This window comes from Yoonia sp. I 8.24 (assembly GCF_022096995.1).
Classification (GTDB): Bacteria; Pseudomonadota; Alphaproteobacteria; order Rhodobacterales; family Rhodobacteraceae; genus Yoonia.
In genome coordinates this window covers 56358-287043 of the sequence record NZ_JACXGQ010000001.1, presented here as the reverse complement: position 1 = coordinate 287043, position 230686 = coordinate 56358, and the positions used below count along the sequence as shown (strand labels likewise).

The window sequence follows — 230686 nt, the reverse complement described above, 5'->3', positions numbered from 1 at the left end:
TGCGTCGAAAATCATCGCGTCATCAGGGCAGTCAGTCGCCGCGACGGTTTCATTCGCGGCGTTTGCTTTGAATTCGCGCGCAATCACCACATCACGGGGCAGGATGATTTCGCAGCCAGCGGTTTCCGCCTTCGCCAAAATTTCGCGTGCGGTGTCCGCCAAATCATGTTCGCAAAGCGATTTGCCGACGTTGATTCCTTGGGCTGCCAAAAACGTGTTCGCCATGCCGCCGCCAATCACGAGGTGATCGACCTTACCAACCAAATTGCCCAACAAGTCCAGCTTTGTCGATACTTTCGCACCGCCGACAACGGCAACGACAGGGCGGGCAGGGGCGCCAAGCGCCTTTTCCAGCGCGCCCAATTCTTCGGCCATCAAACGGCCTGCGCAAGACGGAAGCAGCTTTGCAATGGCTTCGGTGCTGGCGTGGGCGCGGTGTGCGGCGGAAAACGCGTCGTTCACATAGATATCTGCAAGGCTGGCAAGACGCTGGGCAAAGCCTGCGTCGTTTTTCTCTTCGCCGGGGTTAAAGCGCAGGTTTTCAAGCAACAAAACATCACCCGCGTCCATTTCCGAGACGGCCTCGGCGTAGTCACCATTCACAAATGTGACGGGCAAGCCCAGCACGTCTGATACTGTGGGCGCGATGATTTCGAGCGACATCTCGGGCACAACCTGCCCTTTGGGGCGGCCAAAATGCGCCATCAAGATCACCTTGCCTCCTTTGGCTTGGATGTCATCAACGGTGGCTGCAATCCGATCAATTCGGCTTGTGTCCGTGACCACGCCATTTTCGACAGGCACGTTAATATCGACACGCACCAAAGCGCGTTTTCCGGCGAAATCCATGTCGTCGAGCGTTTTCCAAGCCATGTGAAAATCCTTTATGGGTCAAGTTTCACGCTTTGTTGCGGTAATTGGCGCGTCACGTCAACCAGACCCGCTTGGCATTTTGAGCGCTTGGTCCTATGTCAGTGGGCAATATAGCTAACAGGAGCCCAAAATGGCCGATATCAAAGATCCAGAAAACACAATTATCATGACCTTGTCCGGTGGCGACGTGACCATCGCGCTTTTGCCTGATGTCGCACCACAGCATGTTGCACGTATGAAAGAACTGGCACGCGCCGGTAAATACGACAACGTTGCGTTTCACCGTGTGATCGATGGTTTCATGGCGCAGACAGGCGATGTGGCCAACGGCAATATGGAAGAAAACTTTGACATTGGCCGTGCGGGTACTGGTGGTTCTGACCTGCCTGATGTGCCAGCTGAATTCTCCAAAGTGCCACATGCGCGTGGGTCATTGGGCGCAGCACGTTCACAAAACCCAAATTCTGCGAACAGCCAGTTCTTTATCAACTTCAAAGATAATGATTTCCTGAATGGCCAATATACCGTTTACGGCCAAGTGATCTCTGGCATGGAACATGTGGATGCGATCGTCAAAGGCGAGCCACCGATGTACCCTGACCGTATGATCAGCGTGAAAGTCGCTGCCGATGTTTAAGCTCGCAACGCTTTTTGCCGTCGTCGCTGGCCCTGTGCTGGCTGCCGGGCTTGAGATTGACGTCGCAGGCGAGGCCAATGGCACGATTGTTATCGACCTGTTTGAAGAAACCGCACCGCTGCACGCAGCGCAGATCACTGCGATTGCTGAATCGGGCCAGTATGATGGTGTTGTTTTTCACCGGGTGATTGATGGGTTCATGGCCCAGACAGGTGACGTGCAAAACGGTCTTTTGGGCAGTGATTTGTCCATGGCTGGTACAGGTGGATCTGAATTCGCGGACATCCCTGCTGAATTCACTGACCAACCGTTTGAGCGTGGCATTGTGGGCATGGCGCGTGCGCAGAACCCAAACTCTGCAAACAGCCAGTTCTTCATCATGTTTGAACCCGGCTATTTCCTGAACGGTCAATACACTGTTGTCGGCGAAGTCACCGCAGGCATGGAGATCGTTGACGCGATCAAACGTGGGGCTGGTCAAAACGGTGCTGTCATCGGACAGCCTGACGTCATGCAAGCCGTCCGCGTGACCGAATAAACAGCGACGCGCCCCCTCACATCTGCGCGAGGGGGCTCGTGCAACGCGATGACTTCGGTCACCCTTGACCTGAACAGGGAGGACCATCATGCGTATTTTTACGACGATCACCGCATTCTTTTTGGCCGTGCAAAGCGCCAGTGCCAGCCCAGAGTTCTGGGCGCACGAATGGCCAGACACTAATTTTTCAAAAACGACTGTTGAAAACTGGGTTGAAATCCTTTCGGGCGGCCCACCCAAAGACGGTATTCCCGCGCTTGATGATCCGCAGTTTATCGCGCTGGCTGCAGCGGATTTACCTGTAAATGAACCTGTGATCACTGTTGATATTGCTGGCGAACCACCACGTGCCTATCCCGTTCGCTATCTCATGTGGCATGAAATTGTGAACGATCAGATCGGCGATATGCCGGTCGCGGTCACGTTTTGTCCGCTTTGCAATTCAGGTATTGTGTTTGATCGACGTGGACCCACAGGCACGTTGCGTTTTGGAGTCTCGGGCAAGCTGCGCAATTCCGATATGATCATGTATGACCGCGAAAGCCAAAGCTGGTGGCAGCAGGCCACGGGCACTGCCATTGTCGGCGATCTCACAGGGGCACAGCTACAGGCTTTGCCTGCGTGGATGGAAAGCTGGGACAGCTTCCGTACGGCCAATCCAGAGGGGCGGGTGATGGCAGAGCCGGATTTCAACCGAAACTATGGCACCAACCCCTATGTCAGCTATGACAGTTCGCACCGGCCATTTTTGTATTCGGGTGAATTGCCACCCCATGATATTCCAGCGCTCGCACGTGTGGTGCGGATCGGGGATAAGGCGTGGCCGCTCAGCCGGATCGCGGCGGCGGGTATGCTGACCGAAGAGGGGATCACCCTGACATGGGCCGCGGGCCAAGCGTCTGCGCTCGATGGTGGGACGATCGCGCAAGGGCGCGATGTTGGCAATATTCGGGTGCGTGATGCCGCTGGTAATGACATCGCACATGATGTCATGTTTGCCTTTGCATTTCATGCGTTTTGGCCTGCAGGGAAATGGATGATAAACCCCGGTTAACACCTTGACTTTACAGGGGCATCGGCAAAGGGTGCCGCCATGGAACGAAAATCTCAGATTGATACATTTGGCGCCGTCGCGCTGACCGGGTTTGCGCTGTTTTTGGCGTTCAATCAGGTGGTAATCAAAGTCACAAATGGTGGGTTGCAGCCCGTGTTTTTTGCAGGCTTGCGGTCTGCTGGTGCGGTGGTGTGCCTGTGGGCCTATTTGCACTGGCGCGGGATTCCGATCCGCTTTGAGCCGGGCACACGCATGGCCGGTTTTATCACAGGGGTTTTCTTTGGATTTCAGTTCCTTTGCCTATTTGTGGCGCTTGATCTGACCACCGTCGGGCGCTCCGCCGTGATCTTTTACTCGATGCCTGTTTGGCTTGCGATTATCGCGCATTTTGTGATGCCCAATGATAAGATCACCGCGCTCAAGGCCGTTGGGCTGGTGTTCGCGATGGCGGGTGTCGCTTGGGCGATTCTCAACCGCGGCGCGGGCGAGGCAAGCATCTGGGGCGATATCGCAGCCTTGGGCGGTGCGCTGTCATGGTCAGTGACCGCGATGATGGCCAAAGCGTCACCGCTTGCGCGGGTGCGCCCTGAAATGCAGCTTTACTGGCAAGTTCTTGTTTCTGCGCCGATATTGCTGATCGCTGCCTTCTTTTTTGGGCCGTTCATCCGCGATATCGGTCCGATCCACATCGCTGGGCTGTTGTTCCAAATCGTGATCGTGGTCAGCGCAGGCTTTGTGTTTTGGCTATGGCTCTTGTCGGTTTATCCGGCCTCTGGGGTTGCGTCGTTCAGCTTTTTGTCGCCTGTGCTCAGCGTCGGTTTGGGTTGGCTCTTGTTGGATGAACAGGTTGGATTTGACCTGATTGGGGCGCTGATGCTGGTGGCGATTGGAATCGTATTGATTAACCGCCCGGCTAAGTCCCGCAAAACGTCCGGGTGACTTGCTCTGCCGATGTTGGCGGTGTCGCATAGCGGGCGGTCGCCTGTGTCAGCGGTGCAAAGGGCTGTGTGACCGCACCAAGCATTGCATGAAACGGCGCGAAATCACCTGCGACTGCGGCTTGAATCGCGGCTTCAACCTGATGATTGCGCGGGATAATTCGCGGGTTCGCCCCGGCCATGATCGCCGCAAAATCATTCGACCTGCGCGCTTTCCAATCTACTGCCCACGCGTCAAACGCTGCCCGGTCAATAAACTGGTCGCGGGCGGTATCGCTGCCTAGATGTGCAAAAACACCCGTGAAATCGGCGCGCTCGGATGCCATGAGATCAAGCAAGGTTTGGATCAGCCCAGTGTCTTCGGGCGTTGGGTCGAAGATCCCGATTTTCGCCGCAAAAACCGCGCGCCATGCCGCAAGATAGATGTCGCCAAAGCGATTCACGGCTGCCGTGAACTGTTCAATTGCGGCGTCTTGGTCCGGCATGAGTGGGATCAGTGATGTGGCGAATTGCGCCATGTTCCACGCGCCAATCTGCGGTTGGTTCGCATAGGCATAGCGGCCTTGGCGGTCAATCGCGCTGAACACTTGGGAGGGATGAAATCCATCCATAAAGGCACAGGGGCCGTAATCAATCGTCTCGCCCGCGATAGATACATTATCGGTGTTCATCACGCCGTGGATAAACCCAAACCCCATCCATTGCGCAATCAACTGTGCATAGCGTGTGATCACCTGATCCAACAGCGCCGCAGGGTCCGCGGCTGTCGGGTAATGGCGTGCGATCACATGATCGGTCAGCGCACGCAGTGCCACTAGGTCTTGGCGGGCCGCGAAATACTGAAACGTCCCGACCCGGATATGGCTTTGCGCGACACGGGCTAAAACCGCGCCCGGCAGCAGGGTTTCACGCGCGATGTCTTGGCCCGTCGTCACAGCGGCCAAAGCGCGGGTGGTTGGCACACCCAACGCATGCATCGCCTCTGACACTAGATATTCGCGTAGCACTGGCCCAAGCCATGCACGCCCATCGCCACGGCGCGAAAACGGGGTTTGTCCGGAACCCTTAAGCTGGATATCGCGGCGCAAGCCGGCGTGATCGATCATTTCACCCAATAGCACCGCGCGGCCGTCGCCCAATTGTGGGTTCCATTGGCCAAATTGATGCCCGGCATAGGCCTGCGCAATGGGCGCGGCCCCTTCGGGGATCGCATTGCCCGCGAGAATCGCCAGATCAGGCGCGCCTTGAATTCCCAGATCATCGGCTAAGGCTTGATTATAGCTGATCAGCACGGGCGCAGGCACCGGGGTTGGTGGCGTGGCCACATAAAGCTGCGCAGGAAGATTTACATAGCTGTTATCAAACGGGATTTTCACAAGCGTTCAAGCCTATCCGCGAGCAGCGCATAAAACCCTTCGGCGTCCAAGTCACCGATGAACAGCGCATTGGGGGCGCGGTCCGTGACCCGCCACCAATCCGCAACGGTCATGCCAAGGGTCAGTTCAGATTCTGTCTCAATCTCAACATTGATATGGCGGCCCGTAAACAAAGTGGGGTCGATCAAATAGGCAATCGTACAAGGGTCATGCAGCGGCGCGCCCTCTGATCCGTATTTTTCCATATCAAACCGTTCAAAGAAATCGGTCCATGCGGCAACCATATCACCGATCTTGGTGCCCATCGCGCGAAATGCGTCGATGCGGGCTTTGGTGGTGAGCGCCTTATGCGTCACGTCCAAGGGCATCACGACCAGTGGCACACCGGATTCAAACACAATTTTGGCGGCTTCGGGATCAACGTAGATGTTAAATTCGGCAGCTGGGGTGATGTTGCCGCCTTCAAAACAGCCGCCGCCCATCAGCACGATCTCTTGGATTCGTGGGATGATGTCGGGCGCCTTTTCAAATGCGGTCGCGATATTGGTGAGCGGTCCAATGGGGCAGATAGTTACTGTGCCTTCGGACTCATTGCGAAGGGTGTCAATAATGTAATCAACGCCATGCTGCGGTTGCAGGGGCATTTTCGGATCGTCCATCTGCGGCCCATCAAGCCCGGTCTTCCCATGCACATGTTCGGCAGTGACCAATTTGCGGTGCATCGGCGCGTCACAGCCCGCAAAGACCAAGGTGTCGGGTTTTCCCGCAAGTTCACACACAATGCGCGCATTCTTTTCGGTCAGCGCCAAGGGCACATTGCCCGCAACGGCGGTAATCCCAAGCAGATCAATATCCTCGGGTGAGGCAAACGCCAAAAGGATGGCCACCGCATCGTCTTGGCCGGGGTCCGTGTCGATGATGATTTTACGCGGTGCCATGTGAATTCCTGATCCTGTTTTGCGTGCAGACTGTCGTCTTAGCCCGGCAGGGGCAAGGGGGCGATTGTGATCTTTTGGTATCGTTGGGCCCGCAGGTGACAGGATTTTTACTTTGTTTCTGTTGCAAAGATGGTAAGTCGGGGCAGGGCTCCCCATATGGCAGTCAATAAACAACATACGCATTTACCCGTAACGGAGATTGAAGATGACACGCGCGACATCACCTCTCAAACCAGCCACTATTTTATTGGCCCTTTTTGCATCACCGGCACTCGCCCAAGACCCAAATATCGATATCAATGGCGACGGGATGTATAGCTATCCTGAACTCACTGCGGTGCTTCCTAATTTGACCGACGCAACGTTCGAGGTGCTTGATACCTCTGGCGACGGGCTGCTGAACGCATCTGAAATCGCCAATGGGCAATCAGCGGGTCTTTTGCCGGGCTAGTCCGCAATCAGCTTGGGCTGCATGAATGCGGCCCGGTCACCGACAATATGAATCTTGAGAAGTAGCCGCGGCATGGTTTAGACATGCCGCGGTTTTCTTTGTTCGGTTTTCAACAGATACAGCGTTCACAATATCGGGATTTACGCGTGACGGCGTTACCTTGCCAGATTTGCTAGGTGAGGGTGGTGGTGTCTGGCTTATTGTTTCTTGTGGGGGTTTTGGGGCGAATTTTTGCAATTATTGTTTCCACTTTTGGCGCAATTGTGCTGGTTTTCGCGGCTGGTCCGTTTGATCTGGTCCTGCGCAATCGTGGCGTTCATGCCTTCTGGTGAAGGCAACATCGCCTTCTAAATATCCATGAAGGAGAACTAAAATGACGATCAAGAAAACACTGGTGGCACAAACTGCCTTTGCGCTTGCGCTTGCCGTTCCCGCGTTCGCACAGGATGCCGCGATCGATGTCAACGGTGACAGCATGTATAGCTATGCTGAATTAGCAGCCGTGCTTCCGGATATCACGGATGACGAATTCATTGCATTGGATGCGTCTGGTGACGGGCTCCTTGACGCCGCAGAAATCGCAGCGGGCCAAGAAGCAGGTCTTCTGCCTAGCTAAGCAATTGCGCCGGGTCAGGGGGCTGACCCGGCGCGTTTTCTCAGACAGCACCACGCGAAAGCGCCGCGACACCCGTGCGCGCAATTTCTTGCAAGCCGAGCGGGCGCATCAATTCCGCAAAGGCATCGATTTTTTCAGGCGTACCTGTGATTTCAAAAACAAATGATTCCAACGTGCTATCGACCACATTGGCCCGAAAAATATCTGCCAAACGCACGGCCTCAATGCGGTTTTCACCTTTGCCGGACACTTTGAACAGCGCCAACTCGCGTTCCACGGATGGTCCTTCAACGGTCAGATCATTCACCTTATGCACATCGACGATCCGACCCAACTGCGCTTTGATCTGTTCGATAATCTGCGGCGTACCAGACGTGACGATTGTGATGCGCGAGCGGTGCCCAAGGTGGTCGACCTCGGCGACGGTCAGGCTGTCGATATTATAGCCGCGCCCGGAAAACAGCCCGATCACGCGGGCCAAAACACCCGGTTCGTTTTCAACCAGAACGGCCAGCGTGTGCCGTTCAACAGTGTCGGAATAGTTGGGCCGTAGGTTGTAGGCTGAGTGGCTTGTTGCGCCTTTTTTGATTTTTAGTGCGGACATCTTATTTCCAATTCAATTTTCAATAACCTTATGACTTCGTTTACATGTTCCTCTTGAGGTGAGGTCATTTTGAAGCGTTGAAGTAGGTCAATAAAGCTTTCGAGATCGCTAGGTTTCAAGTCTTCAGCGTGTATTGCGTTTAGGCCGTGTTCATAGGGGCGAAAAATCTCGTTCCAGAACTTTTCCTTTTCTTCTTTAGAAGCAAAGGTTTCTAGCTCAGCCATCACCCAAATGTTCCAGGGAATGGGTTCGTTCTGGAACGAAACGGATATTAGCCCCATTTCATCAAACCAACGCCTCGCCAGCGCCTGAAATCGCGCCGTCGGTTGATGCGTCGCCCATCAGCATTTCGTTGTGTGCTTTGCCTGACGGGATCATCGGGAAGCAGTTTTCGTGCTTTTCGACCAAGCAATCAAACAGCACAGGACCGTCATAGGTGATCATTTCCATGATCGCATCGTCCAGCGTATCGGGGTCGTGGCATTGGATGCCTTTCGCGCCGAATGCTTCGGCCAGTTTTACAAAATCGGGCAGGGATTCAGACCAGCTGGAAGAATAGCGTTCGCCGTGCAGCAATTGCTGCCACTGGCGCACCATGCCCAGACGTTCGTTGTTCAAGATGAACTGTTTGACGGGCAGGTTGAACTGCATTGCGGTGCCAAGTTCTTGCATGTTCATCAACCAAGATGCTTCGCCAGCGACGTTGATGACCAAAGCATCAGGATGCGCCATTTGCACGCCGATCGACGCGGGGAAACCGTAGCCCATTGTCCCTAGACCACCAGATGTCATCCAGCGGTTTGGGTTTTCAAATCCAAGATACTGCGCGGCCCACATTTGGTGCTGGCCGACCTCTGTTGTGATGTAACGGTCGTGCTTTTTCGTCAGTTCTTCAAGACGTTGCAGCGCGTATTGCGGTTTAATGATCTTGCCTTCTTGATTGAAATCAAGGCATTTCACCGCGCGCCAATCGTTGATTTGATCCCACCAGTTGGACAGTCCTTCTTGGTTGGTTTTGCGGCCGCGGGCTTTCCACACGTTCAGCAGGTCTTCCAAAACATGGGCCACATCCCCCAAGATCGGAATATCGACATGGATGACCTTGTTGATTGATGACGCATCAATATCGATATGCGCTTTTTTGGAGCCGGGGCTGAACGCATCCAGACGGCCTGTGATCCGGTCATCAAACCGCGCCCCGATGTTGATCATCAAGTCGCAGTCGTGCATCGCCATATTTGCTTCATAAAGCCCATGCATGCCCAACATGCCCAACCAATTGTCGCCGGACGCTGGATAGCAGCCCAAACCCATCAAGGTTGAGGTGATCGGGAAATTCGTGGCGGCTACCAATTCGCGCAGTAATTGTGAGGCCGCCGGACCAGAGTTGATGACCCCGCCGCCAGTATAAAATAAGGGACGTTTGGCCGTCTCCATCGCCTTGGCCAATTCAGTGATGGCGTCCATGTCACCCTTTACCTGTGGGTTATAATGCGTCTCAACCTGTTTGGCTTGCGTGTAGGTGCCGGTCGCAAATTGAACATCCTTAGGGATGTCGATCAAAACCGGACCAGGGCGGCCTGATGTTGCGACATGGAATGCCTCGTGCAGGGTCGCGGCCAGCTTGTCGGTCTCTTTGACCAGCCAATTATGCTTGGTGCAGGGGCGGGTGATGCCAACGGTGTCAGCCTCTTGGAAGGCATCTGATCCGATCATGAATGTCGGCACTTGGCCTGTCAGAACGATCAGCGGGATGCTGTCCAGCAGCGCATCTGTCAGCCCGGTCACAGCGTTTGTCGCGCCAGGGCCAGATGTCACCAATGCAACGCCGGGTTTTCCGGTTGAACGCGCATACCCTTCGGCGGCATGAACGGCCCCTTGTTCGTGGCGCACCAAAACATGGGTGATGCTGTTTTGCTGAAAAATCTCGTCATAGATCGGCAGGACGGCACCGCCAGGGTATCCAAAGACGACTTCCACACCCTGATCGATCAAGGCCTGTACTACCATTTTTGCGCCCGTCATGGCTTTTGTCATTGTTCTCGCGTCCTATCCGCTGGTGTTATCATTAGTCACAAAAAAACCCCCGAGAGTGTCGGAGGCGCATGGGATCGTTATGGTCTTACCGTTACCGGCCCATGCGCATGTATCTTAGAATGAGTACGACCTTGGTCATCGGGTTTCCTTTGCGTGTAGGGCGACAATAAAGGGGGCAAAACGGAGGGTCAACAGGCGATTGGAGAAAATGTCGTTTGTGAGCGTATTTTTGGAACTTTATTTCTGGCAAGTGCGGCATCCCGACTTAAGCAGGTCTTAGGGAAATGAAGGTAGAGGTTCATTGTGCCCATGGAAACTGGAAAAAAGTATGGACCAGATACTTACAAAACTTATGCCACGCGCTTGGTGGCATTGGCCTATTTCGGTGATCTTTTGGAGCGTGATCGATTCCCTTGTCGTCATCGCAATAGAATTTCTAATTATGGGGGTCGGATCGCATAAATTCACAGAGCATTTTTGGATTTCGATGACAACCTCTACACCGCTGGTTACGATTGCTCTTGTTTTGATTGTACGTGGCGAAAGACTGCGTCGTGACGCGATGCGTTTGGCACGGACAGATTCTTTAACAGGCCTGCTAAATCGCGGGGCGTTTATGGCACGTCTTGAAAAACAAACGAACGGCGTTCTGTTTATGCTCGACCTTGATCACTTTAAGGACGTGAATGACGGCTTTGGCCATCCTGTAGGCGACGAGGTTTTGCGTGGCATGGCTGACAGGATGCGTCATCTGGTGCGCGCAACCGACATTGTTGGACGTTTAGGGGGTGAAGAATTCGCAATATTTGTGGCAGACATTGACTCTGAAAGTGCCGAGCAACTTGGCGCGCGACTAAGTGAAGGGGTACGCCACATAGAGGCGTATTCCGGCACTGCTATCAATGTCACATCGTCGGTTGGGTTGCTGCAGGCCAACGGCAAGTTGGATACCAAACACATGTTAAGTGAAGCTGACAAGGCGCTTTACGTCGCCAAAGCAAGCGGTCGGGCACGCGCGGTTTGGGGCGGCGACGATTCCTCAGTAGAACTCTGGTTGCCGCCGCCGGTATCAGCGTAAATCTGCACAAGGGGCTAGGTAGTGTCCGTGCCTATTTTATCTTGCGTTTGCGTGTCAAAGTCCTCGGCGTCGTGGCGTTCGTGTAGCTGACCCTCGGGCGGGCCAAATGTGCGGTTGACCATCGCGCCGCGCTGATATGCAGGTCGCGACATGACCTCATCCGCCCAGCGGATCACATTCTTATAGATGCCAACGTCGAGAAATTCACCCGCATCATATGCCCCGCCTTGCACCATGCGCCCATACCATGGCGCGGTGGCAATATCGGCGATTGTGTAGTCAGCGCCTGATAGGAACTGCACCTCGCCTAGACGACGGTCGAGCACATCAAGCTGGCGCTTTGCCTCCATTGCAAAACGGTTAATTGGGTATTCGAATTTTTCAGGGGCATAGGCGTAAAAATGGCCAAAGCCACCGCCCATGTAAGGCGCAGATCCCTGCAGCCAAAACAGCCAGTTCATCGCTTCGACACGTGCTGCAGGATCTTTGGGCAAGAATGCCCCAAATTTTTCTGCCAAATACAAAAGGATGGCGCCGCTCTCAAAAACCCGGCTACCAGTCCCATGGTCCATGAGCGCGGGGATTTTTGAATTTGGGTTCACATCGACAAACCCGCTGCCAAATTGGTCACCATCTCCGATACGGATCAGCCACGCGTCATATTCAGCGTCATGTCCGGCCGCGAGCAATTCTTCAAGCATCACTGTAACCTTCACCCCATTTGGTGTCGCGAGCGAGTAGAGTTGCAAGGGATGTTTGCCGATGGGCAGAGCCTTATCATGGGTGGGCCCCGCGATGGGACGGTTAATGCTGGCAAACTCGCCGCCATTTTTTGCATCCCATGTCCAAACCTTTGGCGGGACATATGTATTGCTGCCAGTCATTTATTGCTCCGATATGGTCATTGATTGTTCATGTGCAAATTGTGCTAGCAAACCGCCTAAGTGCAAGGCATTTTTATAAATTTGAACGTCGGCATTTGCGCGGTGGCGTCGAAATGTCGACGTGAAAGCAACGGTTTGTGACTTTCGACCAATATTCGCAAGACATCTGAAATTTCTATGAAATAGTGCCCTCACGAAGAAATGATTCAAGAAAGGGACGGCGAATGTCGAAAAACCAACCCCATACTATCTGGTCAACCTTCAAACGAGTTGCATTTTTATCTTCAACAGGCTGCGCCGCGAGTCTTGGCCTTGTTGCCGCTTCCGCAACTCAGGTGCACGCGCAAGAACAATGTGCGACCTATACGGTTGTGCGCGGCGACGTCCTAAGCAGTATCGCGCGACGCGCCGATGTGCGGGGCGGCTACCAAGCGCTTTACAACGCGAACACGGATATTTTGCCAAGCCCGAATTTGCTGGAGGTTGGGCAGGTGCTTAAAATCCCATGTGCGGATGGATCTTTGCCTTTGACGCTCAGTGTTGCAGCGCCCGCGGTGTCGACCGCCCCGACCTTACAACCCGATAGCCTCGATCGTCCGCTGCGGCTTGTGACCTCGAGCGGTTACGCCCCCTTCACAGACGAGAGCCTGCCCGGTGGCGGCCTGTTCACGCAAATGGTGCGCCGTTCGCTCGAACTGGGTAACGAAGAGCAGGCATTCGACATCATGTTCGTGAACGACTGGGGCTCGCACCTTGAGGTGCTTTTGCCGTCAGGAGCGATCGATATGGCATTCCCGTGGTACAGGCCCGATTGCAGCAAGCTTGAAAACCTTTCCGCGCCAAACGCGGTGCGTTGTACGGATTTCAACCATTCTGAACCGTTTTATGACGCGCTTGTGGGCTATTACACCTTGGCTGGCAGCGCCTATGAGAACGCGGACACCTATGAAGACCTGTATGGTGCGCGGCTTTGTCGCCCGGAGGTCTGGTTTACCTTTGACCTTGAGGCCGAAGCATTGGTCGCCCCAAATATTGAGCTGATCCAAGCCGAGACGCAGGCAGCCTGCTGGGATCTTTTGCGCGAAGGCGAGGTTGATGTTGTGACATATGACGCGCTGCCCGCAGAGGAAGACGCGGATAACGCAGGCATGACGGATGTTGTCGTTGATTTGCCTGAACTGACATCGCAACAGACCCTGCATGTGTTCGTGTCGAAGACCAACCCCAATGGCGATGCCTATATGGATATCATCAATGCGGGGCTCGAAGACCTGCGCCTGTCGGGCGAGTGGTTCGAAATTGTCCGCGAAGGCATCAAAACCACGGTTGAAAACTAAACACTGTTGCGCCCGTCTTGGGCGGGCGCAAGACCTATTGGATTCCAGTGCCTTGCAGCACCCCATGTTCCATCGCGTAGCGTGTTAACCCTGCGGTGGAACTGATCCCGAGTTTGCTTTTGATGTTGTTGCGGTGGGTTTCCACGGTGCGCACGGAAATATTCAAAATCCGCGCGACTTCCTTGTTGGATTTGCCTTGGGCCAATTCAAGCAGGATCGTTTGTTCCCGGCTGGTGAGCGCCTCGCGCCCGCCGTTGATTTTTGGACGCAACGATCCTTTGGCGCCGGTGCAAAGATATTGCTCGCCCGCAAGCACCGCATCAATTGCTTGGCGGATTGAATCTGTTGGCACATCCTTCAGAATATAGCCGCTCGCACCGTGGCTTAGCGCCGTCGAGATATATTCAGGGCTGTCATGCATCGATAGGATCACGATCAATGTCTCAGGACGCTTTTCAAGGATCATCTCAGTCGCGGCCAACCCCGAAAGGCCTGGCATATTCAGATCAAGCAAGATTACGTCAGGCGCCAGTGCTTTGACCTGATCAACGGCATCTTGGCCGTTGTTGAGCGCACCAACCACGTCGATGTCATCATAGCTTTCAAGGATTGCTTGAATGCCTTCGGTGACCATAGGGTGGTCATCAACAATCAAAATGCGGATCGTCATGCGGTGTCCTTTTGCGGGTTCAGCAGGTGGGTTAGCGGAACCTGTGCTTCGATAGTGGTGCCTGTTGGGGCGCTGCGTGATGTTGTGATACGTAGGTTGCCCCCAAGCTGTTCAATGCGTTCTTGCATGTTTCGCAAGCCAAGACCATGTGTCGGTCCACGGTTCGAGGGTGGCCAGGTCATGCCAACCCCATTGTCCGTGATCCGAAGCATTGCGCCGCTGCGATGCCCCTTGAGGGACATACGCACTTGGGTTGCCTGCGCATGGCGCTCAATATTCGTGAGCGCCTCTTGCGCGATGCGGTACAGCGCGATCCGGGCATCTTGATCAAGTCGGTTGCGAAAAACCACGGTTTCAAATGAGGTTGCAATGCCCGTGCGATTACGAAAATCATCCGTCAAGGCCTGTAGGGCAGGGCCAAGCCCAAGATCATCCAAGACACCCGGTCGCAGATCGCGGCTGATGCGGCGCACTTCTTGGATGGTTTGGCTCAGCCCATCGATCCCCCGGTCAAGGCTGGCATGATCACCGGCCCCTGATTTTCGGCGGGTCAATTCGAGCGCATAGCGCACCCCAACAAGCATTTGGCTAATGCCGTCATGCAGCTCGCGTGCCACACGGCCACGTTCTTCTTCTTGGGTGTCGATGATACGCTGTGTCAGCTCTTTAAGCTTGACGTCCGCCAACCGCCTTTCGCGAATATTCAGGACCATCCCGGTCAGAAACACCCCCATGAGCGCCGCGATCGTGATCGCGACGATGTAGTAGGATGTGCGGGTGATACGGGCTTGCACCTCTGCGCGGGAAACAGCAACGTTTTCAAGTACATCGTCGATAAATATCCCGGTCCCAATGACCCACCGCCAATCCTGAAACCCATTCACATAGGCGATCATGCTGGCCTGTTCGCCCGTTGATGGTTTGGTCCAGACAAAACTGTGATAGCCGCCGCCCGTGCGCGCGATCCGGATCAGATCATCGGTGATCGCCGTGCCGTTGACATCCGTCAACCCCAGCCAATTGCGCCCAATCAAATCAGTTTGACGCGGCGCGACAAGATTGTTGCCGTCGTAGTCAAACACAAAGAAATACCCGTCTTGGCCATAAAGCATTGACGAGAGTTGCTGGGTGACCGCCAATTTGGCGGCATCATCATCAGGGGCGGCGCGACCATAGGTATTCACCACTGCCGTTCGCGCAATCGACAGATAATTCTTAAGCTCAGCACGTTTCGTCGCGATCAGTTGTGTTTCAAGCGCCTGAATTTCACGTTCGGCCAATTGGGTGGATTGGGTCGTGACCACAATCGAGATCAAAAAAACCGCGATGACAAGCGGTAGAGTAGCCAAAAGAAATATCTTTTGCCCATAGCCAATCGAAAACATGTCGCGCAGGCGCGTGTAAAACGGTGTCATGCGCCGATCGTTAGCGGGGAATCAGCCACGAATCAAACCCCTGACTGTCGCCTTTGGTGTGCTCTCTATTCCGTGATCGCCTAATAATAATGCAAATTGGTGCAAAAAATGTACCAAAAACACCCAATCTACGTAGAACTACGTATTTTACGTTTGGAAAACTGTCGTTAGTGTCGCCGGACGAAAATCGATCGCGTCTTGGCCGTGTTGTGGCCAAGGAAATAATATCTGGGAGGAAATTTCATGGATCGCCGTTCATTTCTAAAGAATTCTGCACTTGGCGGGACAGCCGCAGCCGCAACAGCGCTTGCCGCACCTGCGTATGCACAAGGCAACCGCACGCTGACGCTCGTCACCACATGGGGCCGCGGCCTTGCTGGTGTACACGACGCTGCACAGCGCGCAGCTGACACAATCACAGCGATGTCAGGCGGGTCTTTGACCATCGACCTGAAAGCAGCTGGCGAATTGGTTGGTGCGTTCGAAGTGTTTGACGCTGTGACCTCTGGTCAGGCTGACATGTACCACGGTGCTGACTACTACTTCGTCAACCAGCACCCAGGTTACGCCTATTTCACATCTGTGCCGTTCGGCATGACGCCGCAAGAGATCTCTAACTGGTACTACCAAGGCGAAGGCCAAGGTTTCCACGACGAGCTGGGCCAAATCTTTGGTCTGAAATCTTTCCTCGCAGGTAACACTGGCCCACAAGCGGGTGGTTGGTTCTCAAAAGAGATCACTGGCCCAGAAGATTTCCAAGGTCTGAAATTCCGTATGCCTGGCCTTGGCGGTCAAGCACTTGGTAAAATGGGCGCATCTATTCAGAACCTTCCGGGTGCTGAAGTGTACCAAGCGCTGGCTTCTGGCGCGATTGACGGCACAGAGTGGATCGGCCCATGGGCTGATGAAAAAGCTGGTTTCCAAGAAATCACCAAGTTCTACTACACAGCTGGGATGCACGAGCCGGGCGCAGCCCTGTCTTTGGCAACAAACCTTGATGTGTTCGAAAGCCTGAGCCCAGAGCACCAGAAAATCATCGAAGTTGCATCTGGTGAAGCCCACCAGTGGAACCTCGCACAGTTCATGAACAACAACGGTGCAGCGCTTCAGCGTCTGCAAGCTGGTGGTGTTAAGGTTCTGGAATTCCCTGACACAGTTTGGGATGCGATGGGTGTTGCTGCGAAAGAAACGCTTGATCAATATGCTGGCGACGACATCTATGATCGTCTGCGCGCAAGCTACAACGCATCTATGGCTGCGTCTTCTTCTTGGATCCAAAAATCCGAAGGTGCGTACCGCACACAGCGTGACCGCGTAATGGGCTAAGCCCATTCACGGTTTTTGAAACGATAGTCATGAGGGCCCAATGCAAACGCATAGGGGCCCTCATGCGTCAGGCGCTTTGTGATAGCGCCATAAGAATTTTCTAAAAGGGGTGGGACATGGGCCTGGTCGAAGCTTGGGGGGGGAACCCCGTTGGGTGGTTCTTTGCGAACCTCATCGAAGCATTTTATAACTTTGGTTATGCGGTGACGCATCCCGGCCAATGGTTGTCTTGGGTCCCCTTTACAAATGCGGCAATGGCCGACCTTGAGGTCAAAGAAGCGCTGATGCGCTTTATTTACTACGGTGCCTCGGTCGAGCTTTTCTTTGTCGTCTTCGTGATCTTCCTGATCGTCAGCATCATCGGATTTGTGAACAACCACTTTATGTGGGGCTGCGTGCGGGTCCTCGAAGGGTTTGCCAATAAGGTGGGCCGCTTTTTTGCATGGGCCGGGCTTTTGATGGTGCTGCAACAGATCGTCATCATCTTTATGCAACGGATCTTCGCGGTTTCTGAAATCGGTGTGGGTTTTGGCGTGAACTTTGCCAAAGACGTCAGCTGGTGGTCCGAGGAATTGAAGCTGTTTAACGCCATGATCGTTTGCATGTGTGCGAGCTATACATTCGTCCAAGGCGGGCACGTCCGCGTTGATCTGGTTTATTCCGCCGTCAGTTTCCGCACCAAACGGATCATCGACATGGTCGGTTCGCTGCTGCTGATGATCCCCGCGGCCATCCTGACATGGCTTTATGGATGGTTTTTCTTGTGGCGCAACCTTGTGGTGCCAAACCCATCCGCATCAGATAGCCTTGATCGTTTGGTGAACAAGGCGCGTGCCTTGCGCTGGAACGTCGAAACAATTGGCTTTTCGCCAAACGGGTTTAACGCCTACTTTCTGTTCAAAATCCTGCTGGTCACCTTCACATTCATGGTGATGTTGCAGGCTGTTGCGTTCTTCTATCGCTCTTACCTAGAGCTGAAAGAAGGCCCGCAAAGCGAAGGTAAATATCTTGACCGCGATGTCATTGGCGATGAAACCGCCGAACTTGTCGCAGAAATTCACTAAGGTAGGACCGAAGATATGCTTTTAGGTTTAGATGGCGTTGAAATCGGCATTATGATCGTCTTTTTGACGTTGTTTGCTGGTATTTTGTCGGGCTTCCCTGTCGCTTTTGCGATTTCAGGTTCTGCCGTCATTTCGTTTGGTGTGATCGCGGCACTCGATAGTTCGGGTCTATTGATCCACGCGGCGATTGATACAAATTCCGCTGAATATGCAGGGCTGATTGCCGAAGGTGTGCGCACCGATGCGATTTCGGTGTTCCGATACCCTGATTTGCCACGCTATGAACATGTGTTGTTCCCCAATGGCTGGGAACAAGCGCTTGATCGGAATATCGGCTTTCTTGTGAACCGGATGAACGAACGGGTTCTGGCGGGGCAGTCTATCGAAACACTGCTTGCCGTTGTGATGTTCGTCATGATGGGTATCGTGTTGGAACGTTCGCGGATCGCGGATGAATTGCTGACGACGATGGCCAAAGTGTTTGGCCCGTTGCCCGGTGGTTTGGCCGTTTCTATCGTAATCGTGGGTGCGTTCTTGGCGGCATCTACAGGGATCGTTGGTGCAACGGTTGTGACGATGGGGCTTTTGGCGCTGCCGACAATGTTGAAGAATGGCTATTCACCTGAACTCTCGACAGGTGTGATTGCGGCCTCTGGCACATTGGGTCAGATCATTCCGCCGTCCATCGTGATCGTGCTTTTGGGCACGCTGGCAGGTGATCTTTATTCCGCAGCACAAGAAGAGCGCGCGCAGCTTGCCGGCTGTTCAGATGCGTTGACTTATCTGGGTGAACCGGCTGTTGTATCAGTGGGGACATTGTTCCAAGCGGCGATGTTGCCGGGGATCATGCTCGCCGTGCTCTACGCGGGCTATGCCTTTGTCTTTGCGATGATTAACCCATCCAAAGCCCCACCTGTGCAGTTTGAAAGCACAGGTTCTGGCGAACACGTCACCCGTAACGAGGCATTCACATGGTTCCTTGCGGTACCCGTGGCGGTTATTGGCCTGACCATCGGGCTTGGCCAAACCGGGCTGATGGGATCGCAGACCATTATCGTTGATAGCTTTACCGATGCTGGGCAAACGGCGTCACTGCGTACGAACGTCGGCGATGATTGTGCCGTTGCGATGCAAGCACTGCACGGCGCCGAAGCCTGGGAAACGGCCCTGTCTGAGCAGGCCGCAATCGAGGCTGCGGGCGGCGTCGTTGAAGCGCGTGCGCTATCTGACGAAGAACGCGCGACAATCATGGCGGCAAAAGTCGAAGCAGCGGCACCCATTGGCAAAGGGATCGGCATCACTGCTATGTTCCTTGCGCTGATCTTTGCCGTGGCACGCGGGGTGGCCCCAAGCAAGGACCCACGCCCGCTGCTGATCGGTGCCGCAGGAATCGCGCTGTTGTTGCTGGTTGATCTTGTGCTGATCACGCCGTTGACATCACCGGGCTGGACCACGCTCTATATCGCGATCCCGCTTTACGTGACCTATCTGGGGCTTCGTCCTGCGTTTAGATATTTGGCGGGAAATGAGATTTTGCGCGTTGTCTTCCCGCCGCTTGTGTTGATCATTGCAGTGTTGGGTTCGATCCTTGGCGGGATCACCAACCCAACCCCGGCTGCGGCTTTGGGGGCAGGCGGTGCGCTTTTGCTCGCGGCCTACCGCAAACGTCAAGACCAAGGGCTGTCAGGCAACATCGTGCTTTACACCACCGGGGCCATCGCATTGATGCTGTTGGTTGGGGTTAACTTTGACATGCGCATCGGCCAAGAGGTCGTTTTGTTGGAAAATAAAATTGCGTACCTCGTGGCTTTCGTCAGCTTCCTTTATGCGATGTTCGGTCTGGGCTGGTCCTGCTGGGTGCTGCTATCAGGTGGGGTGTTATCACCGGTCGTGCGTGAAACCGCCAAAGTCACATCGATGGTATTCACCATCCTGATCGGGTCGCAGTTGCTGAACCTTGTGCTGATTTCCTTTGGCGGTGAACACTATATCCAACAGTTCTTGCGCTCGTTCGACAATGAGTGGACGGTCTTCCTGCTGGTGATGTTCGTGCTGTTCATCTTGGGGTTTGTGCTGGATTTCTTGGAAATCATCTACATCGTGATCCCCATCGTGGGGCCGGTCATTTATGGCGGCACGTTTGATCCCAAATGGGTGACCATCATGATCGCGGTGAACTTGCAAACATCGTTCCTGACACCGCCCTTTGGCTTTGCGCTGTTCTATCTGCGTGGCGTTGCGCCCAAGTCGATCACCACTGGGCAGATCTACCGTGGGGTCATGCCATTCATCGGCATTCAGGTGGCGGCACTGCTGCTGTTGGCCTTGGTGCCAAGCGTTGTGACAATCGTGCCAAACCTGCTGAAATAAGGGCAGGGGCATCGGTCAACAAAGGCGCGCGCAGGAAACTGCGGGCGCCTTTTTCGTTTCGGATGGGGTTAAATGCGCCCGTCAGGCAGTTGGATTTGCGCGACCTGTTCAGCAATCGGATCGTTGGACAGCGGGTGCACATCCGATGAGTGGTTTGCAGGGTCGCCCAACGGTGTCCACTGACCGCCTTTGTAAATCTCAAGCCCTGCGAATTTGGATTTATAGTCCATTTTCGGGCTGCCGGGGACCCAATACCCAAGATAGATATAGGGCAGGCCAAGTTCCTGCGCGATCGCGATGTGATCCAGAATAATATAGGTGCCAAGCGATAGTTTCTCGAGCGCCGGGTCGAAAAACGAATAGACCATCGACAGCCCATCATCAAGAATATCGGTCAGGCACACCGCTTTAAGTGCGCGCGCGTCGGTATACTCGATCAGCCGCGACCGGATCGGCGTTTCTTCAACCATTGCCGCGAATTCGAACATATCCATATCCGCCATTCCCCCGGAGGCGTGCCGCCCATCAAGGTAGTCGCGAAACAAATCGTATTGCTCTTCGGTTGCCCACGGCGATGTCGCACGGCGCGCAAGATAAGATGCGCGTTTTGCAACGCGGCGTTGGCTGCGCGAGGGGCTGAATTTTGAAATATCAATCCGCGCCGACATACAGGCCGAACATTCGGCACAGGATGGGCGGTAAAGCACATTCTGAGAGCGACGAAACCCTTGCTTAGAAAGAGAATCGTTCAGCTTTGTCGCGCTGTCGCCCTGCAATGCTGTGAACAATTTTCGCTCCATCCTGCCTTCAAGGTAAGGGCAGGGTTGCGGTGCAGTAACATAGAACTGCGGTGCAATAGGAAGCGTGTGGCGCATAAGAAGATCCGGATTGTTGCGTCAAAAAGCTTAGCAATCCGTTTTCCCGAGGCCAAGCCCCTGTTTTGAATGTGCGGACACGCCTTTTAGACATGTGGTAATTCTGTGATGAATGGGCTCAAATGTCGCGATTGACTGCATAGGTGCCCAGCAGATAGTCGGTCAACCCTTTGGCTTGCGGCGAAACCAGCATCAAGATGACCGAGATCAATTGCAAGGGTGCTACGCAGATACTGATTGAATAGCCCAACGTGTGGAAAAATGCAGTTTGCGATGAAAGCGGGTGGTCGTAAACGTCGCGCAGCGTAATCCCCACCATGCGCATACCCCATGTGGCTGACCCGTTGGCGATGGTGATCCAGCGGTAAAAGAACCCAATCACCAGCATCAAAAACGGAAAGAAAAATATCCCGGTAAAGGCGGTAAAGGGCAGCGCCAGTGTGCAGATAATCCCGATGGCAATCATGTCAAAAACCCAAGCAATTCCGCGTTTTACGACGACGCCTGTAAATGCAGTTGCAGGATCATAAGTATAGGTGGTCATAAAAAACCTCGCATAAATACAGGGTGGGGGTGACCCAGATATTTGGATCACCCGATTGCCGTTAGTGGCTTGGCTCTGGCAATGCGTCGTCTTCGACTGCATCGGCACGTTCGTTCATGAATTGGTCGAACTCAGCCTTATCCTTGGAGTCGCGTAGGCGCTTGAGGAAAGCTTCGAAATTGTCCTGCTCGTCTTCAAGACGGCGCAGTGTTTCCTGCTTATAGGCGTCAAAGGCGGTGTTTCCGCTGGTATGGCGCATATGGCGGCGGTGTGTGCGGTGGGATTTGTGACTGCAAGATTTGTTAAACATGCGTTTGCTCCAGATCATATAGGCAAGAAGGGCGAGGCCAACAGGCCAGACAAAGATGAAACCCAGAACCATGGCCGCGATCCAGGCGCCTTTGCCCCGCTCGTCAAGCCAGGCCTCGGCGCGGGCGAAAAACCCTAAGGGGCTGCTGTGTCCCATCGAAGTCTGGGGGGTTGCGGTGTTCATGGTGGGCTCCTTTGTGATGTGTTTGTTTATGTGAATGCCTTTCACATGAATAGATATCGGCATAAAGCGTCCGCGCTTCAAGGGTAAATGTGAATGTTTTTTACATTTACATTTGTGTGGGTTTATTTTCAGTGTGTTAGGTGAAAAATATTGTGATATCATCTACAGTTTTCGCTCGAAATGCGGAATTCTTCATGACGATAATGTCTTTTTTGAGGGCTGAGCCGCCGCAGGCGTGATTGACCAGCCTGTCACAGAGGGTAACTGTACCCCATGTCTTTTATTGATCGCCTGACCCGTTGCCCGCGCCCGTATGACCCTGATCGGGGGGCAGACGCGCTATCACATCTCACAGATTTACCCGCAGACATTGCCCCGCTTATTGTTGGGACAGCAGGGTGCAGCCCATATCTTGCAGGGTTGATTGAAAAAGAAGCCGGGTGGATCGTGCCTGCACTCGAAGATCCCGAAGCGGCGGTGCGCGAAATTTTAACGCAGATCCCACGTGTCACCTTGCAAGATCTGACCGGACATTTGCGCCAATGCAAACGTCGGATTGCGTTGATCACAGCGCTGGCGGACCTGGGCGGTGTTTGGCCTTTGGAAACAGTAACGCAGGTGTTGACCGATTTTGCGGATGCATCCGTTCAGGCCGCGCTGGTGCAACTGGTCGCGGCAGAGGTCGCACGTGGCAAGCTACCGGGCGGCGATGACCCAGCTTTGGCTGGCGGTATGTTTGCATTGGCGATGGGTAAAATGGGAGCGGGAGAGCTCAACTATTCCTCAGACATCGACCTGATCTGCCTGTTCGATGAAACCCGGTTTGACCCAGATGATTACCACGCAGTGCGCGCGAGTTTCATCCGTGTCACACGTAAGATGGCGGCGATGTTGTCAGACGTTCGCGAAGGGGGCTATGTGTTTCGTACCGACCTACGCTTGCGCCCTGATGCGTCATCGACGCCTGTCTGCCTGTCCGCTGAAACGGCCGAGCGCTACTATGAAAGTCTTGGGCGGACCTGGGAACGCGCCGCTTATATCAAGGCGCGGACTTGTGCCGGTGACAATGGGGCGGGCGCGCGTTTCTTAAAGGCGTTACACCCGTTTGTGTGGCGCAAACATTTCGACTTTGCGGCGATCCAAGATGCGCATGATATGCGGCTCAAAATTCGCGACCACAAAGGGCTGCACGGGGAATTGGCGCTCGAAGGCCATAACATAAAGCTTGGGCGCGGCGGAATCCGCGAGATTGAATTTTTCACGCAGACGCGGCAGTTGATCGCCGGTGGGCGTGATGACAGATTGCGGGTGCGCGGTACAAAGGCGGGTCTGACCGCATTGGTTGCGACAGGCTGGTTGGCTGAAGTTGACGCTGAAACACTTTATGATGATTATAAATATCATAGAGATATCGAACATCGGTTACAGATGGTGAATGACCAGCAGACCCATCATTTGCCCTCGGATGTCGCTGGGTTTGAACGCTTGGCAGCCTTTATGGACACCGAAGTGGCCGCGTTGCGCCAAGAGATTACGCGGCGCTGTACCGAGGTGCACGCGCTGACCGAAGGGTTCTTTGCCCCGGATGCTGCGCCTGTTGTGATGGATGATTGGGGCGGGGATGTTGTCGCTGGCTGGCGCAATTACCCGGCCCTGCGATCCGCACGAGCCGTCGAAATTTTTGAACGGCTCAAACCTGAAATATTGGCAAAGTTGCGAGATGCGTCGAAACCTGATGAGGCGTTGTTGCAGTTCGACGGATTCCTTGCTGGTCTGCCCGCTGGGGTGCAGTTGTTTTCTTTGTTTGAAGCCAATCCGCAATTGACTCAATTGATCGTGGATATCGCCGCGACAGCACCGGCTTTGGCGCAGTATCTGTCACGCAACGCTGGTGTTTTTGACGCCGTCATCGGGGGCGCGTTTTTCAACCCTTGGCCCGGCGAGGCCGCGCTGCAATCTGAATTATCCGCGGCCTTGGCCGCTTTGGATGATTACGAAACACAGCTGATAACCGCGCGGCGATGGGCAAAGGAATGGCACTTTCGGATTGGTGTCCATTTGCTGCGCGGCTTGATCACCGCCGAAGTCGCCGGGAGCCAATATGCGGATCTGGCTGGCGCTGTTGTGGCTGGGCTTTGGCCTGTTATCGTTTCTGAATTTGAAACAAAGCACGGGCCGATGCCCGGACGCGGTGGCGTTGTGTTGGGGATGGGGTCATTGGGCGCGGGTCGTTTGAATGCAGAATCTGACCTTGATCTGATCATGATATATGATGCGCAAGGCGTTGATATGTCGGAGGGGCGCCGTCCTTTGGCGACACGTGCCTATTATGCGCGGTTGACGCAGGCGCTCGTGACCGCTTTGTCGGCGCAGATGTCCGAAGGACGACTGTATGAAGTTGATATGCGCTTGCGGCCTTCGGGGCGTGCCGGGCCGGTTGCGACTTCTTTTGACTCGTTCAAACATTACCAAACGCAGGAGGCCTGGACATGGGAGCATCTGGCCTTGACGCGCGCACGCGCAATCGCTGGCAATGCCGAATTGGCCGGTCAGATCGAAGAATTTCGCCAAGAGGTTTTGGCGACAAAGGGGCAGGGTGCGACGGTGCTGTCTGATGTTGCGGATATGCGGCGGCGCATTTCAGAGACAAAACCGCCACAGGGCGCGTGGGACCCCAAAATCGGCCCGGGGCGTTTGCAAGACATTGAGCTGTTTGCACAGATGGCGTGTTTGCGTGCAGGCGCAGCTGCGCGCGATTTGACGGGGCAGGTGCAAGCAGGTGTCGCGGACGGTTGGTTGAATGCCGCTGATGCGCAGGCGTTGACCGGTGCGGCGGGGCTTATGTGGCGTGTGCAGGCGGTTGCACGCTTGTTGACCGGTGGGCCGCTACGCCCAGATGAAATTGGTGAAGGGGCCAAACGATTGATTTTGCGTGAAACAGATTGCCAAGACTTGGATGCGCTTGCCGATCAGATGTTCGTACAGGCAAGGGATGCAGATGCAGTGATTTGCCGGATGTTGGGGGGCGCAGATGACGCGTGATCCCATTGATCCGACCGGGTTGATAGCGGAGTCATTTTTGATCGAAGGTATTTCCTTGGCAGAATGCCGCACCATTTTTCTGGAATGGGCGATGGGGATTTCTGCGGATGTCGATACACTGGCGGCCGTTAAAATCCACCTTGCACGCCATCGCGATGGCCAGCCAGATCACCCGATGATAGCGACCCTTGAGGCGGCGTTGGGGGATGTGCGCCCGCCCAAACGCAGGGGCGGTAGGCGGGCGCGTGTGCCCGAATAACTAGCCCACTTGTAGCTGTGATGCTTCGCGTGCAATGGCTTCGATACCAGCCCAATCGCCTGCAACGACCAAATTTTGGGGGGCAACCCAAGAGCCGCCGACGCAAAGTGTGTTGCTCAGGGTAAGATAATCATTGGCGTTTTTGAGGCTGACGCCGCCGGTCGGGCAGAATTTGACCTGCGGGATCGGCGCACCAATTGCCTTAAGCGCAGGGGCGCCGCCATTGGTTTCTGCAGGAAAGAACTTTTGCACGGTGTAACCGCGCTCTAGCAGGCGCATGGCTTCGGATGCGGTGGCGATGCCGGGTAGAAGCGGCATATCATTGGCTTCGCACGCGTCCAGCAGGCGGTCCGTTGCGCCGGGCGCAACCCCAAATGTCGCGCCTGCTTTCTTGGCGGCTTCGACGTCTTGCGAAGTTAGCAAAGTGCCCGCGCCGACAACGCCGCCTGCGACGCTGGCCATTTCGCGGATCACGTCAAGCGCTGCAGGGGTGCGCAAGGTGACTTCAAGCGCGGGCAGGCCGCCTGCGATCAATGCGCGGGCAAGGTCAGCGGCTTTGCTGGCATCATCGACAACCAAAACAGGGACCACAGGCGCCAATTGGCAAACTTTGGTGGCGGCGGCAGAGGCTTCTTGTGGGGTCATGATCTAGGCTTTCATCTTTGGTTTGTGGCGTAGCGCGCTGACGCACCATACTAGTATACTTATCGGAAAACGTAACGGTTAGACAACCACCGCCGCGCCATCAGAGGACAGGCCAACATTGCGCCGGAAAACCTCGAACAATTCGCGGCCGACGCCGTTGCCATTGCCTGTCAAGTCCGCGACAGCCGGCGTGCGGGTGCTCAGATCAACATCCAACACATCGATGGTTCCTTTGGTCGCGTCCAAACGCACAATATCGCCATCTTGGATCAGGCTGATCGGACCATTGTCAGCTGCCTCGGGGCTCAGGTGGATCGCTGATGGGACTTTGCCAGACGCGCCCGACATGCGCCCATCTGTGACCAGCGCCACCTTAAGCCCGCGGTCTTGCAAGATCGCCAGCGTTGGGGTCAGCCCGTGCAGCTCTGGCATCCCGTTAGATTTAGGCCCTTGGAAACGTACTACAATAATCGTGTCGCTTGTCAGCTCGCCTGCTTTAAAGGCGTCTTTGACCGCGTCTTGGGTGTGGAAGATACGTGCTGGGGCCTCGACGACATGGCGTTCTTTGGCGACGGCAGAGGCTTTGATCACGCCGCGCCCAAGGTTGCCTTGAAGCTGTTTAAGCCCGCCTTCGGGCTGGAATGGATCGCTTGCAGGGCGCAAGATCTTTTCGTTTTGCGATTTGCCCGCGCCCGGAACATAGCTGATCCGCCCGTCCGTCAGTTTGGGTTCTTGCGTATAAAGATGCAGCCCGTCGCCTGCGACGGTTTTCACGTCATCATGCAAAAGCCCCGCGTTCAACAATTCGCCGATCATGAACCCAAGCCCACCCGCTGCATGGAAGTGGTTCACATCGGCCAGCCCGTTTGGATAGACTTTCGCCATCAGTGGGGTCACGTCCGACAGATCGCTAAAGTCTTGTAGATCAAGAATAATCCCAGCGGCCCGTGCCATCGCGGGCAGGTGCAGCACGAGGTTGGTTGATCCGCCCGTGGCCATCAGCCCGACAAGCCCGTTTACGAATGCCTTTTCATCCAGCACATCGCAGGTTGGCGTGAACTGATTGCCAAGCGCAGTGATTTCGAGTGCGCGTTCGGTGCCAGCCGTTGTGAGCGCATCGCGCATCGGTGTGTTTGGGTTTACAAATGACGCGCCGGGCAGGTGTAGCCCCATGAATTCCATCAACATTTGGTTGGTGTTGGCCGTGCCGTAAAACGTACAGGTGCCCGGCCCGTGATAGGATGCCATTTCTGATTTCATCAACTCATCGCGGCCAATTTCACCAAGCGCAAATTGCTGACGCACTTTGGCTTTTTCATCATTTGGTAGGCCCGACGTCATCGGTCCGGCAGGCAAAAACACGCTAGGAATATAGCCAAATGTCGCGGCAGCCATCACAAGGCCGGGAATGATTTTGTCGCAAACCCCAAGATAAATCGCCGCGTCAAACACGTTATGCGACAGGCCCACCCCAGCAGCTAAGGCGATGACATCACGCGAAAATAGCGAGAGCTCCATCCCTGTTTGCCCTTGGGTGACGCCGTCACACATGGCTGGCACACCGCCGGCAACTTGCGCAGTCCCACCAGCCGCCCGCGCGGCGGCGCGGATCAGGTTGGGGTATTGTTCAAATGGCTGATGCGCGGAAAGCATATCGTTATAGGCGGAAATGATACCAATATTCGGCGCGCGCCCGGCGGCCAGAGTATCCTTGTCTTCGCCCATCGCGGCATAGGCATGCGCAAGGTTGCCGCAGGCCATATGCGCGCGGCGTGGTCCCTCGGATGCGGCATTGGCCATATTTTCAAGATAGGTTTGACGCGTCTCTTCGGAACGTGCACGAATCCGGTCCGTCACGGCAAGAATGGTGGGATGAAGTGGCATTGGCTTCCTCATGGGATGTATTTGCGAGCAATCTATCATAAAGTGTTAGCGCTAACAAGTGAGTCGCTGCGGATTTAGTTGTCTTATTGTTAGCCTGTCTCGCGTAATCGCTTATCACAGCACGGTGCCTATGCTATGGCGCGACAAGAATTCTAAACAGAACAAACGGGTTAGAGATATGATCGTGATGAAACGGTTACTGGCAATGATGATGCTGATTGCGGTGATGGCCGCCTGTGCAGGGCCGGGCTCGGACCCACGCCCTGTGATGGATCGGTCCTATACGCTGCAATCGTTAAATTTTGTCGCTACGCCGGGGCTCGTGGTGTCTGAAGACAACGGATATTATCCGCAAGCGGATATCGTCTGGCGCGGTGATCGGCCCGGCCCACGTGTCGCGCAGATCGGCGCGATGTTCGAAACGGCTGCTGCGCGCAATGCTTCGGTAATCCGTGGCGACGTGCCTGTCACCTTGGATATTCAGTTGATCCGCTTTCATGGCGTGACCGAAAAAACCCGCGGCTCTGTCGGTGGTGTCTATAACATTGTCTTTATGATGACAGTGCGCGACGCCCGCACGGGTGCCGTGATTGAACCCGCGCGCCGGATTGAGGCAAACCTGAAAGCCCCCGGAGGTAGCCAAGCACAAGCGCTTGAACGGGCAGGCCGCACTGAAAAGGTTGAGGTGGTGGATTTCTTGACCGCTACACTGCGGAATGAACTGATCTAAAACGCGGCACCTTTCCAAAGGGTGGTGAATAGGGGTAGGAGGTCAGATATGAATACATCTGATACCGCCCCCGCCACTATGCCTGTCGTCCGCCTAATCCCCAAGGCTGAAGCCCGTGCAATTCGCCACGGCTACCCTTGGGTCTATGCCAATGAATTGGTGACCGACCGACGCACCCGTAACCTGACCCCTGGCACAATTGCCCAGCTTGAGGATGCCAGCCGCACGCCGATGGGCGTTGTCGCTGTGACGCCCGCGTCAAAAATCATCTGCCGGATGCTTGATCAAAACCCAGATGCGGTGATTGATCAGGCTTGGTTCAATGCGCGGTTAACCCGTGCGCTGGCACACCGCGATCGTCTTTATGACGCACCTTTCTACCGGCTTGTGCATGCAGAGGCTGATGGGCTTCCCGGCGTTGTGATTGACCGTTTTGGTGACACTGCGGTTGTTCAGCCCAATGCGGCTTGGGCCGATGCATTGATCACCCCGCTAGTTGCTGCATTGCAAGATGTTACGGGCGTCACCACCGTGATTATGAACGGCACCGGACGGGCGCGCACGCTCGAAGGGCTGGAAGAAAAGACCGAAGTCATCGTGGGTGAGGCGCCAACCGGGCCGATCCCTGTACCCATGAATGGCGCGACCTATATGGCGGATGTCATGGGGGGGCAGAAAACAGGCCTGTTCTTTGACCAGCGTCCCAACCACGCATTCGCCGCAGGCTTGGCCAAAGATGCCCGTGTTCTAGACGTGTTTTCGCATGTTGGCGGCTTTGGTCTGGCGGCATTGGCAGGGGGCGCGCAATCCGCGCTTGCCGTTGATGGCTCTGCGCCAGCGCTCGAATTGGCGGCCCAAGGGGCAGCGGCGATGGGGGCCACGGATCGGTTCGAAACCCGCAAGGGCGATGCATTCGATGTGCTGGCCACCTTGGCCGAGGAAGACGCGCGTTTTGACGTTGTCGTCTGTGATCCGCCCGCCTTTGCACCCACACGTAACGCAGCCGAAGCGGGCTTGCGCGCTTATGAACGGGTCGCACGTTTGGCCGCACCTTTGGTGACCGAAGGCGGATACCTTGTGCTTTGCTCATGTTCGCACGCCGCAGATATCACCAAATTCCGTAACGCATCTGCGCGGGGCATTGGCCGGGCAGGACGGCGTGGGCAGATCATCTACACCGGCTTTGCCGGGCCAGATCATCCGCAAATGCCGCATTTGGCTGAAAGCGGATATCTCAAGGTTATCGTTTTCCGCCTATGAGGGTGATGATCGACGCCTGCGTGCTTTACCCAACAGTCATGCGCGAGGTCGTGCTTGGCTGTGCGCAGGCCGGATTGTTTGAACCCCGCTGGAGCCCGCGTATTTTAGAAGAGTGGGCGCGCGCGACCCGTAAACTGGGGCCAGAGGCCGAAGTTTATGCGCGCGGCGAAATCGCCGCACTTGGCGCGCAGTTTCCCAAGGCCTGTGTCAGCTATGATCCAGCCCGCGAGGCGCAGTTTTGGTTGCCTGATCCGGGTGATATTCATGTGCTGACGGCGGCTGTGATCGGATCATGTGATGCGGTGCTAACAGTCAACGCCAAAGACTTCCCCGGCAATATTTTGGGCGAAGAGGGGCTGATACGACGCGATCCAGACGGATTCTTGTGCCAATTTTTCGCACAGTCCCCAGATGCCGTGCGCCCGGTTGCCGACCGGGTATTGGCCGAGGCGAACCGCCTGTCGGACCGCCCGTGGGACATGCGCGCGCTAATGAAAAAAGCACGCCTGCCAAGGTTCGGTAAAGCGCTGATCGCCTAGCGCCATTTGGCTTCATTGGCCTCAATCGCGGCAATACGTTGCGCGGTCTTGGGATGGCTGAGCAACCACGCAGGGGTGCTTGCGCCGCGCGCGCCTGTCAGCGTTTCCAGCTTTTTGAACAGTGTCTTTTGCGGCGCAGTCCCTATCCCGGCCTTGGTTAAAAGGGCAGAGGCATAGGCGTCCGCTTCAAACTCATCCTTGCGCGATATTCCTGCGGCCACGAGGCGCATCGCCATCCCTGCAAGCCAAGGGCCGACCACAGGGATAAACCGGTTTAGCACCATGGCAAGCGCCGTGCGCATCGCGTTTTGACCCGAGAAATCGATCATCCTGCGTTTTGCGTGACCCAAGGCAACATGCCCCAATTCATGTGCGATCACTGATGCCATCTCATCAGCGCTGACCTTGCCTTCGAGATATTTTTCGTAAAACCCGCGGGTGATAAAAATCCGCCCATCGGCCACCGCAAGACCGTTCACTGGCGCGATTTCATAGATATGCACGCGAATGCGGTCGATATCCAATGCCTTGGCCATTCGGTGCATCATTTGGTTTAGGTTTGGGTCAACCAATTCGGTTGATTTCGCGTCCAATTCACGCGCAGTCCGCCAGACAGAAAACCGGTACATCACGAGGCCATAAAGTACGGCCATAAGAATGGGAGCGAGTTTGATCATAGCGTTAATATGGTTCTGAAACCATGCAGCGCAAGGTGATCATGCGAGGTTGAGCCGCTGTTTGGCCTCATCGTGCAATTTGTAATGCGCTGGGACTTGAAGCGCCTTGCGCAGAAAATCGTCAGAGAACCCGGAAACGTAGGCGCGCATATTGTCGCTGATTGTCACCTGTGGCCCTTCAAACGGTCGATGATGCACCTTCATGCCTGCCGTGATCGTGCCGCTGCGCAATACCCGCGCATAGGCGCCGGGGCGCGCGGCTTCATAGAACTCTTTGACGGCTTTGCCGCTGCCGATATGGGCCGCATAGGTGGCACAAGGGATACGCGGTGACGTAATTTGCAACAGCACATCACCAATCACAAAGATATCGCCAATCACCAAATCTGTACTGCAAAGGCCAGATATCAAAAGGTTTTCACCAAAGAAACCGGGTGGGGTGGGGCGACCCAATTTGACCTCCCACCAAAGCCTGTCTTCTTCGCCAAAAATGTAGACGGCTTGATCTACGCCACCGTGATGTTTGGTGTCACAGATCACGTCACCGGCAAGACCCAGATCGCTGACCGCCGCCTGTGGCACAGGTTTTTTGAAATGCCCTGTTAGGCCCGATTTCGCGGGTGTTGGTTCGGCCTTGCCGATTTGGATGCTCAGCAATTCCATTCAGCGGCCCAGTGATTTCATGCCAGATTCAATCCCAGCCAAGGTCATCGGCACCATGCGGTCAGCGCCAAAAATGTCTTGGATCATTTGGATCGAATGGGTGTAGCCCCAATAGCGTTCATCCGTGGGATTGATCCACAGATGTTGCGGCCATTGTTCGCGCGCGCGCGTCAGCCAGGTTTCTCCGCTTTCGGGGTTCCAATGTTCATTTGCGCCGCCCTTATAGGCGATTTCATAGGGTGACATGCTGGCATCGCCCACAAAAATGCATTTGTAGTCAGATCCATAGGTGCGCAGCACATTCCAAGTCGGTGTTTGTGCATCCCAACGACGCGCATTGTCACGCCAGACGCCTTCGTACAGGCAATTGTGGAAATAGAAGTGTTCAAAATGCTTGAATTCGGATTTCGCCGCACTGAACAGTTCCTCGACGAGCTTGATATGCGGGTCCATTGACCCACCAATATCAAGAAAAAGCAGGACTTTGACAGCGTTGCGCCGCTCTGGCCGGGTTTGCACATCAAGATAACCGTTTTCAGCGGTGGCGCGGATGGTTCCCGACAGGTCCAATTCGTCATGTGCGCCGTCGCGAGCCCAACGGCGCAGGCGTTTGAGCGCGACCTTAATGTTGCGCGTGCCCAGTTCGACGCTGTCATCAAGGTTGCGAAATTCGCGTTTATCCCAAACTTTGGTCGCGCGTTGGTGGCGGCTCTCGGCTTGGCCGATGCGCACACCTTCGGGGTTGTAACCATAAGCGCCAAAGGGTGAAGTCCCCGCAGTGCCCACCCATTTATTGCCGCCCTGATGCCGGCCCTTTTGTTCTTCGAGCCGTTTCTTGAGCGTCTCCATCAGCTTTTCAAAGCCACCCAACGCGTCGATTTCCGCTTTTTCTGCGGCGCTTAGGTGCTTTTCTGCCAGCTTTTCAAGCCAATCAGCGGGAATATCGACGGCCTTCATCACCGCCTCTGGCGGGATCGCGTCAAGCCCTTGAAACGTCGCGGCAAAGGCGCGGTCGAATTTATCAAGATTGCGTTCATCTTTGACCATGATCGTGCGCGCAAGATAGTAAAACGCATCGATGTCATAGGTCGCCAGACCCGCTTCCATCCCTTCGAGAAAGGCCAAGAATTCGCGCAGCGATACCGGGACCGCGTGTTTGCGCAAATTGTCAAAGAAGGGCAGGAACATGGGCTAGGTCAGGCTGCGTTCAATGAAAATGAGGGTGAACAGGCCGATCAGCCCAAAGATGATCGCAAATGCGATGGCCCATTGCGCAATATCCTTGCCGGACCCGCCGCGCAATTTTGCGCGTACGCCCCCTACAATGGCCCCAAACAATAGCCCAAAAAGCGGAAAAATCATGCCTCTAACCCTTAGTTAGCTTGGATTGTCACGCGTAAGCGACGCGATTTCATTGAGCCGGTCGATGACCTCATCCCGGCTGCCAAACCCGTAACGCCCCCATGCGAGACTGTCCAGCCGTAGCGCGGCGCCGGCCTCAGTGTTGCCTTGCAGATCAAGCGCCTCTGCTTTGAACATCATGAGCTGGGCCAAAAGTGCCGCGTTTTCGTGCCGCTGAGCAGCGGGGATAGCCTGATCAACGATCCGGATTGTCGTTTGTGGGTCACGCGCAATCAGCGTCGCAGCGGCAAGCTGCACGGCGACATGGGCCGCGTGAATATCCATGATGCGATTTTGTGAATAGGCTTGGTTTGCGGCGTTAAACGCATAAAGCGCTTGGGACGCGTCATTGCTGATTTGCAGGCGCCCATAGGCGTAATACGCAAAGCCTTCGCGCGCCCCAGACCAACCTACCTGTCCGCCTATATCGATGGCGCGTGCGGCCGCAGCGCGTCGCGACGACAAGCTGCCTTGCCCGCCAAGCGCGGTTTCCATCGCCGATTTCCAAGACCGTGGCGTGGCTGGTTCAACGGATCCGCCGCCGCGTTGCCCGGCGGGATTGATCCGTGCCAAAATGCCGGGAATGCGGCTTGCGGCTTGGGCACGGGTCATGCCGTTTTGCAACTGATCATCGTAAAAAGCGCGCAAGATCAACATGTCAAAACCTGTCAGCACAGCATGGATATTGTCATCATTATAAACGGAATCGGGCAGGCGATAGAGATCGTTGAGCGGCCCGAGTGCTTGCGCCAATTCTTCGTGCATACAGTCGCGGGCTTCTTGTGGGGGGATGCCGGCGGGGATGAAAATCGCGGCGTGTTCACGCTGTGTCAGCGTCGTCCAATCCAGCGCGCCATTGCGCCGCGAGCGTTGCAATTCAGCCCAGCTTTGTACCCGAGGCACCACAAAACAGGCTGCGTTTGGTGCCGCGCGCCGCATCTGCGCAGGAGAGATGATTTCGATCACAATGCTCGCATTTGCCGCATTGCTGCGCGAAATGTCGATCCGCGCCTCATTGCGAAGACGGACCAATAGCTGATCAAGATCGCGGTCCATATAGCTCGGGAAATTACCAGCCGTGCGCACGGTAATTGTCTCTTTGAAACGGGTTAAAACGGGTAGCGCTTGCCCGGTTTCCATTTGAAACGCGAGGTCAAGAAAATCCCCGGCGATTTCGGAATTGGGGCGTTGCGGCGCGGTCGGTGTCGCAACGCCAAAGCTGCGCATCTGCGGAAACACCAAAAGGGTGGGTTGGGGGGCTTGCGTGGCGTCGGGCGCTGGCGCGCAGGCCGTCAAACAAGCAAAAGCAAAGGCCGCGAGCCGTTTCATGCGGGCCGCTGATATTTGATGAAGTTGGTTAATGTCCCGACGCGATCATAAAGCTGGCGACCCGTCTGGTTGTCTTCTTGTGTCAGCCAATAAACGTTTGGCGCGCTCTGCGCATCGGCGGCGGCATAGACGGCTTCGATCAGCTGGCGGCCCACACCAGTGCCGCGCACAGCGGGTGCTGCGAAGAGATCCTGAAGATAGCAGGCGTTTTCGATCCGCCAGCAATGGCGATGAAATAGAAAATGGACAAGCCCAACGGGCGTGTCATTCTGTACAGCCAAGAATCCGCTGAAATCCTGCGGATCATCGCCAATCAATCGCGCGAATGTCGCATCGTAAACTTCTGATGGTAAAGATGTTTTATAGAACGTCAGATAATCTGACCAAAGCGCGGCCCAAGCGGACTTATCCGCTTCGCGTAGGGGCCGAATTATCGTCTGTGTCATGTCTTTTTGCCCCTTCATTGCGGCGACAATAAACTGGTTTCGCGTGGGTTCCAGTCAAATTGCCGTTAGCGGCCTGAACGCGCCATAAAGGCGAGCCGTTCAAACAGGTGGACGTCTTGCTCGTTCTTCAGCAGCGCACCGTGCAGTTTCGGCAATGCATTCGCCCCATCTCGTTTCAATTCATCGGGTGTCAGGTCTTCGGCCAGCAGCAGTTTGAGCCAATCCAAAACCTCGGAGGTTGATGGTTTCTTCTTCAACCCGGCCGTATCGCGGATTTCATAAAACTGCGTGAGCGCGGTGCTCAGAAGCGTGTCTTTGATATCTGGGAAATGCACCGCGACAATTCTGCGTAGCGTATCAATGTCAGGGAATTGAATGTAATGGAAAAAACAACGGCGCAAAAACGCGTCGGGCAATTCTTTTTCGTTATTTGATGTGATGATGATCAGGGGGCGGTGGTTGGCGCGTATCGTTTCGCCTGTCTCATAGACGTGGAATTCCATCCGATCCAATTCCTGCAACAGATCGTTTGGGAATTCGATATCGGCCTTGTCGATTTCGTCGATGAGCAGCACGGATTGTTCCGGGGCGGTAAATGCCTGCCAGAGTTTGCCCTTTTTGATGTAATTGCCGACATCATTCACTTTGGCATCGCCCAATTGGCTGTCACGCAACCGGCTTACGGCATCATATTCATACAGACCTTGCTGTGCTTTGGTTGTAGATTTTATGTTCCACTCAATCATGGGCATATTTAGGGCTGTGCTGACCTGGCGTGCCAATTCTGTTTTGCCCGTGCCCGGCTCGCCCTTAACGAGCAACGGGCGCTGCAATGTCATCGCCGCGTTCACTGCGACCCGCAGGTCGGTTGTCGCAACGTAAGTGTCGGTGCCTGTAAACTTCATCTGGGTAAATCCAATTATTGTGCGGGCAATCTAACAGGTCAGTCGCGATCATCAACAACACATAATCGTTAAAATCAGGGGGTGACAGTTGCCAATTGAAGGAGTAAACCCCGGCGTAATTAAGGTCATGGACTTGTTGCATTTGCATTCCACATTGGCCGCGCCGGAGAATTAATAAGGTATGACGATGAAAGCCGAAACGTTTCTGCCAGAAGACTATACCCCCGCCGATAACGAGCCGTTCATGAACGAACGCCAGACGGAATATTTCCGCCGCAAGCTTTTGAACTGGAAGGCTGAACTGGTCGAAGATACCCGCGACACAGTGGCCGGGATGAAAGACCAGACCCGTAATATTCCTGATGTCGCGGACCGCGCGTCCGAGGAAACAGATCGTTCACTTGAACTGCGCACACGCGACCGCCAGCGCAAGCTTGTGACCAAGATCGACGCAGCCCTGCGCCGCATCGACGAAGGTGAATATGGCTATTGCGAAATGACCGGAGAGGCGATTTCTCTCAAACGGTTGGACGCACGCCCCATCGCCACCATGAGCCTTGAGGCACAAGAGCGCCACGAGCGCCGCGAAAAGGTGCACCGCGACGACTAAGATGCAGAGCAACGCAAATCGCAACGTCGCCGTTATTGGCGGCGGGATCGGGGGGCTGACCACAGCCCTTGCGTTCGCACAGCAAGGTGCCGCTGTCACCGTCTATGAAAAAGCCCCTGCCTTGACTGAGGTCGGCGCCGGGCTACAGATTACCCCAAACGGTATGCGCGCGCTTTATGCGCTTGGTCTTGAAAAGGCGCTGAGTGTGACAGGGGTGCGTGCCGCCGCCGTCATCCCAACGGATGCTGTCACCGGACACGAAATCACCCGGTTTGATCTCTCATCACAATCGCCAGCCTACCGCTTCTTTCATCGCGCGGCCTTGATCGACCTGCTTGCGCGCGCCTGCGCGGCTGCGGGCGTGACCGTGCAGCTAAACGCCAAGATCGCAGATGTGCAGGTTGACGGATCGTTTCTGGCGGCTGGTAAACGGCTGCGCCCTGATCTGACCATCGGTGCCGATGGGCTGCATTCGACAGTCCGCAGCGTGATCAATAAACCCACAACGCCGTTTTTCACTGGCCAAGTCGCCTGGCGAGCATTGGTAAAAACGACGGATGCCGATCCGGTTGCGCGTATTTGGATGGCACCGGGCCGCCATGTTGTGACCTATCCGCTGTCGGGTGGGCGGTTGAATATCGTCGCCGTGCAGCAGCGCAGCCAATGGGCGGATGAAGGCTGGAACCATCCTGATGATCCCGGCAATTTGCGTCATGTCTTTGCCGACTGCCATTGGAGCCTGAAATCCATTCTTGCCGATGTTGAAAAGGTCAACTTGTGGGGATTGTTCCGGCACCCGGTGGCGCAGCGGTGGCAGATGGGGACGCTGGCGATTTTGGGCGATGCCGCGCACCCGACGCTGCCGTTTTTGGCGCAGGGTGCGAATCTTGCGATCGAAGACGCATATGTCTTGGCGCAATCTTGCAACGCGCATGAGACATTGAACACAGGTTTGCGCATTTACCAGCAAGCCCGTCGTGACCGGGTGATCCGTGCGATTAAGGTGGCTAACGCCAATGCGCGCAATTACCACTACGCGGGTGTCAAACGTAAGGTCGCGCATGGCGGCCTGCGCGCAATGGGTGCGGTGGCACCCAAGGCGTTTCTCAACCGCTTGTCATGGCTTTATGATTTTGACGTCAGCGCCTAGCGGAAATAGTAATTCGCTTGGTAAGTGACCTGTTCAAGCACTTCAAAGCTACTGAAATCAACGCGGTAGACGTCATCTTCGATGCGAATATAGACCCAGCCGTCGCGCACTGGGGGAAAGCCGAAGTACCCGGCATTCATCATGATCGAATGTTCGCCACGCGTAAGATAGCTGCCAATTTCGACCGGGTTTGGGCGCGGGGCGGTAGAGGATTCTGGTACCGACACACAGCCAGCCCCTGTTGACGCCATCGCGCATTGCGCGGCAGCGACCGAAGGGCTCAGAGCGGTCATAATAGTGACCATCAATGTGATTTTTCCGAGCATGTTCCGATGCTCCCTACAAAAGAAAATAATTAGATACGACCTGAATCTAGGACCTTAAGCTGCGAGGTCAACCCAGACGGGCACATGATCCGATGGGCGTTCGCGCCCCCGCACAGCAGATTCGATCCAGCAATTATTCAACAAATCTGCGCATTGTGGGGTCAAAAGGAAATGATCAATGCGGATTCCGTTGTTTTTTTCCCACGCGCCTGCTTGATAATCCCAGAATGAATAATGGCCCGCGCCTGTCTCACAGGACCGAAAGGCTTCGGTGAAGCCGAGGTTTACGATCGCGCGAAATGCGGCGCGGCTTTCGGGACGAAACAGCGCGTCATCGGTCCAAAGTTCTGGACGCGCTGCATCTTCGGGTTGTGGGATGATGTTGTAGTCCCCGGCCATCAGCGCGGGCATTTCATCCGCGAGCAATTCTTGCGCACGCGCGTGCAGCCGGTCCATCCAACGTAGTTTGTAATCGTATTTGGGGCCGGGGGCTGGGTTGCCATTGGGCAGGTACAGACCGCAAATGCGGATCGCGACATCACTTACGACAGTCGCTTCGATATAGCGCGCCTCTTCGTCGTCGATGCCTTCGCGCCCGGCGCCCGCTGCACCGGGCAGGCCGCGTGTTACATCTTCAAGCGGCAGCTTTGACAGGATCGCGACGCCGTTAAACCCCTTTTGCCCATGCGTTTCGACGTTATAGCCTTTGTCTTCAAGGGCTTCGCGCGGAAACCCTTCGTCTTGGGATTTGATTTCTTGCAAAATCGCGACGTCCGGATTGGTATCGTCAAGCCAGTCTGACAGCGCGTTCATCCGCGCCTTAATGCCGTTAATATTGAATGTCGCGATTTTCATGGCCAATCCCTCGTTTGGGTCAGTTTTGACGGACAGGCCAGCGATGCACAAGGGCAGGTTACATCGAAAATGACGTACCGCAGCCACAAGATGAGGCCGCATTGGGATTGTTAATCACAAAGCGCGCGCCAATCAGCTCTTCGGAAAAATCAATCGTCGCATCGGCCAAAAAGGGCAGGGAGACGGCATCAATCACCACGGTTTCACCTTGGTCGGACAGGGCCAGATCGTCGTCCTTGACGTCATCAAGGTCGATTTCATACTGAAAACCGGAACATCCGCCGCCTTCCACCGCGATGCGCAGGGCCTTACCTTGGGCCGCGGCGCCAATTTCGGCCAGCCGTTCAAACGCGCGGGGCGTTACTTTGGGGGGGATTGTCAGCATTTTGCGACCTATGCGTTTGTGTTCAATTGCAATATAGGGATGTCAGGCAAGACGGACAAGACAGGCAAATCAATGGCAGCCCCTTATGCAACCGACCCGCAAAACCCGCGCGGGCGGCTTTATTCCGAAGAGGAAAGCTATTTTCGCTCACCTTTTCAACGCGATCGCGACCGGATTATCCATGCGTCGGCGTTTCGCAGGCTCAAACATAAGACCCAAGTGTTTATTGAACATGAAGGGGATTATTTTCGCACGCGTCTGACCCATTCGATTGAGGTCGCCCAAGTTGCCCGGACGATTGCGGGGACGTTGGGGCTGAATGTTGAACTGACAGAAGCCATCGCGCTTGCGCATGATCTGGGTCACACGCCCTTTGGCCACACTGGTGAAGAGGCGCTTGATGCGCTGATGCAGCCCTACGGCGGGTTTGACCACAACGCGCAGGCTCTGCGGATCGTCACCGATCTTGAGCGGCACTACGCCGAATGGGATGGGCTGAACCTGACGTGGGAGACCCTGGAAGGGATCGCCAAGCACAATGGGCCTGTGACGGGGGATATTCCCTATGCGTTGGCGGCTTACAATGACCGCCACGATCTTGAGCTACACACACATGCGAGTGCTGAAGCACAAGTTGCCGCGCTTGCGGACGATATTGCTTATAATAACCATGACTTACATGACGGACTTCGTGCGGAACTTTTCAGTACGGATGATCTGGCAGAACTGCCGATCCTGCGTGACTGCTTTGCCCGCGTGGATGCCAAATACCCCGGCCTGAACTATTATCGCCGCCGCCACGAAGCCCTGCGCCGTTTCTTTGGCGTCTTGGTCGAAGATGTGATCAAGGTCAGCCAGCGCAACCTGACCGAACTGCACCCGGCGACTGTCCATGATATTCGCCACGCAGGCCGCATGATGGTACAGTTTTCGCCAGAACTGTGGACGGATCTAAAAGTCATTCGCAAGTTTCTATTCACCCGCATGTACCGCGCGCCCGCCGTTGTCGACATGCGTGTGGTGGTTACAAAGATGGTTGATGACCTGTTCCCGTTTTTCATGCAAAATCCCAACGAGCTGCCAAAGCAGTGGCGCAAAGATGTAGCCGATGCGCCGGATCAAGCCGCGCTTGCGCGGATTGTGGCAGATTACATCGCGGGCATGACGGATCGCTTTGCAATCCAAGAGCATACGCGGTTGATTGGGGGCGAGGAAATTCCAGCGGGGGTGATCGATGGCAGTTGAATCAGAAGTGGGCGCAATGGCGCCCGTGATGGCATTTGCGCTTGTCGGTGCGCTTGGCGTTGGGTCGCAATGGTTGGCATGGCGCTTGCGGATGCCCGCCATTGTTTTGATGCTTGTCGCGGGGGTTTTGATCGGCCCCGTTGCCGGTGTTTTTGACCCCGCGCGCGATATTGGGCCGTTGATGGCCCCGATGATATCGATTGCGGTGGCGATTATTCTGTTCGAAGGGGGGCTGACGCTTAACTTTCATTCACTGTCTGATGCGGCAAAAGGCGTGCGCAGGCTGGTGTTTATCGGCGCGCCGTTGGGATGGCTGACATCAGCACTGGCGCTTCGCTATGGCGCGGGGCTGTCGTGGGAAAGTGCGGCCGTATTCGGCGGTATCATGATTGTGACCGGACCGACAGTGATCGCACCCTTGTTGCGTACGGCACGGCTGTCGAAACGTCCGGCGGCCCTGTTGCAATGGGAAGCGATTGTAAATGACCCCATCGGCGCATTGGCGGCGGTGCTCGCGTTCGAGGTCGTGCTGGTGTTGAACACGGCCACCACTGTGAACGCGGCGATTATGGATTTGGTGATCGGGATTGGCTTTGCAACTGTGCTTGGTGTAGTTGCGGGATATGGTCTCGCACGGGCATTCAAACGCGGTCTTGTGCCGGAATACATGAAAGTGCCCGTGCTCTTTGCGCTGCTTTTGGGCATCTTTGGCCTTTCGGACCATGTTTTGCACGAAAGCGGGCTATTGGCGGTGACTATCATGGGGATCGTGATCGCGAATGCGAACTTGCCCAGCTACGAAGAACTCCGTCGCTTTAAAGAACATGCCACCGTGTTGCTGGTGTCAGGCGTGTTCATTTTGCTTGCCGCGAGCCTTGATTTCTCTGCGTTACGGCAGCTTGATTTCCGCGCGATTGCCTTTGTGGCATTGGTCGTTTTGGTTGCACGCCCGTTGACAGTGTTCGTCGCTCTTTTGGGGTCCGGCGTACCGTACAAAGAACAAATCCTTGTGGCCTTCACCGGCCCGCGGGGGGTGGTGTTGGTCGCTGTTGCAGGCTTGTTTGGGGATCGGCTGATTGGGCTTGGCTTTGAAGATGCGCCACTGATTGCGCCGCTGGCGTTTGTTCTGGTGGCATTCACGGTGGTCTTGCACGGGTTCACGCTTGCACCTTTTGCGCGCTGGCTGGGGCTGACGGGGGCGGATGTCCCGGGGGTCGTGGTGATTGGCGGGTCGAAATGGACAACGGCCTTTGCTGAGGCGCTTAAAAACGCTGATGTGCCCGTGCTGATGACAGATCCCAACTTTGGCAATCTGCGCGGCGCACGTGCGGCGGGTATCCCAACGTTTTCGGGCGATATCCTGTCCGAGGCCGCCGAACAGCGGCTTGAACTGATCAGCTATGCCACGTTGGTCGCGGCCACTGACAATGATGCCTACAATACGCTTGTCGCGACAGACTTGGCACCTGAATTCGGCCGCGATTCCGTGTTTCAAGTTATGCGTACCAAAAACGACAGCGCGCGCCACCAACTGCCGCGTACGTTGGGTGGGCGAAAATTCGGCCCCGAAGAAACCCACGATGGGCTGGAAGCGCTGATCGCGCAAGGCTGGGTATTCAGCACGACGCGGCTGAGCGAAGAGTTCACGCTTGAAAATTGGCGTGCAGAGCACCCGGAGGCGCATCTTTTCGCGCGGATTGACACCGCTGGTGCGATCAAGCTGATCCGCAAAGATGAAGAAGTGAAACCCGCACCTGATGTGCGTATCATCGCACTACGTCCGCCCGATGATGAGCCTGCAGCGGATACCTAAGATGGGTCGCATTGACCTGCGCGGTTAGGGTGCTAAACCCGGCCCAAATAAGATGATCCCCATTGAGGGCTAAAGGACTGCTATGAACCTGTTTGCTGATATCCGTACCCGTGTGATTTCCTGCCTTGACCAGATGGTCGTTGAGGGCACATTGCCCGCAGGTCTGTCGACTGCCGCTGTGTCAGTTGAGCCGCCACGCGACGCGGCGCATGGGGATATGGCGACCAACGCCGCAATGGTTTTGGCCAAACCCGCCAAGATGAACCCACGCGCGATTGCAGATGCACTCGCGGCCAAACTGCTGAACGACCCAATGATCACAGTGGCCGAGGTCGCAGGACCGGGGTTCTTGAACATGCGGCTTGATGCGGGTGTCTGGCAGGGCGTCGTTAAAACCGCGTTGACAGACCCAACATTCGGGCAATCCACGTTGGGACAAAACGCTAAAATGTTGGTTGAATATGTTTCTGCGAACCCAACTGGGCCGCTGCACGTAGGGCACACACGCGGCGCGGTGTTCGGCGATGCGCTGGCGCGGCTGCTTGATTACGCGGGCTATGATGTGACCAAAGAATACTACGTTAATGATGGCGGGGCGCAGGTCGATGTGCTCGCGCGGTCAGTGTACCTGCGGTATTTGCAAGCGCATGGTCAAGACGTTGAATTCCCCGAGGGCACATATCCCGGTGATTATTTGATCCCCGTCGGGGAAGCACTGAAGGCCAAGGTAGGTGACGCGTTTGTCGGCAAGGGCGAAGATGTCTGGTTGCTCGAAATTCGGGAATTCGCAACGGACGCGATGATGGACCTGATCCGCGTTGATCTGGCCTCGCTTGGCGTCACGATGGACACGTTCTTTTCTGAAAAATCACTTTATGGCACGGGGTTGATCGAAAAAGCGATTGGAGAGCTGGATGAAAAAGGCCTGATCTATCGCGGCACGCTTGAACCACCTAAAGGCAAGATGCCCGAAGATTGGGAGCCGCGCGAACAGACCCTGTTTAAATCAACAGAGCACGGCGATGACGTGGATCGGCCCGTGCAAAAATCGGATGGGGCGTGGACCTATTTCGCACCCGATATCGCTTACCACTATGACAAGGTGCAGCGCGGCTTTGATCAATTGATCGACGTGTTTGGTGCCGATCACGGCGGCTATGTCAAACGGATGAAAGCCGCGGTTTCTGCATTGTCTGACGGTAAGGTGCCGTTGGATGTGAAGCTGACCCAACTGGTGAAGCTTTACAAAAACGGAGAGCCGTTCAAAATGTCCAAACGGGCAGGGACCTTTGTGACGCTTAGCGATGTGGTCAAACAGGTTGGCCCCGATGTCACCCGGTTCCACATGCTGACGCGCAAAAACGACGCGCCGCTTGATTTTGATTTCGACAAAGTGCTTGAGCAATCCAAAGACAACCCCGTGTTCTACGTGAACTACGCTTATGCGCGGGTGAACTCTGCGGTGAAAAAGGCGGGTGCGTTTACAGCCGTGGATGACGCCACACTTGCCGGGATTGACCTATCGGGCCTCACGCATGAGGCCGAGCTTGGCGTGATCAAAAAGCTGGCCGAATGGCCGCGTCTTGTTGAGATCGCCGCAAAAAGCCACGAACCGCATCGGATCGCCTTCTATCTCTATGATTTGGCGTCGGATTTCCACGCGCTCTATAACCGCGGCAACGACGAAACTGACCTGCGCTTTGTCCAAGAGAGTGATTCAGATGCCACACAGGCGAAAATCGCCCTGATTCGGGCCGTAGCGATTGTTATTTCGCACGGATTGGGTATTCTTGGTGTCACCCCGGCAGAAGAGATGCGTTAACGCACACACTGCCGGATCGAGCTGAGTAATAACGGACCCATAAGCCAAAAAGGCGCGGGCAGTGAGGCAGAAATGGCAGTTTACAACGAAGGGTTCGCCCCGTCGGGTGACGCATCGCGCACCAATACCATCATGAATTTCGCAGGCGCTGGCCTGTCTCTTGCGCTGATCCTTGGGGTCAGCTTTTGGGGTTATAAGCTGATCATGCGTGACGTGAGCGGCATTCCCGTTGTGCGCGCAATGGAAGGCGAAATGCGTGTCTTGCCCGATAATCCGGGTGGGGCTGTCGCGACGCATACTGGGCTTTCTGTGAATGAAGTTGCCGCCATCGGAGAAGCTGGCGGACCAGAGGATCGTCTGGTGCTTGCACCAACGACGGCGGGTCTGGCGCCCGAAGATTTGGACGCGCAGCCTGTTGCAGAAGTCGACGCATTTGCGATGACGACGGATTTGACACAGGCCGAAGCGGATGCGGTTGTCGGCGAAATCCTCGCGATTGCCAGCCAAACCGCCGAAGACGCAAATCCCGAAGTCGCGCAAGTCGTCACGATTGCCGCTGATGTGCCGGGCGTTGCACGCTCATTACGCCCTGTCATTCGCCCCGCGAGCCTGCGGGCAGCGCCTGTCGCTGCAACAAATAACGAAGTCGCGGTGAACTCAGCCAGCTTTGCTGTCGGTACGAACCTTGTGCAGCTTGGCGCGTTTCCTTCGCCAGAACTGGCTGCAACGCAATGGGCGCTGATCGAAGGGCGCTTTGATACGCTACTGACCGGGAAAGAACGTGTCATTCAAGTGTCTGATCAGTCCAGTGGTACATGGTATCGTTTGCGCGCCAGCGGGTTCGAAGACCGTGCCGAAGCCCGCCGTTTCTGCGCCGCGCTCGAAGCCGAAGGCGCGGATTGTATCGCGGTTGTGGTTAACTAAATGCAGATGAACGCGACGATTTTTGGGCCTGAGGGTTTGGAAATCACTGCTTGGGAACGCGATTTTTTTCGTGATGTGCAGCCTTTTGGGTTCATTGTATTTGCGCGTAATATCGATAACCCGTCCCAATTGCGTCGCCTGACCGCTGATCTACGTGATGCCGTGGGCCGTGATGCCCCGATTTTGATCGATCAAGAGGGCGGGCGGGTGCAGCGGATGCGCAGCCCGCATTGGCGCGAATTTTTGCCGGCGCTTGATCAAATGGATCGTGCGCGCGACCCGCTGCGTGCGCATTGGATCAGGAATCGCCTGATTGCCGATGATCTGCGCAGCGTTGGGATTGACGTGAACTGCGCCCCCTTGGCGGATATTGCCGAAGACGCGACGCATCCTTTTTTGCAAAACCGTCTTTATGGGCGTGATGTGGACACTGTCGTCGCGGCGGCGCGGGTCTGCGCTGATGCGCATTTGGCGGGCGGCGTGCTGCCCGTGTTGAAACATATTCCCGGCCACGGGCGCGCGGCGGTTGACAGCCATTTGAACCTGCCCACGGTAACCGCAGATCGCACGGCACTTCACGCCAAAGATTTTGCCCCTTTCAAAGCGCTTGCCGATCTGCCGATGGGGATGAGCGCACATATCGTCTTTACTGCGATTGATCCCAATGGGCCCGCGACAACTTCGCCCGCGATGATCGATGTGATCCGCACCGAGATCAGTTTTGATGGGCTCTTGATGACGGATGATCTGTCGATGGAGGCCCTGTCGGGCGCTGTCGCCGACAGGGCGCAGGCCGCAATTGCGGCGGGTTGCGATCTTGTTTTGCACTGCAACGGCGATGCGGATGAGATGCAAATGGTCGCCGAATCCTCTGGGGTGATGACCGATGCCGCGCAAAAACGCGGCCAAAATGCGCTTTTGCAACGCAAATCCGCCGAAATTGTTGACATCGCGGCATTGGAGGCCGAACTTGAAACGCTATTAGCGTGAGAAGTGATGCAAGAAAATTTCGACCTTTCCGACGATAAAATCAGCGTCAGCGACCGGGTTGCTGCCGAGGCGCTGATCGTTGATGTGGGCGCGTTTGAAGGCCCGCTTGATCTTTTGCTGACCCTGTCACGCACGCAAAAGGTGGATTTGCGCCAAATCTCTATTCTGGCGCTTGCGCGGCAATATTTGGCCTTTGTTGAAAAGGCGAAGCAACTGCGTTTGGAGTTGGCGGCGGATTATCTGGTGATGGCGGCTTGGCTTGCGTTTCTCAAGTCGCGATTGCTCTTGCCTCCTGATCCCAAGGAAGAAGGCCCATCCGGCGAAGAGCTTGCCGCGCATTTGGCGTTTCAGCTTGAGCGCTTGCAAGGGATGCGGAGCGCCGCCGCCAAATTGATGGCGCGCGACCAATTGGGGCGCGATTTTTTCGCGCGGGGTATCACCGAAGACGTGCAGCGTGTGCGCCGTGTGACATATACCGCGACCTTGTTGGACCTGATGCAGGGCTATGCGCGTATCCGCACCCGCGATGATTTCCGGCCTTTTGTGATGGATCGCCAGCACGTCATGACGATGGAGCAAGCCCTTGAAAGGATGCGCCATCTGATTGGGTTTGCGGGCGACTGGACCGATATTTCTAGCTATCTGCCCGAGGGCTGGGATGCTGATCCGCAGCGGCGGCGGTCAACCACAGCTGCGACCTTTGCGGCCAGTCTGGAGCTGGCGAAAGAAGGTAAAATTGAACTACGCCAAGGCGAAAGCTTTGCGCCGATTGAAATTCGTAAAAAGGCCCCGCGCGATGTCTAAACCAGAAAACGACAGCCTTTTCGAAGCCCCGCCCATAGGCGAACAAGAACGTATGGTCGAAGCGATTCTTTTCGCCTCTGCGGATCCGGTCAGCGTGCAGGATTTGATCGGGCGGATGCCACATGGCTGCGATCCGGCCGAGGCTATCGCCTATTTGCGTAAACGCTACGAAGGGCGGGGCGTGAACCTTGTGAAGATCGACAATGCATGGGCGATCCGCACGGCACCTGATCTTGGTTTTTTGATGCAAAAGGAATCGGTTGAGACCCGCAAGCTATCGCGTGCGGCGATCGAAACTCTGGCCATTATCGCCTATCATCAACCGGTAACACGCGCAGATATCGAAGAAATTCGCGGGGTCAGCGTAAGCCGGGGGACGCTGGATCAGTTGATTGAGCTTGAATGGATACGGTTTGGACGCCGTCGGATGACCCCGGGCCGTCCTGTGACATTTGTGGTGACCGCAACCTTCCTTGATCACTTTGGCTTGGAAAGCGCACGTGATCTACCGGGTCTCAAAGACTTGCGCGCCGCAGGTCTATTGGAAAACCGTCCGCCGCCGGGCGCGGCTGATTTGCCTGATGAAGAAGACAATGCGGATGGTAACGATGATCAGACAGAGCTGTTTGAGGAATGATCATTCTCTGGTAATGTTGGCAGGAACAATTAGGACTGCGCCAATGAATATGAACCGTTTGATCAACATGGGGATGCGGATGCTGATGAATGGCGGCATCAAAATGGCATCTACCCGTGGTAAAAACACCGAAGATATGACGCCGCAAGAGCGCCAATCAGCCCAATCTACACAACAAAACCTGCAAAAGGCCCGCAAGGGTATGCGGATCATGCGCCGGTTTATGCGTTAGATTTGAAATGCTTAGATAGCTTAAGCCCTTGGCCTTGGTAGTTTGATTTAATCTCGCGCCCATAAAGGGCGTCAGGCATCGCCGCCATATGTTCATAGACCAGTCGCCCCACGACCTGCCCATGCTCAAGCACAAACGGCGCTTCGTGGCAGCGGACTTCAAGCACACCGCGCGACCCTGAACCGCCCGCTTCGGCGTAGCCAAAACCGGGATCAAAGAAACCCGCATAGTGGACCCGAAATTCGCCAACCATTGCCAGATAAGGGGCCATTTCGGCGGCTTGGAGCGGTGGAATGATGATCGATTCGCGGCTCACCAGAATATAGAAGGCGCCCGGATCAAGAATGATCCAACCGTCATTTGTATGCACAGGTTCCCAAAATTCATCCGGGGCGTAGTGGTCAAGCTTGGACAGATCAACAACACCTGTATGCGGTTTGGCGCGGTAGCCAACCAAGTTTCCGCTGGCCGGGCGTAGATCGACAGAAAACCCCAACCCGTCTGAAATCACTGGGTCGCCCGAGACAATCGGCGTTTGTGCGTGCAGTCGGCGCAGATCATCGTCGGACATGATGGTCTTGCCTTGCCGAAAAATGATTTGGTTCAACATTTGTCCGGGCTGCGCCACGACCGAAAACGAGCGGGGGCAGATTTCAACATAAAGCGGGCCGGTGTACCCTGCGGGCACGCGGTCAAATTCAACACCTTGATCTGTGATGATGCGGGTCAGCAAATCAAGCCGCCCGATGGATGATTTCGCGCTGGCGGCGGCGGTCATCCCTTGGGGCAACGATAGGCTTTCCATCAATGGGACAACGTAAACGCAACCCTTTTCCAGAACTGCCCCGCCATCGAGGTCAATCGCATGCATTTGGAAATCGGCCAAGCGATCTTGGACACGGCGGTTGCTACCGGCCAAAAATGATGCACGGACCCGATAGGCGGTTGATCCGAGCCGCAGATCAAGCGAGGCTGGCTGGATTTGCGCATCGGTTATCGGGGCTGTGGCACTGATGTGTTCAGCCGCAATCAACGCGCGGATTTGGTGATCAGCAAGAACGCCGGGTGTTTGCATCAAAGCCCCCATTTGGATCGCAAAACGCCCGCTGCGGATATACGCAAGCGGGCGGTTATGATTGGTCGGGCTAGCAGGACTCGAACCTGCGACCTTCCGTCCCCCAGACGGACGCGCTACCAGGCTGCGCTATAGCCCGACTAGGCGCTTTCATACCCGAAATGTATGTGGGGGCAAGCCCGAAACGCATCGCCATGGCTACTGTTTGTGCATCTGGTTGCGCAGCTGTTCGAGACGCGCCAGCAACGGCACGATCTTGGCCGAACGTGCATTAAGCGTGGCGCTATCTGCAATCTTAGTTCCGACCAGGCGCGCAGGTAGCACCGGAAATTCATCGGGCAAGGGGGAAATATCGCATGAAAATGCAGGGCGATTTTCAAAGGGAAGGCTGTCTTGCACGGGTGCCGCATGGACGGTGGCAGCGTGAACAGGGGCCTCTTCGATGGGCGGCGCAACCGGGGCCTCTGCAGGGGGGGCGTCCACCACGGGGGCCAACGTTTTGCCCAGTGTCGCAACATGTTTGACACCTTGTTCGCGCAGCAGTTTCTTCGCGCCTTTGATCGTCATCCCATCTTCGTGCAGCAACTGTTTGATACCGCCCAGCAATTCCATATCTGCGGGACGGTAATACCGGCGACTGCCGGCACCTTTGACCGGTTTGATCTGCGTGAATTTGCTTTCCCAAAAACGCAGCACATGGGTTGGCGTGTCAAGCCATTCAGCGACTTCGCTGATCGTTCGAAATGCGTCTTTGGCTTTGGCCATTGTATTAGGACTTGTTCCCTGCGGCTACGCGATCCTTCATCAGGTGCGAAGGGCGGAACGTCAAGACGCGGCGCGGGTGAATAGGGACTTCTTCGCCGGTCTTTGGATTGCGACCCACACGGGCAGCTTTTTCGCGCACAGCAAATGTTCCAAAAGAAGAAATTTTGACAGATTCGCCAGCGACCAAAGAATCGGACACATGGGTCAGCACGCTTTCGACCAGATCGGCGCTATCGTTGCGCGATAATCCGACTTCAGAATGGACAGCGTCTGCGAGATCCATGCGTGTTAATGTTTTGTCTACCATTACTCTTCCCCTACCAATTTGTACTAGCATAGGCGCGAGGTAAATTCAGAGTCAATAACAAGGGCTTGGCAAGTCGGGTTAACCCGGCATTTCTGGGCTACCAGCGTAGTACAACGGCGCCCCACGCCAGTCCGCCACCGATCGCTTCGGTCACAACAAGGTCGCCGGGCTTAATTTTGCCTTCAGACACCCCAACCGAAAGCGCGAGGGGAATCGATGCGGCAGAGGTGTTGCCGTGATCTTGGACCGTCACAACGACGCGGTCCATACCCACACCGAGCTTGCGCGCCGTGGATTGGATGATCCGAATATTGGCCTGATGCGGCACGACCCAATCAACGTCTTCAGCGCTGAGCCCGACTTTTTCCAAGGCGGTATCGGCGGTTTGCGCCAATTTTTCGACTGCGTGACGGAAGACTTCTTTGCCTTCCATACGCAAAACGCCCGTATTTTGTGTCGCGACCCCGCCGTCGACGTAAAGCAGGTCTTTATAGCGGCCATCAGAGTTCAAATCGGTCGCCAAAATTCCACGGTCATCACTGGTGCCAATGCCTGTTTCGGCCTCTAGGATAAGCGCGCCAGCGCCGTCACCAAACAGGACGCACGTTGACCTGTCGGTCCAATCCATGATGCGGCTAAATGTTTCTGCCCCGATCACCAATACGCGGTCCGCTTGCCCCGCAAGGATCATCGCGTTTGCGTTGCTCATCGCATAGACGAACCCGGCACATACCGCCTGAACGTCAAAAGCAAACCCTGTGGTATTGCCAAGCGCGGATTGCACCATGGTTGCAACAGACGGGAAGGTGTTATCAGGCGTCGATGTAGCAACAATGATTGCATCGATGTCGCTGGCGTCCATCCCCGCCATGTCCAAGGCCGCTTTGGCCGCATGGGTGGCAAGTTGTGATGTTGTTTCACCTTCGGCTGCGAAATGGCGCCGCTCAATCCCAGAGCGCGAGACGATCCAGTCGTTTGACGTATCAAGGGTCTTTTCAAATTCAGTGTTTGGAACAATGCGTTCGGGCAAATAATGCCCGATACCCTTAACAACTGCGCGACGTGTCATGCGTTTTAGCCTGTTTTGGTGCCTGGTTTTTCGGTGCCAGTGTCATGCGGGACATCTTGGGCAAGTGCCGCGACAGATGCAACCCGTGCTGCCAGCTTTTCCGAAAAGCCGTTTTGTGCCAAGCGGTAAGCAAGGTGAAGCGCGGCTGCAACCCCGGTCGCATCGGCTGATCCATGGCTTTTGATGACGGTCTGATTCAAACCCAAAAAGACGCCGCCATTCACGCGACGCGGGTCGATCCGCTTGGTTAACCGTTTGAGCGATCCACGCGCTAACAGCGCGCCTAGCATCGACAGTGGTGTCTTCATCAGGCTTTCGCGTAGCAAATCCCCGATCAGGTTCGCAGTGCCTTCGCCGGTTTTAAGCGCGACATTGCCTGTGAACCCGTCTGTGACGACGACATCAACTTTGTCGGTTGGCAGATCGCCGCCTTCAACAAACCCAACATAGTCGAACCCGCCTGCATCTGCGGCGGCGGCAATCATTTCATTGGCGACCTTAAGTTCGGCACGACCCTTGTGATCTTCGGTGCCTACGTTCAAGAGCCCAACGCGCGGACGCATGATATCAAGCCCATTGCGCGCATAGGACGCCCCCATCAGCGCGTAGGTCAAAAGATCATCCTGATCAGCGCTAATATCAGCGCCTGCATCCAACATCACATTGAATCCGGCTGGGTTACGCGACGGCCAAAGGCAGGCGATGGCAGGGCGGTTCACGCCATCGGTCTTGCGCAGCCGGATAGTGGACATCAGCATCAGCGCGCCAGTGTTGCCGCAGCTGACGCAAACGGATGCTTCACCAGATCGCACGGCCGCAATCGCCGACCACATCGATGTGGTATCGCCTTTACGGAACGCGACCTTGGGCTTGTCGGTCATCATAACGACATCTGCCGCGTGGTGAATGGTCACGCGGTCTGCGATGTTATGCTTGGCAAGCAGGGGGGTCAGCTCTGATTCTGGTCCGTGCGCGATGATGCGTGCATCTGGATTTTTGCGTAGAAACTTTGAAAGGCCCGCAACAACAGTTGCAGGCCCTTTGTCGCCACCCATCGCATCGACGGAAAGTACATGTGACGCGTCAGTAGCCGTTGTGGAAGCGGTATCCGTCTGGCTTTGCGTCATGCTACTGTACCTTTGCCGTAGCTTACGCTGCGTCTTCGTCCAGATCGATTTCTGTCGTGTCTGCAATCACTTCGCGTGTCGCATAGTGGCCGCAAGATGGGCACACGTGGTGTGGGCGCTTCAGCTCACCACAGTTGTCGCATTCGTTTGGGTTCGCCGCGACAAGTGAGTCGTGCGAGCGCCGGTTGTTGCGGCGGGATTTGGATACTTTATTCTGCTGGACAGCCATGTCTCAACCCTATGATAAGTAGGGCCGACGGCCCTGATTTCGTGCATTCTCGCGGGGTCCTACGCCAATCTGGCCGCCCTGTCGAGAGAGATATAAAGAGGCCGCGAACATACTGTGAAATTAATATGACGCAACCTTTTTTCCGATGTGCGGCTTAGACGCTTATTCTTCCCTCTTTTCAAGGGCTTCTTTTAAAGAACTGAGACCCGCAAACGGTTTTGCGTCTTCGTCGGTCATGGCCGCGGTGCCCGGTTCACTAAAGTTCACCTGTGTCAAAGCAGCATCCGCACTACGCGGATAGGCGGGCAGGGCCAGCGATAAGGCCTCAATCATCACTTGGGCGACATCAAGCGAGTCGGGCAACAAATCAATGCTGTCATCTTCGGGCATTTCGACCTCTGCGGCGTCAATCTCGGCCACTTCGGCCAAGTAACGGCGGCTGATATCTTCATCGATGCGTGCTGTGACCGGATCAAGTGAGACAACGCAAGCCTGCACGACAGTCGCGCCAAGTTTCGCGTTTAATGCCCAGTCGGTCCGGCCTTGTGGGCTCAATTCCCCCGTGAACCGCAGCTTTTTTACGGCGATGATATCTAACAGCTGCGCGATTGCTTTGCGCTCCTCGGCGGTTGGGGTCAGATCGAATGTCGTGGGTTTGCGGGTCGGCAAATCAGCAAAACGTAACAGTGATGTCGGCAATTGGGCCAAAGGTGCTTCCATTCTTGATCAGGGGCGGGTGGTGATATAGTGGGGATAAAAGGCATAAGACGCCAAAGCAAGAGGCCAGTCATGAGCAAGACATCAGGTAAATTCCACATCGCTGCACGGATTGCAGGGGTTGTATTGGTTTTGGCGGCCACATCGGCGTGCAGCAAGATCGACAAATTCCACGGCTACGCGCCGTCTCCCGAAGATCTGACCGAGGTGACTTTGGGCCAGACGACACGCGCTGACGTGATCGCGCGATTTGGGCCACCCATGTCCGAAGGTGTGATCGCCAATAATGCGGTCTACTATGCCTCCAGCCAATTTGTGCACTACGGTGCCTTTGCACCCAAAGAGGTGGACCGCCAAGTGGTCGCCATTCGGTTTGATGAAAACAACGTCACCCAAGACGTGGCACGGTATACGTTGCAAGACGGGCAGGTCGTTTCGCTTGATCGCCGCGTAACGGATGATGGCATCCAAGATATTACCTTTATCGGGCAGATGCTTGGCTCATTGGGGCGGATCGATGCCGGCACTTTCTTGGGCGATAGCTAACACCACATCAACCGCTTGATCTTCCCGCGCCCCTTGCCTAACTAGCAGGGGTCGCCTGTTTTTGGGCGGCATATTCTCAGGGCGGGGCGCAATTCCCCACCGGCGGTATGTCCCACTGGGACGAGCCCGCGAGCGCAAGGGGTTACCCCTTGGTCAGCAGATCAGGTGCGATGCCTGAGCCGACGGTCATAGTCCGGATGAAAGAGAATAGAGCAAACCGGGCGCATTTTGCGCCGGGTCTGTCCTGTTTTGCCTTGGGTCACGCGCAAAACGAAAGGACAGATGCGATGATCCAAACGAAAGTAGCGAACAGCGGTGCCATCATGGGCCCGCTATATTTTATCACCTCAGGTGCGTTGTTTGCGGGCGCAAATACTGCCGTGCAAGGGGCCGCCATGCATTTTGGCGTGCCATCCGCAACGATTGCGTTTTGGCAATACGCGCTGGCCAGCCTGATTGTGATCCCGATGGTCTGGAACGCGCCGTGGCGCAGTGACCGTCCACTGGCGCATCTGCTACGGGTCGGATTGGCGGCAATTGGGGTGCAGTTTTGGGTGGCCGGTTTGGCCGTCGTGCCGATCTGGCAGGCCGTGGCGCTGATCTTAACCTCACCGCTCTTTGTAACCTTGGGCGCTTGGCTGTTCTTGGGCGAGCGGATGACATTGCCGCGCGTGCTGGCCGTGTTGGTTGGGGGCATCGGGGGCACGATTATTTTGGCCCCTTGGGCGGATGCATTTCAAGTCGCCGCACTTCTACCTGTCGGTGCCGCCGCGTTTTGGGCGGCTTCGTCCGTGGTGACCAAAGAGCTGACAAAGACTGAAAACGCGGGCACGTTGACGCTGGCACTTTTGGTGCTTTTGGTGCCGATCAACGGGGTGGCGGCAATTGGCAGCGGCTTTGCCGTCTCGCCAGAGGCGCTCTGGCTTGTGGCCTTGTCTGGGCTGTTGATCGCCGCCGCGCAATACCTGATCGCAAAGGCCTACACGGTCGCAGATGCCGCGTATCTCCAGCCGTTTGACCATCTGAAACTGCCGCTCAATGTTGGACTTGGGATCATCTTCTTCGGCTTCGCACCACCCGGCATGATGTGGATCGGCGCCGCCGTGATCATCGGCGCCAGCGCATGGGTGATGAAGGATGAGGCTGGCTAAATCTTGAAATGTCAGTAGTGCTTACCTATATATCACCTATAAGAAGGAGATATTTATGAGAAGTGAAATTTTGGCGTTAAGCCTAATTTGCATCCCAGCGGTAGGCATTGCTGACACAATCCCAGCGGAGGCCGTGAACACGTATTTCGCACAACAAACTGCGCTTGAAGGTTACGCAGGGTGTGAGGGCCCCGGACAAGTCGCGTTCAAGACAGACTTGTTTGCAGATGACGTTGGGGTGTTCGTTGATGCCCTTGAACGTACCCGTAGATCCACACCAGCACCTGCGGGAGACGTCTGCTATCGAGATGAAATGCGCGGCACAGACCGCATCCGGATAGAGATATCGTGTGGCGGTAGCTGGAACGTTTCTACAACGCCGCTCACACAAGTCCGCATTGATCAATCACTTGAACAAATGCAGTTGTCGGTTCACGCATCGCTTGTCTCATGTATGACGCCAACCAGCTATCAAGTGTTGGAAGGGGAATGGCAGGCAACAATTAATAACGGGATGACGACGACAGTTGACAAAGGCGTATTTCAGCCTTGGGATAACGACGCTGCGTGCCCGCAAATTGCTGGACCGCGACAAACAAGCGCATCAATTCGATATGCTGTGGCGGGAACATGGGGAAACCCCGTCGATTATTTTGGGCGCTCCGAGCTTTTTGAACATTACGACCAACCCTATAGCCCTGCGTTCTTTCGCCTTGATTTGCGCGATATTCCTTTGAGAGGGGCGGTGCTGGATGATCTCGCTTTAAGCGCGGGTGCAAGAATGACATTCATTGTGTCCTCGGAAGAGGAAACATTGTGCCCCGACGGCGTATGTTCGATACCGCAACCGCGTTACGTCAGGTATTTGCGTGTTAATCCCGCGGTCTGCCGGTAAAGACAGGATTTGTTTGTGGGGGCGCTATGCCCCCGCCTCAAACACCATCGCTACCCCGTTCATACAGTACCGTAGCCCTGTGGGCTGCGGTCCGTCAGGGAAGACGTGGCCGAGGTGGGCGTCGCAGCGCGCGCAGTGGATTTCGGTACGCTTCATGAAAAACTTGCGGTCCACACTTTCGCCCACGGCATCGGGGGTGATGGGCTGAAAGAACGATGGCCAGCCTGTACCGCTCTCGAACTTGGCGTTTTGGTCAAACAGTGGGGCATCGCAGCAGACGCATTTAAATTTGCCGGGGTCTTTGGGAAAATTATCATGGGTGCCTGCGCGTTCGGTCCCGTGTTTGCGGGCGACGCGGTAAGCCTCATCGGACAGTTGTTCACGCCACTCGGCGTCGGTTTTTACAATCTTGTCCATCATTCATAATCCTTTTGCATTCTTACCATCTAACCTAAGCTGAAGACAAACGTTCGCCAAGGGATGCCGTAATGACATTTCCGTTTGAAAAAGGTAAGCTGACAGCGCGGCTTGCCGCAAGTGCCGCAGATGTGCGGGCCTGTCAGGCGCTGCGCCATCTTAGTTTTCATGGGGGGGCAGGTGAAGATGCTGATCCGCTAGATCCCGAATTTCAACATCTGATGATCCATGATCGCGAGGGTGTGCTTTGTGGTACGTTGCGGTTTCGGTTGGCACACAGGGCGGATGATCTGGCCCGGGGCTATGTGGCGCAATATTACGACCTGTCGGGTTGGCGGGGGCAGGTTGGCCCGTTTCTAGAGATCGGGCGTTTTTGTACGGCTCCGGGCAACATGGACGCCGATCTTTTGCGGATGCTTTGGGGCGCGCTGACCCGGATTGTCGACCAACACGGGGCGCAGATGTTGCTGGGTTGCACCAGCTTTGTCGGGACAGACCCGCGCGTATATGGCGCCGCATTTCAACGGCTTATGCGCAATCACCAAGGGCCGCCCGATCTGATCCCATCCATCACCACGGCACAGGCCGTGCGGATGGTGGATATCGCGCCAAGTGGCATTGCGCCCGTACCTGCATTGCTTAAATCCTACCTGTCTTTGGGCGGCTGGGTCGGTGATCATGTGGTCGTTGATCCTAAGATGAACACGCTGCATGTGTTCACCTGTCTGCCCGTTAGCGCCATGTCAGCAGCCCGTGTGGCACGATTGCGTGCGGTTGCCAGTTGACGCAAGCGCCGTCGCGCCGTAGCAGGCGCTATGGCTAGAGCACCCTTACTCCAAATTTCCGACATCGCGCTGACATTCGGCGGCGATCCTGTATTCGAAGACCTGTCGCTGGTTGTCCAGCCGGGCGACCGTGTGGCGCTGGTTGGGCGCAACGGGTCGGGCAAATCCACCTTGATGAAAGTCATGGCCGGATTGGTCGAGGTCGACAGTGGCACCCGCGTTGCATCGCCCGGCGTGCAGGTCGGCTATATGGAGCAGGATCCAACCATGGAAGGGTTTGAAACGCTTGGTGAATATGCGGCCAGCGGTCTGGATATAGACGAGGCCTATAAGGTCGATATGGTGGCCGAGGGGTTGAAATTTGATCCCGCCGGCAAGGTCGCAACCGCATCGGGCGGGGAACGCCGCCGCGCGGCCTTGGCCAAACTGATGGCCGAAGCACCTGAATTGATGTTGCTCGACGAGCCGACAAACCATCTTGATATTGAAGCGATTGCTTGGCTTGAAAATGAGCTGAAAACCACGCGGGCTGCCTTTGTGCTGATCAGTCACGATAGGGCGTTCTTGCGCGCGCTGACTCGTGCGACCCTGTGGATTGATCGGGGTGCTGTGCGCCGGGCCGAAGAAGGGTTTGAGAATTTTGAGGCTTGGCGCGAAAAAATCTGGGAAGAAGAAGACCAGCAACGCCACAAGCTGAACCGCAAAATCAAACAAGAGGCTCGTTGGGCCGTTGAGGGCATTTCTGCTCGCCGGACCCGGAACCAAGGACGTTTGCGGGCTTTGCAAGATTTGCGCGCTGAAAAAGCGAGCCAAATCAAACGCCAAGGGACGGCTGCAATGGCGTTTGATGGCGGCAGCACATCGGGCAAAAAGGTGGTAGAGGCCTTTGGCCTGACCAAATCCTTTGGTGATAAGCAGATCGTGCAAGGGCTTGATTTGACCGTGCAACGTGGTGACCGCATTGCGTTTGTCGGGCCGAACGGCGTCGGGAAAACGACGCTGATCAAAATGCTGCTTGGGCAGGTTGCACCGGATGAGGGCAACGTCAAGCTTGGCACAAACCTTGATATCGCGGTGTTTGACCAGACCCGCGCCGCGTTGAATAATGATATGACGCTGTGGGAAAATCTGGCCAATGACCCTGAATTGGGTGTCAGTGGCAAATCGGATCAGATCATGGTGCGCGGCAATCCCAAACATGTGGTTGGTTATCTCAAAGAATTTCTTTTCGACGAGGCACAAGCCCGTGCGCCCGTGCGGTCATTGTCAGGTGGTGAAAAGGCCCGACTTTTGCTGGCGCGGCTCATGGCGCGCGAAAGCAACCTGCTGATTCTTGATGAGCCGACCAACGATCTCGACATCGAAACGCTGGACCTGTTGCAGGACATCTTGGGCGATTACGACGGCACCGTGCTTTTGGTCAGTCACGACCGCGACTTTCTTGACCGGGTTGCAACAACGACCATCGCGATGGAAGGCAACGGGCAGGCCGTCGTTTATGCAGGCGGCTGGACCGACTACCGCGCGCAGCGTGGCGGCGACTTTGTTGAGGCAAAGACCGCCTCTAAGTCTCTGGCAAAGAAACAAAAGTCTGCCGAAAAGAAGGCTGCATCTGGTCTATCGTTTACAGAAAAACACCGGCTCGAAGCATTGCCGGGGGTGATTGACACATTCACCGCTGAGATTAGCAAACTCGAAGAATTGCTGGCCGATCCAGAGCTTTTCACGAAATTTCCTGCCAAATTCCAAAAAGCAACCGACGCGCTCATCGCGCGTCAGAATGCGCGCTCAGACGCCGAAGAAGAATGGCTGATGCTGGAAGAAAAAGCGGCTGGGTAAACCCGTTTTTAGAGGCTGGTCCTGTTAACTGTCAGCCATGAACCTTAGCGCCTAAAGTCTGCTATGCGGGACTTTGCGACCATTGAAGCAATGCCCTAACACAGGCGAAGTATGTTCAGGAGTTTTCAGATGCGACGTATTGGTGCTTTGCTTTTTCCCGGTTTCGAATTGCTCGATGTGTTCGGGCCGATGGAGATGATTGGGCTTCTTGACGAGGACTTCCACATTGATCTTGTGGCCCAAAGCGAAGGACCTGTTCCAAGCAGCCAACGTCTCGCTGCCCATGCGGTTACAACCATCGATAGCGGAACAAACTACGACATTTTGTTCGTACCCGGCGGCAAGGGGGTACGGCATGAAATCAACAATCAAGAGTTGCTCGATTGGATCCGCGAAACGTCAGAAAATGCTGAATATACCTTAAGCGTTTGCACTGGCAGTCTCTTGTTGGCAAAGACAGGCATTCTGAACGGTCGTCGCGCGACAACAAACAAAGCGGCGTTCTCTTGGGTCGTAGATCAGGCACCAAACGTGGAATGGGTACGAAAAGCTAGATGGGTCGAAGATGGACCGTTCATGACGTCCTCCGGTGTCTCAGCGGGTATGGATATGGCTCTCGGTGCCATTGCCAAGATGAAAGATATTGAAACTGCCGAAAAGGTCGCTGAGATTTGCGAATATACTTGGCATCGGGATAGCCATTGGGACCCCTTCGCTAAAATTCATGGCCTCGTCTAGATTGACACAATGGGCTCAGAGCGGCCGTTGGCCACGTCTGCATCATACAAATCAGTTGGGGTTTTCGAGTGAAGGGTCCGGTGGTTAAGAACGCGGTAATGCTCACAACCCTAGACATCAATCACGTTTCGTTTATCTCGGATTACGGCATGTGATATTGTCGCTCGTTTCAACTACAGTTTATCATATCTATAAACCGAGGGAATGACATGACACGTTTAACCGCAAAAGACTTTGATCCTAAGTTACTGGAACTGTACGATTTTTATGCGCATGGGATGATCACAAAGCGCCAGTTCCTTGAAGGTGCGTCTAAATTTGCTGTGGCCGGCATGACCGCAACCACAATTCTGGGCTTGATGGCGCCCAACTATGCCTTGGCCGAACAGGTGTCTTTTAACGACCCTGAAATCGTCCCTGAATATATCACCTACCCATCGCCCAATGGCCATGGCGAAGTGCGCGGCTATTTGGTGCGCCCTGCTGGCGTCGAAGGCAAACTGCCCGCCGTCGTCGTGGTGCATGAAAACCGCGGCCTTAACCCTTATATCGAAGACGTCGCCCGCCGTTTGGCCAAGGCTGGCTTTATGGCGATTGCGCCTGACGGGTTGTCGTCCGTTGGCGGCTATCCGGGCAATGACGCCGAGGGGCGTGATCTGCAACGCACTGTCGATGGCACCAAGCTTATGAATGATATGTTTGCGGCTGTTGAATTTATGATGACCCACGAAGGATCGACCGGGAATGTTGGGATTACGGGGTTCTGTTATGGTGGCGGTGTGGCCAATGCCGCCGCAGTCGCATACCCAGAGCTTAAGGCAGCCGTACCGTATTATGGGCGTCAACCTGCCGCTGAAGATGTCCCGCAAATTCAGGCACCATTGCTGTTGCACTACGGCGAGCTTGACGCGCGTGTGAACGAAGGTTGGCCCGCATATGAGGACGCATTGAAAGCGAATGATAAGGCCTATGAGGCCTTCATCTATGAAAATGCGAACCACGGCTTTCATAACGACAGCACGCCGCGCTACGACGAAGACATGGCGACCCTATCGTGGGATCGCACGATTGCGCATTTCAGAACGCATCTCGCATAAGACATCGGTTTTTATAGCGAAAGCAAAAACGCCCCGCCAGATTGGCGGGGCGCATTGCGTTTCAAGGGACGTGTCTGATCCGCTTAGCCGTCGAAGTTGACTTCTTCCATGATCCGCAGTGCTGCGGGGCGGTGCCCGGCCAGTTCTTCTAGGGCGACAGCGTCTGGTTCAAAGCTGCCCCAGCTTGCGACCAGATCCGACAGTGCGGCGCTTTCGAGTACCGGATACTCATGGTTCAATTCAGCGTAGATGGCCTGCGCCTCGGGCGAGACAAGATATTCCATAAGCTGCAAGGCCTCTTCGCGGTTTGGCGCGGCATTGGTCATGGCGATCCCTGAAATATTGACGTGCGTGCCGCCGTTTTCGAAAGTCGGGAACACGATTCGCACAGAATTCGCCCATTCTGTCTGCTCTGGATCAGCCAGCATTTGGCCCATGTAGTAGGTGTTGCCAAGGCTGATGTCACATTCGCCTGCCCAGATAGCCTTGACCTGTGCGCGGTCATTGCCTTCGGGTTTGCGCGCAAGGTTGTCATGCACGCCTGCGGCCCATTCTGTGGCACCATCTTCACCCTGATGCGCGATGACGGCGGATGTGAGCGCCAGATTGTAATTGTGCACACCAGAACGGGTGCAAATCCGGCCTTCCCAAGTGTCAGAGGCCAAGTCTTCGTAAGTGGTCACTTCGCCTTCGGCGACGCGGTCTACGGATGCATAGATAATACGGGCGCGCGTTGTCAGGCCGAACCACAGGTTGTCGCTGCTGCGCAGGGTTTCAGGCACGGAGGCGGTCAATACTTCGCTTTGCACGGGTTGGATGACACCAGCTTCGACGATTTGCATCAGGTTGGCGATATCGACAGTCATCACCAGATCGGCAGGGGAACGCGCGCCTTCGGCCTTGAGCCGCTCAACCACGCCATCGCTGACATAGGCAAGGTTCACGTGAATGCCTGTCGCATCGGTAAACGCATCCATGACGGGTTGGATCAGCTCAGGCTGGCGCGTTGTATAAATATTTACGTCTGCAAGGGCCGGGGCTGCAACTGCGGCGCATGCCGTTGTCAAAAGCGCGGTGCGTAGGGTCATATGCTGGGCTCCATTTAAGATTGGCGCACATTAATCTGACTATTTTACTCGGGTCAAGTCGTGCCTGCGTCAATTCGGCGTTTTCTCGCGTGCTTTGACAGCGTCCCAAAGCGCGTCCATCTCGGCAAGGTTGCTTTGCTGGGGTGTTTTACCAAGGGCGCTGAGCGCATCTTCGACCCCCTCAAACCGTCTTGTAAACTTGGCATTGGCGCTGCGCAGCGCGGTTTCTGGGTCCACCCCCAAATGCCGCCCTAGGTTCGCCATCACGAACATCAGATCACCGTATTCTTCTGCGACCTCAGTTTGCGTCAAAACATCGCGGGCCTCGAGCAGCTCGGCGGCTTCTTCTTGCAACTTGTCGATCACTTGTGCCGTTTCGGGCCAATCGAATCCCACGCGCGCGGCACGTTTTTGCAGTTTTACGGCGCGGGTCAGTGCGGGCAACCCGGTTGCCACCCCATCCAGCGTGCGCGTTTGGGCTTTGCCCGCGCGCTCTGCGGCTTTAATCTTTTCCCAATCGGCAGTTTGCTGGTCTGCGGATTTATCACGCGATTCATCGCCGAAGACATGCGGGTGACGGGCAACCATCTTATCGGCCACCGATTTTACAACCGTTTCAAAATCAAACAGCCCGGCTTCGCTGCCCATTTGCGTGTGGTACACGGTCTGCAACAGAAGATCGCCCAATTCGCCTTCTAGGTCGGGCCAATCCTTGCGGGCGATCGCATCCGCGACCTCGTATGATTCTTCGATTGTATAGGGGGCGATACTGTCGAAATCTTGCGCGATATCCCATGGGCAACCGGTATCAGGGTCACGCAAACGGCGCATAATTTCTAAAAGGCGCGGTAATCCGCCATTTGGATCATGGATGAGGGGATCGTCGGGCATGTGGATGGCCTTTGTTGTTTGCGCAAAGATTAGCCAACAGCGCGTCCCGCGCCAAGACCGTCATTACAGGGGCTTGACAGTTGCGCGGAATTGGCAGTTTTTCGGCGGTATCAATTGTATTTTAGAAAGCCACGTTAGATGCCCATTATTAACCGTATTGCTGACTATGCCGAAGACATGAAGACATGGCGTCGTCACTTGCACGCGCATCCAGAATTGCAGTTTGATTGTCATGAAACGGCCGCCTTTGTTGTGGCACGCCTGCGCGAATTTGGTGTGACTGACATTCACGAAGGGATTGCAACATCGGGGGTGGTCGCGATCATTGAAGGCAATGCACCGGGGCCAACGATTGGGTTGCGCGCGGATATGGATGCCCTGCCGATGGACGAGCTGACCGGGTTGGAACACGCTTCAACAGTGCCCGGGAAAATGCACGCCTGTGGTCACGATGGGCATACAACCATGCTGCTGGGTGCGGCGAAGTATTTGGCGGAAACGCGCAATTTTGCGGGCCGCGTTGCCCTTATTTTTCAACCCGCCGAAGAGGCTGGCGGCGGGGGCGATGTGATGGTGCGCGAAGGGATGCTTGAACGCTTCGACATTGCACAGGTTTATGCGTTGCATAATACGCCTGGGTTGGCTGTGGGGGCTTTTTCGGCGACGCCGGGGCCGGTTCTGGCTGCTGTCGACGAATTTCGCGTGGTTATCACAGGTACGGGCGGGCATGCCGCAACCCCACATGAAACCAATGACCCGCTGGTGGCTGCCGTGGCGATTTACGGGGCGGTGCAGACCATCGTGAGCCGCAATCACTTCACGCAAGACGATCTGGTTGTCTCTGTTACGCAGCTCCATTCTGGCTCAGCGAACAATATTATCCCTGAAACCGCCGAAATCAGCGGCACCGTGCGCACATTTAATCGTGATGTGCAGGCACTGGTGATGAAACGACTGGACGAAATCGTCGCGGGGCAGGCGGCCGCCTTTGGTGTGCAGGCAGATTTGACCTATGAGGTCGGCTACCCTGCGACAATCAATGATCCTGAACGCACGGCATTCGCTGCTGAGGTGGCGCGCGAAGTGTCTGCAGAGGTTGACGATAACGGCGGTCGCGAGATGGCGGCCGAAGATTTCGCCTATTTGCTCGAAAAACGCCCCGGCGCATATTTGTTTATCGGCAACGGGGATACGGCGGGTTTGCACCATCCGGAATTTGATTTTGACGATGACGCGGCGCCTGCGGGCGCGTCATATTTCGCACGATTGATTGAACGGGCTTTGCCGCTCGAGGATAGTTAGAGTGCGGCGGTTTTCCCGACCAAGCCTCCAAGAATATGCCTATCAAATATGTGGAGTAACACGCTGATGCGTATCGTCTTATTGCTTTTGATTATTCTCATCGGCGTGATGGGATATGTGCGGCTTGCGCCAACAAGGTTGGACGCGCGCCACAAGCCAGCGCTGCCGACCGAAGTCGGCGATGTTCAAAGCGCAGGTGGGTTTCAAGCGGCGCGCAAAATCATGGCGCCAGCTGCCGATGTCTTGCAGGCGGTTGAACAGCGCGCCCTTGCCACGCCGCGTACCCGCGTGATTGAGGGCAGCGTCGAAGACAGGACAATCACTTTTGAGACGCGCTCTGCGCTGTGGGGGTTTCCAGACTATACGACGGCGTCGGTGCAGGGTGATTTGTTGGTCATTGCGGGGTATCTGCGGTTTGGCAGATCGGACATGGGGGTAAATAAAACCCGTATCTTGGGCTGGATGACCACGCTTGCCCCCTTGACCGATCCGCTTTGATCCGCCAATCCGGGTGCCATGATAGCATCCGATAAAATTGAACAAATCATTGACCGTTTCCAGTTCCTAGAGGCCAAGATGGCCGATGGCTCTGCTGGCAATGAAATTGCGACTTTGGGCCGTGAATATGCGGAACTGCGGCCTGTCGTCGAAACCGTGACTGCCTATAAAGACTTGGTTGCGCAGATTGCAGATGCCGAAGCCATGCTTGCCGATCCTGAGATGAAGGAATTGGCAGAGCTTGAGCTGCCTGACCTAAAAGCAGCACTTGAAGCTTCTGAACACGGTGTGCAGCTCGCACTATTGCCCAAAGATGCCGCCGATGGGCGCCCCGCCTTGGTTGAAATTCGTCCCGGCACCGGGGGCGATGAGGCGTCGCTATTCGCGGCTGATCTGCTGCGCATGTATCAGCGTTATTCCGAAGGGCAGGGCTGGAAGTTTGAGATTTTGGAAATGTCGGAAACAGAGCTTGGCGGCATCAAAGAGGTTGTCGCGCGGGTTGCGGGCGATGGCGTCTTTGCAAAACTGAAATATGAAAGCGGCGTGCACCGGGTACAACGTGTGCCTGAAACCGAAAGTGGCGGCCGTATTCACACATCTGCCGCGACTGTTGCGGTGTTGCCAGAGGCCGAAGATGTCGATGTGCAGATTAACCCCGGCGATCTACGTATTGATACGATGCGCGCGTCAGGCTCAGGCGGGCAACACGTAAACACCACCGATTCTGCCGTGCGTATTTTGCACATCCCCACAGGAATCATCGTCGTCAGCGCCGAAAAGTCACAACATCGGAACCGCGAAATTGCAATGCAGGTGCTGAAAACCCGATTGTTTGACCTAGAACGCCAACGTGTGGATGGCGAACGCTCTGCGGACCGCAAGGCGCAGGTGGGGTCGGGCGATCGGTCTGAACGGATCCGCACCTATAATTTCCCACAAGGGCGGATGACGGATCACCGGATTAACCTGACGCTTTATTCGCTGAACCAAGTGATGCAGGGCGATCTTGAGGAAACGGTCCTTGCGCTACAGGCCGATGCCCAAGCGACGCTTCTTGCGGAAATGGGCGCGTGACGCCTGACCAATCGCTGCAACGTGGTGCCGCGCTTTTGGCAGAGTCAGGTATTCCCGATCCGCAACGCGAGGCACGGTTGCTGTGGCGTAACGGCGGCGAAACCGGAGATTTTCTTGCGATGGTCGCACGGCGCGCGCAACGTGTTCCGATGTCACAGATTTTGGGCTACCGCGATTTCTATGCGCATCGGTTTATCGTGACAGAGGCCGTTTTGGACCCGCGACCGGACACAGAAACCCTAATTGCCTGCGCACTCGGAACCACATTTACACGGGTGTTGGATCTGGGCACCGGGTCGGGTTGCATTCTTTTGTCTTTGCTGGCCGCGCGTGCCGATGCGCAAGGGGTGGGGGCCGATCTTTCGGACGCTGCTTTAGAGGTAGCGCTGCAAAACTGTGCCGCTCTAGAAATTGGTGCGCGCGCGGATTTCGTGCAGTCAGATTGGTTCGCAAAGATCAGTGGGACATTCGATTTGATCGTCAGTAACCCGCCTTATATTGCGGCCTGTGAAATGGATGCGCTCCAACCCGAAGTGCGGCTGTATGAACCGCGTATGGCGCTCACGGATGAGGCTGACGGGCTGAGCGCCTACCGCATTATCTGCGACACCGCGCCTACGTATCTAACGCCGGGCGGGCGGTTGATGGTCGAAATCGGACCGTCCCAAGCGGATGCAGTCGCTGCAATGATGGCAGGCGCGGGGTTGATCGGCGTGCAGGTGCATCAAGATTTTGACGGGCGCGACCGGGTTGTCGCAGCGCGAATGCCAAAATAGCCAAGTAAATGCGCAGCTTTGGCGTAAAAAACGTTAGATTTGCACAAATTTTACTTGTCTTGACCCACATCTCATGTTTATTCAAAGACATCGGACGGTAAGAGAGCCAGATTGGACCTCCCCCCGGTAAGTCGCCACTACATCGCAGGGCCAGATATCTGAGACGCGCAAAACGCGCGACATGGCCAGCGCAACGACAGCCAAAGGCTTGAAAGCAAATCAATGAGATCATCGAAGTCCCGGTCACGGAACAAAAACCGTAATAATAACCGCCCGTCTGGCGGCAACATTATCAACCGCGTGTTTGATAGCTCTGGACCGGATGGGAAAGTGCGCGGAACACCGCAACAGATCATTGAGAAATATAACCAGCTTCACCGTGACGCGCAGCTATCTGGCGACCGTGTGAATGCCGAAAACTTTGCGCAACACGCAGAGCATTACACACGCATGCTTGCCGAAGCGCAGCGCGAAGTTGATCAGCGTCGCGAAGAGCAAGAAGCGCAAAACCGTGAACGCCAAGCCGAACGCGACCGCGAACGCCAAGAGCGGATCAAAACGCAAGAAGCAGCCGCAAATGCCGAACAGCCTGCAGCAGCGGGGCTCGATGAACAGCCTGACCTGCAGGTCGAAGATGCACCTGACGCGGGTTTGGTCGAAACGCCCGAAGAAAAGCCCAAGCCACGCGCGCGTAAACCACGTGCCCCGCGCAAGCCAAAGCCGGATGTGCAGCCAAGTGATGACAGCGCGCCAGAGGCCGCAGAATAATCAAAAGCCCTCCGATTTTTGGGGGGCTTTTTTTATGATGGGTTATCCGCAATACGGCGGGCAAGGGCACAAAACGCCTCAAGTCCGACCTGTTCGCCGCGTTCTGTGGGCTTGATCCCGACCGCGATCAAATGCGTTTCAATATCAGGGCTGACAGATTTCAGAGCCGAGCGGAGCATCTTGCGTCGCTGGTTGAATGCTGCAGCGACGACCTTGTTCAGTACGACAGGATCAGCCGGATAGCGTGGCGCGGGCAGCGCAGTCAGATGCACGACGGAAGAATTTACCTTTGGCGGCGGGCTGAACGCCTCTGGCGGGAGGTCAAGCACGATCCGCGGGTCACTGCGCCATTGCGCAAGCAGGGCCAAACGGCCGTAAGCCTTGGTGCCGGGTTTTGCGACGATGCGTTGCGCAACTTCGCGCTGGAACATCAGCGTCAGGCTTTCCCAAAACGGCGGCCAAACCGGTGGCGTCAGCCAGCGCACAAGCAATTCAGTCCCGACGTTATAAGGCAGGTTTGCCGCGATTTTGATTGGCGCGGTCAGATGTTCGAGCGGGTTCACATCAAGCGCGTCGCCATTAATCACATGTAATCGCCCCGGGTAGGCAGCTTCAATCTCGGCCAATGCGGGCATACAGCGCGGGTCTTTTTCAATCGCCAACACACGGCGTGCGCCTTCGGCCAAGAGTCCCCGAGTGAGACCACCCGGACCGGGGCCAATCTCAAGCACGTCGGCACTTGAGACATCCCCCGCTAATCGTGCAATTTTCGCTGTGAGGTTCAAATCCAGCAGAAAATTCTGCCCAAGCGATTTCTTGGCGGCCAAGTCATGGGTAGCAATCACGTCGCGCAAAGGGGGGAGATTGTCGATGGTGCTCATGTCTTCTTTTTTCCCAAAAATACTCCCCGCGGAGCGCTGAACAAATCTACTATCTTTGTTCTCGGCTGTCTGCCATCGTTGCAGCCATTTTAATGGCTGCGATCATCGAAGTCGGATCTGCAACGCCTTGACCCGCGATATCAAAGGCGGTGCCGTGGTCAGGAGACGTGCGAACAAACGGCAGCCCCAAAGTCACATTCACCCCACCTGAAAAATCAAGCGTTTTGATCGGGATCAGAGCTTGGTCATGATACATGCAAACGGCGACATCGTATCTCACGCGCGCGCCGGCATGGAACATTGTATCAGCGGGAAGGGGGCCGGTTACATCCATCCCTTGGGTCCGCAATGCGGTCAGTACTGGCGCGATCATGTCGTTCTCTTCATGCCCCATTTTGCCATCTTCGCCTGCATGTGGGTTCAGTCCAGCCACGGCAATGCGTGGCGCCGCGATCCCGAAATCACGGCGCAGTGCGGCATGGGTGATCAGCAATGTATCTGTCAACAGGCTTGCTGTCAGTTGCGTGGCCACTGCATTCAACGGGATGTGAATTGTCGTTGGGACAACACGCAGCGCATCACAGGCCAGCATCATCACGACTTGATCCGTGTCCGCTAGCGCAGCCAAGTATTCTGTATGACCGGGATAGGGGAAATCAGCCCCGTTAATCAGCGCGGCTTTGTTTATTGGTGCGGTGCATAGCGCACGGGTCGCACCTCTACGGGTCAATTCCACACCTGTCGCGATGGCGTCGATTACACCTCGGGCATGGGCGGGGTTGGCAATGCCTGCGGTGGCCGCTGGTCCAAAATCCTGTGCAAGTACGGGGAGCGCATTCGGGCAAAGTGACGCGGCTTCAACCGCGTCTGTTACGGTTTGGTAAGGGGTGCCCGCAGGTAGATGCGCCGGGTCGCCGATCCAAAGGAGAGGTATATCGCCACGCAGCTTATCCCATGCTGCTGCGGCGATTTCGGGGCCAATGCCCGCCGGTTCGCCACAGCTGATCGCGATTGGGTTCATCGTGATGTGATCACTGCCGATGCACGTAAATCGGCAACCAATGCGTCTGCTAAGCCAGCGAGGCGTTGGCTCGTCAGTTGGTTGCGCACTGCGGCCGTGTCGACGGTGTCGCTGCCCGCTTGGTTACGGGCACACATCATTAGGAATACCAATGTTTCGCCATTGTCGCGGGTCAGATTGTACGAGACTTCGCCCGGATCAAGCCGTGCTAGCTCAAGCGCGACGTCGCTTGAAATCTCAGATGGGGCGACAACAAGACGGTCAAGCATTTCGGAAGGCTGGTTGCGCGCGATCCCGTAAAGATCGTCGCAGGTGTCGACGTTATTCTTTACATCGGCCGCCGTGCGCCGGGCCGCGTCCGATTGGCCGCCGGGAATGTAATAGGCCGCATAATCGATACTGACGGGGGTCTGCACGGCGCGCGGGGCTTCGCGCATGCCACGTTTTTGGAACAGCGCAATCGCATTCGGAATTTCGATGGGCTCGGTGACTTCACCAAGGGCAAGATCAAGCAATATCTGCTGCAGCTGCGGCGGGTAGTTCGAAATAGGGAGCCAGCCCAGGCGTCCGCCGTTTTCGCGCGACGGGAGCGCAGAGACCTGACGTGCGGCGGCTTCAAAATCGGCATAAGACCGCATTTGCGAAATCTCGCGCGCGGCTTGCGCAGCTTGGACCTGCCGATCTGGTGGTGGCGCGATGATGATTTCGGACAGCAAAACCTCAATCTGGGTGGGTTGGGTGCCTTGGGCCTGTAGCGCACGTTCAATATCCGCATCGGTGATGGTGACTTCGCGGCTAAAACGGGCGCGCACATAGTCGCGCCAGGCAACGCCAACCGCAACAAAATCACGGAGCGTTTCGACATCAACATTGTTTTGTGCCAAAACATTTGTGAATTGCGGTAATGTCATATTGGCGCGCGCGGCGAAATCATTCATCGCGGTTTCAAGTGACGCAGGGTCCATCTGTAGCCCAACGCGGTCCATTTCTTGCTGCTTAAGCCGATCTTCGATCAACCCTTCGCGGGCGACCTCGTTCAAATCGCCGGGCGTGCGGAACAGTTCCAAAAGCCGCATCCGTTGGTTCAGCTCGTAGCGGGTCACGACTTTATCGTTGACGGTAATCACCGGGGTCAATTGTCCCTGTGCCAGCGCTGCGCTGCTGCTCGTCAGTGCCCAAGCCAGAATAACGGCGAAATAGGTAAATAGACGCATCGGTGTCCTCGTTTTTACAATCAGTTTTGGCAACTTGCGGCGGTGCCCGCCGCGGAGCGTCCCGCAGAAAAGCCTGTCAAAGAGCCACTTATCCCAAAAGTCGTACTTGGATCAACTGTACTGGAAGACGTGTAGCTACGCGAGGCAGAAACGTTAATGTTCACGCATTCGTTCTGCCATCCCAGCACAATCCCAGCGCTGACAGGGGAATCGCCGGCAATATCATAGCGTCCATCCAAATCGATCTGCCAGGCATCTGATAAAACGATCCCCGCATCGACCGTCCATGCGGATACGGTATCGGTCAAATCTTCATCCGCATCCGCAGATTGCCAAATATAATTCGCAGCCAATGACACCCGATCATTTTTCCACGCGATCCGTCCATCGGCAACTGTCAGGCCTGTGTTGTCGTCAAACAGCGCGCGCGCATCAATCAAGAAGCCGCCCGGGCTGCTGATTTGTCCGGCAACTAACCAATCCGATTGCAGCCCATCCAGCCCTGATGAGCTTGTGAACGCGGTGTTTTCCGTCTCTCGCAAGACCCGCCCAAATGCGAGCGATGAATCCAAACCGGCGGCACCTATTCGGGTATAGCTTATGCCTACCGCGGCCTGCATGCCGGTTTCCACGGCGTCCTCGCCAGTAAAGCGCGTCAGGTCAAACAGATTCCCTTGGTCCAATTCGCTGCGGGTGCTGTCCTCATTTGGGGGTGTCTCGCCATAGCTTTCTGCCCAGCCAAGGCTAAGCACGGGCGTGATAAGATGCGCCGCCCCACCATCATTATATGAGGCCAATGGCCAACGCACCGTGATCTGTGCGGAAGGTACCGCGCGCAATATATCGCTGTCATAGCTGCTGTCGTCTTGCACGTTGTAATAATCTGCGCGCAGCCCGGTCTCGGCTTGCAAAACAATTCCGCCGCCCAGAATCCAGCTGTCGTCCCATGTGCTATAGGCACCGATACGCGACACATCGCGCCCATCGTCGCCGTCAACCTCGCTATAGCGGTACGCGGTGTCGATACTGGCGCCATAGGTTAGCGTGCCGCCCCAACGTTCAGTATCGCGTGTTTCGTACAGCGCATTTGCCACAATTGGAGGCAGTGATGCGTTCGACTCGTCGTCTCGCAAGGTTTGGTAATAGGTCAATTCGACCTGCGCGAGCGTGGTGTCGGTTACACGGGTCACGGAAATCGCGCTATCCAGCCGATCTTTGCTCGAATAGCTGTAGTCTTGCAGATAGGCTGTGTCGCTGACGGCTTCGATGTCGAAGTTCAACTTATAGTCGCCTGATAGGTCAAATTGTCCTGACGCAAAAACATAGGACCTATTCGTATCTTCAAGCGTATCATCACTGGCCGCCCCTTCGATGCGCAAGGAGCCATTGTGAAAGGCTTGACGGTAGATCAGCTCTAATGTGCGGGTCTCGGCAGAGACATATGGGGTCAGGGTTAGATCACGGGAATCGCCTAAGGTGATGAAATATGGAACCTTGATACCTGTGCCCAATTGCGTGTTGTTACGCTGTTCGGGGATCAAAAACCCAGTTGCGCGCTCAAGGTTGGGATCGGGCAGGCGCAATGTTGGCAGCCAGAACACGGGGATGTCGCGGATCAGTAGCGTTGCATTGTCAAAATAGAGCTGCTGTTCAACGCTATCATGTACGACACGCTGGGCCCGGATTGACCAAAGCGGCGCCGCGTCCCCACATACCTGACACGATGTCGCAACAGTTTTATAGAGCTGCGAATAGCGCCCTTCGCGGCGGTCAATTTGATTCGCGGCCAGTTGCAGCTGCTGATCAAGGACGATGCGCGCGCCCTGAAGGATGCCGTTCTCTAGCCTTGGGTCCATCGCGCCGCTTTGCGCCATCAACAGCGTCCCATCGGTCGTTTGAATAACAATCGGTCCCGTGATCGTCAGCCGATCATCTTCTGGGGCATAGGTAATTTGCGTCGCCGTTAGCCGGGTTCCTTCATATAGAACCTCGATATTTCCGGTTGCAATTAACTGCTGCTCTTCGGTGACCCGCACGCTGTCGGCGACCAAGGTTGCAGCCCCCTGCGCGAGGCTGGTCTGCGGCAAAAGCAGCAGTAGTATGAACGCGATCAGGCGCATTAGCCGTCCTCGTTATGGAGCAAAATACCCAATGCAATGCCAATCGCTGCGAATGGCGGCGCCCATGCCGCGAGCAGCGCAGGCAATTGGCCGTTTTCGCCTAAGACCTGCGCAAAATTGCGAATGAAATAGATCACGAAGGCCAGCAAAATCGCAAACATCACCATCATCCCGGTACGTCCGCCGCGTTGGTGGCGCAGTGTAAACGCCGCGCCAATCATGACCATGGCGACCAAAAAGAAAGGCAATGCCAGTTCGGTGTGAAACCAGACCAGATGTCTCTGCGCCGAAAACCCGGCAGCGTGGAGCCGTTCGATAAACGCCGGCAACTCCCAGATCGGGATAGAGGAGGGCGTGCCAAAACTGTCGCGGATTTGGTCCGGGGTCAGGGTCGATACGATATTGAGGCTCGGATGTTGCATCGCTGCGGCCTCCGCATTGACGCCTGTATCAAAAACCCATTGTTTTGCGTCTGTCAGAGCCCAAGCGCCAGGCACAAGCTCTGCGGTTTTGGCGTTGACGCGTTGGGTCGGGGTGCCGTCAGGCCCAAAGCGAAAAAAGCTCACTTCGGTCAGAACAGTTCCGTCCAAATTCGCACTTTGCGCCTGAATGACCGTTTGGCCCGCATCGGTGCCCTGTCGAAGCCAAAGCCCGGATGACCCAACCGACAACACCGAACTGTTTCCACGTAATGCGCCAGAACGAAGCTCATATTCTTTCGACGTACTTGCAACAATCGGATTTCCGACCGCAACGGCAACGACCCCGATCATCAGCGCGACAAACAATGGGGCAACAAGGGCCCGCAGGGCTGACCGTCCCGCGGCACGGGTGACAACCATTTCCGATGACCGCGCCAACCCTAGAAACAGTGCGATGGCGGCAAGGATCATAATCAAAGGCATAATCTGATACACGCCCGCTGGAATGTTCAGCAGCGTGAGTGTCAAAATTTCAAAAATATTTGCATCGGCTGTCGCATAGCGGCGCATTTGTTCGACGATGTCCAAAAACATCATGATTACAAAGAACACGCCCAAGACACCCAAAAACGTCATCAAAAAGCGGCGCGCAAAGTATCGGTGTAAGATCATTGCGCGACCTCTGGCTTATGACGTCGCTTGAACAAATGCGGCCGTGTGGCCCAAAACAACAAGAACCAGATAATCGCAAACCCGGCAACTGCGGGTAAATATGTGGCAAACCATAGGTTTTCAGAACTGCGCGCAGCATTGAGCCCGGCAGTTTCCATGGCTTTGACGACGACAATCAAGAAGATTGCCGCAATAATTTGGCGCCAGACCCCAAAGCGGCTAAATCCGCCAACCAAAAGCGTCGCAAATCCAAGCATTGCGGCAACTGTGCCCAGCAAAGATTGGCTGAACCGATCATGTCCGCGCGCGATTAGCCGTGCCGCACTACGGCGCGTTTCCGCAATGATTTCCGGGGTAGGGTTCAAGAGTTCCCATGTCGACAGATGCGCATCCCTTCGGCCACTGGATTCGCTGGTGGTGATCAGGCTTCCGATATTATAGGCGAAATCGTCAAAAGCCGTTGTCGTGAGACGTTGCGTGTCGGTGTCGATCACCTGCACAAGCCCTTCAATCATCACCAATTGCGTCTCATCCGTATCGTTCACAAGAAATGCACGCGTGGCAGTATAGGTCACCTGTTCATCGTCAGATCGCGTGTCAGACAAGAAGATGTCTTGGAGTTCACCCGCAGTTGTGATGTCGCGAATGTAGAAGGTGATCCCTTTAACAGGTTCAATAAATTGGCCCTCTGTCAGCAGCCGCGCGGTGATGTTACGCGAAATATCTGCTTGGCGTTCTTCCAACCGCGCAGAACTGAGCGGCACAAGATAATGCATCAACACGGACATCAAAATTGCGACAATGATCCCAAAATAGAAAACAGGGCGTGCAAGCCGAAAGGCGGAATAGCCGGTGGCCTGCACCACAACAAGTTCAGATTCGGTTGTCATCCGATTGGTCACATAGACAGATGCTGCAAAGGCCGCCAATGGTAGGGCCAGCCGGATCACAGACGGCAAAGACAGCGCCGTAAATTCAAGAAACACCCCAGCCGATTGCCCATCCGCGATCAATTGATCGAACAAAACAACGGCCCGGTTGATCCAATAGATCAACACGAGAACGAGGCTAAAAAACCCAAACATCACCATCAATTGTGACAGCAAATATCTGTCGAACTTGGCCAATGGCAGATCCTTGTTTGCGCGTGTCGCCTAAATTTCGCTCAAGCTACCGCATCGGTGCGGCAGATTGAACAGCTATCTGGTATTTGCGCATCGTGCGGGCTACCTATGATGAAATGATATTCGCGCCAAGGAGCCGCCATGACAACGCCAGCAGAAATTCAGTTTAAAGACGTCGATCTTGATGGGGTCGCAACGGCCAGTGGCGCGGTTGCGATTTTCGTCGACGCAGATGGAAAATTGGACGCAGGCGCGCGCAAAGCAAATACTTTGACGCGCAAAGCAGTGGCACGATTCGCAGAGAGCGAAAAATTTGAAAAAATGGCCGCTGGCGATGTCGCAACAATCGCTTATCCCGCTGGATTGACTGCGGAAACCCTCTTGGTCGTAAAGCTTTCTCGGCGTCCGTCATCGCAAGAGGCGCGCAAAGCGGGCGCGCAATTGGCCAAATCGCAGGGCAACGCGGATTTGACCGTATGCGCCGGAAGCATCGCACGTGCGGATGAAATCGCACTGGGGCTGGCGCTGCGCGACTACCGTTTTGACAGCCATAAAACAGCCGAGAAGCCAAGCAAAAGTTCGGTGACATTCATGGTCGCGAAACCTGAAGAGGTCGCGAAATCCGCAGCCCCCATGGCCGCAATTGCCGAAGGCGTGTTCTTTACCCGCGATCTGACCAATGAGCCTGCGAATATCTTAACCACCGATGATTTCGCTGCGCGGCTGGCGGCCATGCACGAGCTTGGGCTTGAAGTCGAAATTCTTGAAGAAGATGATCTTGAACGGCTTGGCATGGGCAGTTTGCTCTGTGTCGGGCAAGGGTCTGACAGCCCCAGCAAGGTGGTGGTGATGTCGTGGAACGGCGGCGGCGATGAAGCCCCGTTCGCCTTGGTTGGCAAAGGTGTGGTGTTTGATACGGGCGGGATCAGCCTGAAACCTGCGGGCGGCATGGAAGATATGACCATGGACATGGGCGGCGCTGGTGTTGTGTCCGGTGTGATGCGCACATTGGCGCTGCGCAAGGCCAAGGCGAATGTCGTCGGCTTGGTCGGGCTGGTCGAAAACATGCCCTCAGGCAATGCGGTACGCCCCGGCGATGTGGTTACATCGATGAAAGGCGACACAATCGAGGTCATCAACACCGACGCCGAAGGCCGTTTGGTGCTGGCTGACGTGATGTGGTACGCGCAAGAGCGGTTTAAACCTGTCGGCATGATCAATCTGGCGACGCTGACAGGGGCGATTTTGGTGGCCTTGGGGCATGAAAACGCAGGCGTCTTTTCGAATTCCGACGATTTTTCTGATGCGTTTATCAAAGCGGCAGGCTCAGAGGGTGAAGGCGCTTGGCGGATGCCGATGGGCAAAGCCTATGATGATCTGTTGAAATCACGGGTTGCGGATATGAAGAATATTGGCGGACGGATGGCGGGCTCTATTACGGCGGCGCAATTCTTGCAACGGTTCGTTAAAGAAGACATGCCGTGGTGCCATTTGGATATTGCTGGCGTGGCCAGCGTCAAATCCGAAACAGCGCTTGCACCTCCGGGGGCAACAGGGTGGGGCGTCATGGCGCTCAACCGTTTGATCGCCGATAAATACGAGAGCTGATATGGGCGCTGCCTATTTCTATCAGCTCAAAGACAGCCCGCTTGATGTAACCTTACCGATGTTGGTCGGCAAGGCGCGCGAAGCTGGTTGGCGGGTGTTGATCCGTGCGGTGAACCCGAACCTTTGCGCACGTTTAGATGAAGTTTTATGGCAAGGGTCCGAGGCTGCGTTTTTGCCGCATGGGGTCGCGGGCGGCCCCCATGATGCTGACCAACCCATATTGATCGGGGATGCCCCGGCAACGGGGTTCGACTGCGTGATTTGCGTCGATGGCGCAGAGTTGACACAGGCCGAAGTCGACGGCGCAGAACGCGCTTGCGTGTTATTTGACGGCTGGGATGAGGCGGCGTTGAGCCATGCGCGCAGCCAGTGGAAAACCCTCACAGATGCGGGATGCGCGGCGCAATATTGGGCGCAAGAAGACGGGCGTTGGGCGATGAAAGCGCAAAAAAGTTAGCCGCCGCAGATCGTGCGCAGCATATCCAAGAACCAAAGATTACCCTGCACCCATTGCGCTGCCGCAAGCGTAAAACAAAACGCGCAGCTTGCGAGCACCGCAATCGCAGCCGGGTTAGGGGTAGCGTATTTCTCCATCCCAAAAGGTATCGCGGGAAATGGATTAACGACTGGTAAAACCCAGCCGGTTTAAAACGCAAAACTTGAATCGAAATCTTCGGGTAATTCCGTCGGTGCGGGGGCGCATGCCGCCAATGTTAAGAGCGCAATAATAATGTATTTCATCGGGTAAGAACCATTTGATTATTGGTAATTTCGATATGTGAAAACCGATTGAGATAGGCCATGCCAAGCAGTGAAATATCCGTTTCTCCGCCGTTGACGACGGCATCTACATTCTGATCAACATAGCGACCCAGGGCCACGTTTTCGAGCGTCACGGCTGCAGTCCTGACGCGCCCATTGGCCGTCATCGCAGAACCGAAATAGTGTAGCGTGTCAGGATCAATCCCAAGCGATTCTGCATCCGCTTGTGTCAGTACAATTTGGCTTGCGCCCGTGTCGATGACAAAGGCGATGGGGATGCCATTAATCAAGATATCCAAATGGTAATGCCCGTCACCGGCGCGTGGGACACTGATCCGCCCATCTGCCAATGTGGCTTGCTGCCCCGTCACGTCGCGGCTGATATCTTCCCAAAGCCCGTATGCCCCAATCACCCCCAAAAAGATAAACAGCCAAATCAGGGCTTGCTGGAGGGATTTGCTCAGATTTTCACGGCTTGAAATCAACACAGAGCCCGCAATCGCAAGACCTAAGATCCCCAGATATATCGCGCGTGCTATTTGATCGCCGGTCATGATCTTTCCCTAGCCGCCGATACCAAAACCGCGCAGCCCATCCAAAATGAACTGTACCGCAAGCGCGGCCAAGAGCATCCCCAAAACCCGGGTCAGAATATTCAAACCGGTTTTGCCCAAAGCGCGTTCAATGGCGTTGGAGGCCAAAAACGCAAGCAGGACGATCAGCAATACCGCTAAGATCACGCCTGTAATGGCCACAAAATCACTTGCCGCTTGGGCTTGGCCCGCGAGCAGAATGATCGTGGTAATCGCGCCGGGCCCTACGATCAGTGGCAAAGCTAACGGAAACACCGATGGGTCATCGTGGTGTTCGTCCAACCCTTCGGCGGCGTTGTCTTCGCGGCGCGCTTGGCGTTTTTGAAACAGCATTTCAAGTGCGGTCAGAAACAAGAGTATCCCCCCCGCAATGCGAAAGGCATCCATCGAAATCCCGATAAAGCCAAGCACGGCTTCACCCAAGAATAGAAACACCATCATCAGTCCCGCAGACACAAGACAGGCCCGGACCGCGATGGCACGCCGCTGCGCGGCGCTCATCCCTTGGGTCATGGCAATAAACACCGGAGCGAGCCCCGGCGGATCAATGATGATGAACATCGTGGTAAATGCGGCGATCAGGGCGGTCAGGTCAGTCATGCCGGGACAATCGTTTGTTTGGCTGCGATGTGCAAGCCGGTTGAAAAAGCCTCATTCGCCTCATAGGTGTATGGATAAATCTTTAGCTAATCCATTTGGGGAAAAATCATGCGCAAGGCTTTGTCCGTTATATTCGCAGGTCTTGTGATGATGAAGCCCGCCGTCGCACAACCAATCCCCGGGGCCGATGACCCCGCATTACTGATCGCCGCGCAGCGATGGTTAAACAATGAAAACCCGCGCGAAGATCTTTGGAATTTGGGTGAATTTGCCGCTGATGGGAATATTGCAGCGCGTATGTTCGTTAACCGGATAATGCGCACGGTTCATATGGAGATTGATTTTCCCGAACTTGACCGGGCTGAGCGGAAAGCGTTGCTTCCTGAGGATCGTTCAGGCGCGCGAACGACGATTTCTTCACCATATTATGTTGATTGGGACGCGGTTCCTGCGATGGATGCGCTCGGTGAAATTGATCATGCAGATGATATTGATACTTGGATCGCGTTGGCAGAACGCACATGGGCCGCAGGGTATCAGCCACGTATGGTAGCAGCTTTGAGAAACGATAGGCGTTTGCTGGAAATCGACATCGCGCGCTATCTTGAAACAAGATTCCCCTTAGATATGGAGATACGCGCATCTGTTTGGTGGATGCGTATTCTTGACGCTGGCGTAGTTGAGATTTCTAACTTTCTAGAGCCGGGAGAAGCGGAGGCGATCGTCGCGCATTGGGGCGGCTTCCCTTGGCGCGCCGAGGACACGCACGCGTTAGATGATGCCCTGCGCGATGGGCGTTGGCACGCTGTTAGGTTTCTTGCGTATCTACCCAATTTTCGACCTGCAATCATCGAAGACCTTAGGCATGCTGAACAGCATGAAAAAGTAGCCGAATTCTATCTGCAAACGATTATGGTTAGAGACAGTAATCCGGGTTTTTTGGATGGGGATGAGAGTTTAGTCGCGATGGGTGATCTATTGATCGCAGAGGCAGAACATACGACTTTATTGCGCCCATTGGTGACAGTTTGCGAACGTTTATGTGGGGCGGAAATCGCGGATTGCGTCGCGCGTGGAGAGATTGTCGGACTTGACCGATTTAACCGAGATTTTTTCAGTGGCGGGTTAATTGCGTCAAGCGATTATAACACTTCCGAACGGGCGGTGTCGGTGCTGATGAGAATCCTATCGAATATGGCCGCCCGAGAAGAAGCGTATATGATCAATGGATTGCTGCCGCAGTGCATAACAGATGCGGCAGTCGCATTGGGTGATGAATAGCGTGGTTGAACTACACCTTTTCAGCCTTTTCTAACCGTTCCAGCGCCGCCATCCACATGGTTTCGGCGCGTTCGTGGGCGTCCATGACTTCGGCGTATTTCTTGTTCCAAGTGGCCAATTCGCCAGCTTTGCCATCCTCATAGAGCGCAGGATCCGCGAGCTTTTTGGCGAGCTTGTCACGCATGTCGTTGATTTTCTTGACGCGCTCTTCGTTTTTGCGCACGTCGCTGCGCATCGCTTGGATCTTTTCGCGGCTTGGCTTGGCTGCTTTAACCGGTTTGGGTTTTTCTTTTTCGACGGCTTTTTCAGGCGTCAAAAGCAGTTTGCGGTAGGCTTGTAGGTCTTCGTCATACGGGTTCACATGCCCATCTTTGACCAGCCACAAACGGTCTGCGACCATTGAAAGCAGGTGCATATCGTGGCTGACAAGGATCACCGCACCTGAATAGGCGGTCAGCGCTTCCACCAGCGCTTCGCGGCTTTCGATATCAAGGTGGTTGGTCGGCTCATCGAGGATCAGCAGATGCGGTGCGGGCAGGGTAGCGAGCAGCAGCGACAGGCGCGCCTTTTGCCCGCCGGACAGGCGGCCCACTTCGGTATCGGCTTGATCGGCGCCAAGCCCAAAGCCAGCAAGCCGCGCGCGCAGCTTGGCTTGCCCTTCATGGGCGCGTTCGCGGAACAGGTGATCCAGCGGTGTTTCTTCGATCCGCAATTCATCGACCTGATGCTGCGCAAAAAAGCCGATACGCAGCTTGTTTGAGGTCACCATCTTGCCGTTCATCACATCAAGACGGCCCGATAACATCTTGGAAAGTGTGGATTTTCCTTCGCCGTTGCGCCCCAAAAGCGCGATCCGGTCGTCTTGGTCAATACGCAGGTTCAAATCGCGCAAGATGATGGTTTGGTCGTATCCCACCGCGGCGCCTTCGGTCGCGATAATGGGCGGCGATAGTTCTTCGGGTTCGGGAAATGTGAACACGGTGCGCGCAGCATCTTCGGGGGCGCGGATGGTTTCCATCTTTTCCAGCGCTTTGACCCGCGATTGGGCTTGCTTGGCCTTGGAGGCTTTGGCCTTAAACCGATCCACAAAGGCTTGCAGGTGTTGGCGCTGCGCATCTTGTTTCTTGGCGGCGGCGGCTTGCACCGCGCGGTTGGCTGCACGCTGTTTCGCGAACATATCGTAGGTGCCCGTGTAGTAGATCAGCCCCTTATCTTCGAGATGCAAAATCCCGCCCACAGAGCGGTTCAGCAGTTCGCGGTCGTGGCTCACGATCAGCACAGTGTGCGGGTATTTGACGAGGTAAGCCTCGAGCCAGAGCGCACCTTCGAGATCAAGGTAGTTGGTCGGCTCGTCGAGCAGTAGCAGATCAGGTTCGGAAAACAGCACCGCAGCCAAGGCCACGCGCATCCGCCAACCACCTGAAAACGCCGAACAAGGCTGTTGTTGTTCTTCGTGCGTAAATCCAAGCCCCTTGAGGATCGTCGCGGCGCGGGCTTCGGCAGACCAGGCATCAATATCGGCGAGCCGCGTCTGCACCTCGGCGATCCGGTCTGGGTCGGTCGCGGTTTCAGCTTCGGCCATCAGGGCTTCGCGTTCGGTATCGGCGCGCAGCACGGTGTCGATCAGGGATACCTCGTTGCCGGGGACCTCTTGGCTGACACCACCGATTTTCCAGCCCTTGGGGATATTCACCGTCCCGGTATCAAGCACCATTTCACCGCGAATAATGCGGAACAATGTTGTCTTGCCCGACCCGTTGCGCCCGACCAGCCCAACCTTGTGGCCTGTCGGAATCGTGACGGTGGCATGTTCGACCAATGTGCGGCCTTCGACGGAATATGTGATGTCAGATATTTTAAGCATAAACGGGCTATGCGCGATCATGCGGGCCGGGTCAATCAGATGATTTTGCGAGGGTCATGAAAACGTCATTGGGGCGTTACCTGTTTGTCATCTGGCTTGGCCATGCGGGGCAGATAATTAACGCAAAGGATCATCATGACATACCGTTTTTGTTGCCTGACTTCTGTTTTGGCGCTTTCCGCTGGCTTCGCGCAGGCCGACACGTTTAACCGTATTGCCTCGTTCCCGACGCACCTGAACATAGGTTCAGGTGATCAAGCTGTCGAAACATCTGCCGAGATTATCGCAGCTACCGCTGACGGCATGACGCTTGTGTATACCGACAGCCCCTTGGGCGTGATTGGACGCATCGATATCACTGATCCGGCGAACCCTACGCCGCTTGGTAATATCGACGTGAACGGCGAACCGACATCGGTTGGGATCGTGGGCAACGTGGCGTTTGTGGGGGTGAATACCTCTGAAAGCTATACGGCACCTTCTGGCCGTTTGGCCGCTGTCGACACCGTCACCGGTGAAGAACTTTCAAGCTGCGAACTGCCCGGCCAGCCTGACAGCATCGCGGTTGCCAAAGACGGGTCCTTTGTAGCGGTTGCGATTGAGAATGAGCGTGACGAAGATTTGGGCGATGGTCGTACCGGCCAATTGCCCGCTGGCGCGCTGACGTTGGTACAGATCGCGGATGGCGTTGCTGACTGCGACACGCTGATCAATGTGGCTATGACTGATTTGGCCGAAATCAGCCCCGAAGACCCTGAACCAGAATTCGTGGATATCAACAGCGCAGGCGATGTGATCGTCGGCATGCAAGAAAACAACCATATGGTTGTGGTTGGCCGCGATGGTGTGATCAAAAACCACTTTAGCGCAGGCACTGTTGATCTTGAAAACATTGACGCAACGGATGAGCGTGCCGCGTTGATTTTCACCGAAAGCCAATCTGATCTGCCGCGCGAACCTGATGCGGTCAAATGGATCGATGACACGCATTTCGCCACCGCGAACGAGGGTGATATGGACGGCGGCACACGCGGTTGGACCATTTTCAACGCAGGCGGCACAGTCGTTTACGACGCAGGCACTAACTTTGAATATGCGGTTATCCAAGCTGGCCACTACCCGGACAAGCGGTCCGACAGCAAGGGCGTCGAGCCTGAATCTATTGAAACTGCGACGTTCGGCGACACGCCGATGGTTTTTGTCGGCGCTGAGCGCGCCTCTATGGTTGGGGTTTACGATGTGTCGGACCTCGCAAACCCTGTGCTGACCCAGCTTTTGCCATCAGGGATCGGGCCAGAAGGCTACGTTGCAATCCCATCGCGCAACCTGCTGGTATCCGCAAACGAAGTGGATCTGATCGAAGATGGCGGCGTGCGCAGCCATGTGATGATCTTTGAATATTCAGATGCAGACGCCACATACCCGATGATCACATCAGCGGGCGCTGACAGCTTGATCGGCTGGGGCGCGCTATCTGGTTTGGCGGCTGTTGATGACACGACTTTGGTTGCGGTCAATGACAGCTTTTACAGCTACCAGCCGACAATCTTTACCGTGGATGTCAGCGCGACACCTGCACAGATTGTGACTGCGACACCTGTGACACGGGGCGGCTACCCCGCGCAAAAGATGGACATGGAAGGGATCGCTGTTGATGGGCAGGGTGGCTATTGGATCGCCTCTGAAGGCCGGATCGACCGCAACGTGCCACATGCGATCTACCATGTAGATGCGGATGGCGCGATTGATCAAGAAATCGGTCTGCCAAACGCACTGCTGGGCGTGCAGAAACGCTTTGGTTTCGAAGGGATCACTGTTGTTGGTGATACGCTTTGGATGGCCGTGCAGCGCGAATGGGAAGATGACGCCGCTGGTTTGGTAAAGCTCGTTGCCTATAACCTTGAGACAGAAGAATGGGGCGCGGTGCATTATCCGCTCGAAACACCTGCGACCGGGTGGATCGGCCTGTCAGAAATCGTTGCCCAAGGCGACTATGTTTACCTGCTTGAGCGCGACAATCAGATCGGGGCCAATGCGGTGGTCAAACAAATCACCCGCGTATCGCTTGACCAAATGGTGCCCGCGCCATTGGGCGGCGACCTGCCTGTTGTCACCAAAGAGCTGGTGCGTGACCTGCTGCCTGATCTGACATCAACCGGCGGCTACGTGCTGGATAAAGTCGAAGGTCTGACCTTTACGCCAAATGGCACCGCCTATGTTGTCACAGACAATGATGGTGTGGATGATCATTCTGGCGAGACCATGTTCTGGGCGCTTGACGGCCTAGACGACTAAGTCTTTCGCCACCGAAGAAAAGATAGCCGCGCCAATTTGGTGCGGCTATTTGCGTTTTAGCCCAAGTCTTTTGGAGTGAGCTTGAACGCTTTGCCAAAGCCCGCGTTCAAATGCGCCTCGGTCGGGTGAAAGCGGATCAGCTGAAAATCTGGAAAATCAATGTAGAGCTTTGATTTCGGGCGTTGTGCCAGAAAGTGGTCGCGCAGGCCCTGATAGTCAGCATGGGTCTTCTCAATCATCTCAGCGGTGCACTGCAGCGTTAGGCGCGGATGCGTGAGCGGATCACCCTTCTCCCCCACGTCACCGATCAACAAAGCGCAATCTGGCGCGCCTTCCACTGCGGCAGTATGCGCCGCAAGCCGCGAAACAAGCGCCAGCGGCGTTCCATCAGGTGTCAAGGTGATGCCGATCCGGGTGACCGAGGGCCGCGAAGGCGCAACGGTAAAGGCAAGCGCGGCATGGGTGGCTTGCGCCATTAACTGAGCGGTCAGCGTACGCGATTCATCGTTGGGGGATTGAAATAGCTCAGGCATTGGGTCGCTTTGAGTTGGGGTTTCCGGGTCGCATCATAGGCTGCCTGACATCGTTGTGAGCGATGGTCCGCATCTGTGCAAGCGAGACGGCGCAGAGCAACAAGAATTTGCTGCTTATATTCACTACCTCTTTTCACATCGCACAGCCCATGTTAGGGGGTGCCACAACGTAAACCCCATGCAATGAAAGACCTTATATCATGGCAATCCAGCGCACATTCTCAATCATCAAACCTGACGCCACAAAACGTAACCTGACCGGCAAAATCGCTGCGAAATTTGAAGACGCAGGCCTGCGTATCGTTGCATCCAAGCGCATTCAAATGACACTGGCCCAAGCCCAGCAATTCTACGGTGTCCACTCTGAGCGCCCTTTCTTTGGCGAACTGTGTGAATTCATGATCTCTGAGCCAATCGTTGTTCAGGTTCTTGAAGGCGAAGACGCGATCGCGAAAAACCGCGAAGTAATGGGCGCCACAAACCCAGCCGACGCCGCAGAAGGCACAATCCGTAAAGAGTTCGCACTTTCAATCGGCGAAAACTCTGTTCACGGGTCAGATGCGCCAGAAACAGCTGCAGAAGAAATCGCATTCTTCTTCTCAGGTCTTGAACTGGTTGGCTAATCCGCCAGTAGGTTAGGGTTCGCCCAGCCGAGATCTTTTGAGGCCGTCCGCACCTCTTTGGCGCGGGCGGCTTTTTTGTTCAAATTTACCTCTAGGGCGCGGTAGTTGCGGATATTGGCGTTGTAGAGCGCGTCGAAAATATCACCGATAATCGGAATACTACCGATCACAAAATCGGCTAACGTATTCAGCCCCATATAGACCAATGTGCCCGGCGTGGCCCCCAGACGGTGCGCCTGTTTAATCATCCATACAGATGGGATCAGCGCCGCAATGTCACCGACAACGGGCACAAGGCCCAAGACGTTGTCGAGACCAACCGTAATATTGGTGCGCGGGATGTAGAATAATGCGTCCATGCGCCATGCTGTTTTACGCAGGCGGGACAGTTCAAAATTAATATCTTGTTCAATGTTCATGACATTAACATACACGATTCGCACATAAATGTGAAGGGTGTTTACTTAAGTCCGATCAACCACACCGATTTGGTCTAAAAATTGTTCTAGTTTAGAGCGTTGCGTGTCAAAGCTCCCAACGACAATCTTGTCAAAAGAGGCGCGCAGAGCTTTCTTTTCTTCGCCTTTACAGTCGTTCCACGGGCGACCCTGAAGGGCCATGTGCAAGACATAGTAGCCGATGAAATGCGGGCGGCTGCCGTTTTCAAGCAAACGCTGATAGGCCGCATCTGCGCCCAAATCGCGAAGTTGTTCCGCAGTGGTAATACCCGCAGTTGTCAGCGATTTTTCAAACGCGGGACCGATATTTTTGATGGATGTCAGCGCTGTCATGGGGGCAGTTTATGCAGGGGCCGCGCGGATGCCCAGAAGAATTCAGCCGCACCTTATAGGGGCGCGGCTGAAGATGATTTTACCCACGTGGTTTGCGTGGTTTGCTTTTACCACCGGGCGGCGTAAAGCGTTTTGACGTGTCATTCGCCTTGGTGCGCGGTTTACCTGCACCTGGCTTGCCGCCATCGGATTTACCTTTGTATCCGGGCTTTGCGCCGTCAGATTTGCCTTTGAACGCTGGCTTGCCACCATCGGATTTACCCTTGTAAGGGGGCTTCCCACCGTCAGATTTCGCTTTGTAAGGCGGCTTTCCGCGTTTCGCGACAAGCGCGTCACCGTGATCCTTGCGGGCCGGTTTGTGGCGCGGCTTGCGTGCCGCATAATCATCTGCGGCACCCGGTACGGGCTGGATCGCCGCGACATCATGCTGTGATGATGGGGGTGGGGCGCCACGATCACGCGGGGCTGCACGTTTAGGTTTGTCACCGAAATCGCGTTTTGGTTTATCGCCATAGTCGCGTTTAGGTTTGTCGCCAAAATCACGCTTGGACCGATCATCATAGTCGCGTTTGGTTTTACGCGGTCCACGTTCGCCCAGCTGTGGTGCGCCATCAAGTGCGGTCAAATTAGCCTGATTTTCGAGCTTCATATCGCCGCCAACGGCCTTGAGGAACCCAGCAACCGCGGGTTCTGCAATCTCTACGAAGGTTTCATTCGGCTGAATGCGGATCGCCCCGATTTCATTCTTGGTGATCCCGCCGGCCTTGCAGATCATTGGCAGCAACCAACGCGCTTCGGCCTTGCCTTCGCGGCCAACATCGACGCTGAACCATTTGGACGGGCCGAATGCCTTATGCTCGCGCGGGGCGCGTTCGGGGCGGTCACCGCGTTCGCCGCGCTGTGGACCGTCCTTATATTCGGACAAATGCTCTGGCGCGGATTGCTTGCCTGCGTAAAGACGCAAATACGCGGCGGCGATTTTTTCGGGCGCATGTTGCGCGAGCAGGCGGGTCGCGAATTCCTGTTCGCTCTCGCTGAAATCTTCTGACCAAACGGGATCTTGCAACAGGCGTTCTTCGTCGCGTGCTTTGACCTCATCGGCGGTGGGCGGCACAGCCCATGTCGCGGTCAGCTTGCCCCACTTGAGCAGGTTTTCAGCACGGCGGCGCATTTTTGCGGGTGCGATCAGCGCTGAAATACCCTTGCGGCCCGCACGACCCGTCCGGCCAGAGCGGTGCAGCAATGTTTCTGCATTGGTCGGCAATTCAGCGTGGATCACCAATTCAAGATTGGGCAGGTCAATCCCGCGGGCGGCAACATCTGTGGCCACACAAACGCGTGCGCGCCCATCGCGCATGGCTTGCAACGCGTGTGAACGTTCATTTTGTGACAGCTCACCCGACAAAGCCACCGTCGCAAAGCCACGGTTTGAAAGCCGTGTTGTCAAACGTGTGACCGAGGCGCGCGTGTTACAGAACACGATCGCATTCGGGGCATCATAAAACCGCAAGCAGTTGATGATCGCCGCGTCAATGTCGTGGTTCGCGACGGTCAACGCGCGGTATTCAATATCGCTGTGCTGCTTTTCTTTGGTTGCGGTGGCGACCCGGATGGAATCGCGCTGATAGGATTTCGCAAGCTTTGCAATCATTGGCGGCACAGTCGCCGAGAACATCAGCGTGCGGCGGGTTTCAGGCGCTTCGCCCAAAATGAATTCGAGATCTTCGCGGAACCCAAGGTCAAGCATTTCGTCGGCTTCGTCCAAGACGATTGCGCGCATGTCTGACATATCAAGGCTGCCGCGCATGATGTGATCTTTGAGCCGGCCTGGGGTGGCCACAACGATATGTGCCCCGCGATCCAAAGCGCGGCGTTCGTCGCGCATATCCATCCCACCAACGGTCGAGGCCATCGTCACGCCTGCACCTGCATAAAGCCACTGCAATTCGCGTTTCACCTGCAAGGCCAGTTCGCGTGTTGGTGCGATCACCAGCGCAAGCGGGCGACCCGCAGGGCCGAAATGGCCATCTTCGCCCAAGATTGTCGGCCCAATCGCGAGCCCGAAACCAACGGTTTTCCCTGATCCGGTCTGGGCCGAGACAAGCAAGTCTTGGCCTTCCAATTCGGGCGCGGTGACCGCCTCTTGGACGGGGGTCAAATCTGTATAGCCTTGTTTGGCTAGGGCATCGGCAAGGGTCTGGATCATCGTTGTCATCGGAAGGCTTTCTGGCGGGTAAGCGTGCGCACTACGCCGACATGACGCATTTGTATAGGGGCTGCGCGGGATTTCGCGCCGATTTTAAATACAACAGGCTAAGAAAGCGTCTTTTGGCGCGCCGTCATCTGTACCTTCGCCTGATCATCATAGTCGTAGGATTTGCCAAAAACCCCATCGACAGGCTGCGGGCCCGTTGAAACAGTATATCCAGTTCCGTCGTCGTCGGTTTCGAGCATGTAGCGCACGCGTTCAAAACCGGTAGGGGTATAGGTTGCACCAGCCGCGACTTTGGTCGCGTCATCATCGTAGATTTCGGTAAATCGCTCCTTAATGTTGCCAGAACTGATATTAGGGCCCGTGACAACCTCGGCCGTGGCTTGCCAAAATCCGGGGACGCGCCGCCGAAATGTAAAGGGCGCATTGAGTGTCGGGTCATAAGTGAGCGCAGCTTCGACATGGGTGCGGTAGCTGTCCGTCGCAGCATATAGCCGGGCGATCAGCACCGAAGGTAAAACTGTATAGGTGCTATCAGGATATTGGACCCGCACAGTGTATCTGATTTGCGCCCCGGCCTCCACGGCGCGCACAATCGGATTTTCAAGCGCGCTGGTATAGACAGGTGAGTTGAACGTCGCGACTTGCGGGACGAGGTTCCAATCTTCGTAGAGGCTAAAGGCTTTCTTGCTATCCATCAGCTGATCACCAACCATATGGCCACCATTATAAAAACCGCCCATCCCTGACAGGATCACCTCTTCGTCGTAACCAAATCGGCCAAAGATGGTCTCACCCGTCCCTGAGCGTCCCGCGCCGCGTTTTACGCTTGTAAGCGCCTCTACCGTGCCTGCGCGCATATAGGTGCCAGCTTCGTATTGGGTCCAAAGCCCTTCTGACCCGGGATTATTGGGAACGGTGGATGCGAGTGCCGAACCGTCGCCTTTCTTCTTCTTTTTTGAGCCAGCTGAAACGGTCGCGGGCGTCGAAGCAAATGTAGGTACGCCATTGAATCGGGACTCAATTTGGTCAAAAGCTTGTTTTCCGGGGGCTTCGAACGGGCCATCGTAATTGGTCGCACGGATGTAATCGCCGTTCGCGACCGAAGTGCGCCCGGCGGCGGTCGCTCCCGCAAACTGACCGCTGATCGGGGCAGTTGTTAGCGGAATAAACAGGGCGGGTGATGCATATAGCGCTACCTTTGCGGTCTTACCTTCGCCTTCAACACGCGCGGCGCTAAGATGAAATCGGTCGGCAACCACCTGTAAGAGCTTGGTCAGACTGTCTTTGGTTTGGGCCGCGCCAGCCATCAAATCCTTTAGCTTATCGGCGGCGGCACGTTTGCGCAGGTCGGCCGGGGCGTCTGGCGATGTCGGATCGGAGTACGCGGCGTCAGGGGGCTGCGTTTCCTCGGGCGATTTTGTCTTGTCGGTCACATCCTCTCGCGTGTCATCCTGCGCAAGCTGCCGCGTATCGGCCATCCGTTGCAGTGCCGTCAAATGCGCATGTGCCGGGGAGTGATCTGCTGCATCTTGCAGTGCACCCTTAGGGTGCGGCGTGACCCGATTGGGTGCGGGGGGATTATGTTTACGAGGTTGATGCTGCTGCAGGCTCATAGTGACTGCACATAGGCCACAGCGCGCGTGCCGTCGGTGTTGATGAACACATTTAGAAGCCCATACTCGCCCAGCTCAAGTACGAAGGGGTAAAAGTTGGGCTGAAACTGGGCGAAATACCCGTGATCGGGCGCGAGCTGGCAGATGTGAACCCAATCAGGGTTGCGGAAATATTCAGGGGCCTGTTGCTGTTCGACATAAATAGGTTGACCCGCCAGCTTGCACCCAGCAAGGGCCGTATGGCGAAACTGATAGCCATCTTTGAGCGACAATTCCGATTTCGTAAATCGGTCTGCAAGGGCAACAGTAGGTTCGTCCACGGTCTGCAATGTGACGGCGTATTCAAGCTGTTCTTCGACCTCATCCCTCAGGGTGATCACGCTGGGGCCGGTTAATTCGGGGGTGGTTTTGCACGTGGCTGGAATGGCTGCATGTGCAGATTGCACAATACAGGTTGTTGTGTCGGTCGTCACGGGTTCGGAGGCTGCCACAAAAAGATAGACCACGCTTTCTTTGCTGCCGGGAAAAAGATCGGGTGTAAGCGCAAACTGTGCGACAAAGATCATCTGTTCGCCGAATTCATCATCAATCGGCCAGGTTGGCGCGCCGATCCACACGGGCTGCCCGCCAAATTTGGTGACGGGCTGCTGAACTTGCGCATCAGCAAGTACAAATGAAATCTTGGCGGATTTGGGCATATGCGTCCCGAAAAATGGCAGAAGAATAGGCGCAGCCTACAGTTGCAAATTCCCTTGGGTCAAGAATATTTGAAAGCCTAGGTGGGTGGATTATGCGCGAACCAAGTTGCGATACGTGCTTTCAGCGCTTCCCAAATTGCTGGCGCGCCACGCGCGACCTTGCTGCCGACGCGGGTCTCTAGCTGTGCAGGCGTGACATTATATGCGGGCCAAGTGCCACCGCCGGTTTCTAGGTTCGCGATGACCGGCTGCACGCGGTCGATGGATTTTGCGAATATCGCATCATCCGTTTGCGCGGCTTCGAATTCATCCCAAAGGGCACGAAATTCTGTAGCTTGATCATGGGGGAGCAGGCCAAAAATACGGTCAGCTGCGCGCTGTTCAATCGCATCTTGGGCGACGGGATCATGATCGCCATGGATCGGTGCATCGCCGGCGTCAATCTCAACAATATCGTGGATCAACAGCATCTTAATGACCCGGTTGACCTGTACCGGACGGGCCGCATGTTCGGCCATGACCATCGCGTAAAGCGCAATATGCCAGCTATGTTCACCCGAGTTTTCACGGCGCGACCCGTCACACAGCGTGGTTGCACGCAGGGTGGATTTGAGCTTGTCGGCCTCGGTCAAAAACGCAAGCTGCGCGTTGATCCTATCGGTCATCTAGCGTTTCACACGGCGTGGCATATTCACGGAGGGTTCAGGATCAGGTTCAGGTTTTTCGTCTTCAGGTGATGGTTTAACGGTGCCACCCCAAAGATCAGCGACTTCTTCGTCAAGCTGCGCTTCTTTTTCTTCGTCTGAAAGGCCTTGTAGCGGGGCTGCTTTGGGGGCGGGACCATCTTGGTAGTTGTTGGCTTCGCGTTCGGCTAGCAGCGCGCGTGCGCGCGCTTCGGCACGGCGGACACGCACCGCGGTCAAAAACGCCTCTTGCAAGGTTTGTGACGAAGCCCCCAATAGGTTACCGATCGTTTCGGTGATCCCAATATCACCAGAGGCGGCCTGATCAGCAAGCGCCAGATCCGCGAGTTCGTCTGCAACTTGATCCAGATACGAGTCAGCCATGGGATTACCGTGTGTTTTCAGTCAGACGCCGCCGCACATAGGTTTTGACGGTGTCAATCATAGGGTCCATATGCGGTTCTTCAAAGAAGTGGCCCGCGCCCTGCATTTCATCATGGGTGACAGTGATGCCTTTTTGTTCGTGCAACTTATTCACAAGGCTCACAGTGTCCGCAGGTGGTGCGACCCGGTCGTTTGATCCGTTGATGATCAATCCCGAAGAAGGGCAGGGTGCAAGAAAGCTGAAGTCATACATATTGGCAGGTGGGCTGACCGAGATAAACCCGGTGATTTCAGGGCGGCGCATCAAAAGCTGCATGCCGATCCATGCCCCGAATGAGAAACCCGCAACCCAGCAATGCTTAGAATTGTTGTTCATCGATTGGAGGTAATCCAGCGCGGAGGCGGCATCAGACAATTCGCCAACCCCTTGATCATATTCACCCTGAGAGCGACCCACACCACGGAAGTTAAACCGCAAAACCGTAAAGCCCATGTTATAAAATGCGTAGTGCAGATTATAGACAACCCGGTTGTTCATCGTGCCGCCAAACTGCGGATGCGGATGCAAGACGATCGCGATTGGTGCGTCGCGGTCTTTTTGAGGGTGGTAACGCCCTTCAAGGCGTCCTTCTGGTCCGGGGAAAATAACTTCGGGCATAGTGTTCCGTCGCTGCTGCGGAGCCAATAGCATTGTTGACGAAAATGCTCAGGCACCTTAGAAAGATTCTAATCTGGGGGAGATCCCACATTATCTGGTCACGGTGAAGTAATCACGCAGCGCCGCGCCGTCAATGAAATTGCGTCTGCATAGGGAAAACTGCGATGAAATTAAGCACAAAAGGTCGCTACGCCATGGTGGCGCTCGCAGATTTAGCACTGCAACCTGCCGATACATTGGTCAATTTGACAGAGATTTCAAAGCGCCAGGACATTTCATTGCCCTATCTTGAGCAGCTATTTGTGAAACTGCGCCGCGCGGGTTTGGTCGATTCCGTGCGCGGGCCGGGCGGCGGGTACCGTCTGTCACGTCCGTCCTCTGAAATGCGTGTTTCCGATATTCTGGGGGCTGTCGATGAAACAGTTTCGGCGATGCATAAGGGCGCAGGCGCATCGGGCGGCGCATCTGGGTCGCGTGCGCAATCGCTGACCAACCGCTTGTGGGAAGGTCTGAGCGCACATGTCTACGTGTTTTTGCATCAAGCCCGCCTGTCTGATGTGGTGGGCAACGGGTTGGTGCCGTGTCCGGCAGTGCCAGCGTTGTTCGAGATTGTGGATGAAGAATAAAGTGGGGCGCTGCCCCCGGCCTGCGGCCTCCCCCGGAGTATTTTTGGCAAGATGATATGTTAAGAACTTATCTCGATCATAATGCGACCACCCCTTTGCGTGCTGAGGCGCGTGCGGCGATGATTGCGGCGATGGATGTCGTCGGCAACCCGTCATCCGTGCACGCCGAAGGCCGCGCGGCTAAGGCGATTGTTGAAAAGGCGCGATTGCAGGTTGCTGAGGCGGTTGGCGCGACCGGGGCCGATGTTGTGTTTACATCGGGTGCGACAGAGGCGGCGGCGCTGGCGCTGGCGGGCCGCGGATTAAGGGGCACGCTAGTTGAACATGATGCGGTCCATGCGTGGATCGATCCGGTGTTGGGCCTGCGCGACGGTTTGGCCGTTGTTGATAATCCGTCAGAATCGGTGTTGCAATTGGCGAACTCTGAAACCGGGATCGTGCAGGATTTGCCTGCCGGGTTAGCAGTGAGCGACATCACCCAAGGGTTTGGCAAGGTGCCATTCGCTTTTGCATGGTCGGGCGTACAGATGGTGTTTCTATCCGCCCATAAGTTTGGCGGTCCGGCCGGGGTTGGCGCGTTGATTTTCCCTGCGGGCACTGATGTTGCGGCACAAATCAAGGGTGGTGGTCAGGAAATGGGCCGCCGTTCGGGCACTGAAAACGTGATTGCGATTGCCGGAATGGGGGCTGCGGTGACCGCAGCACAGGCCGATTTAGCAGCCGGAAAATGGGAACGGGTTGCACAACTTAGAAATATTCTAGAAAAGGCCATTGAGACCGCCGAAAAGAATACTATTTTCGTCGGGAAAGACGCGAACAGATTACCCAACACCAGTTGTTTTGCGACACCTGGCTGGAAGGGTGAAACCCAAGTGATGGCGATGGATTTGGCCGGCTTTGCCGTGTCGGCCGGCTCTGCTTGTTCATCTGGCAAGGTGAAGACCAGCCGGGTTTTGGGCGCGTTAGGATTGGATAGTGATGCTGCAGCAAGCGCGCTTCGCGTGTCGCTCGGGGTCAACACAACAGAAGATGAAGTCATGCGCTTTGTGCAGGCTTGGACACAAAAACGGGCGCGGCTTCGGGCCGCCTGAGAGGATAAACATGTCGGATATCAAAGACGTAGAAGTCAAAGATGGCGTTGATCAAGAAACCGTAGATGCAGTTTCCAAGCTATCGGGGACCTATAAATACGGCTGGAATACCGAGATCGAGATGGATTACGCCCCAAAGGGTGTGAACACGGATATCGTGAAACTGATTTCCGGCAAAAACAACGAACCTGAATGGATGACCGACTGGCGTCTATCTGCTTTTGCACGTTGGGAGCAGATCGAAGAGCCGACTTGGGCGATGGTCGATTACCCTGATATCGATTTCCAAGACATCTACTATTATGCCCGCCCCAAGAGCATGGAAGAAAAGCCAAAATCGCTGGATGAGGTGGACCCGAAACTCTTGGAGACCTACAAGAAACTGGGTATTCCTCTTAAAGAGCAGATGATCCTTGCTGGTGTCGAAGGCGCCGAAGATATCCCCGCGGAAGGGCGCAAAGTTGCGGTTGATGCGGTGTTTGATTCCGTTTCTGTGGGCACCACGTTCCAAAAAGAGTTGGAAAAAGCAGGCGTGATCTTTTGCTCGATTTCGGAAGCGATTGAAAAGCACCCTGAGTTGGTCAAGAAATATCTCGGGACCGTTGTGCCGCCGTCGGACAATTTCTATGCCACGCTGAATTCAGCGGTCTTTTCAGATGGGTCGTTTGTTTACGTACCGCCCGGCGTGCGCTGCCCGATGGAACTGTCGACCTATTTCCGCATAAACGCTGAAAATACTGGTCAGTTTGAACGCACGCTGATCATTGCCGATAAAGGCAGCTATGTGTCCTACCTCGAAGGCTGCACCGCGCCAAAACGTGACACGGCCCAGCTGCACGCCGCTGTGGTTGAGATCATCATCGAAGAAGATGCCGAAGTGAAATATTCGACCGTTCAAAACTGGTACCCCGGAGATGAGAACGGCGTTGGTGGGATCTATAACTTTGTAACCAAACGTGCGGATTGCCGTGGTGATCGGTCAAAAATCATGTGGACCCAAGTCGAAACCGGTTCTGCTGTGACATGGAAATATCCAAGCTGCATCCTGCGTGGCAACGAAAGCCAAGGCGAGTTTTATTCAATTGCCATCGCCAACAACATGCAGCAGGCCGATACCGGCACGAAGATGGTGCACTTGGGAAAAGATACCAAGTCGCGGATCGTGTCCAAAGGGATTTCAGCGGGCAAGGCGCAAAACACCTACCGTGGCCTTGTCTCCATGCACCCCAAAGCCAAGGATTCACGCAACTACACGCAATGTGACAGCTTGCTGATCGGCGACAAATGCGGCGCGCACACCGTACCCTACATCGAAGTCAAAAATAACAGCAGCCGGGTTGAGCACGAAGCAACCACATCCAAGGTGGACGATGAACAGCTGTTCTACTGCCGCGCGCGCGGAATGGACGAAGAAGAAGCCGTCGCATTGGTTGTGAACGGGTTCTGTAAAGAAGTGCTACAAGCGCTACCAATGGAATTCGCAATGGAAGCGCAAGCGCTCGTCGCGATCTCATTGGAAGGGTCTGTAGGTTAGTTCGTTTGCGTCTAGTGGAAGTGCCATCTGCAAAGAATTAAGGTAAGAATATGAGCTCTGCTGTATCGGCTAGAACAGTATCAACGACATCGCTGGCTACATTTGTGTCACCAGCGGCCGAGATCGTGCGGTGTCGTGTACACGGGGAGGCGGTTTTCTTTGCCGTTACAGAACCGCGTGACGCTATTCAGCGCCATCACCTATCCGGAACGTTTTACGAAACTGAAGAACTCGACCTCATTAAGCAGTACTTTCCGATTGGTGGGCGGTTTTTTGATATTGGTGCAAATGTAGGAAACCACTCCCTGTATGTAGCAAAATTTTTGCGAGCACGTAGCGTCGTCCCGGTAGAGATAAACCCCGAAGCGTTTCAGACACTTCGTACAAATATGGTTCTAAATCAAGTAGATGGCGTTGTTGATGATAGTTGGCTTGGTCTTGGAGTCTCGTCGGAAAGTTGCGATTCTGCGACGATCCGATTTCATTCACGAAACATTGGTGGCGGTAAAGTCGCGCTGGAAGGCGGGGATTTGCAACTTGTTACAGCGGATACTATCTCAGATGGGCGCGATTTCGATATGATCAAGATTGATGTCGAGGGCATGGAGTTAAAAGTCTTGGCAGGTCTATTTGAAACTATTGAACGCTCTCGCCCTAGGATATTTGTAGAAGTCGATAACGAAAACGCTGATGCATTTTTTGAATGGGTCAAAGAGAATGGCTATCGCGTTGCTGGTCAGTTCCGTCGCTACCGCGCGAATGAAAATTTTATGCTAGTTCCTAAGCGCCCTGTTGTTTGGAGCAGGATACGAACAGCCTTGAAGGCCACGCAAATGAAAGAGGCAAAGCAATGATTGGTCCTATGTCTCCAAGCCAAATCAGCCTGGGCATTGTTTCTACGACAAGTATGAAAGGCTTCATTCGCCCATCAACCGTCACCGCGCCGCCCAGAAGTTGCCGCAGTTTGCTGGCACGCTTTGGCGATCAACTGGTGGCAAAGGTATCGCATCATGGCGAATATGGGGCAAACGGATTTCAATGCGCGCATCAAGCGCATCAAAAATCCGCGCAACAATTCCTATTACGATCCCGATTTGCAGATGCACATCCCCAAACGGGTCACGCGCGCCAAGATCGAAAAGCCGCCGTCAAAATCCAACGAAGCGATGTCGGCTTTCCTTGTTTCTATGGTGATAGGCAGCACCGCGATGTTCGGCGCGCAAGTTCTGCGCGTGCGGTATTTTGGGCTATCGGGCGGCAATTCCGTGGTCACCTTTACCGATCTTCTGGTCGGGCTTTGGTTGGTGCTGATTCTTTCAGCCTTGATGCAGCGGCGTCAACTGATTGGTCGTCTGGGTCAAGTTGCGGGCCTGTGTGTGATGATGGTTACCGGGCACAATCTGATCTGGAAGTGGCCAGATCTGATGAGCAAAATCTACACGCCGGAATATGTCGCCGAAATTCAAGCGACAACCAAAGTGCAGTCCATCGTTATTCAGGGCAACGTTTACGCGTTGGGCACGAACTAGACGCAAGACCGTTTCGTCACAATGATCGCACGCGCCATGCCCCGGCTGGGGCATTTTGTGCTGGCCTACCTTATCAAAATTCACGAATTGCGGCGCGCGTTTCGCGCGGTCGCGTCACCTCTTGTGCACGGGGACGTGCCGCTATGTCGAAGGAATAAATATGCTGGAAATCAAAGGCCTGAAGGTCAAACTTGAAGATGAAGATAAGCAAATCCTAAAGGGATTGGACCTGACGGTTGAAACCGGCAAGGTGCATGCGATCATGGGGCCAAACGGGTCTGGTAAATCAACGCTGTCTTATGTGTTGTCAGGGAAAGATGGCTATGAAGTCACCGACGGCAGCGCGCTGCTGGAAGGTGATGACCTGCTGGATATGGATCCGGAAGAGCGTGCTGCCTTGGGCTTGTTTCTTGCGTTCCAATACCCGGTCGAAATTCCCGGTGTTGGCAATATGACGTTCTTGCGGACTGCTGTGAACGCGCAACGCAAGGCACGCGGCCAAGAGGAATTGAGCGCTGGCGATTTCCTTAAGGAAGTACGCGCCAAAGCCAAAGACCTGAAAATTGACGCGGATATGTTGAAACGCCCGGTCAATGTTGGTTTTTCCGGCGGTGAGAAAAAGCGCAACGAAATCCTGCAGATGGCGATGCTTACACCTAAGATGTGCATCTTGGATGAAACCGATTCCGGTCTTGACGTTGATGCGATGAAGCTTGTGGCCGAAGGCGTGAATGCGCTGCGCTCAGAAGGGCGGTCCTTCCTTGTGATTACGCACTACCAGCGTTTGCTGGATCACATCAAACCCGACGTTGTGCACATCATGGCAGATGGCAAAATAGTTAAAACCGGCGGCCCTGAGTTGGCGCTTGAAGTTGAAAATAACGGCTACGCTGACATTCTGGCAGAGGTGTCCTAATGGCGATTGCGAAACTCAAATCCGACGCCACAGAGGCGCGCTTGGCCGGGGTGACCCTGCCTGAGGGTGCGGCATGGGCGCAGGCCGCGCGCGCGGATGCGTTAACGCGGTTGCGTGCCATGGGCCTGCCGTCAAAGCGTGATGAATATTGGAAATATACGGATCCATCCGATCTGACCGCAGTGACCGCCCCCAAAGCGGCGCTGTTTGATGCACAAGAGGCACCGCTCTTTGGCGACACCGACCGGCTAGAAATCGTCTTTGTTGACGGTGTGTTTGATGCAGATGCGTCTGATGCGCTTGCAGGTGAAGGCATTGAAATCATGCGTCTGTCTGATGCGATGGCGGCGGATATTCACTGGGCCAAAGAGCTTTACGGCGTGCTTGAAACACGTGGGCAAACGCCGGTTGAGCGTCCGTTGGCTGTTTTGAACACAGCCTTAGCTACCGATGGCATCGTGATTCATGCGACGGGCAAAGTCAGCAAGCCTGTTCATATTTCCTACCTGCATGCCGATGAAACCTCTGATGCGATCCTGCACAATCTGGTTAAGGTTGACGCGGGCGCAGAGATCACATTGCTTGAAACCGGTCCCGGTGCTGCGCGTTTTTCTAGCTGCCTTGAAGTTGATATCGCGGATACCGGTGCATTCCACCATGTCCGCACACAGGGCCGTGACCATGAGCGTCGGACTGTAACCCATTGTTTTGCAAGGGTAGGCGCGGAATCAACGTTCAAGTCGTTTACCATGACAGTGAACGGCGTGATGACGCGTAATGAATGTGTGCTTGATATCATCGGTGACGATGCAATCGCCCATGTCGCAGGTGTTTGCGTCGGCGACGGCAAAGATTTTCACCATGATGACACTGTGTTCATCACCCATGATGCGCTGAACGGCGAAAGCCGCCAAGTGTTCAAAAAGGTGCTGCGCAACGGGGCGACCGGCGTTTTCCAAGGCAAGATTCTTGTCAAAGCGGATGCGCAGAAAACGGACGGCTATCAGATTAGCCAGTCGCTTTTGCTGGATGAGGATGCGCAGTTTTTGGCCAAGCCAGAGCTGGAAATCTACGCAGATGATGTCGCGTGTTCGCATGGGTCAACATCGGGCGCGATTGATGAAACCGCGCTGTTTTATCTGCGCTCGCGTGGGGTGCCGATGAATGTCGCGCGCAACCTGCTGACATTGTCGTTTATGGCCGAAGCGCTTGACGAAATCGCGGACCCGGCATTGGCCGAGGAACTGCGTGATCGGCTTGAAGGCTGGCTGGCGCGGCATAGCTGATGGCGCTTACCGCTGATATCGTCCGCACATGGCGCGCGCCACGTGCTGTGATCCGCGGGCTATTGGATCAGGGACGGCGCGAAGATCGCGCCGTCGCATTTGTGATGATCGCCTGTTTCTTGATCTTCGTGGCGCAGTGGCCCCGGCTTTCGCGCATTGCGAATGAATTTGAGCCGTCCCCTTGGCCGCCCGAGATCAATTTCGAAGGCATGATGACCTATACGTTCTATGCCGTCGTGATCATGTTGCCGCTGGCTTTATACGGGGTGGCAGCGGTTGCGCGCTTGCTCGCACGCTTGATGGGCGGGCAGGGGAATTGGTATACGGCGCGCCTTTCGCTGTTTTGGGCGCTTTTGTCGACGACACCATTGCTGCTTTTGCACGGTTTGGTGCGCGGGTTTATCGGGCCGGGCACACAATCTTTGGTCGTCGGCGCAATTTGGGCGGCGGTATTCGTGTTTATCTGGATCCAATGCATGATTGAGTCTGAAAAGTCATGAATATCACGTTGCAAGGTTGGTTGCACGCGGTGGGCGCCACGTTGAACGCCCCTGCGGATATGGCGGAACGGGTGTTGTCTGAACGCTTTGCGCGGCCGACCCTAGTGCAGGGGGTGATTGTCGTCGCGATCATCAATTTGATGTTGCTCGCCATCGTGAGTATGCTGTCGCCGCCACCGATCGAGGATGCCGTTTATGTGACGCCCATTACCCTGACGATTTTGATCGCGGGCAGTATGTTTGCAATGGCATTTGCGATTGCGCGTGCGGGGCGAATGCTCGGCGGTGCTGGCGATTTCGACGGGGCTCTCACTGCTGTGATTTGGTTGCAGGCCGTAGGTCTGACAATCGACGTCGCCCAGATTTTTTTGATGCTGATCAGTCCGACGCTTGCGGTTTTGTTAGGAATTGGCGCGTTGGTTGCGCTGTTCTGGTGCACAGTTAACTTTGTTAATGTTTTACATGGGTTTGCGTCGCTGGGCAAAGCGACGATCACGCTGATCATTGCGATGATCGGTACAATTATTGCAGTCGTCGTGATGATGGCGCTGTTGGGCATAACCCCTTCCGGAGATATGACATGAGCTTTGATGTCCAAAAGATACGCGCAGATTTTCCAATTCTATCGCGCGAGGTCAATGGTAAGTCCTTGGTTTATCTGGATAACGGGGCCTCAGCGCAAAAGCCGCAGGTCGTGATCGATGCGATCACGCGTGGCTACGCCGAAGAATACGCCAATGTGCATCGCGGGCTGCATTATCTCAGCAATTTGGCGACGGATCGCTACGAAGCCGTGCGCGGCAAGGTCGCAAAATTCTTGAATGCGCCGTCCGAGGATAGCATCATCTTTAATTCGGGCACGACAGAGGGCATCAATATGGTGGCCTATGCCTGGGCAATGCCACGGATGCAGCCAGGCGACGAGATCGTGCTGTCGATCATGGAGCATCACGCAAATATCGTGCCCTGGCACTTTTTGCGCGAACGTTTGGGTGTGTCCATTAAATGGGTTGATGTGGATGCCAATGGGGATCTTGATCCGCAAAAATTCATCGATGCGATTGGCCCCAAAACAAAATTGGCCGCCGTAACCCATATGTCGAATGTCTTAGGGACAGTGGTTGATGTGAAAACGATTACCGCCGGTGCCCACGCCAAAGGTGTGCCCGTCTTGGTCGATGGGTCGCAAGCGGCCGTGCATATGCCCGTCGATGTGTCCGATATCGGTTGCGATTTTTATGCTATCACAGGCCACAAACTATATGGCCCCTCGGGGTCCGGGGCGATCTATGTCACGCCAGAGCGGATGACCGAAATGCAGCCCTTTATGGGCGGCGGGGACATGATCCGCGAAGTATCGCGCGATGCGGTTGTTTATAATGATCCGCCGATGATGTTCGAAGCGGGCACACCGGGCATCGTGCAAACCATCGGCTTTGGGGCTGCGCTTGACTATATGACAGGTGTTGGGATGGCGCAGATTGCATCGCATGAAGCGCAGCTATGCACCTATGCCCGCAAGCGGCTAGACGGGCTGAATTGGCTCAATATTCAGGGCCAATCCGCGACAAAAGGGGCGATTTTTTCGTTCACAATTGAAGGCGCGGCCCATGCGCATGACATCTCAACCGTGTTGGACAAAAAAGGCGTGGCCGTACGGGCCGGGACCCATTGCGCCATGCCACTGATGGAACATATGGGCGTCGGGGCCACATGCCGGGCCTCATTTGGGATGTATAACACGCCACAAGAGGTCGACGCGCTGGTTGAAGCGCTTGAGCTTTGTCACGATCTTTTTGCCTGACGACGCGGACGTTGGCGGTTTTCTTAGGGCCAAAACGCGGAAATCGCTGACGATGTTGCCCAAATCGACAAAGGACATCTAGGTATCTAATACAGTGCGCGGCTCAATTCCGACGCCACCCAGTCAAGTTCGTGATGATTGCCCGTTGCAGGGGCGTGATAGCCGGGCTATAGGGGCTGCAGGCACCCGTAGCTCAGCTGGATAGAGCGCTGCCCTCCGAAGGCAGAGGCCAGAGGTTCGAATCCTCTCGGGTGCACCATTTTACTTTTCAGAGAAATTTCATCTAAAAACCTAAAGATAACAGACGTTTGCGGCGTTCGAAGTCCTGTTTGTCTGTCGAAGGTCAATGGGGCCTTAAATACCAATCTGAGCACGGTTTTCTTGAGCGTTAGATCACCACTATTCCATATATTCCAAGGGTTTGACAGGAACTGCACCGCGAGTTCGAACAATTGCTCGGGTGTCCGCTTTTGTGTGGTCTTTTTCGCGACTTTCTCCGCCAAAGCCAGTTTGTGTTGTTCTAGTTTTGTGATCTTTTTCTCGTAAGCAGCGATGACGGTTGGGTTGTTTGCCTCAACGATGCGACCCAGTAGCGCGTCGAGTTGTGTGTCGGAGGCTGCGATTTCACGATTCAGCTCGGCTTTCACGGCGTTTGATTGCGCAAGACGTTGCGACCATGCGTTGGTCAACATCAGCTTCGTCATGCCAATCAGATCTTTGGATGGCTCAAGCGTCTGCATCATACCCTCAAACGCGGCGTCGAGCTTTTCTGCGCGGATGTTTTTGCGAAAAGATGCGCAGCCTTTTGTCTTGCACCAAAAGTATGGATAGTTCTTGCCTGTGCTGCTACGCGACCAACATGCCGTCAGTGGTTTGTCGCAATCGGCGCATTGCACTGCGCCTCGCAATGGAAAGTCTGCACTTACATCTGTACGGGCAGGAGCCATCTTGCGTTCTGCCTTGCGGACTTGAATACGCTCGAAGGTCTCAAGTGATATCAGCCCCGTGTGATGGCCTTTGCGACGTGTGATGCCCCAAGGCTCATGCTCGATATAACCTGCGTAAATCACGCGGTTCAGCATGTCGCTGATGAGTTGCACCACGACAGAGTTACCAGAGTTCCGTTTGGGAAAGGCGGGCTGGCTTTCAAAGTAGCGTTTCACCTCAGCCATGCTGGCAAAACGGCCAGAAGCATACCCCTCCAAGCCTTCTTGAACGATGGATGCGACTGGCTCATCGCGCACAAGTAATTTACCGTGGCCTGAAATGCGCTCATATTTATATCCCACAGGCGCTGCGAATACGTTGTAGCCATTCATCATGCGCCCTTTCATACGATTGCTGGTTTGCTCACCATTCTTCTCGCGTTGGTGTTGGGCAACAGAGGCCAGCAGGTTCTCAACGAGAATGCTGTCACTGTCTTCGCCAAACTCAATCGATGGGCTTTCGAGTTTACCGCCAGCCTTGGCAAGCGATTGCCGCAGTTCCAAATGGGCGGTGAGACCACGCGCCAAACGGCTGATGTCGTCAATGATGACAACGATCTCGTCTGACGTGCTGGCGTTCATATGCAGAAAACCAAGCATCGATTGCATGCCAACCCGCGCCGTGGCTTTCCCACTCACATCGTCGGTGAAGATGTTGATGACCTCATAGTCTTTGAATTTGGCGTACTCGCGACAACGGCTTTCCTGAGAGGCTAGACCGTCCCCTTCACGCACCTGCTTGGCACCTGAGACACGCGCATAAATGACGGCCTGTTGTGTTTGATTTGCTCCCATTTAACGACTCCCTGTCTGTCCACCTTTTGGGGCGGATTCATTATTAAAATCAGTTTTGGTATTGTTTAAGTTTACCACATCAGAGGCAGGCAATTCAGCCAAAGAAATGTCTTTTCCACAAGCTTGCTGCACGGGGTGCACGCCAAAGCCAAGATCGACGAAACTGACCATGATCGACCATAGAGCTTCAATCATCTGGCGCTTGTCATCTTCTGAAATATCTTCGTCCTCAAAGAACGGCAGATACGCGTCCCAATCAATCGTTAGGCTTGGTGGGGCTGTCTCGGGGTTAAACTCTGGGGGTGTTTTGTCGGTCATTGCCGTTTCCTTTCTACCGCTGCTCATTTGCGGGCGCGGCTTGCTTTGTTGTTCCTCCTTTCCTCACGACAATCATGAGAACGTAAGTGGAACATTATAGGATAAAAGTCCTATTTTACAAAGCAGTATTTGCCGCGCTTGTGTCTGTATGAGAGCAAGATAGACTGACATTACCCCCGCAACACGAGGTAGAGCGCGGGTATATTCGGGTATTTTGAGTGGGAATATTTTTGTGGATATTGATTGGCTGACAGCGAGCGAAGAAGAACGTAAACGGCTTTATACCGTGACACGCGACGTTGGCAAAGTCGTCAACATGAGCGTGGAGCAAGTGATGGATGCTGCCCTTGGGCGAACAGCGCCAATAGGCACAGACTACGTTGCAAATTTCCGCAAAGGCAAAATACGGCGTAGCTTTGCCAAGCTAATCTATGAATGGATTGCAGAACAACACGCCGATCTTGGTCGTAAGCATGAGGAACGCTGGTTCCTTCAATCGAATACAGATGCATGGGATCATTATGTTGAAGAACACGGCATTCGCGGACAATTACAGATCAAGCGCTTCACCAAAGACGAATTGAACCTCATCAAAAAGGTCAAAGATCGTGCTGCGCCAGATGCGACACTCAAACTGGGCGAAGAATTTTGTTTCTTTTTGAGAGCCGACGCCAATGTCCACGCAATAGGGTTTGAACGTTATAAAGCGAAATGGCACGTGATGCCGTTGGGCGTGAATGGATCGCTTACGTTCCAGCTACAGAGCGACGAACTGCATTTTCCAATTGATGCGAGCGGCGTAATTGAACGGCTAACTGAAGAAAGCGATTTGGATTTGCACCGCTTTGCCTTCGTCATCGCGCAAAGTGCAAATGACTTACCTCGCAAGTCCGACATCAAGGACATTGGCCAAGATGCAGAGCTGCATTATATCGACGTGTTGTTCTCTGCCTGAAATTTATACACCAATGGCAAAATCTGTTCGTTGGCATCTTTTAATTCCGCCCATTCCTTTGCGCCAACGGTTTGCAACTGATCCCAATGACCAAGCTTGGCGTGGGTAATATCGGCAAAGAAAACTTCAGGATCACCAAGATCATCAACAAAGCTTGTGGCGTCAGCAGACTTGGCCATCTCAACCGTGTCAAAATAGGCAGGCAAAATGACTTCCTTTGCAAACGCCTGAATACGCTCTGCATCTGGTAAATCATCAGCGTTCAACGATGCACCAATCGACCACACATCATTCACATGCCCAAGCAACTGAAATATCCGCGTCGCCGCCTTGGGATGTGTCTCACTTGGATTTGGGTTGTCTGCATCAGCCTTCTCAATCAAGACCATCACAGCGGCGATGCTAGCGACGGTGATGCGCAGCTCAGACCAATCAATCTCATCTATAGTGCCTAGCATCTCTTCCAAGGCCTCATGATCAGCCTGCAACTCCAGGCAGCGCTCCACCTTACCCCAAAGCGCGCGGGGCAGATCAGATTCATGAACCTGCGACTTGCCAGACTTCGATATCAAATTGAACGTTGGAACGCCTTTGAGGATCGCGAAATGCCCAAGCTCGATGTGGGCACGCTCGTGGAGAGTGATCCACCTCAAAGATGTTTTGATTTCGTTTCCCCGCATAGTTATCTGCCAAACGCAGGTTTCCAAGGCAAGTGAGTGCGCGTCGTAAATTCCCCCACTTGTCGCCAATACCTCAAGTTAGCTTATTTGTTGCGTCTTGGTAGAGTTGTTTTAGTTCGCCATATCCCATGTCGAGTATCGGTTCGTACATGAAAGCATTAAGGTGAATGTTCGATGGCGTGAGAAGAGAAACCCTTCGCAGAATTGCGATTTCATCGTGTTGATTGTTGAAAAGTTTACAATAATCTCGAATTAGCTTCGGTGTTTGGTTGCTAGAGGGTAGGACATACTCCGCATCTTCTGAACGTATTTTTTCGATTGTAAATTTATCAGCTTTCAGTCTAATCGCCATCGATAGTACAATTTTCTGCTCAAGATTAATGCCGTCAGGTTTTCCCAAGCACTCATCGGCAGCATCCAAAATCAAATCGATAACAGTTTCGCTGTTATCCCTGATTGGAAACGTGGTGTCTGGAAGTGTTCGTTCAAAAACACTCCGATAGTCTCCGACAGTCAAAGCTTCCACATCATCTTTGAAATGCAGCATATTAGTTAAAGATTGGTAGTCCTCATTATGGCTTCCGTCGCCATTTTTTTTACCCTTAGTATACTCGATGACATTTCGTAGGAACGGAATGTAGGCGACAAGGATAATAATTTCGCCCAACCTTGTTTTCCACTTATTGAATGGATTTCCGATGTCGGATCTTTTGAATACCTCTAACTCGACTTTGTTTTCGTTTCTAAATGCCATACGGCACTGACTAGTTTTACAAATTCCTCGACTTTCAATAACACGAAGAAAGTCAAAGTTATGCGTCAGAACTATAACGAGAAAGCTAACATCCTCGGCGCTAATAATGAATTCAAGATAGTCGATAATCGCAAACTTATTCTTGTAATCGAATGAATCTGCAATGTCGTCGAAAACAAACAGTGTCTTTGTGCGAAACTTCCATCTGGTGTGCACCTCAAACATTATGTTCAAAATGTACAAAGCTCTAGCTTCACCTGTGCTTAGCACACGGATTAGCTCACTTCTTTCTGTTGATTTATAGACTCTCTCTTCGCCATTATCTTCGAATACAAAATTTATTGATGGTGCTAGGTCCTTCAAAATCACATCGGATTTGTTTGCGACCTTAAGCTTAAATGGGAGGTGGAGGAAACGCTGATTGAATTGGGTAATCACCGCATCCCAATCATTCACGTCAGCTTCTGCGCTTCGAATGATGTCCGTCAGCTCAAGTTGGCCAACTTTGTATTCTGAGATAAGTTCGTCAAATTCCTTTTTCGCCGCAAGAAAATATTGAAGCCACAGCTTTCGCTTGAATTGGCTTAGGTCTTTTAGCTCAATAAGCAAATGACGGTTCTGAGTTATGTAGTCTCGAAATTCTTGCAGTTCTTTATTTTTGAATTTTTTATTAAAATTATCAAATCGTTTATTCAGCTCTTCATCACCCAAAATTCGAAGTTTTTCCGACGTAATCTTCTCATTTAGTTCATCGTCAGTGCCATACTCAATTTTTTCGTCGGTTCCTTTGTCAGTCAAATTGATGCTGTGACCAGCATCAAAAAAATTGTTGGTTTTAAGTTGTTGTTGTACCTGACTAATGTTGTGATACTGAAATTCTTGACGAAGAATTGGCGATTGCTCGGTCAAGCTATCATATTTTTCTGCGAACTCTTCGACAGACGTCTCAACGCCTTGTTCTTGAAGAAGGTTGACGACCTTTGGATCAAAAATTACTTTGTAGATCGCATCCGAAAAACCAGATTTATATAGGCTATTCAACTCACCTTCGACACTTAAAAGTGCCTCATAGTAATTTTTGGAAAACAAGCCTTCAATTATTGGATCAATGTTTTCTCGCACACCAAATCCAGAAAGTTTTCGCAATTTTTTGTCGAGGTTTTTCTTTGCATCGCCAATTTTCTTGTGGACCGCTTCGTACTTAGCTTTCAATTCAGAATTCGCAAGTAACGTCGAGACTTCGCCAGACGAGTAAGTCTCATCGTAAGATCGAACGACAAGCACCTCCTCACCTTTTAGAGCATCTCCATTCAGAGTAATAATGCATTTGCTATCCCTATCGGGGAATGCCAAATCTTTTGGTTCATTGCCGTTTTGGACATCAAGAAGTGTTTTGGTCAACGACGTTTTCATCACGCCATTAGGCGCGTAAATTGCATATCCCTTATGAGTAAATTCAAGCTCTTCTGAAAACTGAGGGATCCCATAACAATACTCGAGATCGAAAGAAAGTTTGTCTGCCATTGGTTACCCTTTCAAACACGCGACAATTAAGTCGGCCATAGTATCCCATACAGATTCAAGGTGTTTTGCGGATGGGGAAAAATTTGGGGAATGCACGTATCTGTTTAGTGTGTCAGCGGACACAAGCTGGTCTAATTGGCTAAATTTCTTTGTTGCGGACCGTTGCTTTTGATCGATTTTGCCTTGGCTAAATAATGCATCGCCGATCTTTTCGATCTTTCTTGCGAGCTTATCGTTGTCATTTACGGATACTGAGTTTTCGCTGATATAGTTTTCGACAGAAAGCTCCAAAAGCACACGAAAAAGCACTGAGACAGCATTCGTGTGTTTCTCAGTATTTAAGTGGAACTGTAGCTCTTCCCAAATATTTTGGATTCGATGTTGTTTTCCCGTCCACAATATCCCGAAGTCCTTCTGCGGTATGAGTGTCGTTCGCTTGGAAGGTTGAGGTTTTGGCGTAGGTTTCGGTTTCTTTTGTTTCGGTTTTGGGTTCGAGCCGTTACCTGCGTCAGAAAGAAGGTCATCGCCTGACGGAAGAACCTTCTGCCTATCGAGTTTTTCTACGTAGCGAAGTTTGCTTTCGTTATCCCAAATGTCCCCTAAAACAACCTTTCCACTGGAAAAATCTTCTGCCAACCGTGAGAGCGTCTTTAAGGCTACTTCAGGTTCATGTGTGAACTTGAACTCTTTGTTTTGACCTGAGAAACCGAAACGGTTTCTAATCGCTTCGGAGGACAGCAGCCTATTTAAGTTTGATCTAGGGATTTTGGTAGCGGGCAGCATTCCCGCAGCGCCCAATCGTTGCTCAATTTCATCCGCAATATTGAAACCAGTCTTTTTTCCTGATCTTGCTACAAAGTTGTCTTTCATTCGGTCATCCCATGTGGACTGACCTACACCATTTTGCGTGCCCGTATGACGACGGAACAGAATTTCATCTATATCGTCTCGATCATTTTCAACTTGACACAACACTTCAGTCGGAAAAATCCCGTCCCACTCTTCCTTTAGATTTCTAAAAAAATCCTGAAGTTGCGTAGTGGGTGCCTTTGATGGGTTGTTTAGCAACTTTAGGCAAGTAGTTCGCCTATTCCCATCAAAGATAAGATAATTTCCATTTTCTGCTGAAACCAAGGGAGGCTCATATACTTTGCCCGTAGCAACAATATCTCGCGCGAGATTCTTCATGTGAACTTCGCGGGTGTTAAACAACCAAGCAATCGCGGAGGCTTCGTTTTCGAGTTCTCCATGTCTGTCGTTGGCGCGATTAATTTCCAATTGATCTAGTGAAATGTTTTGAAGCTTCATAATATACTCGGTTGTTTTAAAGTCTATATTTTCGTGTAATAGTTGCGACATGTCAAACAAGATTGATCATTCATCACCAAGAAATTCATCTCAAAAAGCACCGCGTCGTCGCACAGCATATCTTAAAGAGATCGTTCTGCCATCTGACGAGCATCGCTTCGTTGGACGGATATATGACCTAAGCATAGTCGCATATAGTTTCGAAACATACGAAGAGATGGCCCAGTACCCCGATTGTCTGTACGCACTGAACGTTAACAATGTCCTGTCTGCTTTGACTAGAAGAATGGAATCTCTGAACCATGTCGCCGATACGCTATGGTTGGAAGATCGGTTTGTTGTTGAGCCAAACCTCCCAGTAACTAGGTATGAGTGGCTGAACATATGCGCAGATACTTTTTTGATGCGGTATGTGTCGCTGTTTGACTGCGCACTATTACTCGTCAACGAGGTTTTTGAAGCTAACATTCGGCCTCAAATTTGTTCGATAAAAAACCTGAAAAAGATAGGTGTATCTGAAGCTGTTGTAGCGGTTCTCAAGGAAATGGACAGCGCGATTTCTGAATTGAGAAACGAAAGAAATGAACGTTTTCACCGAGGTTGGGAGCGAGAATACACTACCGATGATCTCTCATTCAAATCTTCGACCGCTCATGAACATCGAGGAATGCTCATGACAGGACACGATCAGTTTGGCCGTCCTATTGACCAAGAAAAATTCTTTCGCGAGGGGCTTGTGAACCTACAACGTGATTTCAAAAAGTTCAGCCTCTTGTTCGTAAAAAAGCTAAACATGCTCTATTATGTTCTTGAGGACGAGTTCGAAGTGCGTTTTTCTCCAAAATTCAATGATGAAGCAACTGGCTTTGGAATTAAACAGAAGTTAGGTCGTTGAAAGTGCGAAAGCTGTTCTCAAGCTCGTCACGACCTCTAATCCAATGGTAATCTGGAACGGTTAAGGGCGCGCGCGAGCTGTGTGTCAGATGATACCATGCGCTGCGATCCTTTCAGGCCATCTTCCATCATAAGTGATGATGCAAGATGTGTGTGGTAGTACCACACGTCTTGACAAGGGGGCTGCTGCGCTCCCCCGTTGTATCCCCCAAAGCTAATGATCATAGGCGGCGTTGAGCCTTTCTATGACCATGCAAACATATCTGTGTTTGATCCCTCGTCGGGGAAATTTCATCTCTCCCCAACACCCCATATTCCAACCCTGCGCGGATTGTATGCCGTCAGCTTGTCAAAGCTGAACCTGATCAATGGGCGATGCTCAGCCCCTTGAAACCCTCGTCAATCCTGTGGTGATTGATCGCCAATTAGGGGAGACTGTCTTCTCCCCCAATACCCCCATGACAACTAGGGCGGCTGCCCCCACGCGGATCAAAGGGTGGGTCCTCGCCATGCTCGGTTCGCTGCGCTGCACCTGCGCGTGGCTCTGGTCCTGCCTGCGGCACTTTTGATCCTTGCACCCCCGCTCCTCGGCGGAAGCCAGACGGTTGCATGCGCAACCCGTCAGATCAAAAAAGAGGACAAAACCGATGACAACATTACACGCACAACCGTACGACATTTCAGCCAATGGATTTTATTTTGAAGATTTAGAAGGCTACAAAACCAAGGCCGCTACAAACAAAAACGACTACGGCGACCCCGTCGAAGAATACGAAATCCAGTTCATTGATGGTGACCATATCGACTGTGATCTGGCCAAGGCTTGGGGGATCAACCAAGCTAATATCGGGCATTATTTCGAAGCCTGTGAAAGCTGGGACGATCACGACAAAACCATGTTTATCATCGCCGTTGGCGAGGTCGGATACAGCTTTGATCCCGACAGCGTTTCACCATCAGATTTTGATGTTGATATCTATCACGCCGATAGCATGAAAGAACTCGCCGAGCAGTTTGTTGAAGAAGGCCTGTTCGGCAACATTCCCGAACATCTGGCCAACTACATCGACATGGGCGCAATCGCTTATGATCTGGCGATGGATTACACCGAAACCGAAGTTGCAGGGGAACGGCTGATTTATCGGGCCGCGTAATATTATTGGCCGTCAAAGCGGTTGTGCTCATCGCAACGCTGGACGCTGCCAAGCCATGTAATGTCACTGCGCAAAATGTAACGTGTCCCGTCAAGGGCAGGAACAACAACCCGCGAATAGTCAGTGACGGTTTCGCCGTCTGCGTAAAGTTCAACGACCTTTAGACACATGCCCCGAGATAGCCTTTCCGAAGTGCGCCCATTGGAATCTTTGGGCCACCATTCGACGGATGCAGATGATGTCGCGACATAATGCGTTGGCACAAGGAAAGTGTCCCGCATTGAAGTCATGGCAGGCACCATTGATCTTCCTGCACTGTCCAAATCCTCGGCAAAGGCAATCGCCAGATTGGCAATGAGTGTAATGACTGCCCCCGCGATCAGCGCTTTGTTCCCCTCAAAGCCCAGCGTTGGCAATGCCAAAGTCATCGAAACCAATGCCGCAGGTAGGATCAAAAAGATCAGAATTAGAAAATCACCATGAACCAAAATCCACCCGCAGAAACAGGCCATCAACACTTGCGCGGTGATGGTAAAGGCCGTGCGGTTGATTGTTGAACGAGCGCCCTGACGAGAGGGCGTTTGTGAAGTTGCCGAAGGCCATGGAGTTTTGGACATGTGACACTCAATTTTGCGCGAGCGTCAAAAGGGTTCCCTTTTGATAGAGATGCCACATCACGCCAGCAAAGTCACCTAGCCCTTGTTTTCCACAGGAAATTTCTAAGGCTGATTACGCTGAAACCGTTCATCCATGCGGGCTTAGAAAGGGAACCCTTTTTTCAAGAGGAAAACACCATGAAAACCGCTCAAAAGAACGATTTTAAGTGCTACTATTCCAACATGGATGATGACAAATCAAAGGGCCGCAAAGTTGGATATGTCCGCGTGTCTGACAAGGACCAAAGTGAGGCTTTGCAAATTGACGCGTTGAAAGCCGCAGGTTGCAATGTGATCTATGGCGATCATGGCGTGTCTGGGAAAATCAAAAAGCGCGTCGGCCTTGATAACATGCTTAACTCCCTAAAGTCTGGTGACACGCTGGCGGTGTGGAAGTTGGATCGACTAGGACGCTCAACGATCCACCTGCTACAATTGCTCAGTGATCTGAGAGATCGCGGTGTGGATTTTCAAGCCATTACACAAGGCATCGACACAACCACCGCCGTTGGGCGAATGCTATACGGGCAGTTGGCCGTTTTTGCGGAATATGAGCGTTCATTGATATCCGAACGAACCAAGGCAGGGATGGCCGCAGCGAAGGCACGGGGCGTTCATGTGGGCAGACCTCGATTGTCAAGAACCATGGATAAAGCGTTGGATGAACTAGAGAAATTTGAAGTTCACTAAATAGGTTTCCCTTTCTTTATGCGATCTTCGATATAATCCACGCAACCCTCTGGCTCATTCCATGGCGGTACGAGCTCGCCCCGATGGAACCGCTTGCATTCGTCTGCCCAAAGAACAACTTCAATATTTTCGCTGAAATTTAATTGAGGGGCACGCACCTCGTCAGCACCTTTAATCCAAGCTACCATGTCGAAGCCTTGTTCTACGCACCAATCGTAATATCTCCAGCTATAGCGAGGTATGATTGCAATCTCTTCAACGCCGAAGCAGTTCTTGAGTTTGCGTCCGATTAATTCGCTTCCGTGGGTCAGTCTTACATTTTGATGTTTCACACCAGTAGAATACCATTTTTACTGTTTATTTGCAAATATTTATAGGTCAATATCGTTGTCGGGCGATTGTCCTTTATCGCGCCTTTCGGCCTCGTGTGAGGTCCCGTTGTGTTGATCTCGTTTCTCCATGGAAATCTGTTTTTCGAGAAATGATGAAGGCGGTTTTTTCCACTCACCATTTTCAAAATGTACTTTTACATTTTCTGGAGAGCGCTCCCCTTCGATAAGGGTCAGGCGCGAAATGCGCCCGCCCTCCAAACCATTTTCACTTGGTTCATCATCAATCCGTGTTTGGATGATGTAACCATGTTCTATTTCTTCAACCGAGATGTCATCGGCGTAGACATCGATCTCGGGTTCTTCGACTAGGTGTTCGGGATTTGAGGGTAAATCCCTTTGCACGCCGATATGCCCCGTCGGCGCATATTCAGGCTCAAAAAGAATTAGGTACTCTTTGGGCGTCAACTTTCGCCCAACACTATCTTTTTCAGCAACGACTTTTTCTTCGTCAAACACTTCTTGGTTAAACTCGGTGCTTAGAATTTTGTTTTTAGGATCATCACTCATGGTTTTGTTCCTCGTTCAAAATTTCTTCTGCAGGCGCAGGTTCAGCGACAGTTTCTTGATCATGCAAATTGACGCCGAGTTCTTTGAGGCGGTCGTTTTCAAACCAGAACTGCTTGCTGGCTAAGATTGGATGTACGTTCTCCATCAAGATGATCTGTGTGCGGTTGTTCATCCGCATCAATTCATCTGGGAACGCCAATTTTCGCTGTGACAGGGCCGCGTTGGAAGAATTTGTACTGGTATTGGAAGAGCCGCCCCCTTGCTGCCCAACGGAATTGCTAAAGGCATGTGATACGGCGGAACTGAAATTCCAAACCGTCTGCTCCCCGCACAGAGCCGAAAAATACTCTGCGGTTCGTTGATCAGATGACCCAAAGTAATTCACCATGCCAGCGTTGGCGACGAACGATTGCCAACCTTTGTCGTAGATGCGTTCCAACTGGCTCACATCTTGTACGATGGCCCAAAGTTGCATCCCAAATCCCGCCATGAGACCATAGGCCTGTTCGACCATGCTCAGACGACCGAGCGCTGCGAATTCGTCCAAGATGAACAGCACTGGCTTCACAGGTTTTGTCTGAATGTTCCTCGCATTGACTGTGATGGCTTGCTGGACGAGAAGGCGAAGCCAACGGCTAAAGGTGTTCAAACGATCCGCTGGAAGAACCAAATAGATTGTCATGGGTTTGGTTTTCAAATCCTCAAACTTGAAGCTAGAGGTCTTCATGTTTTCACGTAGATATTCACTGTCTAAAAAGTGGGTCTGCGCCTGAGCCGAGGCCAGAACATTCGAAAGAAGTTTATCTTCTTTTTGCAAACAGCGGTTACCCGTGCTGGCAATCATGTGATGATCGGATTCCGCCATCTTGGTGAAGACCTTAGTCAGCTCATCTTTACCAGAGACCAAGATTTCCCTGACACGCCCGAGGTGCCTATAGCCATCTTCGGCGGCATCGGATGCCACGTGTAATAACAGGCCTTGCAGAAGTGCCTTTGCTTCTTCGTTCCAAAAGCTGTCATTGTGGTTTTCAGCCATCACGAGGGCATCGGCCAAAATCATTGAATTTTCAGTGATCTCGTTATCCATTGGGTCAAGCCAATCTAGAGGATTCAGCGTTGAAGTCTCAATACCCTCTGCTTCAACAATTCCCCATGGATCAACTATGTGGACTTCAAATCCTGCATCCTTCCTAGCTTTGGCTGTGATCATCGCGTTTTCCCCTTTGGGGTCGATGACAACGACAGAACCACGATAGGAAAGAAGGTTTGGAATGATCTGACTGGTTCCCTTGCCAGACCGAGTCGGCGCAACGGTCATTAAGTGCCGATCACCGTTGTATTCAATTGGAGTAAGTTCTCCATCTTTCAGGCATTCACCGATATAGAGGCCTTCGTTTTCGAAAAAGCCCGCTTCCTCAATGTCCTGCTCAGTCGCCCAACGGCTGGACCCAAAAGTATCGGGCATGTCCATCATCGAAGAAATCGACGACCGCAACCAAAAGAAAATGCCGACAAAAAATCCACATACAGCGAACGTGAACGCCGCAATCCACCCCAGATACCCACTGTTGAGGATGGCAACGAGACCAAGCAAACCAGCTAGGATCAACAGGCCGATGCGTCGAAACGCACGACCTTGAGGCGACATGATCCAACCCAGCCCAAAGCCAATGCCAACCACGATGGCCACCAAAACCACTTTGATCATAGTAAGTGCTAGGGCTTGTTGCCGCACACGACCACTATTCCCGAAATAGCTTTGTGCCGACGCCTGATCAGCTATGAGAAAAAGCGCAAACGTCAGTGCGACGCATGCGAAGAATACTTGATATTGACGAGACATAAGTTCCCCCGAAATGCCTAAATTGAAAGATCAGGCCCGCGATTGCGGGACCGTACGAATTGATGTGATTGTGACTGATTGACCTTGAGCGCCTGCTTGACTTTCTGGGCTATCACTTCACGGTCTTTCATGTGTTTCCGACGGAGCTTCTGGAACTCTCGTTGCAAGGCACGGCGTTCTTTCATTTGCTCTAAGACCATAAAGTCACGCTGTTTTTGATCGCGCTTGCTGCAAGCCAATGCCTCTTTGGCATTGCTATTTTGAATACCTCTGTGGGTTCCTGTCAGGCGATCAAACAAACCACGTAAACCTTTATTGAGGCGGTCTGAGCGCACCTTGGTTTCCTCAGTCCAGCGGTTTGATTGGCCGTCATTCAACTTATTGCGCTCGCTGCGGTGGGCATTGTTCATGTCGGACAACTGATCTCGCAGCGGATCAAGATCACCGTTTTGGCGGTCTTTGATCTGACCGATATAGTCGCGCATTTGATGCGACACCTTGGATCGAATGTTGGATTGGGTGACATCAACCGACGGTAGGTTTTCCGGCGAGCCAAGTTTGGCATTCACATCTTTGGCTTTGAGGCCCGCCCATTTAGCAATGGAATGAACATTGCCATCGACATCCAAGGCGACAAATCCACGACGATCACCACGAGCGAGGAAATAGCCGCGATCTTCAAGGGCGTTCTTGAAGCCTATCTGATTATCGCACCGCTCCCATGCCTGTTGAAACGCCTGCTTGATCTCGCGTGGGTCAAGACCTTGGCGTTTGGCTTGTTGCCACTCTTCGAGAGTAAAATTCAGAGGTGACTTATTGCCATAGGTTGCTAAGCCGTCAGGCAGCACCCAACCATGATCTAGAAACAGATCACGCGACAAATCCCGCAGCTTGTTTTCGAAATGGGGCAGATTGATCGCCTTCATTTCATCGGCATCAATGCGTGACCACACGGCATGCGCATGGCGACGACCTTCCTTTTCATGCACGACAATAGCACGGGGCTGGCCGTCCAGTCCTAGCAGTTTTTCGGCGCGATCTGCGGCATCAAGAAATTCTTCTTCGGTGGCAATATGATCTTTGGGTGGGTTTAAACTCAGAGAAAACATGAACTGTTTGCACTGAGTTGCCTTTGAAATGGCATGTGTTTCTAATAACGCTCCGTTTAAGTCGTCTGAAATAAATCCATTCAACTCTAGCAAGAACACGTGATCATTGTCACGATCATTCATAAGGTGATCCGCGAGCGCCGTTGCACCCGCACGTTGCGAACCTTTGAGGATCATGATTTCACCCCCAAAGCCTGCATTAAAGTTGTCCGCATCCAAGCCACTTCAGCCACGGCGCATTTCAAATCCTGTTCCAATTCAGGATCGAGGATCAACGTTCCTTGGTTCAGGTGTTTGGCAATCTGATTGAGATTGTTGGCTTGCCGCGTTTGGGCAAGACGGGCGAGAACCTCAGCCAAAAGCTGTTGCTCCGCAACAGGTGGTTTGCGCCGCTTTCGATATTTGGGAGCTTCAGCGGCAAAAACCACGGACTTTATATACGAGGACAGCGGCATCGCCCCAGCCTGTGCTTCAAGCTGAGATCGTTCTGCTGGGGTCAATCTTAATGAAAACGGTGCGAGGCGGCTCATGGGCGGGGCCCTCGCAGGATCGTGGTTTTGTGATCCTTGAGAACGTCATTCCAACGCTCAAGTTCCTCAAATATCTCTTCAAAATCTGGATTTGAAACACTGTCAGAAGAGTTCGAATAACCTCCTTCTGAGCGCGCCACTTCATTCTTGTATATTGTTGATTTTAATTTGTTTATTTCCATATTGTGGATTCCCCCCCATTTCTTCCCACTGGAAGGAAGCCGAATTGGTACCAATTGTTCGGGATATGATTTGAGGCATTATTGGTATAACGGCCCAAAGCTGCCCTTCTTATCGCATTGCCAATGCTGCGGTCGCAGCCTGTAATGGCGACAGTCGCTGCAAACGTGAAGTTAAGGCGGTTCGGGTTCACAACTTGCAGGACACAGCGCCTTTTTACTGTGGCCGCACCTATCGTCGCTTTTGGTGGAATTTAGCTACTCAAAACCACTTTATGAAATGCAACCAAAGCATCCCGGCGAAGTAAATCCCGAAACCAAAGGACAAATGAGCGATCAGGCTGCGTTGCCGTGCAGTCCATGGAGATGGTGTTTTTGAGGCGGCGATGCCAAATCCAAACGCAGGCTGCATCACCAAGAAAGGTGCGCACAGGCTTAGCAATCCAATCAAAAGCGGGGCCAGTAAATTGGGAGCGAAATACCAATCTGTCCCCACGACAAACTGCATCAGCAAAACAAAGAAAACGCCAATCCCGTAGTGGAATAGCCAGCCAATTGTGCGTTCATGTCGCTGTGGGGGCGCTTGCATGATAGTGTTATGAAAAAACCGCCCCTTTGACAGCCCAATGATCCATCTTCCAACCAATGCGTAGTTAAGGCTGGGTATCTTGAACAAACTCCCTTGAAGCCATGCAAAGGCATCCATGAATGCGGTTGCCCCAATGCCAATAACAACCGCAGCAATCGTTGCATCTATAAAATTCATAGCACGTCCTCGATATCAGGGTGGCGCTTGGCGAGCATCGCAAGAAGCACGACACACAACGCCAAGGCAGAGCAAAGGGCGAATGTTCCGGCCATTGCCAAACTGACCGCCTCAGTTTCGTCTCCAGTTCCAAAGTTCACCAGCGACCAGAAGACGCCGCTGATGGCGCTGGCACCCAGAATAAAGCCAAAGTTACGGCTTAGATTGAGTATGCCTGAGGTCACCCCTCGGTCTTTGTTGGGCGCGCCTTCCATCACTGAGGTGTTCAATGCGGCTAGAAAAACCTGATAGCTGGGCGACAGAAGCATAAAGGCCGCAATGAACCCACCAACCCCAAACACATAAGGAAGCCCCGCCATTCCCGCCGTCGCCATCGTCACAGCAAGCCCTCCAACAATGACTGCGCGACCCGATCCAATTCTCTCGGTCAGGCGGCCCGCCGGTATGCCGCTAAGGGCAGAGGCGATTGGACCTACGGACATTGCCAACCCCATTTGGGCCGTCGTCAGCCCAAGCCCGCCAGTCAAAAAGAATGGCCCAACGACAAGGATGCCCATCATAACCAAAGATACGATTGCGTTCATCGCAAGGCTAAGGCGCAGACGCGGCGAACGCAGCAACTCAAGCGGTAGGATTGGCACGGTAGTCCGATGTTCAATCACCCAAAACCCCGCGACAGCGATAATTGCGACCGCCAAAAAAACGGCGGTCAAGGCACCAAAGCCGCTGGCCAAATCGGAAATAAAGACGGTGAATGAAGCGATGAACACGGCCAGTGCCCCCGCTCCGGCAACATCGATTTTGGCGCGGGTATCGGTGCGTTTGTTGTCTGTGACATAGAATAGGCATAATCCAAGGGCAATTACTGCGGCAGGGATCTGCAGCAGGTAGACCGCGCGCCAGCCAAAGCCGGCGATAATCGCTCCGCCCAAGGCCGGACCCGAGGCTGTGCCAATCGCCGACATCGTTCCCATCGCTCCCATCCAGCGTCCGATTTGATTGCTCGTTACGACATCGCGCACCTGTGCCAGAGGCATCGCCATCATTGCCGCTGCGCCTGCCCCTTGGATGAAACGGCTGGCAACAAGAATTGGTAGGGTCGGCGCATGGAACGCGAGAAACGCCCCCAAGATGAAAAGGGATAGCCCAACAATAAGAACGGTGCGTTTGCCAAATAGATCCCCCGCACGACCGACAGGTACGATGAGCGCAGTCGTAGCGAGAATATAGGCCGATACAACGAATGTCGTGTCGAGGCTGACCCCTTGGAATTCACCCGGTAACTCCGGCAGCGTGACGGCCGCCGCGCTGGTACCCAAGGAGGCGAGGATAATCGAAAAACTGGGGCCAAGCAGGTCCGTTTTTGTGTTGTTTCGTTTGTCTGTCGTTGTGCGAATGGTCACGCGTTCTTCTCCGTTGCATGAAGCGAACAATGAGTCTACAACTTCAACCCAAGTTTAAGTCAAGGGTGTCGCGCGTGGAAAAACTTCTGGATATAGGCGAGGTTGCAGAGCGCTCAGGTGTCAGCGCATCGGGCTTGCGGTATTACGAGAAAAGAAAGCTTATTGAATCGGTCGCCCGCAATGGGTTGCGCCGCCAGTATGAACCGGACGTGCTGCAAGAGCTTGCACTGATCACTTTGGCGAAATCAGCTGGTTTTGCGCTCGATGAGGTGGGGGCGGTACTTCGACGGCCAGGAGCACCTATCATCCCGCGTAATACATTGCTCGACAGGGCTGATAGCCTCGAGAGGCAAGCAGAGCGTCTTGTCAATCTGGCACGTATGTTGCGCCATGTCTCGAACTGCCCCCACGAAAACCATTTCGACTGTGCTCGTTTCCTGAAGTTATTGAAGGTTGCAACAAGGGTCACCGACCGCTGACGCCTGCGGATTCGATACTCTTAGCTTCACTTCCAGTGCCCAAAAGACAGGCTTTTGCTAAACATATATTTGTACGCGATGCAGCGAATGTCCGCTTTCCGCCCATACTCCCTGCGACTTCTGCGACGTGGCGCGCTATTCCCGCACGACCCGCCATGCTTCGCGGCGTGCGACACCTCGGATAATTTCGCTGGGTGGTAGGGCGATTAGCCAGCCGTATTTTTCAAGGGTGGCGATTGCTGATCGCACTTTTGGTGCTTGGCGCAGTGCCGTGGTGGGGCCGTTTTTCTGAATGTCGCGTGGCAAGATCTCTTCGTGCTCCCATTTGTCGATGATCCAGCGCCTTAGTTTTTCGGCACGTTTCAAGTCACCTGAAAGCGTCGCCGCTTGTGATAGGCGCAGTGCTTCACTCAGGTAGTACCCCATCAACCCAACTGCGTTGGCGACGTCTTCCAGCGTCACGCAGGGGGCGTTTAAGTCCCGGAATAGTGCCAGTACTCCGGCGATGCGCGCTGCTTGTTCCGCGGCTTTGGACGCGGTTCCTGTAATTTCTGCATAGGGCTGGCCGTACCCTTGCTTGCGTTCTGTGTCATTTGCGAAGTCGATCAAATGCGCGCGGGCATCCTCTGTAAGTGGAAGATCGCGCGTTTTGAGTTCGCGGGTTTCTGGATGCATCGGTAGGGGCGTTTGCATTATGTCACATAGGCGGGTTTCGAACGCTGTGATTCCGATAGGGTAAGGTAGGGTAGCCGAGTGGGTACGGCTACCGATTGTGCTGGTTGGCTCAGCAATCAAGAACCGTGCCAAAAACCCGGTGCCAAGTGCGGTGTCATCCGAGAGAAACGGACGTGCGACGCCGGGTTGCGCCATGAGGTGAATTGCCGAGCGCCTATCGTAAAGCGTCAGCGACCCATCACCCTGACGGGTGCGCCGGATCGGGTTGCAGAGATCGTTGAGCGCGGCCAAGGTCTTTTGGCGGTTGTCTGCGCTCATCGCGTAGCCGCCCAAGAATTGCCCGCCTTCGTCCGAGAAAATGCCAAGCGACGGCATCCCTTCGGTGTATTTTCGGGTGAGACCCTCAAACGTCGGTTCCGAGACTGTGCAGTCCGGCAATGGCGGGGCTGCGGGTTCAGCTCCCAAGGCACTTAGATCAGCTTTTGCCGCAACCCGTTTTTCGCCCTTTGATTTTTTGGCCTCGTTCAAAATGCTTTCGCGTTCTCCGCGCCATAAGGCGCGTTGGTTCTGCCAGCTTTCCGTTTCGAGCCGCAGGGCTGTGACTTGCTCTCTCGTACGTACGTAGGGCCGCCATAAGCTTGGCGTCGCAGCTTGATTTGCGTTCGCCCGAACGTGCAATCGTCAGGCAGTAGAGCGAGAGCGGGCTTGATCCGCCCAAGGCCTCGACATTGGCAAAACCTTGCACGGCCAGAGATGCTATTGCGAGCGCAGATTGCGCGGGTATCGCGACGGGTGCTTGTGTCACAGCATGGACCGCCTCAACCGCGTCGCGTAGTGGCCCTAATGCGTGGACGGGGTAGGGTACGCCTTCCGGCGTTTCTTGAACAAGTGGCTGCGGCCCTTCTGAGATAAGGGGGATGGGCTGGACTACGTTCATTTTAACCCCCGTTGCTGCACTATAACGTCATTCCAATCTCGGACGGGTGGCGGTGTCAGATGTGAGATGAGCCAGCCCAAACGGTCCGCGCGTATGCTTAGCTTGCGCGCCGCCTGCTGCCCGGCGGTGTCGCTATCGGCTGCGATGATCAGATGCCCCGGTAGACGGGGTAGGGTATCTGCCGAGGTGACCTCGGCCAAAGGCACATTCCCGAAATGCGAAAAAATGTAGGTATTTAATGTAGTAAGAAACGCCGCGCGGTCTTTTGGGTTTTTCTAAGTCGGGGAGAGTTCAACAAGCGCAGCCTCTTCAATGTCTTTTGGCGACGCTCTTTGCGCTTCTTGGCAAGCGGGTCTTCACGGCGCCGGATTAATCGTTTGTTTGCTTCGGCCTCTTCGCGCGCCGAAACAAGAGACACGATAGGTGGGCTGCCCAAACCAATTTCACGGCGCTTGCCATTCACGGTGGTACGTCGCGCCCAAAATCGAGAACCATTGGATTCAACCCGCAGATACAGGCCAGTACCCTTACCGTCGTGGTACTTGCCCGGCGTCTTGACCGACCTTACCACGGCGGCTGTCAGACTACTTGGGAGTCTTTTGTACGCCATAAACTATTTCCCCCACAATGTTGCGGACGACATAAAACAGCCTTAGGCGATATGTGAATATAAGTGCATGATAAATATTATTAAATTAAAGATATTGGAATTTGTCGAAAGCCTTAAGAAACTAAAAATGGCTGCCTATATTGCGCCACCCTCATATTGTTGGCTCATTATCAATTGTTTTCAGAAATCTTCCCATCCGACGTCTGGATCGTTTGGAACAGGAGTATTTGTTGCATTGACCGCCCGTTTTGGTGTTGGGGTGAGAGCTGGCGTGGGCGTGGGTTTGCGTCTTGATGCGAAGGCTGTGACGTTGTTCGCCGCGGGAGACTTAGGGCGCTTCCTAACAGCGTTCTCCGTGCCAATTTTAAACTTTTCGACGAGCGCAGCAAGCTGTGTTGCCTGTGTCGTTAGTGCGTGGCTGCTTGCTGTCGCTTCTTCGACCATTGCTGCGTTCTGCTGGGTGACCTGGTCCAATTGCGTGACACCTATATTGATTTCGCCCAATCCTGTTGACTGTTCTGCCGCACCTGCAGCGATATCGCTCATCAGACTTGAAATATGGCCAATATGATTTGCGATGCGGGTCAATACATCGCCGGCCTGCCCAACAAGTGTCACACCACGGTCGACCTGTTCACTGCTCCCGCTGATCAATTCTTTGATTTGACGTGCGGCTTCTGATGAACGCTGCGCGAGCGCACGTACCTCGGAGGCGACGACCGCAAACCCGCGCCCGGCGTCTCCCGCACGCGCGGCTTCAACACCTGCATTTAGTGCGAGTAAGTTGGTTTGGAACGCGATGTCATCGATGACCCCGATAATTTGTGAGATTTCCGTCGAAGAGCCTGAGATTTCAGTCATCGCCGTGACCGCGTTATGGACTACGGTTTCGCTGGCGTCGGCGTCGGCTTGCGCGTCAGCAACAATGCTTTCAACCTCCTTGGCACCACTTGCAGCGGCGCTGACACTGGCTGTGAGTTCGTCTAATGCGGCGGCGGTTTCTTCAAGTGTCGCGGCTTGATTTTCTGTACGGCGTGACAATTCGTCGGATGATTTGCTCATGTCATCTGATCGGGTTTGAATGCCTCGCGTGCCTTGCACGACGGAGCTGATAGTCGCATGGAGGGTTTCGAGTGTCCGATTATAGTCCACGCGCAGTTTATCGTAGGCCTGCGTGAACGGCGTATTGATCGCTTGGGTCAGATCACCATCCGCAAGATTTGTGAGCGCGGTGCTGAGCCGGTTGACCACCAATGTTTGTTCTTGTTGAATTTCTTTTTGTGCCTGATCTACAGCTTCGGCGGCACAAAGTTTGTCTCGCAGTGCAACAAGTGATTTACTGAGCTGACCAATTTCGTCTTCGCGGTATTGATCATCAACCGGGTCGTCATACTTGTGGTCAGCCACGGCATGCATCGATTTTTTCAGCCTATTGAGCGGAACGACGACTGATCGTGCGGTAAGCCAGCCCAGCACGGCGGCACCTGCGGCGATAACGGCGCTGACAAAGAGCATTTTATTGCGCGCCACCACCACAGGTGCCAATACTTCAGCCATATCCATTTCGGCAATGATGTCCCAATGGCCGTCAAATACATCGAGTTTTGAAACAACAGCCACAACTTGATTTTCTGCAACGCCAGGCACATTGATGTGATAGCTGCCGGTATCGCCCATGAGGTGCGCAATATTTGTAAGTGTCGACAATGCGCTAAACCCGCCCGCGAACCGCGAGTCACTCCTGGCGCGCCCATCTTGACCTACCGCGTATAGCTCGCCCGTTTCACCAAGCCCAATTGGATTATTGATAATATTGTCGATGCGGTGAGGGGGGAGTTGCGCTGCGACCACTCCAATAACCGCACCTTGCGTATCGACAACCGGCGTTGCGAGAAACAGAGCGGCCGCACCGCCGCTTGGGCTATAGGATGTGAAATCGGCAAAGTGGACATCACCGACCGCGCCATCGCGTGCAGCCCGAAAGACGTCAGCGAGACCACTATTGCGATAGGGGCCGTTTTCAAAATTTGTCGCGAAGCCGGTTTCCTTGATCACCGAGTACAGCATGTCCCCGTCGAGGTTAAAAAGTGAGATGTCATAGTAGCCATCCACATTCTTGGTTTGCCGGAAAAACGGATGAAAGCTGCCGTGCTGAAAATGATAGGGAAGCGATTCAGCTGCCTGATCAAGCACTTCCTTTTCTCCAACTGGATGTGGGTTGTCAGTAATGTAAGCCGCTTGCAATCCCGCCGAGTCGATCATCAGATTGTGAGAGGCACCAAAGGCGCTAACGGCAGCGACAACCGTTGGATCATTGCCTAAATTGGCGACATCGTCAGTGACCTTACCCAACCAGGTGTCAAGCGCGGCAATACGTTCTGCGGAAAGCAGTTCATAGGTTTCACGTTGGTTTTTTAGAATATTGCGTTGCAAATCATAGTAGCCAAGCAGGGCGACGGAAGCAGAGGCCAAGAGGCACAAAGTTGCGACAAGCATTGGTAGCTTGGTCGAGATACGGATCGCGTTCAAGAAGTTCATGCATTGCCTCGCGCAGATTCATCGGTTCACGATGTCTTTTGGACGAGGGCTATTAAAATCCGCTTAAACTGGGTCAGATTACAGAAAACTAATTGAACTTCGCATAAAAAAGCGTGCGGCCCAACAGGTCAGCACGCTTTTTAGACAGGTCAAACAGGGGAGTTAGCCGCGCCAAGTTCGGATTGGGCCGCAATCCATATGGACAAAATTTGATCCGTTGTAGCGACCAACGCCACCGGCATGACAGGCGACAGCGGCACTTGCCATTTGTCCGGGTGAACGGCTTTGCAGACGCAAATCGGCGGCTTGACCCCGCATATGCAGAGAGTTGCGTGCGACGGCGGAAGATTGGCTGCGCAGCATGTTGTTTGTTTGGGGAGACCGGTAGCCTGACAGCAGCATGTAAGGTTCGTTTGCATCCATCAGGTTTGCGGCAGCGGCCATGATATCGATCGTCCGCAGGTCCATCTGCACCGCTTCGCCCGTGCGCCAGTCGCGCATGTGGATGTTAATTTCGCGGACAGCTTCGGCGATATATTCACCCTCAATCCAGTAAATCGTGTCAATGCGTTCACCAGTCCGGCCCGAATGCATCGCAATGCGACGAATATCGCCAGCGCCACGCAGGAAACCTGCAGCGTTTGCATAGCTTGGTGCGGCTGTTACGGCTGTTGCTGCGAAAGCACCAAGCAAGCCGCGACGTGTAATCCCAGAGGAGTTTTTATTGCTCATATTGTTGCGCCTGTCCCGTCGCTCGAATTTGCCGCGTTGCGGCAGTTACACCTTGTCCCCAGATGTGCCTATTTTATGGCACATTTTGATTCGCACACCAAGGCCTGATTACACAGTTTTTATTAATTAATGTGTAAGTCGGCAGACTCTTGCGCAGAAATTGTGCAGTTTTGAAGGCCGGTGCCTACCGGTGCATCGGCATCGCAGCAACACTTCTGAAGGCGGTTTTGCGGCTCGCGGGAATATGAATGGACATGGGCAAAGTAAGGATATTCATACTCTTCATTATGTTTTGTGCCTACTATACTAAATGCGACTAAAGAATTTCGGGGGATCAGTTATGATGATCATGAGTACTGCACTACGGGCGACGATGGTGCGCGTTTGGCTTGGATGTGCGGCAGTGACGCCGCTGCTATTGGTCGCACCTGCCGCCCAAGCACAGGTCACTGATTTCCGTCAGGCCGTCGCCCAAGCGGCTGCGGCTGACGACGATATCGCGGCATTTTACCGTGAACGCAATTACGAGGGGATCTGGAGCGCGAGCGCAGATCGCCGCCGCCGCAACGCGTTGATGGCGGCCTTTGCGTCTGCTGGTGATCATGGGTTGTCGATGTCGCGTTATGATCCAGCGCCTTTGATGGCGCGGATGCAGGCGGCGACAACAGCCACTGATCAGGCCGCAATAGAGGTCGAATTGACCCGGTTGTTCATGCAGTATGCCCGTGATGTGCAAACAGGCATGTTGGTGCCGTCGCGCGTTGACAGTAATATTCACCGGCAGGTGCCGTACCGCTCGCGGCTTTCGACCGTGCGTGCCTTTGTGCAGTCAAACCCAGAATCTTTCCTACGTGCGCTTCCGCCAAGCTCGCCAGAATATACGCGGCTGATGCGCGAAAAGCTGACGATGGAACGGCTGCTCGCAGATGGGGGCTGGGGCCCAACGGTGCCGGGTGGCAAGCTTGAAGCAGGCGATAGCGGCAACCGCGTTGTTGCGCTGCGCAACCGCTTGATCGCGATGGGGTTCCTTGAGCGGACAAATACACAGACCTATGATTCGGCAATTGTGAATGCGGTGCAGCGTTTTCAGCAGGCGCACGGGTTGGCGATTGACGGCACCGCCGGGCAGGGCACTTTGCGCGAAATCAATGTCGCCCCCGAAAGTCGCCTGCAATCAATTATCGTCGCGATGGAGCGTGAACGCTGGAACAACCGTCCACGTGGCACGCGGCATATCTGGGTGAACCTTACTGATTTTACGGCAAAGATCGTCGATAATGATGTGGTCACTTTTGAAACGCGCTCTGTGATTGGGGCCAACCGCCATGACCGCGTCAGCCCGGAATTTTCAGACGTAATGGAATTTATGGTCATTAACCCAAGTTGGTATGTCCCGCGTTCAATCATCACGAAAGAATACCTGCCGCAGCTTCAGGCAAACCCAAATTCGGTGAGCCAACTGATCATCACTGACGCGAGTGGTCGTGCGGTCAACCGGTCTAATGTCGATTTTACGCAATATTCGGCGAATAACTTTCCGTTTTCGATGCGCCAACCGCCAAGCCGCGGTAATGCGTTGGGCTTGGTCAAGTTTATGTTCCCGAACCGCCACAATATCTATCTGCACGATACACCTGCCAAGAGCCTCTTTGGCCGCGAAACCCGTGCGTTTAGCCATGGCTGTATCCGGCTCGCGGATCCGTTTGATTTTGCTTACGCATTGCTTGCGCGTCAGATCGGGAACCCAGAAGAGTTCTTTCAAAGCCAACTTGCAACAGGGCGTGAACAGCGTGTTGACTTGGATGATCCGGTACCAGTCCACTTGATATACCGCACTGCTTTCACTCAAGCGGATGGGCGGATGCAATTCCGCCGCGACGTTTATGGGCGTGATGCGCGGATTTGGAATGCGCTTGCACGCGAAGGGGTGGCGATCCGCGCCGTTCGCGGGTAAATCTAACCTCGGGATATTTCCGAGGGTTCGCATGGCACATTCAATCAAAGATATCGCAACGGCGCTTGGGGCTCAGTCCTTTGGCGCCGTTGACCTTTTGGTGGACAGCGCGGCAGAGCCGGGTACCGCAGGGCCGCGTGATTTGGCACTTGCAATGACGCCCGCCTATGGCGATGCTTTGACCGACGGACAAGCGCGTGTCGCCGTTGTTTGGCCAGGTGCGGATTGGCAGGCGCTGGGGCTCGATGCAGCGATTTATGCACCGCGCGCACGGTTGGCGATGGCGGGGCTGACGCAGATGCTGGACGCTGCGTTGCCCGGCGCAGGCATTAGCCCCCACGCGGTGATCGACCCGACCGCACAGATCGGGACCGATGTGGTGATCGGTGCTTTTACAGTTGTCGGTGCAGGCGCTGTGATCGGTGACGGGTGCTGGATTGCAGATCACGTGAGCATCGCAACGGGCGTTCAAATTGGCAACCAATGTCAAATTCACGCAGGCGTACGCTTGCAACGCGGTGTCACGCTTGGCGCGCGGGTGATCCTGCAGCCCAATGTGGTGATTGGCGGCGACGGGTTTTCATTTGTGAGCCTTGAGCCATCGAATGTGGAACGTGCACGCGAAACCTTGGGTGTTGATCCCATGACCGCGCCAGAAGACCCGACCTGGCACCGTATTCATTCGCTTGGCGGTGTTGAAATCGGCGATGATGTCGAGGTCGGGGCAGGCTCGACCGTTGATGCGGGCACAATCCGCTCCACGCGCGTGGGCAAAGGCACCAAAATCGATAATCTGGTGCAGGTCGGCCATAACGTGATTGTCGGAGAACATTGTCTTTTATGCGCGCAAGCGGGCGTTGCGGGCTCCACACAACTGGGTGACCGGGTTGTTGTGGGGGGCAAGGCCGGGGTCGCCGATAATCTGACGATTGGGGCTGATGTGGTCATGGGCGGCGGATCTGTAGTCTTGTCAAATGTGCCTGCCGGGCGCGTGATGATGGGCTACCCGGCCACCAAGATGACAACACATCTAGAAAGCTACAAAGCCCTGCGTCGGCTGCCACGATTGTTGAACAAGCTTGCGAAGCGTTAAGAAACTGTTTCATTCTTAGGCAAAACGACCTAAGTCCCGATGAAACAATAATAGGTCTCAAGAGATGAGCATCAAAGAACAGGTAATTGCGATAATTGCAGATCAGGCAATGGTCGATCCAACAGATGTGAAATTGGATCATACGCTGGCGGATTTGGGGATTGATAGCCTTGGGCTGGTAGAAAGCATTTTCGCGATCGAAGAATCCTTTGACATCACTGTCCCGTTTAATGCGAATGACCCCTCCGAGAGCGATTTCGACATTTCCTCCGTTGCTGCGATCATCACTGCTGTTGAGAAACTGAAACAAGAGCAAAGTAAATAATGCGCCGCGTCGTGATCACGGGCGCGGGGACGGTCAACCCGCTGGGTGATGATGTTGCCACAACGTTTGCGGCCCTACGCGAAGGGCGTTGCGGCATCGGCCCGCTTGAAATTCGCGATGTTGATCGGCTGTCGATCCAGATTGGCGGACAGATCAAGGGCTATGCCGAAGCGGACCATTTCAACCGCCAACAATTGGCCCTGTATGATCGCTTTACGCAATTTGCACTGCTCTCTGCGCGTCAGGCGATTGCGCAATCGGGGCTGACATTTTCGGGTGAATTGGCGGATCAATCCGGTGTCGTCTTAGGCACTTCTGGTGGCGGGCTGACCACCCAAGATGAAAACTACCGCGCGGTCTATGAAGAAGGCAAAAACCGGGTGCATCCGTTCATTGTCCCACGGTTGATGAACAACGCAGCCGCAAGTCATGTGTCGATTGAATGGAATTTGCGCGGGCCGACATTTACGGTGGCCACTGCCTGCGCGTCATCCAATCACGCGATGGGGCAGGCGTTTAATATGGTGCGTTCGGGCATGTCAAAGGTGATGATCACCGGCGGGTCCGAGGCGATGCTATGTTTTGGCGGCATCAAAGCCTGGGAAGGGCTGCGCGTGATGTCCAAAGACGCATGCCGCCCGTTTTCGGCCACCCGTAACGGTATGGTCCAAGGCGAAGGTGCGGCGGTCTATGTGTTTGAAGACTATGAACACGCCAAAGCGCGCGGTGCCGAAATCTTGTGCGAGGTTGCGGGATTTGCGATGTCGTCGGATGCCTCTGATATTGTCACCCCTTCGAAACAAGGGGCCGCGCGTGCAATCGCCGGGGCGGTCCGTGATGCGAAGATCCCTGTGGACAGCGTTGGTTATATTAATGCGCATGGCACGGGCACGGCGGCGAACGACAAAACAGAATGCGCGGCCGTCGCTGATGTCTTTGGGCACCATGCAGATCGGTTGATGATCTCTTCGACGAAATCCATGCATGGGCATTTGATCGGCGGGACCGGCGCAGTCGAACTGCTGGCCTGCGTAATGGCGCTGCGTGATGGGGTGATCGCGCCTACAATCGGTTATCAAGAGGCCGACCCGGAATGTGCATTGGATGTGGTGCCAAATGAGGCGCGCGGCGCAGATGTGGATGTGGTCTTGTCGAATGCGTTTGCCTTTGGCGGGCTAAATGCCGTGATTGCGCTGCGCAAATACAGCTAGTTTTTGCGCCCGATCACATGACCGGGCGCACAGGGATCATTCGCCGGGGGTTACCGTGCCTTCGTACCCTGCGGTGAAGCCGTTCAGCGACAGATCAAGGGTGATTTCTTGGCCGGGATTGGCCGCATGTACCAAACGGACGGTCGCAGCTGCGCCGCGCTTGAACTGCTCGACCTCTGGCGCGGTAAAGCCAAGCCGGGCAACACAGCCGCCGGCGTTACAGAACCGGAATGGGTAGCTACGTGCGTTTTGGCCATCAACCGCAATGGTCAGCTGTTGGGTCAACAACGTCTCAAGCGGGACAACAACAGTCGCGCCTGCAGCGGCGTTGGCCCCTTCGGGCAGGCGAAAGAAGTTGAACTCTGCAATCGCATTCCCGTGATCATCGCTAAGCAGTTGATAGAGATTGCAGGGGTCAGATTCACCTTCGGGGGCACGGACACAGCGCATTGCCCAATCGCCAAACTCTTCAAGAATATAAGGTTGCCCAACAACAGGGCCAGCGGGTTGACCAAGGTCAAGATCAGTTACCGCGTCTGCGCTTTCTGCTGCGGGGGGCTCTTCGGCGTCTTGGGCAAGAACTGCGCTGCCTTGCATCAACATGGCGGCGATAAAAATGGATGTGACTGCACGGCGCATATGCCTGCTCCTTTTTCGAATTTTTTCATTGCTTATCATGGGCTGCACAGGCTGTCAGCGGGGAATGCGTCGCGTCGGCAGAGATATGATCACATTTGCGCGGGACATTAAAAAAGGGCCCCCGAAGGAACCCTTTTCTTTCTCCCTGTCGAACTTGGCCGACTATTTGTCACGAAAGTTACGCAAAGCTTGGAAAGCCGTCAACAGGAAATCATGTAAAAATATTTGGCACAAAAAAATGCCGTACCCGGGGGCACGGCAAGTCAAACAGGGAGGAAAGTTAGTCAGTGACGTAGGTGCCACCGAACATGCTTTAAGCTGGCATCAAATGGTTAAGAATGTATTTTGAGAGCGATAGGAAACGAAGGGCACGCATATGAGAGATCACATTTTTATTGGTGGTGGGGCACAAGATTACGGCGTCGCACAAGAAATGCGGCTCGATATGGCCAATCGGCACGGGTTGATCGCAGGGGCCACGGGCACCGGCAAAACGGTCACGTTGCAAATCATGGCTGAAGCCTTCTCAGCCGCAGGTGTGCCGGTTTTTCTATCTGATGTAAAAGGTGATCTCTCCGGGCTTGCAGCGACGGGCCGCGCCGATTTTAAATTGCATGATGCGTTTATGGCGCGCGCGCAGACGATCGGGCTTGATCTGACCTACGACAGTTTTCCGGTCACGTTTTGGGATCTGTTCGGCCAAAAGGGCCACCCGGTGCGGGCCACAGTCGCCGAAATGGGGCCGCTATTGCTCGCACGGCTGCTGGATTTGACCGATGTGCAAGAAGGCGTGCTGAATGTCGCGTTTCGGGTTGCCGATGAAGATGGGCTTGCGCTGCTTGATCTCAAAGACCTGCAAGCCCTGCTTGTCTGGGTTGGCCAAAACGCCAAGGACCTTTCGTTGCGCTATGGGAATGTCGGGGCCTCATCTGTTGGCGCAATTCAACGCGCACTTTTGGTGCTCGAAAACCAAGGGGGGGCCGCGCTGTTTGGTGAACCGGCCCTTGATCTGGCCGATATGATGCGGACGCGCGATGGGCGGGGCGAGATTAATATCTTGGCGGCGGACCAGCTAATGGGCAGCCCGCGGCTTTATGCGACGTTCCTTTTGTGGCTTTTGTCGGAACTGTTTGAAGAACTGCCAGAAGTGGGGAACCCTGACAAACCCAAGCTTGTGTTCTTTTTCGACGAGGCGCATTTGCTGTTTGATGATGCACCCAAAGCGCTTGTTGATAAGGTCGAACAGGTGGCGCGGTTGATCCGTTCAAAGGGTGTTGGCGTCTACTTCGTGACGCAAAACCCCGGCGATATTCCCGATGATGTGCTGGGCCAGCTTGGCAACCGGGTGCAACACGCGCTACGCGCCTTTACAGCCAAAGACCGTAAAGAGCTGAAAACCGCCGCCGAAACCTATCGTGACAACCCGGCGTTTGATACCGCCCAAGCGATCCAAGAGGTCGGTACGGGCGAGGCGGTGACATCGTTCCTTGACCGTAAAGGCAGCCCGCAAATTGTCGAAAGGACATTGATCCGGCCGCCGTCTTCACAGCTTGGCCCGCTAGATGACGCGGCACGCAAGGCGATTATGGATGCCTCTGATATGGCAACGAAATATGCGACACCCGTAGACCGCGAGAGTGCCTATGAAATGCTGTCAAAGAAGGCGGAAACCGCAGCCAAAGGCGCGGCAGAGGCCGAAGAGACCAGCAAAGATGATGGGTTAAACCACGCGCGGCGCTACGACGGTGGCGCGCGGACGGGGCGTAGCCAGCGGCTTTCAAGCAAAACCACTGGCGGCGATATCAAAGACGCTTTTGCAAGTGCCGTGGTGAAAGAGTTGAAAGGCACAACCGGACGCCGGATCGTGCGTGGCATTTTTGGCGGCTTGTTCAAGGGGCGCTAAGCGAAGGTGGATCAAGATCCACCCTACATTTAGACATTTTCGTAGGGTGGATCTCGATCCACCGTCTTGTCAAAGCTGACGAATTTTGAGTGTTGCGATCCGGTTTTCCGATTTCTGCAGCACTTCAAAGCGGAATCCGTGAAATGAAAACACCTGGCCCTCAACCGGGATCATTTGCGCCTCATGGATCACCAAGCCAGCGACGGTATTGGCCTCATCGTCGGGCAGGTTCCAATCATGCGCACGGTTCAAATCGCGGATGGTCATGCCACCATCAACCATATAGGCGCCGTCGGCCATGGCTTCGATTTGATCCTCTTCGTGGTCGTCAAATTCATCAGCAATTTCACCGACGATTTCTTCCAGAATATCCTCAAGCGTAATCAGCCCTTGCAGCCCGCCGTATTCATCAACGACCAGCGCAAAATGCGTTTGCCGCTTAAGAAAGTTGCGCATCTGGTCATCAAGCGTTGTGGTTTCGGGCACAAAATAAGGGGGCATCGCGACCTTCATCACGTCAAACGCCGCCAAGCCTTTGGCATCTGATCCGGCCAGCAATTTATGCATGGCACGTAGCAAGTCTTTGGCGTGGATCACGCCGATGATGTTTTCTTGGTCGCCGCGAAAAAGCGGCAGCCGTGTATGTGGGCTATCAAGAATTTGCGCCAGCATATCTTGTGGCGATTGGTCCGCATCGACCATCTGAATGGACGAACGGTGCAGCATGATTTCTTCGACGGCACGTTCATTGAGGTCAAGTGCGCCCAAAATCCGGTCGCGATCTTCTTTTTCGACGATCCCTTCGGAATGGCCGATTTGCAAGGCACCCGCGATTTCTTCGCGCACCGCCAAAATATTGCTATCGGGGTCAGTCCTGACACCAAAGAGATACAACACACCGCGCACCAAATAGCGCACGGCGGACACCATCGGTGAAAACACAAGCACGATTAACGCGATCGGGCGCGCAACCTTGGCTGCGAATGCTTCGGGGTGGGTGATGGCAAAGGTTTTCGGCAGCACCTCGGCAAAGATCAGCACCAAAAGCGTCATCACCAAAGTGGCAACGGCGACCCCGTTTTGTCCAAACACTTTGGTCAAAAGCGCGGTAGCCAATGATGTCGCAAGAATGTTCACGACGTTATTGCCCAACAAAACAGAGCCGATCAGCCGTTCGCTGTCTTCGGTCACATCCAGCGCGGCTTGCGCGCCTTTCGATCCTTTGTCAGCGGCGGTGCGTAACTTCCCGCGCGAAGCGGCGGTCAACGCCGTTTCCGAGCCAGAGAAAAAGCCGGACAAGATCAAAAGGATCAAAATTGCGCCCGCCGTGATCCAAAATGCAGCGTCAGAAGTCAGGGTGTCCATTACTCTCTTTCGGTTTATTTATTTTTGGCAAGCGGATGATGTTCTAGCACCAGCTCTTTTAGCCGCTCGTCCAGCACATGTGTATAGATTTCTGTTGTGGCAACATCTGCGTGGCCCAACATTGTTTGAATTGACCGCAAATCTGCACCACCTGCCAATAGATGTGTGGCAAAGGCGTGTCGCAGCGTATGCGGGGTCACCTTGGCGGGGCTTACGCCGCCTGCAACGGCAAACTCTTTGATCAGCCCAAAGAACCGGTGTCGCGTCAAATGCCCTAATTTGCCGCGCGATGGAAATAGGAACGCGGATGCGGGCACGCCGGATTTTCGTACGGCATCTTCATTCGCGTCACGTTCTTCAAGATAGGCAGCCAGCGCTTCGCGGGCAGGGGGTGACAGCGGTACGAGACGTTCTTTACCGCCTTTCCCGCGCACAAGCAGCATGCGCGGATCGCCGCGTGCGGCAGAAACGGGCAGGCTAAGGAGTTCAGTCACGCGCATGCCTGTCGCATAAAGCAATTCCATCAGGCAGGCATTGCGGCGTCTGTCGCGCTTGGTATTGCGCGCAGCCTCCAGCAGACGATCGACTTCGGTAATATCTAGGGTTTTGGGCAGCCGTTTGGCGCGCCCCGGCCCTTTGATTTGAATGGCGGGGTTATCCGCACGCCAGCCTTCTTCAAAGGCAAATCGGTAGAGCTGTTTAATCGCGGAAAGCCTGCGCGCGCGCGTGGCCTTTGACAGCCCTTCGTTTTCGCAATCAATCAGATAGCTTTCTACGTGGTCGCGGTTTGTGGTGGCAAAATGCAAGCCACGGTCGGAAAGCCACTCTGCAAATTTTGTCAGATCGCGCGCATAGGCCAATTGCGTGTTTGTCGCAGCGTCAAGTTCGGCGGCTTGGGCTTCAAGAAACACTTGAATCCAGCGTGCCATAGGGGGGGATTGTGCGGTCACGTCGCCCGTTCCAATAGCATCAGTTGCAAGGCCGCGCGCCGCGATACATCTTCTAACCCGACAGAGCGCATCAGTGCGAGCGCATCAGTGACCAATCGGTAATCGCCAACAAACCCTTCGTTGAACAGGGCGGTTGCACGCAATAATGCCTCGCCCAGTTTGCCGTCTTGGACCAATGCTTGTAGCACTGCTGGCGGCTGCGCGCCGTTAAACGCAGCTTGGATGGCCAATGCTTTGGGCGATGTTGCGGGCACCTCTTGTGGCAGACCGCGTGCAAGCGCGATCAAAAACGGATCATAGGGTGTGTCCAGCGCGTTCAGCGCAAATGTTTCGTAATCCGGTGAGAGCAGGCCGATCGTGATTTTTAGGTTTTGCGCATCTCCCGTCAGAGGGGTTTCAAGCAGTGTTGGTCCGTAAAGCTTTGCAAATTGCACTTCGGTGCGCGCTTGTTGCATGGCGTCCCAAGCTGCGGGCAGGGTCGCCGCAATCGCTTCAGTATCTTTTGCAGAAATCGCTTGGTCAAACCGTTGTACAGCCCGCGCGCGATCCCAAACGCCACCCGATGCGGCGGGGGTGTGAGCGGTATAAAAATCTTGCAAGATATTTTCAGACACCGCGCCATACCGGGCCAGCCGTTCGGCCGCTTCAAGCTGTGATTTCCAGCCGACAGTTGGTCGCAGGTCAGCGTGAGAAAAAGCGAGTGGCAAATTAGCGGTGATCAGCCCTTCGCCAATGGCTTCATGCATCCGAAACATTAGCGGGCTGATCCGGTCAGGCGCCGCGAGCGGTGGCGCGCCCTCAAAAATCTCAGGGTCCAAGAAACGGGTCATCAACAGCTCTTCTGCTTCAGTCACATCGCCCAAAACGCGGTGCGTGTTTAAGGTCAACGCTGCTGTGGCCCAGTCGCCATTACGTGCGAGACAGAAAATACGCGCCGCATAGGTTGGCGCAATGGATGGTTTTTGCCCCATCACTTCGCAGGCGGGGTTTTCGGTCCCTGTCAGCAATGCGACGTCAAACCAGCGCCGAAATAGCGCGGCGGTATCGGGATCGGCTTGCTCGATCAGCGCTTGTGCGGGTTCAATCGCGCCAAGATCCAAAAGCTTATCAACCCGTGCCAAGAATAATGTGCCGCTGGGGCTGGCGTTGCGTGGCGGGTCGGTTTCGGCAAGGATCATGACCTTAAGAAAGTCTTGGATTGCAGGCAGGGTTTCGACCCGCTCGGCCTGCAATAACGTCACTAACATTTCTTCATCGCTGCCTGCCCAAAGCGTGCGGGGCAGGCCGGTCACCGATTGCGGGAGCAGGCCAAACAAGTCCTTTGATGGGCGGTCTAGCGGTGTAACTGTGATTTGCGGTGCGATTGCGCTATCGCTGACAGGGGGTTCAAAGACGCGCACATTGGGTTCGACGCTGCGCGAGAGCCAATCAATCGCAGAAAGCGGTTCTTGCTGTTGTGCGGTAAGCGGCGTGGCAAACAGACTGCACGCCAGCGCAAATGCGCTAATCTGTGTCAAGCGTAACAGGGTGTGTTACCTCGCTTATCGGGGCTGCAAAATCGTTCGGAAAGAAAATCGGCCCGACGTAGGCAAATGCAACCAAACCGATGCCCGCGAGGGCAACCAAAAATAAAAGTACCTTGATGAGCCGCAACATTATCTGCCCCGTTCCTACTGATTTGCCTCAATATGTGGTCTTAATGCCAACATTTGAAGTCATTATAACTGGCCTTTTGCGCAATATCACGGCATTCATTCATTAAATTTACGTGAGGCGGCAAAATGCCAAAGGCCGGGGGGCAAAAGTAATGACGCAGGGGCAGGGGTTTCACTTGCACCGCACCGTTGTGTTGGTGGGGATGATGGGCTGTGGGAAGTCTGCGATTGGGCGCAATCTGGCAGAGCAATTGGACGTGCCCTTTGTCGATAGTGACGCCGCAATTGAAGCGGCCGCTGCCCTTTCAATCGCAGAGATTTTTGCCCGCGATGGCGAGGCCTTTTTTCGTGAACGCGAAGCCGAAGTGCTGCGACGTATCCTATCTGGCCCTCCGGGGATCGTATCTACGGGCGGCGGGGCGTTTATGGCCGCGCGCAATCGCGTATCAATCGCCGAAATGGGCGTGGCGCTTTGGCTTGATGCGGATATCGAAACGCTTTGGGAACGGGTGCGCCTCAAAGACACCCGTCCTTTGCTACGCACCGCTGATCCAAAGGCGACCTTGACCGAAATTTTTCACACGCGCCGTCCCATCTATGCGCAAGCCGGTTTGCAGCTTGCAATTGGTGCGGATGCAACCATCGACGATACCACGCAAGCCGCGATTGACGCGCTTGCTGCCGACCCAACTATACTGGAGAGAAACTAGATGACTGCCACGGTGCATGTTGACCTGCCCGGTCGCGAATATGACATACATATCGGCCCCGGATTGTTGGATCAGGCAGGGCCCTATGTCGCGGCGTTCGGTGGGCGCAAACATATCTGTATCATCACCGATGAAACGGTCGCCGTGTTGCATTTGGCGCAGTTGCAGGCGGGGCTGACCGCCGCTGGGCTGACGTCAGAGGCGCTGGCACTGCCTGCGGGCGAGGCCACGAAATGTTGGGCGCAACTCGAAAAAAGCGTCGAATGGTTGCTTTCTCAAAAGGTTGAACGCGGCGACGTCGTGATCGCATTTGGCGGTGGTGTGATCGGTGATTTGGCCGGGTTTGCAGCAGCGATCATGCGCCGGGGCGTGCGGTTTGTGCAAATTCCGACAACCTTGCTTGCACAGGTCGACAGCTCCGTTGGGGGCAAGACTGGGATTAATTCGCCCATGGGAAAAAACCTGATTGGGGCGTTTCATCAGCCAAGTCTGGTGCTCGCAGATACGGCCCTTTTGGGGACATTAACCGCGCGCGATTTTCTCGCGGGATATGGCGAGGTCGTCAAATACGGCATGCTGGGCGATGCCGCATTTTTTGACTGGCTTGAAACCCAAGGGCCCGCGCTTGCGGCTGGTGACATGGACGCTCGTATTCGCGCCGTCACCCGATCATGTGAAATGAAGGCCGACATCGTGCGCCGTGATGAAAAGGAAAATGGCGACCGTGCGTTATTGAACCTTGGGCATACGTTTGGGCACGCGCTTGAGGCCGCGACTGGCTATTCTGACCGTCTGTTGCATGGCGAAGGCGTGGCAATCGGCTGCGCACTCGCGTTTGAACTTTCCGCGCGTTTGGGTCTGTGCAGCCAAGAAGACCCCAGCCGCGTACGTGCGCATCTGCGTGACATGGGGATGAAGGTCGATATGGCCGATATTGCAGGCGATTTGCCAGATGCCGCAGGGCTATTGGCGCTGATGGGGCAAGACAAGAAAGTGCTTGATGGCAAGCTGCGCTTTGTCTTGGCGCGCGGCATTGGCGATGCGTTTATGACGTCAGATGTGCCGTCAGATGTCGTGCTGTCAGTGCTCGACGATGCATTAGCACTCAAAAAGTCCCGAGGCTAATCGGGACTTTTTATCAGTTAACTGTGGAAATAAAGGCTTTAGAACGGAATTTCATCGTCCATATCGCTGCCGCCGCCAGCAGGGGCACCGCCACCGGAACTGCCGCCGCCGTAACCGCCAGAGCTGCCACCACCGTAGCCGCCGCCAGATTGACCACCGCCATAGTTGCCGCCTCCGCCACCTTGGCCGCCGCCTTCGCCGCGCCCATCAAGCATGGTCAATGTGCCGTCAAACCCTTGCAGAACAACTTCGGTTGAATAGCGGTCAGCGCCAGATTGATCCTGCCATTTGCGGGTCTGCAATTTGCCTTCGACATAAACTTTTGAACCTTTGCGCAGATATTGCTCTGCGATGCGCACCAGACCTTCTTGAAAGATCGCAACGGAATGCCATTCTGTCCGCTCACGGCGTTCGCCGGTGTTTTTGTCTTTCCAGGTGTCAGAGGTCGCAATGCGCAGGTTGCACACTTTGCCGCCGTTCTGAAAATTGCGGACCTCTGGGTCAGCACCCAGATTACCGATAAGGATGACTTTGTTCACTGATCCGGCCATTGCAGTATCTCCCACGATTCTTATTTGCGCTTTTGTGACAGACTGGGGATGCGCTAACAAGGTTAAGGAATTGTTGCGGCCAGATGGCTTGGCTAAATGCACAAGAATCCCTACATAGGCACCTAAGCAACGAATGCAGGATAGTTTCATGCGGTTTCAAACAGGGGTGATCGGGGCGATTTTATGCGCGAGCGTTGCGCCGCTTTGGGCGCAAGAACAAGTGTCGACCCGGACGCGGACCCAGCTTTTGCAAAACCAGATTTCGATTTTGGACGACCGGGCCGCAACGCAATATGCGGGGTCTGAACGGCTTTTGCCGCCGCGCGCGGATTTGGCGGCGTTTGTCTCCCCTTATCAAGGCAGCTATTCTGGCCCCTATTTGCCCATTGCGCGGGCTGCGGCCCAAAACAACAACATCCCGGTTGATCTGTTTTTGCGGCTTGTGCAGCAAGAAAGCGGCTGGAATGCGCAGGCGGTATCGTCCAAAGGTGCGCTCGGGCTGGCACAACTGATGCCGCAAACGGCGGCCGTCTTGGGGGTTGACCCGACGGACCCAACGCAAAACCTGCAAGGTGGTGCGCGGTATTTGCGCCAACAATACAATACTTTCGGCAACTGGCGGCTGGCGCTTGCAGCATATAACGCAGGGCCGGGGGCGGTCGAGCGCTACGGCGATGTTCCGCCCTATGCGGAAACCCAAAACTACGTGCAGGTTATTTTAGGGCAGTAAGCCCGGCATTGCGAAAATGGGTTGGGGTTTCGCCAGTCCGGTCTTTGAAGGTGCGGGTGAAATAGGCCGCTGATTGGAACCCAAGGTTTTGCGCGATATCCTGCACAGATTGCCGGGTTTCACGCAAAAGCGTGCAGGCCTCAAAGTGAATCCGCTCATTCAGCAGCTTCAATGCCGACCTATTACAGGTTTGCTGACAACAGCGTGTCAAATGTGTTGGCGTCACACCAAGCGTATCCGCATAATCTGTGACCGTCCGATCCAATTGAAAGCCTTGTGCGATCAAGGTGGTATAACGGGCGACAAGTTTGGCCGCAGCCGAATTGCGGCGCGGATCGATGGCGGATTCATCGCGTTCGCGCAGTTGTCGTTCAATGAAAATCGTCAGCAAGACATGATGACAGGACACGGCACGTGGATCACCCGTGGGCTGCAGTTCTTGTTCGATGGCTTCGAACAGCCCCAACAGTTCCTTTTGCGGGCCAACATCCAAGAGCCGCAGGTGAAACGGCGCCGTCGGCATGCCGGCGGTGTCGGGCAGGGTCATGATTTGTGCAAAAACGGTTGGGCCAACCTCCATCCCATACATTGTATGTGGGGGGATATAGATCAGATTATTGGGGCCATAGCCATTTGTCAGACCCGCGACGGTGATCCGCCCTTGACCTTTAGTGATATGGATCAGGCGTGGTGTGGCGTGGCTGCGCATGGCTTCGGTGCGCCAACGGCTTTGAGGGCCGGCGTGTTTTATCGGTGCAAGCGTTACCGCTGCTTTTATTTCGGTCATGAGCGTCATTACATCGTCCCAATGCTGACTGTTTTTATAAGTTTGACCGAAAAGTGTTTCAAATCAACGTGTCAGTCACTTTGGTAGATTGAGTGTTGCGGATATGTCGAGCTGATCAACCTTGAGTTGATGCCAGTTTCTGTGCCGCGAACGAAACCATGTGCGTTGGCGTTTTGCGTATTGTCTGGAACCAATAATCACCGCGTCGCGGGTTTGTTCAGTGTTTAAAGTGCCGTTTAGATGGGCAATTAATTCAGGCGCGCCGATAGCCTTTGAGGACGCATGCGTGGGGTCCCAAGTCGGAAGCATCGCGCGGGCCTCATCCAGCACACCTTGATCAAGCATTTGGTCAAAGCGGCGCGTAATCCGTTCATTAAGCCAGGTCGGGTCGGCATTCAGGTTCAGGCAAACGGCACAATTTTCAGGTAATAACGGCGGCGGCGTTTCGTCTTGCCAATCTGCCAGAGGACGCCCCGTAGCTTTAAGGACCTCCCAAGCACGCTGCACTCGCATCCGGTTTTGTATATCAATGCGGGCCGATGTTCTTGGATCAAGTTCAAGTAATAAATCATTTATTGATAAGGCATTGCCCTGCCTTCTTAATGAATCTGGTGTGGCGGGGATTTCTGCCAATCCCTGCGTAAGTGCCGCGAAATTCAAGCCGGTGCCGCCGATGATGATTGGCCGCGCATCGCCTTGTAGATATGGGGCCACATCCCGCAGCCAGTGTCCAACTGAATAGTCGGCGTCATAGGGGACGTGCCCATAAAGCACGTGATCCGCCAGCCCCAGATCAGCATCATCAGGGCGCGCAGTAATAATGCGCCAGCCGTCAAAGACTTGTAGCGCGTCTGCATTCACGATCACGCCACCTTGGGTGCGCGCGATATGCAGCGCGAGCGCGGATTTTCCGGACGCCGTCGGCCCCGCGATCAACACAGGTTTATGAGGGGAGATCGTGATCATCGCTCTATTTGCGCAGCTTTGCGTTTTGTCGGCAAGGTGCCATTGAATTCAGCGCCGTTTTGCGACATTTTGCGCCTCACAACAATAGACAGCTTGGGGGCTATCATGGGCAACACTGAGAACACGACTTATAAGCGGGTCATGTTAAAGATCTCGGGAGAGGCGCTGATGGGCGATACGACCTTTGGCCTGCACCCGCCGACGGTGCAGCGGGTCGCAAAAGAAGTGAAATCTGTGCACGACATGGGTGTCGAAATTTGCATGGTCATCGGGGGCGGCAATATTTTTCGTGGGTTGCAAGGCTCTGCCCAAGGGATGGAGCGCACAACGGCTGACTATATGGGGATGCTTGCGACCGTGATGAACGCGCTGGCGATGCAGTCTGCGCTTGAAGAATTAGGCATCCATACCCGTGTCATTTCCGCCATCACCATGAATGAAGTCGCAGAACCTTACATCCGCCGCCGCGCCGTACGACACCTTGAAAAGAAACGGGTTTGCATCTTTGCTGCGGGCACCGGAAACCCATATTTTACAACCGATACCGCCGCGACCCTGCGCGCAAATGAGATGAATTGTGAGGCGATCTTTAAAGGCACCAAGGTCGACGGTGTCTACGATAAAGATCCGGCAAAACATGCAGATGCAGTGCGCTATTCAGAAGTGACCTACGACGAAGTGCTGCAAAAGCATCTCGGGGTGATGGACGCCAGCGCCATCGCGCTCGCGCGCGACAATAACCTGCCGATCATCGTGTTTTCACTTGATGAACCAGGCGGTTTCCAGGGTATTTTGGCTGGCGAAGGCACCCATACAATTGTGCATGAATAGGTAAAGCCGATGGATGATCCGGATGTATTCGATCTCCTCTGCAAAATCCTCGCTGATGAATTTGGCGCGGATTCCTCACGGCTTACGCCGAAGACAGAGCTGATTTCGCTCCAGCTTGATCAGGAAGAATATCACCGTCTTTATGAGCAGATGGCCGAGGCCACCGGAGTGGATCTCAATGCCGTTGTGCATTCGATGCCGCTTTATTCGATCGACGAAAGTGAAACGGTTATGGGAAGCTTGCGCAACCTTGCACCGTTTAACTCCGATGCTAAGCAGTACCTTGAAAGCTGCGATGTGCGCACAGACAAAGAGACATTGGGTAGCATTGCAGATAGCTTTGCGCGGGGTGAATATGTCGCGTCGGGGCTGTACTTTGATCCCATTTTCCCTGCGCGGAGCAAGAGATATGTCATATCTTGGACGCTGGGGATTGTGGTGGTTTTGTTGATTATTGGTCCGCTTTGGTGGGCGGTGCGCCCATGCGGCCCGTTTAAGCCGGGATGCAGTGCGGGCCCTTTATGGGTCTATTTGAAGGCGCTCATCTATACCGTTCCTGCGACTGTGCTACTATTGGGGCTCGCCTTTGCGCCAGGAATGATTGCGCTACGGGCGCGCCGTAAGCGCCGGGCCAGACGTGCAACGGGGTGAGCTGTGCAAAAAATGCATAAGCCGTGCGCATATGCCGAGCTATACAATCTCGGGCGTTTCACTTAAAACAATCAAAAGCCGGGCGATGCCCGCCAAGGAAGAGCAGCAAAAAATGTCAGACGATTTTGAACTTGATACCGATGATCTGGGCCGCCGTATGGATGGCGCGATTGCCAACCTGCGCACAGAATTTGCGTCACTGCGCACAGGCCGTGCCTCTGGTTCGATGCTAGAGCCGGTGATGGTTGACGCTTACGGGTCCATGACGCCAATCAACCAAGTGGGCACGGTGAACGTACCTGAACCACGGATGGTGACGATCAACGTTTGGGATAAGGGTCTTGTGGGAAAAGTCGAAAAAGCGATCCGCGAAAGCGGTCTTGGGATTAACCCACAATTGAACGGCACGATCATCATGCTGCCGATCCCCGAATTGAACGAAGAACGCCGCCGCGAGCTGACCAAGGTTGCCGGAAGCTACGCCGAAAACGCGCGGGTTTCGATCCGCAACCTGCGCCGAGATGGTATGGATCAGATCAAAAAGGCCAAGAACGACGGGCTGTCCGAGGATGACCAGAAATTTTGGGAAGCCGAAGTTCAAGATATGACCGACGCGCATATCAAAAAGGTCGATGAAACGCTTGAAAGCAAGCAAGAAGAGATCATGCAGGTCTAATCGCCACGTCAGGAGGCCTGTGATGCCCGAGGATCAAAACGACTCCAAGACAGGGCCCGACCATGTGGCAATTATCATGGATGGCAACGGCCGTTGGGCGCAACAGCGCGGACGACCGCGCTTGTTTGGGCATCATGCGGGTGCACGCCGTGTGCGTGAAATCGTGGCAGCTTGCCCCGATCAGGGTGTGAAATATCTGACGATCTTTGCCTTTTCTACGGAAAATTGGAAACGCACCCAGAACGAAGTATCGGGCCTCATGACCCTGTTCCGCAAGTATATTGAGAACGAGGCGAAGGCGCTGTTGAAAAACGGCGTACGGGTGCGGTTTATCGGCGACCGGATCAGGCTTGATGATAAACTTGTCAGTCTGATGGATGAGTTGGAATTGCTGACAGCGGATAATGATTTGGTCCACCTTACTGTTGCGATTAACTATGGTGGCCGCGATGAAGTTACGCGCGCCGCGCAGCGATTGGCACTTGAGGTGGAACAAGGACGGCTGTCGTACAAAGACGTCGATGCTGAAACTTTGTCTGGCTTTTTGGATACGCACGTTCTGCCCGACCCCGATCTGGTGATCCGCACCAGCGGCGAAGCACGGATTTCGAATTTTTTGCTCTGGCAGTCGGCCTATGCGGAATATGAATTCATTGATACTTTGTGGCCCGATTTCACGGCCAAAGAATTTGCCAATGTGCTGGCCAATTATGGCAATCGCGAACGGCGCTTTGGCGGGGTAAACGCTTAGATGGCAAGCAATTGGGATGACCTGAAACCGCGTGTGCTGTCGGCCATTGCTATGACGATTGTCGGCGCTGCGAGCGTGGTCATGGGCGGCATCTGGTTTCAGATGTTGGTCATATTTGTCACCGCAGTGATGGTTTGGGAACTCTGGACGATGATCCATGATGAACCGACCAAAGGCATGTTGCTTGCCGCGCTGAGCGCCGCCGTGCTGTCAGGGGCAGTCACGGATAACTCCATGATTGGGTTGTTGCTGTTGGCCGTCGTGCCGTTGATTGGCGCAACCCAGCTACCCAAAGAGCGCGGGACATTCTTTATCTATGCGTATGCGATTCTTGGCGCGGGCTGGGGGCTTGTGCAATTCCGTATGGGCAACGGGGTGTCGTGGGTTGTGTGGATGCTATTGGTCGTCGTTGTGACTGATATCAGTGGCTACTTCGCTGGGCGTATGCTGGGCGGCCCCAAGTTTTGGCCAAAAATCAGTCCCAAAAAGACTTGGAGCGGGACAATCGCGGGATGGGTCGGCGCAGGGTTTGTCGGTTTTGTATTTAGCATGTTCACCGATGCAGGGCTGTCGATTATTGCAATCTCTGTGGCGGTCAGCTTTGCCGGACAGATGGGCGATATCGCGCAAAGTGCTGTGAAACGGCGCATGGGCGTGAAAGACAGTTCAGACCTGATCCCAGGCCACGGCGGTTTGTTTGACCGTTTTGACGCGGTGCTGGGGGCGACGCTGTTTTTGCTGCTCTTTACATTTGTGAGCTATGCCGTAGGAGGAGCCTCTTGAGGCAAATCACGCTGTTCGGCGCAACGGGATCAATCGGACAAAGTACCATTGATCTGATCAAGCGCGACATGGATGCGTATGACGTCGTTGCGCTGACAGGCGGGCGCAACGTCACGCAATTGGCCGCCGATGCGATTGCGCTGAATGCCGATGTTGCGGTCACCTGCTATGAAGATTGCTATACAGAACTGAAGGATTTATTGGCAGGCACTGGGATCGCTGTTGCCGCAGGCGACGCTGCAATCGCAGAGGCCGCTGCGCGCCCGGTTGATTGGGCGCTTTCTGCTATCGTGGGGGCCGCCGGGTTGGTGCCGGGGCTGACCGCATTGGCCCATGGCACGACGCTTGCGCTGGCTAATAAGGAATCTCTGGTCACCGCAGGGCCGCTTTTGTTGGGTCGCGCAAAGGCACATGGGGCAACCGTTCTGCCTGTCGATAGTGAACATTCCGCCGTTTTTCAGGCTCTGGTAGGCGAACATATGGCGTCGGTTGAACGCATTATCATCACCGCCAGCGGCGGCGCATTTCGCGACTGGCCGATGGAAAAGCTCGCAGGCGCGACATTGGCAGAGGCTTCAAACCATCCCAATTGGGATATGGGGCAACGGATCACCATTGATAGCGCGTCGATGTTCAATAAAGCGATGGAGCTTATTGAAACTAAAGAGTTCTTTGGCGTCCCTCATGAGATGATCGAGGTGCTAGTTCACCGCGAAAGCATGGTACACGCGCTTGTTGGTTTTAACGATGGGGCGTTGATGGCCCATGTCGGCCCGCCGGATATGCGGCATGCCATCGGCTATGCGCTGCACTGGCCAGAACGGCGCAAACTGCCTGTGGAGCGGCTTGATCTCGCCCAAATTGGCCAGCTTTCGTTCGCGGCGCCAGATATGCAACGCTACCCGGCGCTCGAAATTGCGCATCAGGTGATGGAAACTGGCGGACTGACGGGGGCGGTGTTCAACGCGGCCAAAGAACGTGCATTGGATGGGTTTATCACCGGTCAGATCGGATTTTTAGATATGGCAAAGGTCGTTGACATAACCTTGAGCAAAATGTCATCCGACCAATCTGTCACGGCGGGTGCCATTACGCTTGATAATGTTTTAGAGACAGACCGACTGGCCCGTATCCACGCGGGCGAAGCCATTACAACGCTAGGATAGACTCTTGGACCTTTTAAACCAAATCGTACCGATGTTCGGGAACCTGGCCTTTGCGATTGCGGCTTTTGTCGTGGCGTTATCCGTTATCGTCGCGGTCCATGAATATGGGCATTACATCGTTGGGCGCTGGTGCGGGATTGATGCTGAAGTGTTTTCACTGGGCTTTGGTCCGCGCTTGTTTGGCTGGGTTGATAAACGCGGCACGCGCTGGCAGGTCGCGGCGGTGCCATTGGGCGGCTATGTGAAATTCTTGGGCGATGCGAATGCCGCCAGCGTCGGTTCCGAAGAGGTCGCATCCGATATCGACCCACGCCGCACGATGGAAGGTGCGCCGCTATGGGCGCGTGCGGCGACGGTTGTTGCGGGGCCTGTATTTAACTTCGTCCTTGCAATTTTGGTCTTTGCTGGGTCGGTGATGGTGCAAGGGCAGGCGGTCGATCCGCTGACCTATGACAGTGCAAAACCATTGCCAGATGGGATTGTGAACCAGCTCGAACAGGGCGATGTCTTGATCGCCGTGGACGGTGTTCTGTTCGACGACCCAGATCGCACTGAAAACATTCTAGATCTCGTGCAGAGTGCGCCTCAGCTTGACTATACCATCCTGCGTGACGGGGTTGAGATGACCGTCACCGGCCCATTTGTGATGCCTTCGCTCATTGGCAGTGTGTCGCCGCGTTCCGCCGCCGATGAGGCCGGATTGGCCAAGGGGGATGTGATCACCGCAATTGACGGTGCGCCGGTCTATTCGTTTTTACAGGTGCAGGACAAAGTCTTTGCCGCTGCGGGTGCGCCTGTTGTGCTCGACCTTTGGAATGATGGCGTGACGCGGACAGTAAACTTAACGGCGCGCCAAACTGATACACCGCTTCCCGAAGGTGGCTTTCAAACCCGCTATTTAATCGGTGTTAGCAGTGATTTCTTCTTTGATGCAATGGTCGAAAATATCTCTGTCAGAGATGCGCTAACTTTTGGCGTAAACGGTGTTTGGAACACAGCCACAACAACGTTTTCTGCTGTCAAACACATGATTTTGGGGAATATATCGACCTGCAATATGTCCGGCCCTGTGGGAATCGCTGAAACCAGTGCATCAATGGCGCGCCAAGGTACGCAGAGTTTTATCTGGTTAATCGGCATGTTGTCGGCGGCTGTTGGGATTATGAATTTGCTGCCGATTCCTGTCTTGGATGGGGGGCATCTGGTCTTTTACGGATATGAGGCGGTGGCCCGCCGCAAGCCCTCAGAAAAAGCGATTCAAGTGTTTATGTCGATTGGCCTGACGCTGATATTGACCCTGATGCTGTTCACTTTGCTGAACGATACCATTCTGTGTCCATAAACACCCTGTTTGCGTGTTTGCCGTTTTGACATTGCCCCTTAATCGGGCTAATTCGGTGGGAACTGAATAACGAAAACAGGCGAACAATATGCATAGATTTGTGGGGCGTCTTTTGGCGCAGGGCGGGGCGAATATGCGCCGGATTGCGACCATCGCGATGATTGCAACATTCACAGCGGGTGCCGTATTTGCGCAAAGCTTTGTTTTCAATAGCGTATCAATCGAAGGCAACCAGCGCGTCGCCGATGGTACAATCCTCACATATGCGGGTATTTCCCAAGGCGAGGCGTTGAGCACCGCTGAGCTGAACGACGCGGCACAGGCCATTCGCGGATCGGGGCTTTTTGAAAGCGTTGACGTTATTCCAAGTGGAAGCACGCTGATTATCCGCGTTGTCGAATACCCGACGATTAACCGGATCAATGTCGAAGGTAACGCGCGTCTTAGCGATTCTGAATTGCTGCCATTTGTGCAATCACAACCCCGCCGTGCCTATAACCCGACACAGGCCGAATCTGATACTGCCGCAATTACCGCCGCCTATGCCGAGCAGGGCCGGATCAATGCGACGGTCACGCCAAGCATTATTCCGTTGTCTGATAACCGGGTTGATCTGGTGTTTGTGGTGACGGAATCTGCCGTCACAGAGGTTGAGCGCATTTCCTTCCTTGGCAACCGGACCTATTCTGAATCGCGCCTTCAGCGTGTGCTCGACACAAAACAAGCAGGAGCACTGCGTGCATTGATCCGCCGTGACACCTATTCGTCAGAGCGCTTAGCCGCGGATCGCCAATTGCTGACAGATTTCTACCACTCACGTGGCTACCCTGATTTTGTCGTGCAAAACGTGGATGTCGCGCTGACGCGTGAACGCGATGCATACCTGATTACCTACAATCTGCGCGAAGGCCAAAAGTTTGAATTTGGCACTGTAACTGTCGCCAGCGAGATCGACGGGCTTGACCCCGCGCCTTTCCAAGACGCTATTCGTGTGCGCCAAGGCGTGACCTATTCACCCGTGCCGATCGAAACGGATATTGTGCGGCTTGAACGTCTTGCGGTCAGCCGGGGGGTGAATTTTGTGCAGGTCGATACGCGCATTACCCGCAATCCGCGCGATTTGACGCTTGATTTGACTTACGTCTTGGTGCCCGGCCCACGTATTTTCGTGGAACGTATCGATATCGAAGGCAACAGCACCACATTGGACCGCGTGATCCGCAACCGCGTGGATGTGGTCGAAGGCGACCCGTTTAACCCCCGTGAAATTCGCGATTCAGCGAGCCGCATCCGCGCATTGGGTTTCTTCCAAGATGTTTCAGTGAACACGCGGCAGGGAAGCAGCGAAAACCAACGGATCGTTGACGTTGATGTGGTCGAAGGCCCAACTGGTAGTCTTAGCTTTGGTGCGAACTACAATACGGATACGGGTATTGGTCTGGTTGCATCTTATAAGCAGTCAAACTTTCAAGGGCGTGGCCAAAGCCTAAGTTTCAACCTTTCGACGGCCGAAACCAACCGAAACCTGGCGTTTAGCTTTGCTGAGCCACGTTTGTTGGGGCGTGATCTGCGTCTTGGGGTGAACCTTTCTTATGCCACCACGGATAATGAAAGCGCACTTTATGATACCGAAAGCCTGCGTATTAGCCCTCGATTGACATTCCCCGTGAGTGAAAATGGACGCCTGACTGTGCTTTACGCATTCGATTACAGTGATATTTCTGATGTCGACAGCAGCGCCAGCCAGATTATTCACAATGAGGCTGATGAAGGCGGGGTCGCTACCCATTCGCTTGGCTATACCTATAGCTATGACACGCGCCGGTCTGGGTTGAACCCAACCGCAGGTGTTGTTCTGCGCTTTGGTCAAGAATTCGGATTTGGCGATGCGCAGTTTATTAAATCCACTGCGTTGCTTGGGGCCGAAGCCAAGGTTTTGAACGAAGAAGTCACCCTGCGTGCGACCCTTGAAGGCGGTTATCTTGATTATCAAGAGGGATCCAGCCGCGTAACTGATCGTTTCTTTATGGGCAGCAGTGTGATGCGCGGGTTTGAATCCGGCGGGATTGGGCCACGTGATGACGATACCGATGACGCGCTTGGGGGTAACGCCTATGCGGTGCTGCGTCTTGAAACTGAATTCCCGCTGGGGCTGCCTACGGAATATGGGCTGACTGGTGGTGCGTTCATTGATTACGGTTCGGTATGGAATGTAGGTGAAACCTACGGCGAAGACGTGATCTACGACGAATTCACACCGCGCGCGGTTGCAGGTCTGTCACTGTTCTGGACCACGCCTATTGGCCCGCTACGGTTTAACTTTACCGAAGCACTGGACGCGCAAGACCGCGACGAGACTAAGGCTTTTGACGTCACCATCTCAACGAGCTTTTGATGAGCTTCTGGCGTGTCCTTTTGATTTGTCTGTGCGCGGCATTGCCCGCGCGCGGCCAAGAGGTCACGCCGCAGATTTTGGTTTTCGATATGAACCGGATCTACTTTGAAACCCTATACGGTCGCCGGATTGCCGAGGATCTCAACCAAGCAGCCGCAGCTGTGCAGGAAGAAAACGAACAAATCGTCGCAACCCTGACAGAAGAAGAACGCAGCCTGACCCTGCGCCGCCCAGAGATGACGCCAGAAGACTTTCGTGCCGAAGCGGATGCCTTTGACGCGAAAGTCCAAGAGGTGCGCCGGGTCCGCGATGCCAAAAACGTCGAATTGCAAGCGGCGGACGCTGAACAGCGTGCGACCTTCGAAGACCGTGTGCAGGGCATTATTGCCAATGTGATGCTCGAACGCGGTGCGGTAATCGTACTCGAGCAACGCAGCGTCGTTATGTCAGTACGAGCGGCCAATATCACGGATGACGTGATTGTGCGGGTCGATGCCGAGTTGGGCGATGGAACCCAGTAGCCTCATGCTTGCCCGCAGTCTGTGGAATTGCTACTCAGCATAAGCGAAATACAAGGAATACCCCACCAATGTCCGATCCTGTCACCGAAGCCGACATTCTGCTGATCCAAAAAATCTTACCGCACCGCTATCCGTTTTTGTTGGTCGATAAGGTCCACAGCATTGATGGGACAAAATCCGCTGTCGGCATTAAGAACGTCACGATGAACGAGCCGCATTTTCAGGGGCATTTCCCGGGCAACCCGATTATGCCGGGCGTTACAATCGTAGAGGCGATGGCCCAAACCACTGCCGTGATGGTCGGCGCGACGCTTGGCTTGACAGAGGGTAATTTGCTTGTCTATTTCATGGCGATTGATGGCTGCAAATTCCGCCGCAAGGTTGTGCCGGGTGATGTGCTTGAAATGCATGTCGAAACCACGCGCGGCAAACCCGGCGGTAAGGTTTGGCGTTTCAAGGGCGTTGCAACGGTTGATGGCGAAATGGCCGCAGAGGCTGAATTCACCGCCATGATGGACATCCCCAAAGCATGAGCAATATCCACCCATCGTCCGTGATTGCGCAGGGTGCTGTTATCGGTGCCGATTGCACCATTGGGCCGTTTTGTGTGGTCGGTGCAAATGTGGTTTTGGGTGATCGGGTGGTTCTTAAAAGCCACGTGGTTGTCGATGGCGATACGCATATTGGTGACGATACGCTGGTGTTTTCCTTCGCCGTAATTGGCGAAATCCCACAGGATCTGAAATTTGACGGTGAACAAACGCGCCTGCGTATTGGCGCGCGCAACCGAATCCGTGAACATGTGACGATGAATACTGGCACCGTGCAAGGCGGCGGCGAAACCCGCGTTGGCGATGATGGGCTGTTTATGGCAGGCTGTCATATCGCGCATGACGCTGCGATTGGCGACCGGGTTATTGTAGTGAATTCCTCGGCGATTGCGGGGCACTGCGTGATCGAAGATGATGTGATCATCGGAGGTCTGTGCGGTGTGCATCAATGGGTGCGGATCGGAAAAGGTGCGATTATCGGGGCCGTCACCATGGTCACCAATGATGTCGTCCCGCATGGGCTGGTCCAAGGGCCACGCGGCGTTCTTGATGGGCTGAACCTTGTCGGGCTGAAACGCAAAGGCGTCGCGCGTGCTGATATCACCGCGCTACGGGCCGCGTTTCAGATGCTGCGCGATGGCGAAGGCAATTTCCAAGACCGCGCCCGCCGTCTTGGCGAAGAAAGCGATAGCGACTACGTGCAGCAAATGGTTGCCTTTATCCTTGGCGATACTGATCGCAATTTCCTGACGCCGGGCTGATGCTGGCGCTAATTGCAGGGACGGGGGATTTGCCCCCCGCATTGGTTGCGCGCCTGACTGAGCCGCCGCTGATTTGTGCGATGCGCGGATTTGAACCTAGTCTGAAACCCGACATCACATTCCGGATGGAGCATCTTGGCAGCTTTCTTGCAGATTTGCGCGCGCGTGGTGTGACACAGATTTGCATGGCAGGGGCTGTCCGTCGTCCGCAAATTGACCCCGCCCAGATTGACGCCGCGACCATGCCTTTGGTACCAAAGGTCCAAGCTGCCTTAACCCAAGGCGACGATGGCGCGTTGCGTATTATCATTGCAATCATGGAAGAACACGGGTTTCGCGTGATGGCAGCGCATGAAATTGCGCCCGATCTTTTGCCGCAACCCGGGGTGCGCACAAAACTTGGACCGGCTTCGGATCATACCAACGACGCATTTGCTGGCGAATCCTGTGTAGTTGCGATGGGATTAGCGGACACTGGGCAGGCTTGCGTTGTACTGAACGGAGACGTGGTCGTGCGCGAAGACGCACAAGGCACAGATGCCATGCTGCAAAAGCTGTGCGCGCCTTACGACGAAAATTCAAAGTCATTTGACTGGGCCACAGACTTATCGACGGATCTACGCAAAATGGTTAAAAGTTGGCTCGTAGATAAGCCAGACACCACAATAGATGCGACGGGCGGCATTTTGTTCAAAGCCCCAAAACCAAAACAAGACCAACGCGCTGACCTGCCGCTGATCGGGTTGCGTACCGTGATGATGGCCGCTGAGGCCGGGCTGGACGGTATCGTGATCGAGGCAGGCGGCGTGATGGTTTTGGACCTGCCAACGGTCCGCAAAGTATTAGACGCGCAAGGGATGTTTTTATGGGTGCGCCCCAGAGGTGGGGCATGAAGGTCTTTGTGATCGCAGGCGAAGCATCGGGGGATAAGCTGGGTGCGGCGCTGATGGATGGGCTCAAGCAATTGCGCTCAGAGGTGACATTTGACGGGGTCGGCGGGCCGTTGATGCAATCGCACGGGCTGGTCAGCCGTTTTCCCATGGATGAGCTGAGCGTGATGGGCCTTGCTGAAATTCTTCCCAAATACCGGGCGCTTAAGGCGCGTATCCGCGAAATGGCGGATGCGATTATTGAGACTAAACCTGACGTTTTGATTACCATCGACAGCCCTGATTTTTGCCTGCGCGTCGCAAAGTTGGTCAAAGCGCAAAGCGATATCCGCACGGTGCATTATGTGGCCCCGACGGTCTGGGCATGGCGACCGGGGCGCGCGCAGAAAATGGCGGCGCATATTGATCATGTGCTGGCGCTTTTCCCGTTTGAGCCACCGTTGATGCAGGCCGCGGGCATGGACTGCGATTTTGTTGGGCATCCGGTCGTGACCGATCCAATCGCGACACAAGAACAGGCCGATGCGGTTGGGCAGGGCACAGTGGTGCTCGTGCTGCCGGGCAGCCGCAAGGGTGAGGTCGGGCGGCTTGCGGATCGCTTTGGCGTTGCCGTAGCGCAGATCGCGACCAAAATCCCTGATGCGATGTTTGTCATCCCAACAACGGCGGGTGTGGTGGATTTGGTGCGCGAAAAGACGGCACAGTGGGATGTACCCGTTGCGATCGTGCCGCCGGGATCACCGGAAAAGGCCGCATGGTTCCGGCGCGCTGATGTGGCCTTGGCCGCATCGGGGACAGTTTCGCTTGAATTGGCAGCCAACGCCACGCCGATGGTGATCGCCTATGACATGGCATGGTTAAGCCGGATCATTATTTCGCGCATGTTGCGCGTAGATACGGTGACGTTGGTGAATCTCGTCTCAGAAACACGGGTGGTGCCTGAATTTATTGGAAAAAACTGTCTACCCGCGCCCATTGCAGAAGCGGTGATCGCAACGCTGGAACATCCAAATGCGCAGGCAGAGGCGATGGGCGAGACAATGAAACGGCTCGGGCAGGGTGGCGAAGCACCTGGACTGCGCGCCGCGAAAGCTGTTCTAGGCCGGCTTCCCAAATAAAACAGCCCCACCAATTTCTTGGCGGGGCTGTTTTTTAATTCTTGGATTGCGATGTTTAGAATGCGTATCCAATAGACAGACCAAACCCGACCGCTGAGTTATCTTCAAATTCAACACCGGATGCGTCCGTTGCATCACCCAACATTGCGTATTCGATGCCACCAGTGAATTCGACGCCATTCATTGTGTAGCTGCCACCGATACCGATGCTTGTTGATCCATCTGTTGGAGACAGGCGCGATGCTTCGGCGCCGTTACCTGCCTCATACGTGACGCGACCAAAGACTGACAGGTCTTCGTTAATCCGACGGCCAACACCAAGACGATAAGTAATCACATCATCATCGATCCCCGTAACACGGTCACCAGTCGCGCCTTCGTAATAGGCAGGCCGTACTTCCCAGACGGACCATTCAGACCAGCGAATAGATCCGAATACCAGCGTATCTTCAGCAACACCTGATTGGAAATCCAGCGTGACGGACTGCGGCAGCTCGATGTCTGTTGTGCTTTCAAGAACCGTCGTGCCGTTAACGGCTTCCTCAGTTGCGAAATCATGTGTCATGCCGCTTTCGTAGGTCAGACCAACGCGTAGGGCGATTTCTGGTTTCTCAAAGGCGGCACCGACGATGTACCCGACCTGCGTATTGCTTTCGGTTTCCGCTGTGTAAACGTTCCCGCCAAATAGTGCCGCTGGAATGGTGATTGTCGCCTCTGACTGAACTGCGCGCAATCCGCCATAGACAGATATAGCGTCAGATGCTTGATATTTCGCAAGAACGGAAAGCTGCGTACTATTCCATTCGGCAGCCAGCCCAGTATATGCGCCGCCCGTATAATTGGCGTCAGCACCGTAAGGTTGGTTGAGCATTACAGCCAAATCGATTTGATCATTGATCTCGTATTTGAGCGCGACACCAGCACTGAAATAGCTTTCAGCCATGTTTTCCGTTGAGCCACCGCCAAAAGGGACGGCTGGGTAATCACCTGATACATCGGGCATGGCAGCGCTAAACGAAAGCTGCACGTAGTTCCCTTCCTCAAATAAAACCGAATACGGATTTCCGGTGCGATCAATCCCACCGGCGTTTGCGATTGTCGTTGTCAGCAGCAGCGTTGCGCTTGCTGTAATAGCGTTTTTCATGTCCTCATCCCTGTCATGAATCTCCTCGTGGATCGACCCTAAGGAGTGGGTAACGTTTGCGTCAATTCTTGACGCAACGTCACGTTCTACTTCTATACGTGACGTCATAAAATTGCAATAAACTGAACGGTTTAGTTATTTTTGGTCGCAATCAACTGTACGTGTGCCGTAGTTGATGTTCAGATAATTGGCGCCAAAGATGAGCACAGCCCCGACAAAAACCAGCAATTCCAATGGCTCACCATATAGGATCATGCCCACAATTGCGATTGTCGGAAGCCTGATAAAATCAAACGGCATCACGATACTGGGCGGCGCAAGACTAAGCGCGGTGGTCAGACAGAAATGCGCAAAGAGCCCGGTAAACCCAATCACGATAACAAGTGGAATGCCGGCCCCGGAGGGCAGGGTGATGTCGCCGTCATACCCCGCGCAAAGCAAACCGAATACCGCTTGGCTTATTGTCAGGTAAAACATGATGGCGGTAATTGGTTCGGTCATTGTTAGTTTGCGCGTGAAAATCGCAGTCAGCGCAAAGAAGATCGCGCAGATTGCGGCAGCAATCAAACCAGGGCTAAGCGTGGCCGTGTCGGGACGCGTGACGATCAACACGCCAAGAAAGCCAATGAATGCGCTCAGCAGGCCAATCGGGGTCAGCTTATCGCGCAAGACAAGCGGTGACAGCAAAATAACCCAGATAGGGGTCGTGAATTCAAGCGCGAACACTTGCGCCAATGGAATGGTTGCAATCGCAAAAAACCAAAGGTTCTGCCCTGTGAAATGGCACAGGTTCCGTACAAGATGCAGGCCGAACCGATTGCGCGTGATTTGACCCAAATTTCCGGAAAAGCCAGCGACCAGTAGCACCAAAATAATGCCGGTCACGCTCCGAAACAGCATGATTTCAAAGGTATCAAGATCGCCGCTGACCGCACGGCCCGCGACCGCCATGCTGGTAAAAGAGCCAATGGCGGCAAGCATCCACAGCCCAGCTTTGAGGGTGTTGTTCATGCCGCCAGTTGCGCCGGGTCTTGTCGAAATTGCAAGCCGTCTAAAGCGTTTCTTTGTGAAAATCACGGACGAGGTCTTTGCTGGCCGGACCCCATGGGCGCGCTGCACCATTCGCCTGATGGGCCGCAAAGGCCGCTTCATCGGTGAATAATTCGCTGACATGGAATAATTCGGGTGTTTCGGCGTCTTGGATGACCTCGAAATGCAGGCAGCCTGGTTCTGCGCGGGTTAATGCGATGTGCTGCTCCAAAAGCGGGACCAACTGTTCAAGTTGGTCCGCCGGAATAGCAATCGTGCCCGTCAGACGAACGTTACCTGCTTTGCCCGTTATTCCCATTCGATTGTACCGGGGGGTTTTGACGTGATGTCATAGGTCACGCGGTTGATGCCTTGGACTTCATTGATGATCCGCGTCGCGGTTTCACCAAGGAATTCATGGGTGAACGGGTAATAGTCTGCCGTCATCCCATCTACCGATGTCACTGCGCGCAGCGCACAAGCGAAATCATACGTCCGGCCATCACCCATCACACCCACGGTGCGCACCGGCAAGATCGCCACAAACGCCTGCCAAATATCGTCGTAAAGCCCGTGTTTGCGGATTTGGTCGATATAGACAGCGTCGGCTTTGCGTAGGATTTCCAGTTTTTCGCGCGTGATCTCGCCGGGGCAGCGGATCGCAAGACCCGGACCAGGGAAGGGGTGCCGCCCGATAAAGCTTGGTGGTAGCCCAAGTTCGACACCAAGCGCGCGTACCTCGTCTTTGAACAACTCACGTAGAGGTTCGACCAGTTTCAAGCCCATTTTCTCGGGTAGGCCGCCGACATTGTGGTGCGATTTGATTGTGACCGAAGGGCCGCCAGAAAAGGACACAGATTCAATGACATCAGGGTAAAGCGTCCCTTGAGCCAAGAATTCTGCCCCTTCGATTTCATTGGCGTATTTCTGAAACACATCAATGAACAGCTTGCCGATGATCTTGCGTTTGGTTTCTGGGTCAGATTGCCCATCAAGTTCGCCTAAGAAAAGCTCAGTTTCATCCGCGTGAATAACCTTGAGGTTCATGTGATCACGGAACATGCTGACGACTTCTTCGGCCTCATTCAGGCGCAGCAAACCGTGGTCAACAAATACACAAGTGAGCTGATCGCCGATGGCTTCGTGCAGTAGCGCCGCAGCAACCGAACTATCAACGCCACCCGAAAGCGCGCAGATAACATTTTTGTCGCCGACTTGTTCTTTGATTGCCGCAATCGCTTGTTCGCGGTAGGCGCCCATCGTCCAGTCACCGCTAAACCTTGCGATCCGTACAAAGTTTTCGTACAGTTTTGCGCCGTTGGGGGTGTGGTGGACCTCGGGGTGGAACTGCACTGCATAGAAATGGCGTGACACATCGGCGGTCACCGCGAATGGGGCGTTAGGCGATGTCCCGTAAACGTCAAAACCCGGTGCGATTTCAGACACGTGGTCGCCGTGGCTCATCCAGACTTGTTCTTTGTCAGTGGCGAACCAACCTTGCAATAAATCGAGCGGTTCTTTTGGCGTTACAAAAGCACGGCCAAATTCCGCGGTACCATGGCCGCTTTCGACCTTGCCGCCCAATTGGGTCATCATTGTTTGCTGGCCGTAGCAAATGCCAAGGATCGGCACGCCCAGATCAAAGACAGACTGCGGTGCGCGGGGCGATCCTTCGCGAGTTACGCTGTCGGGGCCACCTGACAAGATCACCGCCTTTGGCGCGAACTCGGCCAAGAATGCGTCCGTCACCAATTGGTAAGGGTGAATTTCACAATAGACGCTCAATTCGCGCAGGCGACGCGCAATCAGCTGCGTTACCTGGCTGCCAAAATCAATGATGAGAAGGCGTTCGTGGGTGCTGTTTTCCATGGCGCTTCGGTAATGCCAGTCTGGAATTTGTGCAAGAGGGCGCGGGCATTCTGGGCTTTGTAAAATGGGATTCATTCGTCGATGTCGTTTTCAGGTCAAAAACGGCGCAAAAATTGCAAGGTGCAGGTGCGCGGAGCGATAAAACGGACGGAACAATGTCAAAGGGGACACCGTCATGTCAGATGCACCAGTCAAATCAGGACGCCGCGCGCGCGGTGGTGGCGGGGCTGCGCGCCGGGCCGAACGTACGGCCGTCAGCATTGAGACCGCGAAGTATATCGAACGCAATGTCCCCAACTACGAAGTGCTGACCGAAGAGGCACTGCAAGTCATTGAGGCGAATGCCGAAACCGTCTTGGCCGAAATCGGGGTGAACTTTGTCGATAACCCCGCTGCGCTGGAACGCTGGAGGGCCGCGGGTGCACAAATAGATGGCGAACGTGTGCGAATCCCGCGTGGGCTGGCCCGCAAGCTATGTGCGACGGCGCCATCAAAATTCACTCAACACGCCCGCAACCCTGAACGCAATGTTGTTGTTGGTGGTGACAATCTTGTACTTGCCCCAGTTTATGGCCCACCATTTGTGCGGGACGCTGAAGGCGGACGGCGCTATGCGACGATTGCTGATTTTGAAAAGTTCGTGAAGCTTGGCTATATGTCGAAATGGCTACATCATTCTGGCGGTACGGTGTGCGAACCGACTGATATTGCAGTGAATAAGCGGCATCTTGATATGTTGCTGGCGCATATGGTCTATAGCGATAAGCCGTTCATGGGGGCCGTGACCGAACCTGTGCGCGCGCAAGATTCCGTTGAAATGTGCGAAATCCTATTCGGTAAAGAATTCGTCCAAGAAAACACAGTGATGACCTCGCTGATCAATATCAACTCGCCACTGACATTTGACAGCACGATGATGGGCGCGCTTGAGATTTACGCCGCCAACAATCAGGCCGCGATCATCAGCCCCTTCATTGTGGGTGGTGCGATGGCCCCGGTTTCTGTCGCGGGTACGTTGACGCAAACCCTGGCCGAAGTGCTTGCTGGCGTTGCCTATTCGCAGTTGGTTCGTCCCGGTGCGCCGGTGATTTTCGGCACGATGGTGACATCTATCGACATGAACTCTGGTGCGCCGACATTCGGCACGCCGGAGGCCGAACATATCACCTATGGGGCCGGGCAATTGGCCCGCCGTATGGGGCTGCCGTATCGGTCAGCCGGGTCATTCTGCGGATCCAAGCTCCCCGACGCGCAAGCAGGCTATGAAACCGCAAGCAGCTTGAAAATGGGGCTTTTGTCTGGTGTTAACTTCATGTTGCACGCATGCGGTTGGCTCGAAGGGGGCATGGTGGCCTCTTTTGAGAAATTCGTGATGGATGCGGATCAGCTAGGCACTTTGCATCATTTTGCAAAAGGCGTGGATATGTCCGAGAACGGCCAAGCGATGGACGCGATCGCAGAGGTTGGGCCGGGCGGTCACTATTTGGGATGTGCGCATACGCAAGCCAATTTTAAGGATGCCTTCTGGCGGACCGATCTGCTTGATTATAAACCATTTGAGACCTGGGACGAAGAAGGCGCGCGCGACACGCAAACGCTTGCCTCGGCGCGGGTCAAGAAGATGATTGATACCTATCAACAACCCGCGCTTGATCCTGAAATCGAGGCCAAGCTACGTACCTATGTGGCCGATAAAAAAGCCAGCATGCCCGACGCCTTTGGCTAGGGCGTGACAAGCCGCAGGCGGGTGGCGCGCATCAGTTGCGCTTCACCCGCGATAGCAATTAACACATCGACATGTTGCGCAATGCGGTAATCGCCATCTCGCGCAACACGTTGGGTATTGAAGCCTGCCTCGATATCGAGCAAGCGCATAATTGCTTCGGCGTGTCGGGGCAGGTGGCCCGCCCCCAAAATACGGTGCAAATGCACATCGCGCCGGTAGTCATCCACGCCAAAGCGTGCCGCCCGTGCAAGCAGTGTTGGCCGTTTGAGCCCTGCGATCCGTGTGTCCAAATCCAGCATATTTTTCCCTTTCAACGCTTCGTGTCGAGTCGCCCAACCATGGCACGGCTGGACCGGGTGTTGCGGGAAGCTGGTTAGTTAAGAACGCTTGGGTCAGGTTTGTTTATCTTTTGGCAAGAATAGTTGACGGGCCAACAGGGCCGTTAACACTTAGGTAACCAAGCACTCATAGGTTGATTTCTCAATGTGCTTGTAGGGTGTCTGGGCTTTGTGCTGGTGCATTGAAACCTGCGAAAGAGGACGCGTGAAGATGACTGCTCAAAAGGGACCGCTGCGGTCCGAGAGGTTCCCGGTTTGGGTGCCGAATGCGGCACGCAATTATTTAGCTCATACTCAAAAAGGTTTGTCGATACGGGCGGTTGCGCGTGAAAGTGCATGTCACCCGTCAACTGTTTTGCGGCAGGTGCGCCGTTTTGAAGGGCGCCGCGATGATCCGCTGATCGATGCGGCACTTGATGCGCTTTCTGATCAGGTTGGAACGGAAAAAAACACAAAAAACTGGGGAAGTAAGGAAATGATAACACATCGAAAACAAGACCGCCCGGATCCAAACGAAGAGCTAACGCAGCGGCGCATTGACCAAGAGGCCAAACGCATTTTGCGACGCCTGTGCGAACCGGGTGCCGTCTTGGCAGTGGCGCGTGAAATGGAGACCGCTGTGGTTGTGCGGGCTGCAGGGCATGACGACCAATTGCGTACAGCCGTCGTGGACCGCGAAATTGCGCAGGCGATGGCGCTCAAGGATTGGATCACCTGCCCGGACCCGGACAATCGGGTCGCGCGGTATTTCATCACCAATACCGGGCGCGCCGCCCTGCGTCGCCTGACCGCCGAGGATGAAAACCGCGCGCATGGTCTGGGCCACAGCCGTGGTGATCCAGAGGCCGAAGCCGCTTGGGATTTGGATGCAATTGATGGCGGATCGCGCCGCACCCGTCGCTATCACGGGACGGAAAGCCCGCTGGTCGGCCTTGCGCGTCGCAAAGATCGCGCCGGCAGCCCGTTTTTGGACCGCGCGTTGGTCGTTGTCGGGGAGCGGTTACGCGAGGATTTTGAACTTGCGCAGCTTTCTGGTGAGCCGATCACAAAATGGGAGGATATTATGGGGGAATCGGAACCCGTTGATGATGCGCGCAAACGCGTCCGCGCCGCTTTGGGTGATCTTGGGCCGGGCCTTGGTGATATCGTTTTGCAATGTTGCTGTTTTCTTGAGGGCTTAGAACAGACAGAAAAGTCAATGGGTTGGTCGGCCCGTTCTGGTAAGATTGTCCTGCGTATCGCACTTGAAAGGTTGCAGCGCCATTATGAAACAACGGGTGGAAAATTCGGACCGCTGATTGGCTAGCCACTATGCGCCAGATGCAGGCCCGGCATGTCTTGCCTTTCAGCGTTGGACAATCATGGCAGTCATCGCTAAATAATCAGTCAAATAAGCGGAGACCGCCATGACCACTCGTGATCTGAAAATCCCAGCGCAGCGCCACCCCGAAAAGCAGCGCCGCCCGGATTCCGCGCAGCCGAAAAAACCAAACTGGATCAGGGTGAAAGCGCCAACGTCTGACGGGTACAAACAAACCCGTGATATCATGCGTGAAAATAAGTTGGTCACTGTCTGCGAAGAGGCGGGCTGTCCCAATGTTGGTGAATGCTGGTCGCAGGGCCATGCCACAATGATGATCATGGGCGAGGTCTGTACGCGCGCCTGCACATTCTGCAATATCGCGACGGGGAAACCGCCTGAAGCTTTGGACGTGTTTGAACCGGGTCGCGTTGCGGATGCTGTCAAAAAGCTGGGCCTGAAACACGTTGTGATCACATCGGTGGACCGCGATGATGTCGAAGACGGCGGTGCAGAGCATTTTGCGCAGACCATCCGCGCGGTGCGCCGCCAGTCGCCGAACACGACAATCGAAATTCTGACGCCCGACTTTATTCGCTGCGCCCCAGAAGTTCTTGAAATTGTAGTCAAAGCGCGCCCTGACGTGTTTAATCACAATCTTGAAACGGTTCCGGGCCTCTATCCCGAAGTGCGCCCCGGCGCGCGTTATTTCCATTCATTGCGTCTGTTGCAGCGGGTGAAGGAGCTGGACCCGACGATGTTCACCAAGTCGGGTATCATGGTTGGTCTGGGCGAAGACCGCCAAGCCGTCGTGCAGGTCATGGAAGATATGCGCGCGGCCGACATCGATTTTCTGACAATCGGCCAATATCTGCAACCAACACCAAAGCACCATGCGGTGGACCGCTTTGTCACGCCCGAGGAATTCGAATCCTATGAAAAGGCGGCCTACGGCAAAGGCTTCTTGATGGTCTCTGCGACCCCACTCACACGGTCATCCTACCATGCGGGCGATGATTTTGCGCAATTGCGGGCTGCACGACTGGCAAAATTCGGGGCCTAGAGCGTCGGAATCGCGCGCCTCTGGTGGCCTTCATTCGGGGTGAGCCATTCTGGCCAGCCAAAGAATTGCTCGATCCCGTAGAGCAGGGCGCAAAACACAATAATGCCGACGACGAGCCAGAATTTTGTCTCTGATGGGGGCCGTTCGGCCATGCGTTTCGCGCGTATAAGCCAGCGGATATTCATGCGGGATCGGTGAATCGCACCTTGCCGATGAATGGCAGATTGCGATTGCGTTGCGCAAAATCAATGCCGTAGCCGACAACAAATTCATCTGGGATTTCAAAGCCGATGAGGTCGGCCTTAAAGTCAACTTCGCGCCGCGCGGGTTTATCAAGCAGGGCGATGCAGCGCATTTTAGCAGGGTTCCGCGTTTGCAGAAATTCGGTCACATGTTTCAGCGTATGGCCCGTATCGACGATATCTTCGACAACCAGCACATCGCGGCCTTCGATCTGGCCGCGCAGATCTTTCAAGATACGCACTTCGCGGCTGCTTTCCATCCCATCACCATAGGATGAGGCCTCAAGAAAATCGACCTCAACAGGCATATCAAGCTCGCGCACAAGATCGGCGATAAATACAAATGACCCACGCAGCAGCCCGACCACGACCAATTTGTCGGTATCGGCAAATTCGCGGCCAATCTCGCGGGCGAGGTCTTCGATGCGCGCGGCGATGGCTTTGGCACTGATCATCACGTCGATTTCGTAGGGGCGGTGCGGCATAGGGGACTCTGACTTAGACAAGGGTTGCAATTTCGGCGCTAGTTTACGACATCAGAGCGCGAAGTCACCTGCGAAAGACGCCTCATGCCGAGCCATTCAGAAACAAAGACACTGCCGTACACGGCCAAGCAGATGTATGATCTGGTTGCGGATGTCGCGAACTATTCGAAATTCCTGCCGTGGACGGCTGCCGCGCGGGTGCGCAGCATCGATGACCACGGCGAAAAGCAGGTGATGCTGGCGGATTTGGTGATTTCGTTCAAAGTGTTTCGCGAAACTTTTTTGAGTCAGGTCACACTTTGGCCAGAGGCGCAGAAAATCGACACGGCCTATTTGGATGGCCCGTTCAAACACCTCGAAAGCCAATGGGTATTTCGCGATGTCGACGGGGGCTGTGAAGTATCGTTTGAAGTGGATTTCGAGTTCAAAAACCGCCTGCTGCAAGGCGCGGCTGGCATGTTTTTTAATGAGGCCATGCAGCGTGTTGTACGTGCATTTGAACACCGTGCCGCCGATTTGTACGGGCCGCAAACTGGTTAAAACGACGGAAATATGGGGCACGCGCGTTTAACTGTGAGTTAGTCTATATCCGGATATTTCTATGCGCCTGTTTTCTGTTTTACTTCTGCTATTGATCCCATTTCAGGTCGTCGCTGAGACTGTCCGATTTTCAGATGGCCGATATTACCGGATCGATTTGCCCGATGATGTCACGGCCCCGCGTGTGATTGTTGGTTTGCATGGCGGCGGCGGCGGTCCGCATCAATTTGCGCGCAGTACCCGGTTGAGTGATGCCGCGCTGCGACTGGGTTATGCTGTGATCTACCCTGCGGGGACCGGTGCGATCAACACATGGAATGTTGGTTACTGCTGTGGGGCTGCGGCACGTAATAACGTTGATGATTTGGCCTTTTTAGACCGTGTGATCGATGACGCTGGCGCCCGTTTTGGGCTTAATGCTGAACGCGTTTATATGACAGGCATGTCCAATGGCAGCATGATGGCAGAATACTATGCCGCGCGTCGTTCTCAACGGGTTGCAGCAGTGGTCGGCGTTGCAGGCAGTTTTGACGCCACAGCGCGTTTGCGCGACGCCGTGCCGTTGCTTGTGATCCATGGCACGGCGGATCAGAACGTGCCGTTTAACGGTGGCGAGGGCGTAAATACGCGCAATGGTACAGAGTTTTCGGCAGTTGCAGATGTGATCAGGCGCTTTGCAGCTGCCTTTGGACGTCATATGCAAGAGGTCGAAATGCGTTCTGGGGTGGTCTGGCGGCATCAGTATATTGATGGGAACAATAAGCCTGTAGTCGTCTTGATCCGCATAGATGGCGGTGGGCATGTATGGCCGGGTGGGCGGCGAACACAGCGCGAACCGAGCTCGATTAATGCGACCCAAGAAGCGCTCGGCTTTTTCGCGCTACATCCCTAAGGGCTGGCGTCTATTGTTGACAGCAGAAGACCCAAGGCATGGTCGCAGGCAGCCTGACGCACATTTGCCCGTCCCAGCGCGCCGAACTCAACCGTTTCAGTCTGGCAATGTTCGCCGGAGGTAATCCCAAAGCAAACGCGCCCTTCGGGCTTATGGTCTGATCCGCCGGGGCCTGCGATCCCAGTGACCGACACGGCGATTTGCGCTTCCGCATGGGCGATTGCACCCAAAGCCATTTCGCGCGCGATCTGTTCGGATACGGCGCCGTAGGCATCAAGGCTAGCCTTACGCACTCCCAACATCTGCATTTTGGCTGTGTTTGTATAGGTGACGAATCCCCGTTCAAACACGGCAGAGCTGCCTGCAATATCTGTGAGCGCGGCGGATACCATGCCGCCTGTGCAGCTTTCGGCGGTGCTGATCATCACGCCTTTGGCGCGTGCAGATGCGAGAATGCGCTGGACGAGGTCGGTCATGATAGGTGGTAGGCCGCGGCAAGTGCCACCACGCCGATTGCGGCGAAGACCCCCGCGATCACATCATCCAGCATCACGCCTGTCGGCCCGTGCATCCGGTCAGCCCAGCCGACGGGCCCCCATTTGGTGATGTCAAACAGCCGAAACAGCGCAAAGGCCGCGATCCAGCCCGGCCAAAGTGCCGTGATTGCAATGCCATTATTCGCCGCGCCAAAGGCAAGCGGCAGCAAGGCGATCCATTGGCCGCAAACTTCGTCAATGACAATCTCAGAGGGGTCGTGATCGTCTTTGCCTTGGGTTTCGACGCGGGTCGCCCAAACGCCCAACACATATGACACGACGATGCCCGCAATCAGCCCCCAAGGGCCCGCAAGCATGTAAATAGCCCATCCGGCGGGCAGGGCGGCAAGCGACCCCCATGTGCCCGGCGCGGGGCGGATATGGCCGACATAAAAGAAGGTTGCGATCAGATGGGTCATGGTTTCACCAATGTTGCAGTTGCGAGTGCGGCGATCCCTTCGCCGCGGCCTGTAAAGCCAAGCCGTTCAGATGTGGTCGCCTTGACGCTGATCCGGTCCGCGCCAAGCCCCAAGATTTGCGCAAGCGCGGCCTTCATCGCGGGTTGATGTGGGCCGATTTTGGGGAATTCGCAGACCAATGTACAATCGATGTTGCTGATCCCGTAACCATTCTCTGCGGCCAGTGCGACAGCGTGGCTCAGGAAAATATGGCTTTCGGCGCCTTTCCATTGCGGGTCAGATGGCGGAAAATGTTGGCCGATATCGCCCATGCCAAGCGCGCCGTAAATCGCATCCGTGACTGCATGCATGCCGACGTCGGCGTCCGAATGGCCTTGCAGGCTCCGTTCAAATGGGACTTTGACCCCGCACAGCCAGACATGATCACCCGGTCCAAACCGGTGCACATCATAGCCATTGCCGCATCTGATATCCATATTTGACCCCATCTGTTGTTCTGCGCGTGCGAAATCGCCGGGCGTTGTAATCTTTATATTGTCCTCGTCACCCGCCACAATCGCAACATGCATGCCTGCGGCGCGTGCGACGGTCACGTCATCGGTTGCTTCTGTTTTGCAGGCAAGATGCGCGGCAAGCAGTGGCGCGCGGTGGAACCCTTGCGGGGTTTGCGCGCGGTAGAGGTCCGCGCGGTCTTGTGTGCCAATGACGGTATCATCCGCCCCATGCCACAGCGTATCAGTGACCGGGATCGCTGGGGCCGCGCCCGGATGGTGGTCAAGAACTTTCAGCACAGCGTCAATGACCGCCGTGCGCAGCATTGGCCGGGCGGCGTCATGGATCAGTACTTGTGTGGCACCCTTGGCTGCATTGAGCCCCGCAAGCACCGATTCTTGCCGGGTTGCCCCGCCCGCTACGACGGTTGCTGCGGGGGTATCAGCCCAAAGGCTGGGCGCGTCATCCGGGTGCACCACAAGGATCAGCTGCGTGATTGCCGGGTGGTCGGCAAAGGGCCGCATGGCGCGCGCAGCGATCGTTTTCCCGCGCAGCTTTTGCCATTGTTTGGGGGTATCGCCGCCTGCGCGTGTGCCGCGTCCGGCAGCAACAATTATTGCGGTTGTTGTCATCGTGCTTTGTCCCTTGCTGTGGACAGGTTTATGCCGCCCACGGCTGCGGCGCAATTCGCCAGTTTGCCCGGGCGTGTGCTTAATTTTTGTGCATATGCCATTTTTTCTGAAAATGTTACTGGGCGTTTCGTTGTGAAAACAGTTATTTCGGCATAGGTCATGCGTATTGCTCACCCATTAGGCGAATGACTGTTCCTTTGGCAAACGACGATTCTCTTCGATTGGACAATGTGGCTTTGCAGCCACCCGTTGCGCTTGCGCCGCTTGCGGGGATCACAGATCTGCCGTTTCGGCAGCTTGTGGCGTCTTTTGGTGCGGGATGGGTGGTGAGCGAAATGGTCGCCAGTCAGGAAATGGTGCAGGCAAAACCCGGTGTGCGTGAACGCGCCGAACTGGGCTATGACCAAGAGGGCACAGCGGTACAAATTGCCGGACGCGATGCCTATTGGATGGGTGAAGCCGCGCGCATGATCCAAGACAACGGCGCGGCGATGATCGACATCAACATGGGTTGCCCTGCCAAAAAGGTCACAAACGGTTATTCAGGCTCGGCGCTGTTGCGCACGCCCGATCACGCGCTTTCCTTGATCGAGGCGGTTGTTGCGGCAGTCGATATCCCTGTCACGCTGAAGACGCGGCTGGGTTGGGATGATGACAGTTTGAATGCGGCCGAAGTGGCAAAACGCGCCGAAGGTGCTGGCATCAAATTGGTGACAATTCATGGGCGCACGCGCTGTCAGTTTTACAAAGGGTCAGCCGATTGGGCGGCTATTGCGAAGATAAAAGACGCGGTCGACATTCCAGTTATTGCAAATGGCGATATCGTTGATGCCACAAGCGCGCGCCGCGCGTTGGCGCTTTCTGGTGCGGATGGTGTGATGATCGGGCGCGGTGCACAGGGGCGCCCTTGGGCGCTGGCGCAAGTTGCGCAAGCCCTGCATGGCGGGCCAAATGTGCAGGTGCCATCAGGGGCGGCATTGGTCGCGATGATCAGCACACATTACGAGGCAATGTTGTCGTTTTACGGCACAGATCTTGGGCGGCGCGTTTCACGCAAACATTTGGGCTGGTACATGGACGACGCCCAAACGAACTCGGTCTTGCGCAAAGCAATATTGACCCATGCTCACCCGCGCGATGTGCTGCGCGATCTTCCCGATGCTTTGACCCAAAAGGTGGCCGCATGATACTTGATACAGCGCTTTGGGCGTCTCTCCCCGTACCTGCTTTGATGCTCGACAAGGATGATTTGATCATCTCAAGCAATGCCGCCGCTGAAAGCTTCCTAAATATGTCGTCAAAATCGCTGTCAGGTCAGCGGTTGTGGGAAAAGGTGATGATTGATGCGCCGCTTGAGGGGCCTTTTGCACGCGCCCGTGCACATCGGTCGTCACTGTTTGTCAATGACGTGGATGTGGGCAGCGGCGAACGCGCGCCGCTGACTTGTAATGTGCAGTTCGCGCCGCTCCAAGGCAGTGATGAAATGATGATCGTCATGATCAGCCCGCGTGAAATCGCGAGCCGCATGAATCAGCACCATTCTTCTGAAAAAGCTGCGAAATCGGCCATTGGTATGGCCGAAATGCTGGCCCATGAAATCAAGAACCCGCTTGCGGGGATCACAGGCGCCGCACAGCTTTTGTCGATGGGGCTGAGCAGCGAAGATCAGGAAATGACCGATCTGATTGTCGAGGAAAGCCGCCGGATCGTGAAGTTGCTTGAGCAGGTTGAACAGTTCGGGAACCTGCGGCCGCCGCTTCTTAAGTCCGTAAATATTCACGATATTCTGGACCGCGCGCGGCAATCGGCTTCTGTCGGATTTGGCGCGCATATGCTGTTCGTTGAAGATTATGATCCCTCACTGCCGCAAACTTTGGCCGATGGAGACCAGCTATTGCAAGTCTTCTTGAACCTTCTCAAGAACGCGGCCGAAGCAAACAAAGAAGGCGGAACCATCCGCCTGCACAGTTTTTATGACACCTCATTGCGGGTGCGGCGGGCTGACGGCACGCAGGCGCGACTGCCGCTGCAAATTGAGATCATCGATGATGGACCGGGCCTGCCGCCCGCCATTGCAAATGACATTTTTGAACCCTTTGTCTCGGGTAAAGAAAACGGAACCGGACTGGGCCTTGCGCTTGTGTCCAAGTTGATCGGTGATGTCGGGGGCTGGATTTCTGTTGATAGCGCCCCGGGCCGCACGGTGTTTCGCATTTCATTGCCCCTGGCACCTAAAGACAGCGAAGTAGGAGAAAACTAATGGACGGTACCGTTCTTGTTGCAGATGATGACCGGACAATCCGCACGGTGCTTACCCAAGCGCTCACACGGGCGGGGTGTAAGGTCCACGCGACATCATCGCTGGTCACTTTGATGCGATGGGTGGATGAAGGCAAAGGCGATCTTGTGATCTCTGATGTGGTGATGCCTGACGGCAACGGGCTTGATCAATTGCCCAAAATCGCCGCCGCGCGTCCCGGGTTGCCGGTGATTGTGATATCGGCGCAGAACACGATTATGACCGCGATTCAGGCCGCTGAAGCGGACGCATATGACTATCTGCCAAAACCTTTTGACCTGCCCGATCTGATGAAGCGCGCCGCCCGCGCGCTTGAAGTGAAACGCCGCGCGCCGCAAGCCCGCACTGCCGATGCAGGGGCTACAGAAGAGGCGGGCGATCTGCCACTTGTGGGCCGCACCCCGGTGATGCAATCGCTTTACCGGCTGGTTGCGCGGGTGATGAATACGCAGTTGCCGGTGTTGATCACGGGCGAAAGCGGTACGGGGAAATCGTTGATTGCGCGCGCGGTACATGACTTTTCAGATCGGCGCAGCCTGCCGTTTGTTGTGGTGTCTGCCAGCGATCTTGAAGGTATGGACGGCCCCTCTGCCGTACTCAGTCGTGCAAAAGGCGGCACGATTTTATTTGATGAGGTCAGCGATCTGTCCGAAGAGGCCCAAGGTCGTATTGTGCGTATGTTGGATGCGCTTGGCGATAACGCACCGCGCATCATGGCCACATCACAAACCGATCTGATGTCCCGCATGGAAGAAGGCCAGTTCCGTGAGGATCTGTTTTACCGTCTAGGCGGCGTTACCGTTGATGTCCCGTCCCTGCGTGAACGTGTTGATGATATTCCGCTGCTGGCAGAGCATTTCCTCGCGCGTTCTGAACGTGACGGTGCGCCCTTGCGGCGTTTTGGCGATGCGGCGCTTGAATTGGTGCGCGCCTATAGCTGGCCCGGAAACGTCCGCCAGCTCGAAAATGCGGTGCGCCGATTGGTATTTACCGCAGCCGAGGAAGAAATTTCGCGCGCCGAAGTCGAAACGGTGCTCGGCAATCAGCCCGCGATTGAGCCGCTGCGTTCTGGTGGCGAGGGCGAAAAGTTGTCGGTCAGTGTCGCCAAACATTTGCGCCGCTACTTTGACCTGCACGGCGGGGTTCTACCCGCGCCGGGGCTTTACAACCGTATCCTAAAAGAGGTCGAAGGGCCTCTGATCGAGATTGCCCTCGATGCGACGGGCGGAAATCAGGCCAAATGCGCCGATTTACTTGGCATTAACCGCAATACTTTGCGCAAGAAGATTACTGACCTTGATATTCGCGTGACACGCCGCCGCAAATTGATGTAAAACCGCAACAGAACCGTGACCGTTCTGCGTCAATGATGCAGGGAGGCCACGGATACCGGCGGTAACGTGGGGCTAACCCACCCTAAGAAAGATCGAGACCGAAACGTGCGGCGTACCTTTTGGGCCTCTAACTTGATGCAGTTTTCGCGCTGGCAGCGCAGACGGCACGTGCAAAGCTTGGTGACCGGGGCCTTAGTTGTCGCGGGGCCGGTGCTTGCGATCTTGACCTACGTTGTGATTGGGCCATTGGGGCAGGGCGCTTCATCGGCGCAGCTGCGGGCGATCCTGCTGGTCGATTTGGTTTATGTCCTGATTGTTATGGCCATCGTGATGCGCCAAGTTGCACGCATGGTTGCTGCGCGGCGTGCAAAATCTGCAGGGTCGCGGCTGCACTTTCGTCTGACTGGGGTGTTTGCCGCTTGGGCGTTGATTCCGACCGTGCTGGTGGCGGTATTTTCGGTGCTGCTGATTTCTGTCGCGCTCGACGGGATGTTTTCGGAGCCTGTGGGCAACGTGTTGCGGACATCCTTAACTACTGCACAGGCCTATGAGGCCGAGCACCGCCAAGAACTCTCGCGCGATGCGCGTGGGCTGGCGGGCTATTTGAACCGTGAACGGCAGGCCAATCTGTTTATGGATGATGGCGAAGTGCGCCGTGCATTGGGAGAGGTTGAAGCGCAAATCGAACGGTCGCTGACCGAATCCTTTGTCATCGACGGCGCAGGTGAGATCAAAGCGCGCGGGGCAAATTCCTATGATTTTGATTATGAACCCCCAAGTGCAGAGGATTTCACACGCGCGGATGCTGAGGGGCTGATCCTTATCGAGGATGCACAAAACAACGAATTTCGGGCGCTCGTGACGCTTTCAACCTTTCGCAATCGCTATCTTTACGTGACGCGTAACGTGGATGGGAATGTGTTGTCTTTGCTGAATGATACGACCCAAACTGTTGAGCAGTATGAACTTTTAGCCTCTGAGCGCGGTAAAATGCTGTTTCAGTTTGGGCTTTTTTATCTTGGGTTCGCGGTGATTTTGATTTTGGCCGCGATCTGGGCGGGGCTTTGGTTCGCAGAACGCCTGTCACGCCCGATTGGGCGGCTCGTGTCGGCTTCGCGCCGTGTAGGATCGGGGGATCTGGATGTCCGCGTAATCGAAGACGATGGCGATGATGAAATCGCGCAGCTTGGGCGGTATTTTAACCAGATGACCGGACAGCTAAAGGGGCAGCGCGACGAATTGCTGGAAACCAACCGCATGACCGAACAGCGTCGCCGCCTGTTCGATTCTGTGCTGAGTTCGGTGACATCAGGGGTGATCGGGCTTGATGCGGAAGGGCGTGTGACGATGATGAATCCGTCCGCACAGCGGCTCTTGTCGGTTGCCCCTGATGATCAAGGCCCAACCGCGTTACCCGTCGCGATCCCCGAATTTGCCGATCTTTTTGGACGCCTGCGCGGCGGCGGGGCGGATAATCTGCAAGATCAAGTGAACCTTGTGCGCAAAGGTCAACAAGAAAGCCTGCTGGTGCGTATGTCACCGCGGCGCAACGCAGATGGGGCGCTTGAAGGTTATGTTGTGGCCTTTGATGATGTGACCGATCTTGTTAGTGCGCAACGCATGGCCGCCTGGGGCGATGTTGCCCGACGGATTGCACATGAAATCAAAAACCCGCTGACACCGATCCAATTGTCGGCTGAGCGGATCAAGCGGAAATTCGCGAAATCTTTGGGGGATGACGCGGGTAAATTAGAACAAATGACGGATGTCATTGTGCGCCAAACCAATGATTTGCGCCGTATCGTGGATGACTTTTCAAAATTCGCCCGCATGCCTGAGCCGCAATTGGCGGTCGCTGATCTTACGAAACTGGTCGCGGATGCCGTCACATTGCAAAGGGCCGGACAGCCCGGCGTGCAAATTACTGCGGCACTGCCCGAAACCGCCATTCTGACGGATATGGACGGTACGATGATCAGCCAAGCCTTAATGAATTTGATTAAAAACGCCGGAGAAGCAACTGAAACATATATGGAAAAAGTGAACCTTGAATGTTATGCACCTGAGGTGCATGTTGCCATGACCCATCTGGGCGATCAGGTGCAGATACGCATTTCAGACAATGGCGTTGGTCTGCCGAGTGACCGCGCGCGGTTGTTTGAACCCTATGTTACAACCCGCGACAAGGGCACTGGGCTTGGCCTGCCGATTGTAAAAAAGATCATCGAAGAGCACGGCGGCACTCTGTCGCTTGTTGATGCAGAAAGTTTTGACGGACAGGACCATACAGGCGCCTGTGCGATCATCCACCTACCAATAACGCCTGCCGCGACGCAGGCCATAAAAATACCAGCATGAGGACTATCATGGGCGATATTCTAATCACCGACGACGAACGCGATATCCGGGAACTGATTTCGGATATTCTGATTGATGAAGGGTATACAACCCGGCTGGCAGGCACATCTGACGCCTGCATGGCCGAAATCGCCAAAGCCCCGCCGGCGCTGATGATCCTTGATATTTGGCTTAAGGACAGCGGGATGGACGGGATTGATATCCTCAAAACCGTCAAACGCGACAATCCTGACATTCCCGTCGTGATCATTTCGGGGCACGGTAATATTGAGATTGCAGTCGCAGCGATCAAACAAGGCGCTTACGACTTTATCGAAAAACCGTTTAATATCGATCAGTTGCTTGTCGTTATTCGGCGCGCGATGGAAACATCCCGCTTGCGCCGAGAAAACGTCGCGCTGAAACGTGGGGATGTTGCCGGCGCGGATATGCTTGGTGATAGTGCGGCGTTTCGTTTGCTGAAATCGCAGCTTGATAAGGTGACCAAATCGAACGGGCGGGTGATGCTGACGGGTCCTGCGGGCGTTGGCAAGGAGATCGCGGCGCGCTACATTCATGCGCACTCGAACCGTTCCGGCGCGCCATTTGTCACAGTCAACTCTGCCTCGATTGAACCTGACAGAATGGAAGAGGTGCTATTTGGGCGCGAAGACAGCGCGCGTGGCGTTGAACCAGGGCTTCTAGAAGAAGCCAACGGTGGCGTGATTTATTTCGACGAAATCGCCGATATGCCACTGGGCACGCAGTCTAAAATCCTGCGCGTCTTGGTCGATCAGCGGTTCCAGCGTGTCGGCGGCACCGATAAGATCCAAGTGGACCTACGGGTGGTGTCGAGTACCAACCGCGATCTGCCCGCCGCGATTGAGGCCGGGACATTCCGCGAGGAACTGTATCACCGCCTGAACGTTGTACCGATTGCAGTGCCATCTTTGGACGAGCGGCGCGAAGATATCCCAGTATTGGCCGAACACTTCATCGAGGTCTTTAATAAGGCTCAAGGTCTGCCCCTTCGTAAACTGGCTGATGATGCCCGCGCGTTGCTGCAAACGATGGTTTGGCCGGGCAATGTACGCCAGCTTAAGAATGTCGTCGAACGTGTTCTTATTCTTGGAGATAATTCCGGTGACATCGCTGCGCGCGAATTGCCAACAGGCGATGAAAGCGGTGGCAGTGATGAAGGGCGGATCGTATTGGCGGGCGGCCTTGCGACATTGCCACTGCGTGAAGCGCGTGAACTATTTGAACGCGAATATCTGCTGACCCAGATTAACCGCTTTGGCGGTAATATTAGCCGCACGGCAACTTTTGTGGGCATGGAACGCTCTGCCCTGCACCGAAAGCTAAAGTCGCTGGGTGTGGTCACGTCGAATAAGGCGGGTGGTCGTGTTGCCTATGTCGAGGAAGACGCAGAATGAAGGTGATCATTTGCGGTGCTGGTCAGGTCGGCTGGCAGATTGCCCGACATCTATCTGGCGAAAAAAACGATGTAACCGTGGTTGATAACAATCCCGAACTGGTACGCCGCGCCACGGATACATTGGACGTGCAAGGGATTGCTGGGCACGCAAGCTATCCGGATGTGCTGGATCGTGCGGGCGCGCGCGATGCCGATATGATTATTGCGGCTACGCATTCGGATGAGGTCAATATGGTCACCTGTCAGGTGGCCCATTCTGTGTTTGCGGTTCAGCGTAAAATCGCGCGATTGCGTGCGCAAAGCTATCTTGATGCGATTTATTCAGATCTGTACCGCCGGGATCACCTACCGATTGATGTTGTGATTTCTCCCGAAAAAGAAGTCGCCGAGGCCGCGTTGCAACGGTTGGCAGCGCCTGCCGCGTTTGACACGGAAAGTTTTCTTGAAGGGCGTGCGCAGCTATTGGGGATTACAATTGATGAGGATTGCCCCGTCATCAACACGCCGCTGCGCCAACTGACTGACCTGTTTTCAACCCTGCGCGCCGTGGTCGTCGGGATTCGCCGCGATGGCGTTCTATTTGTGCCTTCAGCGGGCGATCAGATTTTTGCAGGCGACGAATGCTATATCTTTGCGATCACCGAAGATGCGACACGCACGCTTGAAATTTTCGGTAAAACCCATTCGAAACAAGAACGTATCGTCATTATTGGCGGAGGGAATGTGGGTCTGGGAGTTGCGCAGGCGCTCGAATCCCGCACGGAACGCGTCCGCGTCAAAGTGATCGAGAAAGACCGCAGTATCGCCGAAAAATCCGCCGACGCGCTGGATCGGACCATTGTGTTGCATGGGGACGGGCTCAATTCCGGGCTGCTTGAAGAAGCCAATATCGGCACCGCGGATGCCGTACTTGCTGTAACTGACGACGATAAGACGAATATTTTGGTCTCTGTGCGTGCCAAAGAACTCGGCTGCCCGATGGCGATTTGTTTGGTCAATGATCCGACGCTTGTGCCCTTGATGACTCCGCTTAATATTGACGCCTATATCAACCCGCGCGCCACAACCGTGAGCTCAATCTTGCGCCATATCCGTCATGGGCGCGTACGCGGTGTTTATTCGATTGGCGACGCCGAAGCCGAGGTGATCGAGGCGCAGGTCTTGGGGACCTCACCGATTGCCGGGCAACTGATCAAAGAAATCGATTTCCCCGAAGGCACGATGATCGGCGGGCTGATCAAACAAGGTAAATTCCTCAAACCAACCGGAGACACACGGATTGAAGAGGGCGATGTGATTGCCATCTTCGCCATGAGCCCAGACGTGCCTGAAGTCGAGCGCCTGTTGCAGGTTTCGATTGATTTCTTCTAATGAATTGGATCGTTAAGCTTCCTTTTTTTGTGGTGTTGATGGGGCTAGGGGCGTTGGCGATGCTGGTGCCCGCGGCGCATGGTGTCGTCGTCGAAGATTTCACTGCAATGCGCGTGTTCTTTTACGGATTTATCCTGTTTTCCATCCTGACCTTGATTGTAGGGCTAGCGACGGCAGGCTATGCGCCTGCCAATGTCGCGCGTAGCCAGTTGATGGGGCTCTTGTCGGCTTTTACCGTGCTCCCGTTGATCTTTGCGGTGCCGTTTTATGAGGCGGTCGGGAACACGACCTATCTGAACGCTTGGTTCGAAATGGTGTCCAGCTTCACCACCACAGGGGCCACGCTTTATGACACCTATGGGCGGCTTACCCCGTCGCTGCATTTATGGCGTGCTTTGGTTGGCTGGCTTGGCGGCTTGCTGATTTGGGTGACCGCCATTTCCATTTTCGCCCCAATGAACCTTGGCGGGTTCGAAGTCCGGGCGACCGCTAATATTGGCACAGGTGCGGCGGCGGGGCTATCTCAGATCACACGTATTGCTGATCCTTCGGAACGGTTGGTGCGTTATACGCTTAAACTTGCGCCGCTATATACCGCACTGACATTTTTGCTATGGCTCGGGCTCGTTGTCATGGGCGAAGTGCCATATATTGCGCTGTGTCATGCGATGTCGACATTGGCGACGTCGGGGATTTCCCCAATCAACGGCCTATACTATGCGGGCTCTGGTTTTTGGGGCGAGGTGCTGATCTTTGGCTTTTTCATATTCGCCTTGTCGCGGCTGACATTTAGCCGAGGGATGATTGGCGAGGGTGGCCACGGGCTGCGCCGCGACCCTGAATTCCGCACAGCGCTTGTTTTGATTGGTCTGGTCACTGCGGGGCTGTTTTTGCGCCATTTCATTGCCGCCGCTGATCGACAGACTATCGTCACGGTACAGCAGACCGCTTCCGCGCTTTGGGGGACGCTGTTTACGGTGACGTCGTTTTTGACGACCACCGGATTTGAATCGCGTTTTTGGGACGGGGCGACATGGTGGTCGGGGCTGCGGACACCGGGACTGTTTCTGACGGGTATGGCGTTAATCGGGGGCGGCGTTGCGACAACGGCAGGCGGGGTCAAGCTTTTGCGGATTTATGCGCTTTTTCGGCACAGCGAACGCGAACAAGAACGGCTTTTGCACCCGTCTTCCATTGGTGGCGGCGGGCGCGAAGCGCGGCGTATCCGTAAGCAAGGCGCATATATATCATGGATTTTCTTCATGCTTTTTGCGCTCAGCATTGCGGCTGTGATGACCTTGATGTCGCTGACAGGGGTGCAGTTCGAAACCTCAATGGTGCTTGCGGTATCTGCATTATCAACCACGGGTCCATTGGCCGCGGTCGCAGCCGAAGTGCCGATTGCCTATTCAGGTATTCCAGACGGCGCGAAAATCATTCTAGCGACGGCGATGGTCTTGGGACGGCTTGAAACATTGGCGATTATTGCGCTGTTTAACCCTGAAATCTGGCGCAGGTGACACGCATCGATTTTGATTTCGATTTTTGGCTGGAAACTTAAGGATCACCACGACATAGTGACAATAACAGTGGGGGCCAATTGCGTGGCCACAATAACAAAAAAAGGGTGTCACAATGGCCGCCGACAAAGCAAATCTGCAAGATGCATTCCTGAATCATGTGCGTAAGGCCAAAATTCCGGTCACGATATTCTTGGTAAATGGCGTCAAACTGCAGGGTGTTATCACTTGGTTTGATAGTTTTTGTGTGCTGTTACGTCGCGATGGTCAGGCGCAACTGGTCTATAAAAGCGCGATTTCGACGATTATGCCGTCGCAGCCTATCAGCCTCTATGAAGGCGAAGAATAGCATTGCTCGAACATGATCGCCCGGTCACCCGGGCTTGGGTTCTTCACCCTGATCTCAAATCCGATCATTCCCGCCGTGCCGCTGGCCCCGCGCTTGAAGAGGGCGTGTCGCTCGCGGCTGCGCTGCCGGATTTGGACGTTGTTGGCGCGGATATTGTCCGATTGCCAAAAATCCACCCCGGCAAGCTATTCGGCAAAGGCAAAATCGAAGAGCTCAAGACCGTATTCAAAGCCAATGACGTCGAATTGGTCCTGATCGACGGCCCCGTGACGCCAGTGCAGCAACGCAACCTTGAAAAAGATTGGGGCGTCAAACTGCTCGACCGCACCGGATTGATCTTGGAAATCTTTAGCGACCGCGCGCGCACTTCGGAAGGGGTGTTGCAGGTTGAGATGGCCGCGCTTTCCTATCAGCGCACCCGGCTTGTGCGGGCGTGGACCCACCTTGAACGCCAACGTGGTGGGCTAGGGTTTGTCGGCGGTCCCGGTGAAACCCAGATCGAGGCTGACCGCCGCGCAATTGATGAACAGCTGGGCCGTTTGCGCCGCCAATTGGCGAAGGTCGTCAAAACCCGCGAATTGCACCGCGCGTCGCGCGCAAAGGTGCCGTTCCCGATTGTGGCCCTTGTCGGCTATACCAACGCTGGAAAATCTACCCTGTTCAACCGTCTGACCGGGGCGGAAGTATTCGCCAAAGACATGTTATTTGCGACGCTTGACCCGACCATGCGCAAGATCGTTTTGCCGACGGGCGATGAGGTGATCATGTCCGACACGGTGGGGTTCATCAGCGATCTACCGACGGAACTTGTCGCCGCATTCCGGGCCACGCTTGAAGAAGTGTTAGACGCCGATCTGATCGTGCATGTTCGCGACATCAGCCATGAACAGACCGAAGAACAATCGCAAGATGTGATGACAATCCTGCAAAGCCTTGGTGTCGCCGAAGAGGCACCGTTGATCGAAGTCTGGAACAAGATTGATTTGCTCTCGCCCGAAGATCACAACGCGATGGTCACACAGGCCGAACGCACCGATGACCTCTTTGCCGTCTCCGCGATCACTGGTGAAGGCATGGATGCGCTTTTGGCGCGTATCCCCGATAAGCTCAAGGACCCACGGTCTGAGGCGGAGATCACGCTCAGCTTTGCAGAGGGCCGCAAACGCGCTTGGCTTTTCGATGCGGGGATCGTGACCAATGAAGTGCAAACCGACTCCGGCTATGATCTGACTGTATTCTGGACAGAGCTACAACGCGAACGGTTCGCGCGGCTTTAGTCCATTCAGGTGCGGGCCAAGGGGGTGGGATGACAGTTCGTAGGCTACAAGAAAGTTTTTGCGAAAACTTTGCTGAAATAGCTGAAGCAACCGATGCATTGCATGCTGAGTCTTGGAGCCAAGAGGGTGCTCCGCTGCTTCATTTGTGGTTTGAAGACCTTGCGCGCTTGCTGAATTCACGCATGGGCGCTTCAGATTTTGACGCAAAAATTTGCGATGTTTTCGAGTTTATTGATGGTCACTGGGGGACTGGCAGCGCAGAGGTTCGGGCGTGCATTGATAGTTCACTTGTCGAAAACCTGTTTTGGCAGGTTCCGGCGCGGCGCGCTGAAAGTGCTTGGCGCATCATGCCTCCGCGGTTGCAAAATCTATACATTGATTTTCACGGACAGCCGCCAATCATGTCGTAACGCACGCGCGCCTAGTTAGGGCGCAGGCGTCAGCACCGTTACCCCGACGGCCGCTGCCCGGGCCAAGGCAGGATCAAGCGACATTGGGATGTATTCGCCGCGCCGCCATAGTTCGCCAAGATTGTCGTAGTAGCGCGATAGCGGATGCCCTGACTGCCCGGTGCCGGTCACGAAAACGGAACTGTCAGGGTCGGCGAAATCATAGACCCCACGATAACCCGCCGCATGCACGTTTTGGAACGGATCAGGGCCGACGCCGGAGGTTTTGCCGCGTTGCAATGTGTTGTCGCCACCGCTTGTCGATTGGTGAATGTTCACAAACCAATGCAACAGTGGCGTTTTCCCCAGCACCGGATGGTCATGGGTCGCGACATGGGCATCGCCCCAGCGCACGGCCTCGATTGCGGTGCCGTGGTTTTCGGTGATCCAGACAATCGCGTCATCCAGCGATTGCCGCGCGATATCGGTGCAGGTTTCCACCGGCGCGGATTGGATCACATCGCACCAGACGCCAGCCCCGTCGATATCGCGGAACACGCGTTCAATAAAGACCGGATCAACATGCGTATAGGCGGCCGCGAGCGGACCTAATTCGTCTCGGACCAGCCGTTGCTGGACGGCACGGACCCAAGCGGCATAGATCAACGGTTCTGGCAGATGTTCGTTCATTTCACCATTCCACGCCGACAATAGATCAAGCGCGATCTGGCGGCTATGCGCAGGGGTGCCTTCGGGTGCCGCGTCGCCGGTGAACCACAGATCAGCCCCCATGAGCGCCGATAGCGTGCGCGCGGTAAAACTGACGGTGTCTTGCTGTGCCTCGATGAAGCTATCGCGTGTGTGGACTTCGCGCGCTTGCATGAGCAGCCGCCAACGGTTGATGCGCTGGGTGTCGCCCCAGAGGAATGACAGGTGATGCGGGAATGGTCGGTCGACGGTTTTATTGTTGGTATTGCCGATAATGCCGCCTTCGGGGTTTAGGAATATCGGGTTGTCGGAATAGGCAAACCGGCCTTGCCAGCGGTTTTGTGGCAAATAGCCAAAGGAAGGAAACCGTCCTTGGCTTTGGTGGTTTGCATCACGTGCGGGCAGCGCCCCAATTGTTTTCATCGCGATCCTGTTGCGATCGGCAATGGTCAGGTTCAGTGCTGGTGCGATGAATGTTTCGCCTGCGCGAATGGCCTCATTGACGGTGCGCGCGCGCATAATGCCCATCGCCGCTGAAATGGATGTATCGCGGTCTGAAAGTGCGCTCCACGCGATGGCGGTGACATGCCCCGGCGGCGTAATCGTACCAAGGTTAAACTGATTGCCGGGCATGACAGGGCCATTTGCCGTCCAGCGCAAGCGTAGCGTAATGGCGGGGGCATCTTTGATGTTGATGATACTGTCGCGCGACCGAAATGACGCCCAGCCATCAGGTGCGCGGTATTGGGTGGGATCATCCGGGTTGATCTCTTCGATAAGAATATCAACGTCATCAACATATGCTGCAGTGATCCCCCAGCCGATGCCGTCACCACGCCCTGAAAGCACAAGCGGCATCCCCGGAATGGTCGCCCCAATTACACCGCCTGTCTCTAACTCTAGTCGTGCGAGATACCAGATCGTCGGCGCAGTCAGCCCCAAATGCGGATCATTGGCAAGCAGTGTCGATCCGGTTGCCGAACGGGACGCGTTGGCGGCCCAAGCATTGGATGCGCCCGCAAGCTCAGGCGGATGAAAGGGCGATAGCGGATCAGCGGCCATGCGCGTGTCGGGGCTATATGGGGCGACGCCGGGCACCAAACTGGCAAAGGCGGGCAAGGCGGCAATGCCGCTGGTGGGGTCATCGGGCATGATATCAGCAAGCCGGTCGGGATCAATCAACAGCGATGTGCGGGCGCGCAAAACTTCGTTTTCGAGATGCGGTGAAAGCTGTAGCGCCATCAGTTTCATAATCGCAATGGAATCAGCGGGTTGCCAAGGTGACACCGGATGGCTGAACAACCACATTTCTGGCGCACCACGCCCGCGTGCGCCTGCGTTAACCTCGTTCAGCCACGCGTTCACACCTGCGGAGTAAGCATTCAGCGCGTCCAGCGTTTGCGCGTCTTGCGCTGCGACAGAGGCAACAGAGAGGTTATAAAGATCATAACGGCGCATGGCGGTATCAATATCAACGGTGCGCTCGCCAAATAGTTCGGACAATCGCCCCTGTACCGTGCGGCGTAGCATGGTCATTTGCCACAGCCGATCTTGGGCATGGGCATATCCAAGCGCGAAAAACGCGTCTTCATCGTTAGCGGCGAAGATATGCGGCACATTGGCGTTGTCGCGCACGATCTCAATCGTTTCGCTGATTCCATCAACATCGGCCTGTGCGTTGTAGTCAGGCAATGACCGCGACGCAAAGTAATAGACCAATGAAATAGCCGCCACGCACAGGAAAACCGATGCAGTTGCAAGCCGGATGAGCCAGCGAAAAATCAGCGCCATGGGATCCTCGGGGTATTAGGGTGACCCCGTTGTATCAATGCTACGCCAAAGAACAAGCTAGCGTTCAGGGATCAACCCTCGTGGGCTAAACCGCAGCACCAAGAGCAAGACAACACCCATCGTTAACAGCCGCATGTGGGCCGCAGATTCGATCATATGCTCTTTCAGCGCACTGCCATCAGCCATGCCGCTGGTGGCTAGGTTCATCAACCAAAGCCCCAACGGTTCCACCTGCACCCAAAGCCACCAAATCAGCAGGCCGCCAAGGACCGAGCCAAAGTTATTGCCAGAGCCGCCAACAATTACCATCACCCAAATCAGGAAGGTAAAGCGGAGCGGCTGATAAGATGTTGGCGTCAGTTGCCCATCCAGCGTGGTCATCATCGCGCCTGCGATGCCGCAAATCGCAGAGCCCAGTATGAAAATCTGCAAATGCCGGGCAGTGACGTTCTTGCCCATTGCTTCAGCCGCGACCTCATTATCGCGGATCGCGCGCATCATACGGCCCCACGGGCTGTTGAGCGCCTTTTGCGCGAGCCAAAGCAGGATCAGCAGAACAGTGGCGAACAGCACGGAATAACACAGCTTGGTATAGATCGTCGAAGCCGTCACCGGGTCCATGCCAAAACTGGCGGCGCGGGCGACAAAGCCGGGATCATTTTGTAACGTGACCTCATAAGGTACCGGGCGCGGCAGGCCGTTTACGTTTTTGACGCCGCGCGCCAGCCAATCTTCGTTTTTCATGACGGCGATGATGATTTCGGCAATGCCCAGCGTCGCAATCGCCAGATAATCAGACCGCAGCCCAAGCGCGGTTTTCCCGATGATCCAAGCAGCACCTGCCGCCAAAAGCCCACCCATCGGCCACGCCAAAAGGATGAAATAGTCGGGCAGCAGCATATCATTAGCATCGCGGTGCGGGCCAAAGATGTTGATGCCGCCAAGGTTCCCGGTCAGGGCGGGGTTTACCGCCTCAACCGCCGCGACGCCCGCGTCAAACACGGCACGGTAGACGTAGAAACCGATGATCAGCATGGCGACAGTCCCAAGCGTCTTTGCTCGCCCGGTTAGTTTTTTGCGTAAAAACACAGCCCCAACAACGGTTGCAACCCCAAGCCCTAGACCCGCAAACACTTGCAAGCCGCCAGCGGCCCAGGCTTCGCCCACGGGTGGCATGCCAACCAAAACCGCTGCTAAACCGCCAAGTGCGACAAAACCCATGACCCCGATATTAAACAGCCCGGCGAACCCCCATTGCAGGTTCACGCCTAAGGCCAAGATCGCCGACACGAGCCCCATGTTCAGGATAAACAGAGCAGAGTTCCAGCCCTGCACAATTCCTGTCAAAATCAACAAAACGCCAACAAAACCAAAGAGAAGCGTGTTTTTTACTGCAGGGTTCATACGGATTGCCCCTTGAATAGGCCGGTGGGTTTAAACAGCAGCACGATAATCAAGATCGCAAAACTGACCGCAAATTTGTAGTCGGTGGACATGAGTTGCACGAGCCCGTCAGGCTCTAGGCTTTCGGGCATCAGGTACACCAATACCTTTTTCCACGCATAGGTGATCGTGACCTCACTAAAGGCGATGACAAAGCCGCCCGCAATTGCGCCCAGGGGGTTGCCCAGCCCGCCAACGATGGCGGCGGCAAATATCGGCAGCAGGAGTTGGAAATAGGTGAATGCTTTGAAGGATTTGTCGAGCCCATAAAGCACACCGGCAGTGGTCGCCAGCGCGGCAACAATCATCCATGTCACCTTCACCACCCAATCCGGGTTAATACCTGAGAGCAGCGCCAAATCTTCGTTATCTGAAAACGCGCGCATGGATTTGCCAGTGCGGGTTTTATTCAGGAACCAAAACAGCAGCGCCATCGCGATGATCGCGACAACCACGGTAATCGCTTGCGTGGTTTTAATCGCCAGCCCTTCGCGCAGCCCTGTCATGTCCTTGAATTCGCGCGCGGTGATCAAAAACCGTTCCCCATCCGCAAAACGAATATCCCGCACCCCGATTATAAAGCGCACAACGCCGTTCATCACAAACATCACGCCCATCGACACGATGACAAGGATCACTGGTTTTGCCTTTTGATCGCGGTAGAATTTATAGACCAGCCAATCGGTGAACAGCACCAAAAGGATTGTCGCGCCAATGCCAAAGGGCAGGGCGAGCAGGGCGGTCGGCAGCGGGCCAAAGGTGATCCCCACCGCCAAAAGCGCATTGGTCCCGATAATTGTCATCGCCGTGCCAAAGGCCATCGTGTCGCCATGGGCAAAGTTCGAAAACCGCAAGATGCCGTAAATCAACGTGACACCCAGCGCCCCAATGGCGAGCTGCGCACCGTATGCAAGGCCCGGAACAAACACAAAATTCAAGAAGGCCACGAGGGCGTTAAGATAGTCCATTAGATAACTTCCTCGCAGTGACCCAAATAGCTTATGGAGATTGGGCCATCCATATGGGCGGTGAAACGCGCACCTTCGGGTGATACAGTAAGAAGATAGGTTGTGGTGTCATCTACAAGATGAAAACTTTCAGTATTAGTCTGCGCACCCATACAATAAGATGTGTTCGCACTTTCTTGACCTCGAATTTCGCCAAATTCCGTCTGGGCAATGATACCTCTTGGACCAGGCGCCCTGGGGTAGGTGGTCACTAGATAGTCGATCTCGAAAGAAGTCTCTTGGCAGAGCTCATTTTCAAAGCATTCGATTGTGAATTTGCATTGTACCTCTGCAAATGATGGGCCTGCGATAGCTGCAATAAAAATAGCAGAGATAACGCGAGCACGGTATTTTTGAGCTATGTTGTTCATCCGCCCAAGAAACTCCGCCGGACTTCTTCGTCCGCAAGCAGTTCTTTACCCGTACCCGTATGCGCGTTGCGGCCTTGCACCAAGACATAGGCTTTGTCTGCGATTTCAAGGGCTTGCCGTGCGTTTTGTTCGACCATCAGGATCGGGATGCCGGTGCGGGCGACTTCGATGATCCGGTCAAATAGCTCGTCCATAACAATGGGGCTGACCCCGGCGGTTGGTTCATCCAGCATCAAAACCTTTGGCTGGGTCATCAGGGCGCGACCCACGGCGACTTGCTGGCGTTGCCCGCCCGACAATTCGCCCGCGGCTTGGTTGCGCTTTTCTTTGAGGATCGGGAACAGATCGTAGATCTGCGTCATCGTATCACTGAAATCGTCGCGGCGGATGAAGGCCCCCATCTCAAGGTTTTCTTCAACCGTCATCGACGTAAAGATATTTGACGTTTGCGGCACAAACCCCATGCCCTTCACCACGCGCTCTTGTGGGGACAGTGCGGTGATATCTTCACCATCCAACCGGACAGCGCCTGAATTCACATTCAACATGCCAAATAGGGCTTTCATCGCGGTGGATTTGCCAGCCCCATTGGGGCCAACAATCACGGCGATTTCGCCTTTTTCGGCAGCAATAGTGCAGCCATGCAAAATATCAGGACCTTTGCCATACCCACCGGTCATGGCATCTCCGATCAGAAACGGGTCGTTCACGGGTTAATATACTCCGACAGGAAGGGTAGGTAGGTGGTGATCGTGTCACGCATCAACGCCTGTTCGGTCGCATCTGCGTGATAAAGATAGATGTAGTAGAATGCGCCGGCTGCGCCCAAAATTGCGCCCAGCAAAACTGTAAATAAGAATTTCATATCATGACCTTATCTTTGTTTTTTAATCCGGTGCCGAGATAGGCCTCGATCACCTGTTCGTTGGCTTTGATTTCGCTTAACGTGCCTTCGGCCAAAACGCGGCCTTCGGCCATGCATATTACGGGATCGCAAAGGCGACCGATAAAATCCATGTCGTGTTCGATCACGACAAAGGTGTAGTTGCGTTCTTTGTTCAGGCGAATGATCGCATCGCCAATAGTATTAAGCAGGGTGCGGTTCACGCCTGCGCCGACCTCATCCAGAAATACGATTTTAGCGTCAACCATCATGGTGCGCCCCAGTTCGAGCAGCTTTTTCTGCCCGCCAGACAGGTTCCCGGCTTTTTCGTCTTTCAGGTGGTCGATGGTGAGGAATTCGAGCACCTCATCTGCCTTGGCCAGCAGCGCACGCTCTTCTTCGGCGATGCCTTTGCGGCCGAACCAAGCGTTCCAAAGTGTCTCACCCGATTGGGCGCCGGGCACCATCATCAGGTTTTCGCGCACAGTCATGGATGAAAATTCATGCGCAATCTGGAATGTACGCAGCAGACCTTTGTGGAACAATTCATGCGGGGGCAGGCCTGTGATATCTTCGCCCATCATCGTCACGCGACCAGATGTCGGTGTAAGAACGCCCGCGATCACGTTGAAAAGTGTTGTTTTTCCAGCGCCGTTTGGTCCGATCAATCCGGTGATCGATCCTTCTTCAATGCGGAGCGACGCACCGTCCACAGCGCGAAAACCACCAAAGGTTTTCACCAGATTTTCAACGACAATCATATCTTCCCCTCGCACGCCTTTTTGGCATGTCTGTTGTTAGGGCGGCGCAGTTTCCCGCGCCGCCCTATTCTTAGAACGCTAATTTAACGGTAGCCGATTGTCGCATATTCGCCATCGGCGAATTCGATTTCTTGGTAGTTACCCGCAGATTCGCCGGGACCGATCAGTTCAACCGCAGATGCGCCGACATAATCGATGGCTTCGCCAGCGGCGAGCAGTTCAAGCCCTTTGGCCAGCTCACCCGGGAAGATTTCAACGCCCGGTGCGTTTGCAACGTCAAACACGTGGTCTTTGAAATCAGCAGAATCGCTCGAACCAGCGGCTTGCATCGCCAGCATGATCAGCGCAGCAGCATCATATGATTCAGGGGCAAAGGCACCTGTGCCGTCAAAGTCAGCGGCGGCAGCGAGTTCAACGAATTTCGCAGCGCCCGGGCTATCTGTGCCGGGGTAGGCACCGTAGGATCCGTTTAGCTCTTCGCCGAAGTTTTCGTTCAGTTTTGCGCCGACCATCCCATCAGGGAAGTAGAAAGTGTCAAACGCGCCAGAATCGAGCGACGAGCGCACAACGCCGGAGCCGCCTTGGTCAACATAGCCCGCTACAACGAGAACTTCGCCGCCCGCAGAAGCCAACGCACCTACTTCAGCAGAGTAATCCGCTTTGCCGTCTTCGTGGGCTGCTGAGATGGTGACCGTGCCGCCAGCCGCTTCGAATTCCGCTTGGAATGCGTCAGCCAAACCTTTGCCGTAGTCGTTGTTTGTGTATGTCAGGGCGACTTCTTCAACGCCGCGATCTTGCAAGATGTTTGTGATGATCACACCTTGGCGCGCATCTGATGGGGCCGTGCGGAAGAACAGACCATCATCTTCGGCAGATGACAGGCCGGGTGATGTGGCTGAGGGTGAAATCATCACCACACCGTTCGCACGCGCCACGTTTTGCAGAATTGCGCCGGTCACACCGGAACAGTCAGCGCCCATGATCGCGTTCACAGCGTCAGATGTGACAAGACGTTCAGCCGCTGCCGTTGCCGCACCGCTGTCGATACATGTGCTGTCGCCGCGTACCGATGTTACGGAAGAGCCGTCAAGAAGCGCGCCGGACTCATTGACTTCGGCCATCGCCAATTCTGCGCCCGCACCCATGGCAGGGGTGATGGATTCAAGCGGACCGGTGAACCCGAGAATGACACCGATTTTCACGTCTTCCGCAATTGCGGCACCCGCGATCATGGTCATGGCGGTTGTCGCCATCATTAGTTTTTTCATTTCTAAACTCCCAATTGGATCTTGTTGTCCTGCGCATCAGCTTATCAGCGTGTTTCCAAAAGGAAAGTCGGAACGAAAGGTTAATTTCACTCAATACGGTTGAAAGCACGGGACAAAAGGCTGTGGGGTTAGGCGTTGGGGCGGGCCCCTTGACTGCCGCGTTCGCGGTAGGGTGTTGTGTCGTAATGTGACCGGTAGCATTTTGAAAAATGCGACGGAGAGGCAAAGCCGCAAGCAAGCGCCACGTTGATTACTGTCATATCCGTTTGCATCAATAGGTTGCGCGCCTTTTGCAGGCGCAGTTCCATGTAATAGCGTTTGGGACTACGTGACAGGTAGCGTCGGAACAGCCGTTCAAGCTGTCGGGTCGACATGCCGACGTCACTTGCCAGCGTGGCGGGGCTGATCGGGTCTTCGATATTGGCTTCCATCATTTGGATCACGCTTGACAGTTTCGGATGGCGCACCCCGATCCGTGTTGGGATCGACAGACGCTGGCTGTCTTTGCTGGTGCGAATGGCCGAATAGACCAACAAATCCGCCACGGCATTGGCCAAATTTTCGCCGTGGTCATCCGCGATCAGTTTGATCATCAGATCAATCGCGGCAGTGCCGCCAGCGGCTGTAATCCGGTTGCCGTCCACGACAAACACAGACTTTGTCAGGGTGACATCTTCAAACTCTTCAAGAAAGCTGTCGTGATTTTCCCAATGGATGGCGGCGGTCTTGCCGTCTAATAGCCCGGCTTTCGCTATGACATAGCCCGCCGTGCATAGCCCGGCGATTGTAGCGCCACGGCGCGCCTCGCGGCGCAACCAGTTCAGCAGGCGTTTGGTGGTCGCTTTTTGGACATTCACACCGCCGCACAGCATAATCGTGTCGTCACGCGTTGTTTCATTCAGGCTATGTTCAACCCGAAATGTACAGCCGTTTGAACACAGTGCGTCTTCGCCGTCTTCGTTCACGATTGTCCATGTATATAGGGTTTTTCCAGATGTTCGATTTGCGATGCGCAGGCATTCCAATGCCGCAGCAAAGCTGAGCATCGTGAATTCATTGAGCAAAACAAAGACAAAATGCCGAGGCTTACCGCTGTGTTCAACATCGACGATTTGAGGCTGGGTAGTCATGTGGGGATTCCGGAAAAAAGTATCAAAGGACGGAACCAGTTTTACCAGTGGCGATCAAGCCCAAATGCACATGAAACGATGTTTCGCGGCGCTTTCTCACTTTCGTATTGGCGCTTGGGGTTGTTAGCGCTATACGGGCCGTCTAAATTTCGATCAATAATCATGCAAATGGAGCAAGAAAATGACTAACTGGCAAAAATCTGACTGGCGCAACAAGCCCCGGGTTCAGATGCCCGACTATACCGACGCAGCTGCGCTTCGCGCTGTAGAAGGTCGTCTTGCCAGTTATCCACCCTTGGTTTTTGCCGGTGAAGCGCGCAAGTTGAAAAAACAGCTGGGCGCGGTAAGCCGTGGCGAGGCATTCTTGCTGCAAGGTGGCGATTGCGCAGAGAGTTTTTCAGAATTCGGCGCTGATGGTATTCGCGACACTTTCAAAGTGATGCTGCAAATGGCGATGGTTCTGACCTACGGCGCAAAAGTGCCTGTGGTAAAGGTTGGCCGTATGGCCGGCCAAATGGCCAAACCGCGTTCGGCACCAACAGAAACTGTGGATGGCGTGGAGCTGCCAAGCTACCGCGGCGACATCATCAACGGGTTTGATTTTACGCCTGAATCGCGCATTCCAGATCCAGAGCGTATGTCCCAAGCCTACATGCAGGCCGCCGCGACACTGAACCTTTTGCGTGCGTTTTCAACGGGTGGTTTTGCCAACGTACACGAGGTTCACAAGTGGACTTTGGGCTTTACCGACGCCAATGAGGTGAAAAAATACAGCGACATGGCCGCCCGTATTTCAGATACGCTTGATTTCATGGAGGCCGCAGGCCTGTCCACAGAAACCAACCATGAACTGCAAACGGTAGATTTCTACACCAGCCACGAGGCGCTGTTGCTGGAATATGAAGAAGCCCTCTGCCGCTTGGATTCGACATCGGGCAAATGGTTGGCGGGTTCTGGTCATATGATCTGGATCGGCGACCGGACGCGTCAGCCTGATGGTGCGCATGTTGAATTCTGTAAGGGTGTGCAAAACCCAATCGGGTTGAAATGCGGGCCGACCATGACATCTGGGCACCTCAAGTCTTTGATGGCGTCGCTGAACCCTGAAAACGAAGCAGGCCGTTTGACACTGATCGCGCGCTTTGGCGCGGGCGCTGTCGGCGAACATCTGCCGCGTCTGATCAAAGCCGTCGAAGAAGAGGGGGCAAACGTTGTTTGGACCTGTGACGCGATGCACGGGAACACGATCAAATCGACAACGGGCTATAAAACCCGTCCGTTTGATAGCGTCCTGCGCGAAGTCAAAGAATTCTTTGCGGTTCACAATGCAGAAGGCACTGTGCCGGGCGGCGTACACTTTGAGATGACAGGCAAGGACGTCACCGAATGCACCGGCGGTATCCGCGCTGTGACAGACGAAGACCTGTCCAGTCGTTACCACACGGCCTGCGATCCGCGTTTGAACGCGTCGCAATCGCTTGAACTGGCGTTTTTGGTGTCCGAAGAGCTTTCGGCCCGCCGCAGCAAGTTGCAGCAAGCCAAAGCAGGCTAATCAGCCGTTATTGACCACTAGGCGAAGGGCCGGGCGTTCAGCGTCTGGCCCTTTTGCTTTGGCGACCAAAGGCATGGTTTGCGCGGCGGCGAGTTTGATCCCCAATGTATCAACGCGAATGTTAGCTGTTTGGTCAATTGTAAACCGACGCGGTCGGTTGCCGTGGTTCCCTTCGGTGACAATCGCGCCCAATACACGGCTTGTTTGACCCTCCTCGTCGCGCAGCGGCAACAAGAGCATTGTGCCATATAGCGGTGTGCGGATGATTGTCCCTTGCGAGACCAATGGCACGGCAATGATCGCAGGCTCTGAAAATGCCTTTTCAACAAGCTCTGCGATTTGTTCGCGCGCAGGTGCCTGAAAAAATGTGCTGATCGGCATGCCGCGCGCATCCATTTTAAGCAGATCATGCAATTGTTGTCCGGCAACGCGCATACGTGCAACACCGGGCGCAACTCGTTGCAAAATAAAAGCATGGGGGAGAGCTGTATCGATCTCATGCGGGCGAATATCATTGCGTGCAGGAATGTGGCGGGCATGTCGCAGCGCGCGCCAGTAGCTCTCTAAACTCGCAAGAACCGGATGATTGGCGCCCGGCATATCGCTGTCACGGCGAAAAGAAAAATCATTAACAACAGTCATTTGAACCTCTGCATCTGTCGTGCGGTAACATCGGGTGCTGCAAACCTTGCGCCCTTAAATCAAATTTAACATAGTTTAGTCATGGTTTCACTTAACAAAGTATTAATGGGTTAATGCACACAGGCTTGCCCATCCCCCCACTTATCCAATAGGACCAATGCAAACCAATAATGCAGGTGGCACCCATGACCCTTTCAATGACAGCATTCGCGGCCCGCGTCGGCGCGCATGGGGCAGTATCTTGGCAATGGGAAATGCGTGGCGTGAACGCGCGCGGCTATGATCTGCGCCTGCGCTTGCCCGAAGCCATCGATGGGCTGGAGCCCGCATTGCGCAAAGCGGTGGGTGAGGTCGCTACGCGCGGCAATATCACCGTCAACCTGCGCATCACGCGCGAAGAAACCGCCGGGGAGCTTGTGATTGATGAACCGCGACTTGATATGGTTCTGAGCGCATTGGACGCAATTCAAGAACGCGCTTTCGCAAAAGGTGTGACCTTGGGGCAGCCGACCGCCGCAGATGTTTTGACACAGCGCGGGGTGTTGGTTGCGGCACAGGTACAAGACGATGACGCGGCTCTTGCAGCGGCCATTCAGGCAGACATCGCGCCGCTTGTGGCCGATTTCAGTGCCATGCGCCGTGACGAAGGTGCATTTTTACACGACGTCATCGCCGAGCAGGTCACTCAGATCGCAACGCTGGTTGCAGCCGCTGAGCAGGCGGCCACCGCGCGGCTGCCACAAATGCGCGCCAATCTGACGGCGGCTTTGCAGCGGATCGCCGAAGATGTGAGCACCATTGAAGAAGGGCGCATTGCGCAAGAACTGGCGGTCGTTGCGATGAAGGCGGATATCACCGAAGAGATCGACCGGCTCAAGGCGCATGTGCAGGCCGCGCGCGAATTATTAGCGCAAGACGCCCCATCTGGTCGCAAATTCGACTTTTTGGCACAGGAATTTAACCGCGAGGCCAATACGCTTTGTGCGAAAGCACAGTCAACGGCGCTGACTGCGATTGGGCTTGACCTGAAAGCCGTGATCGACCAGATGCGCGAACAAATTCAAAACGTGGAGTAACGCATGTCCCGTCGTGGCCTATTGATCGTCTTGTCTTCGCCTTCAGGGGCTGGAAAATCAACGTTAACAACGCGGCTGCGTGCGTGGGATGACACATTGCGCTTTTCGGTCTCTGCAACGACGCGTGAACCGCGCCCTGGCGAAGAAGACGGCAAAGACTACTATTTTGTCTCCGTTCCGGAATTCCAAGATCAGGTCGCAAGCCATGATATGCTTGAACATGCGCGGGTGTTTGGGAACTACTACGGATCGCCCAAAGCACCGGTACAGGCCGCGATTGAGGGCGGGCGCGACGTTTTGTTTGATATTGACTGGCAAGGCGCGCAGCAAATCAGCAATTCTGATCTGCAAGAACATGTTCTTTCGATCTTTATCCTGCCGCCATCGATCACTGAATTGCACCGCCGTTTGGTCAGCCGGGGCCAAGACGCGCCCGAAGTGATCGAACAACGGATGCAAAAAAGCTGGGACGAGATCAGCCATTGGGATGGCTATGATTATGTCTTGGTGAACGATGATTTGGACGCCACAGAGGCACAGCTGAAAACGATTATCAGCGCTGAACGTCTGCGCCGCGCGCAACAGCCTGATCTTGTAGGCCACGCACGTAAATTACAATCAGAGTTTGGAGAGCGCACATGAGCCTCTATGCGCTTGGAGACGATCAGCCCGAGGTGGCCGCAGACGCATGGGTCGCACCGGGCTGCCATGTTATTGGCAAGGTGACAGTGGCTGCAAAGGCTTCGGTCTGGTTCGGCACGGTTTTGCGCGGTGACAACGAGCGGATCACCATCGGCGCAGGCAGCAACGTGCAAGAAAACTGCGTGATGCATACCGATATGGGCTACCCGCTGACCATCGGGGCAGGCTGTACCATTGGCCACAAGGCGATGCTGCACGGCTGCACAATCGGCGCGGATAGCTTGATTGGCATGGGCGCGACCGTTTTGAATGGTGCGGTCATCGGCAAAGGCTGTTTGATTGGTGCCGGGGCATTGATCACCGAAGGCAAGGTCATTCCCGATGGATCGCTGGTGATGGGGGCGCCGGGCAAGGTTGTGCGTACACTTGATACGGCCGCCCTTGCTGGATTGCGGGCATCAGCCTTGCATTATCAAGAAAATGCCGCCCGCTTTGCCCGCGATCTGAACCCGATCTAAATTGGAACGACAAGGATATCGAACGATATGCCGGGCGCATGTTTCGATATCTCAGTGATGACAGCTTCGCGGTCAGGAAGCGGGTCAGAAATTGCGCAGTAACGCCCAGCATAGGCGGAAGTCGCGAGAAATTGAGCGACCTCAAGGGCGTCGAATGTATCCGCAATCAATGGCGAAAAAATCGTTTCAGGTGCGAATTCTGCAAGTGTATCGGCGCAAATAGCGTCGATTGCGACAAACCGCAAACCATCCATTGGCGCCACATTCATTCCTTGTGCCTGCCAGCGCGCCACATCACCGATAACGATCGTTTTGAGCTGGGGCGTGCGGTGGGGAAAATCGACAACCTGCGCCGCCGTATTGGAATGAAACATATTTAGCTTGGTACCCTCAAACATATTTACACGCGTAAATGTATTACGCAATTTCTGTGTTGGCGCAACGCGTTTTTCGTGGTTACACATGCCTAAAATAGATTTGTGGAAAAACTTTGACCTATCATCACATTGCCGATGTTATTGCGGCGCTTCCCATGGCTGTCCTCGTCATTGGCCCCGAAGATCGTGTGCGTGCCGTCAATCCGGCGCTCGAAGCGATTTTGGGAACTGAATTGGTGGGGAAGCACTATATCTCGGCATTGCGCCAGCCCGCGGTTGTTGCCGCGATCACCACGTTGCGTGGGGGAGGTGCGCCCAGCAATATCCGTTTTAGCAGCCGTGATGGCGCGCGCGACACCGTCTACCGCGTGGCCGTGTCGCCTGCAGGTCAAGATATTGTGTTAAGTTTCGAAGACCAAACCGCTGCAGAAGACGCAGGTAAAATGCGCCGCGATTTTGTCGCGAATGTCAGCCATGAATTACGCACGCCGCTTACGGCATTGATGGGGTTTATTGAAACGCTGGGCGGGGCCGCGCGTGATGATGCGAAGGCCCGTGACCGATTCTTGCAGATTATGGCGCATGAAGCTTCGCGCATGACGCGGCTTGTCGATGACCTTTTATCACTGTCACGTGTCGAAGAAGACGAACGTGTGCGCCCACGCGAACATATTGATGTGACCGCATTGCTCAGTTCGGTGATTAAAGGCCTAGAGCCACAGGCAGCCGCCGCTCATGTGTCTGTGACACTCACGACATTGGGCGCGGGGGATATGGTGCTGGGCGATGCGGGGCAATTGGTGCAGGTTTTCACTAATCTTGTCGAAAACGCGATCAAATATGGCTCCGCAGGTAAAAAGGTGGATGTCACAATTCACGCCCCAGCGATGGATCTGCGACTGCGCGGCACGGCTATTCAGATATCGGTGGCGGATTTTGGGGAAGGCATTCCCAATCATCACATCGCACGGCTGACTGAACGATTTTACCGCGTTGATAGCCACCGTTCGCGCGCTGTTGGCGGCACGGGGCTTGGGCTGGCGATTGTAAAGCATATCGTCAATCGGCACCGTGGACGGCTTTTGATTGAAAGTGAGGTCGGTAAGGGCACCACGTTTTCAGTTTTTTTACCAGTTTCTTAGGCTGTCATAAAAGTTTTACATTACTGTCACAAAAGGTTTGAAGCCGGCTTCTAAACGGACCCGGATAACCATGCGAGCCGCGCGTGGTTGATGTTTGACTGACTGGAGTGATTTGATGTCGATCATGAAACTGACTGCGACAACCGCAGTACTTGCTGCCCTTACCGCAACTTCTGCTACCGCACGTGACAACGTACAGGTTGCTGGTTCTTCAACTGTTTTGCCTTACGCCTCTATCGTGGCAGAAGCATTTGGCGAAAACTTTGACTTCCCAACACCTGTTGTTGAATCTGGTGGTTCATCTGCTGGCCTGAAGCGTTTCTGCGAAGGCGTTGGCGAAAACACCATCGACATCGCAAACTCTTCACGTCCGATCCGCGAAAGCGACATCGCACTGTGCACAGAGAACGGCGTGAACGACATCATCGAAGTGCGCATCGGTTATGACGGCATCGTCTTCGCGTCACAAATCGACGGTCCTGCGTTCACTGCTTTCGAAGCAAGCGACATCTTTAACGCACTTGGCGCAACTGTTTTGGTTGACGGCGAAGTCGTTGCTAACCCTTACACACAGTGGGCTGAATTCAACGCTGAATTGCCAGCGGCTGACATTCTGGCCTTTATCCCAGGTACCAAGCACGGCACACGCGAAGTGTTCGAAGACAAGGTTTTGCTGCAAGGCTGTGAAGACACAGGCGCAATGGAAGCTATGATGGCTGGCGGCATGTCCGAAGACGACGCAGAAGATGCATGCATCGAAGTGCGCGGCAACGGCATCACAGTCGACATCGACGGTGACTACACAGAAACACTTGCTCGTGTTGACACAAACCCGAACGGTATCGGTGTCTTTGGTTTGGCATTCTACGAAAACAACACTGACTCGCTGAAAGTTGCGACAATCGGTGGTGTTGAACCAAAAACAGAAACCATCGCGTCTGGTGAATACCCTGTGTCACGCCCATTGTTCTTCTTCATCAAGAAAGCACACATCGGCGTAATCCCAGGCCTGAAAGAATTCGCAGAATTCTTCATCTCTGACGAAATCGCTGGCCCATCTGGCCCATTGTCTGCCTACGGTCTTGTTGCTGACCCAGAACTGTCAGACACACAAGCGACTGTTGCAAACGAAGACACTCTTTAATCAGAGTATGACGTTTCGGGGCACCCCCATCAGGGGAGCCCCATCTTTGCTTTTTGGTACCGCTCCTAAACGTACCAGGCCAAACGGATTAACGACCTAAAAGGGGTTGCGCTGCCATGCCGGCAATTTGGATTATCGCGGTCATTCTTGTGATCGCAATCGCAGGTTACTTCTTAGCGCGTGGGCGCGCGCTCGCTTCTGCAGATGCAGACCCGCGAAAAATGCACTCGCTGCCCTCCTATTACGGTACAAATGCTGCGATGGCAGCTGCGGGTCCCGCGTTGCTTATTCTTTTAGCTTGGCTGATTGCCCAGCCTTTGCTGATCAACAATTCTTTGACGCAGTATTTGCCCGCTGACATCATTGGTGACGCGGGCGAAACCTCGCTTGCGATGGCCGATGTGAACCGGATCGCGGGTGGGCTTGACCTCGCGGTTGCCGAAGGCGCGATGACGGCTGAGGCGGCGAAAAACCTTACAGTCGAAACAACGGATGTCCGCGCAGAACTGGCCGCCGTTGGTGTCGCACTTGGGTCTGATGTTGATGCGGCCACTTTGGCACTTGCGCAGCGTTACCGTGGCGCGACTGCACTTGGCGATATCTTGAAAGCGGTTGTTGTGATCGGGCTTTCATTGGTCGGGGCCGGTGTTGCCTATGCGATGACCAACAAAGATTTCCGCGCCCGCCGCTATGTTGAGAGCGCGGTGAAACTGATTTTGATCGCGGCCGCATCGGTTGCGATTTTGACAACCGTGGGCATCGTCCTTTCACTGGTGTTTAACACGATTGAATTCTTCCGGCTCTTTCCCGCGACCGATTTCTTTTTCGGCACACGCTGGGAGCCAAGTTTTTCTGGTCGTGGCGGGAATTCGGATCTAGGTTTCTTGCCGCTGATCTGGGGCACGCTGTTTATCTCGCTGATCGCGTTGATCGTCGCCGTGCCAATCGGGCTTTTCGCGGCGATCTACTTGTCAGAATACGCCTCACCACGGGTACGCTCTATCGCAAAGCCTTTGATCGAGGTGCTCGCCGGGGTGCCAACGATCGTCTACGGTTTGTTCGCTCTGCTGACAGTCGGGCCGCTGTTGCTGAGCGCATTTGGTGCAAACGGATCATTCCATCTTGGATGGATGTCAGGCGGAACCGCTGCGATGACGGCGGGTTTGGTCATGGGCTTTATGTTGATCCCATTCGTGTCATCCCTGTCAGACGACATCATCAATTCAGTGCCGCAAGCAATGCGCGATGGGTCGCTTGGACTTGGGGCGACCCAGTCGGAAACTGTCCGTCAGGTGATTTTGCCCGCGGCCTTGCCCGGCATTGTCGGCGCGATTTTGCTGGCAGCGTCACGCGCGATCGGGGAAACCATGATTGTTGTGATGGGGGCAGGGGCCGCTGCGAGCCTGTCGATGAACCCTTTCGACGCGATGACAACCGTGACCGCCAAAATCGTCAGCCAGCTGACTGGTGACGGTGAATTTAACAGCCCTGAAACGCTGGTGGCCTTTGCCTTGGGGATGACGCTCTTTGTGATCACCTTGGCGCTGAACATCCTCGCACTTTATATCGTTCGCAAATACCGGGAACAGTACGAATGACCGACAATACCGCCGATATGGCTGCGCCTGCGAGCAAAGGGAAATCCCTGCTCGCGCAAGATGCCCGGACCCGCAAACGCAACGCTGCCGAAACACGGTTTAAAGCTTACGGCATCGCTGCGCTCGCCTTTAGTATCTTGTTTCTTGCGATGTTGTTGTTTGCAATTGTCCGCAACGGTGTGCCAGCATTTACGCAAACTTTCGTGAACATCGAAGTGGAGCTGCCCGCAGATGTCTTGGACAAGAACGGCAACCGCGATATTGACGACATTAAGAAAGTGTCGACATTCGGGTATAACCCGCTGATCCAAGATGCGCTGGTCGCGGTGACAGCCGACCTTGAAACCGACGTGGCTGATGGTGATCTGAAAAAGATGCTGTCATCTTCCGCTGGTGCCACCGTGCGCAACGCGGTTATCGCCAACCCTGACCTAATCGGGCAAACGGTTGAGTTCGAAGTCTTGGCCTCGTCACGTGTAGACGGCTATATGAAAGGCCGCGTTGTTCGTGAAGATTTGGCGCGTGACCGTAACCTTGATGCCGCGCACCTTGATCTTGTTGATGCGCTGTCAGAAACGGGCGGCGTTACACGCAAGTTTAACTGGGCGTTCATTCTGGGTGCTGATGCATCCGAAAGCCGGCCAGAACAAGCAGGGATAGGTGTCGCGATGCTGGGCTCTGTCTTTATGATGCTGGTCGTGCTGCTGCTTTCCTTGCCGATTGGGGTCGCCGCTTCGATCTATCTCGAAGAATTTGCGCCGCAAAACTGGATCACGGATCTGATCGAAGTGAACATCTCGAACCTTGCCGCTGTGCCATCGATTGTGTTTGGTATCCTTGGCTTGGCCGTGTTCATCCAGTTCGCCCATCTACCGCAATCGGCACCGCTGGTTGGTGGTCTGACGCTGACGTTGATGACCCTGCCAACAATCGTGATTTCCACACGGGCCTCGCTGAAAGCGGTGCCACCGTCAATCCGAAGTGCGGCGTTGGGTGTTGGTGCGTCAGAAATGCAGACGGTATTTCACCATGTTTTGCCCTTGGCGATGCCCGGTATCTTGACCGGAACCATCATTGGTCTTGCCCAAGCTTTGGGTGAAACCGCGCCGCTCCTTCTGATCGGCATGGTTGGTTACATCGCTTCCAATTATCCAGATGGGATCGCTTCGGGGTTCCTCGATCCAAACTCGGCTATGCCCGCCCAAATTTTCGAATGGGCCAAACGTGCCGACCCTGCGTATTACGAGCGCGCTTGGGGCGGTATCATCATCCTGCTATTGTTCCTCATGACGATGAACATCATAGCGATCATTTTGCGCCGCCGCTTTGAGCGCCGGTGGTAGGAGAGATCATGTTAGACGATAAATATCACGCAGATCGGGCAGTAGGCACCATGCAAGACAAAAAGATTACCGCAAGAAACGTCCAAGTGTTCTATGGCGACACCCATGCGATCAAAGACGTGAACGTTGATATCGCGGATAAAACAGTCACCGCCTTTATCGGCCCTTCTGGTTGCGGGAAGTCAACTTTCCTGCGGTGCCTGAACCGGATGAACGATACGATCGATATCTGTCGGGTCGAAGGCGATATTTTGATCGATGATGAAGATATCTATGATCCGCGGGTCGACCCGGTACAGCTACGCGCCAAGGTGGGCATGGTTTTCCAAAAACCAAACCCGTTCCCAAAGTCAATCTATGACAATGTGGCTTACGGCCCCAAAATTCACGGGCTGGCAAAGACCAAGGCAGACCTTGACGAAATCGTTGAAAGTTCACTGCGCAAAGCGGCGCTTTGGAACGAAGCCAAGGACCGTTTGCACCAGCCGGGCACCGGCATGTCAGGCGGGCAACAGCAACGTTTGTGTATTGCGCGTGCTATCGCAACCGCGCCTGAAATTCTGCTGATGGACGAACCATGCTCTGCGCTTGACCCGATTGCCACCGCGCAGGTCGAAGAACTGATCGACGAATTGCGTCAAAGTTTCTCGGTTGTCATCGTGACCCACTCAATGCAGCAGGCCGCCCGTGTCAGCCAGAAAACGGCGTTCTTCCACCTCGGGAACCTTGTTGAATTTGACGATACCGACAAGATTTTTACAAACCCCCAAGACCCCCGCACGGAAAGCTATATTTCCGGCCGGATCGGGTAAGGAGCTAATCAGATGAACGAACATATTTCATCCGCCTATGACCGCGATCTTGAAGGTATCACGACGCTGATTATGCAAATGGGTGGCTTGGTCGAAGAGGCCATTTTGCGCTCTGCCAATTCGCTTGCGAACCGCGACATTGAACTGGCTGAGGCCGTGCGCAAAGATGACAAAGCGATTGATGCGCTCGAAGAGCAGATCAACGAAGAGGCCGCGCGCACCATTGCGTTGCGCGCACCTGTGTCAAAAGATCTGCGCACGGTCCTGACGGTGCTCCGCCTTTCCGCTGCGCTTGAGCGGATTGGTGACTATGCCAAAAACATCGCGAAACGGACAAGCGTTTTGGTCGAAATGAACCCGGTCAGCGGGGCTGACACGGCCCTGCGCCGAATGGCCCGCGAAGTTGAACAGATGCTGAAAGACACGCTGGATGCCTATGTGCGCGGCGACGCTGAATTGGCCGAGGTCGTGCGCCAGCGCGATCAAGAAGTCGATCAGATGTACAATGCATTGTTCCGTGAATTCTTGACTTTCATGATGGAAGATCCACGCAACATTACGGCCTGTATGCATCTGCATTTCATGGCAAAAAACATTGAACGCATGGGCGATCTGACCACCAATATGGCGGAACAAGTGATCTATCTTGTCACCGGTGAAATGCCTGACGAGGCCCGCCCAAAAGGCGACAAAACTGCCTATGTGTTTGAAACAGGGTAAGTAAAATGGCACAACAACCACATGTTTTGGTCGTTGAAGATGAAGCGGCACAGCGCGAAGTTCTTGCCTATAATCTAGAGGCAGAAGGGTTTCGCGTCACGCGCGCCGAAAACGGCGAAGAGGGGATCATCTGTGTTGAGGAAGACACGCCAGATGTGATCATTCTTGATTGGATGATGCCACATTTATCGGGCATCGAGGTGTGTCGTCGCCTAAAGGTGAAGCCAGAAACGCGCGGCATTCCGGTGATCATGTTGTCGGCGCGTTCAGAAGAGGTCGACAAGGTCCGTGGATTGGAAACGGGGGCTGATGACTATGTTGTCAAACCCTATTCTGTTTCCGAGTTGATGGCGCGGGTCCGCACGCAGCTGCGCCGGGTGCGCCCAGCGACCGTTGGCCAAATCCTGACCTATGATGATATTGTGTTGGACGCGGAAACCCACCGTGTCACACGCGATGAAAACCCGTTGAAATTGGGCCCAACCGAATTTCGGCTATTGACGACATTCATGGAAAAACCTGGGCGGGTTTGGTCACGCGATATGCTACTGGATCGGGTCTGGGGCCGTGATATCTATGTCGATACGCGCACTGTTGACGTGCATGTTGGGCGGTTGCGTAAGGTTTTGACACAGCATGGTGGAGAAGACCCGGTGCGCACGGTGCGCGGTGCGGGCTACGCGCTAGGGTAAAAGTAAGGTGGGTTTAAACCCACCCTACGTTTTTAATTGCTCCCCCAAGGGCCATGGTGACCAGACCCGCCATCTGTACGGGCAAACCCATGCGCGCCAAAGAAATCGCGTTGGCCTTGGATCATATTGGCCGTGCCTCGGGCGGTGCGCAGCGCGTCAAAATAGGTCAGCCCAGACGACAGCGCGGGCAGGGCCACGCCATGCAGCGCGCCTATGGCCACCGTTTGGCGGAGCGCATCATGGTTGGTTTTGACTGTCTGCGCAAAACGCGGCGCAAACAGCAGGTTGCGGCTTGCGTCCTCGCCCAATGCGAGCGCCATATCATCCAGCATGTCTGAGCGAATAATGCAGCCTTCACGCCAGACTTTGGCGATTTCAGGCAGCGGCAGGTCCCAGCCAAATTCGACTGACGCCTTGCTAATCATATCAAAGCCTTGCGCGTAGCATAGGATTTTGCCGACCATCAAAGCCCTCTGCAATGTGTCCAAGCTGAGCGCGTCATCCGGCATTTGACGCGGGCCCGTGCCAAACAACGCTTCGCCTGCAGCGCGGGTGTCAAGCTGCGATGACAGGTTACGTGCGACAACGGCTGCTTCGATTGCAGGAATGGGGGCGGCAAGGTGCTGTGCCTCAATTGCGGTCCAGCGCCCGGTGCCTTTTTGGCCTGCGGCGTCAACGATCACATCCAACATCGGCTGACCCGTTTTCGGATCAATCGCAGCGGCGACTTTGCCAGAAATCTCGATCAGATAGGATTTTAACGGGCCTTTGTCCCATTGCGCAAATGTCGCGGCAATTGCGGCATTATCCATGCCCATAGCATCTCGCATGATGCCATAAACCTCGGCAATCATCTGCATATCTGCGTATTCAATGCCGTTATGAACGGCTTTGACAAAATGTCCGGCTCCGGCTTCGCCCATCCATGTGGCGCAGGCGCTGTCTTCGTGTTTTGCAGAAATGGCCGTCAGGATATGCGCAACCCGGTCCCAATACTCGCGTTTGCCGCCACCCATGATGGATGGCCCAAAACGGGCACCTTCTTCGCCGCCCGACACGCCGATCCCCAAGAACGGTAAATCGCCGGCCTCGATCACGCGCCGGTTTGTGTCGTGGAAATTGGCGTTGCCCGCGTCGATGATCAGGTCATTGTCACTTAACAAAGGGCGCAGGGCGGCAATTTGATCGTCGACTGGCTGCCCGGCGGGCACCATCAAGATGATCGCGCGGGGTTCTGCAATCGCTGCAACAAGCTCTTCGAGCGTTTGGGTTGGCGTGATTTTATCGGCCAATGCGCCTGCGTCCGCGTGGAACGCTTGTGTCACTTCACTGGTGCGGTTCCAGACGGCGATGTCAAAGCCGTTGTCGGCAATGTTTGATGCCAAGGCTGCGCCCATTGTCCCAAGACCAATCAGGCCAATTTCTGCTTTGCTCATTGTTCGGATCCCTAAGGTTTGCCAATTTCTGGCAGGTATAGGCTGTCCTTGATGGGATGGAAACGGGAACCGGATGAAAAGTTTTAATATCGCTTATGCGCCGGTCGGCACGATATATTGCAGCGCGATAAAGGCGACATATGCGGTCACCATGACGATCCCGACGGGTTTTGTAATTTTGCCAATTGTCAGCATCCAGATGCTAAACCCAATCGCAATTCCACCCATCGCCCAAAGCTGCATCCCCATCAAAACAGGGGTCACTTCAAGCGGCTTGATGATCGCAGTCAGGGCAACAATCGACAGGATGTTAAAGGTGTTTGACCCGATTATATTCCCCAATATCAACCCAACAGAATGCTTGCGTGCAGCTGCAATACATGTGGATAGCTCAGGTAGCGATGTGCCGAATGCGACGACGGTCAAACCGATGATTGCCTCGGGAACACCGATCAAGGTGCCCGTGACGACCGCGCCTTTCACCAACATTTCGGAGCCAAGTGCCAACGCGCAAAGCCCCGCGAACAGGATAACCAAGGCCATACCCATTGATGAAATCGGGCAGTTGTCATCTGAATGATCATCAATTTCGACGTCGAGGCTATCGGTCCTGAACTGGTAGAAGACAAAGCAGACAAGAATGCCGAACATGACCAACCCAAGTTGGGTTGAAAAGATACCCTGATACATCCCGTAAACCATGATCGCAGTCGCGAGCAGCATCATGCCAAGGTCTTTGATCAGGTCTTTGGCCTTGCCTTCAATATGAAACACAATGGCTGTGGCACCAAGTACCAGCAAAATATTCGCAATGTTCGACCCCAGCACGTTGCCAAGTGCGATCCCCGGAAACCCTTGCAGGTTTGCGTTCACAGATGTGAACAGCTCGGGCACAGAGGTGCCAAAGGAAATGATTGTTGCGCCGATGAACAGGGGCGATAATCCGGTGCGTTGCGCAATAAATACGGCGGAATCGATGGTCCAATCGCCACCTTTGATCAGTAAAAACAGGCCGAACAGAATGGCGCCGGCGGAAAGAACGAAAAGGTCGTAATTGGATAGAATCACCGATGCAGGCCCTGTCTAAACTCTGGTCATTGGCGCACTTATGCATGGCCCATGCGGGCGTGAATAGCCCCATTGCTTATTTTCATCTCACTATGCGGAACTGTTGCTTTTATGGTTTCGGGCCGTTGCGTGCCCCTTGGTAGATGTGAAACGCAATTAGGAACCCAACGCCCAAAATGATCATGAACAAGAGAACAGGTGGCCAAATCGCAACGGCATCGCAAATGGTGAGTGCCAACAGGGCGGCAAACACGCCAGCGCCGCCAAGCCAAGCAAAGCCAAGACGAAACGCGAGCCGATCTACAAAACCGCTATAAAACGACCGCCAGACAAGCAGGGCCGTAGCCAAAAATATGAGCGCTGCCGCCGCAGCCACATAAGCGCGGTTGGGGCAGATGAAGGTACAGGCGCGGTCCATATCGGTCTGATAACTCGACAAAAACTGCGGCAAGCGCGGCGTGAGCCACATTTGTGCAAACATCGCGTTGATTTTCGGGGTCTCGGCCGCGTTTGGATCGGGTGCAGGCCAAAATCCGACACCTGCGAAATTGTCGTGAAAATAAACCAGATCATCGGCAAACTGGCTGAATGGTCCCGGATCGGGGGCATCTGCGGGCGCGCCAGCAGCGGGGTTTTGCAACACGTGTTCGTGGCCTGCGGGCGGCAGTACCGGGATAATGCGCCGCAAGACGCGGGCGCGATCGATGCCACGAAATGCGCCGTTTTCCATGCGCGCGCGCAACGTTTTTTTACTATCCGTGGTCGGGCGCTCAAGGAAAAGAAGCACGTAATCGACGATGGGCTTGGTCCCTGTCAACAGCGCTTTAATGTCAGTAAAGACCGGATCGCTTGACGGCGCCTCGGATAGTGACAAATCAAACGCGAGGTTGATCGTTTGATCGCGCGGTTCAAGATCAGCATAAAGCAAGGTCACCAAAGAAATGAGGCGTTCAATATTGTGGACGCTTTGCGTCGTGCCGTCATAACCGTCGATGATCAAGGTGACGCCATCCACTTGCGGGTGATCCAACAGGTACGGGAACGCGGCGCGCCAAGCAGCAAGATCATTGGTGTCAGTGCGGTGGTAAGGCGCTGTCAGCGTAAGGATTTTTTGGACGGCGGTTGCGATTTGGACGTCAGACCAATTTTCCCATCCGGTCAGCTTTATCGCAAGGTCGGCATGGGCGCGGTGCCGATGTGCAGCGTTCACAAAATCGCGCTGGCCTTGCGTCCATTGCCCCTCGTTATGCAGTACCAATGTGCCTTCATCACTAAGCGCAAACTCCAACCCGTAAAACGCGGCGCGGCTGACGATGCTGAAATCGACGCTGCGCCCTGGGGGGGCATCCTCGGGCGCGTTCAACTGTGGTGCAAACCAAAACGGGTAGAAACTGTAAATTTCTGAGTTTTCATCGCGTGTGCTGACGCAGCCGCAATCAGGCAAGGCAATGGCGGTGTCATAATCGGCTGTGGGGTCGGCGATATTGCGGCTTGCGTTGGCGCGGATATCCGCGATTGATGCGGCGGATGGGGCAGGCGACAATTGCGCCAGCGCTGTGTCTAAGAGCCGGGCATTGGGATACTCGACGCCCAAAAGCGCGGTAAGTTCGGCGGCGGCATCAGGTTCGGTGATCACTTCTTGGATTGCGGTGGCTGCGGGGGCAGCTGCGATCGCCTGTGTTAAGTTATCCGTCAGCCCCCAGCGCGTTTCGACCGCACCCAATATCTGGATCATATCGCGGTTTACGGCGGTGGCGATCTTATCTTCGGCGATAGGGGCAAGCAGTTTGCGCGCGTCAGATTTAAGCACTTCGGCATTGGGGGCAGGGACATAGGATGCGCCAAGTAAGGCCGCGCGAAAGTCCGCGTCGGTGACGGTCGCAGCGACAGCGCTATCCGTGGCATCGGTCACCCCGATGGTTGGTGTGACCTCAAGCGGTTCAAATTCTGGCACACCTTCGGGCAACGTATCAAAGGTGTCAGACATCGGTTCTGCGGCGGCTGCCAGCACATCTGCGGCGGCCTCGACCTCGGCTTGGACGCGCGCGCTGGTCGCCGTTTGCAAATTCGCGCGTAGGCCGGTCAGCAATGCAGCGCGGCTTGGCGCGGTCAGTCCAATATATTCGGCCACGACTGGCGCGCTCTCGGCGAATTCTGGCACCAAGGCGAGGTTCGCCGCCTTTTCAGGGTTGAGCTGAAACGCGCGCCCCAAATTGTCAGGACTATTGACTGCGCGCATGATTTGATCGCGCGTGCATACGCTCACCTGTCCGGTCAGGGCTGCGTCGATTGCTTGGGAAAGATCTGTCGCGGTATCAAAGGTTTGGTCTTCGAGATCAGCCAGCAACCCTTTGACATCGATAGGGTCAACCAGCCCATCAAGTGCCGTTTGGTCAAAGCTGATATAGTCGGTGATCAGCGCGCCCGTGGCGGGTTTGCAGCTCGCTGGTAGGGTTTGATAAAGCAGGCTGTAGTCGCGGGGGGCAGCGGCACGGTTTTCGGCGCGGTAATCAGTGATCAGCGCGATCACCGCATCATCACTGCCCACCAGTCGCGGGCCACGCGCGGCAATGTCTGCGCCAAGCCAAAGCGCAAAATCAGGGCTCAGGATTTGTTGCACGCCGCCGGGCAGCGCGGTTTCAATGCGTCCGAGGCTTGATAAAACATCGGTCGCGGCCTGTGCGCCGCTTGCGAGGTCAAGGGCCGTACATGTGGCCGCAGCATTCGGCCAAGTGGCTTGATCAAGCGCCGTGAGCGCAAGTTGCCCGGTGCGCGCCAAGGCCGGAAGCCCCGTATCGTTAAGGTCCGTACAATCCGTCGGTCCGGTTTGGTCTAGCAACCAATCCGCCGTTCCGTCAGGCGCACCGACAAGCGCCATGATGTTGATATTAAACACATCCTGATCGCTTGGCAGGATCGCATTGGCAAAACCCGCATCTCCCGCTAGCTGTTTCCATTCGGGGACAAGCCCCGCCAAACGTCCATATTCATCCGCGAGGTGCAATGTCGCTTCGACCTGCGTGACCGTTGAAACCATTGGGACCTGCTGACACAGGCGCACCAAGGCCTGCTTTGTGTAGGAACCCAGCCAATTATCGGAGAGCAAAATATTATCGTCGTCCAGCGCGGTGCGCAGCCCGAGTTGAATTTCGTCAACCTGCGTAAATGCGGGTGGGTTATCAGGGATCGCGCGTAAATCGCGACAATCGGCCTGCGCGAATGTCGGCAAAAAAAGCAAGGTTGCGGCGAGAATTCGGGTCATCGGGTGCGTCCTTCTTTGCGCATCTCACCTGCAATCGCTTGTTGCAGATCACGGGTGCTGACGTGGGTTGCGTCCCGGCGTAGCGCGGAAATCGCGGCATGACGGGCGACATTTGTGATTGGCCCGCCCGCAAGCGGCGTGTCGCGGGCAAGGGCAGCAATATCCACATCGGGGTCGAGCGGCATTTTCCCCAAAATACTGCGCCAAAGGGCCGTGCGGAGCGCCGCATCGGGTTTTGGGAAACCAACCGCCATCTGGAAACGGCGAAAAAAGGCTTCGTCGATATTGCTGCGCAGATTGGTTGCCAAAATAACAAGGGCCGAGCATTCCTCGATCCGTTGCAGCAGATAGGCGACCTCTTGATTGGCATGGCGGTCGTTTGCGGAACTCGTCGCCCCGCGTGCACCAAACAGCGCGTCGGCTTCGTCGAAAAACAAGATCCAGTTGTTTTCTTCTGCCATATCAAAAACCTGCGCGAGGTTCTTTTCCGTCTCTCCGATATATTTTGACACGACCATGGCCAGATCAATGCGGTAGACCTCAAGCCCGGTACGCTGCCCGAGCATAGTCGCTGTCAGCGTTTTGCCAGTGCCGGGAGGCCCATAAAACAGGGCCTTAAATCCGGTGCCAAGGCGGGCTTCCATACCCCAATCATCCAAAATCTTCTCACGATTGGCGAGCCAGGCCGAGATATGGTCAAGATTATGTTTCACCTCGCGCGGCAAGATCAGGTCATCCCACTGCAAGCCGCTGCGCAGCCGCTTGGCTGGGAACTGAGGTGAAAAATCGGGTGCGGGTTTGTGACCTGCGCACAGCTCTGCGACCCGATGTGCTGATACCAAAAGCGGCCCTGCATAAAGCGCACCGGGCGCAGCGCCCGTTGCAGGCAATTCACCAAGACTGAGCCCGGCGACCGTGCGGAGTGGATGATCAGGTGCAAAAAGTGCCATCGCCGCGATCCGCCTGGTCGTGTTGCCACCGCCCAGCAAAAAAAGCGCGGTGATCGCGGTCGGAATAAAGCTGCTGGTTTCGGTGCGCAGCCCGCCGAATTCCGAAAATGGTCGATCAATGGCGGTGTTGCGCACAAAAAACGGGTCCAAAACCGCTGGATTGACCTGTGTGGCAAGTGCCAGCGCAAACACTACCCGTGCAGACGTATCAAGCCGCGCCCGCGTGATCATTTGCCCCAAGGCTGAACCCGCATCGTGCTGTGGGGCTGCGGGAGGCGCAAATTGTCCGTCATCCCCGCCAAAGAAATGCTCCAGCCGTGCAGTGATCACAGCACTTAACCACGTGACTTCAGCCGTGACGGCTTGCGCGTGGATATCTTGTGTTGGGGCTTGGCTAGTCATCACGCTGTCTCCAATCAACGTGCAGCGGTGCAGGCATCCAAGGCAGGGCGATCACGTTAAAGGCCCAAGGCAACCCATCCAGCAACATATCGTAGGCCCCTTTATTGACTGTCAGTTTTGGTTGGGTTGGATCGTCCAAATCCATGACCCCGCCGCGCTGCACAAAGGCAGAGCGCAGCCCATCGGGCGAGGTGTTTCCAAGCCGTCCCCATTGCGCGATCACGGATTGGACAAGCCCGTCGATCAAGGCGTGGTTCGCAGGAGTGAGCAAATGGGAAGGCAGGGCGTCAGCGTCACTTGGCCGCCCAAGGAGACAGTCGTAAAGCGGATCAGCTGCGGTGCCGTATCCAGTTTCACCCTGCGCCAGATGCCCAAGTGCGGCGCGCGCAAGCGGGAGATCTTCGGCATTGATTTTTGTATCTGCGCGGCGGATTTCAAGCCGGTCAAACAGCATCGCAATATAGGGATGGAATAGGATAAGCCCGGCGATCTGGGTCATACGCCGTGTTGATCCGCGCGGTCTGGGCTGCGCGGTTGTCGGCTGCGGTTGCAGAATTGTTTCAAGCATTGCGCGGGCCTCTGCGCGGGCAGTTGCACTTGCAACGGCAGGGTAGTTTAGACGCGCCATCGTGGCGCGCAGGGCGATGTCTCTTTTCTTGGCGTCGGGTATCAGCCTGTTCGTGAAGGAGTTAATAATATCAGAAGCTTGCGTGCTGTTCTTGTCTAGAATTGTTTCAACCAAATGCCCCCAAAACAGAACGGTATGGGGCGCCTCTGGCGGTAAGGCCGGACGCAATGCAGAGTAGATTAGCTCAATCAGACCCAGCAAGTCGGGGGCCGTTGGTCCGATGGCATCTGTAAACGCTTGTTTACAAGGGGCCTCAGGTTGGTCTGTTGCCGTTATAATGGGCTGATCAGGATCTGTGAGCGCATCAGCGCGGTTGATTGCCTGTGTTATATCATCGCCCAGCGCGTACATCGCGCGCGTAAATACGGCGCGTGCAGCGCTATCAGGGTCATGGGTTGCACTGCGCGCTGCGGCAATATCAACGGGGGCATTCGCAACAAGTGCTGCTAAGATATGACGCTTGGCCGCCAATGGATCTGGGGCATCATCAAGCGCGGTAATGGTCTGTAACAGCTGCTTTGCTTTTGATGGTATGCGCGTTTTCAGTACTTTATCTACATCCGCACCGGAGGGTAAATAGCTGATAACACGTGCATAAGACGCATCTGTTTCAGTTTCCGAATTATACGATGACGCAAACCCGGTTTGCCGAAAGTCACGATAGCGCGCACGTGCCATCTCTATCGGGGATTGCTCCGGTTCTGGGCGCGGCGCAGGGGCTCGCTTGGGTGGGGTGTCATCGCAAATGAGCCGCGCAAGGCAAGCGGCCCAGTCATCCTCATTTTGGGGTTTTTCAGCTGATGCAACCCGAAGCGCGGCTTCGATATCTTGTTTGCGCATTCTTGCGACGCTGCGGGCCGTGGTCTGTGCGGATGGTCGGTCTTGCCCGGTCAGGAAAAGAGCCAGATCACTGCGCGATTGTGCGCGCTTTAGGGTTTTCGCCGCAAAATCCCATGGGCTTGCGGCGTGATCAACAAGACGGGTGATCAGTGCGGATTTTGTGCCAGAAATGGCCACGCCGCGCGCGGCTGCCATCGTCTTTAATTGTGCTAGGCTTTGCCCTGCAAAGGCGGCGCGCGGCGATTGCCGTTTGCGCGGGGTTAAATAGGGGTGGATCGCCGATACAAGCCCATCGCGCAGCCGCGTGCGCACCAATTCCCAATCAAGCGGGTCGTCAAACTGCCCGATATCAAGCGTGAGCGTGGTAATCCGCGCAGGCGCATGATCACGCCCGGCGGCATCGAGAACCTGATCAATGGTTGATAGTACCTCTTGGCGCAGGGCCAGCAATAGGCGATCTGGACTATTCACCGCTTGCGCTGTGCTTGTGACCCGCAAGTCAAATTCAAGCGTGTCGATCCGGTTGATTATTTCGGGTGCGATCATGTTGTTCATGGGACGCGCGCCGTTTGGGTGAGGGTTTGGATGGCATGGCGAATATGGGCCGCGTTATCCTCTGGCGCGGTGTACCAATCGCCGAGTTTTGGGCGCAGGTCATGGGTTTCTTCTGGGGTGAGCCATAAGATTTGCACATAAATATGCGCGGGCGCGAGCCGACTGACCAAATCGGTGACGAACAGCCGAAAGCTGGTATTGCAGGTTCGTGCGGTCCATCCGGGCAGCAAAAGCGTGGCCCGAGCTGGTGCGAAATCTGTTTGTTTTTGGCGCAGTTGGATATCTTCGAACAGCCATAGCTTTTCCGCGTCGCGGTGCATTTCAACAAAACTGATGCGCAGCCGATTGGCCCATTCTTCGACGTTCTTGCGCGTGTGGCTGCTACCGCAGGGATATAGATCGCCTCCGCTATGCGGTTGAAACATGACTTCCCAATCGCTTTGCCGATTGCGCGCGACGATATAGGCATCGCTTTGGGCTGCGCGCTGAAACAATGCGGGCGTTGTGCGTGCGTCCACGACCCAAGGACAGCTCATCGCGAGTTTCGCGAGCGACAGTGGCGCGACCGTATCATCACGTTTCACAAATGCATCGAGCGGCCGGGATGGTAAAATAACATCTGCGGACTTAATCGATGGGGCTGGCGGCTGCATCTGCGCGTCGACCGTGATCGCATCGACCCCTTGATGTGTCGCAACGCCAAGATCGGCCAAATGCGCAAGCCGCGCGGCAAAACCGTATTCAGGATGGTTGGTGCCCGAATAATGGTTATAGGCGGGCAGGTCGCGCAAGTAAGCCTCGCGCCATGTCACATCCCACGCTAACCGATCAGCTACGCCGCGATAGCGATGCAAACAATCGGGGTCGCACAGCGGCATTTCTTCGCCTTGTAGCGCAATCAAATAGTCCAGCATCGTGATCCGCGCGCGTAGCAGGGCAGGATCAAGCAGGTCTTGCGGATTATGTTGCGTGTATGTGGCGGGAATATTGCCCAAAGGCGCGCGCATCTCGGCGAGATGCTGATCCATCATCTGGCGATAAGATGTCAGCCCGCCGTTCTGATCTTGGGTCGCTGCGGCCACACGGTAGGGGTTTGGCAAGCTGTCGTTGGTGGAACGGTCGCTAAGATGGCGGTGTTTGCCGGCAAAGCCCACATCCCAATCGGATTGCGCTTTGCGGTTGCTTTGGCCAGCGATACGCGCGGCGTTTATGCGACCCAACTCTTCTTGAATGGTATTGGGGTTCAGGACAACCGCGCCCCCATCGCGCGTGACACGAAGCGGGACTAGATGGTTGATTTGTGGTAAGATCGGATCAAAATAGATGCGCGGATCGTGTGGCAGTTGCGCGATCGATGTATTCGTTTCTGGGTCCAGAATGTCGAATGCGCCGATATGAGTAACGCCGACGATATCACGAAATTGGGAGAGAACCGCATCAAATCGGGCGCTATCGCGCGCATCCGCAGGCAAATTTGGCCATAATCCGGCGGCGTCATCAAAGACATCACTGCGTGTCGCACCCGACGGCCCAGAGTCTTGTTCGCGTTGTGCAGGCAACCCTTTGAGCAACAGCCGGAGTTGATGAAAAATTTCGGCGACGATGCGGTCAGGCTGCGCGAAGGGACCAATCGCAATTTCGCCCATCACAACGACGGGTTTGGGTGTCGCGATATCAATGCGGTTAATCGCTGTGGAAAGCATCCGATTTTCATCGAAACGGGCGCGTGTTTGGGCGATCAATGCGTCTTGCCATCCGCTGGATGTGCGCAATCTCTCTTGGTGCGGGTCAACGCTGCTACGTGGAATAATCACCAAATCCACCAGACCGGCAGCGGGGCCGGGGATAACAAAGACACGCTCAAGTGATGGCAGTTCAGAAAGGCAACTTGCCAGATCCGTATTGGTAACAGGGCGGCCCGGAAGGACATCGTCGGCGGGAAAGATCCCGCGCTGTGCCAAACCTATTTCACTGTGGTGATCCGTTAGCAGGTCACGCACATCATGGTCCCCTTGATAGGCGATTTCAGAAAGCGCAAAGACCGATTGTTCGAGCAAGGTCACGCCGGGATCATGTAGGTTGAAGTCGGTCCATATTTTGCCGGAAGCGTCTTGGGCGGCGGTAATGGCACGGGCGCGAAGATTGTCAAAAGTGAGCGGTGGATCCATCATGATAGATCAGCCTCGCGCGTGGGGCCGCCCCGTGATCCGGCCATCGTTGGGTCAAACCAAAGCCGGGTCAGATAGTAGCGGATCACCTTGTCACGGCCAAAATTCGCGTTGGTGCGCATTTGGAGCTTGTAGTGATGGCTGTTTTTGGTCGCGACCCAACGCAGCCGAATGCGGTCGGCATAGCTGCCGTAAACGGCAGTTTGTGATTTGATTCGCCGCCGTCCAAACAGCCAATTCAGCACCCAATTGCGCGGGTGGAACGCATTCATCGCGATTGCATGGACCATGGAATAGCGGCCTTGGGTCAATTCGGCACCTGCGCCCGCCATGATTTCAAACGCTTGGCAGCCGGTCATTTCCGCAGTGACATCATGCCATTTGCCATCGGCAGGCACATGCGGGATGTCATCACTGGCAAAGCCGATGCGCCCGCGCGCGCGCTGCACCCCGTTGACATCAAGCTGCCATTCAGGCGCATCATTACGCAGCCCGAGCCGCCCTTCGGGAGAAAAACTGACCCCAAGATTGTCGCCCGTAACATCAGCACCGCGTCGAAAATGCAGACTGCTACTGTCTTCGCCATGATCAATGACCCACGCCGGGTATTGCGCGCTCAGGCTTTCATAAAGGCTCAGCACCCGCTGTGACCCACCGACAGAGGTCAACCGCAAACCGTCAGCAGCGGTTTTGGAATACCCGTCTTCGATCTGGTTCACGCCGCTGTCAATCAAATCACGGTAATGTTCGGCGGTGGGCAGGGCCCCATCACGAAAGAACGCCTTGAGCGTGGTGCGATCTTTTTTGGTCATGGGTGACCCTCCTGACCTACGATAAGCATGTCACCGATCCGCAAACGACCGATGCCGCTCTGGGTTGGGGCAATGGGTTGCTTGCGTTCTGACGTCGAAATGGCGTGGCTTTTGGCGGACAAGGGCAGGGCCCATGGTCGCGACGGTCGTATGATCGATCCAAGCGGCCCGCGCGCATCGTCTTGCGCGGTATCGCCAAGCGCATAATGCTGGCTGTCGTCTGCGACGAAATGCAAAACCGAAAAATCAGTAATGCCAAGCACATCTGGGTGGGCGGCGATTTGTGCCTTGAGCATCGGCACGTTCACCTGCCAACCAAACCTGGCGATGTCGTCACCGCCGGTCCAAACCGATAGGCACTGCGACACGTAGTGCTGCAGCTTGTTGGCCAGGGCGCCATCGTCTTGGAAAGGGACAAAGCGCAGGGCGGCCCGAACATGGAGGCGATCAAATGCAGGGTTCACCACCTCATACTGGGCGTCTGGGCTTCCATGTCTGTGAAGAAACGCACGCACCCGCTCTAAGGTGCCGACATCAAAGTATCTTTCTTGCGCGTGCTGCTGCGCGCCTTGCGTGAATTCTGGTGGATGACGGACGATCACGACGGTGGCTGTTCCCGCGCGCGGAGTCGCGGATTTACGCGACAAATGAGGCAGGCATTTGCAACGCCATACATCCGGAAAGGCGTTTAAGACCAATCGTTCAATATCAAACGGGGTCACAGCGCGTTGCCGGTGGCGTAGCCGTTCACCGACCCGCGCAAGATAGTCTGGCCGGGTTTCGGGCGGTTTTGGTGGTGCGCGGCGTGCGGCTTCTTGTGGCGCGGACATGCCGGGTTGTGGCACATTAAACCGCCATTGCCGGTCACCTGATGCAGGCGGCGTGTCACTTTCGGTGCTGACCGCCCAAACGCCATTTGTACGCACGCGTGACAACGTAGGGTGGGTTTCAAACCCACGCCACGGCGCGGAAACAGCCACCCAAACCCCGCCTTCGGGCATTTCACCGGCCGGGGTGTGTGCGTCATTTGGCAGATCAAGCGTGACAACCCCAGAGCGCAGCAACCCATCAGTCGTATCGGATGAAATCGAGGTGGGCGGCAGGTCGGCCCAGCCATCAGCGGTCAGATAATGCCAGTCAAGCGGTACCGTTGGCGGCACCAGCCGTAAATGCCCGCTATCCGCAATATCGAACAAAATTCCCAATTGGCGCAGCGCACCTTTGCCCGCAAGCTGAATATACAAGGTGCCCAGCCCCAAACGTGGTGGAAACAGCCCCAAATTGCGCCTGATGCGGTTAGGAAAGGCTGCCCGCGCCCCAAAAGGCGTGATTTGCGTGATCTTGTCGCCGGGCTGTGCAGTATCGGGCGCGGCCAAGGTCATGACAGATGCAGCCGTATAGCCAAGGCTTAGGCTCTCAATACGTGGAATCCACGGCGGGTTGGGGGGGACCCGCTGGCGCAGCGGGACTGGGTTTGGCCGCATGGCTTTGACCAGTGCAAGCGGATGTTGCGCTTGCCCAAAATCCCCGCCGCCGCGCAGGGTCAGTCGTAGCGCACCTGCGCGTAGTTTCGCGCGGTTTTTGGGTAAGGGGCCATGGGTGTGTCGCGGCGCGATGCTGTCAGACCCTTGCACCGGCGCGGTGAGCGCCCATTCAGGGATCAACGTGCCGTCGTAGGGGTTGGTATGGATCATCGGGCCGGGTGCATCGGTGATCGGCTTCCATGCCGCATCCACCAGATATTCGGCGCGCACCGTTGGGTCGGGGACCGTCACGCTGTCTGGATAGCCGCGATAATATGTGGCAAAGCCACCGGGCTTGTCGGGGACATCTGCCCAGCGCAAACGCATATGCACCCCGGTCACGGGTTTCGCCGCCATTTCGGCAGAGGCGACGGTGAATGTGGCCCCTTCGTTTGGGCGCGCACCAAAGGGCATGAAAGATTGCGCGGTTGCAACCGGCCCATCATCGCTAAACCCCGAAAGCTGGGTCAACCCGTCAACCCGCACGGCAATTCCTACTTGATCAAGCGTGTAGCGTTCAAAAAACGAGATTGGGCAGACGCGGGCCTGTTGATCCCAGCGGAATGAAAGGACAGGTGCGCTCTCTTTTTCCGAGGTGATGGCGGGCATATCTGGCGCATAGGTCAGACGGATCAAAAACCCGGCTGTGCCATCGGTTTTTGGAATGATTTGCGTCAACTTTGCGGGCATCGGCCCTTGCGTTGCAGAAAGGGTCACATGGAATGCATCGCCCAGAAGCTTTTCAAACATATCAGCGGGGGAATAGATGAATTGCTCATTTTCTCGGCCAAAGGCCTCTACGATTTGCCCAATGTCACCCGTTGCGGCTGCCGGGTTATGCTGCCCGGTGAGCGCCGTTTCACAGGCCAGAATTCGGGTTTTAAGTGTGTCCCAATAGGTTCCGGACGGCCAAGGGTGGTTTTCAACCAAACCTAGCGTCACAATCCGGCCCAAAAGAATGCGTAGTGCTGAGACGGTAAGGATCTTGCCCGCAATGACCTCATAAATCAGGTCCATCGAGGCGCCACACCCGCGTGAGATGGCGGTGCGGTGCACCTCTGCCGCGATGGCGGCTACGCCTGCATTCAGATTGTCAAACCCCAGCGCACGGATCAGCGTCGGGTCAGAGCGGAGCTCCAATTCAACATCTGGGTCCAGCAGCGAATCTGTATCGGTTCCGGTCGACGGTGTCGCAGCTGGCAAATCTGTTGCACGCCGTAACTGAAAACTGACATTAATTTGGCGGTGCCCTTCTGACAGTTGAAACATCTGAGAAGCGATATCCAAGCCCATTTCGATATCTTGATTTGCAGGCCCGACAAAGACGCTGCGATCAAGCGGCTGTTGGGCTGCGGGTTCAATGCCGCCGCGCACGCCTGTGACGCAGCCCAAGGTCGAAAACAGCGAAATCTGCGGATCGGTGTCATAGCTCAGCGCGGCCGTCGCGATGACCTTCGCAGGGGTGATCGGCACATCACCTTCGGTCTGAAAGTGTAGCTTACTACCATCGGCCAATTGCGCGGTGAGGGGGGTGCCTTTGGCCAGCAGTTTCGGCGCGGTACCTGATGGCAAATGGAGCAATGCGCGGTCGGGCGCCGCGCCACGGCGCGGCTGGCCGATGATATGCCCATAGTAAAAATCGCTGTGGCGTTCCGTGAAGCGGTTTAGGCGCGCATCAACATGCTGCGCGGCCGAAAGTTCTGCAATCATCAGTCCGATCGCCGGGTCAATCAGCCCTGATTTCAACCTTTGATCAAACCCAAGTTGCGCTGCCGGTTTTAAGGATGCGATCGCGTGAACCAGCTGACGATGTGCCGCGCTTAGCCCGGCTTGGCGCGCGCGGGCTTGAACGATGTTGTCGCCTATCGCTGTAGGAATAAACCCTTTTTCTTGCATCACTGCCATCATCCGCCCGCCCGACGTCCGTGCAAGCGCATGGGCGCGGTCGCTCATATCCATTTGCTGATCCAAACCTTGCAACACGGCGGCAAATTCCCCCGGCCATTGGGCCTCCAACCGGATGATCCAATCGTCTAACTGCTGTGCAAGATTGCGGATTTCACGTGCGGCAGCGTCCACACCCTGTTCAAGCGCCAGATCAAAGCGCGTAATTTCGTCATCAATGCGAAAGGCGACGATTTGGGCCACGACCAACAATGGCTCAGACCGGAGCATTTTATCCCATGGGGCAGGGGCATTGGCTGCAAGTCTAACGAAGTTATCCGCCAATGTGCCGGGTCTGATATGCGGATCACTACTACGCAATGGCGTTGGCAGCCGGGCGTCTTCTAGCGAACCCTGCGTGACGCGAATATCTGACCAATTGTGTGACACTGTTGCTTTCTGCAATTGTTTTTTCATCGTTTCAGAAGGGTTTAAGGGATTACCGCGGCCGAGCCGCCACGCGAAAGAAAGACTGCCGTCAGGCTGGATGCATCACCTTGAATGGCAAAGACCCCGCCAAGGTCACTTGGGCCGGGTGTGGTAGGATCGGCTGCAAATTGGGTGGCTTGAAACACTAGCACACCTTCGCTGGGATCAGCGTTTGCGCCAAAGGTGGGGATGCGCCCGTCGTCACGGTCATACATGCTGACGACACCCTGCCCAGAGCTGACAACCCGCGCGCCGCAAAGCCCCAGCCGGTTCCAGCGCAGCCGGGCAAAGGGCAATGCAGGGCCGCTTTCAATCATGAGATTGCTGATTGAAAACGTGGCGCGCTGCGATCCGAAACCAAGACGCATCGCAAAATCGCCGGTGGCTTGCGTGGTTTCTACCGTACCGTCGTTTGAGACGGCTGTGTAGGTGATGGCCACGGCACCCATGCGCAGTGCTTGCCCCAAAAGTGGTATATTGTCTTGCAACGGTGGGATGCCGACGACCAAAGGACCGCTGTAATCCACGCCATCGGCCTGATAGCGCAGCTCATAGGCCAGCGGCAGCGTTGCGCGAGTGTTAAGTGCTGCGATGGGGACTGCGGTGGAATGCTTGCGCCCGCTCAGATCGCCCAGCGCTGAGGCATCAATCCCGCGAATTTTGCGATCATCCACCGCTAAATTGCGTGGCAGCGGCGCGCTGCCCCCGCGTGCGCGGCCTGACACCGCGATGATTGTTCCGCCCGGCGTGCCATTTGCCGTGCGCAAATAAGTACCCGCCATACGCTTGGCCTCAAACCGGTCCACGTCGCAGGGCAAATCGGGGCCTAGCCCAATGACTTCGGCTGCGGTGGTGTCGCGGGCCGCGTCGACGGCCCCTTGGACGGCATCGCAACCGAATAATAGACCCGCACAGGAGACCAATGATATGAGGCGCCTTGCGTGCATCAGCTACCCTTCGACCACGGGGGTATCGGTGACCAAGGTGCCTTCGCGAATATAGAAGGGAAAGACCACATTGGCGCGCGAATTGGTTTGCCGCACACGGTAGGATAGATCGATAAGCAGCTTTCCTTCGGCCGCGTCCGCCACCGATACTTTGGTCTGATCAACATCAATCCGAGGTTCAAAAAACAAGATTGCGCGGGCTATCGCGGCCTCCATTTTGCGCATCGTAGCGGCGTTGAGCGGGTCGAAAATATAGTCATAGATCCGGCACCCATAAGTAGGGTGCATGACGCGTTCGCCGGGGCGAGTTTCAAAGAGAATGCGCAAGCTTTGGTATATATCTTCGTCTGCAGTGACCAATTTCGCCTCGCCGGAAAACGGGTCAAATTGCGGTGGAAACGCCCAGCCACGCCCTAAGAAACCTGGATCATCACTTGTCATGGCTAACCTCCGATAATCACAGTTGGGCAACCCGCAACGATCGAACCACCATGGGCTGTCGTATCGCCCATGCGCGCGGCTGGTGAACCGCCGATCATCACCGTCGCAGATCCTTTTGTGATTGTCGCTGGTGGACCGACACAGACACAATTGTCGCCTTGTACGGCTGCGGGTAGTTTTCCGATCAAAACAGTTGCTTCGCCGGGGCCGACAATCGGGCCGCCGACATGCGGCACGGGGCCGTTGGCAGCGGGGCAGGTATGCATATCGGTCAGGCGCGCGGCGGGGGGCATAGCGATATCTTTCCTAATTAATCATGACGATCGAGCCTTCGATCGTGCATTGGCCAGAGGAGCTAAAGCTCGCGCTTGCAGAGCCTTCGGCGGTCATTTCAGCATCGGCGGTTGCACTGATATTCATGCCGGTGATTTCGACATCCATATCGCTGGCGATGGTGATCGTATCTGTGGCCGTCAGGTCAAACGTGCCTTGGGCCGCCATTTCCATGCCGCTGTCAGACATCGTAATGGTGTTGCCGGTGACATCCGTCAGGGTGATTGTGCTTGCGTCATCGTCAATCACGATGGACTGGCCGGCAGGCGTCTCGGCGGTGAGGATTTCCTTGTCATCGTCAAAGGTGATGTGAATACCGGACTTGCTTGTGATGGTCTTAAGCTCGTTTTCTTCGGTGGCCTCGTTTGTGCGGGCAAGGCTGCCGCTATGCATCGACCCCAAGATGACAGGCGCGCCGGGATCAGCGGATAAAAAGCCCAAAATGACTTCATCCCCGACTTCGGGCAAAAACTGAATACCTGCGCCGCCTGTCGCATAGGGCTGTGCATAGCGCGCCCAAAGTTCAGCAGGGGTTTCCCCCATCAAGGGGACGCTGACTTGGATCATCGTATCGTCGCCCATTGGGTTGCTACCGCCGCTATCGACAATCGCAAGCACGGTGCCCACATGCAGCCCTTGCACCGGCGCGTTCAGCCCGCCAGCGCCGGGCGTAGACAGGCCAATACTATCGGATCGCCAACCGGCGGGCAGGCCAAGCCGCGCAGTGGTTTCCCAGGTGCCCGCAGAAATTTCATGGGTGATGCCGCAAACATAGGCGGTCCCGCCTAAATGGTCACCAACGCCCGTAATTTCAATGGTTTTACCGATCTCAGCCAAGGCAGATCCTGGATATTTGCAGCGCCCTGAAATAGCGCCCATCGGTGCGCGCATCGCACGCGCCTTGGCCACATCCGCGAGCGCGACCTGACCAATGGCATAGGGGGTCGTGGCCGTATGGGTACGGTCGCCTGTAACTTTGCTCAGATCGGCATAGGCTGCATTGCCCCATGATCCCGTGTCAGCGCTGTCGCTGGTTTCGGTTGTGACTGCCTGTGACGCGGGATCCCAACCGCTTACGGTACTATCTTTGATCAGTGAGGCCGTGTCGATCTTGCAGTCAAAATCCAAAATATCAATGCCAAGCGTCAGCCCCATCGTCGCCGCCCCGGCAGGGTCGGGGGCGTCGGTCGTTACTTTTCCATCGTCGACAATGATAATCTGACCATTACGGTCGGCCAGTAGGCGCAGGAAATCCCAATCACTGCAATCATATTGGACCAGGTCGCTGGGGTCGGCTGTGGTGGCTTTAACAGCGGCCGAAAGCCCTGCATCACCAATGATGGCTGCCATCGCATCGCTGTCTTTCATCTGGGCAAAACTGGAGGTTTTGCGGATGTCCATTAACGCGATCGCCTTGTCGCGACAGGTCAGCTCCAATTCTCCCGCGCCACCACCGCTAATGCGCAGCCGGGTCGCAGTGATAATGCCCTTAAACAGGATTTGCGCGGCGCCCGCGCCGAAGAATGCTGCGATCTCTATCGGGGTGCTGACCTCAAAATCAGTGCCGTCAATCAACGGAAATTCATTGGTCGCGACCGATCCATCCGCCAATCGGACAGTTGCCTGCGGCACCCGGTTGATATCGAGTGTGACAGTGATCCCGTTCACAGCGATATCTTCCGCAATTGCACTGCCGTTGATTTTTACACTGATCCCAAGCGGACCGCTGACATTCGCGACGGGTGAGGTGGCCATGGGTTACCTCATTGGCGGGAAACGCAAAAGCGTGTCCGGCTCTAGTCTAGAGAAACCATCAAGGTCATTAAAACGCGCAATTTCAAGGTATTTGGTAACGTCCTTGTAAATGCGTTCGCACAAGAGGGGCAGGGTGTCGCCTTCGACCACGCGCACAAGATGGGTCAGATCGGGGGATTGGTTATTTGCCTCAAGCGCGACCTGTGCATCGGTCAACGCCTCGATAAACTTTAGCTTCATTGTCGCGCGCAACGGCGCGCCATCGGGATCAAACAACGTGTAGTCAATATCAAGACTGGTGAGCCGCCCCTGAAACCCTTTCAGCTCTGTCCCCCAGTCGATCTGCACCGCGTCTGGTTCATGGTCATCGCCAGAATAGTCATAAGCGATACTGCGCAACTTATCGATTTGAGCGGCGACCGTGGTGTCAACGGCATCTGGGACGACACCGGTGCCGTCCAAGGTCAGGGTGAATGACACTTCCTCCGGTTCAGAGGCCGAAAATTTAGGGACGGGGGCTGCCTTGCCAATTGCGTCATCAGACGCGCCGCCTGTGCCAGAAAACTTTGTGGCATACTTGCGGTTAAAGGACGATGGGTTGATCGTCGTGGTAAAGATATTTGCGGCACCTGATTTTGCGGTGATTTGCGAGACAGAAGTATCACAGCGGGTGATCGTCAGTTTCGTCATGACAGCAACCCTTCTTTGATCCGCTGCTCACTTGCGGCTATCTCTTTGGCAATTGATTCACGAAATTCCTTGCGAAGACGGTTTGTTATTGTGCGTAGTTCATCTTCGCTCATCCCGGAATCGGTAGGGTTGCTGTCGCCAAAAGTGCCGCGCACAACAAGGTTGCCAATTTCGATCGCCATTAGCTTTTCCTCTCTAACGTCAGGTAGCTCAGCTCGATTGTTTCAATCGCCAGTTCATTTTTCATCGCGTCAAAGTTTCCGGTGGTCCATTTGACCGGAAAAGCATTTGTGATTGACCAACTTGCCACTGGCTCCGCCTCTTCATTGAGTAATGAAATAAGCAAATCCTGTGGTTTGATCGGTGTTCCAAACCCCTGTTCAAGTGTGTTCTGGCACCAGGTCACAAGGCCGCTATCGTCGCCCGTCAGGGCGCGTTTGAGCGACAGGTTTTTGTGCTTCACCTGTTTGGGCAGGTTATGCACAAACCGATTTTCACCGCCTTCTTGCAAAGGCTCGGTGGTCATTTCGGTCTCTAACCCTGTGACCTCCTGGAAGGCAGTGTCCGAAATATCCGGATCACTGCCTTGAAAAGCCACGTCAAAGTGAAACGCTGTTGGTGCGCTAAACTCTTCCATCTTAGGCGTTCTCGATCACGAACCCTTCATGGGCGATCTCGATGCTTTCAACAGCAACCTCATTGCCTTCGGCCTTAAGGTCTGTGCCGGTTACCTTCACGGGGAAGGCGTTTTGGACCTTCCAGACCATTGTCGGGGCGCCTGCCTCGTCCAGCAACGAAATGGTGAGCGCCTTGCGGGTAATCGTGTTCATCTTGATTTCCGCAAACCAATCCCAAATGGCGTTGTCTTTGACAAAGACGCCTTTCTTCATGGTGATATTGCCCGTTTTGAGCATGCCGGGCATTTTGATTGTTGAAAACACCGGGTTATTGCCAGCGCGATATTCAATCGGCTGGGTTTCGATGTCGAGGCCAGAGACCTCTTGAAATGCCAGTTCTGTATCGTCCCACTTTACTTGAAAGTGGAACTTTGGAAGCGGCCAAATCGCCTGTGTTTGGGCGGAGCCATCATCTGCCATGGGTTAAATCCTTTCTGAAACTCTTAAGATTTCTGCATTTGCTGCTGGAAGGTAATTTCGATGAATTCCGCTGGGCGCACGACGGCGACCAAAACGGTGATCCGCAAAATCCCTTCAAGAATATCGACCGGGGTCATCGTGTCGCCCAAGCCCACATGCACGCTGAACGCGTCTGAGGGCACAGCGCCCGCAAGACCGCCTTGTTTCCAGACAGAAGTCAGGAAATTTTCGGTCATGGATTTCATCGTAATCCATGTATTGGCGGTATTGGGCTCAAACACATAAGCCTTCGAGGCCAAACGCAGCGATTCCTCGATCATGATCATCGTGCGGCGCACGTTGATATAGCGCCAATCAAGGCTGTTGCCGTCCAGTGTCCGCGCGCCCCAAACAAGCGTGCCTTCACCCACAAACGGCCTGATCGCGTTGATCGATTTGCCGGTTGTGGAAACGTTCAGATTTTCTTGTTCCTCGTGGTTAATATTGACCTTTGGGCCAACCACAGAGTTCATCGAGATGTTCGCAGGCGCTTTCCAAACACCACGGCTATTGTCGACCATTGTATAAAGCCCAGCGATGCCTGCACCCGGTGCCATGCTGTTTTCACGCTTAGCAATCGTGTCCATCATCGTGCCGTAAAGCGGCACCAAAGAGCGTAATGTTTTGTCGATCATCGCGGGCGAGGGGCCTTGGGCAACAACAGGGCTGGTGCCATCGACCAAGACCCGAAGCTCTTGTTTCGCGACAAGTTCGTCCTCTTTAAAGATCGTATATGTCGCTTTGGCTTCAGGGCCGGCAAAGGCAGGGTCTGGCGCAAAACTGACACTGCCCGCATCCGCGACCGTCCATGTCCCAACACCTTCGACAGCCTTAACCTTGCCATCTGATGACGTGGCATCGGACAGGACAATCGATCCAGCGTCCGCGTCAGGGTGATCAGAGGCGACGTCAATTTCGGCGGTCGCCGTTTGTTCCTTGATCGCGGCAGGCAGTAGGATCGCACCAATCATTTCCATTTTCATGGTCAATGTATCGGTGGCCATCTCGGCCTCGTCGCTGACAACCAATTCGATCTTGCCCTTGGCTGCGGCGCCATCATGCTGAAAGCTAATCGTGCTTGCGGTTTCTTCATCGCCCAACATATCTTGGGTGAATTCCCATACCTCGGCGCCGTCAGCATTCACAAATGTGCCGCCCATTAGATCGGTCTTGGCGATCTTGTAGTTCAAGCCGGTCTTGTCGCTTTCATCATCCTCTGCGGTTAGATCATGAGGCGTGACCTTAACAGTTCCGCCCTTCGGCACCGAGATGGTGAAATCGCCAGAAACCGTTGGGGCCGAGATGCGATTGATCTCTGTTGCGAGCTCTTTGCCAGCTTTCATTGCCTGACGCATGAGCGACATCATTTTCGGGTGGCTGGCCCCGACGATGTTTTCGTAGCTAAAGTCTCGCGATTGGAAAATCGACGTATCCAGCCACGGGTAGTAGGCCGCGCCAAAGTCGAGATTGTTGATCCCAACATCATTGCGGAATGTCGCAACTGGGTTGCCCAGCGGGTCTTTTTGGTCAAGGTGACCGGCAAAGATATCCAAAATCGCGAAACGGTTTTTCATGTCGTTGCCGCAGTGTTTCAGCATGGCTTGCTGTACTTTGACGGCGTTTTGACGCGCGAGGCGGGTTGCCTCGGGTATGACAACCATTGTTGGCTCAGGTTCTTTTTTCAGCCCGTTGATCGCAGCCAGCATGAGATCAGCGTCGATGACGTTATCTTCGATTTCGCCTGCGTCGTTTTTGACCTCATAGCCACCGATAGAGGTGACATAGCAGGCGCCGCCGCCGTTTTGGAAAAACAGGCGCATCGCACCGAATAAGGCGAAGGCTGGGTTCTTTTGTACAAATTCAAACTTGGCATCGCCAACTGAAAACACCGCGCGGGGCAGGGCATCTTTCTTGGCGGCCCCATCCGCTGATAGCGGCGATGTACCGTCAAAGTCTTTGTAAGGGACCAATTCGTATTGTGGCTTTGGTGGGCCACCGAAATAGCTCATATACTCAGAAAATGATGTGATCCGAAACGGGGTATCAAGCAGCGATACATTCCCGTTTGCGGCGCGTTCTGTATAGCCGATGAAGGCTGGTACCGCCGTGGCGACTTGCACGACCGAGTTCGGGAAGGCGCTTTTTTCGACGATGTAGACGCCGGGGGTCTTCATGACCATTGGATATTCTCCTTTACCATAAGCTGACGAAAATGTCGGATTGAAGTGGGGCTGCGGCCGCAGGGTCATCTGTTGGGCGCAGATTGACACCGGCCGCAGGAAGCACCGGGATCAGGGTAATAGGGTCAAAGGGCGGGTCTTGCCGCGCTTCAAGCGCAAAGCGCGCGTCAGAACGGTAAGTCATCTTTATGGGTGTGTCAGAGCGCAGGACGCGGGCGACATGGCCATCCGTGATCGCGGAGGGGCCGAGATCTTTGAAGGAAGTGCTGCCAGCGGCATCCGAAATTTGCAGGCCTTCGACCGCGTTTTCACCGGTAAAGTAATAGGCCCAAAGGGCGCTTACCGCCTGCAGATGAAACGTCACTTCGTGCGTGCCAGAAACATCAATCGGAATACGCAGCCGCAAGAGCGGATCGCCAGGCATCCGTGCAGGGGCTTGGACAGGAAGCGCATCTGACAGCTGCAATTCAGTTTCGGTGCCCAAATCAAACAGCGGAACTTTTTCTGCGGCCAGCCCTTTGGTCAGAACATATGTATCCGGGCTGGTGGTGAAGACATCAAAATCGAGCTGCGTCGGCGCGGTTAGCTGTGCGGTTTCAGCGACGACATCCAACCGGGCAGGGGCTGGCTTTGCCAAAAAACCGGCCCTAGTAAAGTGGTGCATATCGGTCGGCAGGATACGCAGCGGCGGGGTTTCATCCCCCCAATACTCGTGGGTCAAACGCAATGACAGTGCGATATGGAAGCTCATGACTGCGCCTCCCGGAGAGGAAACAGGCTGCGGCGCGGTTTGCGGATTGCCGGTTTCAGCGAGGTAATCGCGCCAGAGGTCAATGTGACCGTGCGGATTTTAAACATCACCGAAGGTACGTAACGGCCGCCCAGATTGCCCCACATCTGTCCCATCTCTTCGACGCGCAGATTGCTGATCTCAAACGATAGCTGCTGCATGCCCTTGGGCATATTAGGCGTATTTTGTGGGGTCATCATTGGGTAGCTTTGAAAATACATCAAAGCGGCGGAAAGCATCTTGAGCCCTTCGCCATAAATATTTGCATCATAAGAGGCCGCGAGCATCGCGTAGACGTCCAGATGCAAAGGGTCTTCGCCAGCGGTGAATCCGGCCAGCGGCGCGCCGCGTCCCTGACCACGGCGGGGCACGCTGTCTTCGGAGATATTGGTGATAAAAAGCGCAAGACGATTGCGGGTCAATTCAGAAACTTTTCCATCTGGATCGGTCAGTGGCGCAAGCACTGCGATATCTTCGGGCGCACCAAAACGGCCGGAAAGATGCCCATTTAACTTGGACACCGTCAAAGAAAGCGCCGCATCAATCACAGGTTTTCCCCATCTCTTTAGGGCCTGCGAACAGGGCATAAAAATGCGTAGTCGAAGAGACCATGTGGCCCCCTTTGTTATGTGTCGTCAAAAGGCGGAACGCGCTTCATGCGCATACCTAGGGGCGAATGTAAAAGATCGGGTAAATAAAAAGTTGCCCCCACGTTAAGCAGAGCATAGGTCAACGCTATCTGGCAATGCCAGAGTTTCAAAAATTGTAATCTATATTTGGTTTCAATGTGTTATTGCGCACAGTTCCAAGTTCTGAGAGCGATTCCTTTTGATAAGCCATCTGGCCTATATCTGATATAGAGGCTCAACTTTACACTTTAAGGAAGAAATTCTTTGGAGTGATGACTAAGGAGCGCGGTCTGGAAAAATCACAAATGGCGAATCTGACAAAGACTGAGGGGCGCGCAAGTTCCTGCACTTCTTTTCGTTTCACGTTGGGCCGCGGAAGCAATCGCATTGGAAGTTGTTCGGGATATCTGGGGCCTCAAAAGGGCGGTCTCGATTGTGAACTCAAGTTAGGTTGCGACATTTTCTATCCTAGATTTCTTAGTTCTTCGGCGAATGCCTCAGCCGGCGTCCGCCATCCCAAGCACTTCCTTGGGGTTCCATTCAAGCGTTCACAAATCGCCTTCATGTCGCGATCTGAGAGCGTCGAGATTGGTGTGTCGCGTGGCAGATACCGTCGCGCTCGTTTGTTCAGGTTTTCGACAGACCCTTTCTGCCATGGCGCTTGTTGATCGCAGAACCAGGCCTCAGTTCCGATGCCAGGTTTGAGCTTTCGCCAACCAGAGAATTCAATCCCTCGGTCAAAAGTGATCGACTGACGAGCGGTTTGGGGCAGGGGCTCCATGACATTCATCAGTCGGGTCATGAAGTGTTTCGAGCTGCGGTCATTGTTACGGAACAACACAGCATAACGCGTCTTCCGTTCGACCAAAGACGCCACATTCGTCTTGCCGTGTTCGCGCCGAAAGATCATCAGATCGCCTTCCCATGCGCCAAAATTCTCTCGGGATTTGATATGTTCCGGTCTGTTGTGGATCGAACGCTCAGGCGGGAACATCATGCCACGCGCAGTCCTTGCATAGCGCGGCTTACGCTTTTTTCGGCGATCTGGAAGATATCGTGCGAGCTCCTGAGACTGGCCTTCTGGGCTGTATACATAGGAATAGATCGTTTCGTGACTGACGGTAGTTGTATGACCTTCAAACTTCAGGCGTCCAGCAATTTGTTCGGGTGACCAACCTTCCTGAAGCCGGTCAATCACGGCTTCTCTCAGCGCAGGAATTCGGACCAATTTCCGACGTCTTGCGCGACGCTCAGCAGCAGATCGCTGCGCAGTCATCCCGAAGTAACCATTGAGCTGGGGTAGCTCATCATCTGTGAAAAAGTTACGTTTGATCTCGCGATAGACCGTTGCGCGATGACGATTGATCCTTCGCGCAATCTCACTCGCGTTTACTTTGCGGTACAAAAGATCTTCAATCGTACGTCGTTCTGCTAGATTTAGCTCTGTGCGTTTCATAAACTGTTCTCCTGACTTTCCAGTAGGATAGAGGAAAAGTCGCTTCCCAGTTTAGAATGTACCCGATGTGGATGAATAAGCCGTATAATCAGTATTATGTTAAATAAATATATTGCAAACGCCTGTAATTACGCCTGTTTAGCTTTTGTAATACGCTCGGTGCCATTTTACGTACTCTGCGATACCGTCTGTGACGCTGGTTTGCGGCGCATAGCCCGTGAGCGATTTGAGCAAACTGTTGTCAGCCCAGGTCGCGGGCACGTCACCGGGCTGCATCGGCAGCATTTGTTTTTGGGCCTTGTGGTTCGATGCACGTTCAATCGCCCCGATGAAATCCATCAGTGGTACGCTTTCGCCGTTCCCAACATTCACGATGCGCCAAGGTGCGACTGGTGACAGGCTATCACCCTCTGGCACGATCCCATCAACAGGACGTTCTGGTACGGCATCAACCAACAAGCGGATTCCGCGGACCAGATCGCCGACATAGGTAAAGTCACGTTTCATATTACCGTGGTTAAAGACCTTGATCGGTTCGTCGGCCATGATTGCGCTGGTAAACAAATACGGCGCCATATCTGGGCGCCCCCAAGGACCGTAAACGGTGAAAAACCGGAACATCGTGACTGGCAGGTCATAAAGATGCGCATAGCTGTGGGCCATGGCCTCTGACGCCTTTTTCGTCGCGGCGTAATAGGACATTTGATGGTCCGCTTGATCCGTCTCGCGGTATGGCATTTTCACGTTTGCACCATATGCAGAGCTGGTTGAGGCCAACAAAAGATGTTTAGGCGGATACGCGCGCGCGGCCTCGAGCAATTCAAATGTGCCCATGAGGTTGGCCTCGGTATAGGCGCGCGGGTTTTCAATCGAATAGCGCACGCCAGCTTGCGCAGCCAAATGCACCACGAAATCAAACCGATGCTTAGCAAAGAGGTCCATTAAAAGACCGGGTTCTTCAACCCTGCCCTTTACGGACGTGTAATCAGCATTGACGATAAGCTGGGCTTCTCGTGCGGATTTCAGCGCCGGATCGTAATAGCCATTATGGCTATCAAGCCCGACAACGCGGAAACCTTCGGCAAGCAAAAGCTGTGACAGGTGAAAGCCGATGAACCCGGCAGAGCCGGTCACAAGAACGGTTTTCTGCGCCATCAATCGACCTCAAAAAGATCGCGGGTATAGACTTTCTCGACCACATCCGACAGATCATCGGTCAAACGGTTGGCAAGGATAAGATCGGATTTCTTTTTAAATTCAGCGATATCTGAGACAACGCTACTGTTAAAGAATTGATCGTCATCAAGCACAGGTTCATAGACAATGCACTGAATTCCCTTGGCTTTGATGCGCTTCATGATGCCTTGCACCGAACTGTCGCGAAAATTGCTAGAGCCCGCTTTCATCACCAACCTGTAAACCCCTACAACCTTTGGTTTTTTCGCAATAATTTGATCTGCAATGAAATCCTTGCGGGTGCGGTTCGATTGGACAATCGCGCTGATCATATTTTGTGGAACAGCATTATAGTTGGCCAGTAACTGCTTTGTATCTTTGGGTAAACAGTAACCGCCATAGCCAAATGACGGGTTATTATAATGGCTTCCGACACGCGGATCGAGGCTGACACCTTCAATCACTTCGCGGGTGTTGAGCCCATGCGCGATCGCATAGCTATCCAGCTCGTTGAAGTAAGCAACCCGCATTGCTAAAAATGTGTTTGAAAACAGCTTGATAGCTTCTGCTTCTGTTGTGTCGGTGAAAAGTACCGGCATGTCTTTTTTGATCGCACCTTCGACAAGAAGGTCTGCAAAGCGTTTTGCATCCTCTGTATGTGCGCCGACAACAATGCGCGATGGATGCAAATTGTCGTGTAACGCCCTGCCCTCGCGTAGAAATTCTGGCGAAAAGATGATCCGATCATAACCGATACCGGCGCGCAGTTCGGAGGTGAATTTTACCGGTACGGTCGATTTGATCACGATCACCGCGTCTGGTGCGATCTCATGCGCTTGGGCCGCAACAAATTCGACGGTGGAAGTGTCAAAATGATTGGTGCGCGGGTCGTAATTTGTCGGGGTCGCGATGATGACGAAATCGGCATCTGCAAACGCAGATTTGGCATCCGTCGTTGCGGTCAACTTTAGATCACCACGCGCCAAATAAGCTGAAATATCGTCGTCGTCGATTGCTGATTTACCATCATTCACCAATGCAACGCGCTGTTCATCGACATCGACTGCGACCACATCGTGATGCTGCGCCAACAACACCGCATTCGAAAGCCCGACATATCCAAGACCGGCAACCGCAATTTTCATTTAAAAGATTTCCTTTGTTTAGGAGCGTTCAGCTTAGGCATTGTTCCAGCGCACAACATAGTCACCTTGCTGCGCGTTTTGGATATGCTCGGCCGGGTTTGCCCCTTTTGTTTTTTGAACGACATAGTAGAGATACCACCGCCCGTCCAAACCGCGCGCGCGAAAGCGCGCCCCCTTTTTCCCTGTATCAGCAACCTGTATCACGTTTTGCGTCGGATCAAAGGGCACAGCGGCACAGCTATGCACTTTGCATCCGCGCGTATCCTGCCAATACCGCCAAACCAATTCAGGGCTGAACTGATAAAACCCATGCCCTGCCCAACCCGACATGCCATTGATTGAGATGAAGATTCCATCATCTTTGAGCATATGAAAAACATTATCGAGCGACTGTGGTGTGTTAAAGACATGCTCTAAGGTTCCACCGTCGAGGATCACATCGAACCTTTTGCGCAAAGCATCGGGTACGGCTTCATTCATGTCATGGGTGAAATCACAGCCTTCGTAATCCGAAAAATCCATCGATTTCATCGGCGGAAACCCGATATCACACAGGAATTTTTCGGCGTAGCCATCTTCTTGTTCATAGGCCGGAATATCAGTTGGAAACCCATGTCGTGCTAACGCGCGGCGGGTGATTGTCCGCCACCTCGGTTTGAGACGCAATCCCTGGCGGCCAAGCATAACCCCAGCTGTCTTATCCGCAACCAAGTGGCGCGTTTCCAGTAATTGCAAAGCAAGTGCGGTATCAACGCCCATGTCGCAGCCTCATATTGGTATGAACAAACATCTTGACCAAACTATATGGATAATCGCGCATGCAAACCATAGCAGCGTTGAAGATTAATTGGTTTTCTTAGCGCGCCGAACCGCTTAGCCTAGGCCGCGATAGGATCAAAGGGTCAATATGCAAGATACTCCGCCTTCAGACGAAAGTGAAGATGTTGATGGTGCAGCTGTGCAAGCAGATGCCCAGCTCCCTTTGTGGTTTTCTGAGCTCGCGCCTGGCGGTGATGGGATCGGATTTATCGAAAAGTCGAATCGCCATTCTTTAATGTTTGTCAGACGCTTGCGGCCCGTTCTTTTGGTGACATTCGATAATCTTTCGAACGTCGCCGACAAAAGTCAGGAAAGGGTGCCTTGGGCCTATAAGTTCGCGCTGGATCATCATGTGTCGCATCTCGGGGTCTTGGCGCATGGCAAGCAATGGTACCGCGATCCGCAGCTGATCAACCGCATGCAACAGCTCGCCGATAGTAGTTTTTTCGACGGCTATGAACGTGTCGTTTTTGCGGGTACATCGATGGGCGGATTTGCCGCGCTTGTCTTTGCTTCACTGGTGCCCGGCGCGCATGTTTTGGCGTTTAATCCGCAATCGACCCTAGATCCTGAACTGGTCCCGTGGGAGGAACGCTATTGGATCGGACGACGGCAAGATTGGACGCTCCCGCTAAGCGATGCGCGCGGAATATTGGGCAAATGTGGACCGGTCAGCGTGTTCTACGACCCTTACTTTGCCCCAGATCATAAGCATTTTGAACGGCTCTCTGATGCCAATGTGACCCCCTATAAATGTTGGTATTCAAATCATAAGTCGGCCGTTTTCCTCCGTAAGATCGACGCCCTCAAACCCCTGATGCATGCCGGGCTGTTTGGTGAGATCACTGAACCGATGTTTTACCAGCTGTACCGGGGGCGTCGGCAGTTGCCTTGGTATGCGGGCGCTTTGAAAAACTACTTTACTGAAAGCGGGCGTGAACAGATGGGCTTGCGGGTTCGTAAGAGTTTTCGACAGTATCGCCGCGCACTAAAATCCACGATGGACGATTAAAAAATGAGCGAACCATATGTCGTGCTGCACGGAGGGTTTCACAAAACTGCATCCACTTATCTGCAGCGTATCCTACAGCGCAATAAGAACTTTATGGGCAAGCGAGGTGTTCACTATGTTCCGCACCGCGAAATGCGTGAACAATTTACAGTGCCCTGTCAACGGAACGCGCATCAACATACTGGTTTTCCGCGCAAAAAGTTCATTGATGACGAAACGCTTCGCGAGATTACACGAAAATTCTTTGAACCTATTATTGAGCGCGCGCCTGATAGACTAATTTTAAGCGACGAAAACTTGGCGGGCCATTGCGGTAACTGTATTAAATTTGGCCGCTTATACCGCTTCAAAGATGCCTTTATGATGGTTTCCGCGCGCGAAATACCGTTTCCAGTACGCGAAGTTCACTTGTCCTTACGAAACTATGCAGATTTTTTCGCTGCAGCCTATGTTGAATACTTCCGATCAATTCGAGCAGACAGCTCCTCCCCAATTTTGGCCCATTCGATGGTCGACAAAGTGATCACGAGGTTCCCGATGTGGAACGGAGTTATCGACCGTGTGAAAACTTATTTTCCCGAAGCGCAAATCTATATTTGGGCGTTTGAAGACTTTCGTAGTAACCCGATGATGGCAAACCAAATTTTGAGTAATATTGCGGGGCCAGAAATTGACGTTGGCAAGTTTCGTTCGCCAAAGGACCAGAACCCACGTCCGACAGCGTCGCATCGTGCGGTCGAAGTAATCCAAAACCTTATGCTTTCCGATGGGGTTCAGGCAGCCGTCGACGCGCGCCGAGAGATTCAGGACCGATATCCACGGGACAAGACCAACAAGGGTTTTGATCCTTGGTCGGATTGGGAACGCGAACATTTGACCAATCTCTACAAAAAGGACCTGTTGCGCCTCGCGAAGGATC

Annotated in this window: 227 protein-coding genes, 2 tRNA genes, 2 pseudogenes and 1 riboswitch (2 of these 232 only partly in view); of the genes and pseudogenes, 108 read left to right on the top strand and 123 right to left on the bottom strand. The window is 54.7% G+C overall.

Going from position 1 to position 230686, the window contains the following annotated elements; genetic code table 11:
* Positions 1-873, bottom strand: partial view of a phosphoglycerate kinase gene (gene pgk, locus Yoon_RS01470; RefSeq protein ID WP_238109506.1) — the 5' portion only. Its footprint begins 306 nt before the window's first position; the window shows 873 of its 1179 coding nt (coding positions 1-873); it begins with the start codon at positions 871-873; its stop codon lies beyond the left edge, outside the window.
* Positions 874-1003: 130 nt separating this feature from the next.
* On the opposite strand from pgk, the gene Yoon_RS01465 reads away from it, so the two are divergent.
* From Yoon_RS01465 to Yoon_RS01450, 4 genes are all read left to right on the top strand, one after another.
* The gene (locus Yoon_RS01465; RefSeq protein WP_238109505.1) at positions 1004-1510 is read left to right on the top strand and encodes a peptidylprolyl isomerase; all 507 of its coding nucleotides are present in this window, start codon (positions 1004-1006) and stop codon (positions 1508-1510) included.
* Positions 1503-2048 carry a peptidylprolyl isomerase gene (locus Yoon_RS01460; RefSeq protein WP_238109504.1) on the top strand — a complete coding sequence of 182 codons (546 nt, stop codon included), beginning with the start codon at positions 1503-1505 and terminating at the stop codon, positions 2046-2048. Before Yoon_RS01465 ends, Yoon_RS01460 begins: the two co-directional genes overlap by 8 nt.
* A gap of 88 nt (positions 2049-2136) precedes the next feature.
* Positions 2137-3102: a DUF3179 domain-containing protein gene (locus Yoon_RS01455; RefSeq protein ID WP_238109503.1), complete on the top strand. Its 966-nt coding sequence runs from the start codon at positions 2137-2139 to the stop codon at positions 3100-3102.
* Between the two features lie 39 nt (positions 3103-3141).
* Positions 3142-4041 carry a DMT family transporter gene (locus tag Yoon_RS01450; protein WP_238109502.1) on the top strand — a complete coding sequence of 300 codons (900 nt, stop codon included), beginning with the start codon at positions 3142-3144 and terminating at the stop codon, positions 4039-4041.
* Here Yoon_RS01450 and Yoon_RS01445 read toward each other — a convergent pair.
* Entirely contained in the window at positions 4016-5416 is a 1401-nt protein-coding gene (locus Yoon_RS01445; RefSeq protein ID WP_238109500.1) for a protein adenylyltransferase SelO, read from the bottom strand. The genes Yoon_RS01450 and Yoon_RS01445 overlap by 26 nt on opposite strands.
* A complete protein-coding gene (locus tag Yoon_RS01440; RefSeq protein ID WP_238109498.1) occupies positions 5413-6354 on the bottom strand; it encodes a nucleoside hydrolase in 942 nt (313 codons plus the stop codon). The genes Yoon_RS01445 and Yoon_RS01440 overlap by 4 nt, the downstream gene beginning before the upstream one ends.
* Positions 6355-6559: 205 nt before the next feature.
* Here Yoon_RS01440 and Yoon_RS01435 point away from each other — a divergent pair, with 205 nt between their 5' ends.
* Positions 6560-6805, top strand: a complete 246-nt coding sequence (locus Yoon_RS01435) for a hypothetical protein (protein ID WP_238109496.1) — start codon at positions 6560-6562, stop codon at positions 6803-6805.
* A 373-nt stretch (positions 6806-7178) separates the two neighbouring features.
* Complete coding sequence (locus tag Yoon_RS01430) at positions 7179-7421, top strand: hypothetical protein (protein ID WP_238109494.1); 243 nt, start codon at positions 7179-7181, stop codon at positions 7419-7421.
* A 40-nt stretch (positions 7422-7461) separates the two neighbouring features.
* Here Yoon_RS01430 and ilvN read toward each other — a convergent pair whose 3' ends face one another.
* From ilvN to Yoon_RS01415, 3 genes are all read right to left on the bottom strand, one after another.
* The gene (gene ilvN, locus Yoon_RS01425; protein ID WP_238109492.1) at positions 7462-8025 is read right to left on the bottom strand and encodes an acetolactate synthase small subunit; all 564 of its coding nucleotides are present in this window, start codon (positions 8023-8025) and stop codon (positions 7462-7464) included.
* A complete protein-coding gene (locus Yoon_RS01420; protein WP_238109490.1) occupies positions 8013-8249 on the bottom strand; it encodes a hypothetical protein in 237 nt (78 codons plus the stop codon). The genes ilvN and Yoon_RS01420 overlap by 13 nt, the downstream gene beginning before the upstream one ends.
* 61 nt (positions 8250-8310) lie before the next feature.
* On the bottom strand, positions 8311-10062 hold the full coding sequence (locus Yoon_RS01415) for an acetolactate synthase 3 large subunit (RefSeq protein WP_238109488.1): 1752 nt from the start codon (positions 10060-10062) through the stop codon (positions 8311-8313).
* 328 nt (positions 10063-10390) lie between these two features.
* Here Yoon_RS01415 and Yoon_RS01410 point away from each other — a divergent pair, with 328 nt between their 5' ends.
* On the top strand, positions 10391-11140 hold the full coding sequence (locus Yoon_RS01410; protein WP_238109484.1) for a GGDEF domain-containing protein: 750 nt from the start codon (positions 10391-10393) through the stop codon (positions 11138-11140).
* Positions 11141-11154: 14 nt separating this feature from the next.
* Here the strand turns inward: Yoon_RS01410 and yghU are convergent, their stop codons facing one another.
* Complete coding sequence (gene yghU, locus Yoon_RS01405; protein ID WP_238109481.1) at positions 11155-12024, bottom strand: glutathione-dependent disulfide-bond oxidoreductase; 870 nt, start codon at positions 12022-12024, stop codon at positions 11155-11157.
* A gap of 224 nt (positions 12025-12248) precedes the next feature.
* On the opposite strand from yghU, the gene Yoon_RS01400 reads away from it, so the two are divergent.
* Complete coding sequence (locus Yoon_RS01400) at positions 12249-13361, top strand: LysM peptidoglycan-binding domain-containing protein (protein ID WP_238109478.1); 1113 nt, start codon at positions 12249-12251, stop codon at positions 13359-13361.
* Positions 13362-13395: 34 nt separating this feature from the next.
* On the opposite strand, the gene Yoon_RS01395 is transcribed toward Yoon_RS01400, so the two are convergent.
* Both Yoon_RS01395 and Yoon_RS01390 read right to left on the bottom strand, forming a co-directional pair.
* The gene (locus tag Yoon_RS01395; RefSeq protein WP_238109476.1) at positions 13396-14031 is read right to left on the bottom strand and encodes a response regulator transcription factor; all 636 of its coding nucleotides are present in this window, start codon (positions 14029-14031) and stop codon (positions 13396-13398) included.
* The gene (locus Yoon_RS01390) at positions 14028-15446 is read right to left on the bottom strand and encodes a cache domain-containing protein (protein WP_238109474.1); all 1419 of its coding nucleotides are present in this window, start codon (positions 15444-15446) and stop codon (positions 14028-14030) included. The genes Yoon_RS01395 and Yoon_RS01390 overlap by 4 nt, the downstream gene beginning before the upstream one ends.
* Before the next feature lie 243 nt (positions 15447-15689).
* On the opposite strand from Yoon_RS01390, the gene Yoon_RS01385 reads away from it, so the two are divergent.
* The 3 genes from Yoon_RS01385 to Yoon_RS01375 all read left to right on the top strand — a co-directional run bounded on the left by Yoon_RS01385 (position 15690) and on the right by Yoon_RS01375 (position 20206).
* Positions 15690-16772, top strand: a complete 1083-nt coding sequence (locus Yoon_RS01385) for a TRAP transporter substrate-binding protein (RefSeq protein ID WP_238109472.1) — start codon at positions 15690-15692, stop codon at positions 16770-16772.
* Positions 16773-16888: 116 nt separating this feature from the next.
* A complete protein-coding gene (locus Yoon_RS01380) occupies positions 16889-17836 on the top strand; it encodes a TRAP transporter small permease subunit (RefSeq protein WP_238109471.1) in 948 nt (315 codons plus the stop codon).
* A 15-nt stretch (positions 17837-17851) separates the two neighbouring features.
* Positions 17852-20206: a TRAP transporter large permease subunit gene (locus Yoon_RS01375; RefSeq protein WP_238109470.1), complete on the top strand. Its 2355-nt coding sequence runs from the start codon at positions 17852-17854 to the stop codon at positions 20204-20206.
* Positions 20207-20274: 68 nt separating this feature from the next.
* On the opposite strand, the gene Yoon_RS01370 is transcribed toward Yoon_RS01375, so the two are convergent.
* From Yoon_RS01370 to Yoon_RS01360, 3 genes are all read right to left on the bottom strand, one after another.
* The gene (locus tag Yoon_RS01370; protein ID WP_238109469.1) at positions 20275-21081 is read right to left on the bottom strand and encodes an arginyltransferase; all 807 of its coding nucleotides are present in this window, start codon (positions 21079-21081) and stop codon (positions 20275-20277) included.
* Positions 21082-21199: 118 nt separating this feature from the next.
* The gene (locus Yoon_RS01365) at positions 21200-21625 is read right to left on the bottom strand and encodes an RDD family protein (protein ID WP_238109468.1); all 426 of its coding nucleotides are present in this window, start codon (positions 21623-21625) and stop codon (positions 21200-21202) included.
* A 61-nt stretch (positions 21626-21686) separates the two neighbouring features.
* Positions 21687-22118 carry a DUF2852 domain-containing protein gene (locus Yoon_RS01360; protein WP_238109467.1) on the bottom strand — a complete coding sequence of 144 codons (432 nt, stop codon included), beginning with the start codon at positions 22116-22118 and terminating at the stop codon, positions 21687-21689.
* A gap of 273 nt (positions 22119-22391) precedes the next feature.
* Here Yoon_RS01360 and Yoon_RS01355 point away from each other — a divergent pair, with 273 nt between their 5' ends.
* Together Yoon_RS01355 and Yoon_RS01350 are read left to right on the top strand one after the other, a co-directional pair.
* Positions 22392-25160, top strand: coding sequence for a glutamine-synthetase adenylyltransferase (locus tag Yoon_RS01355; protein WP_238109464.1), 2769 nt, complete (start codon positions 22392-22394; stop codon positions 25158-25160).
* Positions 25150-25419 (top strand): hypothetical protein, encoded by a 270-nt coding sequence (locus Yoon_RS01350; RefSeq protein WP_238109462.1) that lies wholly within the window; start codon positions 25150-25152, stop codon positions 25417-25419. Before Yoon_RS01355 ends, Yoon_RS01350 begins: the two co-directional genes overlap by 11 nt.
* On the opposite strand, the gene eda is transcribed toward Yoon_RS01350, so the two are convergent.
* Positions 25420-26064 carry a bifunctional 4-hydroxy-2-oxoglutarate aldolase/2-dehydro-3-deoxy-phosphogluconate aldolase gene (gene eda / locus Yoon_RS01345; RefSeq protein WP_238109460.1) on the bottom strand — a complete coding sequence of 215 codons (645 nt, stop codon included), beginning with the start codon at positions 26062-26064 and terminating at the stop codon, positions 25420-25422.
* Between the two features lie 78 nt (positions 26065-26142).
* Entirely contained in the window at positions 26143-27948 is a 1806-nt protein-coding gene (gene edd, locus Yoon_RS01340) for a phosphogluconate dehydratase (RefSeq protein WP_238109459.1), read from the bottom strand.
* A 178-nt stretch (positions 27949-28126) separates the two neighbouring features.
* On the opposite strand from edd, the gene Yoon_RS01335 reads away from it, so the two are divergent.
* Genes Yoon_RS01335 through Yoon_RS01325 form a run of 3 tightly spaced genes read left to right on the top strand, consistent with a single transcriptional unit; the run spans position 28127 to position 30477 of the window.
* Positions 28127-28678: a DUF6778 family protein gene (locus tag Yoon_RS01335; protein ID WP_238109458.1), complete on the top strand. Its 552-nt coding sequence runs from the start codon at positions 28127-28129 to the stop codon at positions 28676-28678.
* A gap of 48 nt (positions 28679-28726) precedes the next feature.
* Positions 28727-29938, top strand: coding sequence for an RSP_2647 family RNA methyltransferase (locus Yoon_RS01330; RefSeq protein ID WP_238109456.1), 1212 nt, complete (start codon positions 28727-28729; stop codon positions 29936-29938).
* The gene (locus Yoon_RS01325; protein ID WP_238109455.1) at positions 29935-30477 is read left to right on the top strand and encodes an RSP_2648 family PIN domain-containing protein; all 543 of its coding nucleotides are present in this window, start codon (positions 29935-29937) and stop codon (positions 30475-30477) included. Before Yoon_RS01330 ends, Yoon_RS01325 begins: the two co-directional genes overlap by 4 nt.
* Here Yoon_RS01325 and Yoon_RS01320 read toward each other — a convergent pair.
* The 7 genes from Yoon_RS01320 to Yoon_RS01290 form a co-directional block, all read right to left on the bottom strand.
* Positions 30474-31154: a M48 family metallopeptidase gene (locus Yoon_RS01320; protein WP_238109453.1), complete on the bottom strand. Its 681-nt coding sequence runs from the start codon at positions 31152-31154 to the stop codon at positions 30474-30476. The genes Yoon_RS01325 and Yoon_RS01320 overlap by 4 nt on opposite strands.
* 39 nt (positions 31155-31193) lie before the next feature.
* A complete protein-coding gene (locus tag Yoon_RS01315; protein ID WP_238109452.1) occupies positions 31194-31817 on the bottom strand; it encodes an MOSC domain-containing protein in 624 nt (207 codons plus the stop codon).
* Positions 31818-33005, bottom strand: coding sequence for a VWA domain-containing protein (locus Yoon_RS01310; protein ID WP_238109451.1), 1188 nt, complete (start codon positions 33003-33005; stop codon positions 31818-31820).
* Between the two features lie 3 nt (positions 33006-33008).
* The gene (locus tag Yoon_RS01305) at positions 33009-33179 is read right to left on the bottom strand and encodes a hypothetical protein (protein WP_181820808.1); all 171 of its coding nucleotides are present in this window, start codon (positions 33177-33179) and stop codon (positions 33009-33011) included.
* Between the two features lie 15 nt (positions 33180-33194).
* Positions 33195-34547, bottom strand: coding sequence for a DUF2927 domain-containing protein (locus Yoon_RS01300; RefSeq protein ID WP_238109450.1), 1353 nt, complete (start codon positions 34545-34547; stop codon positions 33195-33197).
* On the bottom strand, positions 34544-34993 hold the full coding sequence (locus Yoon_RS01295) for a GNAT family N-acetyltransferase (protein WP_238109448.1): 450 nt from the start codon (positions 34991-34993) through the stop codon (positions 34544-34546). The genes Yoon_RS01300 and Yoon_RS01295 overlap by 4 nt, the downstream gene beginning before the upstream one ends.
* 65 nt (positions 34994-35058) lie before the next feature.
* Positions 35059-35898: a MoxR family ATPase gene (locus Yoon_RS01290; protein ID WP_238109446.1), complete on the bottom strand. Its 840-nt coding sequence runs from the start codon at positions 35896-35898 to the stop codon at positions 35059-35061.
* 187 nt (positions 35899-36085) lie between these two features.
* Between Yoon_RS01290 and dksA the strand changes: the two genes are divergently transcribed.
* Both dksA and Yoon_RS01280 read left to right on the top strand, forming a co-directional pair.
* A complete protein-coding gene (gene dksA, locus Yoon_RS01285) occupies positions 36086-36508 on the top strand; it encodes an RNA polymerase-binding protein DksA (RefSeq protein WP_113776541.1) in 423 nt (140 codons plus the stop codon).
* A gap of 1 nt (position 36509) precedes the next feature.
* On the top strand, positions 36510-37658 hold the full coding sequence (locus Yoon_RS01280) for an FAD-dependent monooxygenase (RefSeq protein WP_238109442.1): 1149 nt from the start codon (positions 36510-36512) through the stop codon (positions 37656-37658).
* Here the strand turns inward: Yoon_RS01280 and Yoon_RS01275 are convergent.
* The 3 genes from Yoon_RS01275 to Yoon_RS01265 are packed head-to-tail and all read right to left on the bottom strand — an operon-like array spanning position 37655 to position 39224.
* The gene (locus Yoon_RS01275; protein WP_238109440.1) at positions 37655-37984 is read right to left on the bottom strand and encodes a hypothetical protein; all 330 of its coding nucleotides are present in this window, start codon (positions 37982-37984) and stop codon (positions 37655-37657) included. The genes Yoon_RS01280 and Yoon_RS01275 overlap by 4 nt on opposite strands.
* Positions 37985-38038: 54 nt before the next feature.
* Entirely contained in the window at positions 38039-38839 is an 801-nt protein-coding gene (gene xth / locus Yoon_RS01270) for an exodeoxyribonuclease III (RefSeq protein WP_238109438.1), read from the bottom strand.
* A 58-nt stretch (positions 38840-38897) separates the two neighbouring features.
* The gene (locus Yoon_RS01265) at positions 38898-39224 is read right to left on the bottom strand and encodes an iron-sulfur cluster assembly accessory protein (protein WP_181820807.1); all 327 of its coding nucleotides are present in this window, start codon (positions 39222-39224) and stop codon (positions 38898-38900) included.
* 72 nt (positions 39225-39296) lie between these two features.
* Here Yoon_RS01265 and Yoon_RS01260 point away from each other — a divergent pair, with 72 nt between their 5' ends.
* The 8 genes from Yoon_RS01260 (at position 39297) to Yoon_RS01225 (ending at position 47691) form a co-directional block, all read left to right on the top strand.
* Entirely contained in the window at positions 39297-40469 is a 1173-nt protein-coding gene (locus Yoon_RS01260; protein ID WP_238109971.1) for a deoxyguanosinetriphosphate triphosphohydrolase, read from the top strand.
* Complete coding sequence (locus Yoon_RS01255) at positions 40459-42282, top strand: sodium:proton antiporter (RefSeq protein ID WP_238109437.1); 1824 nt, start codon at positions 40459-40461, stop codon at positions 42280-42282. The genes Yoon_RS01260 and Yoon_RS01255 overlap by 11 nt, the downstream gene beginning before the upstream one ends.
* Positions 42283-42364: 82 nt before the next feature.
* Positions 42365-44104 carry an arginine--tRNA ligase gene (gene argS / locus Yoon_RS01250; RefSeq protein ID WP_238109435.1) on the top strand — a complete coding sequence of 580 codons (1740 nt, stop codon included), beginning with the start codon at positions 42365-42367 and terminating at the stop codon, positions 44102-44104.
* 72 nt (positions 44105-44176) lie between these two features.
* Positions 44177-45028, top strand: a complete 852-nt coding sequence (locus Yoon_RS01245; protein ID WP_238109433.1) for an SPOR domain-containing protein — start codon at positions 44177-44179, stop codon at positions 45026-45028.
* A complete protein-coding gene (locus Yoon_RS01240) occupies positions 45029-46018 on the top strand; it encodes a glycoside hydrolase family 3 N-terminal domain-containing protein (RefSeq protein ID WP_238109431.1) in 990 nt (329 codons plus the stop codon).
* Between the two features lie 6 nt (positions 46019-46024).
* On the top strand, positions 46025-46822 hold the full coding sequence (locus Yoon_RS01235; RefSeq protein ID WP_238109429.1) for a ScpA family protein: 798 nt from the start codon (positions 46025-46027) through the stop codon (positions 46820-46822).
* A complete protein-coding gene (gene scpB, locus Yoon_RS01230; protein WP_238109427.1) occupies positions 46815-47459 on the top strand; it encodes an SMC-Scp complex subunit ScpB in 645 nt (214 codons plus the stop codon). The genes Yoon_RS01235 and scpB overlap by 8 nt, the downstream gene beginning before the upstream one ends.
* Positions 47460-47502: 43 nt before the next feature.
* On the top strand, positions 47503-47691 hold the full coding sequence (locus Yoon_RS01225; protein WP_238109425.1) for a hypothetical protein: 189 nt from the start codon (positions 47503-47505) through the stop codon (positions 47689-47691).
* Here the strand turns inward: Yoon_RS01225 and Yoon_RS01220 are convergent.
* The 8 genes from Yoon_RS01220 to Yoon_RS01185 form a co-directional block, all read right to left on the bottom strand.
* Positions 47681-48766: a 2'-deoxycytidine 5'-triphosphate deaminase gene (locus tag Yoon_RS01220; RefSeq protein WP_238109423.1), complete on the bottom strand. Its 1086-nt coding sequence runs from the start codon at positions 48764-48766 to the stop codon at positions 47681-47683. The two genes, Yoon_RS01225 and Yoon_RS01220, sit on opposite strands and share 11 nt — an antisense overlap.
* Before the next feature lie 62 nt (positions 48767-48828).
* Positions 48829-48905: transfer RNA gene (locus Yoon_RS01215), tRNA-Pro, on the bottom strand.
* A 59-nt stretch (positions 48906-48964) separates the two neighbouring features.
* Positions 48965-49531, bottom strand: coding sequence for a MerR family transcriptional regulator (locus Yoon_RS01210; RefSeq protein ID WP_238109421.1), 567 nt, complete (start codon positions 49529-49531; stop codon positions 48965-48967).
* A gap of 4 nt (positions 49532-49535) precedes the next feature.
* The gene (gene ihfA, locus Yoon_RS01205; protein ID WP_113776342.1) at positions 49536-49838 is read right to left on the bottom strand and encodes an integration host factor subunit alpha; all 303 of its coding nucleotides are present in this window, start codon (positions 49836-49838) and stop codon (positions 49536-49538) included.
* Positions 49839-49935: 97 nt separating this feature from the next.
* Positions 49936-50907 (bottom strand): beta-ketoacyl-ACP synthase III, encoded by a 972-nt coding sequence (locus Yoon_RS01200; protein WP_238109419.1) that lies wholly within the window; start codon positions 50905-50907, stop codon positions 49936-49938.
* 5 nt (positions 50908-50912) lie between these two features.
* Positions 50913-52034, bottom strand: a complete 1122-nt coding sequence (plsX, locus tag Yoon_RS01195) for a phosphate acyltransferase PlsX (RefSeq protein ID WP_238109417.1) — start codon at positions 52032-52034, stop codon at positions 50913-50915.
* 22 nt (positions 52035-52056) lie between these two features.
* On the bottom strand, positions 52057-52263 hold the full coding sequence (gene rpmF, locus Yoon_RS01190; RefSeq protein WP_113776339.1) for a 50S ribosomal protein L32: 207 nt from the start codon (positions 52261-52263) through the stop codon (positions 52057-52059).
* Between the two features lie 162 nt (positions 52264-52425).
* Positions 52426-52983: a DUF177 domain-containing protein gene (locus Yoon_RS01185; protein ID WP_238109415.1), complete on the bottom strand. Its 558-nt coding sequence runs from the start codon at positions 52981-52983 to the stop codon at positions 52426-52428.
* A gap of 69 nt (positions 52984-53052) precedes the next feature.
* Here Yoon_RS01185 and Yoon_RS01180 point away from each other — a divergent pair, with 69 nt between their 5' ends.
* The 3 genes from Yoon_RS01180 (at position 53053) to Yoon_RS01170 (ending at position 55572) form a co-directional block, all read left to right on the top strand.
* Positions 53053-53526 (top strand): outer membrane protein assembly factor BamE, encoded by a 474-nt coding sequence (locus Yoon_RS01180; RefSeq protein WP_238109409.1) that lies wholly within the window; start codon positions 53053-53055, stop codon positions 53524-53526.
* 68 nt (positions 53527-53594) lie between these two features.
* Positions 53595-53739: riboswitch (FMN riboswitch) on the top strand.
* Positions 53724-54677, top strand: coding sequence for a DMT family transporter (locus Yoon_RS01175; RefSeq protein WP_238109408.1), 954 nt, complete (start codon positions 53724-53726; stop codon positions 54675-54677). (Overlaps the previous riboswitch by 16 nt.)
* A 55-nt stretch (positions 54678-54732) precedes the next feature.
* On the top strand, positions 54733-55572 hold the full coding sequence (locus Yoon_RS01170; protein WP_238109407.1) for a hypothetical protein: 840 nt from the start codon (positions 54733-54735) through the stop codon (positions 55570-55572).
* Positions 55573-55596: 24 nt separating this feature from the next.
* On the opposite strand, the gene msrB is transcribed toward Yoon_RS01170, so the two are convergent.
* Positions 55597-55989 (bottom strand): peptide-methionine (R)-S-oxide reductase MsrB, encoded by a 393-nt coding sequence (gene msrB, locus Yoon_RS01165; RefSeq protein WP_370642089.1) that lies wholly within the window; start codon positions 55987-55989, stop codon positions 55597-55599.
* A gap of 71 nt (positions 55990-56060) precedes the next feature.
* Here msrB and Yoon_RS01160 point away from each other — a divergent pair, with 71 nt between their 5' ends.
* From Yoon_RS01160 to yghX, 4 genes are all read left to right on the top strand, one after another.
* Positions 56061-56774, top strand: coding sequence for a GNAT family N-acetyltransferase (locus Yoon_RS01160; protein WP_238109403.1), 714 nt, complete (start codon positions 56061-56063; stop codon positions 56772-56774).
* Between the two features lie 30 nt (positions 56775-56804).
* Positions 56805-58613 (top strand): ABC-F family ATP-binding cassette domain-containing protein, encoded by a 1809-nt coding sequence (locus Yoon_RS01155; RefSeq protein ID WP_238109401.1) that lies wholly within the window; start codon positions 56805-56807, stop codon positions 58611-58613.
* Between the two features lie 129 nt (positions 58614-58742).
* The gene (locus Yoon_RS01150) at positions 58743-59351 is read left to right on the top strand and encodes a DJ-1/PfpI family protein (RefSeq protein WP_238109399.1); all 609 of its coding nucleotides are present in this window, start codon (positions 58743-58745) and stop codon (positions 59349-59351) included.
* 209 nt (positions 59352-59560) lie between these two features.
* Positions 59561-60448 (top strand): YghX family hydrolase, encoded by an 888-nt coding sequence (gene yghX / locus Yoon_RS01145; RefSeq protein WP_238109397.1) that lies wholly within the window; start codon positions 59561-59563, stop codon positions 60446-60448.
* Positions 60449-60531: 83 nt separating this feature from the next.
* Here yghX and Yoon_RS01140 read toward each other — a convergent pair whose 3' ends face one another.
* A complete protein-coding gene (locus Yoon_RS01140; RefSeq protein WP_238109395.1) occupies positions 60532-61536 on the bottom strand; it encodes a Fe(3+) ABC transporter substrate-binding protein in 1005 nt (334 codons plus the stop codon).
* 69 nt (positions 61537-61605) lie between these two features.
* The gene (gene mazG, locus Yoon_RS01135; RefSeq protein WP_238109393.1) at positions 61606-62427 is read right to left on the bottom strand and encodes a nucleoside triphosphate pyrophosphohydrolase; all 822 of its coding nucleotides are present in this window, start codon (positions 62425-62427) and stop codon (positions 61606-61608) included.
* Between the two features lie 138 nt (positions 62428-62565).
* Between mazG and Yoon_RS01130 the strand changes: the two genes are divergently transcribed.
* From Yoon_RS01130 to Yoon_RS01110, 5 genes are all read left to right on the top strand, one after another.
* Entirely contained in the window at positions 62566-63729 is a 1164-nt protein-coding gene (locus Yoon_RS01130) for a M20 aminoacylase family protein (protein WP_238109391.1), read from the top strand.
* Positions 63730-63795: 66 nt separating this feature from the next.
* Positions 63796-64227 carry a DUF1499 domain-containing protein gene (locus Yoon_RS01125; protein WP_238109390.1) on the top strand — a complete coding sequence of 144 codons (432 nt, stop codon included), beginning with the start codon at positions 63796-63798 and terminating at the stop codon, positions 64225-64227.
* Positions 64228-64245: 18 nt separating this feature from the next.
* Positions 64246-65301 carry a peptide chain release factor 1 gene (gene prfA, locus Yoon_RS01120; protein ID WP_238109388.1) on the top strand — a complete coding sequence of 352 codons (1056 nt, stop codon included), beginning with the start codon at positions 64246-64248 and terminating at the stop codon, positions 65299-65301.
* A complete protein-coding gene (gene prmC / locus Yoon_RS01115) occupies positions 65298-66077 on the top strand; it encodes a peptide chain release factor N(5)-glutamine methyltransferase (protein ID WP_238109386.1) in 780 nt (259 codons plus the stop codon). Before prfA ends, prmC begins: the two co-directional genes overlap by 4 nt.
* A 222-nt stretch (positions 66078-66299) precedes the next feature.
* Positions 66300-66845: a DUF4167 domain-containing protein gene (locus Yoon_RS01110; protein WP_238109383.1), complete on the top strand. Its 546-nt coding sequence runs from the start codon at positions 66300-66302 to the stop codon at positions 66843-66845.
* Between the two features lie 32 nt (positions 66846-66877).
* On the opposite strand, the gene rsmA is transcribed toward Yoon_RS01110, so the two are convergent.
* From rsmA to lptF, 6 genes are read right to left on the bottom strand one after another with little or no spacing between them, the layout of a single operon-like run.
* Complete coding sequence (gene rsmA / locus Yoon_RS01105) at positions 66878-67726, bottom strand: 16S rRNA (adenine(1518)-N(6)/adenine(1519)-N(6))-dimethyltransferase RsmA (protein ID WP_238109381.1); 849 nt, start codon at positions 67724-67726, stop codon at positions 66878-66880.
* A 49-nt stretch (positions 67727-67775) separates the two neighbouring features.
* Entirely contained in the window at positions 67776-68747 is a 972-nt protein-coding gene (gene pdxA / locus Yoon_RS01100) for a 4-hydroxythreonine-4-phosphate dehydrogenase PdxA (protein WP_238109380.1), read from the bottom strand.
* Positions 68744-69961: a peptidylprolyl isomerase gene (locus Yoon_RS01095; protein WP_238109377.1), complete on the bottom strand. Its 1218-nt coding sequence runs from the start codon at positions 69959-69961 to the stop codon at positions 68744-68746. Before Yoon_RS01095 ends, pdxA begins: the two co-directional genes overlap by 4 nt.
* A gap of 20 nt (positions 69962-69981) precedes the next feature.
* Entirely contained in the window at positions 69982-72081 is a 2100-nt protein-coding gene (locus Yoon_RS01090) for an LPS-assembly protein LptD (RefSeq protein WP_238109375.1), read from the bottom strand.
* A complete protein-coding gene (gene lptG / locus Yoon_RS01085) occupies positions 72081-73175 on the bottom strand; it encodes an LPS export ABC transporter permease LptG (protein WP_238109373.1) in 1095 nt (364 codons plus the stop codon). The genes Yoon_RS01090 and lptG overlap by 1 nt, the downstream gene beginning before the upstream one ends.
* Positions 73172-74302 (bottom strand): LPS export ABC transporter permease LptF, encoded by a 1131-nt coding sequence (gene lptF / locus Yoon_RS01080; RefSeq protein ID WP_255698616.1) that lies wholly within the window; start codon positions 74300-74302, stop codon positions 73172-73174. Before lptF ends, lptG begins: the two co-directional genes overlap by 4 nt.
* Positions 74303-74440: 138 nt before the next feature.
* On the opposite strand from lptF, the gene Yoon_RS01075 reads away from it, so the two are divergent.
* Both Yoon_RS01075 and Yoon_RS01070 read left to right on the top strand, forming a co-directional pair.
* Positions 74441-75907: a leucyl aminopeptidase gene (locus Yoon_RS01075; protein ID WP_238109372.1), complete on the top strand. Its 1467-nt coding sequence runs from the start codon at positions 74441-74443 to the stop codon at positions 75905-75907.
* 1 nt (position 75908) lies between these two features.
* A complete protein-coding gene (locus tag Yoon_RS01070) occupies positions 75909-76364 on the top strand; it encodes a DNA polymerase III subunit chi (protein WP_238109370.1) in 456 nt (151 codons plus the stop codon).
* Here the strand turns inward: Yoon_RS01070 and Yoon_RS01065 are convergent.
* From Yoon_RS01065 to Yoon_RS01055, 3 genes are all read right to left on the bottom strand, one after another.
* On the bottom strand, positions 76361-76501 hold the full coding sequence (locus Yoon_RS01065; protein WP_238109368.1) for a hypothetical protein: 141 nt from the start codon (positions 76499-76501) through the stop codon (positions 76361-76363). The two genes, Yoon_RS01070 and Yoon_RS01065, sit on opposite strands and share 4 nt — an antisense overlap.
* Before the next feature lie 143 nt (positions 76502-76644).
* Complete coding sequence (locus tag Yoon_RS01060) at positions 76645-77223, bottom strand: TIGR02281 family clan AA aspartic protease (RefSeq protein ID WP_238109366.1); 579 nt, start codon at positions 77221-77223, stop codon at positions 76645-76647.
* A gap of 9 nt (positions 77224-77232) precedes the next feature.
* Positions 77233-77862 carry a MarC family protein gene (locus Yoon_RS01055; protein WP_238109364.1) on the bottom strand — a complete coding sequence of 210 codons (630 nt, stop codon included), beginning with the start codon at positions 77860-77862 and terminating at the stop codon, positions 77233-77235.
* A gap of 108 nt (positions 77863-77970) precedes the next feature.
* On the opposite strand from Yoon_RS01055, the gene Yoon_RS01050 reads away from it, so the two are divergent.
* Positions 77971-79143, top strand: coding sequence for a hypothetical protein (locus Yoon_RS01050; protein ID WP_238109362.1), 1173 nt, complete (start codon positions 77971-77973; stop codon positions 79141-79143).
* Positions 79144-79153: 10 nt separating this feature from the next.
* Here Yoon_RS01050 and Yoon_RS01045 read toward each other — a convergent pair whose 3' ends face one another.
* Positions 79154-81007 (bottom strand): ABC-F family ATP-binding cassette domain-containing protein, encoded by a 1854-nt coding sequence (locus Yoon_RS01045; protein ID WP_238109969.1) that lies wholly within the window; start codon positions 81005-81007, stop codon positions 79154-79156.
* A 135-nt stretch (positions 81008-81142) separates the two neighbouring features.
* Here Yoon_RS01045 and Yoon_RS01040 point away from each other — a divergent pair, with 135 nt between their 5' ends.
* Positions 81143-83302, top strand: coding sequence for an esterase-like activity of phytase family protein (locus Yoon_RS01040; protein ID WP_238109360.1), 2160 nt, complete (start codon positions 81143-81145; stop codon positions 83300-83302).
* Between the two features lie 56 nt (positions 83303-83358).
* Here Yoon_RS01040 and Yoon_RS01035 read toward each other — a convergent pair whose 3' ends face one another.
* Positions 83359-83835 carry a HugZ family protein gene (locus tag Yoon_RS01035; protein WP_238109358.1) on the bottom strand — a complete coding sequence of 159 codons (477 nt, stop codon included), beginning with the start codon at positions 83833-83835 and terminating at the stop codon, positions 83359-83361.
* A gap of 200 nt (positions 83836-84035) precedes the next feature.
* On the opposite strand from Yoon_RS01035, the gene ndk reads away from it, so the two are divergent.
* Positions 84036-84458, top strand: a complete 423-nt coding sequence (gene ndk / locus Yoon_RS01030; protein ID WP_238109357.1) for a nucleoside-diphosphate kinase — start codon at positions 84036-84038, stop codon at positions 84456-84458.
* Here ndk and Yoon_RS01025 read toward each other — a convergent pair.
* The 8 genes from Yoon_RS01025 to Yoon_RS00990 form a co-directional block, all read right to left on the bottom strand.
* The gene (locus Yoon_RS01025) at positions 84455-84877 is read right to left on the bottom strand and encodes a DUF4112 domain-containing protein (RefSeq protein WP_238109356.1); all 423 of its coding nucleotides are present in this window, start codon (positions 84875-84877) and stop codon (positions 84455-84457) included. The genes ndk and Yoon_RS01025 overlap by 4 nt on opposite strands.
* Positions 84878-84922: 45 nt before the next feature.
* Complete coding sequence (locus Yoon_RS01020) at positions 84923-85249, bottom strand: TfoX/Sxy family protein (RefSeq protein ID WP_238109355.1); 327 nt, start codon at positions 85247-85249, stop codon at positions 84923-84925.
* A 79-nt stretch (positions 85250-85328) separates the two neighbouring features.
* Complete coding sequence (locus tag Yoon_RS01015) at positions 85329-87455, bottom strand: DEAD/DEAH box helicase (protein ID WP_238109967.1); 2127 nt, start codon at positions 87453-87455, stop codon at positions 85329-85331.
* 107 nt (positions 87456-87562) lie between these two features.
* On the bottom strand, positions 87563-89077 hold the full coding sequence (locus tag Yoon_RS01010) for a DNA/RNA non-specific endonuclease (RefSeq protein WP_238109353.1): 1515 nt from the start codon (positions 89075-89077) through the stop codon (positions 87563-87565).
* Positions 89074-89775 carry a hypothetical protein gene (locus Yoon_RS01005; protein ID WP_238109352.1) on the bottom strand — a complete coding sequence of 234 codons (702 nt, stop codon included), beginning with the start codon at positions 89773-89775 and terminating at the stop codon, positions 89074-89076. Before Yoon_RS01005 ends, Yoon_RS01010 begins: the two co-directional genes overlap by 4 nt.
* Positions 89776-89852: 77 nt before the next feature.
* Positions 89853-90440, bottom strand: coding sequence for an HD family hydrolase (locus Yoon_RS01000; RefSeq protein WP_238109351.1), 588 nt, complete (start codon positions 90438-90440; stop codon positions 89853-89855).
* On the bottom strand, positions 90441-90842 hold the full coding sequence (locus Yoon_RS17955; RefSeq protein WP_370642066.1) for a hypothetical protein: 402 nt from the start codon (positions 90840-90842) through the stop codon (positions 90441-90443).
* Between the two features lie 4 nt (positions 90843-90846).
* Positions 90847-91500 (bottom strand): alpha/beta hydrolase, encoded by a 654-nt coding sequence (locus Yoon_RS00990; RefSeq protein ID WP_238109350.1) that lies wholly within the window; start codon positions 91498-91500, stop codon positions 90847-90849.
* Positions 91501-91664: 164 nt separating this feature from the next.
* Here Yoon_RS00990 and Yoon_RS00985 point away from each other — a divergent pair, with 164 nt between their 5' ends.
* From Yoon_RS00985 to Yoon_RS00935, 11 genes are all read left to right on the top strand, one after another.
* The gene (locus Yoon_RS00985; RefSeq protein WP_238109348.1) at positions 91665-92126 is read left to right on the top strand and encodes an Rrf2 family transcriptional regulator; all 462 of its coding nucleotides are present in this window, start codon (positions 91665-91667) and stop codon (positions 92124-92126) included.
* Between the two features lie 56 nt (positions 92127-92182).
* A complete protein-coding gene (locus tag Yoon_RS00980; RefSeq protein WP_238109347.1) occupies positions 92183-93217 on the top strand; it encodes a cysteine desulfurase family protein in 1035 nt (344 codons plus the stop codon).
* A gap of 10 nt (positions 93218-93227) precedes the next feature.
* Positions 93228-94751: a Fe-S cluster assembly protein SufB gene (sufB, locus tag Yoon_RS00975; protein WP_238109344.1), complete on the top strand. Its 1524-nt coding sequence runs from the start codon at positions 93228-93230 to the stop codon at positions 94749-94751.
* A gap of 50 nt (positions 94752-94801) precedes the next feature.
* Positions 94802-95605 carry an FkbM family methyltransferase gene (locus tag Yoon_RS00970; protein WP_238109343.1) on the top strand — a complete coding sequence of 268 codons (804 nt, stop codon included), beginning with the start codon at positions 94802-94804 and terminating at the stop codon, positions 95603-95605.
* Positions 95606-95761: 156 nt separating this feature from the next.
* A complete protein-coding gene (locus Yoon_RS00965) occupies positions 95762-96280 on the top strand; it encodes a hypothetical protein (RefSeq protein WP_238109341.1) in 519 nt (172 codons plus the stop codon).
* Positions 96281-96440: 160 nt separating this feature from the next.
* On the top strand, positions 96441-97196 hold the full coding sequence (sufC, locus tag Yoon_RS00960) for a Fe-S cluster assembly ATPase SufC (protein ID WP_238109339.1): 756 nt from the start codon (positions 96441-96443) through the stop codon (positions 97194-97196).
* Entirely contained in the window at positions 97196-98482 is a 1287-nt protein-coding gene (locus Yoon_RS00955) for a SufD family Fe-S cluster assembly protein (protein ID WP_238109337.1), read from the top strand. The genes sufC and Yoon_RS00955 overlap by 1 nt, the downstream gene beginning before the upstream one ends.
* On the top strand, positions 98482-98982 hold the full coding sequence (locus tag Yoon_RS00950) for a YIP1 family protein (protein WP_238109335.1): 501 nt from the start codon (positions 98482-98484) through the stop codon (positions 98980-98982). Before Yoon_RS00955 ends, Yoon_RS00950 begins: the two co-directional genes overlap by 1 nt.
* A complete protein-coding gene (locus Yoon_RS00945) occupies positions 98979-99566 on the top strand; it encodes a YIP1 family protein (protein WP_238109333.1) in 588 nt (195 codons plus the stop codon). Before Yoon_RS00950 ends, Yoon_RS00945 begins: the two co-directional genes overlap by 4 nt.
* On the top strand, positions 99563-100786 hold the full coding sequence (locus Yoon_RS00940) for a cysteine desulfurase (protein WP_238109331.1): 1224 nt from the start codon (positions 99563-99565) through the stop codon (positions 100784-100786). Before Yoon_RS00945 ends, Yoon_RS00940 begins: the two co-directional genes overlap by 4 nt.
* Before the next feature lie 182 nt (positions 100787-100968).
* Positions 100969-101045, top strand: a tRNA-Arg gene (locus tag Yoon_RS00935).
* Positions 101046-101535: 490 nt separating this feature from the next.
* Here the strand turns inward: Yoon_RS00935 and Yoon_RS00930 are convergent.
* Both Yoon_RS00930 and Yoon_RS00925 read right to left on the bottom strand, forming a co-directional pair.
* Positions 101536-102567 (bottom strand): annotated as a pseudogene (locus Yoon_RS00930) (recombinase family protein); the annotation flags it as partial.
* Positions 102568-102885, bottom strand: coding sequence for a hypothetical protein (locus tag Yoon_RS00925; protein ID WP_238109329.1), 318 nt, complete (start codon positions 102883-102885; stop codon positions 102568-102570). It abuts the pseudogene before it with no gap.
* Between the two features lie 232 nt (positions 102886-103117).
* Here Yoon_RS00925 and Yoon_RS00920 point away from each other — a divergent pair, with 232 nt between their 5' ends.
* Positions 103118-103840 (top strand): hypothetical protein, encoded by a 723-nt coding sequence (locus Yoon_RS00920; protein ID WP_238109327.1) that lies wholly within the window; start codon positions 103118-103120, stop codon positions 103838-103840.
* Here Yoon_RS00920 and Yoon_RS00915 read toward each other — a convergent pair.
* The 3 genes from Yoon_RS00915 to Yoon_RS00905 are packed head-to-tail and all read right to left on the bottom strand — an operon-like array spanning position 103813 to position 108106.
* Entirely contained in the window at positions 103813-104547 is a 735-nt protein-coding gene (locus Yoon_RS00915; protein ID WP_238109325.1) for a hypothetical protein, read from the bottom strand. The two genes, Yoon_RS00920 and Yoon_RS00915, sit on opposite strands and share 28 nt — an antisense overlap.
* Before the next feature lie 46 nt (positions 104548-104593).
* A complete protein-coding gene (locus Yoon_RS00910) occupies positions 104594-106798 on the bottom strand; it encodes a hypothetical protein (RefSeq protein WP_238109324.1) in 2205 nt (734 codons plus the stop codon).
* Between the two features lie 3 nt (positions 106799-106801).
* Complete coding sequence (locus Yoon_RS00905) at positions 106802-108106, bottom strand: hypothetical protein (protein WP_238109323.1); 1305 nt, start codon at positions 108104-108106, stop codon at positions 106802-106804.
* A gap of 49 nt (positions 108107-108155) precedes the next feature.
* On the opposite strand from Yoon_RS00905, the gene Yoon_RS00900 reads away from it, so the two are divergent.
* Entirely contained in the window at positions 108156-109001 is an 846-nt protein-coding gene (locus Yoon_RS00900; RefSeq protein WP_238109322.1) for a Cthe_2314 family HEPN domain-containing protein, read from the top strand.
* Positions 109002-109647: 646 nt separating this feature from the next.
* A complete protein-coding gene (locus tag Yoon_RS00895; RefSeq protein WP_238109321.1) occupies positions 109648-110154 on the top strand; it encodes an antirestriction protein ArdA in 507 nt (168 codons plus the stop codon).
* 2 nt (positions 110155-110156) lie between these two features.
* Here the strand turns inward: Yoon_RS00895 and Yoon_RS00890 are convergent, their stop codons facing one another.
* Complete coding sequence (locus Yoon_RS00890) at positions 110157-110771, bottom strand: hypothetical protein (protein WP_238109320.1); 615 nt, start codon at positions 110769-110771, stop codon at positions 110157-110159.
* On the opposite strand from Yoon_RS00890, the gene Yoon_RS00885 reads away from it, so the two are divergent.
* Complete coding sequence (locus tag Yoon_RS00885; RefSeq protein WP_238109319.1) at positions 110772-111500, top strand: recombinase family protein; 729 nt, start codon at positions 110772-110774, stop codon at positions 111498-111500.
* Here Yoon_RS00885 and Yoon_RS00880 read toward each other — a convergent pair.
* The 7 genes from Yoon_RS00880 to Yoon_RS00850 form a co-directional block, all read right to left on the bottom strand.
* On the bottom strand, positions 111497-111832 hold the full coding sequence (locus Yoon_RS00880; RefSeq protein ID WP_238109312.1) for a hypothetical protein: 336 nt from the start codon (positions 111830-111832) through the stop codon (positions 111497-111499). The two genes, Yoon_RS00885 and Yoon_RS00880, sit on opposite strands and share 4 nt — an antisense overlap.
* A gap of 39 nt (positions 111833-111871) precedes the next feature.
* The gene (locus tag Yoon_RS00875; RefSeq protein ID WP_238109310.1) at positions 111872-112399 is read right to left on the bottom strand and encodes a hypothetical protein; all 528 of its coding nucleotides are present in this window, start codon (positions 112397-112399) and stop codon (positions 111872-111874) included.
* Positions 112392-114008, bottom strand: coding sequence for a type IV secretory system conjugative DNA transfer family protein (locus Yoon_RS00870; RefSeq protein ID WP_238109308.1), 1617 nt, complete (start codon positions 114006-114008; stop codon positions 112392-112394). The genes Yoon_RS00875 and Yoon_RS00870 overlap by 8 nt, the downstream gene beginning before the upstream one ends.
* Before the next feature lie 251 nt (positions 114009-114259).
* Positions 114260-115528, bottom strand: coding sequence for a relaxase/mobilization nuclease domain-containing protein (locus Yoon_RS00865; RefSeq protein ID WP_238109306.1), 1269 nt, complete (start codon positions 115526-115528; stop codon positions 114260-114262).
* Complete coding sequence (locus Yoon_RS00860; RefSeq protein ID WP_238109304.1) at positions 115525-115881, bottom strand: hypothetical protein; 357 nt, start codon at positions 115879-115881, stop codon at positions 115525-115527. Before Yoon_RS00860 ends, Yoon_RS00865 begins: the two co-directional genes overlap by 4 nt.
* Before the next feature lie 441 nt (positions 115882-116322).
* On the bottom strand, positions 116323-116826 hold the full coding sequence (locus Yoon_RS00855; protein ID WP_238109302.1) for a DUF2938 domain-containing protein: 504 nt from the start codon (positions 116824-116826) through the stop codon (positions 116323-116325).
* On the bottom strand, positions 116823-118229 hold the full coding sequence (locus Yoon_RS00850) for an MFS transporter (protein WP_238109300.1): 1407 nt from the start codon (positions 118227-118229) through the stop codon (positions 116823-116825). Before Yoon_RS00850 ends, Yoon_RS00855 begins: the two co-directional genes overlap by 4 nt.
* Before the next feature lie 74 nt (positions 118230-118303).
* On the opposite strand from Yoon_RS00850, the gene Yoon_RS00845 reads away from it, so the two are divergent.
* The gene (locus Yoon_RS00845; protein ID WP_238109298.1) at positions 118304-118708 is read left to right on the top strand and encodes a helix-turn-helix domain-containing protein; all 405 of its coding nucleotides are present in this window, start codon (positions 118304-118306) and stop codon (positions 118706-118708) included.
* 135 nt (positions 118709-118843) lie between these two features.
* Here Yoon_RS00845 and Yoon_RS00840 read toward each other — a convergent pair.
* The 5 genes and pseudogenes from Yoon_RS00840 to Yoon_RS00820 all read right to left on the bottom strand — a co-directional run bounded on the left by Yoon_RS00840 (position 118844) and on the right by Yoon_RS00820 (position 124200).
* Positions 118844-120320 (bottom strand): annotated as a pseudogene (locus tag Yoon_RS00840) (YfjI family protein).
* The gene (locus tag Yoon_RS00835; protein ID WP_238109296.1) at positions 120317-120520 is read right to left on the bottom strand and encodes a toprim domain-containing protein; all 204 of its coding nucleotides are present in this window, start codon (positions 120518-120520) and stop codon (positions 120317-120319) included. Before Yoon_RS00835 ends, Yoon_RS00840 begins: the two are co-directional and overlap by 4 nt.
* 35 nt (positions 120521-120555) lie before the next feature.
* Positions 120556-120930, bottom strand: coding sequence for an Arm DNA-binding domain-containing protein (locus Yoon_RS00830; RefSeq protein ID WP_238109295.1), 375 nt, complete (start codon positions 120928-120930; stop codon positions 120556-120558).
* A gap of 180 nt (positions 120931-121110) precedes the next feature.
* On the bottom strand, positions 121111-123468 hold the full coding sequence (locus Yoon_RS00825) for a methyl-accepting chemotaxis protein (RefSeq protein ID WP_238109294.1): 2358 nt from the start codon (positions 123466-123468) through the stop codon (positions 121111-121113).
* Positions 123469-123630: 162 nt separating this feature from the next.
* Positions 123631-124200, bottom strand: coding sequence for a DUF882 domain-containing protein (locus Yoon_RS00820; protein WP_113776289.1), 570 nt, complete (start codon positions 124198-124200; stop codon positions 123631-123633).
* Positions 124201-124549: 349 nt separating this feature from the next.
* Between Yoon_RS00820 and Yoon_RS00815 the strand changes: the two genes are divergently transcribed.
* From Yoon_RS00815 to Yoon_RS00800, 4 genes are all read left to right on the top strand, one after another.
* A complete protein-coding gene (locus Yoon_RS00815) occupies positions 124550-126154 on the top strand; it encodes a murein L,D-transpeptidase (protein WP_370642065.1) in 1605 nt (534 codons plus the stop codon).
* A 31-nt stretch (positions 126155-126185) separates the two neighbouring features.
* Positions 126186-127247, top strand: a complete 1062-nt coding sequence (locus Yoon_RS00810) for a UDP-3-O-(3-hydroxymyristoyl)glucosamine N-acyltransferase (RefSeq protein WP_238109293.1) — start codon at positions 126186-126188, stop codon at positions 127245-127247.
* A gap of 64 nt (positions 127248-127311) precedes the next feature.
* A complete protein-coding gene (locus Yoon_RS00805) occupies positions 127312-127572 on the top strand; it encodes an acyl carrier protein (protein WP_238109292.1) in 261 nt (86 codons plus the stop codon).
* Positions 127572-128783, top strand: a complete 1212-nt coding sequence (locus Yoon_RS00800; protein ID WP_238109291.1) for a beta-ketoacyl synthase — start codon at positions 127572-127574, stop codon at positions 128781-128783. Before Yoon_RS00805 ends, Yoon_RS00800 begins: the two co-directional genes overlap by 1 nt.
* Positions 128784-128819: 36 nt before the next feature.
* Here Yoon_RS00800 and Yoon_RS00795 read toward each other — a convergent pair whose 3' ends face one another.
* Positions 128820-129422, bottom strand: a complete 603-nt coding sequence (locus Yoon_RS00795) for an invasion associated locus B family protein (RefSeq protein ID WP_238109289.1) — start codon at positions 129420-129422, stop codon at positions 128820-128822.
* Between the two features lie 376 nt (positions 129423-129798).
* Between Yoon_RS00795 and Yoon_RS00790 the strand changes: the two genes are divergently transcribed.
* A complete protein-coding gene (locus tag Yoon_RS00790; protein WP_238109288.1) occupies positions 129799-131325 on the top strand; it encodes a helicase HerA-like domain-containing protein in 1527 nt (508 codons plus the stop codon).
* 69 nt (positions 131326-131394) lie between these two features.
* Here the strand turns inward: Yoon_RS00790 and Yoon_RS00785 are convergent, their stop codons facing one another.
* Genes Yoon_RS00785 through Yoon_RS00775 form a run of 3 tightly spaced genes read right to left on the bottom strand, consistent with a single transcriptional unit; the run spans position 131395 to position 135157 of the window.
* Positions 131395-132690, bottom strand: coding sequence for an HlyC/CorC family transporter (locus tag Yoon_RS00785; protein WP_238109286.1), 1296 nt, complete (start codon positions 132688-132690; stop codon positions 131395-131397).
* Between the two features lie 14 nt (positions 132691-132704).
* Positions 132705-133619 (bottom strand): site-specific tyrosine recombinase XerD, encoded by a 915-nt coding sequence (locus Yoon_RS00780; protein WP_238109965.1) that lies wholly within the window; start codon positions 133617-133619, stop codon positions 132705-132707.
* Positions 133620-133636: 17 nt separating this feature from the next.
* Positions 133637-135157, bottom strand: a complete 1521-nt coding sequence (locus tag Yoon_RS00775; protein ID WP_255698612.1) for a hypothetical protein — start codon at positions 135155-135157, stop codon at positions 133637-133639.
* A 290-nt stretch (positions 135158-135447) separates the two neighbouring features.
* On the opposite strand from Yoon_RS00775, the gene Yoon_RS00770 reads away from it, so the two are divergent.
* Both Yoon_RS00770 and aroB read left to right on the top strand, forming a co-directional pair.
* Positions 135448-136005, top strand: coding sequence for a shikimate kinase (locus tag Yoon_RS00770; protein ID WP_238109284.1), 558 nt, complete (start codon positions 135448-135450; stop codon positions 136003-136005).
* Entirely contained in the window at positions 136006-137130 is a 1125-nt protein-coding gene (aroB, locus tag Yoon_RS00765) for a 3-dehydroquinate synthase (RefSeq protein WP_238109283.1), read from the top strand.
* A gap of 38 nt (positions 137131-137168) precedes the next feature.
* On the opposite strand, the gene Yoon_RS00760 is transcribed toward aroB, so the two are convergent.
* A complete protein-coding gene (locus Yoon_RS00760; protein ID WP_238109963.1) occupies positions 137169-137681 on the bottom strand; it encodes a single-stranded DNA-binding protein in 513 nt (170 codons plus the stop codon).
* Positions 137682-137829: 148 nt separating this feature from the next.
* On the opposite strand from Yoon_RS00760, the gene Yoon_RS00755 reads away from it, so the two are divergent.
* On the top strand, positions 137830-138411 hold the full coding sequence (locus tag Yoon_RS00755) for a lytic transglycosylase domain-containing protein (RefSeq protein WP_238109282.1): 582 nt from the start codon (positions 137830-137832) through the stop codon (positions 138409-138411).
* Here the strand turns inward: Yoon_RS00755 and Yoon_RS00750 are convergent.
* Both Yoon_RS00750 and miaA read right to left on the bottom strand, forming a co-directional pair.
* Positions 138395-139207 carry an AraC family transcriptional regulator gene (locus Yoon_RS00750; RefSeq protein WP_238109281.1) on the bottom strand — a complete coding sequence of 271 codons (813 nt, stop codon included), beginning with the start codon at positions 139205-139207 and terminating at the stop codon, positions 138395-138397. The genes Yoon_RS00755 and Yoon_RS00750 overlap by 17 nt on opposite strands.
* 66 nt (positions 139208-139273) lie before the next feature.
* Complete coding sequence (gene miaA / locus Yoon_RS00745) at positions 139274-140164, bottom strand: tRNA (adenosine(37)-N6)-dimethylallyltransferase MiaA (RefSeq protein WP_238109280.1); 891 nt, start codon at positions 140162-140164, stop codon at positions 139274-139276.
* Between the two features lie 105 nt (positions 140165-140269).
* On the opposite strand from miaA, the gene pyrH reads away from it, so the two are divergent.
* The 13 genes from pyrH to lpxB all read left to right on the top strand — a co-directional run bounded on the left by pyrH (position 140270) and on the right by lpxB (position 152600).
* On the top strand, positions 140270-140995 hold the full coding sequence (gene pyrH / locus Yoon_RS00740; RefSeq protein WP_238109279.1) for a UMP kinase: 726 nt from the start codon (positions 140270-140272) through the stop codon (positions 140993-140995).
* Positions 140996-141004: 9 nt separating this feature from the next.
* Entirely contained in the window at positions 141005-141646 is a 642-nt protein-coding gene (locus tag Yoon_RS00735) for a hypothetical protein (protein ID WP_238109278.1), read from the top strand.
* 112 nt (positions 141647-141758) lie between these two features.
* Positions 141759-142322 carry a ribosome recycling factor gene (frr, locus tag Yoon_RS00730; protein ID WP_238109277.1) on the top strand — a complete coding sequence of 188 codons (564 nt, stop codon included), beginning with the start codon at positions 141759-141761 and terminating at the stop codon, positions 142320-142322.
* Between the two features lie 22 nt (positions 142323-142344).
* On the top strand, positions 142345-143073 hold the full coding sequence (gene uppS, locus Yoon_RS00725) for a polyprenyl diphosphate synthase (RefSeq protein WP_238109276.1): 729 nt from the start codon (positions 142345-142347) through the stop codon (positions 143071-143073).
* Positions 143074-143856 carry a phosphatidate cytidylyltransferase gene (locus Yoon_RS00720; protein WP_238109275.1) on the top strand — a complete coding sequence of 261 codons (783 nt, stop codon included), beginning with the start codon at positions 143074-143076 and terminating at the stop codon, positions 143854-143856.
* A complete protein-coding gene (gene dxr, locus Yoon_RS00715) occupies positions 143853-145022 on the top strand; it encodes a 1-deoxy-D-xylulose-5-phosphate reductoisomerase (protein ID WP_238109274.1) in 1170 nt (389 codons plus the stop codon). The genes Yoon_RS00720 and dxr overlap by 4 nt, the downstream gene beginning before the upstream one ends.
* 4 nt (positions 145023-145026) lie before the next feature.
* Positions 145027-146364, top strand: coding sequence for an RIP metalloprotease RseP (rseP, locus tag Yoon_RS00710; protein ID WP_238109273.1), 1338 nt, complete (start codon positions 145027-145029; stop codon positions 146362-146364).
* Between the two features lie 88 nt (positions 146365-146452).
* Complete coding sequence (gene bamA / locus Yoon_RS00705) at positions 146453-148759, top strand: outer membrane protein assembly factor BamA (protein WP_238109272.1); 2307 nt, start codon at positions 146453-146455, stop codon at positions 148757-148759.
* Positions 148759-149280 carry an OmpH family outer membrane protein gene (locus tag Yoon_RS00700; RefSeq protein WP_238109271.1) on the top strand — a complete coding sequence of 174 codons (522 nt, stop codon included), beginning with the start codon at positions 148759-148761 and terminating at the stop codon, positions 149278-149280. Before bamA ends, Yoon_RS00700 begins: the two co-directional genes overlap by 1 nt.
* A gap of 68 nt (positions 149281-149348) precedes the next feature.
* Positions 149349-149813: a 3-hydroxyacyl-ACP dehydratase FabZ gene (gene fabZ / locus Yoon_RS00695; protein ID WP_238109270.1), complete on the top strand. Its 465-nt coding sequence runs from the start codon at positions 149349-149351 to the stop codon at positions 149811-149813.
* Positions 149810-150592, top strand: coding sequence for an acyl-ACP--UDP-N-acetylglucosamine O-acyltransferase (gene lpxA, locus Yoon_RS00690; RefSeq protein ID WP_238109269.1), 783 nt, complete (start codon positions 149810-149812; stop codon positions 150590-150592). The genes fabZ and lpxA overlap by 4 nt, the downstream gene beginning before the upstream one ends.
* Complete coding sequence (locus Yoon_RS00685) at positions 150592-151485, top strand: LpxI family protein (RefSeq protein ID WP_238109266.1); 894 nt, start codon at positions 150592-150594, stop codon at positions 151483-151485. The genes lpxA and Yoon_RS00685 overlap by 1 nt, the downstream gene beginning before the upstream one ends.
* Positions 151482-152600, top strand: coding sequence for a lipid-A-disaccharide synthase (lpxB, locus tag Yoon_RS00680; RefSeq protein WP_238109962.1), 1119 nt, complete (start codon positions 151482-151484; stop codon positions 152598-152600). Before Yoon_RS00685 ends, lpxB begins: the two co-directional genes overlap by 4 nt.
* 55 nt (positions 152601-152655) lie before the next feature.
* Here the strand turns inward: lpxB and Yoon_RS00675 are convergent, their stop codons facing one another.
* The 4 genes from Yoon_RS00675 to guaA all read right to left on the bottom strand — a co-directional run bounded on the left by Yoon_RS00675 (position 152656) and on the right by guaA (position 156642).
* Complete coding sequence (locus tag Yoon_RS00675) at positions 152656-153744, bottom strand: OmpP1/FadL family transporter (protein WP_238109264.1); 1089 nt, start codon at positions 153742-153744, stop codon at positions 152656-152658.
* A gap of 135 nt (positions 153745-153879) precedes the next feature.
* On the bottom strand, positions 153880-154755 hold the full coding sequence (locus tag Yoon_RS00670; protein WP_238109961.1) for a DMT family transporter: 876 nt from the start codon (positions 154753-154755) through the stop codon (positions 153880-153882).
* Positions 154756-154795: 40 nt separating this feature from the next.
* The gene (locus Yoon_RS00665; protein ID WP_238109262.1) at positions 154796-155092 is read right to left on the bottom strand and encodes a putative quinol monooxygenase; all 297 of its coding nucleotides are present in this window, start codon (positions 155090-155092) and stop codon (positions 154796-154798) included.
* Positions 155083-156642: a glutamine-hydrolyzing GMP synthase gene (guaA, locus tag Yoon_RS00660; protein WP_238109260.1), complete on the bottom strand. Its 1560-nt coding sequence runs from the start codon at positions 156640-156642 to the stop codon at positions 155083-155085. Before guaA ends, Yoon_RS00665 begins: the two co-directional genes overlap by 10 nt.
* Positions 156643-156817: 175 nt before the next feature.
* Between guaA and Yoon_RS00655 the strand changes: the two genes are divergently transcribed.
* Positions 156818-158368, top strand: a complete 1551-nt coding sequence (locus Yoon_RS00655) for a trimethylamine methyltransferase family protein (RefSeq protein ID WP_238109258.1) — start codon at positions 156818-156820, stop codon at positions 158366-158368.
* Here the strand turns inward: Yoon_RS00655 and Yoon_RS00650 are convergent.
* Complete coding sequence (locus Yoon_RS00650; RefSeq protein WP_238109256.1) at positions 158365-158667, bottom strand: DUF6477 family protein; 303 nt, start codon at positions 158665-158667, stop codon at positions 158365-158367. The genes Yoon_RS00655 and Yoon_RS00650 overlap by 4 nt on opposite strands.
* 250 nt (positions 158668-158917) lie before the next feature.
* Here Yoon_RS00650 and Yoon_RS00645 point away from each other — a divergent pair, with 250 nt between their 5' ends.
* Together Yoon_RS00645 and lipA are read left to right on the top strand one after the other, a co-directional pair.
* Positions 158918-160012 carry a DUF6456 domain-containing protein gene (locus Yoon_RS00645; protein ID WP_238109254.1) on the top strand — a complete coding sequence of 365 codons (1095 nt, stop codon included), beginning with the start codon at positions 158918-158920 and terminating at the stop codon, positions 160010-160012.
* Between the two features lie 100 nt (positions 160013-160112).
* Positions 160113-161069, top strand: coding sequence for a lipoyl synthase (gene lipA / locus Yoon_RS00640; RefSeq protein ID WP_238109253.1), 957 nt, complete (start codon positions 160113-160115; stop codon positions 161067-161069).
* Here lipA and Yoon_RS00635 read toward each other — a convergent pair.
* A complete protein-coding gene (locus Yoon_RS00635; protein WP_238109251.1) occupies positions 161066-161254 on the bottom strand; it encodes a hypothetical protein in 189 nt (62 codons plus the stop codon). The genes lipA and Yoon_RS00635 overlap by 4 nt on opposite strands.
* Positions 161251-161796 carry a hypoxanthine phosphoribosyltransferase gene (hpt, locus tag Yoon_RS00630; protein ID WP_238109249.1) on the bottom strand — a complete coding sequence of 182 codons (546 nt, stop codon included), beginning with the start codon at positions 161794-161796 and terminating at the stop codon, positions 161251-161253. The genes Yoon_RS00635 and hpt overlap by 4 nt, the downstream gene beginning before the upstream one ends.
* Positions 161797-161880: 84 nt before the next feature.
* On the opposite strand from hpt, the gene Yoon_RS00625 reads away from it, so the two are divergent.
* Positions 161881-162336 (top strand): type II toxin-antitoxin system RatA family toxin, encoded by a 456-nt coding sequence (locus Yoon_RS00625; protein ID WP_238109248.1) that lies wholly within the window; start codon positions 161881-161883, stop codon positions 162334-162336.
* A gap of 61 nt (positions 162337-162397) precedes the next feature.
* Positions 162398-163228: a PHB depolymerase family esterase gene (locus tag Yoon_RS00620; RefSeq protein WP_238109246.1), complete on the top strand. Its 831-nt coding sequence runs from the start codon at positions 162398-162400 to the stop codon at positions 163226-163228.
* On the opposite strand, the gene Yoon_RS00615 is transcribed toward Yoon_RS00620, so the two are convergent.
* Genes Yoon_RS00615 through Yoon_RS00605 form a run of 3 tightly spaced genes read right to left on the bottom strand, consistent with a single transcriptional unit; the run spans position 163225 to position 165307 of the window.
* Positions 163225-163704: a CinA family protein gene (locus tag Yoon_RS00615; RefSeq protein ID WP_238109244.1), complete on the bottom strand. Its 480-nt coding sequence runs from the start codon at positions 163702-163704 to the stop codon at positions 163225-163227. The two genes, Yoon_RS00620 and Yoon_RS00615, sit on opposite strands and share 4 nt — an antisense overlap.
* Entirely contained in the window at positions 163701-164183 is a 483-nt protein-coding gene (locus Yoon_RS00610; RefSeq protein WP_238109243.1) for a phosphatidylglycerophosphatase A, read from the bottom strand. The genes Yoon_RS00615 and Yoon_RS00610 overlap by 4 nt, the downstream gene beginning before the upstream one ends.
* On the bottom strand, positions 164180-165307 hold the full coding sequence (locus Yoon_RS00605; protein WP_238109242.1) for a bifunctional 2-C-methyl-D-erythritol 4-phosphate cytidylyltransferase/2-C-methyl-D-erythritol 2,4-cyclodiphosphate synthase: 1128 nt from the start codon (positions 165305-165307) through the stop codon (positions 164180-164182). Before Yoon_RS00605 ends, Yoon_RS00610 begins: the two co-directional genes overlap by 4 nt.
* A 185-nt stretch (positions 165308-165492) precedes the next feature.
* On the opposite strand from Yoon_RS00605, the gene dusB reads away from it, so the two are divergent.
* The 10 genes from dusB to Yoon_RS00555 all read left to right on the top strand — a co-directional run bounded on the left by dusB (position 165493) and on the right by Yoon_RS00555 (position 177642).
* A complete protein-coding gene (dusB, locus tag Yoon_RS00600; protein WP_238109241.1) occupies positions 165493-166494 on the top strand; it encodes a tRNA dihydrouridine synthase DusB in 1002 nt (333 codons plus the stop codon).
* Entirely contained in the window at positions 166491-167567 is a 1077-nt protein-coding gene (locus Yoon_RS00595) for a nitrogen regulation protein NR(II) (protein WP_238109240.1), read from the top strand. Before dusB ends, Yoon_RS00595 begins: the two co-directional genes overlap by 4 nt.
* Complete coding sequence (locus tag Yoon_RS00590; protein ID WP_238109239.1) at positions 167567-168940, top strand: response regulator; 1374 nt, start codon at positions 167567-167569, stop codon at positions 168938-168940. The genes Yoon_RS00595 and Yoon_RS00590 overlap by 1 nt, the downstream gene beginning before the upstream one ends.
* Before the next feature lie 135 nt (positions 168941-169075).
* Positions 169076-171298: a PAS domain-containing sensor histidine kinase gene (locus Yoon_RS00585; RefSeq protein WP_238109960.1), complete on the top strand. Its 2223-nt coding sequence runs from the start codon at positions 169076-169078 to the stop codon at positions 171296-171298.
* Positions 171299-171306: 8 nt separating this feature from the next.
* The gene (locus Yoon_RS00580; RefSeq protein WP_255698609.1) at positions 171307-172713 is read left to right on the top strand and encodes a sigma-54 dependent transcriptional regulator; all 1407 of its coding nucleotides are present in this window, start codon (positions 171307-171309) and stop codon (positions 172711-172713) included.
* Positions 172710-174086, top strand: coding sequence for a Trk system potassium transporter TrkA (gene trkA / locus Yoon_RS00575; RefSeq protein WP_238109238.1), 1377 nt, complete (start codon positions 172710-172712; stop codon positions 174084-174086). Before Yoon_RS00580 ends, trkA begins: the two co-directional genes overlap by 4 nt.
* Positions 174086-175606 carry a TrkH family potassium uptake protein gene (locus Yoon_RS00570; RefSeq protein WP_238109237.1) on the top strand — a complete coding sequence of 507 codons (1521 nt, stop codon included), beginning with the start codon at positions 174086-174088 and terminating at the stop codon, positions 175604-175606. The genes trkA and Yoon_RS00570 overlap by 1 nt, the downstream gene beginning before the upstream one ends.
* Before the next feature lie 115 nt (positions 175607-175721).
* Entirely contained in the window at positions 175722-175955 is a 234-nt protein-coding gene (gene hfq / locus Yoon_RS00565; protein ID WP_090198185.1) for an RNA chaperone Hfq, read from the top strand.
* A gap of 2 nt (positions 175956-175957) precedes the next feature.
* The gene (hflX, locus tag Yoon_RS00560; protein WP_238109236.1) at positions 175958-177232 is read left to right on the top strand and encodes a GTPase HflX; all 1275 of its coding nucleotides are present in this window, start codon (positions 175958-175960) and stop codon (positions 177230-177232) included.
* A gap of 29 nt (positions 177233-177261) precedes the next feature.
* The gene (locus tag Yoon_RS00555; RefSeq protein ID WP_238109235.1) at positions 177262-177642 is read left to right on the top strand and encodes a hypothetical protein; all 381 of its coding nucleotides are present in this window, start codon (positions 177262-177264) and stop codon (positions 177640-177642) included.
* Positions 177643-177657: 15 nt separating this feature from the next.
* Here Yoon_RS00555 and Yoon_RS00550 read toward each other — a convergent pair whose 3' ends face one another.
* The 9 genes from Yoon_RS00550 to Yoon_RS00510 form a co-directional block, all read right to left on the bottom strand.
* A complete protein-coding gene (locus Yoon_RS00550; RefSeq protein ID WP_238109234.1) occupies positions 177658-180120 on the bottom strand; it encodes a penicillin acylase family protein in 2463 nt (820 codons plus the stop codon).
* A gap of 57 nt (positions 180121-180177) precedes the next feature.
* Complete coding sequence (locus tag Yoon_RS00545; RefSeq protein WP_238109233.1) at positions 180178-181524, bottom strand: branched-chain amino acid ABC transporter permease; 1347 nt, start codon at positions 181522-181524, stop codon at positions 180178-180180.
* Positions 181521-182531 carry a branched-chain amino acid ABC transporter permease gene (locus Yoon_RS00540; protein WP_238109232.1) on the bottom strand — a complete coding sequence of 337 codons (1011 nt, stop codon included), beginning with the start codon at positions 182529-182531 and terminating at the stop codon, positions 181521-181523. The genes Yoon_RS00545 and Yoon_RS00540 overlap by 4 nt, the downstream gene beginning before the upstream one ends.
* Complete coding sequence (locus Yoon_RS00535) at positions 182531-182941, bottom strand: hypothetical protein (RefSeq protein WP_238109231.1); 411 nt, start codon at positions 182939-182941, stop codon at positions 182531-182533. The genes Yoon_RS00540 and Yoon_RS00535 overlap by 1 nt, the downstream gene beginning before the upstream one ends.
* Positions 182938-183651, bottom strand: coding sequence for an ABC transporter ATP-binding protein (locus Yoon_RS00530; protein ID WP_238109230.1), 714 nt, complete (start codon positions 183649-183651; stop codon positions 182938-182940). The genes Yoon_RS00535 and Yoon_RS00530 overlap by 4 nt, the downstream gene beginning before the upstream one ends.
* The gene (locus tag Yoon_RS00525; protein WP_181820801.1) at positions 183648-183806 is read right to left on the bottom strand and encodes a hypothetical protein; all 159 of its coding nucleotides are present in this window, start codon (positions 183804-183806) and stop codon (positions 183648-183650) included. The genes Yoon_RS00530 and Yoon_RS00525 overlap by 4 nt, the downstream gene beginning before the upstream one ends.
* The gene (locus Yoon_RS00520) at positions 183803-184585 is read right to left on the bottom strand and encodes an ABC transporter ATP-binding protein (protein ID WP_238109227.1); all 783 of its coding nucleotides are present in this window, start codon (positions 184583-184585) and stop codon (positions 183803-183805) included. The genes Yoon_RS00525 and Yoon_RS00520 overlap by 4 nt, the downstream gene beginning before the upstream one ends.
* An 83-nt stretch (positions 184586-184668) precedes the next feature.
* On the bottom strand, positions 184669-185853 hold the full coding sequence (locus Yoon_RS00515; protein WP_238109225.1) for an ABC transporter substrate-binding protein: 1185 nt from the start codon (positions 185851-185853) through the stop codon (positions 184669-184671).
* Between the two features lie 128 nt (positions 185854-185981).
* The gene (locus tag Yoon_RS00510; RefSeq protein WP_238109224.1) at positions 185982-186983 is read right to left on the bottom strand and encodes a GlxA family transcriptional regulator; all 1002 of its coding nucleotides are present in this window, start codon (positions 186981-186983) and stop codon (positions 185982-185984) included.
* Positions 186984-187164: 181 nt separating this feature from the next.
* Between Yoon_RS00510 and Yoon_RS00505 the strand changes: the two genes are divergently transcribed.
* Complete coding sequence (locus tag Yoon_RS00505; RefSeq protein WP_238109222.1) at positions 187165-188535, top strand: class II 3-deoxy-7-phosphoheptulonate synthase; 1371 nt, start codon at positions 187165-187167, stop codon at positions 188533-188535.
* On the opposite strand, the gene Yoon_RS00500 is transcribed toward Yoon_RS00505, so the two are convergent.
* Complete coding sequence (locus tag Yoon_RS00500; protein ID WP_238109220.1) at positions 188536-189177, bottom strand: PAS domain-containing protein; 642 nt, start codon at positions 189175-189177, stop codon at positions 188536-188538.
* Between the two features lie 185 nt (positions 189178-189362).
* Between Yoon_RS00500 and Yoon_RS00495 the strand changes: the two genes are divergently transcribed.
* The 3 genes from Yoon_RS00495 to Yoon_RS00485 are packed head-to-tail and all read left to right on the top strand — an operon-like array spanning position 189363 to position 191413.
* Entirely contained in the window at positions 189363-190253 is an 891-nt protein-coding gene (locus Yoon_RS00495) for a YicC/YloC family endoribonuclease (protein ID WP_238109218.1), read from the top strand.
* A 3-nt stretch (positions 190254-190256) separates the two neighbouring features.
* The gene (gene gmk, locus Yoon_RS00490; RefSeq protein ID WP_238109217.1) at positions 190257-190895 is read left to right on the top strand and encodes a guanylate kinase; all 639 of its coding nucleotides are present in this window, start codon (positions 190257-190259) and stop codon (positions 190893-190895) included.
* Positions 190892-191413, top strand: a complete 522-nt coding sequence (locus tag Yoon_RS00485; RefSeq protein WP_238109215.1) for a gamma carbonic anhydrase family protein — start codon at positions 190892-190894, stop codon at positions 191411-191413. Before gmk ends, Yoon_RS00485 begins: the two co-directional genes overlap by 4 nt.
* On the opposite strand, the gene Yoon_RS00480 is transcribed toward Yoon_RS00485, so the two are convergent.
* On the bottom strand, positions 191410-191811 hold the full coding sequence (locus tag Yoon_RS00480; RefSeq protein ID WP_238109213.1) for a hypothetical protein: 402 nt from the start codon (positions 191809-191811) through the stop codon (positions 191410-191412). The two genes, Yoon_RS00485 and Yoon_RS00480, sit on opposite strands and share 4 nt — an antisense overlap.
* A 134-nt stretch (positions 191812-191945) precedes the next feature.
* Here Yoon_RS00480 and Yoon_RS00475 point away from each other — a divergent pair, with 134 nt between their 5' ends.
* From Yoon_RS00475 to phoB, 7 genes are all read left to right on the top strand, one after another.
* On the top strand, positions 191946-192932 hold the full coding sequence (locus Yoon_RS00475) for a cell wall metabolism sensor histidine kinase WalK (protein WP_238109212.1): 987 nt from the start codon (positions 191946-191948) through the stop codon (positions 192930-192932).
* A gap of 115 nt (positions 192933-193047) precedes the next feature.
* A complete protein-coding gene (locus Yoon_RS00470) occupies positions 193048-194076 on the top strand; it encodes a PstS family phosphate ABC transporter substrate-binding protein (RefSeq protein WP_238109211.1) in 1029 nt (342 codons plus the stop codon).
* A gap of 116 nt (positions 194077-194192) precedes the next feature.
* On the top strand, positions 194193-195674 hold the full coding sequence (gene pstC / locus Yoon_RS00465) for a phosphate ABC transporter permease subunit PstC (protein ID WP_238109210.1): 1482 nt from the start codon (positions 194193-194195) through the stop codon (positions 195672-195674).
* Positions 195671-197017, top strand: a complete 1347-nt coding sequence (gene pstA / locus Yoon_RS00460) for a phosphate ABC transporter permease PstA (RefSeq protein WP_238109209.1) — start codon at positions 195671-195673, stop codon at positions 197015-197017. Before pstC ends, pstA begins: the two co-directional genes overlap by 4 nt.
* Before the next feature lie 50 nt (positions 197018-197067).
* Complete coding sequence (gene pstB / locus Yoon_RS00455) at positions 197068-197829, top strand: phosphate ABC transporter ATP-binding protein PstB (RefSeq protein ID WP_238109956.1); 762 nt, start codon at positions 197068-197070, stop codon at positions 197827-197829.
* Positions 197830-197841: 12 nt separating this feature from the next.
* Complete coding sequence (gene phoU / locus Yoon_RS00450) at positions 197842-198549, top strand: phosphate signaling complex protein PhoU (protein ID WP_238109208.1); 708 nt, start codon at positions 197842-197844, stop codon at positions 198547-198549.
* A gap of 5 nt (positions 198550-198554) precedes the next feature.
* Positions 198555-199241 carry a phosphate regulon transcriptional regulator PhoB gene (phoB, locus tag Yoon_RS00445; RefSeq protein WP_238109207.1) on the top strand — a complete coding sequence of 229 codons (687 nt, stop codon included), beginning with the start codon at positions 198555-198557 and terminating at the stop codon, positions 199239-199241.
* 32 nt (positions 199242-199273) lie between these two features.
* Here phoB and gndA read toward each other — a convergent pair whose 3' ends face one another.
* The 23 genes from gndA to Yoon_RS00330 form a co-directional block, all read right to left on the bottom strand.
* Positions 199274-200677, bottom strand: a complete 1404-nt coding sequence (gene gndA / locus Yoon_RS00440) for an NADP-dependent phosphogluconate dehydrogenase (RefSeq protein ID WP_238109206.1) — start codon at positions 200675-200677, stop codon at positions 199274-199276.
* 93 nt (positions 200678-200770) lie between these two features.
* Positions 200771-201745, bottom strand: a complete 975-nt coding sequence (locus Yoon_RS00435; protein ID WP_238109205.1) for a calcium/sodium antiporter — start codon at positions 201743-201745, stop codon at positions 200771-200773.
* Between the two features lie 109 nt (positions 201746-201854).
* A complete protein-coding gene (locus Yoon_RS00430) occupies positions 201855-205007 on the bottom strand; it encodes a hypothetical protein (RefSeq protein ID WP_238109198.1) in 3153 nt (1050 codons plus the stop codon).
* Positions 205004-206359 carry an ATP-binding protein gene (locus Yoon_RS00425; protein ID WP_238109197.1) on the bottom strand — a complete coding sequence of 452 codons (1356 nt, stop codon included), beginning with the start codon at positions 206357-206359 and terminating at the stop codon, positions 205004-205006. The genes Yoon_RS00430 and Yoon_RS00425 overlap by 4 nt, the downstream gene beginning before the upstream one ends.
* Positions 206352-208382, bottom strand: a complete 2031-nt coding sequence (locus tag Yoon_RS00420; RefSeq protein ID WP_238109196.1) for a contractile injection system tape measure protein — start codon at positions 208380-208382, stop codon at positions 206352-206354. Before Yoon_RS00420 ends, Yoon_RS00425 begins: the two co-directional genes overlap by 8 nt.
* Entirely contained in the window at positions 208379-210553 is a 2175-nt protein-coding gene (locus Yoon_RS00415) for a hypothetical protein (protein ID WP_238109191.1), read from the bottom strand. The genes Yoon_RS00420 and Yoon_RS00415 overlap by 4 nt, the downstream gene beginning before the upstream one ends.
* Positions 210550-211362 carry a hypothetical protein gene (locus Yoon_RS00410; protein ID WP_238109189.1) on the bottom strand — a complete coding sequence of 271 codons (813 nt, stop codon included), beginning with the start codon at positions 211360-211362 and terminating at the stop codon, positions 210550-210552. Before Yoon_RS00410 ends, Yoon_RS00415 begins: the two co-directional genes overlap by 4 nt.
* Positions 211359-215219, bottom strand: a complete 3861-nt coding sequence (locus Yoon_RS00405) for a hypothetical protein (RefSeq protein ID WP_238109188.1) — start codon at positions 215217-215219, stop codon at positions 211359-211361. Before Yoon_RS00405 ends, Yoon_RS00410 begins: the two co-directional genes overlap by 4 nt.
* 41 nt (positions 215220-215260) lie before the next feature.
* Positions 215261-216205 (bottom strand): hypothetical protein, encoded by a 945-nt coding sequence (locus Yoon_RS00400; RefSeq protein WP_238109187.1) that lies wholly within the window; start codon positions 216203-216205, stop codon positions 215261-215263.
* Positions 216206-216208: 3 nt separating this feature from the next.
* Positions 216209-216646 carry a GPW/gp25 family protein gene (locus Yoon_RS00395; protein ID WP_238109186.1) on the bottom strand — a complete coding sequence of 146 codons (438 nt, stop codon included), beginning with the start codon at positions 216644-216646 and terminating at the stop codon, positions 216209-216211.
* A 2-nt stretch (positions 216647-216648) separates the two neighbouring features.
* Positions 216649-216939 (bottom strand): PAAR domain-containing protein, encoded by a 291-nt coding sequence (locus Yoon_RS00390; RefSeq protein WP_238109185.1) that lies wholly within the window; start codon positions 216937-216939, stop codon positions 216649-216651.
* Positions 216940-216952: 13 nt separating this feature from the next.
* Positions 216953-218734 carry a phage baseplate assembly protein V gene (locus Yoon_RS00385; protein WP_238109184.1) on the bottom strand — a complete coding sequence of 594 codons (1782 nt, stop codon included), beginning with the start codon at positions 218732-218734 and terminating at the stop codon, positions 216953-216955.
* 3 nt (positions 218735-218737) lie between these two features.
* On the bottom strand, positions 218738-219424 hold the full coding sequence (locus Yoon_RS00380) for a phage tail protein (protein WP_238109183.1): 687 nt from the start codon (positions 219422-219424) through the stop codon (positions 218738-218740).
* Complete coding sequence (locus Yoon_RS00375) at positions 219421-219606, bottom strand: hypothetical protein (RefSeq protein ID WP_238109182.1); 186 nt, start codon at positions 219604-219606, stop codon at positions 219421-219423. Before Yoon_RS00375 ends, Yoon_RS00380 begins: the two co-directional genes overlap by 4 nt.
* On the bottom strand, positions 219606-220061 hold the full coding sequence (locus Yoon_RS00370) for a phage tail protein (protein ID WP_238109181.1): 456 nt from the start codon (positions 220059-220061) through the stop codon (positions 219606-219608). The genes Yoon_RS00375 and Yoon_RS00370 overlap by 1 nt, the downstream gene beginning before the upstream one ends.
* Position 220062: 1 nt before the next feature.
* A complete protein-coding gene (locus tag Yoon_RS00365) occupies positions 220063-220521 on the bottom strand; it encodes a phage tail protein (RefSeq protein WP_238109179.1) in 459 nt (152 codons plus the stop codon).
* A gap of 23 nt (positions 220522-220544) precedes the next feature.
* A complete protein-coding gene (locus Yoon_RS00360; RefSeq protein WP_238109177.1) occupies positions 220545-222740 on the bottom strand; it encodes a phage tail sheath C-terminal domain-containing protein in 2196 nt (731 codons plus the stop codon).
* A gap of 13 nt (positions 222741-222753) precedes the next feature.
* Entirely contained in the window at positions 222754-223491 is a 738-nt protein-coding gene (locus tag Yoon_RS00355) for a hypothetical protein (RefSeq protein ID WP_238109175.1), read from the bottom strand.
* On the bottom strand, positions 223488-224078 hold the full coding sequence (locus Yoon_RS00350; RefSeq protein ID WP_238109173.1) for a DUF4255 domain-containing protein: 591 nt from the start codon (positions 224076-224078) through the stop codon (positions 223488-223490). The genes Yoon_RS00355 and Yoon_RS00350 overlap by 4 nt, the downstream gene beginning before the upstream one ends.
* Positions 224079-224622: 544 nt before the next feature.
* Entirely contained in the window at positions 224623-225615 is a 993-nt protein-coding gene (locus tag Yoon_RS00345) for an IS30 family transposase (RefSeq protein WP_238109171.1), read from the bottom strand.
* 138 nt (positions 225616-225753) lie between these two features.
* Positions 225754-226770 carry an SDR family NAD(P)-dependent oxidoreductase gene (locus Yoon_RS00340; RefSeq protein WP_238109169.1) on the bottom strand — a complete coding sequence of 339 codons (1017 nt, stop codon included), beginning with the start codon at positions 226768-226770 and terminating at the stop codon, positions 225754-225756.
* Positions 226770-227936, bottom strand: coding sequence for a nucleotide sugar dehydrogenase (locus tag Yoon_RS00335; protein ID WP_238109168.1), 1167 nt, complete (start codon positions 227934-227936; stop codon positions 226770-226772). The genes Yoon_RS00340 and Yoon_RS00335 overlap by 1 nt, the downstream gene beginning before the upstream one ends.
* A gap of 33 nt (positions 227937-227969) precedes the next feature.
* Positions 227970-228695 carry a class I SAM-dependent methyltransferase gene (locus Yoon_RS00330; RefSeq protein ID WP_238109167.1) on the bottom strand — a complete coding sequence of 242 codons (726 nt, stop codon included), beginning with the start codon at positions 228693-228695 and terminating at the stop codon, positions 227970-227972.
* Between the two features lie 148 nt (positions 228696-228843).
* Here Yoon_RS00330 and Yoon_RS00325 point away from each other — a divergent pair, with 148 nt between their 5' ends.
* Both Yoon_RS00325 and Yoon_RS00320 read left to right on the top strand, forming a co-directional pair.
* Positions 228844-229767, top strand: a complete 924-nt coding sequence (locus Yoon_RS00325; RefSeq protein WP_238109166.1) for a hypothetical protein — start codon at positions 228844-228846, stop codon at positions 229765-229767.
* 21 nt (positions 229768-229788) lie between these two features.
* Positions 229789-230686, top strand: the 5' portion of a protein-coding gene (locus tag Yoon_RS00320) for a hypothetical protein (RefSeq protein ID WP_238109165.1). 44 nt of this gene lie beyond the right edge of the window; 898 of the gene's 942 nt are visible here — the first part of the coding sequence; it begins with the start codon at positions 229789-229791; its stop codon lies beyond the right edge, outside the window.

Bases quoted from the DNA above. Each gene is read 5' to 3' on its own strand.
- Yoon_RS01465 (WP_238109505.1), top strand. From the start codon at position 1,004: ATGGCCGATATCAAAGATCCAGAAAACACAATTATCATGACCTTGTCC.
- Yoon_RS01460 (WP_238109504.1), top strand. From the start codon at position 1,503: ATGTTTAAGCTCGCAACGCTTTTTGCCGTCGTCGCTGGCCCTGTGCTG.
- Yoon_RS01455 (WP_238109503.1), top strand. From the start codon at position 2,137: ATGCGTATTTTTACGACGATCACCGCATTCTTTTTGGCCGTGCAAAGC.
- Yoon_RS01450 (WP_238109502.1), top strand. From the start codon at position 3,142: ATGGAACGAAAATCTCAGATTGATACATTTGGCGCCGTCGCGCTGACC.
- Yoon_RS01440 (WP_238109498.1), bottom strand. From the start codon at position 6,354: ATGGCACCGCGTAAAATCATCATCGACACGGACCCCGGCCAAGACGAT.
- Yoon_RS01435 (WP_238109496.1), top strand. From the start codon at position 6,560: ATGACACGCGCGACATCACCTCTCAAACCAGCCACTATTTTATTGGCC.
- Yoon_RS01430 (WP_238109494.1), top strand. From the start codon at position 7,179: ATGACGATCAAGAAAACACTGGTGGCACAAACTGCCTTTGCGCTTGCG.
- ilvN (WP_238109492.1), bottom strand. From the start codon at position 8,025: ATGTCCGCACTAAAAATCAAAAAAGGCGCAACAAGCCACTCAGCCTAC.
- Yoon_RS01420 (WP_238109490.1), bottom strand. From the start codon at position 8,249: ATGGCTGAGCTAGAAACCTTTGCTTCTAAAGAAGAAAAGGAAAAGTTC.
- Yoon_RS01415 (WP_238109488.1), bottom strand. From the start codon at position 10,062: ATGACAAAAGCCATGACGGGCGCAAAAATGGTAGTACAGGCCTTGATC.
- Yoon_RS01410 (WP_238109484.1), top strand. From the start codon at position 10,391: ATGGACCAGATACTTACAAAACTTATGCCACGCGCTTGGTGGCATTGG.
- yghU (WP_238109481.1), bottom strand. From the start codon at position 12,024: ATGACTGGCAGCAATACATATGTCCCGCCAAAGGTTTGGACATGGGAT.
- Yoon_RS01400 (WP_238109478.1), top strand. From the start codon at position 12,249: ATGTCGAAAAACCAACCCCATACTATCTGGTCAACCTTCAAACGAGTT.
- Yoon_RS01395 (WP_238109476.1), bottom strand. From the start codon at position 14,031: ATGACGATCCGCATTTTGATTGTTGATGACCACCCTATGGTCACCGAA.
- Yoon_RS01390 (WP_238109474.1), bottom strand. From the start codon at position 15,446: ATGACACCGTTTTACACGCGCCTGCGCGACATGTTTTCGATTGGCTAT.
- Yoon_RS01385 (WP_238109472.1), top strand. From the start codon at position 15,690: ATGGATCGCCGTTCATTTCTAAAGAATTCTGCACTTGGCGGGACAGCC.
- Yoon_RS01380 (WP_238109471.1), top strand. From the start codon at position 16,889: ATGGGCCTGGTCGAAGCTTGGGGGGGGAACCCCGTTGGGTGGTTCTTT.
- Yoon_RS01375 (WP_238109470.1), top strand. From the start codon at position 17,852: ATGCTTTTAGGTTTAGATGGCGTTGAAATCGGCATTATGATCGTCTTT.
- Yoon_RS01370 (WP_238109469.1), bottom strand. From the start codon at position 21,081: ATGCGCCACACGCTTCCTATTGCACCGCAGTTCTATGTTACTGCACCG.
- Yoon_RS01365 (WP_238109468.1), bottom strand. From the start codon at position 21,625: ATGACCACCTATACTTATGATCCTGCAACTGCATTTACAGGCGTCGTC.
- Yoon_RS01360 (WP_238109467.1), bottom strand. From the start codon at position 22,118: ATGAACACCGCAACCCCCCAGACTTCGATGGGACACAGCAGCCCCTTA.
- Yoon_RS01355 (WP_238109464.1), top strand. From the start codon at position 22,392: ATGTCTTTTATTGATCGCCTGACCCGTTGCCCGCGCCCGTATGACCCT.
- Yoon_RS01350 (WP_238109462.1), top strand. From the start codon at position 25,150: ATGACGCGTGATCCCATTGATCCGACCGGGTTGATAGCGGAGTCATTT.
- eda (WP_238109460.1), bottom strand. From the start codon at position 26,064: ATGACCCCACAAGAAGCCTCTGCCGCCGCCACCAAAGTTTGCCAATTG.
- edd (WP_238109459.1), bottom strand. From the start codon at position 27,948: ATGCCACTTCATCCCACCATTCTTGCCGTGACGGACCGGATTCGTGCA.
- Yoon_RS01335 (WP_238109458.1), top strand. From the start codon at position 28,127: ATGATCGTGATGAAACGGTTACTGGCAATGATGATGCTGATTGCGGTG.
- Yoon_RS01330 (WP_238109456.1), top strand. From the start codon at position 28,727: ATGAATACATCTGATACCGCCCCCGCCACTATGCCTGTCGTCCGCCTA.
- Yoon_RS01325 (WP_238109455.1), top strand. From the start codon at position 29,935: ATGAGGGTGATGATCGACGCCTGCGTGCTTTACCCAACAGTCATGCGC.
- Yoon_RS01320 (WP_238109453.1), bottom strand. From the start codon at position 31,154: ATGATCAAACTCGCTCCCATTCTTATGGCCGTACTTTATGGCCTCGTG.
- Yoon_RS01315 (WP_238109452.1), bottom strand. From the start codon at position 31,817: ATGGAATTGCTGAGCATCCAAATCGGCAAGGCCGAACCAACACCCGCG.
- Yoon_RS01310 (WP_238109451.1), bottom strand. From the start codon at position 33,005: ATGTTCCTGCCCTTCTTTGACAATTTGCGCAAACACGCGGTCCCGGTA.
- Yoon_RS01305 (WP_181820808.1), bottom strand. From the start codon at position 33,179: ATGATTTTTCCGCTTTTTGGGCTATTGTTTGGGGCCATTGTAGGGGGC.
- Yoon_RS01300 (WP_238109450.1), bottom strand. From the start codon at position 34,547: ATGAAACGGCTCGCGGCCTTTGCTTTTGCTTGTTTGACGGCCTGCGCG.
- Yoon_RS01295 (WP_238109448.1), bottom strand. From the start codon at position 34,993: ATGACACAGACGATAATTCGGCCCCTACGCGAAGCGGATAAGTCCGCT.
- Yoon_RS01290 (WP_238109446.1), bottom strand. From the start codon at position 35,898: ATGAAGTTTACAGGCACCGACACTTACGTTGCGACAACCGACCTGCGG.
- dksA (WP_113776541.1), top strand. From the start codon at position 36,086: ATGAAAGCCGAAACGTTTCTGCCAGAAGACTATACCCCCGCCGATAAC.
- Yoon_RS01280 (WP_238109442.1), top strand. From the start codon at position 36,510: ATGCAGAGCAACGCAAATCGCAACGTCGCCGTTATTGGCGGCGGGATC.
- Yoon_RS01275 (WP_238109440.1), bottom strand. From the start codon at position 37,984: ATGCTCGGAAAAATCACATTGATGGTCACTATTATGACCGCTCTGAGC.
- xth (WP_238109438.1), bottom strand. From the start codon at position 38,839: ATGAAAATCGCGACATTCAATATTAACGGCATTAAGGCGCGGATGAAC.
- Yoon_RS01265 (WP_181820807.1), bottom strand. From the start codon at position 39,224: ATGCTGACAATCCCCCCCAAAGTAACGCCCCGCGCGTTTGAACGGCTG.
- Yoon_RS01260 (WP_238109971.1), top strand. From the start codon at position 39,297: ATGGCAGCCCCTTATGCAACCGACCCGCAAAACCCGCGCGGGCGGCTT.
- Yoon_RS01255 (WP_238109437.1), top strand. From the start codon at position 40,459: ATGGCAGTTGAATCAGAAGTGGGCGCAATGGCGCCCGTGATGGCATTT.
- argS (WP_238109435.1), top strand. From the start codon at position 42,365: ATGAACCTGTTTGCTGATATCCGTACCCGTGTGATTTCCTGCCTTGAC.
- Yoon_RS01245 (WP_238109433.1), top strand. From the start codon at position 44,177: ATGGCAGTTTACAACGAAGGGTTCGCCCCGTCGGGTGACGCATCGCGC.
- Yoon_RS01240 (WP_238109431.1), top strand. From the start codon at position 45,029: ATGCAGATGAACGCGACGATTTTTGGGCCTGAGGGTTTGGAAATCACT.
- Yoon_RS01235 (WP_238109429.1), top strand. From the start codon at position 46,025: ATGCAAGAAAATTTCGACCTTTCCGACGATAAAATCAGCGTCAGCGAC.
- scpB (WP_238109427.1), top strand. From the start codon at position 46,815: ATGTCTAAACCAGAAAACGACAGCCTTTTCGAAGCCCCGCCCATAGGC.
- Yoon_RS01225 (WP_238109425.1), top strand. From the start codon at position 47,503: ATGAATATGAACCGTTTGATCAACATGGGGATGCGGATGCTGATGAAT.
- Yoon_RS01220 (WP_238109423.1), bottom strand. From the start codon at position 48,766: ATGCAAACACCCGGCGTTCTTGCTGATCACCAAATCCGCGCGTTGATT.
- Yoon_RS01210 (WP_238109421.1), bottom strand. From the start codon at position 49,531: ATGGCCAAAGCCAAAGACGCATTTCGAACGATCAGCGAAGTCGCTGAA.
- ihfA (WP_113776342.1), bottom strand. From the start codon at position 49,838: ATGGTAGACAAAACATTAACACGCATGGATCTCGCAGACGCTGTCCAT.
- Yoon_RS01200 (WP_238109419.1), bottom strand. From the start codon at position 50,907: ATGACACGTCGCGCAGTTGTTAAGGGTATCGGGCATTATTTGCCCGAA.
- plsX (WP_238109417.1), bottom strand. From the start codon at position 52,034: ATGACGCAAAGCCAGACGGATACCGCTTCCACAACGGCTACTGACGCG.
- rpmF (WP_113776339.1), bottom strand. From the start codon at position 52,263: ATGGCTGTCCAGCAGAATAAAGTATCCAAATCCCGCCGCAACAACCGG.
- Yoon_RS01185 (WP_238109415.1), bottom strand. From the start codon at position 52,983: ATGGAAGCACCTTTGGCCCAATTGCCGACATCACTGTTACGTTTTGCT.
- Yoon_RS01180 (WP_238109409.1), top strand. From the start codon at position 53,053: ATGAGCAAGACATCAGGTAAATTCCACATCGCTGCACGGATTGCAGGG.
- Yoon_RS01175 (WP_238109408.1), top strand. From the start codon at position 53,724: ATGAAAGAGAATAGAGCAAACCGGGCGCATTTTGCGCCGGGTCTGTCC.
- Yoon_RS01170 (WP_238109407.1), top strand. From the start codon at position 54,733: ATGAGAAGTGAAATTTTGGCGTTAAGCCTAATTTGCATCCCAGCGGTA.
- msrB (WP_370642089.1), bottom strand. From the start codon at position 55,989: ATGGACAAGATTGTAAAAACCGACGCCGAGTGGCGTGAACAACTGTCC.
- Yoon_RS01160 (WP_238109403.1), top strand. From the start codon at position 56,061: ATGACATTTCCGTTTGAAAAAGGTAAGCTGACAGCGCGGCTTGCCGCA.
- Yoon_RS01155 (WP_238109401.1), top strand. From the start codon at position 56,805: ATGGCTAGAGCACCCTTACTCCAAATTTCCGACATCGCGCTGACATTC.
- Yoon_RS01150 (WP_238109399.1), top strand. From the start codon at position 58,743: ATGCGACGTATTGGTGCTTTGCTTTTTCCCGGTTTCGAATTGCTCGAT.
- yghX (WP_238109397.1), top strand. From the start codon at position 59,561: ATGACACGTTTAACCGCAAAAGACTTTGATCCTAAGTTACTGGAACTG.
- Yoon_RS01140 (WP_238109395.1), bottom strand. From the start codon at position 61,536: ATGACCCTACGCACCGCGCTTTTGACAACGGCATGCGCCGCAGTTGCA.
- mazG (WP_238109393.1), bottom strand. From the start codon at position 62,427: ATGCCCGACGATCCCCTCATCCATGATCCAAATGGCGGATTACCGCGC.
- Yoon_RS01130 (WP_238109391.1), top strand. From the start codon at position 62,566: ATGCCCATTATTAACCGTATTGCTGACTATGCCGAAGACATGAAGACA.
- Yoon_RS01125 (WP_238109390.1), top strand. From the start codon at position 63,796: ATGCGTATCGTCTTATTGCTTTTGATTATTCTCATCGGCGTGATGGGA.
- prfA (WP_238109388.1), top strand. From the start codon at position 64,246: ATGATAGCATCCGATAAAATTGAACAAATCATTGACCGTTTCCAGTTC.
- Yoon_RS01110 (WP_238109383.1), top strand. From the start codon at position 66,300: ATGAGATCATCGAAGTCCCGGTCACGGAACAAAAACCGTAATAATAAC.
- rsmA (WP_238109381.1), bottom strand. From the start codon at position 67,726: ATGAGCACCATCGACAATCTCCCCCCTTTGCGCGACGTGATTGCTACC.
- pdxA (WP_238109380.1), bottom strand. From the start codon at position 68,747: ATGAACCCAATCGCGATCAGCTGTGGCGAACCGGCGGGCATTGGCCCC.
- Yoon_RS01095 (WP_238109377.1), bottom strand. From the start codon at position 69,961: ATGCGTCTATTTACCTATTTCGCCGTTATTCTGGCTTGGGCACTGACG.
- Yoon_RS01090 (WP_238109375.1), bottom strand. From the start codon at position 72,081: ATGCGCCTGATCGCGTTCATACTACTGCTGCTTTTGCCGCAGACCAGC.
- lptG (WP_238109373.1), bottom strand. From the start codon at position 73,175: ATGATCTTACACCGATACTTTGCGCGCCGCTTTTTGATGACGTTTTTG.
- Yoon_RS01075 (WP_238109372.1), top strand. From the start codon at position 74,441: ATGACAACGCCAGCAGAAATTCAGTTTAAAGACGTCGATCTTGATGGG.
- Yoon_RS01070 (WP_238109370.1), top strand. From the start codon at position 75,909: ATGGGCGCTGCCTATTTCTATCAGCTCAAAGACAGCCCGCTTGATGTA.
- Yoon_RS01065 (WP_238109368.1), bottom strand. From the start codon at position 76,501: ATGGAGAAATACGCTACCCCTAACCCGGCTGCGATTGCGGTGCTCGCA.
- Yoon_RS01060 (WP_238109366.1), bottom strand. From the start codon at position 77,223: ATGACCGGCGATCAAATAGCACGCGCGATATATCTGGGGATCTTAGGT.
- Yoon_RS01055 (WP_238109364.1), bottom strand. From the start codon at position 77,862: ATGACTGACCTGACCGCCCTGATCGCCGCATTTACCACGATGTTCATC.
- Yoon_RS01050 (WP_238109362.1), top strand. From the start codon at position 77,971: ATGCGCAAGGCTTTGTCCGTTATATTCGCAGGTCTTGTGATGATGAAG.
- Yoon_RS01045 (WP_238109969.1), bottom strand. From the start codon at position 81,007: ATGCTTAAAATATCTGACATCACATATTCCGTCGAAGGCCGCACATTG.
- Yoon_RS01040 (WP_238109360.1), top strand. From the start codon at position 81,143: ATGACATACCGTTTTTGTTGCCTGACTTCTGTTTTGGCGCTTTCCGCT.
- Yoon_RS01035 (WP_238109358.1), bottom strand. From the start codon at position 83,835: ATGCCTGAGCTATTTCAATCCCCCAACGATGAATCGCGTACGCTGACC.
- ndk (WP_238109357.1), top strand. From the start codon at position 84,036: ATGGCAATCCAGCGCACATTCTCAATCATCAAACCTGACGCCACAAAA.
- Yoon_RS01025 (WP_238109356.1), bottom strand. From the start codon at position 84,877: ATGAACATTGAACAAGATATTAATTTTGAACTGTCCCGCCTGCGTAAA.
- Yoon_RS01020 (WP_238109355.1), bottom strand. From the start codon at position 85,249: ATGACAGCGCTGACATCCATCAAAAATATCGGTCCCGCGTTTGAAAAA.
- Yoon_RS01015 (WP_238109967.1), bottom strand. From the start codon at position 87,455: ATGATCCAGACCCTTGCCGATGCCCTAGCCAAACAAGGCTATACAGAT.
- Yoon_RS01010 (WP_238109353.1), bottom strand. From the start codon at position 89,077: ATGAGCCTGCAGCAGCATCAACCTCGTAAACATAATCCCCCCGCACCC.
- Yoon_RS01005 (WP_238109352.1), bottom strand. From the start codon at position 89,775: ATGCCCAAATCCGCCAAGATTTCATTTGTACTTGCTGATGCGCAAGTT.
- Yoon_RS01000 (WP_238109351.1), bottom strand. From the start codon at position 90,440: ATGACCGATAGGATCAACGCGCAGCTTGCGTTTTTGACCGAGGCCGAC.
- Yoon_RS17955 (WP_370642066.1), bottom strand. From the start codon at position 90,842: ATGGCTGACTCGTATCTGGATCAAGTTGCAGACGAACTCGCGGATCTG.
- Yoon_RS00990 (WP_238109350.1), bottom strand. From the start codon at position 91,500: ATGCCCGAAGTTATTTTCCCCGGACCAGAAGGACGCCTTGAAGGGCGT.
- Yoon_RS00985 (WP_238109348.1), top strand. From the start codon at position 91,665: ATGAAATTAAGCACAAAAGGTCGCTACGCCATGGTGGCGCTCGCAGAT.
- Yoon_RS00980 (WP_238109347.1), top strand. From the start codon at position 92,183: ATGTTAAGAACTTATCTCGATCATAATGCGACCACCCCTTTGCGTGCT.
- sufB (WP_238109344.1), top strand. From the start codon at position 93,228: ATGTCGGATATCAAAGACGTAGAAGTCAAAGATGGCGTTGATCAAGAA.
- Yoon_RS00970 (WP_238109343.1), top strand. From the start codon at position 94,802: ATGAGCTCTGCTGTATCGGCTAGAACAGTATCAACGACATCGCTGGCT.
- Yoon_RS00965 (WP_238109341.1), top strand. From the start codon at position 95,762: ATGGCGAATATGGGGCAAACGGATTTCAATGCGCGCATCAAGCGCATC.
- sufC (WP_238109339.1), top strand. From the start codon at position 96,441: ATGCTGGAAATCAAAGGCCTGAAGGTCAAACTTGAAGATGAAGATAAG.
- Yoon_RS00955 (WP_238109337.1), top strand. From the start codon at position 97,196: ATGGCGATTGCGAAACTCAAATCCGACGCCACAGAGGCGCGCTTGGCC.
- Yoon_RS00950 (WP_238109335.1), top strand. From the start codon at position 98,482: ATGGCGCTTACCGCTGATATCGTCCGCACATGGCGCGCGCCACGTGCT.
- Yoon_RS00945 (WP_238109333.1), top strand. From the start codon at position 98,979: ATGAATATCACGTTGCAAGGTTGGTTGCACGCGGTGGGCGCCACGTTG.
- Yoon_RS00940 (WP_238109331.1), top strand. From the start codon at position 99,563: ATGAGCTTTGATGTCCAAAAGATACGCGCAGATTTTCCAATTCTATCG.
- Yoon_RS00925 (WP_238109329.1), bottom strand. From the start codon at position 102,885: ATGACCGACAAAACACCCCCAGAGTTTAACCCCGAGACAGCCCCACCA.
- Yoon_RS00910 (WP_238109324.1), bottom strand. From the start codon at position 106,798: ATGGCAGACAAACTTTCTTTCGATCTCGAGTATTGTTATGGGATCCCT.
- Yoon_RS00905 (WP_238109323.1), bottom strand. From the start codon at position 108,106: ATGAAGCTTCAAAACATTTCACTAGATCAATTGGAAATTAATCGCGCC.
- Yoon_RS00900 (WP_238109322.1), top strand. From the start codon at position 108,156: ATGTCAAACAAGATTGATCATTCATCACCAAGAAATTCATCTCAAAAA.
- Yoon_RS00895 (WP_238109321.1), top strand. From the start codon at position 109,648: ATGACAACATTACACGCACAACCGTACGACATTTCAGCCAATGGATTT.
- Yoon_RS00890 (WP_238109320.1), bottom strand. From the start codon at position 110,771: ATGTCCAAAACTCCATGGCCTTCGGCAACTTCACAAACGCCCTCTCGT.
- Yoon_RS00875 (WP_238109310.1), bottom strand. From the start codon at position 112,399: ATGAGTGATGATCCTAAAAACAAAATTCTAAGCACCGAGTTTAACCAA.
- Yoon_RS00865 (WP_238109306.1), bottom strand. From the start codon at position 115,528: ATGATCCTCAAAGGTTCGCAACGTGCGGGTGCAACGGCGCTCGCGGAT.
- Yoon_RS00860 (WP_238109304.1), bottom strand. From the start codon at position 115,881: ATGAGCCGCCTCGCACCGTTTTCATTAAGATTGACCCCAGCAGAACGA.
- Yoon_RS00855 (WP_238109302.1), bottom strand. From the start codon at position 116,826: ATGAATTTTATAGATGCAACGATTGCTGCGGTTGTTATTGGCATTGGG.
- Yoon_RS00830 (WP_238109295.1), bottom strand. From the start codon at position 120,930: ATGGCGTACAAAAGACTCCCAAGTAGTCTGACAGCCGCCGTGGTAAGG.
- Yoon_RS00825 (WP_238109294.1), bottom strand. From the start codon at position 123,468: ATGAACTTCTTGAACGCGATCCGTATCTCGACCAAGCTACCAATGCTT.
- Yoon_RS00820 (WP_113776289.1), bottom strand. From the start codon at position 124,200: ATGAGCAATAAAAACTCCTCTGGGATTACACGTCGCGGCTTGCTTGGT.
- Yoon_RS00815 (WP_370642065.1), top strand. From the start codon at position 124,550: ATGAGTACTGCACTACGGGCGACGATGGTGCGCGTTTGGCTTGGATGT.
- Yoon_RS00810 (WP_238109293.1), top strand. From the start codon at position 126,186: ATGGCACATTCAATCAAAGATATCGCAACGGCGCTTGGGGCTCAGTCC.
- Yoon_RS00805 (WP_238109292.1), top strand. From the start codon at position 127,312: ATGAGCATCAAAGAACAGGTAATTGCGATAATTGCAGATCAGGCAATG.
- Yoon_RS00800 (WP_238109291.1), top strand. From the start codon at position 127,572: ATGCGCCGCGTCGTGATCACGGGCGCGGGGACGGTCAACCCGCTGGGT.
- Yoon_RS00795 (WP_238109289.1), bottom strand. From the start codon at position 129,422: ATGCGCCGTGCAGTCACATCCATTTTTATCGCCGCCATGTTGATGCAA.
- Yoon_RS00790 (WP_238109288.1), top strand. From the start codon at position 129,799: ATGAGAGATCACATTTTTATTGGTGGTGGGGCACAAGATTACGGCGTC.
- Yoon_RS00785 (WP_238109286.1), bottom strand. From the start codon at position 132,690: ATGGACACCCTGACTTCTGACGCTGCATTTTGGATCACGGCGGGCGCA.
- Yoon_RS00780 (WP_238109965.1), bottom strand. From the start codon at position 133,619: ATGGCACGCTGGATTCAAGTGTTTCTTGAAGCCCAAGCCGCCGAACTT.
- Yoon_RS00770 (WP_238109284.1), top strand. From the start codon at position 135,448: ATGACGCAGGGGCAGGGGTTTCACTTGCACCGCACCGTTGTGTTGGTG.
- aroB (WP_238109283.1), top strand. From the start codon at position 136,006: ATGACTGCCACGGTGCATGTTGACCTGCCCGGTCGCGAATATGACATA.
- Yoon_RS00760 (WP_238109963.1), bottom strand. From the start codon at position 137,681: ATGGCCGGATCAGTGAACAAAGTCATCCTTATCGGTAATCTGGGTGCT.
- Yoon_RS00755 (WP_238109282.1), top strand. From the start codon at position 137,830: ATGCGGTTTCAAACAGGGGTGATCGGGGCGATTTTATGCGCGAGCGTT.
- Yoon_RS00750 (WP_238109281.1), bottom strand. From the start codon at position 139,207: ATGACGCTCATGACCGAAATAAAAGCAGCGGTAACGCTTGCACCGATA.
- miaA (WP_238109280.1), bottom strand. From the start codon at position 140,164: ATGATCACGATCTCCCCTCATAAACCTGTGTTGATCGCGGGGCCGACG.
- pyrH (WP_238109279.1), top strand. From the start codon at position 140,270: ATGGGCAACACTGAGAACACGACTTATAAGCGGGTCATGTTAAAGATC.
- Yoon_RS00735 (WP_238109278.1), top strand. From the start codon at position 141,005: ATGGATGATCCGGATGTATTCGATCTCCTCTGCAAAATCCTCGCTGAT.
- frr (WP_238109277.1), top strand. From the start codon at position 141,759: ATGTCAGACGATTTTGAACTTGATACCGATGATCTGGGCCGCCGTATG.
- uppS (WP_238109276.1), top strand. From the start codon at position 142,345: ATGCCCGAGGATCAAAACGACTCCAAGACAGGGCCCGACCATGTGGCA.
- Yoon_RS00720 (WP_238109275.1), top strand. From the start codon at position 143,074: ATGGCAAGCAATTGGGATGACCTGAAACCGCGTGTGCTGTCGGCCATT.
- bamA (WP_238109272.1), top strand. From the start codon at position 146,453: ATGCATAGATTTGTGGGGCGTCTTTTGGCGCAGGGCGGGGCGAATATG.
- Yoon_RS00700 (WP_238109271.1), top strand. From the start codon at position 148,759: ATGAGCTTCTGGCGTGTCCTTTTGATTTGTCTGTGCGCGGCATTGCCC.
- fabZ (WP_238109270.1), top strand. From the start codon at position 149,349: ATGTCCGATCCTGTCACCGAAGCCGACATTCTGCTGATCCAAAAAATC.
- lpxA (WP_238109269.1), top strand. From the start codon at position 149,810: ATGAGCAATATCCACCCATCGTCCGTGATTGCGCAGGGTGCTGTTATC.
- Yoon_RS00685 (WP_238109266.1), top strand. From the start codon at position 150,592: ATGCTGGCGCTAATTGCAGGGACGGGGGATTTGCCCCCCGCATTGGTT.
- lpxB (WP_238109962.1), top strand. From the start codon at position 151,482: ATGAAGGTCTTTGTGATCGCAGGCGAAGCATCGGGGGATAAGCTGGGT.
- Yoon_RS00675 (WP_238109264.1), bottom strand. From the start codon at position 153,744: ATGAAAAACGCTATTACAGCAAGCGCAACGCTGCTGCTGACAACGACA.
- Yoon_RS00670 (WP_238109961.1), bottom strand. From the start codon at position 154,755: ATGAACAACACCCTCAAAGCTGGGCTGTGGATGCTTGCCGCCATTGGC.
- Yoon_RS00665 (WP_238109262.1), bottom strand. From the start codon at position 155,092: ATGGGAATAACGGGCAAAGCAGGTAACGTTCGTCTGACGGGCACGATT.
- guaA (WP_238109260.1), bottom strand. From the start codon at position 156,642: ATGGAAAACAGCACCCACGAACGCCTTCTCATCATTGATTTTGGCAGC.
- Yoon_RS00655 (WP_238109258.1), top strand. From the start codon at position 156,818: ATGTCAGATGCACCAGTCAAATCAGGACGCCGCGCGCGCGGTGGTGGC.
- Yoon_RS00650 (WP_238109256.1), bottom strand. From the start codon at position 158,667: ATGCTGGATTTGGACACACGGATCGCAGGGCTCAAACGGCCAACACTG.
- Yoon_RS00645 (WP_238109254.1), top strand. From the start codon at position 158,918: ATGACTGCTCAAAAGGGACCGCTGCGGTCCGAGAGGTTCCCGGTTTGG.
- lipA (WP_238109253.1), top strand. From the start codon at position 160,113: ATGACCACTCGTGATCTGAAAATCCCAGCGCAGCGCCACCCCGAAAAG.
- Yoon_RS00635 (WP_238109251.1), bottom strand. From the start codon at position 161,254: ATGAATATCCGCTGGCTTATACGCGCGAAACGCATGGCCGAACGGCCC.
- hpt (WP_238109249.1), bottom strand. From the start codon at position 161,796: ATGCCGCACCGCCCCTACGAAATCGACGTGATGATCAGTGCCAAAGCC.
- Yoon_RS00625 (WP_238109248.1), top strand. From the start codon at position 161,881: ATGCCGAGCCATTCAGAAACAAAGACACTGCCGTACACGGCCAAGCAG.
- Yoon_RS00620 (WP_238109246.1), top strand. From the start codon at position 162,398: ATGCGCCTGTTTTCTGTTTTACTTCTGCTATTGATCCCATTTCAGGTC.
- Yoon_RS00615 (WP_238109244.1), bottom strand. From the start codon at position 163,704: ATGACCGACCTCGTCCAGCGCATTCTCGCATCTGCACGCGCCAAAGGC.
- Yoon_RS00610 (WP_238109243.1), bottom strand. From the start codon at position 164,183: ATGACCCATCTGATCGCAACCTTCTTTTATGTCGGCCATATCCGCCCC.
- Yoon_RS00605 (WP_238109242.1), bottom strand. From the start codon at position 165,307: ATGACAACAACCGCAATAATTGTTGCTGCCGGACGCGGCACACGCGCA.
- dusB (WP_238109241.1), top strand. From the start codon at position 165,493: ATGACTGTTCCTTTGGCAAACGACGATTCTCTTCGATTGGACAATGTG.
- Yoon_RS00595 (WP_238109240.1), top strand. From the start codon at position 166,491: ATGATACTTGATACAGCGCTTTGGGCGTCTCTCCCCGTACCTGCTTTG.
- Yoon_RS00590 (WP_238109239.1), top strand. From the start codon at position 167,567: ATGGACGGTACCGTTCTTGTTGCAGATGATGACCGGACAATCCGCACG.
- Yoon_RS00585 (WP_238109960.1), top strand. From the start codon at position 169,076: ATGCAGTTTTCGCGCTGGCAGCGCAGACGGCACGTGCAAAGCTTGGTG.
- Yoon_RS00580 (WP_255698609.1), top strand. From the start codon at position 171,307: ATGGGCGATATTCTAATCACCGACGACGAACGCGATATCCGGGAACTG.
- trkA (WP_238109238.1), top strand. From the start codon at position 172,710: ATGAAGGTGATCATTTGCGGTGCTGGTCAGGTCGGCTGGCAGATTGCC.
- Yoon_RS00570 (WP_238109237.1), top strand. From the start codon at position 174,086: ATGAATTGGATCGTTAAGCTTCCTTTTTTTGTGGTGTTGATGGGGCTA.
- hfq (WP_090198185.1), top strand. From the start codon at position 175,722: ATGGCCGCCGACAAAGCAAATCTGCAAGATGCATTCCTGAATCATGTG.
- Yoon_RS00555 (WP_238109235.1), top strand. From the start codon at position 177,262: ATGACAGTTCGTAGGCTACAAGAAAGTTTTTGCGAAAACTTTGCTGAA.
- Yoon_RS00550 (WP_238109234.1), bottom strand. From the start codon at position 180,120: ATGGCGCTGATTTTTCGCTGGCTCATCCGGCTTGCAACTGCATCGGTT.
- Yoon_RS00545 (WP_238109233.1), bottom strand. From the start codon at position 181,524: ATGAACCCTGCAGTAAAAAACACGCTTCTCTTTGGTTTTGTTGGCGTT.
- Yoon_RS00540 (WP_238109232.1), bottom strand. From the start codon at position 182,531: ATGGACTATCTTAACGCCCTCGTGGCCTTCTTGAATTTTGTGTTTGTT.
- Yoon_RS00535 (WP_238109231.1), bottom strand. From the start codon at position 182,941: ATGAACAACATAGCTCAAAAATACCGTGCTCGCGTTATCTCTGCTATT.
- Yoon_RS00525 (WP_181820801.1), bottom strand. From the start codon at position 183,806: ATGAAATTCTTATTTACAGTTTTGCTGGGCGCAATTTTGGGCGCAGCC.
- Yoon_RS00520 (WP_238109227.1), bottom strand. From the start codon at position 184,585: ATGATTGTCGTTGAAAATCTGGTGAAAACCTTTGGTGGTTTTCGCGCT.
- Yoon_RS00515 (WP_238109225.1), bottom strand. From the start codon at position 185,853: ATGAAAAAACTAATGATGGCGACAACCGCCATGACCATGATCGCGGGT.
- Yoon_RS00510 (WP_238109224.1), bottom strand. From the start codon at position 186,983: ATGACTACCCAGCCTCAAATCGTCGATGTTGAACACAGCGGTAAGCCT.
- Yoon_RS00505 (WP_238109222.1), top strand. From the start codon at position 187,165: ATGACTAACTGGCAAAAATCTGACTGGCGCAACAAGCCCCGGGTTCAG.
- Yoon_RS00500 (WP_238109220.1), bottom strand. From the start codon at position 189,177: ATGACTGTTGTTAATGATTTTTCTTTTCGCCGTGACAGCGATATGCCG.
- Yoon_RS00495 (WP_238109218.1), top strand. From the start codon at position 189,363: ATGACCCTTTCAATGACAGCATTCGCGGCCCGCGTCGGCGCGCATGGG.
- gmk (WP_238109217.1), top strand. From the start codon at position 190,257: ATGTCCCGTCGTGGCCTATTGATCGTCTTGTCTTCGCCTTCAGGGGCT.
- Yoon_RS00485 (WP_238109215.1), top strand. From the start codon at position 190,892: ATGAGCCTCTATGCGCTTGGAGACGATCAGCCCGAGGTGGCCGCAGAC.
- Yoon_RS00480 (WP_238109213.1), bottom strand. From the start codon at position 191,811: ATGTTTGAGGGTACCAAGCTAAATATGTTTCATTCCAATACGGCGGCG.
- Yoon_RS00475 (WP_238109212.1), top strand. From the start codon at position 191,946: ATGGCTGTCCTCGTCATTGGCCCCGAAGATCGTGTGCGTGCCGTCAAT.
- Yoon_RS00470 (WP_238109211.1), top strand. From the start codon at position 193,048: ATGTCGATCATGAAACTGACTGCGACAACCGCAGTACTTGCTGCCCTT.
- pstC (WP_238109210.1), top strand. From the start codon at position 194,193: ATGCCGGCAATTTGGATTATCGCGGTCATTCTTGTGATCGCAATCGCA.
- pstA (WP_238109209.1), top strand. From the start codon at position 195,671: ATGACCGACAATACCGCCGATATGGCTGCGCCTGCGAGCAAAGGGAAA.
- pstB (WP_238109956.1), top strand. From the start codon at position 197,068: ATGCAAGACAAAAAGATTACCGCAAGAAACGTCCAAGTGTTCTATGGC.
- phoU (WP_238109208.1), top strand. From the start codon at position 197,842: ATGAACGAACATATTTCATCCGCCTATGACCGCGATCTTGAAGGTATC.
- phoB (WP_238109207.1), top strand. From the start codon at position 198,555: ATGGCACAACAACCACATGTTTTGGTCGTTGAAGATGAAGCGGCACAG.
- gndA (WP_238109206.1), bottom strand. From the start codon at position 200,677: ATGAGCAAAGCAGAAATTGGCCTGATTGGTCTTGGGACAATGGGCGCA.
- Yoon_RS00430 (WP_238109198.1), bottom strand. From the start codon at position 205,007: ATGACCCGAATTCTCGCCGCAACCTTGCTTTTTTTGCCGACATTCGCG.
- Yoon_RS00425 (WP_238109197.1), bottom strand. From the start codon at position 206,359: ATGACTAGCCAAGCCCCAACACAAGATATCCACGCGCAAGCCGTCACG.
- Yoon_RS00420 (WP_238109196.1), bottom strand. From the start codon at position 208,382: ATGAACAACATGATCGCACCCGAAATAATCAACCGGATCGACACGCTT.
- Yoon_RS00415 (WP_238109191.1), bottom strand. From the start codon at position 210,553: ATGATGGATCCACCGCTCACTTTTGACAATCTTCGCGCCCGTGCCATT.
- Yoon_RS00410 (WP_238109189.1), bottom strand. From the start codon at position 211,362: ATGACCAAAAAAGATCGCACCACGCTCAAGGCGTTCTTTCGTGATGGG.
- Yoon_RS00400 (WP_238109187.1), bottom strand. From the start codon at position 216,205: ATGCACGCAAGGCGCCTCATATCATTGGTCTCCTGTGCGGGTCTATTA.
- Yoon_RS00395 (WP_238109186.1), bottom strand. From the start codon at position 216,646: ATGACAAGTGATGATCCAGGTTTCTTAGGGCGTGGCTGGGCGTTTCCA.
- Yoon_RS00390 (WP_238109185.1), bottom strand. From the start codon at position 216,939: ATGCCCCCCGCCGCGCGCCTGACCGATATGCATACCTGCCCCGCTGCC.
- Yoon_RS00385 (WP_238109184.1), bottom strand. From the start codon at position 218,734: ATGGCCACCTCACCCGTCGCGAATGTCAGCGGTCCGCTTGGGATCAGT.
- Yoon_RS00380 (WP_238109183.1), bottom strand. From the start codon at position 219,424: ATGACGAAACTGACGATCACCCGCTGTGATACTTCTGTCTCGCAAATC.
- Yoon_RS00375 (WP_238109182.1), bottom strand. From the start codon at position 219,606: ATGGCGATCGAAATTGGCAACCTTGTTGTGCGCGGCACTTTTGGCGAC.
- Yoon_RS00370 (WP_238109181.1), bottom strand. From the start codon at position 220,061: ATGGAAGAGTTTAGCGCACCAACAGCGTTTCACTTTGACGTGGCTTTT.
- Yoon_RS00365 (WP_238109179.1), bottom strand. From the start codon at position 220,521: ATGGCAGATGATGGCTCCGCCCAAACACAGGCGATTTGGCCGCTTCCA.
- Yoon_RS00360 (WP_238109177.1), bottom strand. From the start codon at position 222,740: ATGGTCATGAAGACCCCCGGCGTCTACATCGTCGAAAAAAGCGCCTTC.
- Yoon_RS00355 (WP_238109175.1), bottom strand. From the start codon at position 223,491: ATGAGCTTCCATATCGCACTGTCATTGCGTTTGACCCACGAGTATTGG.
- Yoon_RS00345 (WP_238109171.1), bottom strand. From the start codon at position 225,615: ATGAAACGCACAGAGCTAAATCTAGCAGAACGACGTACGATTGAAGAT.
- Yoon_RS00340 (WP_238109169.1), bottom strand. From the start codon at position 226,770: ATGGCGCAGAAAACCGTTCTTGTGACCGGCTCTGCCGGGTTCATCGGC.
- Yoon_RS00335 (WP_238109168.1), bottom strand. From the start codon at position 227,936: ATGAAAATTGCGGTTGCCGGTCTTGGATATGTCGGGCTTTCGAATGCG.
- Yoon_RS00330 (WP_238109167.1), bottom strand. From the start codon at position 228,695: ATGGGCGTTGATACCGCACTTGCTTTGCAATTACTGGAAACGCGCCAC.
- Yoon_RS00325 (WP_238109166.1), top strand. From the start codon at position 228,844: ATGCAAGATACTCCGCCTTCAGACGAAAGTGAAGATGTTGATGGTGCA.